The organism is Pseudarthrobacter sp. 01T43 (assembly GCF_056398665.1).
The window spans coordinates 1-230,686 of sequence record NZ_JBFTPV010000006.1; the positions used below are offsets into that span (position 1 = coordinate 1).

The 230,686-nt window shown below is 64.3% G+C and carries 198 protein-coding genes, 5 tRNA genes, 1 other RNA gene, 5 pseudogenes and 1 riboswitch (1 of these 210 cut by a window edge); of the genes and pseudogenes, 138 read left to right on the top strand and 71 right to left on the bottom strand.

What is annotated here, in order from left to right:
• From AC1DIM_RS07800 to AC1DIM_RS07830, 7 genes and pseudogenes are all read left to right on the top strand, one after another.
• Window positions 1–204 (top strand): transposase (locus AC1DIM_RS07800; protein WP_477709933.1); only part of this gene is annotated, 204 nt, incomplete at its 5' end.
• Between the two features lie 229 nt (window positions 205–433).
• Window positions 434–1,342 (top strand): annotated as a pseudogene (locus tag AC1DIM_RS07805) (CpaF family protein); the annotation flags it as partial.
• A gap of 12 nt (window positions 1,343–1,354) precedes the next feature.
• Window positions 1,355–3,034: a recombinase family protein gene (locus AC1DIM_RS07810; RefSeq protein WP_477709934.1), complete on the top strand. Its 1,680-nt coding sequence runs from the start codon at window positions 1,355–1,357 to the stop codon at window positions 3,032–3,034.
• A 664-nt stretch (window positions 3,035–3,698) separates the two neighbouring features.
• Entirely contained in the window at window positions 3,699–4,664 is a 966-nt protein-coding gene (locus AC1DIM_RS07815; RefSeq protein ID WP_477709935.1) for an AAA family ATPase, read from the top strand.
• A 959-nt stretch (window positions 4,665–5,623) separates the two neighbouring features.
• Window positions 5,624–6,277, top strand: a complete 654-nt coding sequence (locus tag AC1DIM_RS07820) for a hypothetical protein (protein ID WP_477709936.1) — start codon at window positions 5,624–5,626, stop codon at window positions 6,275–6,277.
• A 435-nt stretch (window positions 6,278–6,712) separates the two neighbouring features.
• Window positions 6,713–7,771 carry a lipase family protein gene (locus AC1DIM_RS07825; protein WP_477709937.1) on the top strand — a complete coding sequence of 353 codons (1,059 nt, stop codon included), beginning with the start codon at window positions 6,713–6,715 and terminating at the stop codon, window positions 7,769–7,771.
• Window positions 7,768–12,192, top strand: a complete 4,425-nt coding sequence (locus AC1DIM_RS07830; protein WP_477709938.1) for a hypothetical protein — start codon at window positions 7,768–7,770, stop codon at window positions 12,190–12,192. The genes AC1DIM_RS07825 and AC1DIM_RS07830 overlap by 4 nt, the downstream gene beginning before the upstream one ends.
• 358 nt (window positions 12,193–12,550) lie before the next feature.
• On the opposite strand, the gene AC1DIM_RS07835 is transcribed toward AC1DIM_RS07830, so the two are convergent.
• From AC1DIM_RS07835 to AC1DIM_RS07850, 4 genes are all read right to left on the bottom strand, one after another.
• Window positions 12,551–15,154, bottom strand: a complete 2,604-nt coding sequence (locus tag AC1DIM_RS07835) for a DEAD/DEAH box helicase (protein WP_477709939.1) — start codon at window positions 15,152–15,154, stop codon at window positions 12,551–12,553.
• A 117-nt stretch (window positions 15,155–15,271) separates the two neighbouring features.
• Complete coding sequence (locus AC1DIM_RS07840) at window positions 15,272–16,288, bottom strand: hypothetical protein (RefSeq protein WP_477709940.1); 1,017 nt, start codon at window positions 16,286–16,288, stop codon at window positions 15,272–15,274.
• A gap of 26 nt (window positions 16,289–16,314) precedes the next feature.
• The gene (locus AC1DIM_RS07845) at window positions 16,315–16,680 is read right to left on the bottom strand and encodes a nucleotide pyrophosphohydrolase (protein WP_477709941.1); all 366 of its coding nucleotides are present in this window, start codon (window positions 16,678–16,680) and stop codon (window positions 16,315–16,317) included.
• A gap of 34 nt (window positions 16,681–16,714) precedes the next feature.
• A complete protein-coding gene (locus AC1DIM_RS07850) occupies window positions 16,715–17,572 on the bottom strand; it encodes an exonuclease domain-containing protein (RefSeq protein WP_477710133.1) in 858 nt (285 codons plus the stop codon).
• Window positions 17,573–17,844: 272 nt separating this feature from the next.
• Between AC1DIM_RS07850 and AC1DIM_RS07855 the strand changes: the two genes are divergently transcribed.
• From AC1DIM_RS07855 to AC1DIM_RS07875, 5 genes are all read left to right on the top strand, one after another.
• The gene (locus tag AC1DIM_RS07855) at window positions 17,845–18,627 is read left to right on the top strand and encodes a DUF6308 family protein (RefSeq protein WP_477709942.1); all 783 of its coding nucleotides are present in this window, start codon (window positions 17,845–17,847) and stop codon (window positions 18,625–18,627) included.
• A gap of 89 nt (window positions 18,628–18,716) precedes the next feature.
• Window positions 18,717–19,520: a hypothetical protein gene (locus AC1DIM_RS07860; RefSeq protein WP_477709943.1), complete on the top strand. Its 804-nt coding sequence runs from the start codon at window positions 18,717–18,719 to the stop codon at window positions 19,518–19,520.
• Between the two features lie 137 nt (window positions 19,521–19,657).
• Window positions 19,658–20,794 (top strand): hypothetical protein, encoded by a 1,137-nt coding sequence (locus tag AC1DIM_RS07865; RefSeq protein ID WP_477709944.1) that lies wholly within the window; start codon window positions 19,658–19,660, stop codon window positions 20,792–20,794.
• A 1,068-nt stretch (window positions 20,795–21,862) separates the two neighbouring features.
• A complete protein-coding gene (locus AC1DIM_RS07870; protein ID WP_477709945.1) occupies window positions 21,863–22,114 on the top strand; it encodes a helix-turn-helix domain-containing protein in 252 nt (83 codons plus the stop codon).
• A 287-nt stretch (window positions 22,115–22,401) separates the two neighbouring features.
• The gene (locus AC1DIM_RS07875) at window positions 22,402–22,878 is read left to right on the top strand and encodes a hypothetical protein (RefSeq protein WP_477709946.1); all 477 of its coding nucleotides are present in this window, start codon (window positions 22,402–22,404) and stop codon (window positions 22,876–22,878) included.
• A gap of 480 nt (window positions 22,879–23,358) precedes the next feature.
• On the opposite strand, the gene AC1DIM_RS07880 is transcribed toward AC1DIM_RS07875, so the two are convergent.
• From AC1DIM_RS07880 to AC1DIM_RS07890, 3 genes are all read right to left on the bottom strand, one after another.
• Window positions 23,359–24,312, bottom strand: coding sequence for a DUF4393 domain-containing protein (locus AC1DIM_RS07880; RefSeq protein WP_477709947.1), 954 nt, complete (start codon window positions 24,310–24,312; stop codon window positions 23,359–23,361).
• A 79-nt stretch (window positions 24,313–24,391) separates the two neighbouring features.
• Window positions 24,392–24,766, bottom strand: coding sequence for a hypothetical protein (locus AC1DIM_RS07885; protein ID WP_477709948.1), 375 nt, complete (start codon window positions 24,764–24,766; stop codon window positions 24,392–24,394).
• Between the two features lie 607 nt (window positions 24,767–25,373).
• Entirely contained in the window at window positions 25,374–26,069 is a 696-nt protein-coding gene (locus AC1DIM_RS07890; RefSeq protein ID WP_477709949.1) for a hypothetical protein, read from the bottom strand.
• A gap of 517 nt (window positions 26,070–26,586) precedes the next feature.
• Here AC1DIM_RS07890 and AC1DIM_RS07895 point away from each other — a divergent pair.
• From AC1DIM_RS07895 to AC1DIM_RS07960, 14 genes and pseudogenes are all read left to right on the top strand, one after another.
• Window positions 26,587–26,937, top strand: a pseudogene (locus tag AC1DIM_RS07895) (CpaF family protein); the annotation flags it as partial.
• Window positions 26,937–27,791: a type II secretion system F family protein gene (locus AC1DIM_RS07900; protein WP_477709950.1), complete on the top strand. Its 855-nt coding sequence runs from the start codon at window positions 26,937–26,939 to the stop codon at window positions 27,789–27,791. The pseudogene AC1DIM_RS07895 and the gene AC1DIM_RS07900, both read left to right, overlap by 1 nt.
• The gene (locus tag AC1DIM_RS07905; RefSeq protein WP_477709951.1) at window positions 27,788–28,729 is read left to right on the top strand and encodes a type II secretion system F family protein; all 942 of its coding nucleotides are present in this window, start codon (window positions 27,788–27,790) and stop codon (window positions 28,727–28,729) included. The genes AC1DIM_RS07900 and AC1DIM_RS07905 overlap by 4 nt, the downstream gene beginning before the upstream one ends.
• A gap of 219 nt (window positions 28,730–28,948) precedes the next feature.
• Window positions 28,949–29,131 (top strand): hypothetical protein, encoded by a 183-nt coding sequence (locus AC1DIM_RS07910; RefSeq protein ID WP_477710134.1) that lies wholly within the window; start codon window positions 28,949–28,951, stop codon window positions 29,129–29,131.
• 3 nt (window positions 29,132–29,134) lie between these two features.
• The gene (locus AC1DIM_RS07915) at window positions 29,135–29,566 is read left to right on the top strand and encodes a TadE/TadG family type IV pilus assembly protein (RefSeq protein ID WP_477709952.1); all 432 of its coding nucleotides are present in this window, start codon (window positions 29,135–29,137) and stop codon (window positions 29,564–29,566) included.
• On the top strand, window positions 29,547–30,113 hold the full coding sequence (locus AC1DIM_RS07920) for a TadE/TadG family type IV pilus assembly protein (protein WP_477709953.1): 567 nt from the start codon (window positions 29,547–29,549) through the stop codon (window positions 30,111–30,113). The genes AC1DIM_RS07915 and AC1DIM_RS07920 overlap by 20 nt, the downstream gene beginning before the upstream one ends.
• 88 nt (window positions 30,114–30,201) lie before the next feature.
• Window positions 30,202–30,615 carry a pilus assembly protein TadG-related protein gene (locus AC1DIM_RS07925; RefSeq protein WP_477710135.1) on the top strand — a complete coding sequence of 138 codons (414 nt, stop codon included), beginning with the start codon at window positions 30,202–30,204 and terminating at the stop codon, window positions 30,613–30,615.
• Window positions 30,616–30,709: 94 nt separating this feature from the next.
• Window positions 30,710–31,825, top strand: a complete 1,116-nt coding sequence (gene prfB / locus AC1DIM_RS07930) for a peptide chain release factor 2 (RefSeq protein WP_477709954.1) — start codon at window positions 30,710–30,712, stop codon at window positions 31,823–31,825.
• 190 nt (window positions 31,826–32,015) lie between these two features.
• The gene (gene ftsE, locus AC1DIM_RS07935; protein ID WP_477709955.1) at window positions 32,016–32,807 is read left to right on the top strand and encodes a cell division ATP-binding protein FtsE; all 792 of its coding nucleotides are present in this window, start codon (window positions 32,016–32,018) and stop codon (window positions 32,805–32,807) included.
• The gene (gene ftsX, locus AC1DIM_RS07940; protein ID WP_477709956.1) at window positions 32,804–33,718 is read left to right on the top strand and encodes a permease-like cell division protein FtsX; all 915 of its coding nucleotides are present in this window, start codon (window positions 32,804–32,806) and stop codon (window positions 33,716–33,718) included. The genes ftsE and ftsX overlap by 4 nt, the downstream gene beginning before the upstream one ends.
• A gap of 27 nt (window positions 33,719–33,745) precedes the next feature.
• Entirely contained in the window at window positions 33,746–35,188 is a 1,443-nt protein-coding gene (locus AC1DIM_RS07945) for a peptidoglycan DD-metalloendopeptidase family protein (RefSeq protein WP_477709957.1), read from the top strand.
• A gap of 87 nt (window positions 35,189–35,275) precedes the next feature.
• Window positions 35,276–35,746 carry an SsrA-binding protein SmpB gene (smpB, locus tag AC1DIM_RS07950; protein WP_190989669.1) on the top strand — a complete coding sequence of 157 codons (471 nt, stop codon included), beginning with the start codon at window positions 35,276–35,278 and terminating at the stop codon, window positions 35,744–35,746.
• A gap of 99 nt (window positions 35,747–35,845) precedes the next feature.
• Window positions 35,846–36,217: a transfer-messenger RNA gene (ssrA, locus tag AC1DIM_RS07955) on the top strand.
• A gap of 247 nt (window positions 36,218–36,464) precedes the next feature.
• The gene (locus AC1DIM_RS07960; RefSeq protein WP_477709958.1) at window positions 36,465–37,445 is read left to right on the top strand and encodes a S1C family serine protease; all 981 of its coding nucleotides are present in this window, start codon (window positions 36,465–36,467) and stop codon (window positions 37,443–37,445) included.
• Window positions 37,446–37,448: 3 nt separating this feature from the next.
• On the opposite strand, the gene AC1DIM_RS07965 is transcribed toward AC1DIM_RS07960, so the two are convergent.
• The 6 genes from AC1DIM_RS07965 to AC1DIM_RS07990 form a co-directional block, all read right to left on the bottom strand.
• Complete coding sequence (locus AC1DIM_RS07965) at window positions 37,449–37,583, bottom strand: hypothetical protein (RefSeq protein ID WP_477709959.1); 135 nt, start codon at window positions 37,581–37,583, stop codon at window positions 37,449–37,451.
• Between the two features lie 81 nt (window positions 37,584–37,664).
• The gene (locus AC1DIM_RS07970; protein ID WP_477709960.1) at window positions 37,665–38,033 is read right to left on the bottom strand and encodes a hypothetical protein; all 369 of its coding nucleotides are present in this window, start codon (window positions 38,031–38,033) and stop codon (window positions 37,665–37,667) included.
• 63 nt (window positions 38,034–38,096) lie between these two features.
• Window positions 38,097–38,513: a fluoride efflux transporter FluC gene (locus AC1DIM_RS07975; protein ID WP_477709961.1), complete on the bottom strand. Its 417-nt coding sequence runs from the start codon at window positions 38,511–38,513 to the stop codon at window positions 38,097–38,099.
• Between the two features lie 43 nt (window positions 38,514–38,556).
• Window positions 38,557–38,955, bottom strand: coding sequence for a fluoride efflux transporter FluC (locus AC1DIM_RS07980; RefSeq protein WP_477709962.1), 399 nt, complete (start codon window positions 38,953–38,955; stop codon window positions 38,557–38,559).
• A gap of 15 nt (window positions 38,956–38,970) precedes the next feature.
• Complete coding sequence (locus AC1DIM_RS07985; protein ID WP_477709963.1) at window positions 38,971–39,684, bottom strand: metal-dependent transcriptional regulator; 714 nt, start codon at window positions 39,682–39,684, stop codon at window positions 38,971–38,973.
• A gap of 31 nt (window positions 39,685–39,715) precedes the next feature.
• Entirely contained in the window at window positions 39,716–40,474 is a 759-nt protein-coding gene (locus AC1DIM_RS07990; protein WP_477709964.1) for a class I SAM-dependent methyltransferase, read from the bottom strand.
• 167 nt (window positions 40,475–40,641) lie between these two features.
• Between AC1DIM_RS07990 and AC1DIM_RS07995 the strand changes: the two genes are divergently transcribed.
• On the top strand, window positions 40,642–41,973 hold the full coding sequence (locus AC1DIM_RS07995; protein ID WP_477709965.1) for an MFS transporter: 1,332 nt from the start codon (window positions 40,642–40,644) through the stop codon (window positions 41,971–41,973).
• A gap of 9 nt (window positions 41,974–41,982) precedes the next feature.
• On the opposite strand, the gene AC1DIM_RS08000 is transcribed toward AC1DIM_RS07995, so the two are convergent.
• The 5 genes from AC1DIM_RS08000 to AC1DIM_RS08020 all read right to left on the bottom strand — a co-directional run bounded on the left by AC1DIM_RS08000 (window position 41,983) and on the right by AC1DIM_RS08020 (window position 47,610).
• Window positions 41,983–43,404, bottom strand: a complete 1,422-nt coding sequence (locus AC1DIM_RS08000) for an aminotransferase class V-fold PLP-dependent enzyme (RefSeq protein ID WP_477709966.1) — start codon at window positions 43,402–43,404, stop codon at window positions 41,983–41,985.
• A gap of 35 nt (window positions 43,405–43,439) precedes the next feature.
• A riboswitch (SAM riboswitch) is annotated at window positions 43,440–43,553 on the bottom strand.
• 159 nt (window positions 43,554–43,712) lie between these two features.
• Complete coding sequence (hisN, locus tag AC1DIM_RS08005) at window positions 43,713–44,525, bottom strand: histidinol-phosphatase (protein ID WP_477709967.1); 813 nt, start codon at window positions 44,523–44,525, stop codon at window positions 43,713–43,715.
• 54 nt (window positions 44,526–44,579) lie between these two features.
• Window positions 44,580–45,695: a ribosome small subunit-dependent GTPase A gene (gene rsgA / locus AC1DIM_RS08010; protein ID WP_477709968.1), complete on the bottom strand. Its 1,116-nt coding sequence runs from the start codon at window positions 45,693–45,695 to the stop codon at window positions 44,580–44,582.
• The gene (gene aroA, locus AC1DIM_RS08015) at window positions 45,679–47,070 is read right to left on the bottom strand and encodes a 3-phosphoshikimate 1-carboxyvinyltransferase (RefSeq protein WP_477709969.1); all 1,392 of its coding nucleotides are present in this window, start codon (window positions 47,068–47,070) and stop codon (window positions 45,679–45,681) included. The genes rsgA and aroA overlap by 17 nt, the downstream gene beginning before the upstream one ends.
• 6 nt (window positions 47,071–47,076) lie before the next feature.
• Entirely contained in the window at window positions 47,077–47,610 is a 534-nt protein-coding gene (locus AC1DIM_RS08020) for a DoxX family protein (protein WP_477709970.1), read from the bottom strand.
• 322 nt (window positions 47,611–47,932) lie between these two features.
• Between AC1DIM_RS08020 and AC1DIM_RS08025 the strand changes: the two genes are divergently transcribed.
• Window positions 47,933–48,784, top strand: coding sequence for a sigma-70 family RNA polymerase sigma factor (locus AC1DIM_RS08025; protein WP_477709971.1), 852 nt, complete (start codon window positions 47,933–47,935; stop codon window positions 48,782–48,784).
• Complete coding sequence (gene rsrA, locus AC1DIM_RS08030) at window positions 48,781–49,041, top strand: mycothiol system anti-sigma-R factor (RefSeq protein WP_477709972.1); 261 nt, start codon at window positions 48,781–48,783, stop codon at window positions 49,039–49,041. Before AC1DIM_RS08025 ends, rsrA begins: the two co-directional genes overlap by 4 nt.
• Before the next feature lie 117 nt (window positions 49,042–49,158).
• On the opposite strand, the gene AC1DIM_RS08035 is transcribed toward rsrA, so the two are convergent.
• From AC1DIM_RS08035 to AC1DIM_RS08055, 5 genes are all read right to left on the bottom strand, one after another.
• Window positions 49,159–49,233, bottom strand: a complete 75-nt coding sequence (locus AC1DIM_RS08035) for a 50S ribosomal protein bL37 (RefSeq protein WP_369299106.1) — start codon at window positions 49,231–49,233, stop codon at window positions 49,159–49,161.
• A gap of 111 nt (window positions 49,234–49,344) precedes the next feature.
• Window positions 49,345–49,959 (bottom strand): PadR family transcriptional regulator, encoded by a 615-nt coding sequence (locus tag AC1DIM_RS08040; protein WP_477709973.1) that lies wholly within the window; start codon window positions 49,957–49,959, stop codon window positions 49,345–49,347.
• Window positions 49,959–50,801: a DUF4097 family beta strand repeat-containing protein gene (locus AC1DIM_RS08045; protein WP_477709974.1), complete on the bottom strand. Its 843-nt coding sequence runs from the start codon at window positions 50,799–50,801 to the stop codon at window positions 49,959–49,961. The genes AC1DIM_RS08040 and AC1DIM_RS08045 overlap by 1 nt, the downstream gene beginning before the upstream one ends.
• Window positions 50,802–50,958: 157 nt before the next feature.
• The gene (locus AC1DIM_RS08050; protein WP_477709975.1) at window positions 50,959–51,558 is read right to left on the bottom strand and encodes a GDSL-type esterase/lipase family protein; all 600 of its coding nucleotides are present in this window, start codon (window positions 51,556–51,558) and stop codon (window positions 50,959–50,961) included.
• A gap of 120 nt (window positions 51,559–51,678) precedes the next feature.
• The gene (locus tag AC1DIM_RS08055) at window positions 51,679–55,476 is read right to left on the bottom strand and encodes a multifunctional oxoglutarate decarboxylase/oxoglutarate dehydrogenase thiamine pyrophosphate-binding subunit/dihydrolipoyllysine-residue succinyltransferase subunit (protein WP_477709976.1); all 3,798 of its coding nucleotides are present in this window, start codon (window positions 55,474–55,476) and stop codon (window positions 51,679–51,681) included.
• 458 nt (window positions 55,477–55,934) lie between these two features.
• Between AC1DIM_RS08055 and AC1DIM_RS08060 the strand changes: the two genes are divergently transcribed.
• The 5 genes from AC1DIM_RS08060 to AC1DIM_RS08080 all read left to right on the top strand — a co-directional run bounded on the left by AC1DIM_RS08060 (window position 55,935) and on the right by AC1DIM_RS08080 (window position 61,139).
• Window positions 55,935–57,266, top strand: a complete 1,332-nt coding sequence (locus tag AC1DIM_RS08060; RefSeq protein WP_477709977.1) for a hemolysin family protein — start codon at window positions 55,935–55,937, stop codon at window positions 57,264–57,266.
• A complete protein-coding gene (locus AC1DIM_RS08065; RefSeq protein WP_477709978.1) occupies window positions 57,263–58,333 on the top strand; it encodes a hemolysin family protein in 1,071 nt (356 codons plus the stop codon). Before AC1DIM_RS08060 ends, AC1DIM_RS08065 begins: the two co-directional genes overlap by 4 nt.
• Before the next feature lie 129 nt (window positions 58,334–58,462).
• The gene (locus tag AC1DIM_RS08070) at window positions 58,463–59,452 is read left to right on the top strand and encodes a metal ABC transporter solute-binding protein, Zn/Mn family (RefSeq protein WP_477709979.1); all 990 of its coding nucleotides are present in this window, start codon (window positions 58,463–58,465) and stop codon (window positions 59,450–59,452) included.
• A complete protein-coding gene (locus AC1DIM_RS08075; RefSeq protein WP_477709980.1) occupies window positions 59,449–60,264 on the top strand; it encodes a metal ABC transporter ATP-binding protein in 816 nt (271 codons plus the stop codon). The genes AC1DIM_RS08070 and AC1DIM_RS08075 overlap by 4 nt, the downstream gene beginning before the upstream one ends.
• A complete protein-coding gene (locus AC1DIM_RS08080; RefSeq protein ID WP_477709981.1) occupies window positions 60,264–61,139 on the top strand; it encodes a metal ABC transporter permease in 876 nt (291 codons plus the stop codon). Before AC1DIM_RS08075 ends, AC1DIM_RS08080 begins: the two co-directional genes overlap by 1 nt.
• 18 nt (window positions 61,140–61,157) lie before the next feature.
• Here the strand turns inward: AC1DIM_RS08080 and AC1DIM_RS08085 are convergent, their stop codons facing one another.
• On the bottom strand, window positions 61,158–61,658 hold the full coding sequence (locus AC1DIM_RS08085; RefSeq protein WP_477710136.1) for a Fur family transcriptional regulator: 501 nt from the start codon (window positions 61,656–61,658) through the stop codon (window positions 61,158–61,160).
• Between the two features lie 107 nt (window positions 61,659–61,765).
• Here AC1DIM_RS08085 and AC1DIM_RS08090 point away from each other — a divergent pair, with 107 nt between their 5' ends.
• Window positions 61,766–62,422, top strand: coding sequence for an MBL fold metallo-hydrolase (locus AC1DIM_RS08090; RefSeq protein WP_477709982.1), 657 nt, complete (start codon window positions 61,766–61,768; stop codon window positions 62,420–62,422).
• 4 nt (window positions 62,423–62,426) lie between these two features.
• Here the strand turns inward: AC1DIM_RS08090 and AC1DIM_RS08095 are convergent, their stop codons facing one another.
• Window positions 62,427–63,503: a PLP-dependent cysteine synthase family protein gene (locus AC1DIM_RS08095; RefSeq protein WP_477709983.1), complete on the bottom strand. Its 1,077-nt coding sequence runs from the start codon at window positions 63,501–63,503 to the stop codon at window positions 62,427–62,429.
• Between the two features lie 105 nt (window positions 63,504–63,608).
• Here AC1DIM_RS08095 and AC1DIM_RS08100 point away from each other — a divergent pair, with 105 nt between their 5' ends.
• The 3 genes from AC1DIM_RS08100 (at window position 63,609) to AC1DIM_RS08110 (ending at window position 66,117) form a co-directional block, all read left to right on the top strand.
• On the top strand, window positions 63,609–64,463 hold the full coding sequence (locus AC1DIM_RS08100; RefSeq protein WP_477709984.1) for a sulfurtransferase: 855 nt from the start codon (window positions 63,609–63,611) through the stop codon (window positions 64,461–64,463).
• A gap of 71 nt (window positions 64,464–64,534) precedes the next feature.
• On the top strand, window positions 64,535–65,692 hold the full coding sequence (locus AC1DIM_RS08105; protein WP_477709985.1) for an NAD(P)-dependent alcohol dehydrogenase: 1,158 nt from the start codon (window positions 64,535–64,537) through the stop codon (window positions 65,690–65,692).
• Complete coding sequence (locus AC1DIM_RS08110; RefSeq protein WP_477709986.1) at window positions 65,689–66,117, top strand: HIT family protein; 429 nt, start codon at window positions 65,689–65,691, stop codon at window positions 66,115–66,117. Before AC1DIM_RS08105 ends, AC1DIM_RS08110 begins: the two co-directional genes overlap by 4 nt.
• Window positions 66,118–66,159: 42 nt before the next feature.
• Here AC1DIM_RS08110 and hrpA read toward each other — a convergent pair whose 3' ends face one another.
• The 3 genes and pseudogenes from hrpA to AC1DIM_RS08125 all read right to left on the bottom strand — a co-directional run bounded on the left by hrpA (window position 66,160) and on the right by AC1DIM_RS08125 (window position 71,579).
• Window positions 66,160–70,125, bottom strand: coding sequence for an ATP-dependent RNA helicase HrpA (gene hrpA, locus AC1DIM_RS08115; protein WP_477709987.1), 3,966 nt, complete (start codon window positions 70,123–70,125; stop codon window positions 66,160–66,162).
• 61 nt (window positions 70,126–70,186) lie between these two features.
• Window positions 70,187–70,486: a protealysin inhibitor emfourin gene (locus AC1DIM_RS08120; protein WP_477709988.1), complete on the bottom strand. Its 300-nt coding sequence runs from the start codon at window positions 70,484–70,486 to the stop codon at window positions 70,187–70,189.
• Between the two features lie 61 nt (window positions 70,487–70,547).
• Window positions 70,548–71,579: pseudogene (locus tag AC1DIM_RS08125) on the bottom strand (M4 family metallopeptidase).
• Between the two features lie 615 nt (window positions 71,580–72,194).
• Between AC1DIM_RS08125 and AC1DIM_RS08130 the strand changes: the two are divergent.
• From AC1DIM_RS08130 to AC1DIM_RS08145, 4 genes are all read left to right on the top strand, one after another.
• A complete protein-coding gene (locus AC1DIM_RS08130; protein WP_477709989.1) occupies window positions 72,195–72,434 on the top strand; it encodes a hypothetical protein in 240 nt (79 codons plus the stop codon).
• Between the two features lie 79 nt (window positions 72,435–72,513).
• Complete coding sequence (locus tag AC1DIM_RS08135; protein WP_477709990.1) at window positions 72,514–73,230, top strand: ATP-binding cassette domain-containing protein; 717 nt, start codon at window positions 72,514–72,516, stop codon at window positions 73,228–73,230.
• A 146-nt stretch (window positions 73,231–73,376) separates the two neighbouring features.
• Window positions 73,377–74,657 (top strand): hypothetical protein, encoded by a 1,281-nt coding sequence (locus AC1DIM_RS08140; RefSeq protein WP_477709991.1) that lies wholly within the window; start codon window positions 73,377–73,379, stop codon window positions 74,655–74,657.
• A 19-nt stretch (window positions 74,658–74,676) separates the two neighbouring features.
• Window positions 74,677–74,964, top strand: a complete 288-nt coding sequence (locus AC1DIM_RS08145; protein ID WP_477709992.1) for a hypothetical protein — start codon at window positions 74,677–74,679, stop codon at window positions 74,962–74,964.
• A 652-nt stretch (window positions 74,965–75,616) separates the two neighbouring features.
• On the opposite strand, the gene AC1DIM_RS08150 is transcribed toward AC1DIM_RS08145, so the two are convergent.
• The 4 genes from AC1DIM_RS08150 to AC1DIM_RS08165 all read right to left on the bottom strand — a co-directional run bounded on the left by AC1DIM_RS08150 (window position 75,617) and on the right by AC1DIM_RS08165 (window position 78,713).
• Window positions 75,617–75,689, bottom strand: a tRNA-Arg gene (locus tag AC1DIM_RS08150).
• Window positions 75,690–75,810: 121 nt separating this feature from the next.
• Window positions 75,811–77,367, bottom strand: coding sequence for a ferredoxin--NADP reductase (locus tag AC1DIM_RS08155; protein WP_477709993.1), 1,557 nt, complete (start codon window positions 77,365–77,367; stop codon window positions 75,811–75,813).
• Window positions 77,364–78,236, bottom strand: a complete 873-nt coding sequence (locus tag AC1DIM_RS08160) for an FAD:protein FMN transferase (RefSeq protein ID WP_477709994.1) — start codon at window positions 78,234–78,236, stop codon at window positions 77,364–77,366. The genes AC1DIM_RS08155 and AC1DIM_RS08160 overlap by 4 nt, the downstream gene beginning before the upstream one ends.
• Window positions 78,237–78,239: 3 nt before the next feature.
• Window positions 78,240–78,713 carry an FMN-binding protein gene (locus tag AC1DIM_RS08165; protein WP_477709995.1) on the bottom strand — a complete coding sequence of 158 codons (474 nt, stop codon included), beginning with the start codon at window positions 78,711–78,713 and terminating at the stop codon, window positions 78,240–78,242.
• Window positions 78,714–78,838: 125 nt separating this feature from the next.
• Here AC1DIM_RS08165 and argS point away from each other — a divergent pair, with 125 nt between their 5' ends.
• The 25 genes from argS to AC1DIM_RS08290 all read left to right on the top strand — a co-directional run bounded on the left by argS (window position 78,839) and on the right by AC1DIM_RS08290 (window position 105,985).
• Window positions 78,839–80,488, top strand: coding sequence for an arginine--tRNA ligase (argS, locus tag AC1DIM_RS08170; protein WP_477709996.1), 1,650 nt, complete (start codon window positions 78,839–78,841; stop codon window positions 80,486–80,488).
• Window positions 80,489–80,493: 5 nt separating this feature from the next.
• Entirely contained in the window at window positions 80,494–81,987 is a 1,494-nt protein-coding gene (lysA, locus tag AC1DIM_RS08175) for a diaminopimelate decarboxylase (RefSeq protein WP_477709997.1), read from the top strand.
• On the top strand, window positions 81,988–83,304 hold the full coding sequence (locus AC1DIM_RS08180) for a homoserine dehydrogenase (protein ID WP_477709998.1): 1,317 nt from the start codon (window positions 81,988–81,990) through the stop codon (window positions 83,302–83,304). It begins immediately after the preceding gene.
• Window positions 83,305–84,411, top strand: coding sequence for a threonine synthase (thrC, locus tag AC1DIM_RS08185; RefSeq protein ID WP_477709999.1), 1,107 nt, complete (start codon window positions 83,305–83,307; stop codon window positions 84,409–84,411).
• 2 nt (window positions 84,412–84,413) lie between these two features.
• Complete coding sequence (gene thrB, locus AC1DIM_RS08190; protein ID WP_477710000.1) at window positions 84,414–85,388, top strand: homoserine kinase; 975 nt, start codon at window positions 84,414–84,416, stop codon at window positions 85,386–85,388.
• Window positions 85,389–85,688: 300 nt separating this feature from the next.
• The gene (gene rho / locus AC1DIM_RS08195) at window positions 85,689–87,914 is read left to right on the top strand and encodes a transcription termination factor Rho (RefSeq protein ID WP_477710001.1); all 2,226 of its coding nucleotides are present in this window, start codon (window positions 85,689–85,691) and stop codon (window positions 87,912–87,914) included.
• 121 nt (window positions 87,915–88,035) lie between these two features.
• Window positions 88,036–89,109, top strand: a complete 1,074-nt coding sequence (prfA, locus tag AC1DIM_RS08200; protein WP_477710002.1) for a peptide chain release factor 1 — start codon at window positions 88,036–88,038, stop codon at window positions 89,107–89,109.
• A 24-nt stretch (window positions 89,110–89,133) separates the two neighbouring features.
• Complete coding sequence (gene prmC / locus AC1DIM_RS08205; protein WP_477710003.1) at window positions 89,134–90,006, top strand: peptide chain release factor N(5)-glutamine methyltransferase; 873 nt, start codon at window positions 89,134–89,136, stop codon at window positions 90,004–90,006.
• Window positions 90,007–90,018: 12 nt separating this feature from the next.
• Window positions 90,019–90,801 (top strand): L-threonylcarbamoyladenylate synthase, encoded by a 783-nt coding sequence (locus AC1DIM_RS08210; protein ID WP_477710004.1) that lies wholly within the window; start codon window positions 90,019–90,021, stop codon window positions 90,799–90,801.
• Window positions 90,798–91,571 carry a WecB/TagA/CpsF family glycosyltransferase gene (locus tag AC1DIM_RS08215; RefSeq protein WP_477710005.1) on the top strand — a complete coding sequence of 258 codons (774 nt, stop codon included), beginning with the start codon at window positions 90,798–90,800 and terminating at the stop codon, window positions 91,569–91,571. The genes AC1DIM_RS08210 and AC1DIM_RS08215 overlap by 4 nt, the downstream gene beginning before the upstream one ends.
• On the top strand, window positions 91,568–92,527 hold the full coding sequence (locus tag AC1DIM_RS08220; protein WP_477710006.1) for a glycosyltransferase family 2 protein: 960 nt from the start codon (window positions 91,568–91,570) through the stop codon (window positions 92,525–92,527). The genes AC1DIM_RS08215 and AC1DIM_RS08220 overlap by 4 nt, the downstream gene beginning before the upstream one ends.
• A complete protein-coding gene (locus AC1DIM_RS08225) occupies window positions 92,524–93,636 on the top strand; it encodes an MraY family glycosyltransferase (protein ID WP_477710007.1) in 1,113 nt (370 codons plus the stop codon). Before AC1DIM_RS08220 ends, AC1DIM_RS08225 begins: the two co-directional genes overlap by 4 nt.
• 120 nt (window positions 93,637–93,756) lie before the next feature.
• On the top strand, window positions 93,757–94,239 hold the full coding sequence (locus AC1DIM_RS08230) for a hypothetical protein (RefSeq protein WP_477710008.1): 483 nt from the start codon (window positions 93,757–93,759) through the stop codon (window positions 94,237–94,239).
• Window positions 94,232–94,570 (top strand): AtpZ/AtpI family protein, encoded by a 339-nt coding sequence (locus AC1DIM_RS08235; protein WP_477710009.1) that lies wholly within the window; start codon window positions 94,232–94,234, stop codon window positions 94,568–94,570. Before AC1DIM_RS08230 ends, AC1DIM_RS08235 begins: the two co-directional genes overlap by 8 nt.
• Before the next feature lie 81 nt (window positions 94,571–94,651).
• A complete protein-coding gene (gene atpB, locus AC1DIM_RS08240) occupies window positions 94,652–95,452 on the top strand; it encodes a F0F1 ATP synthase subunit A (RefSeq protein WP_477710010.1) in 801 nt (266 codons plus the stop codon).
• A 79-nt stretch (window positions 95,453–95,531) separates the two neighbouring features.
• Complete coding sequence (gene atpE, locus AC1DIM_RS08245; RefSeq protein ID WP_003804776.1) at window positions 95,532–95,750, top strand: ATP synthase F0 subunit C; 219 nt, start codon at window positions 95,532–95,534, stop codon at window positions 95,748–95,750.
• Window positions 95,751–95,803: 53 nt separating this feature from the next.
• Window positions 95,804–96,355 (top strand): F0F1 ATP synthase subunit B, encoded by a 552-nt coding sequence (locus AC1DIM_RS08250; RefSeq protein ID WP_441869405.1) that lies wholly within the window; start codon window positions 95,804–95,806, stop codon window positions 96,353–96,355.
• A complete protein-coding gene (locus AC1DIM_RS08255) occupies window positions 96,355–97,182 on the top strand; it encodes a F0F1 ATP synthase subunit delta (RefSeq protein WP_477710011.1) in 828 nt (275 codons plus the stop codon). Before AC1DIM_RS08250 ends, AC1DIM_RS08255 begins: the two co-directional genes overlap by 1 nt.
• An 83-nt stretch (window positions 97,183–97,265) precedes the next feature.
• Window positions 97,266–98,903 carry a F0F1 ATP synthase subunit alpha gene (atpA, locus tag AC1DIM_RS08260; RefSeq protein ID WP_477710137.1) on the top strand — a complete coding sequence of 546 codons (1,638 nt, stop codon included), beginning with the start codon at window positions 97,266–97,268 and terminating at the stop codon, window positions 98,901–98,903.
• A gap of 76 nt (window positions 98,904–98,979) precedes the next feature.
• Window positions 98,980–99,873: a F0F1 ATP synthase subunit gamma gene (locus AC1DIM_RS08265; RefSeq protein WP_477710012.1), complete on the top strand. Its 894-nt coding sequence runs from the start codon at window positions 98,980–98,982 to the stop codon at window positions 99,871–99,873.
• A gap of 80 nt (window positions 99,874–99,953) precedes the next feature.
• Entirely contained in the window at window positions 99,954–101,408 is a 1,455-nt protein-coding gene (gene atpD, locus AC1DIM_RS08270) for a F0F1 ATP synthase subunit beta (RefSeq protein WP_477710013.1), read from the top strand.
• Window position 101,409: 1 nt separating this feature from the next.
• The gene (locus tag AC1DIM_RS08275) at window positions 101,410–101,694 is read left to right on the top strand and encodes a F0F1 ATP synthase subunit epsilon (protein ID WP_190989724.1); all 285 of its coding nucleotides are present in this window, start codon (window positions 101,410–101,412) and stop codon (window positions 101,692–101,694) included.
• Window positions 101,695–101,704: 10 nt separating this feature from the next.
• The gene (locus AC1DIM_RS08280) at window positions 101,705–102,136 is read left to right on the top strand and encodes a DUF2550 domain-containing protein (protein WP_477710014.1); all 432 of its coding nucleotides are present in this window, start codon (window positions 101,705–101,707) and stop codon (window positions 102,134–102,136) included.
• A 28-nt stretch (window positions 102,137–102,164) separates the two neighbouring features.
• Window positions 102,165–103,448, top strand: coding sequence for an alpha/beta hydrolase (locus AC1DIM_RS08285; protein ID WP_477710015.1), 1,284 nt, complete (start codon window positions 102,165–102,167; stop codon window positions 103,446–103,448).
• On the top strand, window positions 103,436–105,985 hold the full coding sequence (locus AC1DIM_RS08290; protein ID WP_477710016.1) for a bifunctional lysylphosphatidylglycerol flippase/synthetase MprF: 2,550 nt from the start codon (window positions 103,436–103,438) through the stop codon (window positions 105,983–105,985). Before AC1DIM_RS08285 ends, AC1DIM_RS08290 begins: the two co-directional genes overlap by 13 nt.
• Window positions 105,986–106,087: 102 nt before the next feature.
• On the opposite strand, the gene AC1DIM_RS08295 is transcribed toward AC1DIM_RS08290, so the two are convergent.
• Window positions 106,088–106,291, bottom strand: a complete 204-nt coding sequence (locus AC1DIM_RS08295; RefSeq protein WP_011692441.1) for a cold-shock protein — start codon at window positions 106,289–106,291, stop codon at window positions 106,088–106,090.
• Between the two features lie 286 nt (window positions 106,292–106,577).
• Complete coding sequence (gene nucS, locus AC1DIM_RS08300; RefSeq protein WP_477710017.1) at window positions 106,578–107,273, bottom strand: endonuclease NucS; 696 nt, start codon at window positions 107,271–107,273, stop codon at window positions 106,578–106,580.
• Window positions 107,274–107,310: 37 nt separating this feature from the next.
• On the opposite strand from nucS, the gene AC1DIM_RS08305 reads away from it, so the two are divergent.
• Window positions 107,311–107,679, top strand: coding sequence for an ATP/GTP-binding protein (locus AC1DIM_RS08305; RefSeq protein WP_477710018.1), 369 nt, complete (start codon window positions 107,311–107,313; stop codon window positions 107,677–107,679).
• Window positions 107,680–107,759: 80 nt separating this feature from the next.
• Window positions 107,760–108,560 (top strand): alpha/beta hydrolase, encoded by an 801-nt coding sequence (locus AC1DIM_RS08310; RefSeq protein ID WP_477710019.1) that lies wholly within the window; start codon window positions 107,760–107,762, stop codon window positions 108,558–108,560.
• 37 nt (window positions 108,561–108,597) lie between these two features.
• Here AC1DIM_RS08310 and AC1DIM_RS08315 read toward each other — a convergent pair whose 3' ends face one another.
• Window positions 108,598–109,911 carry an AI-2E family transporter gene (locus tag AC1DIM_RS08315; RefSeq protein ID WP_477710020.1) on the bottom strand — a complete coding sequence of 438 codons (1,314 nt, stop codon included), beginning with the start codon at window positions 109,909–109,911 and terminating at the stop codon, window positions 108,598–108,600.
• Between the two features lie 217 nt (window positions 109,912–110,128).
• On the opposite strand from AC1DIM_RS08315, the gene AC1DIM_RS08320 reads away from it, so the two are divergent.
• The 8 genes from AC1DIM_RS08320 (at window position 110,129) to AC1DIM_RS08355 (ending at window position 119,498) form a co-directional block, all read left to right on the top strand.
• A complete protein-coding gene (locus AC1DIM_RS08320; RefSeq protein WP_477710021.1) occupies window positions 110,129–111,823 on the top strand; it encodes a DUF8094 domain-containing protein in 1,695 nt (564 codons plus the stop codon).
• Between the two features lie 57 nt (window positions 111,824–111,880).
• Entirely contained in the window at window positions 111,881–112,903 is a 1,023-nt protein-coding gene (locus tag AC1DIM_RS08325; RefSeq protein ID WP_477710022.1) for a tetratricopeptide repeat protein, read from the top strand.
• Window positions 112,904–114,001: an NADH:flavin oxidoreductase/NADH oxidase gene (locus AC1DIM_RS08330; RefSeq protein WP_477710023.1), complete on the top strand. Its 1,098-nt coding sequence runs from the start codon at window positions 112,904–112,906 to the stop codon at window positions 113,999–114,001.
• Between the two features lie 74 nt (window positions 114,002–114,075).
• Window positions 114,076–114,870 (top strand): ABC transporter ATP-binding protein, encoded by a 795-nt coding sequence (locus AC1DIM_RS08335; RefSeq protein WP_477710024.1) that lies wholly within the window; start codon window positions 114,076–114,078, stop codon window positions 114,868–114,870.
• The gene (locus AC1DIM_RS08340) at window positions 114,852–116,426 is read left to right on the top strand and encodes a transporter (protein WP_477710025.1); all 1,575 of its coding nucleotides are present in this window, start codon (window positions 114,852–114,854) and stop codon (window positions 116,424–116,426) included. The genes AC1DIM_RS08335 and AC1DIM_RS08340 overlap by 19 nt, the downstream gene beginning before the upstream one ends.
• A 44-nt stretch (window positions 116,427–116,470) precedes the next feature.
• Window positions 116,471–117,250, top strand: a complete 780-nt coding sequence (gene nagB, locus AC1DIM_RS08345; protein ID WP_477710026.1) for a glucosamine-6-phosphate deaminase — start codon at window positions 116,471–116,473, stop codon at window positions 117,248–117,250.
• Between the two features lie 122 nt (window positions 117,251–117,372).
• Window positions 117,373–117,714: a DUF3039 domain-containing protein gene (locus AC1DIM_RS08350; protein ID WP_160671973.1), complete on the top strand. Its 342-nt coding sequence runs from the start codon at window positions 117,373–117,375 to the stop codon at window positions 117,712–117,714.
• Window positions 117,714–119,498 (top strand): DEAD/DEAH box helicase, encoded by a 1,785-nt coding sequence (locus AC1DIM_RS08355; protein ID WP_477710027.1) that lies wholly within the window; start codon window positions 117,714–117,716, stop codon window positions 119,496–119,498. Before AC1DIM_RS08350 ends, AC1DIM_RS08355 begins: the two co-directional genes overlap by 1 nt.
• A gap of 79 nt (window positions 119,499–119,577) precedes the next feature.
• On the opposite strand, the gene AC1DIM_RS08360 is transcribed toward AC1DIM_RS08355, so the two are convergent.
• Window positions 119,578–120,210, bottom strand: coding sequence for an isochorismatase family protein (locus AC1DIM_RS08360; protein WP_477710028.1), 633 nt, complete (start codon window positions 120,208–120,210; stop codon window positions 119,578–119,580).
• Between the two features lie 9 nt (window positions 120,211–120,219).
• The gene (locus tag AC1DIM_RS08365; RefSeq protein WP_477710029.1) at window positions 120,220–121,548 is read right to left on the bottom strand and encodes a nicotinate phosphoribosyltransferase; all 1,329 of its coding nucleotides are present in this window, start codon (window positions 121,546–121,548) and stop codon (window positions 120,220–120,222) included.
• A gap of 155 nt (window positions 121,549–121,703) precedes the next feature.
• On the opposite strand from AC1DIM_RS08365, the gene clpS reads away from it, so the two are divergent.
• From clpS to rdgB, 6 genes and pseudogenes are all read left to right on the top strand, one after another.
• Window positions 121,704–122,096 (top strand): ATP-dependent Clp protease adapter ClpS, encoded by a 393-nt coding sequence (gene clpS / locus AC1DIM_RS08370; RefSeq protein WP_477710030.1) that lies wholly within the window; start codon window positions 121,704–121,706, stop codon window positions 122,094–122,096.
• On the top strand, window positions 122,089–122,655 hold the full coding sequence (locus AC1DIM_RS08375) for a DUF2017 domain-containing protein (RefSeq protein WP_477710031.1): 567 nt from the start codon (window positions 122,089–122,091) through the stop codon (window positions 122,653–122,655). The genes clpS and AC1DIM_RS08375 overlap by 8 nt, the downstream gene beginning before the upstream one ends.
• Before the next feature lie 80 nt (window positions 122,656–122,735).
• Window positions 122,736–123,803: a glutamate racemase gene (gene murI / locus AC1DIM_RS08380; RefSeq protein WP_477710138.1), complete on the top strand. Its 1,068-nt coding sequence runs from the start codon at window positions 122,736–122,738 to the stop codon at window positions 123,801–123,803.
• Complete coding sequence (locus AC1DIM_RS08385; protein ID WP_477710032.1) at window positions 123,800–124,597, top strand: MBL fold metallo-hydrolase; 798 nt, start codon at window positions 123,800–123,802, stop codon at window positions 124,595–124,597. Before murI ends, AC1DIM_RS08385 begins: the two co-directional genes overlap by 4 nt.
• Before the next feature lie 63 nt (window positions 124,598–124,660).
• Window positions 124,661–125,115: pseudogene (locus AC1DIM_RS08390) on the top strand (hypothetical protein).
• 2 nt (window positions 125,116–125,117) lie between these two features.
• Entirely contained in the window at window positions 125,118–125,798 is a 681-nt protein-coding gene (gene rdgB / locus AC1DIM_RS08395) for an RdgB/HAM1 family non-canonical purine NTP pyrophosphatase (RefSeq protein WP_477710139.1), read from the top strand.
• Window positions 125,799–125,908: 110 nt separating this feature from the next.
• Here rdgB and AC1DIM_RS08400 read toward each other — a convergent pair whose 3' ends face one another.
• Entirely contained in the window at window positions 125,909–126,679 is a 771-nt protein-coding gene (locus AC1DIM_RS08400) for a DedA family protein (protein WP_477710140.1), read from the bottom strand.
• Between the two features lie 127 nt (window positions 126,680–126,806).
• Between AC1DIM_RS08400 and AC1DIM_RS08405 the strand changes: the two genes are divergently transcribed.
• Together AC1DIM_RS08405 and AC1DIM_RS08410 are read left to right on the top strand one after the other, a co-directional pair.
• Window positions 126,807–127,814 (top strand): 3'-5' exonuclease, encoded by a 1,008-nt coding sequence (locus AC1DIM_RS08405; protein ID WP_477710033.1) that lies wholly within the window; start codon window positions 126,807–126,809, stop codon window positions 127,812–127,814.
• A gap of 55 nt (window positions 127,815–127,869) precedes the next feature.
• Entirely contained in the window at window positions 127,870–128,388 is a 519-nt protein-coding gene (locus tag AC1DIM_RS08410) for a DUF4395 domain-containing protein (RefSeq protein ID WP_477710034.1), read from the top strand.
• Here AC1DIM_RS08410 and AC1DIM_RS08415 read toward each other — a convergent pair.
• The gene (locus AC1DIM_RS08415) at window positions 128,375–129,454 is read right to left on the bottom strand and encodes an ADP-ribosylglycohydrolase family protein (protein ID WP_477710035.1); all 1,080 of its coding nucleotides are present in this window, start codon (window positions 129,452–129,454) and stop codon (window positions 128,375–128,377) included. The genes AC1DIM_RS08410 and AC1DIM_RS08415 overlap by 14 nt on opposite strands.
• Before the next feature lie 183 nt (window positions 129,455–129,637).
• Here AC1DIM_RS08415 and AC1DIM_RS08420 point away from each other — a divergent pair, with 183 nt between their 5' ends.
• The 4 genes from AC1DIM_RS08420 (at window position 129,638) to AC1DIM_RS08435 (ending at window position 136,452) form a co-directional block, all read left to right on the top strand.
• Window positions 129,638–130,609 (top strand): MIP/aquaporin family protein, encoded by a 972-nt coding sequence (locus AC1DIM_RS08420; protein WP_477710036.1) that lies wholly within the window; start codon window positions 129,638–129,640, stop codon window positions 130,607–130,609.
• A gap of 92 nt (window positions 130,610–130,701) precedes the next feature.
• Window positions 130,702–131,937, top strand: a complete 1,236-nt coding sequence (locus tag AC1DIM_RS08425) for an exonuclease SbcCD subunit D (RefSeq protein ID WP_477710037.1) — start codon at window positions 130,702–130,704, stop codon at window positions 131,935–131,937.
• Window positions 131,934–135,044, top strand: a complete 3,111-nt coding sequence (locus AC1DIM_RS08430) for an AAA family ATPase (protein ID WP_477710038.1) — start codon at window positions 131,934–131,936, stop codon at window positions 135,042–135,044. The genes AC1DIM_RS08425 and AC1DIM_RS08430 overlap by 4 nt, the downstream gene beginning before the upstream one ends.
• 103 nt (window positions 135,045–135,147) lie before the next feature.
• Window positions 135,148–136,452 carry an MFS transporter gene (locus AC1DIM_RS08435; protein ID WP_477710039.1) on the top strand — a complete coding sequence of 435 codons (1,305 nt, stop codon included), beginning with the start codon at window positions 135,148–135,150 and terminating at the stop codon, window positions 136,450–136,452.
• On the opposite strand, the gene AC1DIM_RS08440 is transcribed toward AC1DIM_RS08435, so the two are convergent.
• From AC1DIM_RS08440 to AC1DIM_RS08455, 4 genes are all read right to left on the bottom strand, one after another.
• Window positions 136,449–137,096, bottom strand: a complete 648-nt coding sequence (locus tag AC1DIM_RS08440; RefSeq protein ID WP_477710040.1) for a phosphoribosyltransferase — start codon at window positions 137,094–137,096, stop codon at window positions 136,449–136,451. The two genes, AC1DIM_RS08435 and AC1DIM_RS08440, sit on opposite strands and share 4 nt — an antisense overlap.
• A gap of 92 nt (window positions 137,097–137,188) precedes the next feature.
• Window positions 137,189–138,106 (bottom strand): serine hydrolase, encoded by a 918-nt coding sequence (locus tag AC1DIM_RS08445; RefSeq protein ID WP_477710041.1) that lies wholly within the window; start codon window positions 138,104–138,106, stop codon window positions 137,189–137,191.
• A gap of 71 nt (window positions 138,107–138,177) precedes the next feature.
• Window positions 138,178–139,005 carry an alpha/beta fold hydrolase gene (locus tag AC1DIM_RS08450; protein ID WP_477710042.1) on the bottom strand — a complete coding sequence of 276 codons (828 nt, stop codon included), beginning with the start codon at window positions 139,003–139,005 and terminating at the stop codon, window positions 138,178–138,180.
• A gap of 179 nt (window positions 139,006–139,184) precedes the next feature.
• On the bottom strand, window positions 139,185–140,564 hold the full coding sequence (locus AC1DIM_RS08455; RefSeq protein WP_477710043.1) for an amino acid permease: 1,380 nt from the start codon (window positions 140,562–140,564) through the stop codon (window positions 139,185–139,187).
• Between the two features lie 194 nt (window positions 140,565–140,758).
• Between AC1DIM_RS08455 and AC1DIM_RS08460 the strand changes: the two genes are divergently transcribed.
• From AC1DIM_RS08460 to AC1DIM_RS08480, 5 genes are read left to right on the top strand one after another with little or no spacing between them, the layout of a single operon-like run.
• Window positions 140,759–141,469: an NUDIX hydrolase gene (locus AC1DIM_RS08460; protein WP_477710141.1), complete on the top strand. Its 711-nt coding sequence runs from the start codon at window positions 140,759–140,761 to the stop codon at window positions 141,467–141,469.
• Window positions 141,466–142,800: a quinolinate synthase NadA gene (gene nadA, locus AC1DIM_RS08465; RefSeq protein ID WP_477710044.1), complete on the top strand. Its 1,335-nt coding sequence runs from the start codon at window positions 141,466–141,468 to the stop codon at window positions 142,798–142,800. Before AC1DIM_RS08460 ends, nadA begins: the two co-directional genes overlap by 4 nt.
• Window positions 142,801–142,837: 37 nt before the next feature.
• Entirely contained in the window at window positions 142,838–144,715 is a 1,878-nt protein-coding gene (locus AC1DIM_RS08470) for an L-aspartate oxidase (RefSeq protein ID WP_477710045.1), read from the top strand.
• On the top strand, window positions 144,712–145,584 hold the full coding sequence (nadC, locus tag AC1DIM_RS08475) for a carboxylating nicotinate-nucleotide diphosphorylase (protein ID WP_477710046.1): 873 nt from the start codon (window positions 144,712–144,714) through the stop codon (window positions 145,582–145,584). The genes AC1DIM_RS08470 and nadC overlap by 4 nt, the downstream gene beginning before the upstream one ends.
• 7 nt (window positions 145,585–145,591) lie before the next feature.
• Window positions 145,592–146,749, top strand: a complete 1,158-nt coding sequence (locus AC1DIM_RS08480; RefSeq protein WP_477710047.1) for a cysteine desulfurase family protein — start codon at window positions 145,592–145,594, stop codon at window positions 146,747–146,749.
• Window positions 146,750–146,836: 87 nt separating this feature from the next.
• On the opposite strand, the gene AC1DIM_RS08485 is transcribed toward AC1DIM_RS08480, so the two are convergent.
• The 3 genes from AC1DIM_RS08485 to AC1DIM_RS08495 form a co-directional block, all read right to left on the bottom strand.
• A complete protein-coding gene (locus AC1DIM_RS08485; protein WP_477710048.1) occupies window positions 146,837–147,328 on the bottom strand; it encodes a GtrA family protein in 492 nt (163 codons plus the stop codon).
• Window positions 147,329–147,345: 17 nt separating this feature from the next.
• On the bottom strand, window positions 147,346–148,194 hold the full coding sequence (locus AC1DIM_RS08490; RefSeq protein WP_477710049.1) for a fumarylacetoacetate hydrolase family protein: 849 nt from the start codon (window positions 148,192–148,194) through the stop codon (window positions 147,346–147,348).
• Between the two features lie 81 nt (window positions 148,195–148,275).
• Window positions 148,276–148,938 (bottom strand): DUF1684 domain-containing protein, encoded by a 663-nt coding sequence (locus tag AC1DIM_RS08495; RefSeq protein WP_477710050.1) that lies wholly within the window; start codon window positions 148,936–148,938, stop codon window positions 148,276–148,278.
• Window positions 148,939–149,042: 104 nt separating this feature from the next.
• Between AC1DIM_RS08495 and AC1DIM_RS08500 the strand changes: the two genes are divergently transcribed.
• Both AC1DIM_RS08500 and AC1DIM_RS08505 read left to right on the top strand, forming a co-directional pair.
• On the top strand, window positions 149,043–149,843 hold the full coding sequence (locus tag AC1DIM_RS08500; RefSeq protein WP_477710142.1) for a hypothetical protein: 801 nt from the start codon (window positions 149,043–149,045) through the stop codon (window positions 149,841–149,843).
• A gap of 70 nt (window positions 149,844–149,913) precedes the next feature.
• Window positions 149,914–150,720 carry a transglutaminase-like domain-containing protein gene (locus tag AC1DIM_RS08505; protein ID WP_477710051.1) on the top strand — a complete coding sequence of 269 codons (807 nt, stop codon included), beginning with the start codon at window positions 149,914–149,916 and terminating at the stop codon, window positions 150,718–150,720.
• A 9-nt stretch (window positions 150,721–150,729) separates the two neighbouring features.
• Here the strand turns inward: AC1DIM_RS08505 and AC1DIM_RS08510 are convergent, their stop codons facing one another.
• From AC1DIM_RS08510 to bcp, 8 genes are all read right to left on the bottom strand, one after another.
• The gene (locus AC1DIM_RS08510) at window positions 150,730–151,200 is read right to left on the bottom strand and encodes a MarR family winged helix-turn-helix transcriptional regulator (RefSeq protein WP_477710052.1); all 471 of its coding nucleotides are present in this window, start codon (window positions 151,198–151,200) and stop codon (window positions 150,730–150,732) included.
• Window positions 151,200–152,309 carry an LLM class flavin-dependent oxidoreductase gene (locus AC1DIM_RS08515; RefSeq protein ID WP_477710053.1) on the bottom strand — a complete coding sequence of 370 codons (1,110 nt, stop codon included), beginning with the start codon at window positions 152,307–152,309 and terminating at the stop codon, window positions 151,200–151,202. Before AC1DIM_RS08515 ends, AC1DIM_RS08510 begins: the two co-directional genes overlap by 1 nt.
• Before the next feature lie 254 nt (window positions 152,310–152,563).
• Window positions 152,564–155,785 carry an efflux RND transporter permease subunit gene (locus AC1DIM_RS08520; protein WP_477710054.1) on the bottom strand — a complete coding sequence of 1,074 codons (3,222 nt, stop codon included), beginning with the start codon at window positions 155,783–155,785 and terminating at the stop codon, window positions 152,564–152,566.
• A gap of 64 nt (window positions 155,786–155,849) precedes the next feature.
• Window positions 155,850–157,352, bottom strand: a complete 1,503-nt coding sequence (locus AC1DIM_RS08525) for a malate:quinone oxidoreductase (RefSeq protein ID WP_477710055.1) — start codon at window positions 157,350–157,352, stop codon at window positions 155,850–155,852.
• A gap of 79 nt (window positions 157,353–157,431) precedes the next feature.
• Entirely contained in the window at window positions 157,432–159,105 is a 1,674-nt protein-coding gene (locus AC1DIM_RS08530) for an ABC transporter substrate-binding protein (RefSeq protein ID WP_477710056.1), read from the bottom strand.
• Between the two features lie 186 nt (window positions 159,106–159,291).
• Window positions 159,292–159,969, bottom strand: coding sequence for a fasciclin domain-containing protein (locus AC1DIM_RS08535; RefSeq protein ID WP_477710057.1), 678 nt, complete (start codon window positions 159,967–159,969; stop codon window positions 159,292–159,294).
• Window positions 159,970–160,210: 241 nt separating this feature from the next.
• Window positions 160,211–160,292, bottom strand: a tRNA-Leu gene (locus AC1DIM_RS08540).
• A 147-nt stretch (window positions 160,293–160,439) separates the two neighbouring features.
• On the bottom strand, window positions 160,440–160,913 hold the full coding sequence (bcp, locus tag AC1DIM_RS08545; protein WP_477710058.1) for a thioredoxin-dependent thiol peroxidase: 474 nt from the start codon (window positions 160,911–160,913) through the stop codon (window positions 160,440–160,442).
• A 94-nt stretch (window positions 160,914–161,007) separates the two neighbouring features.
• On the opposite strand from bcp, the gene AC1DIM_RS08550 reads away from it, so the two are divergent.
• Window positions 161,008–161,463 (top strand): MarR family winged helix-turn-helix transcriptional regulator, encoded by a 456-nt coding sequence (locus AC1DIM_RS08550; protein WP_477710143.1) that lies wholly within the window; start codon window positions 161,008–161,010, stop codon window positions 161,461–161,463.
• A 158-nt stretch (window positions 161,464–161,621) separates the two neighbouring features.
• Here AC1DIM_RS08550 and AC1DIM_RS08555 read toward each other — a convergent pair.
• From AC1DIM_RS08555 to AC1DIM_RS08565, 3 genes are all read right to left on the bottom strand, one after another.
• A tRNA-Lys gene (locus tag AC1DIM_RS08555) sits at window positions 161,622–161,697 on the bottom strand.
• Window positions 161,698–161,813: 116 nt separating this feature from the next.
• Window positions 161,814–162,875 (bottom strand): PQQ-dependent sugar dehydrogenase, encoded by a 1,062-nt coding sequence (locus AC1DIM_RS08560; RefSeq protein ID WP_477710059.1) that lies wholly within the window; start codon window positions 162,873–162,875, stop codon window positions 161,814–161,816.
• Window positions 162,876–162,962: 87 nt separating this feature from the next.
• Window positions 162,963–164,120, bottom strand: coding sequence for a sunset domain-containing protein (locus tag AC1DIM_RS08565; protein ID WP_477710060.1), 1,158 nt, complete (start codon window positions 164,118–164,120; stop codon window positions 162,963–162,965).
• 276 nt (window positions 164,121–164,396) lie between these two features.
• Here AC1DIM_RS08565 and ilvD point away from each other — a divergent pair, with 276 nt between their 5' ends.
• The 12 genes from ilvD (at window position 164,397) to AC1DIM_RS08625 (ending at window position 181,461) form a co-directional block, all read left to right on the top strand.
• A complete protein-coding gene (ilvD, locus tag AC1DIM_RS08570) occupies window positions 164,397–166,118 on the top strand; it encodes a dihydroxy-acid dehydratase (protein ID WP_477710061.1) in 1,722 nt (573 codons plus the stop codon).
• 382 nt (window positions 166,119–166,500) lie between these two features.
• Entirely contained in the window at window positions 166,501–168,408 is a 1,908-nt protein-coding gene (locus AC1DIM_RS08575; RefSeq protein ID WP_477710062.1) for an acetolactate synthase large subunit, read from the top strand.
• Window positions 168,409–168,410: 2 nt separating this feature from the next.
• Window positions 168,411–168,923, top strand: coding sequence for an acetolactate synthase small subunit (gene ilvN / locus AC1DIM_RS08580; RefSeq protein WP_477710063.1), 513 nt, complete (start codon window positions 168,411–168,413; stop codon window positions 168,921–168,923).
• A gap of 101 nt (window positions 168,924–169,024) precedes the next feature.
• Entirely contained in the window at window positions 169,025–170,050 is a 1,026-nt protein-coding gene (gene ilvC, locus AC1DIM_RS08585; protein ID WP_477710064.1) for a ketol-acid reductoisomerase, read from the top strand.
• Window positions 170,051–170,174: 124 nt separating this feature from the next.
• Entirely contained in the window at window positions 170,175–171,764 is a 1,590-nt protein-coding gene (serA, locus tag AC1DIM_RS08590; RefSeq protein ID WP_477710065.1) for a phosphoglycerate dehydrogenase, read from the top strand.
• Between the two features lie 204 nt (window positions 171,765–171,968).
• Window positions 171,969–174,764, top strand: coding sequence for an ABC transporter permease (locus tag AC1DIM_RS08595; protein WP_477710066.1), 2,796 nt, complete (start codon window positions 171,969–171,971; stop codon window positions 174,762–174,764).
• Window positions 174,761–175,516, top strand: a complete 756-nt coding sequence (locus tag AC1DIM_RS08600) for an ABC transporter ATP-binding protein (protein WP_477710067.1) — start codon at window positions 174,761–174,763, stop codon at window positions 175,514–175,516. The genes AC1DIM_RS08595 and AC1DIM_RS08600 overlap by 4 nt, the downstream gene beginning before the upstream one ends.
• Window positions 175,517–175,549: 33 nt before the next feature.
• Entirely contained in the window at window positions 175,550–177,109 is a 1,560-nt protein-coding gene (metG, locus tag AC1DIM_RS08605) for a methionine--tRNA ligase (protein ID WP_477710068.1), read from the top strand.
• A 266-nt stretch (window positions 177,110–177,375) separates the two neighbouring features.
• Window positions 177,376–178,236, top strand: a complete 861-nt coding sequence (locus AC1DIM_RS08610) for a hypothetical protein (RefSeq protein ID WP_477710069.1) — start codon at window positions 177,376–177,378, stop codon at window positions 178,234–178,236.
• Between the two features lie 341 nt (window positions 178,237–178,577).
• Window positions 178,578–179,108, top strand: coding sequence for a class F sortase (locus tag AC1DIM_RS08615; RefSeq protein ID WP_477710070.1), 531 nt, complete (start codon window positions 178,578–178,580; stop codon window positions 179,106–179,108).
• Between the two features lie 78 nt (window positions 179,109–179,186).
• Window positions 179,187–180,236, top strand: coding sequence for a 3-isopropylmalate dehydrogenase (locus tag AC1DIM_RS08620; protein ID WP_477710071.1), 1,050 nt, complete (start codon window positions 179,187–179,189; stop codon window positions 180,234–180,236).
• Window positions 180,237–180,348: 112 nt separating this feature from the next.
• Window positions 180,349–181,461, top strand: a complete 1,113-nt coding sequence (locus AC1DIM_RS08625; protein ID WP_477710072.1) for a branched-chain amino acid aminotransferase — start codon at window positions 180,349–180,351, stop codon at window positions 181,459–181,461.
• Window positions 181,462–181,564: 103 nt separating this feature from the next.
• Here the strand turns inward: AC1DIM_RS08625 and AC1DIM_RS08630 are convergent, their stop codons facing one another.
• Window positions 181,565–182,170, bottom strand: a complete 606-nt coding sequence (locus AC1DIM_RS08630) for a hypothetical protein (RefSeq protein ID WP_477710073.1) — start codon at window positions 182,168–182,170, stop codon at window positions 181,565–181,567.
• 138 nt (window positions 182,171–182,308) lie between these two features.
• Between AC1DIM_RS08630 and AC1DIM_RS08635 the strand changes: the two genes are divergently transcribed.
• Genes AC1DIM_RS08635 through AC1DIM_RS08650 form a run of 4 tightly spaced genes read left to right on the top strand, consistent with a single transcriptional unit; the run spans window position 182,309 to window position 186,250 of the window.
• Window positions 182,309–183,106 (top strand): MBL fold metallo-hydrolase, encoded by a 798-nt coding sequence (locus AC1DIM_RS08635; protein WP_477710074.1) that lies wholly within the window; start codon window positions 182,309–182,311, stop codon window positions 183,104–183,106.
• 55 nt (window positions 183,107–183,161) lie between these two features.
• Complete coding sequence (locus tag AC1DIM_RS08640) at window positions 183,162–183,938, top strand: fumarylacetoacetate hydrolase family protein (RefSeq protein ID WP_477710075.1); 777 nt, start codon at window positions 183,162–183,164, stop codon at window positions 183,936–183,938.
• Window positions 183,939–183,998: 60 nt separating this feature from the next.
• Window positions 183,999–185,513: a glutamate--tRNA ligase gene (gene gltX, locus AC1DIM_RS08645; RefSeq protein WP_477710076.1), complete on the top strand. Its 1,515-nt coding sequence runs from the start codon at window positions 183,999–184,001 to the stop codon at window positions 185,511–185,513.
• Window positions 185,513–186,250 carry an HAD family hydrolase gene (locus tag AC1DIM_RS08650; protein ID WP_477710077.1) on the top strand — a complete coding sequence of 246 codons (738 nt, stop codon included), beginning with the start codon at window positions 185,513–185,515 and terminating at the stop codon, window positions 186,248–186,250. Before gltX ends, AC1DIM_RS08650 begins: the two co-directional genes overlap by 1 nt.
• On the opposite strand, the gene AC1DIM_RS08655 is transcribed toward AC1DIM_RS08650, so the two are convergent.
• The 3 genes and pseudogenes from AC1DIM_RS08655 to AC1DIM_RS08665 all read right to left on the bottom strand — a co-directional run bounded on the left by AC1DIM_RS08655 (window position 186,235) and on the right by AC1DIM_RS08665 (window position 187,424).
• Window positions 186,235–186,915 carry a hypothetical protein gene (locus AC1DIM_RS08655; protein WP_477710078.1) on the bottom strand — a complete coding sequence of 227 codons (681 nt, stop codon included), beginning with the start codon at window positions 186,913–186,915 and terminating at the stop codon, window positions 186,235–186,237. The genes AC1DIM_RS08650 and AC1DIM_RS08655 overlap by 16 nt on opposite strands.
• A gap of 190 nt (window positions 186,916–187,105) precedes the next feature.
• Window positions 187,106–187,195 (bottom strand): annotated as a pseudogene (locus tag AC1DIM_RS08660) (hypothetical protein); the annotation flags it as partial.
• On the bottom strand, window positions 187,152–187,424 hold the full coding sequence (locus AC1DIM_RS08665) for a hypothetical protein (protein ID WP_477710144.1): 273 nt from the start codon (window positions 187,422–187,424) through the stop codon (window positions 187,152–187,154). The pseudogene AC1DIM_RS08660 and the gene AC1DIM_RS08665, both read right to left, overlap by 44 nt.
• Before the next feature lie 297 nt (window positions 187,425–187,721).
• Here AC1DIM_RS08665 and AC1DIM_RS08670 point away from each other — a divergent pair.
• The 4 genes from AC1DIM_RS08670 to AC1DIM_RS08685 all read left to right on the top strand — a co-directional run bounded on the left by AC1DIM_RS08670 (window position 187,722) and on the right by AC1DIM_RS08685 (window position 191,554).
• A tRNA-Gln gene (locus AC1DIM_RS08670) sits at window positions 187,722–187,793 on the top strand.
• 144 nt (window positions 187,794–187,937) lie between these two features.
• A tRNA-Glu gene (locus tag AC1DIM_RS08675) sits at window positions 187,938–188,010 on the top strand.
• A 215-nt stretch (window positions 188,011–188,225) separates the two neighbouring features.
• Window positions 188,226–189,941 (top strand): dynamin family protein, encoded by a 1,716-nt coding sequence (locus tag AC1DIM_RS08680; RefSeq protein WP_477710145.1) that lies wholly within the window; start codon window positions 188,226–188,228, stop codon window positions 189,939–189,941.
• The gene (locus AC1DIM_RS08685; RefSeq protein ID WP_477710079.1) at window positions 189,938–191,554 is read left to right on the top strand and encodes a GTPase; all 1,617 of its coding nucleotides are present in this window, start codon (window positions 189,938–189,940) and stop codon (window positions 191,552–191,554) included. The genes AC1DIM_RS08680 and AC1DIM_RS08685 overlap by 4 nt, the downstream gene beginning before the upstream one ends.
• 3 nt (window positions 191,555–191,557) lie before the next feature.
• On the opposite strand, the gene AC1DIM_RS08690 is transcribed toward AC1DIM_RS08685, so the two are convergent.
• Window positions 191,558–192,100, bottom strand: coding sequence for a DUF1697 domain-containing protein (locus tag AC1DIM_RS08690; protein WP_477710080.1), 543 nt, complete (start codon window positions 192,098–192,100; stop codon window positions 191,558–191,560).
• A 64-nt stretch (window positions 192,101–192,164) separates the two neighbouring features.
• Window positions 192,165–192,884: an IclR family transcriptional regulator gene (locus AC1DIM_RS08695; protein WP_164199166.1), complete on the bottom strand. Its 720-nt coding sequence runs from the start codon at window positions 192,882–192,884 to the stop codon at window positions 192,165–192,167.
• Window positions 192,885–192,999: 115 nt separating this feature from the next.
• Between AC1DIM_RS08695 and leuC the strand changes: the two genes are divergently transcribed.
• The 6 genes from leuC (at window position 193,000) to AC1DIM_RS08725 (ending at window position 199,595) form a co-directional block, all read left to right on the top strand.
• A complete protein-coding gene (leuC, locus tag AC1DIM_RS08700) occupies window positions 193,000–194,454 on the top strand; it encodes a 3-isopropylmalate dehydratase large subunit (protein WP_477710081.1) in 1,455 nt (484 codons plus the stop codon).
• 9 nt (window positions 194,455–194,463) lie between these two features.
• Complete coding sequence (leuD, locus tag AC1DIM_RS08705) at window positions 194,464–195,078, top strand: 3-isopropylmalate dehydratase small subunit (protein ID WP_477710082.1); 615 nt, start codon at window positions 194,464–194,466, stop codon at window positions 195,076–195,078.
• 214 nt (window positions 195,079–195,292) lie between these two features.
• On the top strand, window positions 195,293–196,618 hold the full coding sequence (gene murA / locus AC1DIM_RS08710) for a UDP-N-acetylglucosamine 1-carboxyvinyltransferase (RefSeq protein WP_477710083.1): 1,326 nt from the start codon (window positions 195,293–195,295) through the stop codon (window positions 196,616–196,618).
• 10 nt (window positions 196,619–196,628) lie between these two features.
• Window positions 196,629–197,396: a lysophospholipid acyltransferase family protein gene (locus AC1DIM_RS08715; protein WP_477710084.1), complete on the top strand. Its 768-nt coding sequence runs from the start codon at window positions 196,629–196,631 to the stop codon at window positions 197,394–197,396.
• Window positions 197,393–198,445, top strand: a complete 1,053-nt coding sequence (locus AC1DIM_RS08720; RefSeq protein WP_477710085.1) for an NAD(P)H-dependent glycerol-3-phosphate dehydrogenase — start codon at window positions 197,393–197,395, stop codon at window positions 198,443–198,445. Before AC1DIM_RS08715 ends, AC1DIM_RS08720 begins: the two co-directional genes overlap by 4 nt.
• Window position 198,446: 1 nt before the next feature.
• A complete protein-coding gene (locus tag AC1DIM_RS08725) occupies window positions 198,447–199,595 on the top strand; it encodes a D-alanine--D-alanine ligase family protein (RefSeq protein ID WP_477710086.1) in 1,149 nt (382 codons plus the stop codon).
• 4 nt (window positions 199,596–199,599) lie between these two features.
• On the opposite strand, the gene AC1DIM_RS08730 is transcribed toward AC1DIM_RS08725, so the two are convergent.
• Entirely contained in the window at window positions 199,600–200,109 is a 510-nt protein-coding gene (locus AC1DIM_RS08730) for a DUF3515 family protein (RefSeq protein ID WP_477710087.1), read from the bottom strand.
• Window positions 200,110–200,290: 181 nt separating this feature from the next.
• On the opposite strand from AC1DIM_RS08730, the gene thiL reads away from it, so the two are divergent.
• From thiL to rsmD, 4 genes are read left to right on the top strand one after another with little or no spacing between them, the layout of a single operon-like run.
• Window positions 200,291–201,244 carry a thiamine-phosphate kinase gene (gene thiL, locus AC1DIM_RS08735; protein WP_477710146.1) on the top strand — a complete coding sequence of 318 codons (954 nt, stop codon included), beginning with the start codon at window positions 200,291–200,293 and terminating at the stop codon, window positions 201,242–201,244.
• A gap of 22 nt (window positions 201,245–201,266) precedes the next feature.
• Complete coding sequence (locus AC1DIM_RS08740) at window positions 201,267–202,277, top strand: DAK2 domain-containing protein (RefSeq protein WP_477710088.1); 1,011 nt, start codon at window positions 201,267–201,269, stop codon at window positions 202,275–202,277.
• The gene (locus AC1DIM_RS08745; RefSeq protein ID WP_477710089.1) at window positions 202,267–204,549 is read left to right on the top strand and encodes an ATP-dependent DNA helicase RecG; all 2,283 of its coding nucleotides are present in this window, start codon (window positions 202,267–202,269) and stop codon (window positions 204,547–204,549) included. The genes AC1DIM_RS08740 and AC1DIM_RS08745 overlap by 11 nt, the downstream gene beginning before the upstream one ends.
• Window positions 204,550–204,558: 9 nt before the next feature.
• A complete protein-coding gene (rsmD, locus tag AC1DIM_RS08750; RefSeq protein ID WP_477710090.1) occupies window positions 204,559–205,140 on the top strand; it encodes a 16S rRNA (guanine(966)-N(2))-methyltransferase RsmD in 582 nt (193 codons plus the stop codon).
• 3 nt (window positions 205,141–205,143) lie between these two features.
• Here rsmD and AC1DIM_RS08755 read toward each other — a convergent pair whose 3' ends face one another.
• Window positions 205,144–205,932 carry a spermidine synthase gene (locus AC1DIM_RS08755; RefSeq protein ID WP_477710091.1) on the bottom strand — a complete coding sequence of 263 codons (789 nt, stop codon included), beginning with the start codon at window positions 205,930–205,932 and terminating at the stop codon, window positions 205,144–205,146.
• Entirely contained in the window at window positions 205,932–207,161 is a 1,230-nt protein-coding gene (locus AC1DIM_RS08760; protein WP_477710092.1) for an aminotransferase class I/II-fold pyridoxal phosphate-dependent enzyme, read from the bottom strand. The genes AC1DIM_RS08755 and AC1DIM_RS08760 overlap by 1 nt, the downstream gene beginning before the upstream one ends.
• A gap of 43 nt (window positions 207,162–207,204) precedes the next feature.
• Here AC1DIM_RS08760 and coaD point away from each other — a divergent pair, with 43 nt between their 5' ends.
• From coaD to AC1DIM_RS08800, 8 genes are all read left to right on the top strand, one after another.
• A complete protein-coding gene (gene coaD, locus AC1DIM_RS08765; protein ID WP_477710093.1) occupies window positions 207,205–207,705 on the top strand; it encodes a pantetheine-phosphate adenylyltransferase in 501 nt (166 codons plus the stop codon).
• Window positions 207,706–207,829: 124 nt separating this feature from the next.
• Complete coding sequence (locus AC1DIM_RS08770; RefSeq protein ID WP_477710094.1) at window positions 207,830–208,354, top strand: YceD family protein; 525 nt, start codon at window positions 207,830–207,832, stop codon at window positions 208,352–208,354.
• A 36-nt stretch (window positions 208,355–208,390) separates the two neighbouring features.
• A complete protein-coding gene (gene rpmF, locus AC1DIM_RS08775) occupies window positions 208,391–208,594 on the top strand; it encodes a 50S ribosomal protein L32 (protein WP_056738282.1) in 204 nt (67 codons plus the stop codon).
• 21 nt (window positions 208,595–208,615) lie between these two features.
• Window positions 208,616–209,341, top strand: a complete 726-nt coding sequence (gene rnc, locus AC1DIM_RS08780; RefSeq protein ID WP_190989857.1) for a ribonuclease III — start codon at window positions 208,616–208,618, stop codon at window positions 209,339–209,341.
• An 8-nt stretch (window positions 209,342–209,349) separates the two neighbouring features.
• Window positions 209,350–210,321 carry a bifunctional DNA-formamidopyrimidine glycosylase/DNA-(apurinic or apyrimidinic site) lyase gene (gene mutM / locus AC1DIM_RS08785; protein WP_477710095.1) on the top strand — a complete coding sequence of 324 codons (972 nt, stop codon included), beginning with the start codon at window positions 209,350–209,352 and terminating at the stop codon, window positions 210,319–210,321.
• Between the two features lie 503 nt (window positions 210,322–210,824).
• A complete protein-coding gene (locus AC1DIM_RS08790) occupies window positions 210,825–211,133 on the top strand; it encodes a hypothetical protein (protein ID WP_477710096.1) in 309 nt (102 codons plus the stop codon).
• Between the two features lie 15 nt (window positions 211,134–211,148).
• Window positions 211,149–212,438 (top strand): MFS transporter, encoded by a 1,290-nt coding sequence (locus AC1DIM_RS08795; protein WP_477710097.1) that lies wholly within the window; start codon window positions 211,149–211,151, stop codon window positions 212,436–212,438.
• A 53-nt stretch (window positions 212,439–212,491) separates the two neighbouring features.
• Window positions 212,492–213,478, top strand: a complete 987-nt coding sequence (locus tag AC1DIM_RS08800) for a TolB family protein (protein ID WP_477710098.1) — start codon at window positions 212,492–212,494, stop codon at window positions 213,476–213,478.
• Between the two features lie 299 nt (window positions 213,479–213,777).
• On the opposite strand, the gene AC1DIM_RS08805 is transcribed toward AC1DIM_RS08800, so the two are convergent.
• The 4 genes from AC1DIM_RS08805 to AC1DIM_RS08820 all read right to left on the bottom strand — a co-directional run bounded on the left by AC1DIM_RS08805 (window position 213,778) and on the right by AC1DIM_RS08820 (window position 222,780).
• On the bottom strand, window positions 213,778–217,743 hold the full coding sequence (locus AC1DIM_RS08805; protein WP_477710099.1) for a DUF4082 domain-containing protein: 3,966 nt from the start codon (window positions 217,741–217,743) through the stop codon (window positions 213,778–213,780).
• A gap of 317 nt (window positions 217,744–218,060) precedes the next feature.
• Window positions 218,061–219,047, bottom strand: coding sequence for an NAD-dependent epimerase/dehydratase family protein (locus AC1DIM_RS08810; protein WP_477710100.1), 987 nt, complete (start codon window positions 219,045–219,047; stop codon window positions 218,061–218,063).
• Window positions 219,044–221,764 (bottom strand): alpha/beta fold hydrolase, encoded by a 2,721-nt coding sequence (locus AC1DIM_RS08815; RefSeq protein WP_477710101.1) that lies wholly within the window; start codon window positions 221,762–221,764, stop codon window positions 219,044–219,046. Before AC1DIM_RS08815 ends, AC1DIM_RS08810 begins: the two co-directional genes overlap by 4 nt.
• Window positions 221,758–222,780 (bottom strand): 3-oxoacyl-ACP synthase III, encoded by a 1,023-nt coding sequence (locus AC1DIM_RS08820; protein ID WP_477710102.1) that lies wholly within the window; start codon window positions 222,778–222,780, stop codon window positions 221,758–221,760. Before AC1DIM_RS08820 ends, AC1DIM_RS08815 begins: the two co-directional genes overlap by 7 nt.
• 240 nt (window positions 222,781–223,020) lie before the next feature.
• On the opposite strand from AC1DIM_RS08820, the gene smc reads away from it, so the two are divergent.
• Together smc and ftsY are read left to right on the top strand one after the other, a co-directional pair.
• A complete protein-coding gene (smc, locus tag AC1DIM_RS08825; protein WP_477710103.1) occupies window positions 223,021–226,611 on the top strand; it encodes a chromosome segregation protein SMC in 3,591 nt (1,196 codons plus the stop codon).
• Window positions 226,612–226,665: 54 nt separating this feature from the next.
• Window positions 226,666–227,868 carry a signal recognition particle-docking protein FtsY gene (ftsY, locus tag AC1DIM_RS08830; RefSeq protein WP_477710104.1) on the top strand — a complete coding sequence of 401 codons (1,203 nt, stop codon included), beginning with the start codon at window positions 226,666–226,668 and terminating at the stop codon, window positions 227,866–227,868.
• Here ftsY and AC1DIM_RS08835 read toward each other — a convergent pair.
• On the bottom strand, window positions 227,861–229,018 hold the full coding sequence (locus tag AC1DIM_RS08835) for an MFS transporter (protein WP_477710147.1): 1,158 nt from the start codon (window positions 229,016–229,018) through the stop codon (window positions 227,861–227,863). The two genes, ftsY and AC1DIM_RS08835, sit on opposite strands and share 8 nt — an antisense overlap.
• A 322-nt stretch (window positions 229,019–229,340) precedes the next feature.
• On the opposite strand from AC1DIM_RS08835, the gene AC1DIM_RS08840 reads away from it, so the two are divergent.
• Window positions 229,341–230,686, top strand: partial view of an ammonium transporter gene (locus AC1DIM_RS08840; protein ID WP_477710105.1) — the 5' portion only. The gene runs 4 nt beyond the window's last position; the window shows 1,346 of its 1,350 coding nt (coding positions 1–1,346); its start codon is at window positions 229,341–229,343; the stop codon falls past the right edge of the window.

Genomic DNA, 230,686 nt, shown 5'->3' on the forward strand with positions numbered 1-230,686 from the left:
CTGGTCAGACTGCTGGTCAGACTGGCAAAAATCCGCTGGCGCATCGAACACGACTACCGCGAACTGAAAACCGGGCTCGGACTCTCCCACTTTGAAGGACGGTCCTTTCCGGGCTTCCACCACCACGCCACCCTCGTCTCCGCGGCGCACCTGTTCATCACYAGGAAACGCCTCGCCACCCCAAAAGCGGCGGGGGCAGCCTGAGCCTGTACGGGGTCCTCAAGGAACTCCAACGGATCCTCATCCGCCAGCTCGGCCGCTGCCCCTACTGCCAACACGCCCCACCAACCTAACAAAGTACTACTAGGGCGGCTCTGGCCCCATTTGTTTTCCACAATGCTCCACATTTGACTTGGCGGCGTGCTGGAAGCTCCCTAGGCTGTATCCCAAGTGAACTGCCTCCACCGGGGGCGGCAGTTGTATTGGGGAACTTATGGATGCCGTGCGCATCGTGGAAGACGAAGTCCGCGAGCTGATCCGCCGTCGGGGTCTGGATCCGCTGCGTCAGGCCGGCGAGGTCCGCCGCCTGGTGGAGGCGGCCGTTAGTGACTATGACGAGCGGGCCCTCATGGGACCACTGCCGCCGATTGGTCCACTGGAAACCGCACGCAGGTTTGTTTTCGATGCCGTAGCCGGATTCGGCGTACTCCAGCCGCTGCTGGACGACCCCTCCATCGAGGAGGTCTGGATCAATGCGCCCAACGAAATCTATGTGGCGCGGAACGGCGAGTCAGAGCTGACGTCGCTGAGCCTTACGGACCAGCAGGTGCGCGACCTTGTGGAGCGCATGCTGAAGAGTTCCGGCCGTCGCCTGGATATGTCCTCACCGTTTGTCGACGCCGCCCTCCCTGATGGCTCCAGACTTCACGTTGTCATCCCGGATGTTACCCGCCGCCACTGGGCAGTGAACATCCGCAAGTTTGTGGTGAAGGCCAGCAGGCTGGAGCACTTGGTCGAGTTGGGCACTTTGACGCCGCAGTCCGCCCGGTTCCTCGGTGCCGCTGTATCCAGTGGACTGAACATCCTCGTCTCGGGCGCCACGCAGGCCGGCAAGACTACGATGCTTAACTGCCTGGCCGCGAGCATCGGCAGCCGCGAGCGGGTCATCACCGTCGAGGAGATCTTCGAACTGCAGTTTCCGCTCCGGGACGTGGTGGGACTGCAATGCCGGCAGCCTAACCTCGAGGGCGAGGGCGAGATTCCACTGCGCAGGCTTGTTAAGGAGGCGCTCCGGATGCGACCGGACCGTCTGGTGGTGGGCGAAGTGCGTGAGGCTGAAAGCCTGGACATGCTAATCGCGCTTAATAGTGGTCTTCCCGAACCAATCTCATGCACAGTGCACTAAGCTCGCAGTATGACTAGGCGAGCCTTCATCTACACCCGCATCTCCCAAGACAGAGGCTCCGAGGGGCTCGGGGTGCAGCGGCAGGAAGATGCCTGCCGCGAGTACGCTGTCAAACACGGTATGCAGGTGATTGAGGTCTTCAGTGATAACTCCGTATCGGCGTACAGCGGAAGAGTTCGGCCTGCTTACTCGGCGATGCTAAAGCGCCTTCAGGCCCGGGACGCCGACGCGGTGATTTGTTGGCGGATGGACCGGCTGCACCGACGGCCGATCGAACTCGAAGAGTACGCGGAAATCTGTCAGGGGCCGCGCCGGTCGGCGCCGATCCTCACATATCCGGTGACGGGCGGAGGTGAAATAGACCTCTCCACAGCGGATGGCCTCCTGCGGGCGGGAATTATGGGCCAGGTTGCGAGATTCGAGTCCTCAACGAAGAGGGACCGGGCCCGTTCGAAGGCGGCGCAGCTTGCGGCCGAGGGAAAGTGGACTGGTGGCCGTCGCCCGTTTGGGTGGCATGTCGTAGAAGGGCGTCTGGTGCTGAACGAACGGGAGGCAGAGGCGCTGGCCGCAGCTCACGCGGATGTTTTGGCGGGTCGTTCTCTCGGATCGATCGTAAGGAGCTGGAATGAGGATGGCTGGAACGGCGAGGCCCTGGTAACAACGGCCGGGAAGCCGTGGGGCTACCCACAACTTTGCCAGGCTCTCCGTCGTCCCCGAAACGCGGGGCTATACGTGTTCAACGAGGAGATCGTAAGCCGTGACAAGATTCCGCCTATCGTCTCGGAAAGCATTTGGCGGGCGGTAGTGGCCGTGCTCGATGCTCCGGAGCGTCGACGTTCGCAGACTAACAAGGCTGTCCATCTGCTCTCTGGGATTGCCCAGTGCCAGTGTGGAGAGGCCGTGAGGTCGGCAACGGTATTTGGGCGCCGTGATCCTGCAACGGGAGTGAAGGCAAAGCACACGGTCTACCGTTGTCCAGCCAAGGGCCCCGGCCACGTTGGAAAGCGCGAGGAGTTTGTCGATGCCACGGTGGAGTTGTGGCTGTTCCGGCTCTTGACGCAATGGCACCGAGCAGAACCCGATACCCCGGAGGTGCTGGCCGAGTCTGAGACCATTGAAGCTGAACTTGAGGCACTCCATGTCCGTGAGCAGGAGGGCGGGGCCTTGTTAGCCTCGGGAGATCTGACCATGGGGCAGATGCGGGAGTTTAATGCGGCCATCCGCCGACAGCGCGAAGACCTCGAGGAACGTCTGACACAGTTGGGTCTTGACCGCCCGGGTGCTTCCTCGGGTGTGCTGCCGCCAGACTGGGAGCAGCACGAAGGACAGGAGCGGTTCCGGTCATGGCTCAGGCTAAGTATCGACGAACGACGTGACTTCATTCGTTCCAAGCTCCATGTCGTCCTGCACAGCCATACAGTTGGGTCGGCACGAGTATTTGACCCCAACACCGTGAGCGTGCACGTAAAGGCACCCGGGGAGTCCCGCCGCGTTCTAAGCAGGACGGATATAGAGCAGCTGGAGCGCACCTCCCTAGGCGGGGATGCCGCTGAATGGCTTAGCCGGTTCCGGAGGAACCGGAGTGGAGGTGACTATGGGCTCGGTTATAAAGTGCGAGAAGATTTCGCAAGACTCGGCTTGAATGCTGACTTCGACCATGTGGCCCCCGTCGTGGTACCTACGGCGTAGTCGTCATACAGGCGGCACTCACTGCTGGCAACGTGATCAGCGGCAGCTCACGACGCGGCCGCGCGAAAGAACCTGCTTCCCAGATCCTGGTCGATGTTGCACGCATTAGAACCACGACAAACACGCGACGGCGGCGTGTTGGGCTGGACAGTGCCGAATCGGCGCACGTTTACCAAAATAGACCCACCTTAGGCGTCCCCGGCGACCACAGGGTCTTGCCGCATGCAGTGCGCTCTTTCGTCTGGGTGGCTTCTCGATAGTTGTGAAGGTCGTCCGGTGACTTTAGCTCTGGGCTGTGCTCCCTTCCGAACCCACTTCCCACAGCGTCTTTCTGCGGACCTGCTGAAGGTTGTGTTGTACCTGCGGAGCTGTTTCAGTTTGGATGTCTTGTGCCGATGAATAGGAATAAAAACCACCAAACCCGGCGCGTTCCTATTGTCTAACGTATATTCTTCAGGATTATGGTTAATCGTAAATATAATTGACCTCAAGATCTAGTCATGGATCCATGAATTTGACATATTTCGCGCTTGACTCTGCCATAGAACTTATGGGCATAATTCCAGATGTAAGCGGGTGCCGATCGGAACTTCGGGATCACGCTGAAATCAAAAACAGGTTTATTAGGGAATCTTCCATGCCGGGGTAAGGAATAAATGTTGAGATGAGTTTGGAGCATTTTGTTAGCTACAGCCTGGCGGAAGCCCTCCTGCTAGAGAAGCCTCGGTGGCTAGTGCATGGTCTAATTTCGGCAATGCTCACACTAATTACGGGAAAGCCTAAATCAGGTAAAAGCGGCATCGTGGTCAGCCTAATTTCCTCTATTTTTTCGCAAGGAAGCTTTTTAGGTCGCGAGATTGGCCCGGTAGCGCGTGTAATCCTTATCGGGACGGATGCCGGTGCCGTCAATGAATACCGAGACCGGTTGGTGGAGGCCGGAGTAACGCCGGAGTTGGCTGGGAACCGGCTCGTTCTGGTACCTGCTTCACGCCTAGATGCTGAATTTTGTGCCCGACTCCGGGCGGAGTTGCTTCCGCAGGCTGGTGACTTGGTGATCTTCGACCACTTGTCCGACATGGCGGGGGATTTCAACTCGCAGTCAGACGTGTCGTCAGTGTTTGCTGCGATGCGGGATGCCGCAGGGGAAGCAGCAATAGTGGTGGTGGCCCACTCGAGTACTGCTACAGGACAGAACGGATTTGCGCCCACGAAGGCCTTGGGGTCCACGGTCATAGCTGCAAAGGCGCGCTGGATCCTTCACGTTGAGGAGCGAGGTGGGGACCGACGCAAACTGACCACGAGTGGGAACGGGGCCAAGGGCGAAGTTCTCCTATTGGATGTGGGGGCGCACGTTGCTGACCTGTCCGTTGCAGACATCGTCACGGCGGAACAGCGGGCCGAAAAGGCCAGGACTCGTTCAGGCAAGACCCTGGACCAACGAGCTCTACAACTTCAGTGGTATCAGGAGCACTGTGCCGCCGTGAGTAAGGCTGAGGCTGCCAGGAAACTTGCTGCACAATTCGGGGGAAATGCCAGATCGTGGCAAAACCATCTTTCGCCCAGTGGATGGATGGGCGAAATGCTTGCGTCACGCTCTCACGCTCTCACGGTCTCACCCCCTATTACGTGAATGCTGACGCATCCACTCAACCCCACTATCGGTACCGGAGTCATTGCCTTGGCTGGAAAAGGTTCTGAAGCCTTAGCGGAAGAACCATGGCCTACGCCTGAGGGCTCCGGCCAACCCACCGTGTAGGCGGTCACGCCGAAAACGGCATACCGATAACCACACCCCCAAGTCTGGGCGTGCCCGCCCAGTCTTGCGATCAAGGAGGTACTCCTACCAGACCAATTCCAACCGTCGAGGAAGGCGAGCCCTGAAGGGGGGCTCGCTCAAACACCACCAACATCGAAAGTCAGAACATGAACCATACAATGGTCGGCTCAAGGCCGACCCCAGACGGGGCACTTACTCATGTCCCCGTAATGGCACAGGACGCTTACGTTCTGGAACGCACGGACTCCCGCCGAGGAGACCATAGGCTCCGAGCATCAGGTGACCGTAGGAAGACGCCTTGGCGTCCTGAGACGCTGCGGCAAGCCGAGACGTGGGACAGGAACAAGCGCCACTACATGGCGCTGGGGCTTTGCTCGGTATGTGCCGCCCAGGCTTCCTGGGGCCACCAGACCGGGTTCACGGAGGTGAACCCGCCATGTGCTGGCTGCCTCTATGTAGTCATTGGCTTCCCGGTCAACGAGCCGGGGGAGTGGCGCTCAAGTTCGCCACGGCGGAAGGCGCCTATGTCTCCCGCCTTGGCCTCTGAGAGGCCTCCAGAGCCGATCTGATAGCAACGCCAGCCAGGAGGCCACCGAGCAGCCATACTGCACGGATAGTGCGGATATTTCCTATGTCTTGGCCGCACCAAACAAGCGGATTGCTGACCGCAGGCGCGCCTGGGCTTCGCACGGCCGTAGCAGGTCACACAAGGCCCTTCAGCATCAACGCCAACAAGCCACACGGTTGAACACCCACCAGCACCCAAAGTGCTGTTTTAGACGCAATCCACCCTCCAAATTCAAGGAACAGTAATGAGCAAGAAGGAACCAATGGAACCCAATTCGAAGTCGGCTGTGGCAGAAGCCGAAGCGCGTCTTGCTGACGCGATAGACCAGCTGTCGGGAGTTGAGAATGAAGCGGCAGAAGCCTCACGCGCTGCTGTCGACATTCACAAGCGGGTTAGTGCAGGTGACACGACAATCACCGTCGAGGACATGGTGCGCGCCGCCCCTGAGGCCGAGCGCCGCGCTGCCATCGTCCCTTATTACAGGCAGGCCGTAAGCAGCGCAGAGCGAGCGCTTCGTCTGGCCCGGACGGATGCCCTCGTCGACAGGATCGAATCCGGCGCCGTCGGGCTAGTGACCGAAAAGCAACTGGAGGACCGCCTTGCTCCCGTTGTCTCAGAACTGGCCGATCTCTTCGGCAACATTGAAGAAGAGATTGAACACGCGATGAGTGCCCGGAGCGAAGTAATCAGTTCCTTGGCGGTCACAACGGCACACGGGCCGAGCTATATGCTGCCCCATGGGCAGCCGGACTCGCCTTTGCAATTCCACAGGTCTGGCAGCCCAGACCGCTTCGAGGTGAAGGGTGTGGAATATCCGGAGTATGTTCCCCGGGGTGTGGTCAAGGTAGCAGTGGAGCTTGCCCTGGACGAGGTCGATCGCCGACGACTTACTGCATAACCAGGGGTTTACGGATGGTCGGCGGGGTCACCACCTCGCCGGCTTTTCCCGTGGTACGGCTATGAGGAAACTTTTGAACCCGTTCGCGAAAAAAGGCGCTAACCACCACCGGGCTGTGGCGCGCCCAGCAGAGGTCCCTCCCCCCCTCTGTACTATGAGCCTTGGTAATTGAAGGTGCCGGGCCCAGCGGCAAACTGAGGCTCGGCTGACAACATCTCTCGCAKTACCGCTTGGGGGCCAGCCCAACCGCGATTTCGAGGGACAGCCGCAGGGGGGACCAACGCATTGACCAGGATTCTGTTCGTTCATGGGACGGGCGTTAGACGGGAGGCCTTTGACTCCGTGTTTTCCACATTCCGCAAGGGTATGCATCGCATTCGCCCGGGATACAAGGTCGACCCATGCCTCTGGGGAGAAACGGAAGGAACCAGTCTCTTGGCCGCGGGCAACTCCATACCGAAACTCTGGGGCCAGCAGAGGGATACCCTCGGTGCCGGCGTGACAAAGGCCGGAGATTTACGAGACCCTGAGGACATTAGGGCCGCAGTATGGACAATATTGGAAATCGATCCCCTAGCGGAGCTTGACGACTTGGCTAAGTCATCGGGAAGGCAGTTGTTCAATTCGTCGGTTTCAGCTAACGACGTGGCAGCAGCGTTTAGGACCGCTGTGTCGGGAGATGCCAGGGTGGCGGCGGCATTAGAACTTGCTGGACTTGAGCATGTGGCAGCTCCCTCACTGGAGGCACTTGTGGTGACACCTGTGTTCCAGCAGCTCATCGGCAACCCCTCCATTGACGTTGTCGACCACATTGCGCCACTGTCCCGAGCATTGGTGGCAATAAGCATGAATGAGCTGGATGAGCAACTGGGGGCAAAAGCTTCTATCGACGGCTCTCACAGAGATGAAGTTGTTGCTGCTCTAATTGACGCCTTAGGGGGAGATTCGCGGGGCATTGGGACCACCGCCCTCAGCTCTGCTGGCCGGCTGTTACTGCATCTGGGGATACTCTCTCCTTTGGAGAAACATAGGGCTGCCCTGGTTCCAAAGGCCGTTCCCGCCATGGGAGACGTCCTTAAATACCTTGTCCGGGGAGAGGGGTTGCGCACTCGCCTGCGAGCATGCATAGCTGACTCGGATGAGGACGTCGTAGTCCTGGGCCACAGCTTAGGCGGAATAGCTGCCGTGGACCTGCTGGTCGAGGAGGATATACGGCAGGTTGTGAGGCTAGTCACAGTGGGAACCCAGGTGGGAATGCTCTACGAAATTGATGCTCTGCCAGGGCTTAAATTCGGTCAGCGGCCCCCTAATTCGTTTCCACGTTGGGATAACATTGTTGATCCCCGTGACCTCTTGGCATACAGCTCGCAGGCCGTCTTTCCGGAATTTGCCACCGACCACTATATTGATAACAAGGCGCCTTTCCCAAGAAATCACAGCGCCTACTTTGGAAATCTCAAGTTTTATTCAGTACTTGACGAAATTCTTCCATGACTGCGATTCCCAAACATACTCGAGCTGTGGTCGTGGGAGTGGAACGGTATGATCACCCACTTCTCAGCGACCTCAATGGGCCCGCCGTGGACGCCTGCAGGTTTGCTAGCTGGTTGGTTTCGCGGGGAGTTCCAAAGGACAACATCGAGCTTTTTATTGCGCCACTACCGGAGAATATTAGCACTTGCAAGGAATTAGCCGCAGGCATTGACTTTAAGATGCCGACAGAGGACATAATACATGCCTTCCTGTTGAAGGAACTTCCGCTACAGTCGAATGAGCTTCTGGTGCTCTACTGGGGAGGACACGGGCTTATGGATAATGATCAAAACCGTGTTCTGTTCACCAGCGATGCCAACGAAACACATAAGGCGAATATTCAACTCACAGCCTTGCTATCCGCTCTGAGGACTGATCAGTACATAGGCAACCGTGTTCAGCAGGTAATCATTGATGCATGCGCAAATTTTGAGGAAGTTTCCCAACAGTTCAGTACTCTGCCCCGAAGAATTAGCAGCCAAGGCCAGCAACAGCCGTCTATGAACCAGTTTGCAATATTTGCTGCGGACCGTGGTGAACGTGCTCGAAATGATCGTGCCGGAGGCACGGGATACTTTTCGAAGATGCTCATCGAGGTACTCTCACAACAAGTTGATGTCTGGCCTGTTAACTTGACTGACGTGTTTGAGGAAACGCACCAACGGATGCAGGCCTTGATGGACAGAAAGCTTGGTCAGCAAACAGTGGTCTGTATGGACTACAGCGCACCGGGACTCGGAACAATAACAAAATGGGTAGAGTCCCAGAAGACACGACAAATGATGAGCAGGATTTCGGACACAGAATCCAGGGTCGGCTCCAGTGCGAGCGATGTCGGGGTCTTAACCGACGGGGCCGTGCAACGGTTTTTCCTTCGGAGTCGCATGGCCCTAATTGACGCTGGACGTGTTCCCGGGGTCGAGCTGGATGATGGAGAGTCTGCTTTCGCTGGGGGACTCTACGTCCGCCGAGACTTGGAAGCGCCCTTGCTTGCGGCGATGCAAGAACCTGATGTAGCTCCCCTACTTATTACCGGCAAGCCTGGTGTCGGTAAAACGAGTCTCCTTTGGGGTTTGGGTAGCACCCTGGCCGCCGATCCTGGAGTGGCGGTGTTATTTATACGAGCTCCTTGGATGCTACTGGGCCGCAATGAAGCCCCTTTCTCTCCCGAAGTCGTCGTTGACTCTGCCCATAAACTTGCGGTCGAGGGTAAACGTGTAATAGTGCTTATTGACACAGCCGACACGTTAGTAGCTGATGAACAAGGTCACGCATCCCTTCTCTTTCTCGTCGACTCCTTGGCGACCGCAGGCCATTCCGTGGTTGTTACCTCGAGGCCCGAGGAAGCGAAAATGCTTCCTCCAGGCTGGAGTCGCCGGCTTGCTTCAGGCTTGAGCACGGATCTTGGGGACTATTCGCAGGATGTTCCTTCAAGGGGCGGTACTTCCGAATTTGAAAGGGCTGTGGCTTCCCACGCGAAATTGTTCCGCGTGAACTACGGCGCCAAGATTGACGTGTTGATTCATCAACTGGTGAACACAGTGGCACGGCGACAGTCTATGGCGATACTTTGCCTCCGTCCGCTGTTCTTGCAAATGCTCTTCCAGCTCTATGCGCCGAACTCCGTGCCGGAAGATCTCAGCGTTACAGGTCTCTATCAGAAATATTGGCAGGATCGAGTTCAGCAGGATCGGCGCGATTTAATTTCCCCGTCTTCGGCTAAAGGCCGCGACCTTGGGGATACCGCGCGCTTGGTCGGTTTGGAGATGATTCGCCAGGGATCTCCGGAGGTCAACCCGCGCTCCGTGGCGCTGCCACGAACTATGAACCCTGACCAGTTTTCAACAGACTTGGAAGCCCTAATCGGGCGTGGCGTGGGGGAGACCCGGGCCGGAACGTTCAGATTCTTCCATCAAACGTTTTTCGAATTTGCTGCTGCTCAGGGGTTGCTTGCCGCGGGCAGCCATGCAGGGTTACAGGTCCTTTTGAATCGTGCCCGCACTCATACGGGAGATTACTTTTTGCTAGCAGTCTTGGAGCAGACGTGGCTTTGCGCTTGGCAATATACCGAATCAAGACTTCCGGCCCTGCGAGAAGCAGAGATTCTTTTGTCAGAGATGACGTCAACGTTGCGACGAGATGCCGAGGCCGGCGCCGGGGCAGAGGGCACAAAGTTGCCTGTCTCCTTGCAACAAACGGCGATGCGGGTGGTCGCGCAAGTGCCGACAGGTTCTCCGAACCTTTTCGAGTTGTTTGAGAAGATCATCGCGCACGGTGCTGTGGACCTTGCTCGACAGGCTTTGAGACTTCTGCCCACTCCTGGCCGGACGGTAGGGTCCGTGGAGTCCAAAGCCATTCTGGCGTGCGCCAATCGATGGGATAGGGGGAGGACTCCCGCTATTGATGCTTTTGGCAGGCTCGCGGAGGCGGCTCCGGGCGTCGCGCTCGGTCTCCTAGCGAATCTGGCGATTGTTCCGGAAGATGTCTTTCAAGCAACCTCGGAAGTCAAGTACCATGTCGACCCTCGCCTTACAAGCATGATTATCGACTTGGTTCCTTTGGACGCTGAAGCCGCTTTGGCCGCTTTGGAGCGGATTGTTCGGCACGCAATACTTACCCGCCAACCTGCGATAGCGGCGGATGTATTTAGTGGACTGTCGGCACTTGAAGGGGAATTGACAAAAACTATCGTCGAATGGTGCGTTCGAGTTAGGTCGGGCCTCAAGATTGCGTCAGGGGTGGGTCCTTCCTTGGCTCTGATACACCGCAATGGGGCGCGGATGTTGATTAGCAAGGTTGGGTGGCCAGAAGGTTGCCGACTCTTTGCACAAGCCCTGGCGAGGGCAGAAGAAGCCGAAGACCCCGCTAGGGACCTTGATTTGGTGATCGGTATGCTCTTGGCCATTGACGAGAGTACGCCAGAAACCGCCGTGGGGCAGATACTGGCGTCGCTCTTGCTAGTGGAATCGCCTTTGGTCCATGCGGAGTTTCACCACGGTCTACTCGTCCCCTTGGTGGAATTCGCTCGGGGGGCCACCCGAAGAAGAATCGTGTCCACACTGGCAGCCGGTCTTCCTGTTCCTAAGAGGAAGGTAGTGGGCTTCGCAGCGCGCTGGTCCGATACGTTGCGGCGAACACTGGAGCGTCCGGAGTGTTCGCCCACCATCGCCGCAGATGTCGGAGGAGCGGTAGTCTCAGAGCTTGAAGCGCGCCTTCATCGGAGTCCCTCATCCATATGGCTCGACCCTGACATGCTACTCACGGTCGCTATAAAGGCAGCGGCGGGGGGAGGTGAGACAGCGCATCAGGCTCTAAAGGCAGCCGTTGCGGGCGAAGAGCGGATCACGGACGCGGGGAAGCGCTACATCTCTCAGAGGGCTCGATCTCGGGAAGGCGCTGAGGAAGAGGACTCTTTGGTGATGAGCCTCGTACTGATTTTGAAAGACAACCAAGCGATGCTTCATCTCGTACGCCTTAATTCCCTGCATCCGATTGAGCTTTCCGCCGAGAACCGGGCCCTCCTGAAGAACAACATAATGGACTCTTTGGCGTCTGCTTCAAGCACAGAGAGAAGTCTCGCGGCTCGACTTTTCAGTGCGGCAGTGACCAACGGAGCGCTCGCGCTTCCGCCGCGTAATGATGAGCGTCTTCAGCTACGGCAAGGTTTAGGAGCGGAGAACCTTGCTGCCATAGAAGTCCTCACATACGGATTCAACATCGGACGTTACACCCCTGACGAAGTTCGTAGCCTGCTGGACCCTTACCTCGAGGGCGCAAAAACGCCTACGGGTACCGAAGCTCTCGCCATTCGGGAAGCAAAGAGGCTCGATGTCAAGGTTTTTGCCGCTACGTGCAGCGTTGGAGACTGGCCGACGCTGTTGCGCAAAGTCTTTGCCGATGCGCCAGATACGAAGTGCGCGATCAATGCGTCGAGCTTCGTCACGGACAAGCACAGGCTGGTGCCTGGCCCCGAAACAGCGGACAAGGCGGCATTCATCATTGCATTTGGGACAGAACTTGCGCGGGCAAATCCTTCTTCAGCGATGTCTAAGGACATAGTCAACGCCTGGTTGCCGAGCATCCGCGTCGTTGCCCGGAGCGGCGGACGAGCCTCGCATGCTGCGTTGTTGGGAGCCCTAACGGCCATGGAGAGTCGCTTCGCTGCAGAGGTAGCCGGATCCCTCAATCTCGTTGTTCACCGGGATCTTTTGGACTTTGCCAACGAGGTCTTAGACCACCGGGACCTGAAGGCTCACGTGCGCGAGCGTTTGGCAACCGTCGTTCGGGACGCTGCTCAGTTGTCTGCATCCTCTGCATGGCCGGAACTGGATGACGATGTGGCGAGCTGGAAGGGGAAAGCCGGAAGGCTTCAAGGCCCCTGACAGCGGTGTGATCGCTGGCTGTGCCAGCCCCAGCCGCGGGCGGCTGGGGCTGCCCAACGTCGAATCCCCGCCATCCGTGAAAGGGAGAGCGGGCTTCGTCGCTTTGGTGTGTTCTGCATGCTGGCGACACGCTGTTCGTCGCCACCCTAGACTGCTTAGGGCGGTCCACCAGAACATGAGCGCACAGCTTTCACCAGCGGACCCAAGTTGCCGGCGGTAAGCACCCGCATGCTATAGGGCGCTGTAGCGTCCTTGAACAGCTAAGTTTCCAGTGCACGCCACAACCGGGGTGGCCGCCTGTGGGTAGGGGCGGGGCCCCTACCCACAGGCGGCTTTGAACTACGGATCTACGCGTTGACTAGCGCACCTTGCGGAGGGACAACCGTTCCCTCACCTGCGAAGGTAGAACCTGATGAGTCCACATGATCTTTTCAACGGCCCCGGCCAAGTCGGGTCGGGTCGTCTCGAGGTTTCGAAGTTGCTTCCATGCTCGGTCAGTGTCGATGGCAAGCGCCAAGACATTCGATGGGGAGCCCAGATAAACATGGTCCCTCGCAATGGGAACAGCCTCGGGCTTGACAACTAGCCGAGGGGAAACGATAACGCTGATGCTCGTTTCAGGTATTTTCCGTGCCCTCTGGTCGCCTGCCAGGGAATCCAACTGCGAGTCAGTTTGGCGAATGTAGTCCATACTGATGGCGCCCTTGGATTCCTGCTCGCTCTTCGCCTCGACAGTGATCCACAAGTTTGGCCAAACCCATGCGGCATCCGTCTGGCCCTCGAATACTGGTTTGAACGATTTGGCGCCGAGGAACTCACCCAGTTGCACAAGTGCGGCTTCGTAGCCATTCGCGTCGATGTCTTGCAGCCCGGCGACCATCGAGGCAACTGTCGTGTCATATTTACCGAGTCGCGAGAAACGCCCGCGCAACAACGAAACTGCCCCGTCGACGCCACCTTGGTCCATCTCTTCAGTCACGGGGGCACTCGCAGTCGGGAGAGTTTCTCGCAGCCACGTTGTACCCGCGGCGGCCAACCGAGCCTCCCTCATTAGCGCTGCGGCTTTTAGTGCGTTGGTCGGGTCCGCGTTGACCAATCCGAGCCAGTTTGCAGCGTGATAGGCCCATAGCGCGCGATAGGGTTTCAGCGAAGGGTCTGTGAGGGATTCGAACACGCTCTGGGCGTATGTTCCCGCCGCTTCCCAGTTCTGGCTCCAGGCAGCTTGCCAAGCGAGGACCTCATTTGTCGCAGTTGAGCCCAGTTGGGAGCTTGCGGGCGTGTTGGATCGAGTCATTTCAGATCGACGGCTCGTGATCGCTGGCTCGGCTTCCCCCTGCCATAGCTCGTCTTGTGCGAGGGCGCTCTCCACTAGTTTCTTCAGAGTGTCCGGGCTGTTGTCGCTGGCCGCTTTGCCAAACGCAATCTCGGCCTGCAACTCGACGGGCATTGCGTCGAGATTTTCTCGACGCGACAAGTAGTTGACGAGATCGTCCCCCGCCACCACGACAACAGAGTAGTCGCGCGGACCCCGCGTGCATCGACCAAAGCCTTGGACCACGCGCGTCCGAATCCGCTCGGCAAGAACCTGCTTAGCCCCTAGGCGTTCGTCTAGGAACTTGTCCTGGTCGTGGCTGTACGAAGGGAGGTTCAGCATGAACATGAGACGGCATGCGTCACCCGCCAAATCCATCCCGTCATATCGGTTTGCTGCCAGCAACGTACCTTTGCTCGACTCTCGGAAATCTGTGAAGTCAGATCCCTGTTTCACCTCGAACCTTTCGGCTTCAGGGATGTGGAGTTCCTCAGCGATCTTCTCGGCCTCTGCTTGGCTTGGTGTAAGAATCAGTTTCTTGTCAGCTTGCCTCAGAATGTCCAGCGTCAGCTGAAGGCTGTCGTAGTCAGGGCTGTCCCCGAAGTCTGCGAGGTCAGGAAAGACGAAGAAACGCCTGCCGCTTCCGGTGCGGCTCCACTCTTCTGGAACAGCAACTCGCTTGATTCGCGCCACACCGAAGGCACGTTCAAGTTCACCCGAATCGCCAAGAGTTGCGGAGAGATACACACGTTGATTTGGAGTCGTGAATGGTGCGTGACCACTGGTGGGCGGGATCATGGGCCGAATGTAGAGGCCTCGCCCCGATATGAAGAAAGAGCAGGACGTCAGATTCTCTTTGAGCCAAGACAGCGGAAACTTCCGGTTGTCCGTTAATCCCGACGCAAGTGCGGTTTCGATGCCAGAGGCGTGCGCAGCGATGACGGAAGCGGGTAGGAGCCTCACCGTTGCATCGGGAGAGCGGCCACCCTCTTCTGCCGTATTAAGTCTAGTTACAAGCTGGCCATCCAGTGAATCCGCAAGGACGCCAAGCAACACACGGAAAAGCGCCTCGTCACTCTTCACCTCTATAGACCAAGCATCCGCAACATAGTTTTCCGCGGCGTGAGCATCGTCAAACAACAAAGTTTGAGCGTCATCGAACCGCGGATTGGTGTTGAAAATATGGCTATAAACCGTGATTGCGACGGCCTGTCCGGAAACGTACTTCTGGAACTCCCGGGTGTCCCACTCTACGCTTCTACCGACCAAGCAGACGGCGGGAATGCCCTGATTCGCAGCCGCTTTTGCAACCTGCTTGGCCAACTGGATGGTCGGGCAGGCGTATACAACTCTTTGGCCGAGAGTGCGTCTTCTCCATTCAGCGATGAGCAGACCCACGAGTGTCTTACCGGACCCCGTGGGCAGCTCCAGAGCAACGTTTGCTGACGCGGTGTGCTTCTCAAAATAGGTTCTCAGTTGATCAGCCTGATGTGACCACAAAGCGGGCACCCCAGTAGGCAATTTGGGAAGGTCGCCAAACAGCGCTTCCGGACTTACGGACGGCGAAAGCACGGTTGATTTCTTTAGAAAGCTAACCTTCGCACCAGGTTTGTCAGTCAATTGTTCCCCCTGCAACATCTTCGTTGACACGACAGCTAATTTAGACCGTCGGTTCCAGCACTATATCCAAGAATGAGTCATTTATTTTCTTCGGGTCTTGCAACCGTCAGGAAATAAAGCATGGCGCACCAATACTGGTACATCCACTTATACGATGAAGTCCTTTATCCGGTGATGTTCGAAATAATTTCGGGACGCTGGGCGAGCGACCCAAAAGTCAAGCCTCCGGCCAGCGAGATGCGTTTCTAGGTAGACCGCTACCGCGCCAACGTCGGGAGCTTGTGAGCTCACGTTTATGTGTCCTTCGGAATTAACACAAACCAGCCCGCGCCCGAAAAGTTCGTCGCAACCGAGCTTGCAGTTCGGCATCGCAATGTTGGCGAAATCCTGCTTCTCCCGATCGGAACACTGGGAACGGCGCTTGATATGTGCGGCCACGAGGAACTCAATGGGAAGTACTCGCTCACACAGTGCACACGTCCCGCTGTTGCCGGGCAGAATGTACTTGCGGAGGTAGGCCTGCTCTTTGCGTCTTAGAACGGTCGCCTGCTCGTCCAGCTCGTCGAACTCACGATCCGGTGTGCCGCGGGTCATAAGCTTTCGGCCACCGGGAGTGGCCGGCGACGGGACGGTGGGGTTAGCCGGACTGTCCGGCAGCTCCAGGTAATCGACGACGGCAGCGCTGGGTTCGAGTGCCAAGACCACGAATTCCTGGACGGCCGCGTTCGGCTTTCTGCCGATGAGCGAGTTCAGGGTTGCCGTGGGAAGGTCCAAGTCGCGTGGTTTAAGCAGTGCGAACATGAACTCCCACGTCTGCACTTTGCCGTTCGCGGTTTTGGTTTCGCCCCAAAGGGATTTGGCCAAGGTCTCGTTGCGGAGGGTGTGGCTGACCTCGGCTACTGAGACTTTTCCGCCGCCGTGAACGAACAAGAGGTAGTCGCCAGGGGACACCCGCTTCCATCGGCCCTCGTTGCGCCCGTCCTCACCCGGCTTTGCACCCCAAAGTCGTATGCCGCCTGCCTCGGAGAAGGCATGCAGCGCAGCCTCATCCGCACGGGAAAGCAGGGGAAGGATGCCGTCGAGCTGGACGGGTGTGGCAATAGTATCTGTGTAATGCGCCTGGGCTGCTTTGTTGGCACACGGCTGAAGTACGACATTGGACATGCTCTTTGGACCCCCAGTATCGGGTCCTACGAGTCGGACCCTCTGAGCTGAGTGTATTTCTGAGCTGAACCTTTCGCTAACTCCACGGGGTAGCGAGTCTCATTCAGTTCCGTCTTTTCTAGCAACGCCTCTTCAAGATCCACTCCACACACGTCGCTTAGGCGCAGGAGATAAGACAGGACGTCTGCCATCTCATGTCTCAGGCGTTCCATGTTGGTTGGGTCCGCCAGCCAAGTGTCAACGTCTGCATCCGCGGTCCATTGGAGCAGTTCGGCGAGCTCTCCCGCTTCGCCGCAAAGTGCGAGAATCAGGTTTCGTGGCCTGTGAAACTGTCCCCAGTCTCTTTTCTCGGCAAAGCGGCGTACTAAGTCTTGAAGTTCTCCTAGCGTCATGGACCTACAGTAGACGGCGGGAGCGCCGGGGGGTCTAATGCCCGCTTTCCTGGGTCAAAGCGGGGGCAACGGAGGCGGCGTATTTTTTGGCACGCTTCTTAAGCTTTTCCGAACAGGCCACACAGCAGTGTCGGTCCTTGAACTTGTAGTTCGTCTTCTTATCTATGGGCGAGCCGCACTCGATGCAGGGCGTTCCCTCGGCGGCACGCCCGTCTGGGTGTGCCAGAACAAGGTCCAGCCAGGCATTGTGGTTGTCCTCTGAGTAGGGGTTATCGTCGATTTTTTGTTTTATCCACGAATGCAGCTCGGCGGAGGTGCGAGCACGTGAACGGACGGATCCGGGGGCGCCCGCCTTAGCAATTGGCGTGGATGAAAATAGGTCGTCCAGGCCTCTATGCGACCGTGCCAATTCAATGAGGACTCGCGCGCAAGTCACCGCGTCCTCTTCCGCGTTGTGGTGCTTGAACGGAGGCAGCGCAAGGCTTCTCGCCACGTCCTTGAGGGTGAACCTTTCAATGGGCAGAAGGGCTTCGGCCAGTGCCTGGGTGTCAATCGAAGTCAGTGCGGGAACTTTAAGGCCGCTGAGTACGCAGGCCTGCTCGATGGCCTGCCTGTCGAACATGCTGTGGTGCGCGAAGTCGTCCCCATCGGCAAACTCCAGGATGGCACTCAAGGAGTCAACCCATGAACGAGCTTCCTCCAGATCGGCAGCGGTGATCCCGTGCTTGCTGATGTTGCTCCTCTCAAAGGTTTGTCCTCCGGGCGGGTCAACGAGCCAAGATGTGCTGAGCACTATCTGGCCGTCTCGCACTTTGCACATGCCAACTGAGCAGATCGATGCACGGCTATAGTTGGCTGTCTCCACGTCTATTGCTGTGAAATTCAACGTCATGTCGTTCAATTACTTCGCCTCTCCGCCCTGAAGCATATCGGGCTGTACCGTCAACGACGGATGGGCCGCTCCTGCCGCGAGCTATCGGAGTCCACCAACGATCGGTTCCGCACTATGTGCGTGCATTGGCCTTATCCAGTGTCGAAAAATGTCCTGAAGCTAACCCTTCAACGTGTGAGCCGCGAGCGTGTCTGGGGCGGTTCGCGGCGGTGGCGTGATCTATTGGGCAAGAACTTTAGATGGAGCTCGTACGTAGAAGGACTCGAGAAGATATGAACCTGCATCCCATTCTTGACGACACCGACGCCTGCATCGAGTTGGTGGCTCGCTACTACTCAGGCGAAGCCAAGTACGGGCTGCCCCGTTCTGGAAGCCATTTTGATCATTGGGACGGGGGCGGAGACCGCTCTGAGATTCGGAACGAACTGACCGCAGACGACTTCCTGGCCGTGTCGTTCTTGTATGTAAATGTTCCACCCGAAGCCGCCATCGGGTTGCTTGGCGACTGCAAGCCCGACGTGGAGGCGCTCTTGGAACAGATACCGTATGACAGGCATTTGGCGGATCTATCGTCGGACGAGTATCAGAAGTACCTGGGACCGGAAGGCCCAGCCCAAGAGCTGTGGGATTTACTCACAAGCAAGCCGTCGCCCAAGCGCAATGCGTCGTACAAATGGGGCATCGGACCCACAACCGCCAGCAAGATCATGGCCAGGAAACGCCCGAACCTCATCCCTATCACCGACGAGCGCGTGGGGGACTTGGTCGGGCGCAAGGGAGACTACTGGCGCCAGTGGTACATGGCCTTGACTGACAGCAGCCGGCTTCCCGAGCGCTTGCAACAGATCAAAGAGAACGCGGAGATAGGACAGGACCCGTCCCTTCTCAGGGTTCTAGACGTTATTTTGTGGATGCACGCGACCGACTTGGAATGGGCCACAAGGAATAGCCCCAGAGATGGCGGCGGCAATGGCTCTGGGACTGCGATCTCTGGTTCCATCGAGAAGAGCGGCTCAACCAATGCCTTGGCCGTCCTAGACGGGGCAGTCAAGTGAGGTACTGGTGGGCAACTCAGACGAGCAACTACCCCGAGGCCATTGCCCGGCGCACCCTGTGGACGTGTCCCCGTGCCGAAGGGAAGCCATTGAAGGAATCTCGTCGGCTTATCAAAGACCTGCGGCTCGGCGACATTGTCTTTCATCACCACCAGGGCCATCTGAAGGCTGTCAGCACGGTCGTCGAGGAGTGGCAAGACTTCCCGCGACCGGAGGAATACAAGGCACAGGAAGGCGAGGGCGACGACGGTTGGCTGGTAAGGGTCGAGCCAATCGCTACGGGATTGAGCCTGCCTTTTGAACGAGTAAGCGACCTGATCACGCTGGGACAGAAGGGGCCCCTTAACGTTAACGGTGAGCCGGCGAGGAAGTACCTCTCGCCCCTATCGGAAACGGACGGTCTGACGCTCCTGGCCGAGCTGAACGTCAGTCCGCCCGTATTTGACAATGGGCTGATGGGCCGTCCGGCGGATTCCTGGGGCGGGGACGAGACTGACGTACTCAGCCTTAAAACTATCCGTGCCGAACAAACTGAATTGCGGAAACACCTCCTGCGAGGGCGATTGACTGCGGAGTGCTCCATCTGCGGCGAACTTCTTCCCACCCGGCTGCTTATTGCCGGTCACATCAAAACGCGAAGCAAATGCACTGAGGACGAGCGCAGGGACTACAGGGCCGCCGCCATGCTTATCTGCAATCTGGGCTGCGATGCCCTTTTCGAATGGGGTTATCTTGTCGTCGACGGAGGGGGCCGAGTGCGCCCGGGCAAACGTCCAGAGACGCGGACAGTGAAGAACGCTGTTGAGGCGCTTTCGGGAAGGTTCTGTCTTGCATTCAACAAGGCCACATCAGCGAACTTCGCTTGGCACTCCCGCTTGGTATCTGGCCTCTAATTCGCCGAGGCTCACCGGATCCCGCACGGGCAACAACAGGGATTTCCCCGCATGTGGTTAGTATCAACTCAACGGCGTCGGACGCCTGGACAGGGACAACTCGGCGATTCGACTCAATCGCTGCGGATGGGGGAGAAATGAATTTTGCCGTTGATCTTGGACGGGACTTATGGCGTAACACTGAAGTTGAAGGGGAATTCGCTCGGGAGGAAGCGATTGTAGCGGCACTCGGGCAACGACCTAGCGCAGGGCGTGATATCGAACGAGAGGGAGTGATACTCTCCCTCGTTCCAGAACCAGACAACCCCTTCGACCCCAATGCCATTAGCGTTCGTTTCAATAACATGGTCGTCGGTTACCTCAGCCGGGAGGATGCGCTGACTTACAAGCAGCCCGTTCGCCGTATCTGTGCCAGCGGCAGGGTTGCTGCGGTCGAATCAAGGATTTGGGCTTCCAACGATGATTGGAACGGGCAGGGCATGAAGTTTCGCGCCCGAATTTCGCTGGCGATGCCAGAACAGGACCTCTTCCTTCCCGTAAACAATCCGCCGCAAGGGGAACACACACTTCTGCCTTGGGGTAGCGCAATTCAGGTCACCAAGGAGGCCGATCATTTCGATGTCCTATTCGACCACGTGCCCCCTAAGGGGCGGGGACTGTTATACGTCTCTCTGCACAAAGGCCTTAGGACGCTTAAAAACGGAACAGAAAAGCCCTATGTAGAAGTGCGCCTCGATGGCGCCAGAGTCGGCGAACTTTCGACTGTGAGCTCAGCTCATGTGCTGCCGGTGATAGATCACGCGGAAACGATGGGCTGGATACCTGTGTGCATAGCCAAGATCACGGGTTCAGCGCTCGCAGCCGAACTCACGCTCCAAGTGGCGAAGGCGACAGAGGTAGACGACGCCTGGCTCGCCTCCTCGCCGCACCATGCCCCAACGCTAGCGGAATGGGAGGAGGACTATCAGGTACCACCAGCCTTCCAGCCGGAGAGTAGGCCGAAGCCCGCGACCAAGGCACAGGCCGCCAGCCTAAACGGTTCAATCGCACAGCAGCATCGTGTTGTCTCCCGCGAGACTGGGGCACGAAAAGTGCCGTGGCTTTGGCTCGGCGTAGGTTTCGGCATACTGATGTTTTTTGGTGCTTTCAACGCTTTTGGCCAAAGCGGTGTCGGGACAGGGCTCTTCATGCTGGTGACCGGACCGGTTGTTGCGTTTCTGTGCTTCCGTGTAATCCGGAGGCGCAAAAAGCGGGATGGCGGCGGCCCGAGCTGAGGCGGCACGCGTCCTCGTCACGTTCCCTCAGCCTCATCCGTTTACACGATGCGCGACTTGGTAAAACAGGTGAGGCTAACAGCTCGTTATGACCGGGTTCCTCTGGCACCCGTAGCCTGCGGACAGAATATCGTCCTATCCGCAGATCTGAGGATTCAGGTACCTAGAGTGTGCTTATGAAGGGGGTTGCAACACCGGCAATGCACTTCATGTCGAAGGAAAACAAACCACCACTGTATCGGCTAGGAGTCCGGCTGCGGTATCAGCTCTTGTCGTACATTATCTTCTCGGTCGCCTCCGCATCCGATTTCGCCATGGCCGCGACGTTAGTCCGCTCCTAGGGCGGCCCTGCTAAATTCGTACGACTACTTATTCGGCCGTCCATAGGCCGACAGTTCTTTGGGGAACAGCTTTGAAAAGGAACCTTATCGTCCTTGCGGTCACGGCCGTAGCCTTGGCGGGGTGCAGTGCTGCCGGCGAGAGCAGTGCTTCGCCCACTGTCACGGTGACTGTGACGCAGCCAGCCGTAACAGTAACGGCCACTCCGCCAGCACCCACGCCACGAACATCTCCCGCCGCTTTGGGCGAAGCGCAGACCTCAAAAAATGGCTCGTCTGTCATCGTTTTTGAGCATCGGAAAAATGTTGAGCCTCAGGACCCTAACCAGGAAGCAATCGACGTGCAGGTTTGTACGCCGGCAACGCCGCCGTCTGCTGCAGCCGAAGCACCGATTGTCAGCAACCAGCCGTGGGCGCTTCTGGATGCTGAGAACCGGAGATACACGTCAGCTTCGGGCACCTGGCAACACGAAGGTGCGCAACCTGCCTACCCGTCTCAAGAGCAGCTGGCGTGGGGAGATTGTGTCCGGGGCTGGGTCATCATTCAGGGCCAAGCCACAACCCAGATGACGAAGGTCAGGTACACCGGCTCATCGTCGATCCTTGAGTGGAAACTCTCCTAGAGATTGGCAGCTTCGGCAAAGAATCCGGAGCTCCAATTGTCCCTTGGCGCCCAACCGCTGACGGTACTGAGTAAACTCCCCAAGTTGCTCGCGGTTATGGTTGCTAAGTGACTGATGATGCTGCGCCGAAGCGACCGAGGTTCTTGACGACTGAGCAGGTAGCCGAAGAGCTGGCTGTTGGTCTGCCCACTGTTCGGATGTTGTTGAAGACGGGTGACCTGCGTGGGCTGCAGATTGGTGGTCGTGGGATGTGGCGCGTAGCAACACAGGATCTCGAAGACTACATCGCGCATGCCTACCGGGTGACTGCTGAACGCATAGCCGCCGGGGAAGTGCCAGATGAACCGTCTGATATTTAGGGGGTTAGTGTATTGGTCCTTCCCTTTGGTTCTGGTACGTTTCGCGTACTGAATCAACTTTGGGGGATCACGTGAGGCGTAGCCTGACGGTCGCTTTGGCAGCGGCCTTTGTTTTGTCCGGGTGCAGCGCCCAGCCTGGGGCGAGTAGCCCAGACGCCACAACAGCCTCAACGACTCCCGCGATTTCGGGATATGTCGCGACCGCCACGCCCAAAGCTACAACCCCTTCCCGCGTCGCAGCGCCTCCGCCGGCCAAGAAGACCAGCTTCAGCGTCCTGGACGACCTGATGTTCGAAACCGTCAGGGCTGACTACAGAACGTACGGCCTGGCCTTGAGCAGAGTCGACTACGACCGGCTGAGCGACGATGTCTGCAAAGACATGCAGACGGGAGGGGGCGGGTATTTCACAATCGGCGACGTAAGTCGCCTGTCGAAGTCCGGCAAGGAATCCCTCGCCAGGTCCATGTGGCTGGTCTTTGCTCTATCGTGTTACCCGGATGCTTACGTCCACAGTGATGCGGACATGGAAGCCATTGCTGACTCGATGATGGAGCATTATCCGGAGTACCAGCGTCGCTTACAGGCCGCTGGCCTATCACTATCCGAGTCCGCCCCCAGCGCTACCTACGCAGGGTCCGGCTCAGGCTATTCGGGCACCGGCTCGTCTGGTTCGGGCTACTCGACGATGTGCAAAGACGGCACCATGTCTCAATCCGGCGGCAAGCGTGGCGCCTGTTCTTGGCACGGCGGTGTTTCTAAATAGACCGTCCCGTTCTGGTTAGCTGTGCCCGTCGCCATGGTCATGTAGCTAGGAGTTACAACTTTCCGCCCTTGCCGGTCGGCAGGTGGAGGGTACGGCACATGTGATCGTTATGAAAGCCGCACTAGACGCGCTTGGGAGTGACTTAACATATCGACAACGGGCAGATCTGTATGGTGGCGCACTGACGCAGAGCCGGTTTTTGTGCCAAGAGAAGCGCTGCCAGGATGGGCGCGGGAAGTTCAGAAGGCCCGCTACCAGCCCGCCAGCGCACAGGCCGACAAGTGCTGCAATAAGCCAAGCCAGCGTTCAGTAAAGGCCTCGACGAACGAGAGGGCATAACGACGCGGCGCTAACGTCACCGGGGACCAGAGGTTTGCCGACATGACCCCTCGGAACTATAGTGGGCAGGTTTGGTCATCTCCCTTCGCCAGTGACACCGCCAGCGCCCGTCTAAAGGGACGGGATGCCCCTGCGTTCGTGTTAGTTAGTCATTGAGCCGCCAGGCGCATCCACTGCCTCCGAGTACGCCCGCACTTGTAGGCTGAGGTAATCCAAAAGCGCGTCGGACTTCTCCATGCCGACAGCATTAGCAAATGCGACACCGAAGGATGTGGGCTTCAAAACTCCCATAACCGCTTCAACGCTGCGGATTGCTGGATCGCCGTGGTTTTCTCGAAGATGCTGAAGCTCAGGCCGCGTGTCTACCCATTCATACGCTCCAGCACGTGCCAGTCGCTCACCGCTGTAGATGACTTCCACAAGCCCAAGGCGAATCCAATTGTCAACGTACGTTGGGAGGAGTGCAGGAGCGGTGTCGAGCCCAGGACAGGAGGTTACAAGTTCCATTAAGTGCGTGAGGAGCTTGATTTCTGCTCCCCCTTCCGTCTTCCCAACGATGCGGGCCACTGGCATGACCATGTTGGTTCCCAAGGGGTAGGCCAGCACCGGAATTTCTTCAGCAGTAAGTTGACGAATGACTTCAACGAAGGCCGGGTGTACGCCCTTACTGAGCCGATCATCGGAGGCGGACGCGAGCAAATCCAAGTACAGCTTCTTCAGTTCGGGCTCATCCACGCTGAACGCAAGTCCCAGCATGGCCGGTGCAGCAATTGATGGCTTCGGTGCAACCCTGTGTTCCTCAGGAATTGCTTCTACCCGGGATCTCATATCCTCTTCGAAGCCGTACTCGAAGTACTCGGCGCTGAGTCCAAGCATTTTTCGGATGGGCCGAAATACCTGTAAGAAGAAAGCTTCCTTCACCGCAATGCGCCTAGCGCGAATGTGAGCACCTTGTCTGAAGGGTTCAGTATCCCTGGCCGCCGCCACTAGCTCTTTCCGGATCGTCTGATCCGCTTCCCGAATGTCCTTCACGGCTTCTTGGACGATGCGTCCCGCGACGATACCTGCTGCCCCAATTATCTGTTCCCCAGTCATTTCCACAGCGTAGTCGCATCCGCTCTTGCCAACTTCACGCCAGACGGTCGGCCTGATTAGGGAGGACTACTTTCACGGCTTATGAAGTGGGCGCGCCGGGTTGGTCGTCGTTACTGCCTGCGGACGAGGTACGGACTGCGGCTTGAAGGGCGCGTTCACTGAAAAAGGTAAAGGTCATGCAAATCACCATGAAAAGCAGCCACATCCAAAGTAGTCCGTAGTCAAAATCGGGCGGCTTTGGTAGTTCTTTCCCCCCACTATTTAGAGTTATTAACGCCTGTGCGATCTGGTCGATTAGCTTAGGTCCAGCATTCAAAGCGGCCGTCAAGACAAATACGAACACAAGGCTGACCAAGTTTATGCGCCCTGCTAGTGTGTCTTTTTCGGCATTGAGAGCGAATTTAAGAATACGCGGCAGCGTTTTGAGAATCTTGTCCGGGTCGTCACCTGCCATGTCTGTGGAGTGCATCCTGAACGCTGACGACAAATAGGGTCGCAGCCAGAGCCACGGTGCCTAAGACTCCAAAAGTTGCAACGGACGGAGTCACACCGGCCCCAGCAAAAAATGCGGCCCCGGCTGCGACACCCCAGATCAGAGCAAAAAGAACTAAGCCCGTCCACATCACCGCGTGCATCTTCCCAAGGCTCACGACTCGAACGGCTTGGTCCGTATAAGGCTTCTCATCCGTCGGACGTTCTTCACGAGGCCGAGTAGCCACGTGTTCCCCTTGGACTTGGTCCGGGGTGTAGTTGCGGTCAAGCTTTTCCCACATTTTCAAGCCTTCTCGAAAATCGCTCTTTTTGAAATCGAGAACGACTGAATTCTGCCACCTGGTACTCGTCGTTTGTGTCCCATTTAGCCACCAAAGAGACTCATAACGTGCCCACTCGGTGTGAGGTTCCGGGGAACTTTTCTCGTCGGCCTGGAAGTTGGAGAGCATCAGTTCGGCTAGAGCTTCCGCGCGTTCTTCCTTAAAGTGCGGAAGGTCCTCTAGGAAGTCATCGACGCGGGAGTCGCTCCGACGGCTAGATGCAACTCGATCAAAACTTATCGACATTGTTTAGCTCTTTTCTTCTGGCAACTGCGTCTGAGCCTTTGATGTATATGGATCCCACACGCGTATATTGCGGGTTTCCATGTCACTCTGAACGCGGAGTTGTGTATCCAGAGCCGCTTCTATCTGTTTCTGCAAGGAAACCAAATCCTCGTGGTCTAGAACGATTGACTCTGACTGATCTTCGTCGAACTGACCAGACGTATATCTCAGGTTCAATGTGTGCCAAGGAATGACCAAGGCAGTCTTTCCGTCGTCGTCCATGAGGGGCCGCAGGTCTGTCTCAATGCTTGAGCTCGTCAGGAGCCGCTCATGGTTTCGTTCCATGTGTGCTGCTCTTGCTGCCAAAACAAGTCCGGGTATTGCCACGAACGCGAGTAGTCGGTCCCTCACGTCCGTACGTTGATCATCAGTAAGGTTAAGATTTGTTCCAGCCGAAAGGTTCTCGAAGGTTTCCTGTGCCTCGTCCCCTTGCGTGTAACTCACACGGGCGAAGGCCATCAGCATGGCTGAAAGCTCTCGCAGCGCTGGACGCAGTTTCCGATCTGGAAAGGCCCGGAAGAGGGCGTCACGAACTGACATGCGGGTCCGGATGTAGGGCTGACTCGCTAGGTCCGTCAAGGCTCGCTCGGTCTGCTCAGGAGTAAATTTCCCTAGTAGTTCGAGGGGTTCCCTGAATGATTCGGGGACTTCTTGCGGCAAACCCATCCACTCCTTGATGTGCGGCGTCTAATGCATATAGTTCTCGTTCACAGAGTATGCCACCTTCAAGAACGAGACTGAGGGCAAAATAATTCTTTCGGGCGAATCGAGACGTCTCAAAGATGCGGGTCGACGAGTTGTCGAGGCGTGGCGACGTTAGTGACATAACGTAGAGGGCTTCCGCCTTCGTCGTGCCCACGGTGGCGTCCTGTCCTGCACCGACCTGGTAGTCCGCTGCAGCAGGCAGGCCAACGGACGGCGGCAGGTCACCGAGATCCTGTCTCTCGGCCGACGGGGGAGAACGGCATCATCGAGTCGTAAATGGTCTTCGCGATGACAAACGGCCAGCTGCAGCCGCGGACAACTCCATGCCGGAGCCGGAGGAGTCTCGCCCGGCCAGGATAGGCATCAATTTTTCAGTGATGTTGGGGCACAAACCCTCGACGCCGCGGTTAGTGCGTTTTTCGGTCTACGTCAGGTAAGGACGCTGGAAGAGATGTACTGTGCCTGAGCGATATCCGGGCTCCCCGGGATGTGTACCGTCCACGCAAATTCGGCCCACGACGCCGTGACGAAGATCTGCACGCTGCCGTTGCTGGCCGGCGAGAACATCTCCTCGGCCTTCGTCGTCCCCACGGTGGCATCATGCATCGACCTGGTGGTCCACTGTAGCCGTCACGCCAACGGCCGCCGGCAGGTCACTGAGATCCTCTCCCTGGGCCGTCGGGTGGAAAACGGCATCATCGAGTCGTCTATGGTCTTCGCGATGGCGGAAGGCCAGCTTCAGCCGCGTGCCAACTCCATGCCGGCGGCCGAGAAATTTGCGCGCGCAGGGTACGACGTCGCGGCGCTGCTGGAGCCGCGCTGATGGCGCCGCTGTTCGGGGTACTTGCCGGGACCGGCCTGTTCCTCATCTGGTGGTCGTTTTGGGAAAAGCCGTCCGCGGGGAAGCGCAGTCCCAGGGTCAGCCGCATCGAGGACCTGCTCGCCGCCGCCGGCATCGAGAAGGTCACGGCCGCAGGACTCGTCGCCTCCTGTCTGGGTTTGGGCGTATTTGTGGCACTGGTGTTCTTTGTCATCTCCGGGTCTTGGCCCATGTCCGTCTGCTTCGGGCTGTTCGGCGCATGGCTGCCCGTCAGCATTGTGCGCTGGCGGGCCAGCAAAAGGACTGCCGTGTTGCGCCAGCTCTGGCCGGACGTGGTCGATCACCTACGGTCCGCCATCCGCGCCGGACTTTCCCTGCCGGAGGCCCTGATCCAGTTGGCGGAGAAGGGGCCCGCAGAGCTCCGGCACGTGTTCCGCGACTTTGGAGCTGATTACCGGGCCGGGGGCCAGTTTGATGCCTCTCTTAACAAGCTCAAGGACCGCCTGGCAGATCCCGTGGCGGACCGTATCATCGAGGCGCTCCGGCTGACCCGCGAGGTGGGTGGCTCGGACCTGGGTAAGCTCCTTGGCACGCTGGCCGAATTCCTGCGCGAGAACGCCCGCACGCGCAGCGAGCTGGAGGCCCGGCAGTCCTGGACAGTCAACGCCGCCCGGCTGGCAGTTGCCGCGCCCTGGATAGTGATGCTGCTCCTGGCCACCCGCCCCGAGGCCGTGAACGCGTACAACACGCCGATGGGCGCAGGGGTCCTCCTGGGCGGTCTGGTGGTCTCCCTCATCTGCTACTCCATCATGCTGCGCATCGGCGCCCTCCCCCAGGACCAGCGGGTGCTCCGATGAATGGCATCTCGGCAGCCGCAATTATCTGCGGCATCGTCCTGGGCGTCGGCCTGTGGCTGTTGTTCGTCAGGTTGCCCTTCATGCGTCCGCTCACCTTCGTCGAGCGCATTGAACCGCAGTTGAAGTCGCAGAACCTGGAATCCCGTCTGCTGCGCGCCAGCGGACAAAATGCCACGCCCTTCGGTCCGCTGGAACGGATTGTGCGTCCCTTGTTTCACGACGGCCTCACCGCCCTCGGCAGGCTGAACCTTGGCTCGAAGGCGCTGACCCGCCGGCTGGCGCAGGCCGGATTGAACAAATCGCCCGTAGATTTCCGCGCTGAGCAGCTGCTCTGGGCGGCCGCCGGATTTGTCACTGCGCTGGCCATAGTGGTTCTGAGCGCCGTGGCCGGCCGCTTCGCTGCGTTCCTCGCAGTGTTGGCCGTGCTGGGAAGCGCACTCGGCGGCTTCCTCTTCCGCGACTTCTGGCTGGGTGTGCAGATCAGCAAGCGCGAGGCCCGGATGATGGCTGAGTTTCCCAGCCTCGCAGAACTGATGGCCCTTGCCGTGGGCGCCGGCGAAAGCGCCACCGGAGCACTCGATCGGGTATGCCGCAGCGCTAACGGCGAACTGGCCAAGGAATTTTCAAAAATCCTTGCCGAAACGAGGGCAGGGAAACCTCTGGTGGAAGCACTGCAGGAGTTTTCCGCCCGGACAAACCTTGGACCGCTCGTCCGATTTGTGGACGGCATCATCGTCGCAGTCGAGCGCGGAACACCCCTGGCAGATGTTCTGAGGGCCCAGGCGCAGGATGTCCGGGACACGGCAAAACGGGACCTGATGGAGTCGGCGGGCAAGAAAGAAATCGCCATGATGGTGCCCCTCGTCTTCGGAGTCCTTCCCTTAACTGTGGTGTTCGCGGTGTTCCCCGGCATCGCTGCCATCAGCCTCGGATTGTAATCATGACCTGCACTCAACTGTCAGAAACCCAAACGACGTCTACCCTCCCGACCACTGCATTACTTACTGAATGGGACCGAAATGAAAAAACTGGGAATCTCGAGCAGCGTGCTGCTCCTTACTTTGCTGGCGGGCTTCTGGGCATGGGCCGGCAGTTCTGCATCAGGAAGAGGCCGCCGTCAGGCAAAGGCCGGCGTCCCGGCCTCCGGCCGCCCGGACGTGACGGACCACCGAAACGCCTCGGAGCGCCCGGACCTGGCTGACCACCCGGAACGTGGCGATGTGCCCGGTTGGGTGATGATCACCCTGATGTCAGCCGTCCTCGTGGCGGCATTGCTCGCCCTTGCCGGCCCGGCTCTCGAGGCGATGTTCAACCAGGCCATGGACAAGATCGGAAACTAGGGCATGGCCGACGCTGACCGGCACGGTTCCAGTCGGCGCCCTTCCGGCGCAGGCGAGGACTGGCGCAGGGCGGAACTGGGGTCCGCGGTGGTGGACTTTGTGCTGGTGGGCGGGCTGCTCACCATGTTCTTCCTGGCCATCATCCAACTCACGTTGGTCCTGCACGTCCGCAATACCCTCATTGATGCGGCCGCCTCAGGCGCACACTACGGAACACTCGCGGACCGCGGCGCCTCAGATGCAGAAGAGCGGGCAGCGGTCCTGATCGGGACTGCGTTGAACGCCGAGTTCGCGCGGGACATCAGCACTGCCGAAGTGACGTTCCAGGGTCTGCGCACGCTCGAAGTCACCATCAGGGCGCCCATGCCCGTCATCGGGCTCATCGGCCCGCGGGACCTTCTGGAGGTGAAGGGCCATGCTGCCATCCAGCCCTGACGAACTCCCTGCCAGCGTCGATGTCCGGTCCGCCCGCAACATCTCTGGTCGCAGGCTTCGGGCATGCCTCAAGAACAGGCTCAGTGAGGCCCTCTGCAGGCGGCGCGGGGAAATACAACACCTGGAGCCGGGACGCCGGGAACAGGGGAGCGCCGTCGTCGAGTTCACGTTCCTGGCGCTGCTCCTGATGGTTCCCCTCGTGTACTTCATCATCACCGTGGCTCAGATCCAGGGTGGTTCATTCGCTGTGGTGGGCGCGGCAGACCAGGCGGCGAAAGTATTCGTTGCCCAGCCGGATGCAGAATCCGGACGGGCCGCCGCCGAGCAGGCAGTTCTCATCGCCCTCGCGGACTTCGGCCATGACGCCGGCGCCGCCCAAGTCTCCACCCGCTGCGATCCCGCTGACTGCGGGGTCGCCGGAACGGCCGTCACCGTCACCGTGAACCTCACCGTGCCGCTGCCTTTCATTCCCTTCAACGACGACTTCAGGCTGCAGGCCAGTGAAGTTGAGGCATCATCCACTCAGTTGGTCGGCAGGTTCAGGTGACTGCAGCATGAACCGGCATCCCACCGTCGCAACCGCTCCCATGGGCGACCAGACGGCGAGCCCTGACCAGTCAGCAGAAGACGGGCAGATGATCGTCATGATCATCGGCTATGCCCTGCTGGCACTGCTCGTGGTTACCGTGGTCATCGGCATCTCCAGCGTCTACCTCGAACACAAGCGGCTGCTGTCCCTTGCCGACGGCGCCTCGCTCGCCGCCGCCGACAGCTACACCCTGGGGGAGGTCACGGGGGAAACGGGAAGCCCGTCCGCCGTCCTCGGTTCCGAGCGTGTCCGGACCGTGGCCGCAGACTTCGTGGCCCGGAGCCCGGCGTCCGCCCGGTTCGACGGCCTCGACGTTACGCAAGGGACCGGCAGCCCCGACGGTTCCACCGCCGTCGTGGTTCTCAGCTCGGTGGTCCACCCACCCGTGGTCAACTTCCTGGTACCTGACGGGATCCGAATCGAGGCAGCATCCACGGCCCGTTCCCGGCTCACGCGCTGACCGGAGGCCTTCCGCCGCACCGGGAGCCCGACCCGTAACCGCCGCCCACGCCGGGAGCCCGGGCCCTGGCCGCATAGCGTAGGCTTAAACAACCATGGCCAATATTGATTTTTCCGCAGAAATCCGCGCCCTTCGCGCCACGTACAACTCCATCGAGCGCGTCAGCGATGTCGAGGCCCTGAAGGAAGACATCGCCGAACTGAGCGAACGCGCGGGCGAACCGGACCTGTGGGACGACCCCGCAGCGGCCCAAAAGATCACCTCCAGGCTCTCGCACAGGCAGTCCGAGCTGGAACGGCTGAACAAGCTGGTGTCGCGGATTGACGATTTGGAAGTCCTGGTGGAACTCGGCCAGGACGAGAACGACGCCGACTCCATGGGCGAGGCGGCCGCTGAACTTGAGTCGATCCGGAAATCCTTGAAGGACCTGGAAGTGGTGACACTGCTTTCCGGCGAGTACGACGAACGTGAAGCCGTCGTGTCCATCCGGGCCGGGGCGGGCGGCGTGGATGCCGCCGACTTCGCCGAAATGCTGATGCGCATGTACCTTCGCTGGGCTGAACGCCACGGGTACCCCACCACCGTGATGGACACCTCCTACGCCGAAGAGGCGGGCCTCAAATCCGCAACTTTCGAAGTCAAAGCACCCTACGCGTTCGGCACCCTGAGCGTTGAGGCCGGAACGCACCGGCTGGTGCGGATCAGCCCCTTCGACAACCAGGGCCGCCGCCAAACGTCCTTCGCCGCCGTCGAGGTCATCCCGCTGATCGAGTCCACGGACTCCATCGATATCCCGGACAACGAGATCCGCGTGGACGTGTTCCGCTCCTCGGGCCCCGGCGGGCAATCCGTGAACACCACTGACTCCGCCGTGCGCCTCACGCACATCCCCACCGGCACCGTGGTGTCGATGCAGAACGAAAAGTCGCAGCTCCAGAACCGGGCCGCCGCCATGCGCGTGCTGCAGTCCCGCCTGCTTCTGCTGAAGAAGGAGCAGGAGGACGCCGAGAAGAAGGCCTTCGCCGGCGACGTCAAGGCTTCCTGGGGCGACCAGATGCGCTCCTACGTCCTGAACCCGTACCAAATGGTCAAGGACCTCCGCACTGAACACGAAGTCGGCAACACGTCTGCAGTGTTCGACGGCGAGATTGACGACTTCATCGACGCCGGGATCCGCTGGCGGACCGACAACCGCAACGCAGAGAAGTAGCACCACCCGGCGGTCGGCGCTGGCAGGCCCGTCACTGCCATCCCGCGACACACCCCTGAAACCCCCGAAATCCGGCAAAAAGACTGCGTATAGTCAAGGGGCCGGGGCCTCCCATTCCCCCAAACGAATGCCCGCGCACCGGCTGCAGATCTGGGCTGCATCAGCGGTGCCCTGCAGGGTAATTAGGGCCATGATCCGATTCGATAATGTCACCAAGGTCTACGACCAGACGGCCCGGCCTGCGCTGGACGATGTCAGCCTTGAGATAGACCGTGGTGAATTCGCCTTCCTCGTGGGCGCTTCCGGATCCGGAAAGTCCACGTTCCTTCGCCTGGTCCTCAAGGAGGACCGGGCCTCGTCGGGCGCCGTTTACGTGGCCGGCCAGAACGTCGCCAAGATCTCCAGCTGGCGCGTGCCCAGGCTGCGCCGCGGAATCGGTGTGGTGTTCCAGGACTTCCGTCTTCTCCCGCAGAAGAACGTGTTCGCCAACGTTGCCTTCGCCATGCAGGTCATCGGCAAGAGCCGCAGTGTCATTCGGGACACTGTGCCCGAAGTCCTCAAGACCGTGGGCCTGGAAGGCAAGGAAAACCGCCTTCCGCACGAGCTTTCCGGTGGTGAGCAGCAGCGTGTGGCCATTGCCCGCGCCGTGGTCAACCGCCCCGGCATCCTCCTCGCCGACGAACCCACTGGCAACCTGGATCCCACCACGTCGATGGGCATCATGGGCGTTCTGGACAAGATCAACCAGAACGGCACCACTGTGGTCATGGCCACCCACGACGACGACATCGTCAATGAGATGCGCAAACGCGTGGTGGAGCTCAAAAACGGCGTCGTGATCCGCGACGAAGCCAAGGCACTGTACACTTCCATGATTCCGGTGGTGGGCCAGTCACGCCGGCTGCGGGACGCCAGCGGCCGGGACGAGGAACCGCCTACTTCGGGGGACCGCCAGCCCGGCGCAGGGGAGGGGCAGCGATGAGGCTCGCGTTCATCCTCGGAGAGATCGGCAGCGGCCTGCGCCGCAACGTCTCCATGGTGGTCTCAGTCATCCTGGTCACCTTCGTCTCCCTGACGTTCGTGGGTGCCGCCGGCATGCTGCAGCTTCAAATCAACCAGATGAAGGGCTACTGGTACGACAAAGTCCAGGTGGCCATCTTCCTCTGCAGTGACGGTTCGACGGCGGCCGGTTGCGCCACAGGGCCGGTCACCAAGGAGCAGCAGGACAACCTGCAGACCCTGCTGGAATCACCCGCCGTGGCCCAGTACGTCAACGACTTTCAGTTCGAGTCCAAGGACGAGGCGTACAAGCACTTCAAGGACCAGTTCTCCAACTCTCCGATCGTCGATTCAGTGACGCCGGACCAGCTGCCCGCTTCCTTCCGGATCAACATGAAGGATCCGGAAAAGTACCAGATCATCAGCGAGACGTTCTCCTCGCAGCCGGGCGTCGAAACAGTCATTGACCAGCGCCAGCTGCTGGAGCGGCTGTTCTCGGCCATGAACGCGGCATCGCTCGTGGCTGTCAGCATCGCCGGTGTCATGATCGTCTGCGCCATCCTCCTGATCGCCACCACCATCCGACTCTCGGCCTTCAGCCGGCGCCGCGAAACCGGAATCATGCGCCTGGTGGGCGCATCCAAGATGGTGATCCAGCTTCCCTTCATCCTCGAGGGCGTGATCGCTGCCGTCATCGGAGCGGCCCTTGCGTCAGGGACGCTGTGGGCCGTAGCGCACTTCTTCCTCGGCGAGTACCTCTCCAAGCAGTATCCGGACACGGCGTTCATCTCGCCCGGGCAGACGCTCATCCTTGCGCCGGCCTTGCTGATCCTTGGCGGATCTTTAGCAGGAATTTCGTCTCTCTTGACCTTGCGCAGATACTTGAAGGTTTAGGCTGTGCAAACCGACCAAGGAATCCTCATGAACGTATTGCACCGAACTGCGCCCCGCCACCGGGCCGAACGCCCGGCAAACCCACGCCTGGCACCGGCACGCCGCCGCACCGGCCTGATCAGCGGCGTCATGGTCCTTATCCTCGCTGCGAGCCTGGGCGCGTCAGCCCCCGCGGCGTACGCCGACGAGCTGGACGACAAGCGCGCCGCCCTCGAAGCCGAGGCGGCCCGTGTGCAGCAGTCGCTGGAGTTCGTGGATTCCCGCATCGCGAAGGCAGCCGGTGACCTGGTGATCTACCAGGGGCAGTTGCCCGGAGCCCAGCAGGCGCTCTTGGAGGCCCAGGGACGCGTGGCCGGTGCCGTCAAGGAAGTCGAGGCCCTGACCGCACGGGTTGACCTTGCGCAGCAGAATAAGGCCAAAATCACCCAGCAGCTTGAGGCCGATAAGCAGAAGATCTCCGACACTAAGAAGCTGATCGGCCAGATTGCCACCCAGGCCTACAAGTCCGGCGGCGTGCCCTCGAACCTGAGCCTGTTTTTCGGTGCAAACAACGGCGGCAGCCTCACCCAGACCATGGACCTCGCGGACCAGGCCATGCGCAGCCAGAACGCCGCCATGGACAAGCTCTCCCAGCAGAGCGCCACCAACGTGAACTCCCAGGCCAGGCTCGAAGCGGTGGAAGCGGAAATCAAGGACCTCAAGGCCAAGGCGGACGCCGCCCTCGAACGGGAAAAGGCGGCCCGCGACGAGGCGGAGGCGAAGAAAACGCAGGTTGATCAGTTGATCGCCGACACCACGCGGCTCGACGCCGAGCTGCAGGCCGCAAAACCCGGCATCCAAAGCCAAATAGCGGCAGTGTCTGCCAGCCAGAATGCCGTGGCCGGCGAGATCGCCGACCGCGACCGCAGGCTCCGCGAAGCCTGGGAAGCAGAGCAGCGCCGGATCGCCGAAGCGGCAGCCGCGGCTGCCGCTGCGAAGGCCGCTGCGCAGGGACAGGCGCCGCCCCCGCAGGTACCGTACGCGCCGGTGACCGGATCGCCGTCGGCCTTTGGCTTGCGGCACCCGTTCGCGGGCGACGTGCCCATCACCTCCGGCTTCGGCTGGCGCTCAACTCCGCCAGGTACCATCGACTTCTATGGCCAGGGCGGCTATGTCCACACGGGCATCGACTTCGGCGCCGCCTGCGGCACCCCTGTTTACGCTGCGGCGGCCGGTGAAGTCTTCTCGTCGGGCTGGAACTCCGCGGACGGCGGCGGCTGGCGGGTGAAGATCTCCCACGGGGTGGTTCAGGGCAACTCGCTGACCACGATTTATTACCACAACAGCAGCATCGTCGTTTCCAACGGCCAGCAGGTATCCCAGGGTCAGCTCATCGCCTACTCGGGCAGCACCGGTAACTCGACGGGCTGCCACGCCCACTTTGAAACCTGGCTCAACGGCGTTGCCGTCGACCCGATGCGGCTGCTGTAACGCCGGTCCGCGCCTGCCGTACACTGGTATGACTCCGCGCCGGACCGGCCGGAGCCAACCAGGATCCAAGAACTGAGGAGTTCCACCGTGCCCAAAGAAAGTGGCCGTAAAGTGGTGGCCACCAACCGCAAGGCCCGGCATGACTACCTTGTGCTCGACACCTATGAGGCCGGCATTGCCCTGATGGGCACCGAAGTAAAGTCCCTGCGTGAAGGCCATGCGTCCATGGTGGACGGGTTCTGCACCTTCTACAACGACGAGTTGTGGATGGAGGGAATCCACATCCCTGAGTACAACCAGGGCAGCTGGACCAACCACGCAGCCCGGCGCCGCCGAAAACTCCTGCTCCACCGGGAGGAGCTCATCAAGATCTCCCACAAGGTCAGGGAATCCGGTTTCACCATCGTTCCGCTGCAGCTGTACTTCGTGGACGGCCGGGCCAAGGTGGAAATCGGCGTCGCCCGCGGTAAGCGCGAATACGACAAGCGGCAGACCCTCCGGGAACAGCAGGACAACCGTGAAGCGCAGCGCGTGATGCGGGAACGCAACCGCCGGTAGGGGCCAACCAGGCTGGAATGTTTTCCGCCGGTGATGCGTTATGATAGGTAGTCCGGCAGGGTTGGTGTGCACCGCTCAGCCGGTTTGATAACAAAATACGGGGATGATCGGTTTCGACGATGTTAGTCGCGACAGGTGAAGCGGGCCGAGGATGCAGAATTATCTCGTAAACGCTGTCTGCAAAACAATAAGTGCCAAATCTAACGATCGCACTGACTTCGCTCTTGCTGCCTAAGCAGTAAGACAGTCCGTCAGCCCGAGGTTGCTATTGCCCCGGATCCTGGCGTCATTTAGATAGCCACTGCTGCTTACCCCCGTCATCGGGGTGAGCGGGACTCTTAGATGACTGGGCCCGGATCGGCCAGCTGTTTGCAGCGTGGCCGGGGCCGAGAAAGTCCGACGCAAACTGCGCCCGGAGAAGCCCTGACAACACGACATCGGACGGGGGTTCAATTCCCCCCATCTCCACATTTTGAATGTCGCAAGACATTGCCAAAAGACCCGGACCTTGTGTCCGGGTCTTTTGGCGTTAAAAGTCTTTCGTATCAGCCCCTGCGCTGCGCGCCACCCCGCCAGCCGCCGCCGTCGTGCGTTTCTGTTCACCGACGGCGTAGTGGGCTCGGGACTACCCGCAGCCCCCGCGTGGTTGTCGCAAAGAGAATCCGGCGGCACCCAAATCCGGCGGCCGGAGTCGACAAAGGCAGCCAGGAGGTGCGCCATGGAACCGGCCCGGGAACCCCATCCAGAAGAGTACGACGGCGGTGAGCTGGATTCGTATTCGGAAACAGTCATGCGCGTGGCTGAGACCGTCACGCCGCATGTCGCGGCCATCGAAATGTCCGGGAACCGCAGGAACGGCAGGTTCCACGTGGGCGCCGGGTCTGCGGTGCTTTTCACCGAGGACGGCTATCTGCTCACGAATTCACACGTGGTGGCAGGAACTATCCACGGCCACGCCGCCTTTGCCGACGGCAGCCGGACCGATCTTGAGCTGGTGGGCGCGGATCCGCTGTCCGACCTTGCGGTGGTCCGCGGGCGTGCCCCGAAAGTGGCCCCGGCACAGTTCGGCGAGGCCGAAACCCTGCGGGTGGGCCAACTGGTCATCGCCGTCGGAAACCCCCTCGGACTGGCGGGCTCAGTCACCGCAGGCGTGGTCAGCGGCCTCGGCCGGGCCATTCCCGTGTGGCAGGGCGGAAACAGGAGGGTGATCGAGGACGTCATCCAGACCGACGCGGCGCTCAACCCCGGAAGCTCAGGCGGGGCCCTGGCCGACTCGCACGGCCGGATCGTGGGCATCAATACCGCAGTGGCCGGCGCCGGGCTGGGCCTGGCCGTACCCATCAACGCCACCACACGGCGGATCATCTCGGCGCTGCTGAAGGACGGCCGCGTCAGGCGGGCCTACCTGGGCGTTGTCAGCACTCCCAGCAGGCTCAGCGCCAGCGCGGTGATCAGGACCGGACAGCGCGACGGACTCAGGATTGTGGAAGTGCTGGCCGGATCGCCCGCGGACCGGGCCGGACTGCGGGCGGGTGACTTCATCCTGACAGCCGGAAGCCGCCCCGTCAGCAATGCCGAAAGCCTGCAGAAGCTGCTGTTCGCCGACGCAATCGGCCAGCCGCTGCCGGTCAGGATGCTGAGGGACGGCAAAGAGCTGGACCTGGTGGCCGTACCGGAAGAGATGGCAGCAAACGGTTAGCTGCTACCGGCGTTTCTTCAGGTGTGCCACGGGATCCTGAGCGCCTTCGATCGGGTTCTTGGCCTTCTTCTCCGCGCGTTTTTCCTTGATGGTTTTGACTGGCTTCTTGTTCAGCTGGTGTGGTGCTTTGTCCGGCATTGCGTGCTCCTTACGAGAGGGGACGGGCTGCGTCCCACTTCGTAAGTTACGCCTTTTCGGCCCCGAATGTAATGCCCGGAGTCAGGCCGGGGCGGGAACGTCCGCAATGCCCACAAAGCGGGTCCCGACGCCGTCGAATTCGCTCCGGATGAAGCCTTCTTGAAGCCTCGGCACCTCGTCCTTGCGGTGATGTTCGCAAACCACATAGGTGAATTCCGGCCACCACTTCTTGGGCCGGGCCGCTTCCTCGTAGCCGCAGACGGCGCATTCCAGATGGACCCATACCGGGCGCTTGCCGGTGCGGTTGGCCCGGGACTGCACCAGCCACGCCGGCGGGTTGTCCAGGATTTCGCCCAGCTCTGCCTCGGAGAGGCGTTTGGGAATGCCGTGGCGCTGGGCCATTTCCATCGGTACATCAAGGGCAATTGCCGCGTCGCGTCTGCTAATCATCAGAGTCAACGATACGGGACGGGACCAAACCCGGCCCCGCCCACCAACGGACCCCGGGGGGCGCTACGACGCGATGCCTATGCCGATTGCCGCAGCGGCAAAGCCGGCGGCCAGGTTGGCGCCCACGTTCAGGGCCGCGGCACCGAACCGCGCCTCACTCAGGAGCCGCACCGTCGCTGTCGTCCAGGAACTGAACGTGGTCAGCCCGCCGGCAAAACCCGCGGCGACGGCGGTCTGCCACTCGGGTGCCAGGCCGAGCCGTCCGGTGATTCCGATGGACAGCCCAATGACGAGGCAGCCAGCGACATTAACTACCAGCGTTGCCCAGGGCCAGTGCCGGGGCGTGCCGGCGGAAGCGCCCGTACGGTGGCCGGCCCTGCTGCTGCCGTGCCGCTGGGTGCGGTGGGCGAACCAGCTGTCGACGGCGAAACGCAGCAGGGTGCCCGCCACACCGAATACTCCGACCAAGACTGCGCCCATCACCGGACTGCGCCCGTCTCCAAGGCGCTCAGTACAGCGCCCCTCACGAAGCCACCCGGTCAACCATGAGCCGCCCTGTCCGCCAGCCGGCGGCTGCAGCGCCAAGGCCAAGCAGCAGCGAAAGTCCCAGATAAACCAGCCACACCGGATGTTCGCCGGCCCGCGCCAGCTGGTCAATCGAGAAGACGACTGCCGAGAAGGTGGTGAAGGATCCAAGCAGTCCCGGGCCCAGGCCGGCACGGAGCCAGAATGCCGTGTGCGGGCGTGCGATCCACAGGGTGGTGAGGGCGGCCAGCACAAAGCTCCCGGCCACGTTGATGCCCAGCGTGGTCCACGGTAGTGCCCCGGCGGTGTCCGGAAACGCGAGTCCCAGCCCGTACCGGAGCTCCGTCCCGGCAAGCCCTCCGGCGGCCACGGCCAGCCAGGCACGCCAGTCAGGCATTCCGGCGTGCTTCATTCAGCGGTCGCCGAGGATGCAACCGGCGTGCGGCTGGTCGGTCTGCACCCAGAGCGCGGCCGTGATTTCGTCTGCGAGATCGTACTCCCGCGTCCTGCCGGCGTTATTGATCCGGACCACCAAGGCCCCGCCGAACGGCTTGCGGCCCATGACCTCCACATCGGCGTCGAGGTCGATGTTCTCTGCCGCAAGATAGCGAAGCAGGTCCGGGTTCTCGTCGCTGATCCGGGTGATCCGGCCGGTGTGCCCGGGATCGAGTTCGGCGAGCAGGTGGGCCTCCGGCATAAGGACCGCACCGTCCGCGGTCGGGATTGGATCGCCGTGCGGGTCGCGTTGGGGGTCGCCCAATTTCTCCGCCATGCGCTCAATAAACGTGTCCGACACGGCATGCTCGAGCAGTTCGGCTTCGTCATGGACTTCGTCCCAGCTGTAGCCGAGCTCCTGCACAAGGTACGTCTCAATGAGGCGGTGGCGGCGGACCATGGACAGCGCCAGCCGGATGCCGGCAGAGGTGAGGGTGACGGCGCTGTAGGGCTTGTGGTCCACCAGGCCCTGGTCCTTGAGCTTGCGGACCATCTCGGAGACCGAGGAGTTGGCCACGCCGAGACGCTGCGCCAGCTGCGAAGACGTGATGGGCTTGTCCTGCCACTCCGTGAAGCCGTAGATGACCTTGACGTAGTCCTCRATCGAGGARGAGGGSGCRCTGGTCTTCACGACGTCAAGCCTACCCGGTGGCACGTGGCACTCACGCTTTAGAGGCCCGCCATGTAAGGGTCAGGTACGGCAGGTTGATGTCCTCGTCGGCGCCATGCCCCAGATGCTCGTGCAGGTACCAGTCGAGGTTCGCCAGGACTTTGTTTCGGGTGGCGTCGCCCGCACGCAGGTAATAGCTGCGCGACTTTGTCAGCTCCATGATGTCCGTGGTGCTGAGGCTGTCCTCCCAGCGGGTCACGTGGCTCTCGAGGCCCTCGAATTCCGGACCCACCACCGGCCGGAATCCGGGTTTGTAGACATCTCCAGCATGCATGATGCGGGACAGCCGGTGCACCCAAGGAACGGAGGTGTCCAGCTGGTTCCAGATCAGTCCCAGCGTTCCGCCAGGCCTCAGGATCCGCGCTAGTTCGGTGCTGGCCGGCAGCGGATCGCACCAGTGCCACGCCTGGGCAACGCTCACGACGTCGAACGCTGCGTCTGCAAGGCCTGTCGCCTCCGCAGTTCCCTGGGTTGCCGCCACCTGCGGGTAGTGCGCCCGGAGCTGTTCCAGCATGTCATCGGAGGGGTCAACAGCGGAGACGGCGAGGCCGCGCTCCAGCAGCAGCGCGGCGAATTTGCCTGTGCCGGCACCCACATCCACGGCATCACGGGCGCCGGCCGGGACCAGCCAGTCGGCAGCGTCACCGGGGTAGCCGGGGCGCACGCGTTGGTAGTGTTCGCCGCCGTCCTGGAAGCTCTGTCCGAGCTCCAGGCGCCGGCCGTGGTCAAGCCTGGGGCCACCCCGTGCCACGTGCGGCCTCCTTCACCTAATGTCCATGGGTATCCTTCAAACTTAAACTACCTGATGCCAGTGAACCGCCCGCAGTTGCCCGGGCGGTGTTTACTGGAGGAGTGGGCTTTCCTCCGACGACACGTGCACAGAGACTCGTCCTGTGGATCTCGATTCTCGCCTCTTTGGTGTCCTTCTTGGACAGCAGCGTCATCAACGTGGCGCTACCTGCCATATCCCGTGACCTGGGCGGCGGCCTGACAACCCAGCAATGGGTCGTGGACGCCTACCTGATCACGCTCGGGTCACTCATCCTGCTTGCGGGTTCGCTCTCTGACGTACTCGGACGGGTCCTCATTCTCCGCACCGGACTGATCGGTTTCGGGGTGACGTCACTGATGTGCGCGTTCGCCCCCAGCGCTGAAATGCTGATCATTTCCCGGGCCTTGCAGGGCATCGCCGGGGCTCTGCTCGTGCCCAGTTCGCTGGCGCTCATCACCTCGCACTTTGACGGCGCCGCCCGGGCCAAGGCCATTGGCCAGTGGACCGCCGGTACCACCGTGGCCTTCATCGCCGGACCGCTCGTGGGCGGCGTCCTGGTGGATTCTGTCGGCTGGAGATGGGTGTTTGGCATCAATGTTGTGCCGATTGTGGTGACCTTATGTCTCCTGGCTGTGCTTCGCGCCTCCGACGTCCGCGAGGCAGGGGTGGGCATCGATTATCCCGGGGCCGTGCTGTGTGTGCTGGGGCTGGCCGGACCGGTCTATGCCCTGATCGAACAGGCCACACAAGGGTGGGGAAGCCCGGGCATCCTGGTGCCCCTGATCCTGGGAGTCGTCTGCTTCGCGGCGTTCATCTGGCGGCAGGCAACAGCGAAACAGCCCCTCATGCCGCTGAGTCTCTTCGCCGTGAGAAACTTTGCGGCGGGAAACATGGCCACCATGTTCATCTATGCCGCGCTCTCCATCGGCGGATTCATCATCGTGCTTTTCCTGCAGCAGGTGGCCGGATACTCGGCGACACTCGCCGCCGTCGCCCTGCTGCCGGTCAGCCTGCTGAGTATCTTCCTGTCGTCATGGTTCGGTTCACTCGCCGGCCGATACGGCCCGCGCTGGTTCATGGCGCTGGGCCCGGCCGGTGCCGGCCTCGGCTACTTCCTGATGGTGTCATCACAACTACCCGTCAACTACTGGAATCAACTGCTGCCGGGAATCATCCTCTTTGGGGCGGGGCTCTCCGCAACAGTTGCACCGCTTACCGCGGCCATCCTGGGCTCGATCTCCGAGCAGCAGTCCGGCATTGGCTCGGCAGTAAACAACGCGGTTGCCCGTGTATCGGGCCTGGTTGGCATCGCCTTCGTCGGGCTCATCGCCGGGAAGCAGCTCAACCTGGACGGATTCCATCGGGTGCTGATCGCCACCGGCATCCTCCTGGTCATTGGTGGCGCGGTCTCAGCGTTGGGCATCCGGAACCCGGCCCGGGTCGTGAAGCCCACAGACGGCGCCACCGCCCAGGCCTAGCCAAGGAGCTCAGTCGTCGAGGCAGGGAGCCGCCCCGGCGGTGCCGGGCGTGTTCGGTGCCCAATGCGGGTAGGTGCGGGCGTCATTGGCCGGAACCCAGCGGCCTGAATCCACTACGTAGTCCCACCCCAGGCCCGTGCGGCGCAGCTGTTCGAGGCCGGTGAGCAGCCGTTCGGCGTCCTCCAGCCGGGACCCCACGCCGAAGCTGGCGCGCAGCGAACCGGAGGGGAGGCCGAGGCGTTTGAGCAGCGGGTGAGCGCAGAAGCGACCGTCCCGCAGGCCGACGCCATGCTCTGCCGAAAGGTACGCGGCGACCAATCCGGCGTCGTAACCGGCCACGGAGAAGTTCACTACTCCGATGGTGCCGGTGCCGGGATCGGTGTCCGAGAAGATCTGGTGGACCGTCACACCGTCGATCTTCTGCAGCCCTTCCACGAGATAGGACCTGATGGCAGCCTCATGGGCGTGCCAGCGTTCCTGGTCCAATGAAGCGATGACCTGCGTGGCGCGGGCCAGCGTGGCGGCGCCCAGGACGTTGGGCGAGCCCCCCTCGTGGCGGGCCGGGCCGGTGGCCCAGCTGACGGCGTCGAGCTTTGCCTCACGGACGGCGCCGCCACCCGCCAGGTGCGGAGTGCCGGCGTCGAGCCAGTCCGTGCGCCCCACCAGGACGCCGGCGCCAAACGGTGCGTAGAGCTTGTGGCCGGAGAAGGCGAGGTAGTCGACGTCGTCGGAGCTGATGTTAATGCGCCGGTGCGGTGCGAGCTGTGCGGCATCCACCACGATGCGGGCGCCGTGTTCGTGGGCCAGCGCGGCGAGGGCACGGATGGGGAGGATTTCGCCGGTCACGTTGGAGGCTCCGGTGACAGCGAGCAGGCTGACGTGGCCCTGCTGAAGTTCGGCGCGCAGGGCTGCGATGGTCCCCGTGATGGTTGGAGCGGCCACCACGCTGCGGTGCGGGACACCCTGCCACGGCAGGAGGTTGGCGTGGTGCTCGATGTCAAGGTAGAGGACGTCGCCGGAGGGCTGGCCCTCCGTGTGCGGCAGGCAACCCGCCAGCAGGTTCAGCGAATCGGTGGTGTTGCGGGTGAAGATCACGGAGTCATCCGGCCGGCCGCCCACGAAGTCCCGCACGATGTTCCTGGCGTTCTCATACACGGAGGTGCTGATCTGTGACGCGTAGCCGGCGCCGCGGTGGACGCTGGCGTAGAACGGCAGGATCTCGTTGAGGTAGGCCGAGACCACGGAGAGGGCGGGGGCCGAGGCGCCGTAGTCGAGGTTGGCGTAGCGGATATGGCCGCCCTGGATCAGCGGAGCCTGGATTTCTGCGCCGGTGACGGCGGACAGAGGGCGTCCGGCGATGGCGGCAAGTTCGCCGGAAAGAGCTGCGGCGGCGGTGTTGGGGACGGCGGGGGAGACGGTGGCAGTTGTCACGGAGACCTCACTTTAAAAGGACTCCCGGTGCCGGGAATCCGCGCTTGCCGTGCCCATTGAGGACCGGCCTGGTCGTCACCCGGGGCACCCCACCGCGAATGGAGGGTTGCCGGCCAGCAAACCGGGGTTTAGCGCTGGCACTCGTGACCTGTTAAAGAGCGTAGGACATCTCCGCGGCAACGGAAAAGCCCCATGGAATGTTAAGGCGTTTATTACGACTGCTTGAGGAAACAGGAGTTTTGTCGAAGAAACGACGGCGGGCGCCCTTCAGTGGAGGCGCCCGCCGTCAAATATTCGGAGCATGAGGCCTAAAGCAGGTCGTCCAGATCCGGGTTCAGCCGCTTGAGTACCTCGGAGTGCAGGATGGAGTTGGTGGCCAGCGCATTGCCACCGAAGGGCCCGTCCTGGCCTTCCAACGACGTAAAACGGCCGCCGGCTTCCACCACGATGGGAACCAGGGCAGCCATGTCGTAGAGGTTCAGCTCGGGCTCGCAGGCAATGTCGACGGAGCCTTCAGCCACCATGCAGTAGGACCAGAAATCACCGTACGCCCGGGTGCGCCAAACGTCCTCGGTGAGGCCCAGGAACTCATCCAGGTTGCCGCGTTCCTTCCAGCCGCCCAGGCTGGAATAGGACAGGGACGCATCGGCGAGGTTGGACACATTCGAGACCCGCAGCCTCGTTGCTGCCGCGAGGGACTTGCCCATGTAGGCGCCGGCACCCTTCGCCGCCCACCAGCGTTTACCCAGCGCGGGTGCACTGACCACGCCCACCACGGGTTCGCCCTCGTCCACGAGGGCAATCAGGGTGGCCCACACGGGTACGCCGCGGACAAAGTTCTTGGTGCCGTCGATCGGATCAATGATCCAGCGCCGGGAGCCGTGGCCGGAGCTGCCGAATTCCTCGCCGAGGACCGCGTCCCGGGGACGCGAGCGCGACAGCTGGCCGCGGATGGCCTCTTCGGCCGACTTGTCCGCATCCGTGACCGGCGTCAGGTCGGGCTTGGTCTCGACGTGCAGGTCCAGGGCCTTGAAGCGGCTCATGGTCTGGTCATCCACGGAATCAGCCAGCACATGGGCCAGGCGGAGGTCATCGTTGTAGCTCGAAGCGGGTTGGATCATGGTTACAAACTACCGTCTAAGGGCCGCCGGGTTGGGGACCTCGGCGCCCAGGCGCTAGCTGATGCTGCCCAGTTCCTTGGTTTCCTGGCCTTCCAGCCGCGGGTCGGTGCCGAGCAGCCGCCGCAGTGAGGCAAGCCGGGCGGGGCCGGTCGGGCCGGCATGCCCCTCGGCCACCCACGAGTCCAGCCCGCAGTTGACGGCGGCGGAGTTGTGTTTGCAGCCCCGCTCGCAGGCGTCCGTGCCCGGCTCCAGGTCCGGGAAGGACCGCAGGATCCGGTCCGCGTCCACGTGGGCCAAACCGAACGAGCGGATGCCCGGGGTGTCGATGATCCAGCTCCCGGCCGGTGCGCCTGCCAGTTTCAAGGCAAGGGCCGACGACGAGGTGTGGCGGCCGCGGCCCGTCACCGCGTTCACGCCGCCGGTAGCCCGTTCGGCGCCGGTGAGTGCGTTGACCATGGTGGACTTGCCCACGCCGGAATGCCCCAGCATCACGGTGACTTTGCCGTCCAGGTAGGCCCGGAGCTGGGAAACAGCGTCACTGTCCAGACGGGCCGACAGGCCGTCATCGGAGCGCGCATCGATGCCCGAGGCGGCGGAATCGGCTGTCCGGCTGATGATGACCGGGAAGTCCAGATGCTCGTAATTGGACAACAGTTCCGCCGGATCCTTGACGTCCGCCTTGGTGACCAGCAGCAGCGGCTCAATGCCGGCGTCGTACGCCGCCACCAGGGCGCGGTCGATGAATCCGGTGCGCGGCTCCGGGTTGGCGGCGGCCACCACCACCACCAGCTGGTCGGCGTTGGCCACCACCGCGCGCTCGATGGGATCCGTGTCATCGGCGCTGCGGCGCAGCAGGGTGCGGCGGTCCTGGATCCGGACCAGGCGCGCCAGGGTGTCGGGTTCCCCGGAGACGTCTCCGACGAGGGACACAAAATCGCCGGCCACCACGGGGGAGCGGCGCAGTTCACGGGCGCGCGCGGCGATGATGATCCGCTCGTCGCCCGAGTCCTCGCCCACCACGGCGGTGTAGCGGCCGCGGTCCACCGTGATGATGCGGCCCGTGACGGCGTCATCGTGGCTGGGACGGTCCTTGGTGCGGGGCCGTGAGCCTTTTTTGCTGGGGCGGATCCGGACGTCGGACTCGTCCCACGAATCAGTGCTGCGGGCCACCGCTGGAACCTTCCGTCCCGTTGGCGGGGACTGCGCCCTGGGCCACCATGTCCGCCCACATCTGCGGGAACTCCGGCATGGTCTTGGCGGTGGTGCCGATGTCCTGCACTTCAATGCCCGGCACTGCCAGGCCCAGGATGGCCCCCGCGGTGGCCATTCGGTGGTCTGCGTAGCTGTGGACGACGCCAGCGTGCAACGTGGCCGGGCGGATCACCAGGCCGTCGGTGGTCTCCTCCGCGTCACCGCCGAGGCGGTTGATTTCGGTGACCAGCGCTGCCAGCCGGTCAGTTTCATGGCCGCGCAGGTGGGCGATGCCGGTCAGCCGCGACGGGCTACTGGCCAGTGCGCACAGAGCCGCCACGGTGGGGGCGAGCTCGCTGGTCTCGTCAAATTCCGCGCCCTTGATCTCGGCTCCGCCGGTGACGGTCAGGACGCCGTCAGCCAGGCTGACGTCTGCGCCCATGTCTGCGAGGATGGTCCGCCACTGGTCACCCACCTGGGTGGTTTCGGCGGGCCAGTCCGGGATCCTTACTGTCCCGCCGGAGGCCAGGGCCGCGGCCAGGAAGGGGCCGGCGTTGGAGAGGTCCTGTTCGATGCGCTGGTCAAGGGCACGGATGGGACCCGGTTCCACCACCCAGTGGTTTGGCCTGGAATCGTCCACGGACACCCCGGCGCCGCGAAGCACGGCCACTGTCATGTTGATGTGGTCCAGGCTGGGCACCGGATTGCCCGCGTGCTCCAGATGGAGTCCCTCGGTGAACCGTGCACCCACCAGCAGGAGGGCCGAAACGAACTGCGATGACCCGCTTGCATCAATGACCAGGTGGCCGCCGCGGACTTCGCCGGTGCCTTCAACAGTGAACGGCAGTGCGGAGGGGGCGCCGCCGTCGTCCGTTGTCAGGGCCACGCCGAGCGCTTGCAGCGCCTCGATGATGGCGCCCATGGGGCGCTTCCGGGCGTGGGGGTCGCCGTCGAAAACGCTGGCACCCCTCCGCAGCGCCGCCAGCGGCGGCACAAAACGCATCACCGTTCCGGCCAAGCCGCAATCGATGTGCGTGCGTGCCGACGCAGCATCCTGGCTGAGCGGCGTGACCTCAAGGTCGGGCCCAAACGCGCCGTCCCCGGGCACCTCCGTGACGGTGGCTCCCAGCTGGCGGAGGGCCTCGATCATCAGGGCTGAGTCGCGGGAATGCAGGGGTGCGCGCAGGCGGGACGGGCCGTCAGCCAGCGCGGCCAGCACCAGGAACCTGTTGGTCAGCGATTTCGAACCCGGCACCGTAACCGTGGCGTTGATGGGACGGGCGGCAAACGGGGCAGGCCAGTTCGGGATGAGGTTGTCGGAATCGGGGGATGCTGGCGGGGTGGAGCCTGTCATTCGGCCTTATGCCCCCGTCGCGTGCACGGCGCGGCGCACAGCCTTGTCTGCCTCATGGAGCTTTTTGCCGGTGGTCTTCCGGGCCCCCGCAGCAGTCTTCCGGGCGTCGGCAGCAATGTGCTCGGCACGCCAGGCGAGGCCGGGCTTGCCGGCGGTATCCACCGAGGCCAGCAGGGCGCCGCCGCTGAGGGAAGCGTTTTTCAACAGCTGGTTTCGGCGGGCTTGGCGGCCTTCCTTGGTGCTGATATCGGCACTGCGCCACTCCACAAAGGTGTTCAGGAGCGAAATGACTGTCAGTACCGTGGCCGAGAGTCGGCTGAACTTGCCCAGGCCAAACAGCACGCCGGCACCCACCTGGGTTCCGCCGATCACGCGGGCCAGCATCTTCTCGTCGGCCTGGAACGGCAGCGACGCGGCGGCCTTCTGCAGGAGCGGAGAGAGCTGCTGCGCGGTGTCATCGGCGTTCTTCAGCTTGTCCAGTCCTGCGAAAACGAAACTGGAGGCCAGCATAGGCCGGGCGAGGGTACGGACAAAGGACATGAATTTCCTCCTGGCTGAACGAACCGCGTCGAATGCGGCGGAGTCCGTTCTAGTCTTGCACTTTTGAGGAATATTTGCCCGCCACCGGAGGTTGTGAATTGCAGGTCCGTCGAACACCGGCGGCAGTAGGTCTAGCTGGCCAAATACTTTGCCGGGCGCACTGGCCCATCTCAAGTCGGCTTGGAAGAGAACGGAGTGGCCCTTGAGGTTGCTGACAGACGGGCTGGAGACATCCGGTCCACTCACGCTTCAGGCTCTGGAATCAGATCCTCCGGAGTACGGCACGCCGCGCGCCAAGGCCGTCACAGTAGACTTGGGCGCAATGAGTACCGTGGATCCGGCCGTTGAGGCCATGTATGGGGCCCCGCAACGCGGCGCCAAAACCAGCGGCGACGCCCAGCCCGGTTCCCCCGCGGCGGGCGTGGAGACGCCTGTGGATGGGCCTGGGACGGCCGTACCCGAAGCGGCGGCACCCGTACCTGAGGCGGCAGCGCCGCAGACGGCCGGGCCCGCAGCAGCCGAATCCGGTTCGACGGAGCAGCCCGTGGACGTCGCCACCGAGTCAACCGAGGAACGCCGCATCCGCTTCGAGCGTGACGCCATGCAGTATGTGGATCAGCTCTATTCGGCCGCCATGCGCATGGCCAGGAACCCCGCTGACGCGGAAGACCTGGTACAGGAGGCCTACACCAAGGCGTTTTCCGCGTTCCACCAGTACAAGCCTGGCACCAACCTCAAGGCGTGGCTGTACCGGATCCTGACCAATACGTACATCAACCTGTACAGGAAACGGCAGCGCGAGCCGTTGCAGTCCAACTCGGACACTATCGAGGACTGGCAGCTGGCCAGGGCGGAGTCGCACACCTCCCGTGGCCTGCGGTCGGCTGAGGCCGAGGCTCTTGACCACCTGCCGGACTCTGACGTCAAGCGGGCGTTGCAGTCGATCCCCGAGGAGTTCCGCCTGGCGGTGTACTTTGCCGACGTCGAAGGCTTCGCCTACAAGGAAATTTCGGACATCATGAACACGCCGATCGGCACCGTGATGTCCCGGCTTCACCGCGGCCGGAAAATGTTGCGGGACCTGCTGGCGGACTATGCCGCCGATCGAGGATTCAAAGGCGCCGTCGAATCACAGGACACGGCCGCGAGTACACAACAGGAGAACAGGAAATGAGCGACTGCCAAGGATTGGGCGACTGCGATGACACGCGGATGCAACGCATCTACGAGTACCTCGACGGAGCCTTGACCCGCGAGGACATCACCGAAATCAAGAACCATCTTGATGACTGTCCTGAATGCACCGAGCAGTATGACCTGGAGTGCGTCATCCGCAACATGGTCAAGCGCTCCTGCACCGAGGCTGCGCCCGACAACCTGAAGAACGCCATCCTGGACCGCATCCACGCCATCCGTCCCGTGGGTGCCTGACCCCGGCAGACAGTGCGGCGGCGGCCTGTAACGAGTGAGCAGCCGCAAAGACGAAGGACCCCGGAAGCCAGGTGGCTACCGGGGTCCTTCGCTTAAACCGTTACTCCAAGCATTGGCTTAGGTGTTGGGGCGCTTCCCGTGGTTCGCGCCGCCACGCTTACGGTCACGACGTTTACGTGCACGCTTGCTCATAGCTGGCCTCCTTAAATGTTGGTACTCAAAAGAGCTGCCCTCAAGTCTCCCACACCATGGGACACGCCGCGAAACGCGAAACGCTTCCCGTCAATAATGGCGACGTGCGGTTTAGCCTGGCAGCGAGTTACGGATGGCGATGCGCGCCTGATCGAGTACCGTCCTGACTGTTTCCAGGGTGACGGGACTGAGCGCCTGCCGACTGGCCTGAAGGCGAAGTTCCACCCGGAGATCGTCCCGGAACGCCTGGAGCAGCATTTCGGCTTCCTTGAGTTCGCGGATCCCTTCGGACGTCTGGCGGCTGCCGGCTTTCCTGAAGTCGGCGGCGCGGGCGGTGGAGCGGGCAGCCTCGGCCGTGGCGGCCAAATCGGCACGCAGTCCGCGCATGTTGGCGCGGATGTCCGCGCGCAGGTTGTCCGCCAGCCGCCGGACCGAGGCGGAAATGTCATTTTCGACGCCGGCGAGTTCGTCCCGGCGCTTGTTTAGTTCTGCGAGCCCCGCCGCAGTGATCCGGTAGTTGGTGCGGCGGCCTGCTGTTTCGGTGGCAACCAGGCCTTCCTCCTCGAGCTTGCCCAGGCGCGGGTAGATGGTCCCGGCGCTGGGGGAGTATGTGCCGCCGAACCGCTCACTGAGGGCCTTGATCAGTTCATAGCCGTGCTTGGGCCCGGATTCCAGCAGTGCCAGGAGGTACAGCCGCAGCGCACCGTGGGCGAAGACCGGGGGCATTAGTGCCCCGCCTCCGGATCTTGCGCAACGTCGTTCCGGGCTGGCTGTCCGTGGAAGATGGACGTCCTGCCGGACACTGAGTTGGTGCGGACCAGCATCAGTTTGCGGTCCGGTCCTGCGATGGTTTCCACCTTGCCGCCGGGCTGGGAGTACTGACGATCATCGATCACCACCACACCGCTGGCGGATTTCGCCACGATGTCCACGCCGACGTCGTGCGGCAACCGAATGGTGACATCCCCCGAAACGGAGTTGGCACCGAAATCGTTCGTGAAGCTGAGCAGGTCGAAGCTCATGTCACCGCTGACGGTATTGGCCCTGATGCTTGTGAACCGGCCGGAAGCCGTAACCTCGCCGGAGACACTCTTGGCGGTGAGGACGCCGTCGTGGTTCCGTGCGATGACCTCGCCGCTGACAGTGTTGACGTGCAACTGACCGGACGTCCCGTCCGCCATCACAGAGCCCGACACGGTGTTGAGGCGGGTGTGCCCGCTGATGCCGGACACCAGGCCATCGCCGCTGACGGTGCCGGCCTCCACCTCGACCCCGGCGGGCACCCCGATGCTGATCACCGCGGAATTGTTGCTGTTCTGGTTTACCGTGCCCATCAGGTTCTTGAACCAGCCTTGCGGGCCGTGGAGCTGATGGCGGACCTCAAGCCTGCCGTCCGTCAGCGAGACGGCAACAGGATCGCCCTGGACGTCGTTGATCTCCAGTCGGACTACGGAGTCCGCGTGGGCGACGATGTCGAACCTCCCGCGGACCATGCCGAGCTTCAGTGACTTTACGTCGTCCAGGTCGATGACCTGCGGGCCGGTGACGGTCCAGCTGTTCTCTGACATGTATCCTCCAAGGCCGCGATATATCGTGATTGATTCCCTCACGGTATATCGGGGCACGGCGAAGGTCAAGATATATCGCGAATCTGGGAGGCGGCGTCTGCAGGAGTGCGAGAGGGTTCGCGAAAAACCCGCATCTAATGAGAGTGGGTTTGGGGTTTTACTCGGGGGTGTCGATCTTGAGCCACTGGAACCAGCCGCGGTGCAGGACGAGCCAGGCCATCAGGCCGTAACCTGCCTGGCCAGGGGTCCCGCTGTTGGCGGCAAGGTCCTGGCGCCACTGCTCGTGGTTCAACAGCGGGGAAAAGGTGTCCACATAGAGGTGTTTGCGCCGCGTGGTCACGTCGGCGAAGGCGGTGTTCAGTTCGGCGAGGCGCCGGTTCTGGACCGGGTCCAGGGTGGGGGGAGGCCCCACCACGAAGACTTCGATCCGGTTCTGCGACGCCGTATCCAGGATGTTGGCCAGGTTCAGCCGGCTGCGGGCGGTGGAAAGGCCGAATTCGATGTCCCGGCCCGAAAGGCCGATGACCAGCCGGTTCTCATGGGCGTCGCTGAAACGTCGCCCGGCTTCTTCCAGCCACCGGGCGGCGAGCCCCTCAGTGCCTTCCTGGGGACAGGGAAGGGCGTAGCTTTCCATGGCCACGCTGTCGTGGGGAGTGCGGGCCAGTACCCGGCCCAGCCAGCCAAGCGCCCTGGGATCGCCCAGCCCGGCCAGCAGTTCATCTCCAACAGCTGCGAGCCGCAGCTTCCTGTCTTCCACAAGTCCCTCTTTACGTCCGTGCCGACTGACATCAGCCGGCGTGGCTATGGTTCATCCCATTAAACAGAACTGCCCGGCCGGAGTCTGGTATTTCGACGTCCGGCCGGGCAGCCACTGTTATTACTTCCGAGCAAATGCCTGCTTCAGGAGCGTATCCTGCTCGACGGCGTGCCGCTTCATTGAGCCGGCAGCCGTGGCGGCCGAGGCGGGACGCGACACCAGGCGCACGCGCCGGTCCAGCACATCCGGCAGGTGCAGGCCCATAAACGGCCACGGTCCCTGGTTGGCGGGCTCGTCCTGTGCCCAGACAACCTCGGCGTTCGGGTACTTGGCCAGTTCCGCCGCGATTTCCTCGTGCGGCAGCGGGTACAGCTGCTCCACGCGGACAATGGCGGTGGTCTTGTCGTCGGTCTTCTGCCGGGTGGACAGAAGGTCGTAGTAGAGGCGCCCGGAAACCAGCAGCACGCGTTCGACGGCGTTTGCCGCCAGCTGCTCATGGTCACCGATGACAGGGCGGAAGCTGCCGGTGGTGAAGTCCTCCACGGACGAGGCGGCAGCCTTGAGGCGCAGCAGCTGCTTCGGGGTGAAGATGATCAACGGCTTGCGCGGGCGGCTGTACGCCTGGCGGCGCAGCAGGTGGAAGTGCGATGCCGCCGTGGTGGGGTTGGCGACGATCATGTTCTCTTCGGCGCACATCTGCAGGAAGCGTTCGATGCGGGCTGAGGAGTGGTCCGGACCCTGGCCCTCGTAGCCGTGGGGCAGCATCAGCACCAGCGAGGAGCGCTGGCCCCACTTCTGCTCGGCCGAGGAGATGAACTCATCGATGATGGTCTGCGCGCCGTTGACGAAGTCGCCGAACTGCGCTTCCCACAGCACCAGGGCGTCCGGGCGTTCCACGGAGTAGCCGTATTCGAAGCCCATGGCGGCGAATTCGGAGAGCAGGGAGTCGTAGATCCACAGCTTGGCCTGGTCGTCAGAAAGGTTGCCCAGGGGCAGCCACTCGTTGCCGTTGGCGCGGTCGTGGAACACGGCGTGGCGCTGCACGAAAGTGCCGCGGCGTGAGTCCTGGCCGGCGAGCCGGACGGGAACGCCTTCCATGATCAGTGAGCCAAAGGCGGCGATTTCGCCAAAGCCCCAGTCGATGCCGCCTTCGCGGGACATCTGCTCCCGCTTTTCGAGGAGCTGCTTGAGCTTGGCGTGGACGGTGAAGCCCTCGGGGATTTCGATGTGTGCGTGCCCGATCCGTGCCAGGGTCTCCGGAGAGATGGCGGTGGAGGCCGGGGCGTTCGTGCCGAAGTCTGCCTGCTGGGCGATGGGACGCTCAATGTCAGCGACGGCGGCCGAGTCAGCGGTGATGATCGGGATCGGCGAGGTCTGGGCTGCGTGCGTTTCTGCGAAGACCCGTTCCAGCCGTTCCTGGTAGTCGCGGAGCAGCTGCTCTGCTTCTTCCTCGGTGATGTCGCCACGGCCGATCAGTGCCTCGGTGTACAGCTTGCGGACGGAGCGCTTGGCTTCGATCAGGTTGTACATCATGGGCTGGGTCATCGAGGGGTCGTCGCCCTCGTTGTGGCCACGGCGGCGGTAGCACACCATGTCGATCACAACGTCCTTGTGGAAGCGCTGCCGGAACTCATAGGCGAGCTGGGCAATGCGGACCACGGCCTCGGGATCGTCACCGTTCACGTGGAACACCGGTGCCTGGATCATCTTGGCGACGTCCGTGGAGTACGTGGACGAGCGTGAGGACGACGGGGCGGTGGTGAAGCCCACCTGGTTGTTGACTACCACGTGGATGGTGCCACCCGTGCGGTAGCCGCGCAGCTGGGACAGGTTCAACGTTTCGGCAACGACACCCTGGCCGGCAAACGCAGCATCGCCGTGGACCATGATGGGCAGGACCGGGAAGGCCTCGCCCTGATCCAGGCGGTCCTGCTTGGCGCGGACGATGCCTTCCAGCACGGAATCCACGGCCTCGAGGTGGGACGGGTTCGCGGCCAGGTAGACCTTGGTCTCGTTGCCGTTTTCAGAGGTGAACGTGCCTTCGGTGCCGAGGTGGTACTTCACATCGCCGGAGCCCTGCACGGAGCGGGGATCCTGGGTGCCCTCGAATTCGCGGAACACCTGGGCGTAGGTCTTGCCGGCGATGTTGGTCAGCACGTTCAGGCGGCCGCGGTGGGCCATGCCGATCGCAACTTCGTCCAGTCCGTCGTCGGCGGCTTCGGAGATGACGGCGTCCAGCAGCGGAATCAGAGATTCGCCGCCCTCCAGGGAGAAGCGCTTCTGGCCTACGAACTTGGTCTGCAGGAAGGTTTCGAATGCTTCTGCAGCGTTGAGCCTGGAGACGATGCGCAGCTGCTCTTCGCGGCTGGGCTTCGAGTACGGGTGCTCAAGCTGGTCCTGGAACCATTTGCGCTCTTCCGGCTCCTGGATGTGCATGTACTCGATGCCCGTGGTGCGGCAGTAGGCGTCGCGGAGTACGCCGAGGATATCGCGGAACTTGAGCATGGGGGCGCCGCCGAAACCGCCGGTGGGCCACTCGCGGTCCAGGTCCCAGAGGGTCAGTCCGTAGGTGAGGACGTCGAGGTCCGGGTGCTTGCGCTGGCGGTACTCCAGGGGATCGGTGTCCGCCATCAGGTGGCCGCGTACACGGAAGGAGTGGATCAGCTGCTGGATTCGGGCAACCTTGTTGATCTCATCAGCGGGGTCGACCTGCAGGTCGGGGCTCCAGCGCACGGGCTCGTACGGGATGCGCAGCGACTCGAAGATTTCGTCGTAGAAGTTCTGCGCGCCGAGGAGCAGTTGGTGCACCAGCTTGAGGAACTCGCCGCTGCCGGCACCCTGGATGACACGGTGGTCATAGGTGGAGGTCAGGGTGAGGACCTTGCTGATGGCGTTCTGCGCGATGATCTTTTCGCTTGCGCCCTGGAACTCGGCGGGGTAGTCCAGTGCGCCCACACCGATGATGGCAGCCTGGCCCTTGGATAGGCGCGGCACGGAGTGGACGGTGCCGATGCCGCCGGGGTTAGTCAGGGAGACCGTGGTGCCCGAGTGGTCATCAGCGGTCAGCTTGCCGCTGCGGGCCCGCTTGATCAGGTCCTCGTAGGTGTGCCAGAACTCGGAGAAGTTGAGGGTCTCCGCCTTCTTGATGTTCGGCACCATGAGCAGGCGGGTGCCGTCCGGCTTGGGCATGTCAATGGCAATGCCGAAGTTGACGTGCGCCGGCTGGACAGCCACAGGCTTGCCGTCGATTTCGTCGTAGTAGACGTTCATCGAGGGGAACTGCGCCAGGGCCCGGATCACGGCGTAGCCGATCAGGTGGGTGAAGGAAACCTTGCCGCCGCGTGCCCGCGCCAGATTGGAGTTGATGACCAGGCGGTTGTCGATCAGCAGCTTGGCGGGAATGGCCCGGACGCTGGTGGCCGTGGGGACCTCAAGGCTGGTGATCATGTTCGTGGCGATGGCCTTGGCCGGGCCGCGAAGGACGGAAACTACGTTCTCTTCCGGGGCGGTGGGCGCCTTAAGGTTCTTGGGCAGCTGCGCAGGGATGGGCTGGACAGTGCTGCCGGGCTCGGCCTTCTTCGCGCCGTCGCGGGCGACCGTAGCGGGGGCTTTCTTCGCCGCTGCGGGGGCGGACGCCGGTGCTGCAGCCTGTGCCGCCGGCGCCGGTGCCGGGGCAGATGCAACAGGCGCCGCAGCCGGAGCTACAGCGGGCATTTCACGGGTGGCGGGGTTGGCTGCGGCAGCTGCCGAGCTCCCGTTGGAAGACGATTCGCTGCCCGAGTCGAAGGATTCGAACAGGGGCCACCACTTGGTGTCCACGGTGTTCTTGTCCTTTTGGTATTGCTCGTACAGTTCGTCAACGAGCCACTCGTTTCCGCCAAATTCCTCTGGTAGACGGTGGCTAGGCTGCTCTGGCACTTGAAATACGCCTCTTCCATGAGTTTGATGTCCCTCTGGCCGCCACGTGCCTCAGCACAACAATCGAACCAGTTTCTGCGTCCTGAACCCGGACCTTTGCCAGTCTAATGAGCATTCTGTGTTAACTGCCAATAACGGTGACTCAAATCATGGAATGACATGGAGATCCCGAAATGTGGCAAAAGTCAGGGTCATGCGGAAGGCGCAATCCGCTCCTGTAGACTGAACTTCTTATGGACAGTAAATCTAGGTGCCGGCCTGGGGGCTGTCAGCGGAGCACGAACTTCGCGCAGTCCACCCGCAGAGCCGGCAAACCCCGAACACGCGCCCATCACTCTCCCTCGGTCCATTCCGACGGAGCCCTAACGGAAACCGGGTCCGCTTCGGCCGACCATCCTCCGCCGGGCAGTTTCCCCCGGATCCACTCCGTTTTCCCTGGCCCTCAGGCGGGATGCTGAATGGAGTGGTTGCTCCTCGCAGCAGGCCTGTTGCTGATCGCCGGCACCGGCTTTTTTGTCGCAGTCGAATTTTCCCTGATTGCCCTTGACCAGGCCACCGTCCAGAAGGCCATCGACAAAGGCGACACAGGTGCTGTGCCGCTGCTCAAATGCCTGAAATCCCTCTCAACCCAACTATCGAGCTGCCAACTCGGCATCACCCTTACAACGCTCCTGACCGGTTACGTGATGGAACCGTCAGTGGGGCGACTCCTCGAAGGTCCGCTGGCCGCCATCGGAATTCCCGGTGTCGCTGCGGCCTCCGTTTCGCTGGTCATTGCCATGGTGCTGGCCACGCTGTTGTCCATGCTCCTCGGTGAACTGGTGCCGAAGAATATGGCCATCGCGCTGTCCTTCCCGGTCGGCAAGGCGCTGGCGCGGCCGCAGCTGATTTTTACGGCTATCTTCAAGCCCGCCATCGTCCTGCTGAACGGCTTTTCCAACAAGGTCCTCAACATCTTCGGCCTTGAAGCCAAGGAAGAGATTTCCGGTGCCCGGACACCGGCAGAGCTGGCTTCCCTGGTGCGGCGCTCCGCCGCCATGGGAACGCTCGACGCCGGGACGGCCAACTTCGTGGCGCGGACCCTGAACTTCTCGGCCAGGACCGCCGCCGATGTGATGACACCCCGCATCCGGGTGGAAACCATCGACGCCGACCAGCCTGTTTCGGACATCCTGGATGCCGCACGGCGCACCGGGTACTCCCGCTTCCCCGTCATCGGCGACTCCGCCGACGACATCAAAGGCCTGGTCCACGTCAAGAAGGCAGTCGCTGTGCCGTGGGACCGGCGCGCCAACCTGGAGGCGGGCGCCATCATGACCGATGTCCTCAGGGTGCCGGAGACCATCCATCTCGATGCGCTCCTGGCTGAGCTGCGGGAAGGGAACCTGCAGCTCGCCGTCGTGCTCGATGAATACGGCGGAACCGCCGGCATCACCACCCTCGAAGACCTCGTGGAGGAAATCGTGGGCGAGGTGGCCGACGAGCACGATAAGGTTCGGCCCGGACTGCTCCAGAGCGCCTCAGGGGACTGGTATTTCCCCGGACTGCTGCGGCCCGACGAACTTTTCGAACAGATTCCCGGACTTGCTGTCCCGGATGAGGCCGCCTACGAGACTGTCGGCGGTTACGTCATGAGCGAACTGGGCCGCATCGCCGCCGTCGGCGATACCGTCCCGGTTGGCGGCGGCACGCTGAGCGTGACACGCATGGACGGCAGGCGGATTGAACGGATCTGCTTCCACCCTGTTGCTCCCGAGACTGAACACACCGACGACAGGAGCGCACCGTGAGTGACTGGGCAGGCCTCGCCTGGCTGGTAGTCCTCCTGCTGGGCAACGCGTTTTTTGTCGGCGCCGAGTTTGCGGTGATGTCAGCGAGGCGCAGCCAGATCGAGCCCCTCGCGGACGCCGGTTCCGTACGGGCACAGACCACGCTGCGGGCCATGGAAAACGTCTCGCTGATGCTGGCTTGTGCGCAGTTGGGCATCACCGTCTGTTCACTGCTGATACTGCAGGTCGCCGAACCCGCCATCCACCACCTGATGGCTGCTCCGCTGGAGGCGGTGGGGCTGCCGGTGGAGATCGCGGACGTCGTGGCGTTTGCCATTGCCCTGCTGGTGGTGACCTTCCTCCACGTGACGTTCGGTGAGATGGTGCCTAAGAACATTTCGGTATCGGTGGCGGACAAGGCTGCACTGCTGCTCGCGCCGCCGCTGATGTTCGTGGCGCGGCTGGTGAACCCGGTCATTTTCGCGCTGAACTGGTCCGCCAACCACATCCTCAGGCTCCTGCGGATTGAGCCCAAGGATGAGGTGAACTCGTCCTTCACGCTCGAAGAGGTCCAATCGATCGTGCAGGAATCCACCCGTCACGGGCTGGTTGATGACGACGCGGGGCTCATTACGGGCGCCTTGGAGTTTTCCGAATATACGGCGGCGGACATCATGGTGCCGGTGGAGAAGCTGGTCATGCTGAAGGAGGCCACCACCCCGGTGGAGTTCGAAAAGGCTGTCAGCCGGACGGGGTTCTCCAGGTTCCCGATGGTGGACGAGGACGGCATGCTGTCCGGCTACCTCCATGTGAAGGATGTGCTCTCCATTCCGGACGAGGACTACCAGCACCCCATCGCGGAGAGCAGGATCCGCTCGCTGGCCAACCTGGCTTTGGGCGACGAGGTTGAAACGGCGATGTCGGTCATGCAGCGAACCGGTTCACACCTGGCCCGCGTTATCGGCGCAGACGGTCAGACCCACGGAGTCCTGTTCCTGGAAGACGTTATTGAACAGCTCGTGGGGGAGATCCGGGACGCCACGCAGGCCACCGGCATCAGGCGGCTCGGCCAGCCCAACGGCAGCTAACCGCCGGGCTTGGGCAGCCGGGCTGGGGACTTGTGGTCCCCGCCCGGCTGATCTAAATAGGAATCATTCCCATTTAGCGTTAGAATGTGGTGAGCCGCTAAAGTCCGTCCCTGTTGATCTGAGGTTTTCGTGCGCCACCCCGCTGCCATCCGAACGTCCCTTGCCGCGCTCGCAGGGTTCAGCCTTCTGCTGACCGCGTGCGGCACCGGCGGCGGCTCACCGTCGGCGTCGCCGGGTACTGATGGCTCGCCCGGCATCATCAACATTGTGGCGGCCACCAACGTTTACGGGGACATCGCCGGCGTGATTGGCGGCGACAAGGTCAAGGTCACCGCCATCATCACCAAGGCAAGCCAGGACCCTCATTCCTATGAGGCCACAGCGCAGGACCGGTTGGCGATCTCCAAAGCGGAACTGGTGATCGAGAACGGCGGCGGCTACGACGACTTCCTCCACAAGATGGCCGATGCCAGCAACATTGCGCACGGCAACATCCTGACTGCCGTGGACGTGGCCGGCCTGGCTCCGGAGGAAGGCCACACCGAATCGGCCCCCACAACCGACGGTACGCATGCCCACCAGCACGCTGCTTTCAATGAACACGTCTGGTACAGCCTGGACGCCATGGGCAGGCTGGCCGATTCATTGGCGGCCAAAATGGGCGAACTGGAACCCGGATCAGCCGCCCAGTTCACCGCCAACGCCGCGGCCTTCAAATCCGGTGTGGAGGGACTGAATGCCAGGCTCGCCGCACTGAAGGCCAAGACGGCAGGCGCACCGGTGGCAGTGACGGAGCCGGTTCCGGTGTATCTCCTCGAAGCCGCCGGGCTGGTAAACCGGACACCGGAGGACTACACGGCCGCCATCGAGGAAGGCTCCGACGTGCCGCCGGCAGTGTTGAAGGCCGCTACCGAACTGGCAGGATCCGCGGACATCAGGTTCCTTGCCTACAACCAACAGACAGAAGGTCCCCAGACAGAGGCGCTGAAGAAGGCCGCCGAAGCGGCTGGCGTCCCCGTGCTTGATTTCAGCGAAACCCTGCCCGAAGGCAAGACGTACCTGCAGTGGATGACGGACAATGTGGACAACGTCAGCAAAGTTTTGGAGAAAAATAGTTGAAACCGGTGGTGAGCCTCCGCGGGGCGTCCCTGCAGTTCGGCAAACGCACGCTCTGGGAGGATCTCGACCTGGACATCAGGCCCGGCGAGTTCTTCGCCGTGTTAGGCCCCAACGGCAGCGGAAAGACCAGCTTCCTCAAGGTCCTGCTGGGCCTGCAGGACCTGCAGGCCGGCACCGCAACCCTGGGCGACCGGCCGGTGGAACGCGGCAGCAACCTGATCGGCTACATCCCGCAGCAGAAGTCGTTTGCTCCGGACACACCCATGCGCGCCCGCGACCTGGTGGGGCTCGGGGTGGACGGCCACCGCTGGGGCCTGCGGCTGGGCATGTCCCGGGTCAACCGCAGAATCGACGAACTCCTCGAGCTGGTCGGCGCCACCGACTACGCCAAGGTTCCGGTAGGGCAGCTCTCCGGGGGCGAGCAGCAGCGCCTCCGCGTGGCCCAGGCCTTGGCAACCGACCCCAAGGTCCTCCTCTGCGACGAACCCCTGTTGTCCCTGGACCTGCACCACCAGCAGGCCGTCAGCGCCCTGATCAACAAGCAATGCCATGAGCAGAACAGCGCCGTGGTGTTTGTCACCCATGAAATCAACCCCGTTATCGAATACGTTGACCGGGTGCTGTACCTGGCCGGCGGCCGCTTCATGGTGGGCACGCCTGAGGACGTCATGACCACGGAGGTCCTTTCGGAACTCTATGGCAGCCATGTGGAAGTCATCCACGCGAACGGGCGCATCGTCGTCGTCGGCCTGCCCGACGCCACCACGCACCACCACGCTGATGCCCACGCAACGGCGGGGGAGGTGGCCTGATGGATGCGGACAGCATCTTCGCAGCGATCTTCAGCTTCGAAAACTATGGCGAACTCCTGGTTCTGGTGCAGAACTCCATCTGGGCAGGCGCCGTCCTGGGACTGCTCGGCGGCCTGGTGGGCACCTTCGTGATGAAGCGGGATTTGGCTTTCGCGGTCCATGGCATCTCCGAACTGTCTTTCGCCGGCGCGGCCTTCGCGCTGCTGATCGGCGGCGACATTGTGTTCGGCTCCCTGATTGGTTCGGTGGCGGCGGCGTTCCTCCTGGGCGTGATGGGGGTCAGGGCGCGGGACAAAAACTCGATCATCGGGGTGATCATGCCCTTCGGGCTGGGCCTGGGCATCCTGTTCCTGTCCCTCTACCAAGGCCGCGCCGCCAATAAGTTTGGCCTCCTGACTGGACAGATCGTCTCCGTGGACACGGTCCAGCTGCAGGTCCTCGCCGGCGCTGCCGTGGTGGTCATCGCAGCGCTGGTGCTCATCTGGCGGCCGCTGAACTTCGCCAGCGTGGATCCTGAACTGGCCGAGGCCCGCGGGGTGCCCGTCCGGACCCTGGCGATCGTCTTTATGCTGCTGCTGGGCGTGAGCGTGGCGCTGTCCATCCAGGTGGTGGGCGCGCTGCTGGTGCTTGCATTGCTCATCACGCCGGCGGCGGCCGCCCTGCGCGTGACGTCCTCGCCCGTGGCACTGGTGGTCCTCAGCGTCATTTTTGCCGTCACGGCCACGGTGGGCGGCATTTTGCTTGCGCTGGGCGGACGCATCCCGATCAGCCCCTACGTCACCACCCTGTCATTCCTGATCTACGTGGTGTGCCGTGTCATCGGCGGCGCCCGTGCCAAAAAGGGCATCAACGGGCGGCTGGTGCACACCCGCTAACGTCGCGGGCCTGAGCCGTCAGAGTTTGCCGGCGGCCCGGAGCGCAGTGCAGTCCGGGCAGAGGCCGAAAATCTCCACGGTGTGCGCCACCTCGGTAAAGCCGTGTTCGGCGGCGGTCCTGGCGGCCCATGTTTCCACCGCCGGGGCCTCGACCTCCACGGCCTTGCCGCAGTTGCGGCAGAGCAGGTGGTGATGGTGCCCGGTCACGGCGCAGCGGCGGTAGACCGCTTCGCCCTCGCCGTTGCGCAGCACGTCCACCAGACCGTCGTCGGCAAGGGACTGCAGGATCCGATAGGCCGTTGCCAGGGATACTGAGACGCCCTTGTTCTGCAGGATGCGGTAGAGCTCCTGGGTGCTGACGAAGTCGTTCAGTTCGTCCAGTGCGGTGCTGACGGCCACACGCTGTTTCGTGACGCGCTGCTCCTTGCCGGCGTTGGCTCCGGCCCCGGGCAGGGAACTGGGACCGACACCGGAGGTAGCGTTCGACGGCGTCGCATCAGCTTTGGTGCCGAACGGCATGGAGATACTCGCTTCCCTGAGGGACGATGGCAATCATCAAGATTACCAGCCGGAGCCGCACGGCCGGGCCCCTTGGAACTCCCGGAGCCGGAACCTAGGCTGGCGCTATGAAGCTGACAAAATACACTCACGCCTGTGTCCGGCTCGAAAAGGATGGAAAGGTCCTGGTACTTGATCCAGGAACATTCTCCGAGACAGCCGAAGCCCTGGACGGCGCGCATGCCGTGCTCATCACCCATGAGCACCCTGATCATGTGGACGTCCCAGCCATGACCCGGGCGCTCGGAACCGCGGCCGGCCTGGCCGTGTTCGCTCCCGCCGGCGTGGCTGCCACTCTGCGGGAGGAAGCGCCGGAGGCAGCTGACCGGATCCACCCGGTTGAACCCGGCTCCACGTTTAACGCCGCCGGTTTCAGTGTCCGCAGCTTCGGCGGCCAGCACGCGTTGATCCACCCGCAGATTCCCATGGTGGCAAACATCGGCTACCTGGTGGATGGCAACGTTTACCACCCGGGGGACTCTTTCATCATCCCGGACGGCCTCAACGTCCAGACGCTCCTGGTCCCCATCCACGCGCCGTGGAGCAAAGCGGCCGAGGTGGTGGATTTCGTCATTAGCGTCCGCGCGCCGCGTGCTTTTCAGATCCACGACGGGCTGCTGAACGGGACGGGCCTGACGATGGTGGAAGGCCACGTTGCCCGCCTCGGCGGAAAATACGGCACGACATTCACGCATCTTTCCCCGCGGGAATCGGTTGAGGTCTGACCGGCTAGGCGTTCCAGCTGCCGGTCGCGAAAAACCGACGGATAACGTCGTCATGCGGCCGAGGGTCCAGGTGCTGGGCCGAGAGCCATTCCGGGTTGTAGTAGTTGCCCGTGTAGCGGTCGCCGCCGTCGCACATCAACGACACGATGCTGCCGTGCTGTCCTTCGGCGACCATGCCAGCCACCAGTTGCCAGACACCCCACAGGTTGGTCCCGGTGGAGGGCCCGGCGTGCAGGCCGGCGAGGTTGTGCAGGTGCCGCATGGCGGCGATGGAGGCAGCATCGGGAACCTGGATCATGTGGTCGATGACGGCGGGCACAAAACTCGGCTCCATCCGTGGCCGGCCGATGCCCTCGATGCGTGAGGGCAGGCCGGTGACTCCGGACGAACCGTTCAGCCAGCCGGGGTAAAACGCCGAATTCTCGGGGTCCACCACCGCAAGACGGGTGTCATGGCCGCGGTAGCGCAGGTAGCGCCCGATGGTCGCGCTGGTGCCGCCCGTCCCCGCACCCACCACAATCCAGCGGGGGATGGGGTGTTCCTCCAAGGCCAGCTGCCCAAAGATGGACTCCGCGATGTTGTTGTTGCCACGCCAGTCCGTGGCCCGCTCCGCGTACGTGAACTGGTCCATGTAATGGCCGTTGGACGTGGCCGCTGCCTCCGCCGCAGCGGCATATACGTCGGATGCATGCTCCACCAACAGGCATGAGCCGCCGAACTGTTCGATCAGTGCGATCTTCTCCGGGCTGGTGGTACGCGTCATGACTGCGACGAACGGCAAGCCCAGGAGCTGGGCGAAGTAGGCCTCCGAGACCGCGGTGCTGCCGCTTGACGCCTCCACGATGGTTGTACCTTCGCGGATCCAGCCATTGACCAGGCCAAAGAGGAACAGCGAGCGGGCCAGCCGGTGTTTGAGGCTCCCCGAACGGTGTGTGGATTCGTCCTTGAGGTAGAGCTGGACGCCCCAGTGCGCCGGGAGCGGCACTGAGTACAGGTGGGTGTCAGCGGACCGGTTGGTTTCGGCGTTGACTTTCCTGATGGCCTCATCAGCCCATGCCCGGTCCGCGCGTGCGTTCTTCACCGGACCACTCTAGCTGCGGCACGGCGCCCGGCCCTTCCTGCCGGGCGCCTCGCCGCGGCTAGAGTTGGAGCAGTCACTGAAACAAGCACACAGCCAAGGAGCACCATGGGCCCGCTGATGGATGTACCGGGCCTGCAGGCCTTGCTGGCCTCGGGCCGGCGAACGGTCCTGCTTGATGTCCGCTGGGCCTTGGGGGACCCGCACGGCCGGGACCATTACCTTGAAGGGCACCTCCCCGGTGCTGTTTTTGTGGACCTTGCCACAGAGCTTGCTGCGCCCGCAGCTCCGGCGCGCGGACGGCACCCCTTGCCGCCGGCCTCGGAATTCCAGGCCAGCGCGAGGCGCTGGGGAATGAACTCCGGCGACGTTGTGGTGGCGTACGACAACAGCGGCAACATGGCTGCTGCTCGCGCCTGGTGGATGCTGCGCAGTGCGGGCTTCCCCGACGTCTACCTGCTCGACGGCGGCCTGGCCGCCTGGCAGGAGGCGGGACTGCCGCTGGAATCCGGGCCGGTTGACGCCGTGCCGGGCGCTGTTTCCTTCAACGGGGTGGGCATGCCCGCCATAGATATGGCTGCAGCCGCGGGCTGGGCACGCACCGGCATCCTGCTCGATGCCCGGGCCGGCGAGCGGTACCGTGGCGAGTTCGAACCCGTCGATCCGCGCGCAGGTCATATCCCAGGGGCTGTGTCCGCGCCGACGACAGAGAACCGGGACCGATCCGGGCGCTTCCTGCCGGCGTCGGAGCTGCGGGAACGGTTTTCAGAGCTGGGCATCAGCGACGACGTCCCGGTGGCGGTCTATTGCGGCTCCGGTGTGACCGCGGCCCACGAGGTGGCCGCCCTGGAAATCGCAGGATTCCGCGCCGCCCTCTATCCGGGCTCCTTCTCCGAATGGTCGAACAACCCAGACCTTCCCATCGCCACCGGAAACACCCCGGGTACGGCCGCAGGAGCATAACTGTACTTAGCGGTCCAGCGCCGCTGGCGCCGAGTGGAAATGCCGACGCTTGCGGGGGTAGCGTCGCAGGTATGACCCCAGGACGCCCCGTACCGCCGCCCCTTGCCCGCCCCGTGTTGCCCGCCGACAACCCCGGTTCCGATTCCGGCGCGGGCCTGATGGCCGCCGCGTACGGCGCCGTCTCCGCGGACAGCGGGTTGGTGCCCCTGACGCTGGCCCGCCGCGCGCCCAAAGCTGACGATGTGGAGATCGCCATCGAATTTTGCGGCCTGTGCCATTCTGACGTGCACGCCACCCGCGGTGAATGGGGCGCCCAGAGCTATCCCTTGGTGCCCGGTCACGAAATCGTCGGAAGGGTGAACCGCGTCGGCTCAGCCGTCACGGACTTCGCACCGGGCGACCTCGTGGGTGTGGGGTGCATGGTTGATTCCTGCCGCGAATGCGAAAGCTGCCTGGATGGCCTCGAGCAATACTGCGAAAACGGGATGACCGGAACCTACGGCGCCAAGGATTCGCGCAACGGCGGCGCGATCACCCAGGGCGGCTACGCAACCTCCGTGGTGGTGGACCGCCGCTACGTGGTGCGGGTGCCGGCGAACCTTGACCCGGCCGCCGTCGCGCCGTTGCTCTGCGCCGGAGTCACCACCTTCTCCCCGTTGCGCCACTTTGACGTCGAAGAAGGCGACGTGGTGGGCGTGGTGGGTCTGGGCGGGCTCGGGCACATGGCCGTGAAGCTCGCCAAGGCCATGGGGGCGCGGGTCTTGGTCTTCACCACTTCCGAAGCCAAAGTGCCGGCGGCCCTGGAACTCGGCGCTGACGAGGTCATCCTGTCCCGGGATGAGGAGGCAATGGCCGCAGCCAACCGCAGCATCGACCTCATCATCGATACGGTGGCCGCGCCGCACGACCTGAACCCGTTCTTCCRCACCCTGCGTGTGGACGGGGCACTGTTTCAACTCGGCCTGCCTTCGGAGGCCATGCCGCCCGTGAATCCGGGAGCCCTGATACGGCGCCGCATCGCCTATGCCGGTTCGCTGATCGGCGGCATTGCCGAAACACAGGAGATGCTGGACTTCTGTGCAGACCACAACGTGGTGGCGGACATCGAACTGGTGCGCGCCGATCAACTGAATGAGGCCTACCGCCGCATGGTGGCAGGCGACGTCAAGTACCGGTTTGTGCTGGACACCAGCACCCTGCAGGCCCCGGCCGAGGAGGCAGACGCATGAGCACCCTGTTCACGAAAATCATTAACGGTGAGATCCCGGGACGCTTTGTGTGGCGCGAGGCGGACGTCGCGGCGTTCCTGACCACCGGCCCGCTGGCCGACGGACACACCCTGGTGGTCCCCACCGAAGAGGTGGACCGCTGGACCGATGCTTCACCGGAAACCCTCGCCAAGGTCATGGAAGTGGCCCGCCGGATCGGCGCCGTCCAGCTGGAGATCTTCCCCGCCGAGCGGGCCGGCCTGATCGTGGCCGGGTACGAGATCAACCACCTCCACGTGCATGTGTGGCCGTCCCTGAGCATGGCTGACTTCGACTTCGCCTCTGTGGACCACAACCCGGACCCGGCAGTACTGGACGCGAACGCCGAGAAGCTGCGTGCAGGACTCCGGGCAGCGGGTTACAAGGAGTTTGTTCCGGAGAGTTAAGCGGACGCCCGCGCCGGCCTGGCTGACCGTTGACTCGAAGGGTCAGGCCGGCGCGAGTGCCTTGTTCAGGACAGCCCGGATGCGCTTCTCGGAGACGGAGTAGGCGGTCCCGAGCTCGACGGCGAACAGGCTCACCCGGAGCTCTTCGATCATCCAGCGCACCTGGGTCAGCTCGGCACCCACCCGCCGCCCGGGCAGCAGCGCGGACACGGCATCGTCATAATCGTCCTCCAGCCGCTGAACGGCGGCCATGTTCAGGGCGTCCCGCTGGACATTGCCTGGCAGGCGTTCGAGGCGTTTTTCGATGGCGGCGAGGTACCTGGGGAGCTGGCTCAGCTGGGCGAAGCCGGTGCGGGCCACGAATCCAGGGAACACCAGCTGCTCGAGCTGGCTTTTGACGTCGTTGAGAGCACTGATCAGCGCCAGGCTGGTGGTTCCCTTGAGCTGCTTTTCGATCCGCCGGGTGCTGGCCAGGATGCGCTCCACCACGGCCGTCACGCTGAACACGGTGTCGATCAGTTCCGCGCGGACCTGCTCGTAGAGGGCGTCAAAGGACTGCCGGTCCCAAGGGACTTCCGCCGGGGTCAGCTTGTCCACGGCGGCCAGCGCACAGTCGGCGATCAGTGCCGAGACTGAACCGTGCGGGTTCTGGCTAAAGGTGAGCTTTTCGGTGTTGTTCAGATGTTCCAGCACGTAGCGGTCCGGGGCGGGAACCCGCAGTGCAAGGAGCCGGATGACACCGCCGCGCATGGCTGCCAGCTGTTCCGAGGACGTCTGGAAGACGCGCAGCGCAACCGACGTTCCTTCATCCACGAGCGCGGGGTAGCCGGTGACGGTGTGGCCGTTGACTGTGTTGCTCACCTGACGCTGTACGGTGCCGAAGGTCCACTCGGTCAGTCCGGTCTGTTCCCTGAAGCCCGCACCGTTGCCATTTCCGGCTCCAGCGGCTCCGGCTGCGGGCGCCGTCCCGCCTGCGTTGCCGGACCTGGACTTTCCAGGTGACCGCGGCGCGGTGGTCCCGGGGGTTGCCCCCAGGGACTCGGCGATGGCGCGGCGCGTTGCAGGCGCCAGACGCTCCTGGAGGGCGGTGAGGTCCTTGCCCTCGTCCAGTGCCTTGCCTTTGCTGTCCACCACTTTGAAGCTCACCCGCAGGTGTGAGGGCACGGCATCCCAGTTCCAGGATCCCGGCGGGATGACCTGGCCGCGGATCCGGCGCAGGGCCAGTTCCAACGAGGCTTCCAGCTCATCGCCGGCCGGATCAAAGTCCGCCGCCAGCGCGGCCACGGCCTGGCGGGCCACGTCCGGGGCCGGAACAAAGTTCTTGCGGATCTGTTTGGGCAGGGATTTGATCAGCGCAGTCACCAATTCCACGCGCTGGCCGGGGATCAGCCAGCGGAAGGCCTTGTCGTCCAACTGGTTGAGGAAGAGCACCGGCACTTCGGCCGTGACGCCGTCGGACGGGTTGGGCGGTGAGCCTGGAGCCACCGGGTGGAACTCGTAGGTCAGTGGCAGCTCGAAACCCTTGTGCAGGAGCGTCTTGGGGTAGGCGGCCTCGTCCAGGTTGTCGGCGTCGTCATTGAGCAGCAGCGACTTGTCGTAGTCCAGGAGGTCCGGGTTCTTCTGCCGGGCGTCCTTCCACCATTTGTCGAAGTGCCGCTCGGACACTACGTCGGGGCCGATCCGGGCGTCGTAGAACTCGAACAGCGTTTCGTCGTCCACCATGAGGTCACGGCGGCGCATCCTGGCTTCAAGCTCTTCCACTTCGAGGAGCAGCGCGCGGTTGCGGTGGAAGAACTTGTGGTGGGTTTTCCAATCGCCTTCCACCAGGGCGTGCCGGATGAACAGCTCGCGGGCCAGTACCGGATCCACACGGCTGTAGTTGACCCGGCGCTGCGGAATGATGGGCACCCCGTACAGGGTGACCTTTTCGTACGCCATCACCGCGCCCATCTTGGTGGACCAGTGCGGCTCGCTGTAGCTGCGCTTCACGAGGTCCGGCGCCACCTGTTCTGCCCACACGGGATCGAACTTGGCGGCCACCCTGGCCCACAGCCGGCTCGTCTCCACGAGTTCGGCCGCCATCACGAACGTTGGGGACTTCTTGAACAGCGCAGAGCCGGGGAAGATCGCGAAGCGGCTGCCGCGTGCGCCGGCGTACTCGCGCTTGCGGTCATCCAGAATGCCGATGTGGCTCAGCAGTCCGGAGAGCAGGCTGATGTGGATGCCCTCGTTGTTGCCTACCGGATCGGCCAGGCGTTTGTTGTCCAGGCTGATGCCCAGCGGGCGGGCCAGCTGCCGGAGCTGCGCGAACAGATCCTGCCATTCCCGGACCCGCAGGTAGTTGATGAACTCATTGCGGCACAGCCGGCGGAACTGTGTGGAAGAGAGCTCCTGCTGCTTCTCCTGGATGTAGTTCCACAAGTTCAGGAAACCGGTGAAGTCCGAGTTCTCGTCGCGGAAACGGGCATGCTTCTCCGCCGCGAGCTGCTGCTTGTCCGTCGGGCGTTCGCGGGGGTCCTGGATGGTCAGGGCCGCGGCCAGGATCATCACTTCGCGGACGCAGCCGCGCTTGCCGGCCTCCACAATCATCCGGCCCAGCCGGGGATCGACCGGCAGTTGGGCAAGCTGCTGCCCGACGGCGGTCAGGCCGCCGCTCTTTGGGTCACCGGCCCTGACGGGACTCAACGCGCCGAGCTCGCGCAGGAGCGTGACGCCGTCGTTGATGGCGCGGGTCTCGGGCGGCTCCACAAACGGGAAGTTTTCCACGTCCTTGGGTCCACGGGCCACGCCCATGGCGGTCATCTGCAGAATGACGGCGGCGAGGTTGGTCCGCAGGATCTCCGGGTCCGTGAACAGCGGCCGGGACTCAAAGTCCTCTTCGGAGTACAACCGGATGGCGATGCCGTCGGAGACGCGGCCGCAACGGCCCGACCTCTGGTTTGCCGACGCCTGGGACACGCGCTCAATGGGCAGCCGCTGGACCTTGGTGCGGTGCGAGTAGCGCGAGATGCGCGCGGTGCCGGTGTCGATGACGTATTTGATCCCGGGAACGGTCAGGGACGTCTCTGCCACGTTGGTGGCCAGCACAATGCGGCGCTTGCTGCCCGGGTGGAAGACCTTGTGCTGTTCCTGCAGGCTGAGCCGGGCGAAAAGCGGAAGAATTTCGGTTCCGGCCAGGCGGCGGTTGGACTGGATCCTGGCCTGGAGTGCGTCAGCGGCGTCGCGGATTTCGCGCTCGCCGGAGAAGAAGATGAGGATATCGCCCGGCGCTTCGTCGGCGAGTTCGTCCACGGCGTCGCAGACGGCGTCCAAGGGATCGCGGTCCTCCTCGAGTTCGTCGTCGGAGGCGTTGTCTTCATCATCTGCGTCCTCGCCTGCGGAGCGGGCCCCGCCCGCTGGCTGGGACAGAGGCCGGTACCGGATCTCCACCGGGAACGTGCGGCCGGAGACCTCGATGATGGGGGAGGGCTCTTCTTCGGAGCCGAAGTGCTTGGCGAAGCGCTCAGGATCAATCGTGGCGGAGGTGATGATGATCTTCAGGTCGGGGCGCTGTGGCAGGATGCGCTTGAGGTAGCCGAGAATGAAGTCGATGTTGAGGCTGCGCTCGTGGGCCTCGTCAATGATGATGGCGTTGTATTTGCGCAGCAGCTTGTCCCGCTGAATTTCCGCAAGGAGGATGCCGTCCGTCATCAGCTTGACCTTCGTGGACCGGCTGACTTCGCCCGTGAATCGCACCTGGAAGCCAACCTCCTGGCCGATTTCCACACCCAGTTCTTCCGCGATGCGCTCTGCAACCGTACGCGCTGCGAGCCGCCGGGGCTGGGTGTGCCCAATCAGGCCGTCATCGCCCAGGCCAAGCTCAAGGCACATCTTCGGGATCTGGGTGGTCTTACCCGAACCCGTCTCGCCAGCAATAATGGTCACCTGGTTCGCTGCAATGGCAGCCATCAGGTCCTCGCGGCGCTCGGAAACGGGCAGCTCAGCAGGGTAGGAGATATGAAATGTCATGGCTGCAGCCAGTCTACTGGGACAGCGCCTGATTTCCGGCCCCGCCAGTGGAGGCTGCTGCCTACCGGGACTGTTCTGAGGCCGCCCGTGTGCTGTCGATGAGGACCCGCCAGGGCCCGGTTACCTGCTGCTCCGGTAAGGCCGCGCGCCGTTGGCCTGCCCTGATGGCGTAGATGAATCGGTCCGGCTGGCTGCCCTCCGCTTCAGCAGCTGCTGCCCGGACGGTCTTGGGGACCGCATCCCAGGGGCAGGCCTCGACGATCGGCTGCCATTGGTTCTTGGCGCGTTCGGTGTCGGCCTTCACGGTCCACACCCGTGTCAGCGCGGCGACCCCGCCGGTGCGCTCCACACTTATTTTCATCGCGTGGTTCCTGGGCTTTCCTGCAGCCTGGCTGCCGGCTGCGCGGCAGCCAGGCGTTGGTTTAGAGCTTGACCTTTACAGTTTCCCACGCCTTGCGGACGGCGTCATGCTCGGCGGAACCGGACCCGAACAGCTCCACCGCGGCCGCCGCCGTCGACCGCGCAAAAACGCTGAAGGTTGCGGTGGCCGGCAGTGAACGGCCGGTGAGGGCCTCGTACCAGATCCGGCCCGGCGCGTCCCAGGCGTTGCCGCCCAGGGATTGCGCCGTGAGGTAGAAGGCCCGATTGGGGATGCCGGAATTGATGTGGACGCCGCCGTTGTCAGCGCTGGTGCGCACGTAGGAGTCCATCGAGCCAGGCTGGGGATCCTTACCCAACACGTCGTCGTCGTACGCAGTACCCGGCGCCTTCATGGACCGCAGGGCTGAACCCTGCACCTGTGGCGTGAACAGTCCTTCGCCGATCAGCCAACTCGCCTCGGTGACAGACTGCTTTTTCAGGTACTGCTCAACGAGCGCGCCGAAGACGTCCGACATGGACTCGTTGATGGCCCCGGCCTGGTTCCGGTAGGCCAGCCCGGCGGAGAACTGAGTGACTCCGTGGGTGAGTTCGTGGCCGATAACGCTCAACGAACGGGTGAACCGCTCGAAGACCTGGCCGTCGCCGTCGCCGAAGACCATCTGCCGGCCGTCCCAGAAGGCGTTGTCATAGAGCTTCCCGAAATGCACGCTCGCATCAAGGGGGAGGCCGCGGCCGTCGATCGAGTTGCGGCCGAAGATGTCCGCGAACAGCCGATGCGTGTGCCCAAGGCCGTCGTAAGCCTCATCCGCGGCCACATCTCCGGACTCCGGGTCGCCTTCCTTGCGCAGCGACTTTCCGGGCAGCGTCTCGGAGCCGGCGGCATCATAAATGCTTCGGATGGGCAGGCCGGGCTGGACGTTACGCAGGCCCGGCGGAACCGCAGGCACTGGTGCCGTCCGGGCGGATTGGAACGACCGAACATGGCTCAGTGCTTCCTTGGCCGCCCGCGCGGCAGCTGAGAACTACGGTGCGTCCTGACGGGCCAGCCGCCGCAATATGTAGGGCGGGATGATGAAGCAGCAGCCCTTTGCCTGATCCCGGGCTGACGGATGTTGGGTTAGCGAATGCTGGTCTGTCGACTGAATGATGTACCCCCTCGATCGGTGAATTCAGACTACGAGGGGCCACCGACAATGTGGCGAAGGCGCACTCAATCGAGGACAGGCGATGTCGACCGCGCAGGCATCACCGTATGACTTGACTGCCCTGGAACCCTCGGTTAGATTGCGAAAGCATTTTCTTTGAGGGGGGCAAATGAAAAATCCAAAAACTCTGACGTGTGATTGGTTGCTCGCGCCGTAAGGCGAATAGCGTCGTAAGCGCCGCGTGCCGGGAAGGTCCCATCCAACGTGAATGGGGACACGTCTGTTCCAAACCATCTGCTTGATGCCGGGCATTGCGCGGCAGACGCGCATTTGGGTGTTTGTATTTTTCCGTGCAGCAATGATTCTTTCTCCGTTCACCTGCAAGACTTATGCTCGCAACGTTATGCCACGCTATTCGGCAAAGAATTAGCAAGAAGGCTTTCCAAATATTGGCTACCGAGTTTATAAGAACGGTGTTACGCTCCATTTGGCCCTGCCAACTAGGGCAGTGGCTCACGTTGAAAAACAATAAATGGGGGAAAGATGCTGGCAGCAACTGCAAGCAATGCAAGCATGACAATGGCGATGGTACGCAACAAGATCGACGGAATGATCGTGAGGTACGACGGCTGGTTCCTCGTACTTCTTGCCGTCCTTCTGGTACTGGCTTTTGCAATGCTGGCAGCGATGGCAATCTGGTGCCTTTCGCAGGGCAAGGGACGGTTTACTGGCAATTGGAAGTGGAGCCAGTGGGGCGTTTCTGTACTGATCGAATGCCGCTAAGGCTGCCTTAGCTTAGACGTCGTGGTGGCGCCCGCTTGGTGCGGGGGCCACCACGATGAAGCATGAAAGGGGAACACCAATGCTTCTCAGCGTCAAAAACCTCGACTACTCCTACAATTCGCGTACGCAGGTGCTTCATGGTGTCTCATTCGACATCTTGGAAAACCAGATTGTCGGACTCATAGGGCCGAACGGTTCCGGCAAGTCGACCATGATCAAGATCATCCTGGATTTGCTGAAGCTGCAACGAGGAACAGTCGCCATCGCGGGCGGCGGTAATCAGGGCCGCAAAGCGAAGATGGCTTCCATCTATCTCGCGAGCAACGACTACCTTCCGGAGTTCCTGAGCGGCGGGGAGTATCTGAGCTTTATGCATGGCCTGTACAACGCCGACCTTGACCAGTCCGACGTTGCCCACCAGTTTGAACGGTACTCAATGAAAGGGCGCCAGCGGGACCTGATCGAGGACTACTCGCACGGGATGCGGAAGAAGGTGCAACTGATCGCTGCCCTGATGCTCAAACGGCAGTTGACAGTAATCGATGAGACGCTGAACGGCGTTGACCTGGACGCCGTATACACCTTTGAGGCGGATGTCAGGACGCTCGCCAGCGAGGGCAGGTCAGTGTTGCTTTGCAGTCATGACTTCGCCCTGCTCGAGCGCATAGCGGACGAGGTCATGCTCCTCAACATGGGCGCCCTTGTTTCTAAAACCGCCACCAGCGAGATTCTCGAAGTCAGCGGCTCGCTGGGCGGCCTGGCCCGTGAGCTGGCAGCAGCCATGGACGTCCCCTAATGAGAATCAGAAGTGTGTTACTGCTCTCGAAAATGTTTTGGCACTTCATAGTCCGCCGGGTCCTCGGTCGCGGCCTCCTGAAGAGCCGAAGTGCGCAACTCTCGGCACTGCTCCTGGTGGTACTGGCATTTGCCGGATTTTGCCTCATGAGTTTCGTGATCATCCGACAGTACTTGGGCGGAACCGGGCTGCTGGACCCTATCCTCCAAGTGGCCAATGCATCAGTCGGCTTCTGGGTCCTTATCGTCTACACGTTGATACGCGTTCTGTTCCTGAAAGCTGATGAGCTCCTTCGCCTGTCGTTCAGCCTCCCGGTCACCAACAAAGAGCGCACACTTGCCTTTACCCTCTTTGAGTCCAGCATCGTCCTCTGCCTCACGATCTTCATCTTCGGAGCTTTCTCACTGTCGACAGTGCTGCTTGAGGGACCTCAATACATCCCGAAGGTTCTGGCATCCATCTGGTTCCCCGCCATCACGGCTTACCTGGCCTTGAGTCTCGGTTACTTCCTCCTGGAACGCCTGCTTCTGTCCGTGGGCCTCGCCCGACTGCGGGGCTTGCTGGTTCCCATGGTGCTCGCGTTGGGGTTGGTCCTCGCCTTCCCGTACTCCACCGACCTGAGCAACCGGATCGTCGACAGCTACTTCTCCGGTCAGGATTTCTTTGCCCCGCCGTTGGTTTACGCGTCAGTCCAGGACGATCTCGGCATCTGGCTGGCGGCTGGCCTGTTCATTGCCGTTTCCGCGGCCATGCTTCTCCTCATAGTCGGGGCCGCGCCCCGCAGTTATGTGGCAGTCCGGCGCTTCTTCAAGGTGTTGCCGTCGTGGCTGGCAGCTAACAAGTTCGGCGCCTACCTACTCGTCTTGGTTCGCAGCTTTGAAACCACGGTCGCTGTGGCGTTCATGTTCATCTATACCGTGTTCGCCTTACTGCAGAACATCGTTCTACCGCCGTTTGTCTTGGTACTCATAACGTTCCAGGGCATTTATGCATATTCGAACTCTGAACCGCTGCGGAAACTGACTGCCTACTCCGGTGGCATCCTCAAAAACTATCTTTGTCTTGTCGGGTCACAGGCAGTGCTCTTCCTCGCCTTAGCTGTGCCCACAGTGACTGCCTCACAATTGCAGGGGACAGCGTTCACGACGAGCCTGCTGATAGTCGGGTTTTGCCTGGGCAATATTCTGATTTCCACATTGATAGGAATTGCCTTCCCGCCCGAGAAAGGAAACCCCTTCACCGTGCTAATGGGGGTGGTCCTTACGGTGATTGTTGTCATGACGGTTGCCCTGGGTTTGAACATTTTTAATCTCAGCATGGCTGCAAATGCAGTCATATTCCTGCTGCTCAATGCGGTGGTAGTTGTCTACAGCCTCTTGGGAATGAAACGAATGGAGATGATCGCGCGTCATGAAATGGCTGTCTAAATCCCTGGTAGGCCTGACTGTGTCTTTTGTCATTACCATGGCGGTCGTGGTGATTGCTTTTGTACTAACGATGTTTTCTGCATCCGAGCTCGGGGTCAGGAAGTTCGGACTATTTGGCTCGCTATTCTTCGAACCCCACGAGCTCGATAATGGAGCGACCGGGCTGGAGTTTGGCGTGTCAAATGCCATCCCAATCTTCATGCTCTTCTCGGCGCTGACCGTGTTTGCGATGGCAACCACGATGATGTTCGATCGGCTCAAGGCGTATAAGGCATCACTGCAGCAGGGAAGCGTTCATCCTGGCTGAGATCGAAGCCAATGACTTTACGCCTAACTACATAGTTCGGGCGGTAATCCGTTCCTGCAGGTGGCCCCTTGCCGGAATGCTGGGAGTTGCCGGAACGTGCAGCTTACTGGGTCTTGTCCTGGGTGATACGTATTTGGCCGAGATCGCCGCATGGATGCTCGTTCACTTCTTCTGCCTGCTTTTAAGTTTCGTTATACATGAAGGCGCCCATGGCGTTATTGGGCGGCAGTGCCAAGGCGTCCGGGCCTTCATCGTGAGCTGGAGCGTACTCCGCTTCTCTTTGTCACCTGTTGGCAATCTCTACGGCTGGCAAATAGTCCTGATAGCTCTGGCAGGCCCACTTTCGTCCGCCCTGGTTGGGTCTGTTCTCTTTGTCGCCGCCCCGGGGTTGACTCTCCACTATTGGTTTTGGCTGCACCTGGTTTTCCTCACGCCCCTGTTCGGTGACGGAAGAAGCCTGATTGTTGGTGTCCGCCGCTGGTCAACTTGCTTGGAACTGCACAGTCATGAGAACAAACCGACGCTGGGAAGTTAGCTGCCTGGAGGATGGTTCCGACTCTGCAAAGGCCTGCCCGGTTCTGTCCGGCTGCGCAATTGTGGTCCGGCAACAGAAAACCCCTGGAATCCATAGAATTCCAGGGGTTTTTCGCTGTGCCCTCGATAGGATTCGAACCTACGACCTTCTGCTCCGGAGGCAGACGCTCTATCCCCTGAGCTACGAGGGCAATTCAGGGATCCTGCCGGTGCTGGCGGGACGTCCTAGAGCTTAGCAGGAAGGTGGCCCGCAATGAAAAACGAGGCTTCGCGATTCTGGACGCCGTGCCGAAACCCCGCGTATCAGATGCCTCAGTACCCGGAAAACGAGTCCACATGAACCCGGCGGGCACCTGCACTCCTCGCCGCACGGCGCAGCGAGGCCACGCTCACGGGGGACCCGGAAACGTAGACGGTTCGCTCCGCAATATCCGGAACGAGGGCCCTCAGTGATGGCCCGTCCAGCCGGGCCCCGGGGGCTGTTGCCTCCGATACCGCTGTCCCGGCGTCGGTGATGAACGGCGGCGGGATGGAACCGTCGGCGAGGCGGGCGACGATCCGGGCGCCGGATGCTTCCAGTTCCTTGGCGTAGGCGATCTCCTGAACGTTCCGTGCCAGAAGCAGCAGAACCGCATCCCGGTCCCTGCCGGCTCCTGACGCCAGGTGCGCGAGGTACGGCGTGATGCCGATGCCGGCCGCGATAAGCAGCACCGGGGTGCGGGAGTCTCGGGGGAGTGCAAAATCACCACCCACGGATGTCGCCGCCACATGGTCACCGGGCTTCAATGCCAGGAGCACTTTCTTGGCGGCCGAAAGCGGCTCGGTCGTCTGCACGCCGAACGTCACTGTCTCCGAACCCGGGACGCTGGTCAGGCTGAACATCCGGCGCCGGCCTTTGCCGTCCGATTTGGCGTGCGGCAGGTCAAGTTCCATGTACTGGCCCGGCACAAAGTGGACCGGACGGGATGGGTGAAAGACGAACTCGGTGGTGCTGGGCGTCAAAGCCCGGGAGCCTGCGAACGTCAGGCTCAGGGCGCCACGCTGGCCCACGACAAACGCCAGCAGGTTGCCGACAAGGAGGGCCAGCTCGGGGGAGTTGGCAATGAATCCGAAGTTGTACGGCACCGCAAACACCACACCAACAACGGCAGCAAGCGCCAGCTGCTGCCAGCGGCGCGGCGGCAGCGTCAGTGGCTCGGTCAGCATAAAGCCGACGAAGAAGAGCAGCGGCCGCTGCGCGAGGGCCTGCCAGAGGGCCCCGCCCAAAGTCGTCCCCGCCTGCAGCAGTTCCGAGGCAACAATCGAGGTGGCCACCACCAGGAAGACAGCCGCCATCAGGACTTTCCGGGTGCGGTACAGCACCAGCAGAATGCCGGGTACCACGAGCCACAGCATGGCAGGGGTCGCTGCCCACCAGGTAGCGACATTCAGGCCCGTCAGCCCAGTCACGAATGCCCCGGTGACGGCCGGGTTGAAGATGTGCCGGCCCCGCCAGGCCAGCGCGTATTTGGAGGCAGAAGCCAGCACACAGGCCAAGGCCACACCCGCCACATCCAGGGGCGCAAATGATGGCCAGAAAAGGAAATACAGCAGCAGGCCGGTGATCAGCGACGATTCTGAATGCGGCCGCACATGGAACAGCGCGGCCAGGGCACGGTTGGCGGCATAAGTCAGGCCCAGGCACAAGGCCAGATGGACCAGCATCTGGGGAATACCGAAGGTCAGCCAGCCCAGCGCGTCAAGAAGGAGGCTGTACACGGCAAGGGCGGCGAGCACCAGCAGGATCAGCCGGTACATCGTGTACTTGCCCAGCAAGGTGTCCAGCCGGCCTGCCGGTGAAACGGCTGTGGGGGTATCAACGGGGCTCATGTGAACAGTGTCCCTTCAAATCCGGCCGAATAGGCGGCACTTCCATCCGAAAATACTGTCAGCCAGGAAAAATCAAAGGTGCGTTCCAACTCGGCGCCGGGGACGAAGAAGAGGGCAGTCGCCAGCGCGTCAGCCAGTAGCGTGCTCGCCGCAGTGGTCCACGTGGCCACGGCTGTAGTGACGGGCCGTCCTGTGGTGCCGTCCAGGACATGATGCAGCCCGTCGCCCCACGCCCGGCGGTTGGAGGCGGAGGCACACAGCGCGCCGCCGGAGACCGGAATGGTGCCGATGGCCTGGGTTGGATCGTACGGGTGTTCCAAGGCGACGGTGATGGCGTCCGGCCCGCAGTACAGCAGGTCTCCGCTGGCATCAATGAGGAAGGTCTTGTGGCCGTTTGAACGCAATTCGGCGGCCAGGAGATCGACCAGCTGGCCCTTGCCGGCGGCGCCGATGTCCAGGACCAGGGGCACCCGGTTGGTGAGTACTGTGCCGTCCCAATCCAGTGCGTCCTCCCAACGGGGTGCCGCCGTGGGGGAGCCCGCAGGCCGCAGCGAGTAGGCGGCGTCGTAGCCCAACCGCTCAAGGCTGCCGCCGATCAGCGGCGTCATCGCCCCAGCCGAGAGGCGGTACAGCAAACGGTAGAGCCGGCCAAGCGCCGCAGCCTCCGCCGGAAACTCATGCCGCCCCGGCTCCCGGGCCATGGCGCTGACTGTTGAATCCGGCCGGAACCGTGACCACTCGCCGTCGTACGCTTCCACCACGGCGAGAAGCCGGGTGCGGACACCGGCCTGCAGCGGCAGGGGCGTGGTGATCTCCCAACGTGTGCCGATGGCGTCGAAGCGGAACTCCTCCCAGCCGCGATGCGGCACGGCCTACTGAGCCTCCGACTTGATCTTTTCTACCGCCTGGTTGAACCCGCCGCTGGTCAGGGAGGAGCCCGCAACCTTGGACACTTTCAGCGAGTCAATGCTCTTGCCCACTACCTGCGACGCGATCCCGCCGGCGAATTCGCCTTGGAATTTGCGGGTGTTCGGGTTGGAGGGGTGCTGGGTGATGTTGACGGCCGTAACCGTCCCGGAGGCCAGCGCCAGCTCCACCCCCACGGTTTCGGTGCCGTTCGGGGAGACGTACGTGCCATCGGCGCTGTACGTCCCGTCCCGGTAGACGGAACCGCTTCCGGCCAGCGATGACGAGCTGCCGGACGGCGTGGTGGCGCCTGCAGAGCTGTTGTCGGCTGACGGCGGGGTTGCTCCCTGGGTTGCCGTCGGCGCGCAGCCGGCGACTGTTCCGACGAGGGACAGGCCGGCGATTCCGGCGAAAACACTCTTGCGGACTGACGGTCTCATAACGGGGCTCGTTTCGTGGGCTGGGTGCTTACGGTGTACTCAACGTCGGATTCAGCGTAATGGTTCACCCTGTGAACCCGCCGTCTCAAATTCCTCCACGTGGCGGGCGCCGGTAGGCTAGAGGGGTGACTCCCGAAGAACTCTCCCTCGCCATATCCGCCTGCCTGAAAGATGCCGTCGCCGCCGGCGAAATCGGACTTTCCGCTTCAGCTGTTCCCGCTGAGGTGCGCGTGGAGCGACCGAAGAACCGGGACCACGGTGACTGGGCCACCAATATTGCCCTTCAGCTGGCCAAACGGGCAGCCATCAATCCGCGCGAATTCGCCACCATCCTGAGTGCCCGGCTGAAGACCATCGACGGTGTCTCGGCCGTGGACATCGCCGGTCCCGGCTTCCTGAACATCACGGTGGATGCCGCCGCCGCAGGTACCCTGGCACAGGCCATCGTGGAAGCCGGTCCGAAATACGGCACCAATGCCGCGCTCGCCGGCCACACCGTCAACATGGAATTCGTTTCGGCGAACCCCACCGGCCCGCTACATATCGGCCACACACGCTGGGCCGCCTTGGGCGACGCCATTGCCCGTGTCCTGCGTGCGTCCGGCGCCGAAGTCACGGCCGAGTACTACATCAACGACGCCGGCTCGCAGATGAACACCTTCGCCCAATCGGTCTACAACCGGCTCCACGGCCTCCCCGTGCCCGACGGCGGTTACCCCGGCCAGTACATCGCGGACCTCGGCCATGAGGTACTCAGCGAACACCCGGATATCCGTGAACTGACTGAAGTCGCCGCGATTCCCGTGATCCGTGCTGCCGCCTACCAGGCCCAGATGAAGGACATCCAGGCCACGCTGGCGGATTTCGGCGTCGAATTCGACGTGTTCTTCTCCGAGCAGGAACTGCACGACGCCGGCGCGATCGGGAGTGCCGTTGCCCGCCTTCGCGAGCAGGGGCATGTGTTCGACGACGGCGGTGCAGTGTGGCTGCGCACTACGGACTTCGGCGACGACAAGGACCGCGTCATGATCCGGGCCAACGGCGAGCCCACCTACTTCGCTGCTGATGCCGCCTATTACCTCTCCAAGAAGGACCGCGGCTTCACCGAGAAGATCTACCTTCTTGGCGCGGACCACCACGGTTACATCAACCGCCTCAAGGCCATTGCGGCGGCCGCCGGCGATGATCCCGAGGTGAACATCGAGGTACTGATCGGCCAGCTGGTCTCGGTCAACGGGGCCAAGCTGTCCAAGCGTGCCGGCAACATCATCGAGCTCAAGGACCTCATCGACTGGCTCGGCAAGGACGCCGTGCGCTACTCGCTGGCCCGCTTCCCTGCGGATTCGCCGCTGACGCTGGACCCGGACCTGCTCAAGAAGCACAGCAACGAGAACCCTGTCTTCTACGTCCAGTACGCCCACGCGCGTACCCGCGGCGCGGCACGCAACGCCGTGGCCGCCGGTGTGGACCGCAGCGCTTTCGAGGCCTCGCTGCTGGACCACGCCACCGAAAACGAACTGCTCTCCTACCTGGGCAGCTACCCCTCCATCGTGGCCAAAGCCGCAGAGCTGCGCGAACCGCACCGCATTGCCCGCCACCTTGAGGTCATTGCAGGCGCCTATCACCGTTGGTATGACGCCTGCCGCATCGCTCCCATGGGCGAGGAAGCCGTCACCGACGTCAACCGCACCCGCTTGTGGCTCAACGACGCCACCAGCCAGGTCCTGGCCAACGGCCTGGATCTCCTGGGCGTTTCCGCGCCGGAACGGATGTGAGTCACATGGCAGCGCAGCCTTCGAATTCCGCGGGTCACGAATCGCCGTTGGCCCCTGATTGGCTTGCCGTTCCGGCCGATCTGAACGCCCTGCACCAGCCGCTGTGGGCGCAGGACGTTGACCGGAACGACGCCGGCGAAATCGCCATCGACGGCATCCCGGTCAGCGAGCTGCAAAGGCAGTACGGAACGCCGTTGTTTGTTATGAGCGAGAGTGATTTCCGGGCGCGCGCCCGCGCCTTCAGTGATGCGTTCAACAACGCCTTTGCCGATATCTGCGGTGGAGTGGACGTCTATTACGCCGGCAAATCGTTCCTTTGCACCGCAGTTGTGAGGTGGGTCGAGGAAGAAGGCCTGCGGCTGGACACGGCCTCCGGCGGGGAACTGGCAGTCGCTGCCCGGGCCGGGATTCCCGGCGCGGACGTGGCCCTGCACGGAAACAACAAGTCCGACGGCGAAATCCACCGCGCCCTCGACATGAAACTTGGCCGGATCGTCGTGGACAGCCTCGACGAACTCGAGCGCGTCGCCAAGATCGCAGAAGGCCGCAGCGAAACCGCCAAAGTGATGCTGCGTTTGACCCCCGGCGTGCACGCCCACACCCACGAGTTCATCGCCACCGCCCACGAGGACCAGAAGTTCGGGCTTTCCATGGCGGAAGACACCACTGAAGAGGCAGGCCTGTCCGCGGCCGAGGAGGCAGTGGCGGCAGCCACCGCCTATTCCAGCATTGAACTGCTGGGCCTTCATTGCCACATCGGGTCCCAGATTTTCGAGCCCGACGGCTTCGAACTGGCCGCGCAAAAACTCCTCCGCTTCCTGGCCGCCATGCAGGAAAAGTACTCCATCGTGCTGCCCGAACTGGATCTGGGCGGCGGCTACGGCATTGCCTACACCCCGGTGGACACCCCCCGCCCCGCAGCTGAGATCGCGCAGGCGATGGCCGCCGTCGTACGTTCCACGTGCGCGGAGCTCGGCATCAAGTCACCCCGGATTTCCATCGAACCAGGCCGCGCCATCGTGGGCAGTACCACTTTCACGCTGTATGAGGTGGGCACCCTTAAGACCGTGCGGGTGGACGCAGTCGCCGCCGGAACAGCCGAAACAGCTGGAACCGGGCCGGAAAGCGTTACGCATCCGCGCCGCTATGTGTCAGTTGACGGCGGGATGAGCGATAACGCCCGTCCGGTGCTCTACGACGCGGATTATTCCGCCATTTTGGCCTCACGCACCTCCGACGCCGCGCCGCAGCTGTCCCGCGTGGTGGGCAAACATTGCGAGAGCGGCGACATAGTTGTTAGAGATGTATATCTGCCCGAGGACGTGGCAGCCGGTGATCTGCTTGCTGTACCGGGGACCGGCGCCTACTGCTGGGCCCTCTCAAGCAACTACAACTATCTGGCCCGGCCGGGCGTTGTCGCGGTGCGCGACGGATCTGCCCGGCTGATTGTCCGCGGGGAAACCGAAGAAGATCTGCTCAACCGCGACATGGGAGTCTGAATGACTGAATTGCGAACCCTGAAGGTGGCCCTCTTGGGCTGTGGCAACGTTGGGGCCCAGGTTGCGCGGATTCTCCTTGAGGACGCCGACGCACTGGCCGCCCGCACCGGAGCACGCCTGCAGCTCAGCGGCATCGCGGTGCGTAACCTGAACGCCAAGCGTGACGTGGAGCTTCCGCAGGAACTGTTCACCACCGACGCCGAGACCCTGGTCAAGGACGCCGACCTGGTCATCGAACTCATGGGCGGCATTGAGCCGGCCCGCACGCTGATCCTCTCCGCGCTCAGCAACGGCGCCTGCGTGGTCACCGGAAACAAAGCCCTGCTGGCCCAGGACGGCCCCACGCTCTACGAAGAAGCGGACAAGGCCGGCGTGCAGCTGTCCTACGAAGCAGCCGTGGCCGGCGCCATCCCCATCCTGCGGCCCATCCGCGACAGCCTTTCCGGCGACCGCATCACCCGTGTTCTGGGCATCGTCAACGGCACCACCAACTTTATCCTCGACCAGATGGATTCCACCGGCGCCCAGTTCGCCGATGCCCTCGCTGAGGCCCAGCGCCTCGGCTACGCGGAAGCGGACCCTACCGCCGACGTCGAGGGCCACGACGCCGCCGCCAAGGCAGCGATCCTTGCCACGCTGTCATTCCATACCCGGTTCGCCCTGGAAAACGTCCACTGTGAAGGCATCACCTCCGTCACTGCGGGTGACATTGCGGCAGCCAAGGACGCCGGCTTCGTCATCAAGCTGCTGGCCATCGCCGAAAAGCTCACGGATGCCGACGGCGGCGAAGGTGTTTCGGTGCGCGTGCACCCCACGCTGCTGCCGCGTGAGCATCCGCTGGCTGCGGTCCGGGGCGCCTTCAACGCGGTGTTCATAGAAGCTGAGAACGCCGGCGAGCTGATGTTTTACGGCCAGGGCGCGGGCGGCACCCCGACGGCGTCTGCGGTGCTTGGCGACCTTGTCTCCGCGGCCCGCCGCCTGGTGCTGGGCGGACCCCAGCGCACGGAGACCACCACCGGCCACATTCCGGCATTTCCCATCGAAGCGGCCACCACGAGCTACTACATCGGCCTGGACGTCGCGGACCAGCCCGGAGTTCTGGCACGCATCGCCCAACTCTTCGCTGAACACGGTGTATCCATCGAAACCATGCGGCAGACCATCCATACGGACGCCGAATCCAATAAGGCATCGGCCGAACTGCGGATTGTCACGCACCGCGCGTCAGAGGCTGCCCTTGCAGCCACCGTCGAGGCCGTCAAGGGCCTGGACGTCATCAATTCAGTTACATCCGTACTGCGGGTAGAAGGAGTCTAAGTGGCTCACCAATGGCGCGGCGTTATCCGCGAATACGCTGACCGTCTGCCCGTGACGGAATCCACCAGGGTCATCACCCTGGGCGAGGGGGGTACCCCGCTGGTCCACGCGCAGAAGCTTTCCGAACTGACAGGTTCCACCGTGTACCTGAAGGTGGAGGGGATGAACCCCACCGGCTCGTTCAAGGACCGTGGCATGACCATGGCCATGACCGCCGCCGTGGAGTCCGGTGCCAAGGCCGTTGTCTGCGCGTCCACCGGCAACACGTCGGCCTCCGCCGCTGCCTACGCCACCTCCGCCGGGCTCAAATGCGCAGTGCTGGTCCCCGAAGGCAAGATCTCCATGGGCAAGCTGAGCCAGGCCATCGCGCACGGCGCCACGCTGCTGCAGGTGGACGGCAACTTCGATGACTGCCTGGATATCGCCCGGAAGCTGGGGGAGTCCTACCCGGTGTTCCTGGTCAACTCTGTTAACCCTGCCCGCATCCAGGGCCAGAAGACGGGGGCGTTCGAGATTGTTGACGCTCTCGGTGACGCGCCGGACATCCACGTCCTGCCCGTCGGAAACGCCGGCAACATCACGGCGTACTGGAAGGGTTATAAGGAGTACTCGGCACCGTTTGAATCCGCAACAGCCGGAACCTTGCCTGCCGTGTCCACCAAAACCCCCCAGATGTGGGGCTTTCAGGCCGCCGGTGCGGCACCGTTCGTGGCGGGGCACCCCATCACCGAGCCTGACACCATCGCCACTGCCATCCGGATCGGCAACCCGGCATCCTGGGATGGCGCCATCGCCGCGCGTGACGAGTCCGGTGGCTTCATCGACGCCGTGACCGACGAGCAGATCCTGGACGCCCACCGCTGGCTGTCGGCCCGGGAAGGCGTTTTTGTGGAACCCGGTTCCGCCGCTGGTGTGGCCGGCCTGCTCAAGAAGCACGCTGCAGGTGAAGTCCCTTCCGGAAAAATCATCGTGATCACCGTGACGGGCCATGGCCTCAAGGACCCCCAGTGGGCCCTGCGCACGGAGGACGGCAGCGAAGTGCAGCCGGTCAAGGTCTCCAACGACGTTGTCACCGTTGCAGCTGAACTGGGACTGGAAGAAAAGTAACCTTGGAAACCACCACGCCCACCACCGTTGTCCTGCCCCTCATCGAAGCAGGACAACGGGTCACCGTCAGGGTCCCGGCCACCAGTGCCAACCTCGGGCCGGGATATGACAGCCTGGGCCTCGCCCTGGCACTGCACGACACCCTGACGGTGGAAACCCTCGAAACCGATGAGCTCATTTTCGAACTCAGCGGCGAGGGGGCGGACAGCCTGCCGCGCGACGCCAGCCACCTCGTGGTCCGGGCCATGGAGGCCGCTTTCTTGCGTCTGGGCTACCGTCACGGCGGGCTCCGGATCATAGCGACGAACGTCAATCCGCACGGCCGTGGCCTGGGCTCATCAGCATCGGCGGTTGTGGCCGCAGTATCCGCCGCCAACGCCATGGTGCCTGCGGCGGTACAGCGTGGGCGGGACTGGATCCTGCAGCTCACCAGCGAGATGGAAGGCCACCCGGACAACGTCGCCCCCGCGATTTTCGGCGGCCTGGCGCTGTCATGGCAGGACAGTGACCAGTACAGGAGCACATGCGCCACGGTGGTGGGTTCGGTCATCCCCATCGTGGCGGTACCGGACTTTGAACTGTCTACTGAAGCGGCCAGGGCGCTGCTGCCGGCATCCATAGGCCATCACGCAGCGGCGATGAACTCCGGCCGGGCTGCGCTGCTCATCCACGCGCTGACCCAAAAGCCGGAATTCCTGCTCCCAGGTACTGAGGACTACCTCCACCAGAGCTACCGGGCAGAAGCCATGCGCCCCAGTGCGGCCCTCATCGGGGCATTGCGTAGCGCAGGCCACGCAGCTGTGGTTTCCGGTGCAGGGCCCACCGTGCTTGTCCTTGCTCATGGTGAAGCCGAAGCCGCGGAAATACTGACCCTGATCGAATCCTTCACAGCGGCCAACACGCCCGGCATCGGCTGGCGCGTGCTGAAGCTGGCAGTGGACGTCGAAGGTGCTAAGGTGGACTTACACCGGCGGTAATTCCGCCTATCTGATCCGCAACTGCATTTCAGTTGTACCGGTCTCCTACTGCGCAATGTTTTCCGGTGTCACCTGCTTGGTCTGTCGCAGGAATCTGCAGCCTTTCACATGTCTGCCCCTGCACCATCAGTCCGGCGCCCCGCCATTAATCGGTGCGTGAGGTGAATCAGTATCCGGCCCTGCTGGCCGAAATCCAACCGGCAAGGCCGAAAATCCCGGCTGCAGATCTGAACTGCAGCCCAGATCAAATCATCGCGTCCAGCTCCCAGTCTGGACGCCGTCGAGGGGGAAGGATCCTTCGTGACCGAAACCACTGAGCTGTCTTCAGCTGTGGACACAACAACTTCTGCTGCCGGATCGTCAACGGCCGCACCCGCCAAGAGCAGTGGCCTTGCCGGCCTGAAGCTCGCCCAGCTGCAGGCGCTTGCCAGCCAGTTGGGGATCTCCGGCGGATCACGCATGCGCAAGGGGGACCTGGTTACGGCCATTTCCGCCCACCGCGCAGGCACTCCGGCAACCAAGGCTCCGGCCAAGGCAACCGATAAAGCCACTGACAACCACATGACCGCTGCCGCTCCGGTGGCAGCCGCTCCCGTGGCTACTGCCAGCGAATCCGAGGCGCCCGCGGCCGATGGAACCCGTGCCCGTGGCCGCGGCCGCAGCCGCCGCGCCGTCAGCGACGGAGTCGTAGCAGCTCCCGCCGTTGCCGCCGCTGAAGCCCCGGTTGCTGCCCCTGCCGAAGCTCCGGTGGCCGCGCCCGCCGAGTCCGGCGAAGCTGCCGAAGGTGCCGGCGAACGCCGCCAGCCGCGTACCCGCAACCGCCGTCGCGGCGAAGCAGCCGCACAAGCAACCGCTCCGCAGGCTGGCGAGGCCGCCGAAGCACCGGCCGAGCAGCCCGCCGAGGACCACCGCCAGGCGGACCGCACCGAAACGCAGCGCACCGAAACACAGCGCACCGAAACGCAGGGTGCGGAATCCGGCGACGGCCAGCGCACTGACCGTCGTGAAAGCGGCCGCACCCGCGGTGGCCGCGACACGAGTGCCCGTGACACCAACACCCGCGACACGAACGCCCGCGACAACGCCGATGGCGGCCGCGACAACGCAGGCAGCCGCGAAGCCGGCCAGCGTGAAGGTACCCGCCGCGATGACAACCGCGACAATTCCCGCGACAACGATGATTCTGATGGCGGCAGCCGCCGGAACCGCCGTAACCGGCGCGACCGCAACGACCGCAATGACCGCTCCGGCGGCCAGGACAACCGCGACAACGCCCGCAACGATCGCTTCCGCGACCGCAACGACCGCCGTCGGGGACGCGCCCAGGGCCCGGACGTCGACGACGTCGAGGTCACTGAGGATGATGTCCTGCTGCCCGTAGCCGGCATCCTGGACGTCCTGGAGAACTACGCGTTCATCCGCACCTCCGGCTACCTGCCGGGACCGAACGACGTTTACGTTTCCCTCGCCCAGGTCAAGAAGTACAACCTGCGCAAGGGCGACGCCGTGGTCGGCGCCATCCGTGCACCGCGTGACGGCGAGGACCGCAGCCAGCAGACCGCCCGCCAGAAGTTCAACGCCCTTGTCCGCGTCACCTCCGTCAACGGAAAGACGCCCGAGGAACTCAAGGACCGCGTCGAATTCGCCAAGCTGGTCCCGCTGTACCCGTCCGAGCGCCTGCGCCTCGAGACTGACCCCAAGAAGATCGGCCCCCGCGTCATCGACCTGGTTGCCCCGATCGGCAAGGGCCAGCGTGGCCTGATCGTTTCCCCGCCGAAGGCCGGCAAGACGCTCATCCTGCAGTCCATCGCCAACGCCATCACCACCAACAATCCTGAGGTCCACCTCATGATGGTGCTCGTTGACGAACGTCCTGAAGAGGTCACGGACATGCAGCGCACCGTCAAGGGCGAGGTCATTGCCTCCACCTTCGACCGTCCCGCAGATGACCACACCACCGTGGCCGAACTCTCCATCGAACGCGCCAAGCGCCTCGTGGAAATGGGCATGGACGTTGTGGTGCTCCTCGACTCGATGACCCGCCTGGGCCGCGCCTACAACCTGGCAGCACCGGCCTCAGGTCGTATCCTGTCCGGTGGTGTGGACTCCGCCGCGCTGTACCCGCCGAAGCGCTTCTTCGGTGCAGCCCGCAACATCGAAAACGGCGGCTCGCTGACCATCCTGGCAACGGCCCTCGTAGAGACCGGCTCCAAGATGGACGAGGTCATCTTCGAAGAGTTCAAGGGCACCGGCAACATGGAACTCCGCCTGTCCCGCCAGCTGGCAGACAAGCGCATCTTCCCGGCAGTGGACGTCAACGCGTCCGGCACCCGCCGCGAAGAGAACCTGCTTTCCCCCGAGGAAGTCAAGATCATGTGGAAGCTGCGCCGCGTCCTCTCCGGACTCGAAACGCAGCAGAGCCTTGAGCTGCTGACCAACAAGATCCGGGAGACCCAGAGCAACGTTGAGTTCCTGATGCAGGTGCAGAAGACGACGCTTGGTGCAAAGTCGGATAACGACAAGTAGCTACGCTGGGGGTGGGGCCGTCGCATTTTGCCGGCCCCACCCCTTTGTCGTTCGGGGCCGCCGTCACCTATCGCTGTGGGCATCACTAAACTTAGATCCACGGCGTTGAAAGGTAATGAAAATGTTTGAGTCCGTACAGGGCCTGCTTGATGAGCATGACTCCATCCAGGCGCAGCTGGGGGATCCTGCTGTTTATGCTGACCAGCGGCTGGCTCGGAAGTTGGGGCGGCGGTCTGCGCAGCTCAACGGCATTGTGGAGGCTTATCACAAGTGGGAGGGCATCCGCGATGATCTTGCCGCCGCAAAAGAGATGGCTGCGGAGGATCCCGAGTTTGCTGCTGAGGTGCCTGAGTTGGTGGCTGCCCTGGAGACTGCTTCGGCCAAGCTGCGCCGTCTGCTCATCCCGCGCGATCCCGACGATGCCCGCAACGTGATTCTTGAAGTCAAGGGCGGTGAGGGCGGCGACGAAGCTGCCCTGTTCGCCGGCGACCTCCTGCGCATGTACACCCGGTACGCGGAATCGCGCGGCTGGAAGACTGAACTGATCTCCGCCACGGAGTCTGATCTGGGCGGTTACAAAGACGTCCAGATGGCCGTCAAGGGAAGCTCGAATGATCCTGCCGAAGGCGTCTACGCGCGGCTGAAGTTCGAGGGCGGCGTGCACCGGGTGCAGCGTGTGCCGGTCACCGAATCCCAGGGGCGGATCCACACGTCCGCTGCCGGCGTCCTGGTCCTGCCCGAAGTTGACGAGCCCGAAGAGCTGGACATCAACCAGAACGACCTCAAGATTGACGTCTACCGCTCCTCGGGTCCTGGCGGCCAGTCCGTGAACACCACGGACTCCGCTGTCCGCATTACGCACCTCCCCACCGGCATCGTGGTGGCCATGCAGAACGAGAAATCGCAGCTGCAGAACCGCGAAGCAGGCATGCGCGTGCTCCGCGCCCGCATCTTGGCGCACCAGCAGGAGATCATTGATGCCGAGAACTCGGCCCAGCGGAAGTCCCAGATCCGCACCATGGACCGTTCGGAGCGCATCCGCACGTACAACTACCCGGAAAACCGCATCGCGGACCACCGCACCGGCTACAAGGCGTACAACCTGGACCAGGTCATGAATGGCGACCTGGAACCGGTCATCCAGTCAGCCATCGAGATGGACGAACAGGCACGCCTGGACGCCATCGGCGATTAGCCAGTTGCTGGGAACTGCACAGATATGACATCCGGCCCGGAACAGTCACTGGCGGCTGCCGTCAGGGAGGCCACGGCGATCCTGCGGAACGCCGGAGTCCCCAGTCCCCGCGTCGACGCTGAGCTGCTCGCGGATCATCTGCTCGGTGTTGGCCTCGGCCGGCTCCGGGCGATGATGCTGGGGGACTCCCCGGCGCCGGCAGGCTACGCCGAACTCGTCGCCGAGCGGGCACAGCGCATCCCCCTGCAGCACATCACCGGGGTGGCGCACTTCAGGTACCTGGAACTGGCCGTCGGGCCAGGGGTCTTTATCCCGCGTCCCGAAACGGAGACCGTGGTCCAGCTGGTCATTGACCACGTCAACGGCATGGCCCATCCGCGGATTGTGGACCTGGGTACCGGTTCGGGCGCCATTGCCGGCTCGATCGCCCACGAGGTGCCCGGTGCCGAAGTCCATGCCGTGGAGTACAGCACGTTCGCCCACGCCTGGGCTGAAAAGAACCTGGCCCCGCTGGGCGTCACACTCACCCTGGGGGACCTGCGGGACGCGCTGCCGGAACTTAACGGAACGTTCGACGTCGTGGTTTCCAACCCGCCCTACATTCCCGCCGAAGCCATCCCCAATGAACCGGAAGTAGCCCTGCACGATCCTCCCGAAGCCCTGTACGGCGGGGGAGCGGACGGGATGGAACTTCCGACGGCGGCTGCCGCCTCGGCTGCCCGGCTCCTGGTTCCCGGCGGCTACTTTGTGATGGAACACGCCGAAGTCCAGGCTGCCTGGATTGCCCGCATGATGGGGCGTACCGGTGTCTGGACAGAGATCACCACGCACCTGGACCTCAACGGCAAGGAACGCGCCACCAGCGCCGTGCTTGCCGGTCCGCGCCACGACAGATGAAAGAATAGGCCAGTGACCACAACCTACAACTGCACGTCAGAGGACCAGCGCGCCCTGGGCCTGGAGCATGCCCAGCGTGCCATCAGCGAAAACAAGTGCGTGGTCTTCCCCACCGACACGGTCTACGGGATCGCGGCTGATGCCTTCTCGCCGCAGGCCGTCACTATGCTTTTGGTCTCCAAGGGGCGCAGCCGCGCCATGCCCCCGCCCGTGCTCATTCCCCGGATCAACGCCCTGGATGGGCTGGCCACAGACATTTCGGCGGACGCCCGCAAGCTGGCCGAGGCGTTCTGGCCGGGCGGCCTGACGCTGATCCTGCACGCACAGCCGTCGCTGGACTGGGACCTTGGCGAGACGCAGGGAACGGTGGCCCTCCGCATGCCCGCCGATGAAGTGGCCCAGGAACTCCTCACCCTGACCGGCCCGCTGGCCGTTTCCTCCGCTAACCGGACAGGCCAGGCACCGGCGCAGACTGCTGCTGAAGCGCGCGCCCAGCTCGCCGATTCCGTTGAGGTCTACCTTGAAGGCGGCTTCCGGCCCGTGGAAGGAACGGACGCTGTGCCTTCCACCATCGTGGACGCCACCGGCCCCGTCCTTCGGGTGGTGCGCAACGGCGCCGTGTCCCTCGACCGGCTTCGGGAACATGTCCCGGGCGTCCTGGGCCTGGGTGAAGTTCCGGCGGCTGAGCCTGCGGACGAGGTGTCTGCGGACGAGGCGCCTGTCGACGTCGCCGAAGAAGGCACACCGGACGTGCGGGAACCCGCAGCGCCCGCCGAAAAGGATCCGGAGGCATGATCCTTGGCCGCGACCGCCTGAACCTCTTGGACGTCGAGGTCACTGCCGTCCCGGAGCACCGCATGGCAGAGGTTCTCAGCGGACTGATCGCAGCGGGCGGGCGACGCACGGTGGTCGGACATAACCTGCACAGCTGCTACCTGTATCACACGCTTCCGGCGTTCAGGGAGCTGTACGACTCAGCTGATGTTGTGCTTATGGACGGTGCCCCTGTGTATGCGCTCTGGAAGCGGCAGGGACATACCGCTGCGCCCGACACCAGCTTCAGGGTGGGCTCCACAGACTGGATCAAGCACCTGGGTTCGGTGCAGGGCCTGGACCGCGCGGCCGTTGTAGGAACCAACGGGCCCAGCAATGCCCTGGCATGCCGCAAGCTCGAGGCGCTCATGCCCGGAACCAAGGTGCTCGGCTGGGCCGGAGAGAACTGGGGCCCGGAGAGGGAAAGCAGCGTTGTCGACGAGTTGCAGGCCTTTGCCCCCAACCTGGTTCTCATCGGCCTGGGCATGCCGCTGCAGGAATCCTTCCTCTGGCGGCGCCGCGATGATCTTCCGGACGCGGTGTACGGTGCCGTAGGCGGAGCGCTTGACCAAATTTCCGGACACCAGTTACTCGCACCGCGGTGGCTTGGCCGGCTCGGGTTCGAATGGCTTTGGCGGCTCATGATCTCCCCCCGGAGGGTTTTCGGCCGCGTGTTCATTGAACCCTGGAAACTTGCCGCTATCCTGGCCGGCAGGAAATTTCGATCCACGGAAACAGGGGCCAGCAAATGACCAAGAACGTCGTCGCCGTGGTTGTCACGTATAACCGGCGCGAACTCCTTGAAACCACTCTCCGCGGCATCACCTCCGGAACGGTGCAACCTGCCGCCCTGGTGATCGTGGACAACGCCTCCACCGATGAAACAGCAGATTTCCTGGCCTCCTACGGCGGTCCAATCCCTGCAGACACCATCCGGCTCCAGCAGAACCTGGGCGGTGCCGGCGGATTTGTGGTGGGAATGGAGCGTGCCGTCCTGGACCACGCCGCAGACTACGTCTGGATCATGGACGACGATACGGAACCGCAGCCCGAAGCCCTCGCGGAGGCCCTGGCAGCCTCCCGCGCCTACGCTGCTGCGTCCGGGAACGAACCGAGTTTTGTGGCCAGCCGCGTGGTCTGGACCGACGGACGGGACCATCCGATGAACCGGATGCGGCCGCGACTCGGTGCCAGCGAGCATGATCGCGCCACCGCGGCCCGGGCCGGGGGAGTGCAGATCAGGACGGCCTCCTTCGTCTCGATCCTGATTGACGCCGACGAAATCCGCCGCCACGGCCTTCCCATTGCGGACTACTTCATCTGGAACGACGATCTGGAGTACACGGCCCGCATCTCCCGCCGCAGGAATGCCATCTCCGTTGAAAATTCCGTCGCGAGCCATCACACCAAGTCCTTTGGGGATGCCGGCGCTGATCCCGGTGCGCGCTTCTACTACGAGGTGCGGAACAAGCTGTGGGTCTACACGCGTTCAGCGGCGCTCACCCCGTGGGAGAAAATGTTGTATTCGGGTGCCTCAGTGCGCAACTGGACCCGGACCATCGCAGYCTCACCGAACAAGCGGCTCCTCCTCTCGGGCCTCCTTCGGGGACTGCTGCACGGGATGAAAGCCCCCCGCAGCAACGAGCAGGTTCTCAGCGGGATCTATCCGCTCCGCGACGTGCGGCTGACCGGGGGACCCGTCGCATGATCATGTACCTGCTGATGGGGCTGATCGCTGCGATCGTGTCCTATGGGGCCACTTGGGCAGCACGCGTGGTGGGCAATCGGCTCGAGCTCCACATGCCCATCCGCAGCCGAGACATGCACTCGATCCCGGTGTCCCGTCTGGGCGGTGTGGCCATCTTCCTCGGCGTGCTGGTGGCCCTCATCGTGGCCAGCCAGTCCTTCTTCGTCAAAGACATCTATCGGCACAATTTCTCACCCTGGGGCGTGCTGGCCGGTGCGGCACTGATCGTGCTGGTGGGCGTCGCGGATGACCTGCTGGACATCCGCTGGTGGGTGAAACTCATTGGCCAAAGCGCTGCCGCCCTGGTGGTGGCCATCTGGGGCGTCCGGATGACCATCATTCCCTTCATCCCGGAACCAATATTTGTCCGCAGCGAGCATTTGAGTATCGTGCTGACGGCCGGACTCATCGTCACCACCATGAATGCCTTTAACTTCATTGACGGGCTCGACGGGCTGGCCGCCGGCGTGGCCATTATCGGGGGGGCCGCCTTCTTCTTCACGGCGTACTGGGTGCACAGGAATGCCGTCCTGCTGGATTACTCGGACCTCGCCACCCTTCTCACGGCGGTGGTGGTGGGCAGTTGCATCGGCTTCCTGCCCCACAACTGGTTTCCGTCCAAGATCTTCATGGGCGATTCCGGGGCCATGCTGATCGGGCTGCTCATGGCCGCCGCCGGTATCGTTTCCACCGGCCAAATCAGCTCAGGCCTCTACGACCGGGCCAACGGCATCTCCACGATTATCCCTATCCTGCTGCCCTTCGCCGTGCTCTTCCTGCCACTGCTTGACTTGGGGCTCGCCGTCATCCGGCGGACGGCCAAGGGGCGCTCACCCTGGTCAGCGGACCGCGGCCACCTCCACCACAAGCTCCTGGACATCGGCTACTCACACCGGACCGCCGTCATCCTGATGTACCTGTGGACCGCCGTCCTATCGTTCGGTGGGCTGGCTTTTGCAGTCTTTCCATGGCAAATCGTGTTGGCGGTTGACCTATTCGCGACGCTCGTCATGGGCCTGGTGACGGCGTGGCCGTACCTGCGGCGGGGGAGCGACGAGCCGGCCGTATAACCGTGCCCGTGGCTTCATGTCAACACTCCGTGTTCGGATTCATTTCTATCTCGTGTAGAATTTAGGGGCAGCCAAAGCTGCCCCTCCACCCAGCCCCAGGGCGCCGACGATTGGGATCTCATGACCTCCAACGCCGACCCCGGACCATCGTCCGGCAACGGATCCGCTGGCGTCTCCGGTCCCACCCAATCCTTGTGGCTTCGCCTCCTGGCACTGAGTTCAGCTGCCGGCGGGGCGGCCATCATTCTGGCCGGCATTCCTGCCGTCATCCTGAACGGGCCCGACGGCGTCCTGTCCAGTACGTTGGGCGGCCTGCTGGTGATGGCGTTCTTTGCTATCAGCCTGCTGGTAGGGCACTTTATGGGACGAAATAACCCGTCAGGTGCCATTGGAATGTTCGTGGCCACCTATTTTGTCAAAGTGGTGGGGTTTGCGGTTGTCCTGTTCATGATCGGCGCTCCCGCCTGGCTGCACGGCCGCTGGTTCCTGATTGGCGCCGTCGCCACAGTTGTCTTGTGGCAGGCCGCTGAAATCTATGGCTTCAGCAAGGCGCGCCTGCAGATCTACAACGACCCCGAGCCGAAGGAAGCTGACGATGTCTGAATCCAAGCGCACACCCGAAGAGGGTGCCGGAAGCTCCAAACCCCGTGCTTCCACACCGGGAGTATCAGCGGAAAACAGTGACGGCGGATACAACGCCGGGATGGCCGTCTTCAGCTACATAATTGGCGGAATCATCGTCTGGAGTTTGATAGGGTGGGGTCTGGATAATCTGTGGGGAACCCGCTGGTTCGTGCTCGCAGGCGCTCTGCTTGGAGCTGTCGGAGGATTCTATCTTTCCCACATGCACGGCCTTACCAGTCCCGGAAACATGACCGGTAAGAGCGGCGCAGACAGCGGCCCGTCCGCGGACGGAAACACTAATGCCAAATAATTTCAGAGGGGGACCTGCGGAGCTAAAATCCGCGGATCCCCGACCAACGCCCAATGATGGACACTGCAGAGAGGAATCGCGTTGATCGCGCTTGCGCTCCCGGCCCAAGATTCAGGAGATTTTGCTCCTCCTGGTATCGAACAAATGCACCTGCCGGCAATCCTGCCGTGGGGGGCTGCAGACGGATTCTCCAAGCAGATGCTGCTGGTAATCATGTCTGTCGTCATTATCGCCACATTCTTTCTGCTAGCTGCGCGGAAGCAGCAGCTTGTTCCCGGCAAGCTCCAGTTCGCTGGTGAAATGGCTTATGGCTTTGTCCGTAATGGCATTGCCAAGGACATTATCGGCGGCAAAGACTTTATGAAGTACGTGCCGCTGTTGTTCAGCCTGTTCTTCTTCATTCTGGTAAACAACATTTACGGCGCTATTCCCGTCATCCAGCTGCCCAGCTTCTCCCACGTTGGCGGCGCCTATGTTCTCGCCGGCATTGTCTTTGTCACCTGGATTGGCATCGGCATCAAGAAGAACGGCCTCAGGTACTTCAAGCTGGCCACCGTGCCCAGCGGAGTCCCGCTGTACATCCTGCCGATCATCATCCCGATCGAGATCATTTCCAACTTTCTGGTCCGTCCCGTTACGCACAGCCTCCGTCTGTTCGCGACGATGCTGTCCGGTCACCTCATTGTCATGATCGCCGGGTCCGGAATTGAATACCTCGTCATGCAGGAGAGCGTGCTGCTGAAGGGCGCATCCGTCCTCGTGCTGGCCGGCTCCCTGGCCATGTACATGCTCGAAGCGTTGATCATGGCGCTCCAGGCCTACGTCTTCACCCTGCTGGCAGCCATCTACATTGAAGGCGCCCTGCACGCGGACAGCCACTAGGCACCCACAAACTTCCCCTCACGGGGATGAAGCAACCCAAACAACCTGCCACATAGATGGCATCTTGAAAGGAAGAAAAATGGAAGGCTCCATCAACGGCTCCCTCAACCTCATCGGCTACGGCCTCTCCGCTATCGGCGGTGGTATCGGTGTGGGTCTCGTGTTCGCTGCTTACATCAACGGCGTAGCACGTCAGCCGGAAGCCCAGCGCGTSCTGCAGCCGATCGCRTTCCTCGGCCTGGCGCTGACTGAAGCTCTCGCCATCCTCGGCCTGGTCTTCGCTTTCGTTCTCAAGTAAACCTTCAGAACCTAGCGAACATCCAGAACCGAGTAGAAAAGGACGGGTGAATTATGAACCAGGTGATCATCTCAGCCGCCACAGAGGGCGAGACTAACCCACTGGTACCCAACGTCTGGGAAATGGGCGTTGTCCTCGTCGGCTTTGCTGTCCTCATGTTCATCGTGGTCAAGTTCATTGTCCCGATGTTCGAGAAGACGTTTGCAGAGCGCGCTGAGGCAATTGAAGGCGGCATCGCCAAGGCTGAAAAGGCCCAGGCAGAAGCATCGGCCGCCCTCGAAGAGTACAAGCAGCAGCTCACGGACGCCCGTGCGGAAGCAAACCGCATCCGCGAGGAAGCCCGTGCAGAAGGCGCCCAGATCCTTGCTGATCTGAAGGAAAAGGCAGCTGCAGAGTCGGCCCGCATCACGGCCCAGGCCCACGTGCAGATCGAATCGGAGCGTCAGGCGGCAGTTGTGTCCCTGCGGTCCGAGGTAGGCACGCTGGCCACCACGCTGGCAGGTCGCATTGTTGGCGAAGCGCTCAACGATGACGAGCGTTCCGCCCGCGTTGTTGACCGTTTCCTGGCAGATCTGGAGACCCAGAACGCAGGTGCAGCTAAGTAATGTCAGGTGTATCGAGCGAATCGCTGACCACGGCACTGACCACGCTGGAAGCCAAGCTTCCGCTGGCCTCGCTGCAGTTGGCTAAGGAACTCTTCGGAATCCTGGGAACGGTGGACAGCTCGGCTGGCTTGCGCCGCGCTTTGACTGACCCGTCCCGCAGCGGTGACGAAAAGTCGGCGCTGGTCAAGCAGCTCGTTGGCGGAAAAGTCTCCGCTGACGCTGCGGACATCGCGGGCGGACTGGCCAGTTCACGCTGGGCATCGGCCCGAGATATCGGCGATGCACTCGAGACGCTTGCCGCGACGGTGGTAATCGCCGTTGCTGAAAACAAGTCGGCCGTTTCTGCCTCCGGTGTCTCTGGGCTGGAAGAGCTGGAGAACGATCTATTCTCCTTCAACCACGCCGTTGCCGCCAACCACGAGGTACAACGTGCTCTGTCGGAGCCGCAGGCCAGTGCTGCAGCGAAGATCAGCCTCGCCGGGAAGTTGGTTCCCGGCGCAAGCGAGGAAGCAAAAGTCCTCATTGGCCAGGCAGTGTCTGCACCGCGCGGCATCAAGCCGACCAATCTGGTAGCCCGGTTCGCCGAGCTGGCAGCCAAACGGCAGCAGCGCTGGATTGCGACGGTCAGCGTCACGCGTCCCTTGACGGAGACACAGTTTGCCCGCCTCCAGGCGGGGCTGAATGCCCTGTATGGTCGCGAGCTCAAGGTCAATCTCAGTGTTGATCCTGAACTGATCGGCGGAATCCGCGTCCAGGTGGGTGACGAAGTGCTTGACGCTTCGATGGTCACCCGGCTGGGCCAGCTCCACCGCCAACTGGCCGGTTAGCCGGACAAGCACAACTTAACGAAACGAAACCCCGGTCATCGTGAGCAACGATGATCACGAAAACAGGAGAGCAGGGACTGCAGATGGCCGAATTGACCATCAACGCCGACGACGTCCGTAATGCGTTGAACGAGTTCGCGGCGTCCTACGAACCCGGAAACGCGGAACGCGTAGAGGTCGGCCGTGTAACAACCGCAGGTGACGGCATCGCCCGTGTTGAGGGCCTTCCCTCGGTCATGGCGAACGAGCTGCTTCGCTTCGAAGACGGCACCCTGGGCCTCGCCCAGAACCTCGACGTGCGCGAAATCGGCGTCATCGTCCTCGGTGACTTCACCGGAATCGAAGAAGGCCAGGAAGTTCACCGCACCGGACAGGTTCTGTCCGTGCCGGTTGGCGATGCCTTCCTCGGCCGCGTGGTTGACCCGCTGGGCCAGCCTATCGATGACCTCGGCGAAATCAAGGCCGAGACCACGCGTGCGCTGGAACTCCAGGCACCCGGCGTCACCCAGCGTAAGTCGGTCCATGAGCCGATGCAGACCGGTCTTAAGGCTATCGACGCCATGATTCCGATCGGCCGCGGCCAGCGCCAGCTGATCATTGGTGACCGACAGACCGGTAAGTCGGCTATCGCCATTGACACCATCATCAACCAGAAGGCCAACTGGGCTTCGGGCGATGTGAACAAGCAGGTTCGCTGCATCTACGTGGCAATCGGTCAGAAGGCGTCCACCATCGCGGCCGTCCGTCAGACCCTTGAGGACAACGGCGCACTGGAATACACCACCATCGTGGCTTCCCCCGCGTCTGACCCCGCAGGCTTCAAGTACCTGGCACCGTACGCCGGTTCGGCCATCGGCCAGCACTGGATGTACGGCGGCAAGCACGTCCTCATCGTGTTCGATGACCTCTCCAAGCAGGCTGAGGCCTACCGTGCTGTGTCGCTTCTGCTGCGCCGCCCGCCGGGACGCGAAGCCTACCCGGGCGACGTCTTCTACTTGCACTCCCGTCTGCTTGAGCGTTGTGCCAAGCTCTCCGACGAGCTCGGCGCAGGCTCGATGACCGGCCTGCCGCTCATCGAAACCAAGGCAAACGACGTTTCGGCTTACATCCCGACCAACGTGATCTCCATCACCGATGGCCAGATCTTCCTGCAGTCGGACCTCTTCAACGCCAACCAGCGTCCGGCCGTCGACGTGGGTGTCTCTGTGTCCCGCGTTGGTGGTGCTGCCCAGGTCAAGTCCATGAAGAAGGTCTCCGGTACTTTGAAGCTGGAACTGGCTCAGTACCGCGACATGCAGGCTTTCGCAATGTTCGCGTCGGACCTCGACGCCGCATCGCGCCAGCAGCTGACTCGTGGCGCACGCCTGATGGAACTGCTCAAGCAAGGCCAGTACTCGCCGTTCCCGGTCGAGAACCAGGTTGTTTCCATCTGGGCAGGCACCAACGGCTACTTGGACRACGTTCCGGTTGAGGAYGTCARCCGYTTCGARWCCGAGTTCCTGGAGCACCTSAAGCACAAGTCMTCCATYCTGACCACGCTGGCGCAGACCAACGTYMTGGACGAYGACACCGCTGAAGCGCTGAAGWCCKCGATCRTSGACTTCAAGAAGGGCTTCTTCGGSGAGGGCGATAGCCAGCTGGTGGGTGCCGGCCACGAGGAGCATGACGCTATCTCCGGAGCCGAAGTCGACCAGGAAAAAATCGTCAAGCAGAAGCGCTAGTTTCGCTGGCAGGGACTGCCGGGACCTTCAACGGTTCCGGCGGTCCCGGCCACCGGGATCTTAGGAAAGGATAAGTATGGGAGCCCAGATTCGGGTCTACCGCCAGAAGATCAGCTCGACCACGTCGATGCGCAAGATCTTCAAGGCGATGGAACTGATCGCTACCTCGCGCATCGGCAAGGCCCGCGCACGCGTAGCGGCTTCACTGCCTTACGCAAACGCGATTACGCGTGCCGTTTCTGCTGTCGCAAGCCAGAGCGAAATCGACCACCCGCTGGTCACCGAGCCGGAGCAGATCCGCCGGGCCGCCGTCCTGGTCATCACCTCGGACCGTGGCCTCGCGGGATCGTATTCGGCAACGGTGCTTAAGCAGGCGGAAGGCCTGTTCGAGCTGCTGCACGACGAGGGCAAGGAAGTTAAGACCTACGTCATGGGCCGCAAGGCGCAGGCGTACTTTGATTTCCGGAACCGTCCCTTCGAACGCGCATGGACCGGCAACACGGATGCTCCGGTGTTCGAAGTTGCGCGGGAAGTCGGCGCAGCCCTGCTCGAAGACTTTGCGACGGCCTACGAAGAGGGCGGCGTGGACGAGATCCATGTCGTTTATACCCGCTTCAAGTCCATGGTCACCCAGGAGCCGACGGTTATCCGTCTGCTGCCGCTCGAGGTTGTTGAAGAGCAGGCCGCGTCCGAATCGGACCTCCTGCCGCTTTACGAGTTCGAGCCGGAAACGGAGCAGGTTCTTGATGCTCTGCTGCCGCGCTACATTGAGTCACGCATTTTCGCCGCCATGTTGCAGGCCGCAGCTTCCGAGCTCGCAGCCCGTCAGCGGGCGATGAAGTCTGCCGGCGACAACGCCACGGACCTCATCAAGAAGTACACGCGTCTGCGCAACACTGCCCGCCAGGCTGAAATTACGCAGGAGCTTTCCGAAATCGTTGCCGGTGCCGACGCCTTGAACGCGTCCTAGCCTGCACGGTCCGGTCCAGCTGTACCTGCACCAAAGAACAAACTTAGATTCCACGCCATCTACTGAGTGAAGTGAGAGAGATGACTGCCACTGCTACCGAACACGTAGCCGCAACGTCCGGTGCTACCGGCCGTATTGCACGTGTTATTGGCCCGGTTGTCGACGTCGAATTCCCGGCTGACGCAATCCCCTCGATTTACAACGCACTTACCACCGAGATTACTCTCAACGGTGAGACCAAGACCATCACGTTCGAGGTTGCCCTGCACCTCGGCGACAACGTGATTCGCGCCATTTCCCTGCAGGCAACCGACGGCCTCGTCCGCGGTACGTCTGTGGTGGACACCGGTGCCCCCATCTCCGTGCCCGTCGGCGACGTCGTCAAGGGACACATCTTCAACGTCCTCGGACAGCCGCTCGACGTGACGGAGGCCGAACTCGAGATCACCGAGCGCTGGCCCATCCACCGCAAGGCCCCGGCCTTCGCGACGCTCGAGGGTTCCACCGAGATGATGGAAACCGGCATCAAGGTCATCGACCTTCTCACCCCGTACATCAAGGGTGGAAAGATCGGCCTGTTCGGCGGCGCCGGCGTGGGCAAGACGGTTCTGATCCAGGAAATGATCACCCGTGTTGCTCGTAACTTCGGTGGTACTTCGGTATTCGCCGGTGTTGGCGAGCGTACCCGTGAAGGTAACGACCTCTGGGTTGAAATGGAAGAGGCAGGCGTCCTGAAGGACACCGCCCTTGTGTTCGGCCAGATGGATGAGCCGCCGGGAACGCGTCTGCGCGTTGCACTGTCCGCGCTCACCATGGCGGAGTACTTCCGCGATGTGCAGAACCAGGACGTGCTGCTGTTCATCGACAACATCTTCCGCTTCACCCAGGCAGGCTCCGAGGTTTCCACCCTCCTCGGCCGCATGCCGTCGGCTGTGGGCTACCAGCCCAACCTGGCTGACGAGATGGGTCTCCTCCAGGAGCGCATCACGTCCACCAAGGGCCACTCCATCACCTCGATGCAGGCCATCTACGTTCCCGCAGATGACTACACCGACCCGGCCCCGGCCACGACCTTCGCACACCTCGACGCGACCACGGAACTTTCCCGTGAAATCGCTTCGCGTGGTCTGTACCCGGCCGTTGACCCGCTGTCGTCGACGTCCCGCATCCTGGATCCGCAGTACATTGGCAACGACCACTACAACACGGCCGTCCGCGTCAAGCAGATCCTGCAGAAGAACAAGGAGCTCCAGGACATCATCGCCATCCTCGGCGTTGACGAGCTCTCGGAAGAGGACAAGATCGTCGTGTCGCGTGCACGCCGCATCCAGCAGTTCCTCTCCCAGAACACGTACACCGCCAAGCAGTTCACCGGCGTCGAAGGCTCAACCGTTTCCATCAAGGACACGGTTGAGGGCTTCACCGCCATCTGCGACGGCGAGCTCGACCACATCGCTGAGCAGGCCTTCTTCAACGTTGGCGGCCTGGACGATGTCGAGCGCCAGTGGGCCAAGATCCAGGAACAGACCAAGTAATATGGCTGAGCTTGAGGTTGAGATTGTCGCAGCGGACCACTTCGTGTGGTCCGGAGCGGCCAAGATGGTCAAGGCCCGCACCAGCGATGGTGAGATCGGAATCCTGCCCGGCCACTCGCCCCTGCTGGCGATCCTGGCCGAAGGTGAGCTGGCCATCGAGCCGGTTTCCGGGGACCGTATTGCCGTTGTTGTTGACGGCGGATTCTTTTCCGTCGACAACAACCGCGTGGTGATTGTTGCTGACAACGCCCAACTGGGCGACGCGGCTACTGCTGGGATCCGCTAGCACCAACCTGATGGACGCCCAGACTCTTTCGTTCATCGCCCTGGCAATCACTTTCGGATTGCTGATATTTGCACTGTGCCTCGTGGGGGTGCGCCGTTTCAACTTGCGGCGCGCCCTCGGCACGGTGGACGCCTCCATTTGCACGGCTGGAAACAGCTGGCAGATGGGGGTTTGCCGTTATCAGGACAACGACCTTGAATGGTTCCGGCTGGCGTCCCTGAGCCTGCGTCCCAAACACAAGTTCAAGCGGAGCTCCTTGGAGCTTTTGGGCCGCCGCAAGCCCACTGAGGGCGAGGCAGTTAAAGTCCAGCCCGACGTCGTGATCGTCGAGCTGCGGTACGAGGGCCAGGATCTGCGGTTGGCCATGAAGTTTGATGCTTACACGGGATTGTCCTCCTGGCTGGAAGCCGGGCCGGTCATCGGCGTGGGTACCTGGCGATAGCCGCGTGGATTGGATCGCGGATATTCGTTTGACCGACGGGCCGGTGTACTGGTCCGCCTGGGTTCTTGGCGCTGTCGCCGCGGTGTACCTGAGCTGGCGCCCGCGCCCCCATGGCCGGCGCCGCTGGTTCCTCAGCGTGGCCGCCGCGCTGGCCGTAGGCGCCGGCCTGGTGCTCTTAGTGCACTGGATACTGATCTACCTCACGTCGGTTTTTCCTGAAGAGCTGCCTTCCCTTGTCCTGGCCTGGGTCTTTGCAGGAGTGGCCGCACTGTTGCTTGTCCTGCTCCGGCTCCGTCTGGGCCCATGGCGTCGCCGAATTCTCGATGTGATCGCCCTGCTGGCCGTGGTGCTGCTTGCCGCCGTGCAGATCAACGCCTACTTCGGCCTCAACCGCACGGTTGCTGACCTCACGGGAACGGCCCTGACGCGCATCCCGCCCTTGGAACCCGAACTCCAGCGCCAACCTGGACACTCCGCCCAACCGCTTGCAGGGTGGACCGCCAGCAGCGACCTGCCCGCCGATGGCGTCATACGCACCGTGTCGATTCCCGGTACCGCTTCCGGGCTGCAGACCCGCACCTCCTACGTCTACCTTCCGCCTGCCTACTTTGCCGCGAACCGACCCAGTCTTCCGGTCCTGGTACTCGTACCGGGCCAGCCCGGTGGCCCTGCGGACTGGCTCTCCGGGGGCGCATTGCTGCCACGGATGGCGAGCTTCGCGGCGCGGCACGGGGGAGTAGCGCCCGTAGTGGTGGTGGTTGATCCCAACGGCAGCCAGTCCGCCAATAACCTCTGCATGGACAGCGACCTTGCCAAGGCAGACACCTACCTCTCCGTGGATGTTCCCCGCTGGATCGGTGCCACGCTGGATGTAGATACTGACCCCCGGCAATGGGCTGTGGGCGGGTTCAGTTTTGGAGCCACCTGCGCTGTCCAGTTGGTGACCCGCCACCCGGATGTCTACACAGGATTCCTGTCCTTTGCCAGCGAGCGGGAGCCGGCACTCGCCAAGGAACGCCAGAAGACCGTTGATACAGCGTTCCATGGCGACACTGCCGCCTTCGATGCCCAAGTGCCGTTGACGTTGATGAAGGAGCGCCACTATGACGGCAAGGTTGCCTACTTCGCTGCCGGGGCCACGGATCCGGAATTTGTGGCGAACCTGGAAACCTTGGCGACGGCGGCGCGCGGGGCAGGGTTCACTGTGGAGTCCGATGTGGTGCCACGAACAGGCCACTCCTGGGACATGCTGACGCCCGGTATGGCTAATGGGCTGGAGCTGCTGGCGACTCACTGGGGGTGGGAGCGCTGAACGCCGCCCGTGACAGGAGTACCCCGGCCCTGTTCTGGTCCACTGTGGGGCTCCCTGCCGTTCAGCGGCTCGCCGGCTATCTTCGCTCAGTGCCTTTGACGCTGTGCATCCTTGGGATCTTCCTGGCGGCGGGCGTGCTAACGGACAGCTTACTGGAGGGCCCACCGGAGGAGCTCCTGCCACTCGCGGGGGTCAGCGCCCCCGGTCTGCGGGCAGGCAATTGGTGGTCGCTGGTGACATCCATGTTCTTCGCCACCAATCCGTTGGCGTACCTGGTGGCTTCCCTGATGATTCTTTTGCTGTTGGGCCTGGCGGAAAGGCAGCTTGGCAAGCTCCGGACCGCGGCCCTGCTGTTGGGCGGCCAGTTTGCCGCAGTCACAGTGTTCCTGCTGGTCACCCAGTTGGCGCGGTTTGCCGGTGACGGCTGGCTGGGGCTGATGACGGACAGCGCGCTGATTGGGCCGTACGCCGCCGTCCTGGCTGTTTCAATGGCGTCCAGCGGCAAACTGCCAGTGCTCTGGCGACGCCGGCTGCGGACGGCGGTGCTCTCGGTCGCCTTGCTGCTGGTCCTATACGTGGGGCATGACGAGACGGTTATTGGGCTGGTGGGTGCCTTAGTAGGCCTGGCCGCGAGCTGGTGGGCTGAGAGTGAGCACGGCCCGCTGCACGCGCCCCGTTCGACCGGCCGTGAGACCCGGAACCTGCTCGCCCTTACGGTGGCCGTGTTTGCTGTGGGACCCATCCTGACTACCATCACCCGGGCGCCGACCGGCCCGCTGGCACTGCTGCGGGACGTGCTCCTGAATCCCGTGCCTACCCTCGGCCAGCTTGAAGCCAATTGCGGCTCCACGGTCGAGGCGTCATGCCTGGAAATCGGGCGGGCGGGTTTCGCCGGTCCATTCGGGCTTGCCCTGACGGTGGTCCCGGTGGCCCTGCTCCTGATCTGCGCCGACGGTATGCGCCGGGGACGCAGTATGGCACTCCGGATCACGTTGGTCATCCAGTTGGCGATCACGGCCCTGGCTGCCGTGTACCTTGCTTTGTTCGCTCTCATTCCGCACTATCCCTCCCGGCCGCAGACGGCTGCCATGGGCTCAGGCTTCGCCCACATCCTGCCCTTGGTGACGGTGCCTCTCCTGCTGGCCGTGCTGCTCTGGGTCAACCGGTGGCAGTTCCGCGTGGAGACCGTCCCCGCGGCCCGGCACAGGTTGGCGCTGGTAGTTGGCGGAGTCTGGCTGGTCCTGGCCGGCGGCTATAGCGTGGCATGGTTGGCGGCCGGTGGAATGATGCGTGACGGCGGCCCCCTGGGTTTGCTGGCCGAGCTGGCCCGGCAGTATCTTCCCGTGCCGCTTCCCAACCTCTACCGCAGGGTCTTCGCCGAGCGGGACAGCGTCGAGGCGCTGATCTTTGGCTATTCCGGCCCCCTCTTCTGGCTGGTGGCACTGGCCGGTGTCTGGTCGGTGCTGGTGGGACGCCACCACGGCAGCGATTCCGGGCACAATGACAGGACCGCCGCGCGACGGCTCCTGCATCAGGGCGGCGAGTCACTGTCATGGATGGCGCTCTGGGAGCCCAACCGGTACTGGTTCAGTCCGGACGGCCGTGGTGCCGTCGCATACCAGCAGCATGGAACCGTTGCCCTGACCCTCGCAGGCCCTTTCGGGGCAGTGGAAAGCCGTGGACTGACAGCTAGAGGCTTCATCGACTACTGCGGCAGCCGGGCACTGGCGCCGGCCTTCTACTCATGCGACGGTACTTTGTGGCCAATGCTCCGGGACCTGGGGTTTCAGCGGGTGCCGGTGGCGCAGGAGACCAGGCTGTCCGTCCGCGAGCTCGACTTCAAGGGCAAGGAATGGCAGAACGTGCGAACGGCGCGCAACCGGGCGGCCAAACTGGGTGTTACCGCTGTTTGGGGAACGTACCATGGCCTGCCTTCGACGCTCCGCGCGCGGCTCAGTGAGGTGTCGGAGGAATGGGCGGCAGCCAAATCGATACCGGAAATGGGCTTCACCCTGGGCGGCATCGATGAACTGATGGACGATGAAGTCCTCTGTTGCCTGGCAGTGGATACCGACGGGAACGTGCATGGGGTCACCAGTTGGCTGCCCGTTTACGACGACGGGAAGCTGGTTAGCCGCACGCTGGACGTGATGCGGCGGGGTGCTGGAGGATTTCCCGGGGTGATGGAGTTCCTGATAGCTGCGGCGGTGGTGGAGTTGCGGGAAACGGTGGAGGTCATCTCCCTCTCCGGGTCACCGCTCGCCAGCCTGCCCGACGGCGACACCACCCAGGAACAAGTGCCGGCTGAAAACCTGCTGCGCATCCTTGACGTGGTGGGCCACGCCCTGGAACCCGTCTACGGGTTCCGGTCGCTGGCCGCCTTCAAATCACGTTTTCAGCCCGAGTACCGGACGCTGTACCTGTACTACCAGGATCCATTGCAGTTGCCTGCCATCGGCCGTGCGCTCACCCGCGCGTATTTGCCCGGTCTTTCCCTGCGGCAGGGTGCCCGTCTGGTCCGCGAACTGGTGGGTTGACCGGGACTGAGGTAACAAGCTCCGCAAAGAAAAAATCCCCGGCACGAATGCCGGGGATTTATTCGCTGGAAGCCGCATCGGGGCAGCCTCCGGGCGGTGGGACTAGACCAGCGTTACGCCGGTGGCCTGGGGGCCCTTGGCACCCTGGCCGATCTCGAACTGAACGCGCTGGTTCTCGTCGAGGGTCTTGAAGCCACCGGTCTGGATCTCAGAGTAGTGAACGAAGACATCGCCATCGGAGTCATCCGGGGTGATGAAGCCGAAGCCCTTTTCAGCGTTGAACCACTTGACGGTTCCCTGTGCCATTTATTTCTCCTCATTGTGGAACTTGTCTAAGTCCGGCACACCTCGTGCCGGACTTGGTCACTCCGCGAGAAGAATCCTTTACTGCCATCCCGAAGGGGAGGGGCTGTGCAGGAGCTTCACGCTCGCAACATGTCTTGCGAGCATGAAAAAACACCTACACAAAGACTGATCTAAGAATTCCATGCCGTCCCCGTCTGGTCAACGGCCCCACCGGGAAATTTTGGCGAAAAACCATATGATTCCCCTTGTCAGGGGCGAATTCAGCCAGCGGGGGGCGGACTCGGCGTCAGAAGAGCCGGGATTCGGTGTCGTCCACACCGCGCATGGCGTCGTAATCAAGCGTGATGCAGTCAATGCCGCGGTCGTTGGCGAGGACCTTGGCCTGGGGCTTGATCTGCTGGGCAGCGAAGATTCCACGCACGGGCGCCAGCAGCGGGTCCCGGTTCAGCAGTTCCAGGTAGCGGGTCAGCTGCTCGACTCCGTCGATGTCGCCGCGCCGTTTCAGCTCGATGGCCACTGTAGCCCCGGTGGCGTCCCGGGCCAGGATGTCCACCGGGCCAATGGCAGTGAAGTACTCCCGGCGGATTAGGGAGAAGCCGGTGCCGAGGGTTTCGATCTGGTCCGCGAGCAGGCGCTGCAGGTCCGCCTCCACACCGTCCTTGATCAGGCCGGGATCCACCCCGAGGTCGTGGGTGGACTCATGCAGATGCTCATGGATATTGATGATCAGGCGGTCATCGGTCTTGGCAGATTGAACCGTCCACTGCTCTGTCACGCCAAGTTCCAGGTCAACATCATCCGGCGTGGATACACGCAGCGACGCGGGCGGGCTCATCCAGTTCAGCGGCTTGTAGGAACCGCCGTCCGAATGGACCAGCACGGAGCCATCAGCCTTAACCAGCAGAAGCCGGGTGGCAAGGGGAAGATGGGCTTTGAGCCGGCCAACATAATCAACTGAACATCGGGCTATCACAAGTCGCACGCCGTACACACTACCGGGGCTGGGGCAGAATGGACGCATGCCGCGTTCCAACCGCCCCCGCCGCCCTGCTTCCGGAAAAGGCTCCGCTACCAAGAGGAGCCCGGCCGCAAAAGTGGTAGGCAGGAAGGGAAGCGGCGAGGTCCCCGAACTGGATCTGGAACGGGCGCGGGCAGGCATTGCACGGCGTGAAAGCGCCCCCGACGGCGAGTGGATGGTCAGGACGATGACCGCCCGGAACGCGGAAAAAACCTACATCTGCCCTGGCTGTTCCACCGCGGTTGTTCCCGGCGTGGCCCATCTGGTGGTGTGGAAGGACGACCACCTGTTCGGTGCCGCCGCCGGGTTGGCGGAGCGCCGCCACTGGCACACCAACTGCTGGCTTTCCCGGACGTACCGCTACCGCTGATCCTGCGGCCTGCTGCCGGCAAGAGCCTTCCTGAGCCGCCGCGGGCCCGGACCGTGTCCGGACTCGCTAAGCTGGCAGGCATGACTTTTGATCCGGCGTCGTACGAATTCACCCTGCCTTCAGGCCCCTCGGCCATCCGCGCGTCCACGGTCCTGCCGGCGAAGCGGGAGAACATTGAACTCCACACCGCGGACGGCCACAAGCTGGTCGGGGAACTGGCTGTGCCGGAATCCGGTCCCATCACCGCGACGCTGATTACGCTGCATCCCCTCCCGACCCACGGCGGGTTCATGGACTCCCATGTCTACCGGAAGGCGTCCTACCGGCTCCCGGCATTGGCCGGCGTGGCGGTGCTCCGGTTCAACACCCGCGGTACGGAATCGCCGCGGGGCACCAGCGCCGGTTCGTTTGAAGAGGGGATCGGTGAACGCCTGGACGTGGAGGCGGCGGTGCGTTTCGCCGTCGAACGCCAACTGCCCAACCGCTGGCTGGTGGGTTGGTCCTTCGGGACTGAACTGGCGCTGATGTACGGTGCCGTGGAGCCGGTGGCAAGCCAGGTTCAGGGCGCCGTGCTGCTGTCACCCCCGCTGCACAGGGCCACGGACGAGCACCTGCGGATGTGGGCGGCGGCCGGGAAGCCACTGACGGTCCTGGTGCCTGAGCACGATGACTACCTCCAGCCCGCGGCCGCGGCAGAACGCTTCAGCCTGGTGCCGCAGGCCAGGGTGGTAGGGGTCGATGGCGCCAAACACCTGTGGGTGGGGGAGAAGTATGCGTCCCGCGTGCTTAACGAAATCGTTGACGATGTGACCGAAGCAGGTTCGGGTCCGCACGGGCTGCCGCAAGAGTGGAACGGCCCGGTAGCCACCTCGGCTCCCTGAGACCAGGCGCCGGGCGTTTGGTGACCGTTGCCTGGCGTTAGTGCTTGTCCTGGCGGGCGATGTAAATCTCCTTGACCAGCAGCAGGATGGCGGCCGCTGTGGGGATGGCGATCAGGGCGCCCAGCACGCCGAGCAGGCTGCCGCCGGCAATGACCGAGATGACGGCCACGGCGCCCGGTACCGCCACGGCCTTCTGCATGATGCGCGGGGAGATGAAGTAGGCCTCAAACTGGAGGTAGGCGAAGTAGCAGATCCCGAAGATGGCGGCCGTCTGCCAGCCTTCGGTCAGCGAGATCAGGACCACCACGATGCCGGCGATCATGCCGCCCACCAGCGGGATGAACGCGAGGAGCACCACCACAAAAGCCAGCAGGAGCGCGAACGGAACCCCCACGATGGACATCACGATGAACGCAAAAGTGGCGTTCAACAGTGCCACGCAGGCCTGCCCGATGACGTAGTTGCCTACCGAGCGCGTGATTTCCTCGGAGAGGGCTGCCACCCGCGGCCGGCGTGAGCGGGGCGCCAGCCGGTAGCCCCACTTCTTCATGGACGGAAGGGCTGCCAGGAAGTAAAGGCTCAGCACCAGGACAATCAGGGCGCCAAAGAGCCCGTTGGCCAGGGTGGAGCCGAAGCCCACCACCCCGCCGAATATTCCGCCCATGGCAGCCGGATCATTAACGAATTTGTCCAGCTCCACAGTGATGCGGTCGCGGATCCCGAACTGGTCATCAATGCTCCGGAAGAAGTCTGAGTCGATGAAGTCCCGGACCCAGGTGGGCGCCTGGGCAACAATTTGGGTGACCTGTTGCACGATGGTGGGTATCAGGGTGGCGAAGAAACCGGCCACGGCTCCTATCAGGACGGCGACGGAGATCAGGATGCCGGCCGGGCGGGGAATTTTCCGGTTCTCCAGCCACCCCACTACGGGCTCAAGGCCGAGGGCGATGAACAGGGCAGCCACGATCCATAGAAGCAGTTGTGTGGTGTTGGATCCGATCCAATAGACCAGGAGTGCCAGGCCCACGCCCACGGTGCCCATGAACCCCATGTACAGCGGATGTTGGGGAGAGAGGCGCGGCCCGGGTCTGCCGAACTGGGGTGCGGTTTCGCCTGCCGCGGCAGCTTCTTCTTCCGCAACGTGGAACTCCGGCGGCAGCTCAGGGGGCATTTCAAAACGGAGCCTCGGCTGCGCGCCGGGCAACGGCTGGCGCAGGCGCCGCACGAAGGAGCCCAAGGCTGCAGCTGCCCGCGCCCTCGGCTTCAGGGATCTTCCCGGCGCGGCAGGAACAGTGCCTGCGGCCGAGTGATTTTCGTGTCCCGTTGAGGATTCTTCGGTCTTGTCAGTCACTGGGATTTGGGGCCTGTTCCTTGCGTGGCACCGCTTGCACGGGCCGGTGTGATGATCATCGCAAACACTATCAGCAGCCTTGCTAATAGGTGCGGAGACGCCCGGTCCGGGCTTCAAACATCCGCCGCGGGCCGGCCGGTGGAGGACCTTATCCGGGGTTCTGGTAACAAAACGGTTACTATTGAAAGCAAACCCCCGCTGATGATAGGTGTTTCCTTTGCGTTTCAAGACTGCAGTCGCACTCGTGCTGCTCGGCCTCCTGACACTTCTGGCCGGCATCGGCCAGAAGACCATCTGGGCTCCCTCCGAGACCTTTACGGCCTCGGCCCCCTCGGACGCCACCGAGGCACCCCTGACCGTCATTGACCAGAAACTGCGCACCCAGCAGGGCGGAACAGTAAAGATCAACGTCAAGGGCGAGGGCAACTTCCTGCTTGCGGTCGGCCGGCCCGACGACGTGGCTGCCTGGGTAGGCCGGACCGCCCACAACACCGTCACCGGGGTTTCGGAGAAAAAGGATGCCCTCGTGGTGGAGCATGCCGCCGGCGACGCAACGGCCCCGAATCCGGCCGGATCCGATCTTTGGGTATCCACTGAAAACGCGAGCGGCGAACTGCAATACTCATGGACGCCTCCGGCGGACGGCCAGTGGTCGCTGCTGCTGGCAACAGACGGCACCCAGCCCGCGCCGTCGTCGATCTCCATGACATTCCCGAATGACACCTCCACACCGTGGGCTGTCCCGCTGATGGTGATCGGCGGACTCCTGATCCTCGCCGGCATTGCCCTGGCCTTCCTCTCCGCACGCAAGCGCGACGGTGAAGGCAACGGTCAGGGCAGCCTGTTCGCACGGCGCGCCCGGGCCAGGTCTGAGGCAAAGTCCGGACGGCTGGGCATGGTATCCGGCAGCGTGGTCACCGCTGCCGTGACCGCAGCAGTGGTGGCCGGAACCGGCCTCGCCGCGAACGCTGCCACCACTCCCGCCCCGGCTCCCACCACGGGACCGGCCGGCTCTCCCGCCCAGCCTGCATCGCCCGTCCTCCTGGATGCCCAGTTCCGGCGCATCCTCGAGCAGGTCTCCAGCGCGACGGACGCAGGTGACGGCGCAAAGGATGCGGCCAAGCTCGCGGACCGCGTGGGCGGGATCGAGCTTGAGGTCCGCACCCAGAACTACAAGATCCGTTCCCAGGTGGGCACGTACGAGGCCCGGATGCCTGTGCGCTCCACCAAGCTCCTCACCACGGTGGTTACCGGTGACCGCAGCTGGCCCCGCTCCGTCCTCGCCGTCACGCAGGGTGACGGCAACGTGGTCCCGCAGCTGCTGACGCTGGTGCAGCCCTCGGCCCGGGAGAACTACAAGCTGACCGAGACCACCCCGCTGCAGCCGGGAACCACCTTCCCCGCCATCGACAGGAACGGCACGGAGACGCTGGCCGCGAACGACAAACAAGGCCTGCTGTACAGCGGCGAAGAAGCCCTCGCCGGGCTGGCCGACCGCCTGACCAACTCCGAGTCCAGCTTCAAGGACAAGGTCGTGGAGGGCGAGTCCTCGCCGTACATCGCCGACACCCTCTCCTACCAGGCCGAGGTGGTTTCCTCGGGAGCCAACGGCAACTTCGCCTTCACCCACAAGGTGGTGCCGGAAAGCACGGTGGTGTTCCGCACTGCCGACGGTGGAGCGCTGGTGATGGGCCGGATCAACTTCGGATTCGACGGTACGCCGAAGGCTTCCGGCGACAAACTCACCATCGGTGACGACGCCGCAGCGCTCGCGGGCGGTAAGGAAACCACCACCGGCATGGTGCTGAACTTTGCCGAATCGATGGCTGTCTACGTGCCGGCGGCCGGATCAACCGATCCCATCCGGCTGGTCGCCGCCACGCGCGGCCTGGTGGGCGCAAGCTTCAAGTAGCCCCGTACGCAGTCTTCGTTACTCCCGGCAGCGGCCGGAGTGGCTAGAGTGGAAAGCATGAGTTCGCCAGCTTCCCGACCAGTCCCTCCAGCCGCTGCCAGCCTGCTTAACCTGCGTGGCGCCGTCGACCTTTCATCCCTGAAGCAGCGCCAGGCGCCAGGCCCGGCTGCCGGCAATCCGCCGGCCCCCGGGGGTGCGGCTGCCGGTACCGGCACTCCCGCCAACGCAACCGCCGCCAACGGAACTGCGGATGCGGGAGCGGCGCCGCTGCGGGTCAACGTCACGGAAGGTAACTTCCAGGAGCTCGTGGAACTTTCTGCCCAGGTCCCGGTTGTCTTCGCCCTCTGGGCCGCCTATTCGCCGGAGTCGGCCTCGATGGTGGACTCACTTGAGCGGGTAATCAACAGCTACGGAGGACAGCTGGTGCTCGGCGCCGCGGACATCGACGCGTTCCCGCAGCTGGCACAGGCCTTCCAGGTTCAGGCAGTCCCCACCGCTGTGGCAGTGATCAAGGGCCAGCCGGTGCCGCTCTTCCAGGGTGGTGCCGACGAAGCCCAGATCCGGCCATTGCTGGATGAACTGCTCAAAGTTGCGGCTGCGAACGGTGTGACGGGAAGCCTCGGCGGCGGGGCACCGGCAGATGCCGAACCGGCGCCCCTTCCGCCGTTGCACCAGGCGGCTTTCGACGCCATCGAAGCCGGGGACTACGAGGCAGCCGCCGTGGCCTACCGCCAGGCCCTGGTGGAGATGCCCTCGGATGCCGAGGCCAAGGCGGGCCTGGCGCAGGTGGAGCTGATGGCACGGCTGCAGCCGCTTTCCGCCCAGGATACCGACGCCCTGCGCACCCGTGCCGCCGAGGAACCCGACAACCTTGATGCCCAGCTCAGCGTGGCGGACCTGGATGTGGCCGGCGGTCACGTGGAGGACGCCCTGAACCGCGTGGTCAGCTTCATCGGCAGAAACTTCGGCCCCGAGCGGGAGACCGCGCGCGTCCGGCTCCTGGAACTCTTCGACGTGGTGGGCACGCATGATGACCGGGTGGCGAAAGCCCGGCAGGGCCTGGCCAGGGTGCTGTTCTAGATGTCCGCGCTCTTCCAGCCGCTCACGCTCCGGTCACTCGAATTAGCACACCGTGGCTGGGTCTCGCCGATGTGCCAGTACAGCTGCGACCCCGACGCCGCCCCGGGAGTTCCGAACGACTGGCACCTGATGCATCTGGGCTCCTTCGCCGCTGGGGGTGCCGCGTTGATTCTCACCGAAGCCGCGGCCGTGAACGCGGCGGGCCGGATCAGTCCACGGGACGCCGGGCTCTACAACGACGAGCAGGCTGAGGCCTGGGCTCGGATCAACTCCTTCGTGCACCGCCACGGTGTCGCCGAAACGAAGATCGGGGTCCAACTGGCGCACGCGGGCCGCAAGGCATCCACGTACTGGCCATTCTCCGGGCAGCGGGGGAGCGTACCGGAATCCGACGGCGGCTGGGCCACAGTGGGGCCCTCGGCATCGGCGTTTGAAGGTTATGCCGAACCCGCCGCGATGACCGAGGAACAGATCCAGGAGGTTATCGCCGACTTCGCCGCCGCCGCTGTGCGCGCAGTCGGAGCCGGGTTCGACACCCTCGAACTCCATGGCGCGCACGGCTACCTGCTCCACCAGTTCCAGAGCCCCCTGATAAATTCCCGGACCGACTCCTGGGGCGGGGACGAGGCCGGACGCAACCGCCTGACACTCGCCGTTATTGATGCGGTCCGGGCCGTCATCCCGGAAGGCATGCCGCTGCTGCTCCGGATCTCCGCCACCGACTGGGCGGAAAACGGGATCGACATTGGGGCATCGGTGCGCCTCGCCAAGGCGGCTCAGGAGCACGGTGTGGACCTCATCGATGTCTCCAGCGGGGGTGCAGTGGCCCGCCAGGAGATCAAGCCCGGTCCCGGCTACCAGACCGGGTTCTCGGCACGCATCCGCCGGGAAACCGGCGTTCCCACGGGCACCGTGGGACTCCTGACGTCCGCCGGACAGGCCGAACACGCCGTGGCCACTGCCCAGGCAGACGGGGTGTTCATAGCCAGGGCCGCCCTCCGAGACCCGCATTGGTGGCTCCGGGCGGCGTTCGAACTGGGCCACGACATCAAATGGGCACCCCAGTATGAGCGTGCTGTGCCCCGGCATTCGTTCTGACTGCGGTCCTTCGTCTCTTTTACTACTCCTTCAGGAGGACCCCGTCACGGAAGGGGCGGGGCTAGGCTGGCGGTATGACTGCTCCGCATCCCGATCCGGTGCCGCATTACGGCCCGGTCCCAGCCCTTTCCATCCGCGGCCTCGCCAAGCGATTCGGCGAAAAAATCGCCGTGGATGGCATCAGCCTCGACGTCCCGGCGGGCTCGTTTTTCGGCATTGTTGGACCCAACGGCGCCGGTAAGACCACCACCCTGTCGATGGCCACGGGACTGCTGCGGCCCGACTTCGGTACGGCGGTTGTCCATGGGGTTGATGTCTGGTCCAAGCCGCTGGAAGCCAAGAAGCTGATGGGCATCCTCCCCGACGGGGTCCGCCTTTTTGACCGGCTCACGGGCGAGCAGCTGGTCACCTATGCCGGGCTGTTGCGCGGCATGGATAAGGACGTGGTGGCCTCCCGTGTTGGGGACCTGTTGTCAGCCCTCGACCTGGCGCAGGACGCCGGGAAGCTGGTGGTGGACTACTCGGCCGGCATGACCAAGAAGATTGCCCTCGCCTCGGCGCTGATCCACGCTCCGCGGCTGCTGGTGCTGGATGAGCCCTTCGAGGCCGTTGACCCCGTCTCCGCTGCCAACATCCGCTCCATCCTGGACAGCTACGTCTCCTCGGGTGGCACGGTCATCGTCTCCAGCCACGTGATGGACCTGGTCCAGCGCATGTGCGATCACGTTGCCGTGGTGGCCGCCGGCAGGCTGCTCGCCGCCGGGACCGTGGACGAAGTCCGCGCCGGCGCTTCCCTCGAGGAGAGGTTCGTCCGGCTCGTGGGTGGACGCAGTCACACGGAAGGCCTGGAATGGTTGCGCACCTTCTGAGGCTGAAGCTGACCCTGCTCCGCAACGGCCTGCGCCGCAGTCCATGGCAGCTGGTGGGCTTGGCAGTCGGCGGCCTCTACGCGCTGGGAATTGTCGGTGCACTGGTAGTGGCCCTGGTGGTGCTGAGGCAGGGAAGCAACGAGCTGGCGCAGACGGCCATAGTACTCGGCGGATCGGCGGCCATCCTGGGCTGGGGCGTGCTCCCGGTGGCATTATCGTCCGCAGACATGACGCTCGACCCCACGCGATTCACCACGTTCGCAGTGCCCATGCCGCAACTCCTGGCCGGCTTGGCGCTGGGTGGCCTGATCGGAATTCCGGGTCTGGCCACTACGCTGGTTGCCCTGGCGACGGTAGGGACATGGTCACGCGGTATCCTGCCCGCGCTGGCGGCGCTGATCGGTGCGGCCCTCGGGGTGCTGACCTGCATTGTGCTGTCAAAGGTGGTCACCACCGCCACCGCAAGCCTGGCGTCATCACGCCGCTTCAAGGACGTCAGCGGTGTGGTCTTTATGATTCCGCTGGTCCTGATGGGACCGATCGTGGCGGGCGTGGGGAGAGGCATTTCCGCGTCAACGGGTTTCCTGCCGGAGTTGGCTGCCACCCTGTCCTGGACGCCACTGGGCGCCACGTGGTCCCTCGGCGGCGACCTGGCGGCAGGACGCCCGGCAGCGGCAGCACTGAAACTCTTGATCGCCGTCGCAACCCTTGCTGCCCTGGCGTGGTGCTGGAAAGTGCTCCTCGAACGTGCCCTTGTTAATCCGCCGTATTCCGGCGGCGGGAACCGGAAGGGCGGCAAGCTGGGACTGTTCGCCATACTGCCGGCTACGCCGGCGGGTGCCGTCACAGCCCGTGCCCTCACTTATTGGTTCCGCGACCCGAGGTATGGCGGATCGCTGATTGTTATCCCCCTACTGGCTGTGGTCATGTTCTTCCAAGGGAGCCAGGGCAGCAGCGGTTTCGCGACCCTCGCGGTGATGGGCCCCCTGACGGCATTCCTGATGGCGTGGTCCATCTCGGCTGATATCTCCTACGACAACACCGCGTTCGCGCTCCACGTCGCCACCGGGGTGAGGGGTACCGCGGACCGGCTGGGCCGGGCCCTGGCCTGTCTGACACTGGCGGTCCCGGTGGTGCTGATTTTCGCAGTGGTGCCCTTCGCCTTCACAGGCAGCTGGGAGTGGCTGCCCGGAGTCCTGGGGCTGTCTGTGGGCATCCTGCTGAGCGGCCTCGGACTCTCCTCGGTAATATCGGCCCGTTACAACATTGCCGTGCCGCTGCCCGGTGACAGCCCGTTCAAAAAGCCGCCGGGCAACGTAGGCCAGACCATGGCCGTCCAGTTTGGCGGCATGGGTGTGCTGGCCCTCCTGATGCTGCCCGAAGCCGCGCTGATCATCGCCCAGAGTGTGACCGGCAACATCCTTTTCGGCTGGCTGAACCTGATCCTTGGTCCGGTCCTGGGAATGGTACTTTTTGGCGCGGGCATCCGGATTGGCGGGCGCTGGCTGGACGCCCGCGGACCGGAAATGCTGGCCCAGCTGACCGTGAACCGCTGATCCGGCAGGACATCGAAACCAGAACTCCAGAAGGGCGGCCGCAGGTGGAAGTTGTCATCCTCCAAGGAAGCAAACAGATCGGGAAGCTGGCGGCAGACGCCGTCGAGGCCCTGCTCGAGCGCAAGCCCCATGCTGTCCTGGGAGTGGCCACAGGGTCCTCGCCCCTGCCTGTCTACGATGAACTGGCTGCGCGGCACGAGCGCGGGCTGGACTTCAGCGCCGCGCACGCCTTTGCCCTGGATGAATATGTGGGCCTGCCACCCGGGCACCCTGAGTCGTACCGGGAGGTCATCAGGCGCGAGTTCACCAGCCAGGTGAACATCCTCCCGGAGAACGTGCACACCCCTGACGGGTCCGCGGCCGATATCCCGGCGGAATGCCGTGCCTACGAAGACCGGATGCGGGCGGTGGGCGGCGTGGACCTCCAAATCCTCGGGGTGGGGACGGACGGCCATATCGGCTTCAACGAGCCCGGCTCCTCGCTCGCCTCCCGGACCCGCATCAAAACGCTGATCGAGCAGACACGCCGCGACAACGCCCGGTTCTTCGCCGGCCTCGCCGACGTGCCCCACCACGTTCTGACCCAGGGGCTTGGCACCATCCTTGAAGCACGCCACGTTGTGCTGGTGGCTACCGGGGCACAGAAGTCGCCGGTGGTCCGCGACTTCGTTGAAGGGCCGGTTTCCGCGATTTGCCCGGCCTCGGTCCTGCAATTCCACCCGCATGCCACGATTCTGGTGGACGAGGCGGCGGCCTCGTCGCTGAAGCTCGCCGACTTCTACCGGCACACCTATGACCACAAGCCTTCCTGGCAGGGGCTGTAACTCTTGCCACAGTCCGGTGGCCGCCTACCAGCGGATTCAGGGGGAACGGCCGACGGCGACGGGTGCGGTGCGGGCAAAACGGCACCTCCGGCGTCGAACGTCCTCCGCCCCGGGACGCTAAGATGGATGCCATGACTAGCATGACGGACCCTCTCGAAAACGACCCGATGCGTGAGCTTTCCGGGGCTGGAACGTCCACCGCCACCATTGAGCGCGAAGAGCTGCGCCAGGAAGTGGAACCCGGTGACCGGGAACGCTTCTCGCACTACGTGCGCAAGGAAAAAATCATGGAGTCCGCGCTGACGGGCGACCCCGTCATTGCCCTGTGTGGCAAGGTGTGGACGCCGGGCCGGGATCCGCAGAAGTTCCCGGTCTGTCCCATGTGCAAAGAGGTTTATGAAGGCCTCCGCCCGGGCAACGACGGCGGCAAGGGTCCCGGAGGGGACTCAGGCAACAACAAGTAGTGACGGAGACGCTATTTGGCGGCCCCACCCTGCCTCCGGCTTATCCGGAACGCGCAGCCTGGGGGACCGCCCAAAAACTCCGTGCCTGGCAGCAGGAAGCCCTTGACCTCTACTTCAGGTCCAGCCCGCGCGACTTCCTGGCCGTAGCTACGCCCGGCGCCGGTAAAACCACCTTCGCCCTGCGCGTGGCGTCCATGCTGATTGAATCCGGGGCGGTCAACCGGGTCACCATCGTGGCGCCCACAGACCACCTGAAGCGGCAGTGGGCTGATGCAGCTGCCAAGGTGGGAATCGCCATCGACCCGAACTTCAAAAATTCCGACGGCCAGCACGGCCGCGGTTTCGTTGGCGTGGCTGTCACCTACGCCCAAGTGGCGAGCAAACCCATGCTGCACCGCGCCAAGACCGAGGCAGCCCGCACCCTGGTGATCCTCGATGAGATCCACCACGGCGGCGAGGCCCTGTCCTGGGGTGACGGCCTGCGCGAAGCCTTTGACCCGGCGGCGCGCCGCCTGTCCCTGACGGGTACGCCGTTCCGCTCCGACACCTCGCCCATCCCCTTTGTGGAGTACGCGGAGGGCCGTGACGGCATCCGCCGTTCGAAAGCCGATTACACCTACGGCTACGGCAGCGCCCTGCGCGACCACGTGGTGCGTCCGGTCATGTTCATGGCCTACTCGGGCCAGATGCGGTGGCGTACCAGCGCCGGTGAAGAGATGGCCGCTTCCCTCGGTGAAGCCGCCGTCACCAAGGACATCACCGCCCATGCCTGGCGGACCGCGCTGAATCCGACCGGTGAATGGATCCCCGCGGTCCTGGCCGGGGCGGACAAGCGCCTCAGCGAAGTCAGGCGTTCGGTTCCGGATGCCGGCGGACTGGTCATTGCCACCGACCATGAGGACGCCAGGGCCTACGCCGGGCAGCTGAAGCGGATCACCGGCGAGTCACCCACGGTGATCCTCTCCGACGACGCCAAGGCCTCGGAGAAGATCGAGGAATTCACCGCAAGCGAGAAGCGGTGGATGGTTGCCGTCCGGATGGTGTCCGAAGGGGTGGACGTGCCCCGGCTCTCCGTAGGCGTCTACGCCACGTCCATCTCCACGCCGCTGTTCTTCGCCCAGGCTGTGGGCCGTTTTGTGCGTGCCCGGAAACGGGGTGAGACGGCGTCCGTCTTCCTGCCGTCCGTGCCGCTGCTGATGGCGCTGGCGAACTCCATGGAAATGGAGCGGGACCACGCGCTGGACCGGCCCGAAAAAGAGGACAGCGATGGCCTCTTCAATCCAGAGGATTCCCTGATGGCCGAGGCCAACCGGGAGGACAAGGCCTCGGACAGCCTCACCAAGGGCAAGTTCGAGGCTCTCGATTCGCAGGCTTCCTTCGACCGGGTGCTGTTCGACGGCGGCGAGTTCGGCACCGGAGGAGAGGTGGGCTCCGAGGACGAGCTGGACTTCCTCGGCATCCCGGGCCTCCTGGATGCCGAGCAGGTGGGTACGTTGCTGCGCCAGCGCCAGCACGATCAGCTCAACCGGAAGAACCGGCGCGCACCTGCTGCTGTGCCTGCCGCCGCGGCACCGGCCATCCCGGACCACCGGATGCTGATGGACCTGCGCAACGAGCTGGCGAAAAACGTGGCGGCCTGGGCCGCTCGGACCGGGACCCCGCACGGTATGGTGCACACCAAGCTGCGGACCGTCTGCGGCGGGCCCCCCGTGGCCCAAGCCAACGAGGAGCAGCTGCAGTCGAGGCTGCGGAAGCTCCAGGACTGGTTCATTGGCCGGAAGTAGCAGCGGCGTCGAGTAAGAGTGGCTTTAGATGCGGGTGGCCCGGTGCACAGCGCCGGGCCACTCCTGCGGTTAAGCGGCCTTAGGCGACGTCCACGCCGCCAAGCTCCATCTCGGCGACGGCATCGTCAAGGTCCTCGGCGATCCCGGCAGTCAGCGACCGCAGAACCGTTACTGAGTAGCCGGCCTGGACCGCGTCCAGGGCGGTTGCCATGACGCAGTAGTCAGTGGCAATCCCCACCACCACCACATCCTCAACATCATGGCTTTGCAGCCAGTCGTCCAGGCCGATCGCATCATCTGCAGGCGCGAAGGCGCCTGCGTCAGCGGGCAGGGAGCCCGGCTGGCGGTCGCCGGTGGGCACTGCATCCTCAGGAGCCAGCAGGCCCTCGAACCCGGAATAGGCCGCTGTGAACTGGCCCTTCTGGAAATAGGCCTGGATGTATTCGGTGTCCAGGTCCGGGTGGAGTTCAGCGCCGCGGGTGCCGGCAACACAATGCCGCGGCCAGCTGTCCTTGAAATCGGGCGTTTCGGAGAAATGCGTGCCCGGATCGATATGCCAATCCTGCGTGGCCACAATATGGTCGAACTCGCTGTGGTGGGCATCCACATACTCGCTGATTGCCCCGGCGACGTCAGCGCCGCCGGCCACGGCAAGGGAGCCTCCCTCGCAGAAGTCGTTCTGGACGTCAACGATGATCAGGGCGCGGGACATCAGTTTTCCTCAATTTTCTTCGTAGAGAGTAGGGATGGCGGGCTCCCCGCGCTGCAGGCGGTTGACCACGGGTGGCAGTTCGGCCATGGTGTCGGCATGGCGTTGCCTGGCCCGGACCACACCCTCGGACCCCGTCCAGCCGGGCAGCAGTTCGCCGTTCTTCACGAACTGCTGCAGCAGCGGCCGGTCGTTCCCGTCATCTTCGGGCCGGTGGCCGATGCCCACAATTTCCTGCGTGGCAATGCCGCGGTCGTTGAGCTTGCGCAGTGCATACTTCCGGCCGCCCATGCTGGTTTTGTTCTTGGCCGCCTTGGCTACCGGGACGAAATTGCCGGCATCGTCCGTGCGGCTCACCAGCTTGTAGACCATGCTGGCGGTGGGCGCACCGGAACCTGTCACCAGTGATGTGCCCACCCCGTAGGAATCCACGGGCGCGGACTGCAGCGCAGCGATGGCGAATTCGTCCAAGTCAGAGGTGACCATGATCCTGGTGTGCTCGTTGCCCAGCTGGTCCAGCAGCTGGCGCACCCACGAGGCCTGGGCCACCAGGTCGCCGGAGTCCAGCCGGACGCCGCCCAGTTTGGGCCCCGCAAGCTCGACGGCGGCACGCACGGCCGCTTCGACGTCGTACGTATCAACCAGCAGCGACGTGCCCACCCCTAGCGACGCGATCTGCGCCTCGAAGGCGTCCCGCTCGGTGTCATGGAGCAAAGTGAAGGAATGGGCGGCGGTGCCCACGCTCTTGATGCCGTAGCGGAAGGCCGCCTCGAGGTTGGAGGTGCTGTGGAACCCGGCGATGACGGCGGCCCGGGCAGCCGCGACCGCCGACTCCTCATGCGTGCGCCGGGAGCCCATCTCGATACAGGGCCGGTTGCCGGCCGCCGTGATCATTCGCGATGCAGCCGAGGCGATAGCGGAGTCATGGTTCAGTACGGAGAGCACATAGGTCTCCAGCATGCAGGCCTCTGCGAACGTGGACTCCACAATGAGGATGGGGGAGTGGGGGAAGTAGGCCTCGCCCTCCGGGTAGCCCCAGATGTCGCCGCTGAACCGGTAGCTCGCGAGATAGTCCAGGGTGTCCTGGTTGACCACGCCGGTGCGGCCCAGGAAGTCGAGTTCAGCCTCGCCGAAACGGAAGTCTGCAATGCCTTCCAGGAGCCGGCCGGTGCCTCCCACAATCCCGTACCGCCGCCCGTCCGGCAGCCGCCGCGCGAAGGCCTCGAAAACCGACCGGCGGTGCGCGGCGCCCGAATGGARCGACGCCTGCAGCATGGTCAGCTCGTAGTGGTCTGTGTACAGGGACGTGCGGGGATGGTCCCAGCCGGCAGAGGTACTCACAAAATTCACTCTAGTCCCCACCGGCTCCCACGTCTCGCTTCGCTTCGCCGCGGGGCCCTCGCCGGCGTGGGCCCACCCACCGGCTCCCACGTCTCGCTTCGCTTCGCCGCGGGGCCCTCGCCGGCGTGGGCCCATGCTCCCCATAGAATGGACAGATGAGCTTAAGCGTTGCGCCCGGCCCCGTTACACGGGAGGGCACCCGGACTGGTACAGAGGCGTCCACGGACTCCCTGACCGCGCCGGACATCCCATGGAACCTGGTGATCTGGAATGATCCCGTCAACCTGATGAGCTATGTCAGCTACGTCTTCCAGAGCTACTTCGGCTACTCCGAGGCGAAGGCCAACAAGCTCATGATGGAGGTCCACAAGAAGGGCCGGTCCATCGTCGCCCACGGCAGCAAGGAACAGGTTGAACGCCATGCCGTAGCAATGCACGGTTTCGGGCTGTGGGCCACCGTGGAGAAGGCAACGGGCGGAAACGGTGGAAACTCCAGGAACTCAGGGAAATCCGGCGGGTCCGGGCAGGGCAAGGGGAAACGTGGCTAAGGCATTCAAATACGGGCTCAAAGGCATCACCGGGTTCCTGGAGCCGGCCGAGCGTGAGCTGCTGCGCAGCCTGATCGGCGATGTCATCTCCATGCTCCAACCGGCCGAGGAGATCAGCCAGGATCCGCTCGCGGCCCTGATCGGGCTGGACATGGATGTCCAGGAACCGACGGACCGTGCGGTCAAGCGGCTCCTGCCCAACGTGATGAAGGACGACGACGGCGCGTCCCTGGAGTTCCGCCAGCTCACCGAGCGCTCGCTGCGGGAAACCAAAATCGGCGCGCTGCGGGCTGCCGCACTTGAGCTGGATAAGGACGACATCGTGCTGACGGCCGAAGGCGCGAGGCACTGGTCCATGGCGCTGAACGATGTCCGCCTGGTGCTGGCGGAGCGCCTGGACATCCGGGACGAGGAAGACGCCGAGCACGTGCACCTGATGCAGGACTGGTCGCAGGCGGAGGACGTGGAAAGCTACCTCGCCCTGGTGTACAACTTCACTACGTGGCTGCAGGAGTCCCTGGTGCAGGCCATGCTCCAGTCCTTGGATTCACGGGCCTGACCTGCCGGCCTGCCGCCTTCCGATCCACCCGCCAGGGCCGCACTGTGACATATTCGACATGAGTGCGCCGCCACAATGTGATGGCTGCGGCCGCAGGGAAGACCTATCCTCGAATAATCATGACAACAGCCTCGAGCATGGACCCGGCCGCCGCAGCAGCACGGGAGACCGCAGCCAGCAACAGCGCCGGCCTGGTGGGATCCCGCCCCATCGGCGTCTTTGATTCGGGCGTCGGCGGACTGACCGTGGCGCGGTCCATCATCGACCAGCTCCCCAACGAGTCCATCCTTTATGTAGGGGACACCGCTAACGGTCCCTACGGGCCGCTGCCCATCGCCGAAGTCCGGGCGAACGCCCTGGGCGTGATGGACGAACTGGTGGACTCCGGTGTCAAGCTGCTCACCATCGCCTGTAATTCGGCGTCGGCCGCTGTCCTGAGGGACGCCCGCGAGCGGTACACGGCAAAGTACGGCATCCCCGTCATCGAAGTGATCCAGCCTGCCGTCCGCCGGGCGGTTGCCGCTACCCGGAGCGGCCGCGTCGGCGTCATCGGAACCTCAGCGACGGTAGGTTCCCGTGCCTACGAGGATACGTTCGCGGCTGCGCCGGACCTGGCCATCACGTCAGTTGCCTGCCCGCAGTTCGTCAGTTACGTGGAGGCCGGCATCACCACCGGGCCGGAACTTCTGGCTGTCGCCGAACAATACCTGGCCCCGCTGAAGGCGGCCGGCGTGGACACCGTGGTCCTGGGCTGCACGCACTACCCGCTGCTGACCGGTGTCATCTCCTTTGTGATGGGAGACGACGTGACCCTGGTGTCCAGCGCCGAGGAAACGGCCAAGGACGTGTACCGGGCGCTGGTCACCCACGACCTGCAGCGCACCACGGCGATGCCCCCCGAGCATCACTTCATTGCCACCGGAGACGCCGCCCAGTTCGAGACGCTGGCCCGCAGGTTCCTGGGCCCGGAAGTCCTCTCCGTCCAGCACGTGGACCACGTGGCCGCCCAGTACCCCACCGGAAGCCTGGCCCGCATCACCCCGGAAATGATCGAGGCCGCCCAGCGTGCCAGTGCCCGCACCGGTGGCGCGGGGGAGCGGATTTCCAACTTTGTGGTGGCCCGCCGGGCCGGAGGTCCTGCCCAGTGAAACTGACCATCGTAGGCTGCACGGGCTCGTTTCCCGGCCCCGGATCGCCGGCTTCGTGCTACCTCCTGACCGCCAAGGACGGCGAGCGGACGTGGAAGATCGTGATGGATCTGGGCAGCGGAGCCCTGGGCGCCATCCAGCGTTACACCGATCTCGAGGACATCGACGCGATTTTCCTGACCCATCTGCACCCGGACCACTGCATGGACCTCTGCGGCCTGCACGTCGCGGTCCGCTGGAAGCCAGGCGGTTGGGGGCGGGGGCGGATCCCGGTGTGGGGTCCTGCAGCCACGGCGGACCGGATGGCCACGGCGTACGGGCTGGACCTGGACCCGGGGATGCACGAGGAATTCGACTTCACCAACTGGATTGAACGGGAGCCCGTCACCGTGGGCCCGTTCACGGTGACACCGTTCGCGGTCAACCACCCCGTGGAAGAGGCGTACGCCCTCCGCGTGGACGTCACCGAACCGGACAAGGAAGGCAACCCGGTCACCCGGGTGCTGACCTATTCAGGCGATACGGATTCCTGCACCGGCCTGGAGGAGGCCGCCAAGGACGCGGACCTTTTCCTCTGTGAAGCCGCCTTTGAAGAAGGCCGCGACGACGCCATCAAGGATGTGCACCTGACCGGCAAGCGTGCCGGCGAGGCGGCAGCCGCTGCCGGGGCCCGCAGGCTCCTGCTGACCCACATTCCGGTGTGGACCTCGCCGAGCACAGTCATGGCCGAAGCAAAGGAAGTGTTTGGGCAGCACGTGGCAGTGGCCGTGGCCGGGGTGCATTACACGATCTGAGTCCTGTGGACCCCTCTTCACTGGGCGGCGGGTCGGTCAGCTGCGAGTCGATAAGCTAAAGGCATGACTTCTGAAGCAACTGCAGTGCCCGTAGTGCGTGCCGATGGCCGCGCCCCCGACCAGCTCCGCCCCATCAGCATCACCCGCGGATGGTCCAAGCAGGCCGAGGGATCTGCCCTCATCGAGTTCGGCAACACCCGGGTGCTGTGCACGGCTTCCCTGACCGCCGGCGTGCCGCGCTGGCTCAAGGGCGAAGGCCGGGGCTGGGTGACCGCCGAATACGCCATGCTGCCGCGGGCCACGTGCCCATGCTGGACCTGCCCTACGTTGAGGACGTCCGCGCCGAGACCGACATGAACGTTGTGGTCACCGGTTCCGGGAAGTTCGTCGAGGTGCAGGGCACCGCCGAGGGCGCACCCTTCGACCGTGACGAGCTCAACCAGCTGCTGGACCTGGCCCTGCTGGGCACCACCCAACTGGCGGCGATCCAGCGCGAAACCCTCGCGGACGTCCTGTGAGCATGGCTGCCCACGGCGGCCCCCATCCGGACGGGGCGGTGCAGGACGGGGCGGTGCCGCGGCTCGTCCTCGCCACCCACAACAAGGACAAGCTCCGCGAACTCCGCGAGCTCCTTCGCGGGCAGGTTCCCGGGCTCGACGTCGACACCCAAGTGGTGGACGCAGCAGCGGCAGGTGCGCCGGACGTCGCCGAAACCGGCGTGACGTTCGCCGAAAATTCTCTCCTGAAGGCCCGGGCCGTTGCGGAAGCCACCGGGTTGGTGGCCATCGCGGACGACTCCGGCCTTGCCGTGGACGTCCTGGGCGGGGCGCCGGGGATCTTTTCCGCCCGGTGGGCCGGGCGGCACGGCGACGATGCCGCCAACCTCAGGCTCCTGCTGGACCAGCTCTCCGATGTGCCGGACGCGCACCGCGGTGCGGCGTTCGTCTGCGCGGCCGCGCTGGCCGTTCCATCCGCGGGCGGCAGCGGCCAGGAGGTCGTGGAGTACGGCCAGCTTGAAGGCACCTTGCTGCGCGAACCGCGGGGTGACGGCGGCTTCGGTTACGACCCCGTCCTGCAGCCTGTTGGCGGGGACCGCAGCTGTGCGGAACTCTCGCCGGAAGAGAAGAACGCCATCAGCCACCGGGGCAAGGCTTTCCGGGCCCTCCTGCCGGCGATCGTCGACGCGATGGCCCGCCGGTAGCAGCAGGTTTCCTGCGCCTGCTCCTGACACAACCAAGGGAGCCACACACCTGTGTGGCTCCTTTGGTTATCTAGCGGAGTTTTGCCTGGGGTCTTGGTCCCGGTTGGGTCTTAGTCCAGGTTGGTCTTACGTTCCTCGTGCGGCTCATGCTCCTCGATGAATTCGTCCACAGGGTCCGTGCCGAAGCGGGATGCCTGGCGTTTGGCCGACATGCCCCGGAGGATCTCGATACCGATGGGAATGACGGAAATCAGCACGATGGCGATGAAGATGATGTCAATGTTGTTGCCCACCCAGCTGAACTGGCCGAGCCACGCACCGAGGAGGGTGACGCCGCCGCCCCACAGCACCGCACCGATGACGTTGTAGAGAAAGAATTTACGCTTGTCCATCTGGGCCACGCCCACGATGACAGGCACAAAGGTCCTGATGATGGGGACGAAGCGGGCCAGGATCAGCGCCTTGCCGCCGTGCTTCTCGAAGAACGCGTGGGCGCTTTCCACGTTCTCGCGCTTGAAGAGCCTGGACTCGGGTTTGTTGAAGATTGCCGGGCCGGCCTTGGACCCGATGAGGTACCCGGACTGGTTGCCCAGAATCGCGGCCACGATGATCAGCCCGCACAAGCCCCACAGGTTGAAGTTGATGGCGCCGGTGGACACCAGCAGTCCGGCGGTGAACAGCATCGAATCGCCGGGCAGGAAGAAGCCCACCAGCAGGCCGGTTTCGGCGAACACAATGGCGCAGACCACCAGGACTACCCACGGTCCGAGTGGGGAGTCCCGAAGGAAGACATCGGGGTTCAGCCAGTCGGGCAGGAACGAAGCCAGCTGTGGCTGGATGGGTCCCGCACCGCCCAGCATGGGCACGGCAAAGTCGCTGATCGCATGAAAGTTCACCTACTCAGGGTACTTGACACACCCGCGCCGCCCGGCGTCGGACTGGTGATATCCACGACAGGGCCGGCCCCGGTGACACGTGACGGCTTCGGCCGGCGGTAAAGTATGGGCCGTGGGACTGGACTTTACGGCGATCGACTTCGAAACGGCCAATGGCTTCCGGGGTTCGCCGTGCGCGGTGGGCCTGACGAAGGTACGGGGCGGCCGCGTCGTTGAGGAAGCGTCGTGGCTGATGCGGCCACCGGCTAACCACGACCACTTTGAGTACCACAACGTCCGGATCCACGGCATCCGCTCGGAGGACGTTGCCGGCCAGCCCCGCTTCGGTGAGCTGTTCCCGGAGATTGGCGCCTTTATTGGCGGTGACATCCTGGCGGCCCACAACGCCGCTTTTGACCTCGGAGTGATCCGGTCCGGCCTGGAGGTCTCCGGCCTGGCAGGTCCGGCCTACGAGTACGTCTGCACCGTGATGCTGTCCCGGCGCTGCTATTCCCTGGTTTCCAACTCACTGCCCTTCGCCGCGGAGGAAGCCGGTGTCCCGCTGGTCAACCACCACGATGCCGCGGAGGACGCCCGTGCGTGCGCCGGCATCCTGATAGACATCGCTGCCCGCAACAATGCCAACAGCATTGCCGAACTTTACCTCTCGCTGGGCCTGGTGCTGCCCCGCCAGGACGCGTTTGACCCGGCGCGGGATGGCCTGTCCAAGGCCAGCCTCGCCGCGCTGTCTGCTGCTGCGGGAAACGGTGCCGCGCTGGTGCGGCCCTTCCTTTCGGGCTGGCCCGAAGAGGGGGCCAACCCGCTCCCCAACGCGGACGCCGAGCCGTCCCACCCGCTGTACGGCCAGACGGTGGTCTTCACAGGCCAGCTCACCATGGCCCGGCCGGAGGCCAAAGTGCTGTCGGCCGAACTGGGTGCCCGGCCGGAAAGCCGCGTGACTGCACGAACCACCGTGCTGGTGGTGGGCGACGGGTTTGTGGCCTCCGACCTGCGGTCCGGAAGGCTCACGGGCAAGGCGCGGCGCGTCCTGGAACTCCATGACCGGGGCCAGCCCATCGAAGTTCTTTCCGAAGGTGAGTTCCTGCAGATGGTGGGCGGCTACGCAGGCGCAGGACACTAGTTCATCCGGCGCAACAAATCTTCCCAGCCGCGGCGGCGGCTCCTAGCCTTGCGGGATGAGCAAACTGACGAGCGGCCCCCGAAGCGGTATCAACTGGTCCGCCGTGTTCGCCTTTCCCAATCCCGTCAACGAGTACGCCGCCCGCATCACGGCAGGCCTGGTGGTGCTCCTTGCAGGCGCCACCCTGCTGACCGGTTCCGGTTGGGGCCTTGTCCTGATCGCTGCCGGGTTCTGGCTTCGGGTGCTCTTCGGGCCGCGTTTGTCGCCGCTGGCCCTGCTCTCAGTCAAAGTCCTCGCGCCTCGGCTGGGCCGCGCCCGCCTGGTTCCCGGGCCGCCGAAGCGTTTTGCGCAGGGCATGGGCACCGTGGTCTCCTCCACGGCACTGATCCTGTTCGCCACCGGCGCCGCCCCCGCCGCCTGGATTGCGCTGGCGGTCCTGATTGCGGCAGCCTCCCTTGAGGCTTTCGCCGGGTTCTGCCTGGGCTGCGTGATCTTCGGCGTGCTGCAGCGCCGTGGCCTGATCCCGGAGGACATCTGCGAGGCCTGCAACAACGTGGCGCTCAGGCGGTCGTAACACCCACCAGCAGATCGGCCATACCGCGGATGACTTCAGGTGCCTCGAGTGCGTTGAGCCATTCAGCGGGGAGGGCCGCCTCGCCGTAAAAGGCGCCCAGGATGTTGCCCGCGATGGAACCCGTGGAGTCGCTGTCGCCGCTGTGATTGACTGCCAGCGCGATGGCTGCCCGGAAATGGTCCCCGGGAGACGCCGCGGCGGCCGCTCGGGGTGCAGTGACCAGGACGGCGTAAAGCCCGACGGCGAACGCTTCCTCCGCGACCCAGCCCTCGCCCAGTTCCCGCACGAGTTCCTCCGGCACGAGGACATCTGATTCCGCCCACCGGATTGCCGCTTCCAGGCGCTCCGGAAGCTCGGCCGCCACATCCTTCCGGCCGCGGGCCTCGTCCAGGACCGCCGCCGCAGCATCCTGCAGGCTGTCCCCGGCGACGAGTCGGTGAATAAGGAGGCTGAAGCTGCCGGCACTCTGCCGGGCAGACGGGTGGCCGTGCGTCAGGGAGGCGGCGTCGGCACTCAACTTATAGACGGCGTCGGGCGCTATGTGCGGAATCAGTCCGAAGGGCGCCGAGCGCATCACGGTACCGCAGCCTTTCGAGTCCGGGTTGACCGGGCGGTAGACCGTTCCCATTTCACCGCCGGCCAGCCCGCTGATGCAGGCGTTGCCGGGGGCGCGGCGGTGCCGGAGGACCTCGTTGCCGTCGATCCAGCGCTTCGGCTGCACGGGGGTCGACGACGGCACCGGCACGCCCTGGGTGTCCAGCCAGCGGAGGTACGCCAGCCACAGGCAGGCGTTGACATCGGCCCCCACCCCGTCATTGGCCCATTCCAGCGCCTCGACCAGGCCGTCCACCGTGTACAGCGTCATTTGTGTGTCGTCCGAAAAGTGACTGCCGCCGTCGAGCATTGCGAGGTCCGTCACGCCAGCGGCGCCGAAGCGGTTGCGGATCGCCTCGATGGAGTCAAACTCCACCGCGTAGCCCAGCGAGTCTCCGAGTGCACCGCCCAGCAGGCAGCCGTGGATGCGGGACTTCAGCGAGGGCGCGCCGGCGCCCGGATCAATGCTCATACCAGCCAATTTACCTTGACGCGGAAAGGGAACGCGCCCGGTGCCCCGCGGTCCATCAACTAAGCTCAGACTCAGCCAATGCCCAGAATTCCTTGGCACAATGCAGAGGCCGCCGAGCACACTTCCCGCCGGCAGCGACACTTTGCCGCGCAGCGACGCCCCCAACGATAAGGACTGCCCACCATGACCACGCCTGTTCCCGTCCACCAAGATTCCGCCTCCGGGCCGGCAGCAGGCAACGGTGCCGGAGTCCGGCACGGGCTGGTGTCCAGGCTGTCCGCGGAGGCTTTTGGCAGCCTCTTTGTTGTGGTGGCGGGCCTGGGCGTTCCCCTGTTCTCCATTCCCCAGTCCAGCCCGCTGCCCGCCGCGCTCGCAGCCGGCCTGGCGGTGACTGCGGCCATGCTTGCCTTTGGCTACGTCTCCGGCGGCCACTTCAACCCCGCAGTGACGGTGGGCCACGCCGTTGCCGGGAGGATCCGCCTCGGTGACGCGGCAGCGTACATCGCAGCCCAGCTCGTAGGGGCGTTGTTGGGCGCGTTGGCGCTGTTCGGCATCCTACGGACCCTGCCGGGCATCCAGGACAGCAGGACGGCGTTCGACACGGTGACCGCCGGCTTCGGCGAGCACTCCATCATTCAGGCGCCCATGGCCGCCGTGCTCCTGCTCGAAGTGCTCGGAGCCGCCATCCTGGTTGCCGTTTTCCTGGGCACTACTGCCCGCAACAACCTGAACAAACCGGCCGCCGCCGTTGCCGTGGGCCTGGCGTTCGCGGTGCTGCTGCAGCTCGGCCTGTCCGTGGGCAATGCACCTTTCAACCCGGCCCGCGCCACGGCCTCCGCCGTGTTCAGCTCCAGCTGGTCCCTTGAGCAGCTGTGGCTGTTCTGGGTTGCGCCCCTCGTGGGCGCAGGCATCGCCGGGCTGGTCTTCCGTGGGTTCGCCACCGGGGACGCTCCTGCCGCTTCGTTGGCCGATGGTGCTGATGGTGCCGGAATTGACGACGCCGAGGGCCTTGACGACGCTGATACTTCCGACGCTGTGACTTCCGACGCTGTGACTCCCGACGCCGTAACTCCCGGGGCATCCCGAATGGCGGTAACAGACGCACCGGACCGCAGCGACGAGGCCCAGGAATTCTTCGACGGAAAGCGCGGCTAGGCACCCTGGCGCGTCCCCCGGCCGCACCCGGCCCGGGACGGCCTGCTGCGGCGGTTGCCTAAACTGTCGGCGGCAGCCGTTAGCGTAAGAATATGCGGTTATTGCACACATCGGACTGGCATTTGGGCCGGTCTTTCCACGGCGTCGGAATGCTGGACGCCCAGCGGTCATTCGTTGATCAGCTCGTCGGCGCCGTCTCTTCGCAGGGGATTGACGTTGTCCTGATCGCGGGTGACGTCTACGATCGCGCCCTGCCAGGGGTTGACGTTGTGGGCCTCCTGGATGACGCCCTGGTCCGGCTGACGGAGGCCGGCGCAATGGTGGTGCTGACCAGCGGCAACCACGACTCCGCCATCCGGCTGGGATTCGCCTCCCGCCTGCTGGAACGCGGCGGCGTACATCTGCGGACCCGGCTGGCGGACCTGGACCAGCCGCTGGTCCTGCCTCTGGAGCCGGGTGGTGATGCACGCTCCGGCGGCGTGTCCGGCAGGGAGGCCGGCGGCGGTTCAGGCGGCAATGATGCGCGGGGCGCAGTCCTGGCCATCTACGGAATTCCGTGGCTGGAGCCGCGCCTCGTTGCTGAGCAACTGGGTGCGGAGCCGGCAAGCCATTTCGCAGTAACCCGCGCCGCTACGGACCGGATCAGGGCAGACCTGGCCCGGCGCAGCGCAGAAGGAACCGTCCACTCAGTGGTCCTTGCCCACACATTCGCCAGCGGCGGCATCAGCTCGGACAGCGAGCGGGACCTCAGCATCGGGGGAGTGGGCGCGGTCCCGCTGGACCTGTTCGACGACTTCAGCTACACGGCCCTGGGCCACCTGCACGGCCGTCAGACGCTGTCCCCGACGGTCAGGTATTCAGGCTCGCCGCTGGCCTACTCGTTCTCGGAGGCCAACCACATCAAGGGAAGCTGGCTTGTCGATGTCGGGCCCGGGGGCGTCACCGGCGTCTCCGAACTCTCCTGGGAGGCCCCGCGGAAGCTCGCGGTACTCCGCGGCGGGATTTCCGAACTGCTCAAGTCCGGCGATCATGCCTGGGCCGAGGATGCATACTGCCAAATCACGCTGACCGATGCGCAGCGACCACAGCAGGCCATGGAGCGCCTGCGGGCGCGTTTTCCGGACACGCTGGTCCTCGGCTTTGATCCCGAAGGCGGCTCCATCAAGGCATCCTCAAGCTACAGCACCCGGCTTGCCGAGGCCCAGGATGACCTTGCGGTCTGTTGCGGCTTCCTGGATCACGTCCGGGGCCGGGACGCGGACGACGCCGAGCGGCTGGCACTCACCGCGGCCCTGGACAACGTGCGTCTCCGGGAGGCATCGCTGTGAGAATCCACCGCCTGACCATCTCCGCGTTCGGACCGTTTGCAGGCACCGAAGAGATCGACTTTGACAGACTCAGCGCCCACGGGCTGTTCCTCCTGAACGGACCCACCGGGGCGGGCAAAACCAGCGTGCTGGACGCAGTCTGCTTCGCGCTGTACGGATCCGTGCCCGGCGCCCGCCAGGACGGCAAACGGCTCCGCAGCGATCACGCCGAACCTGCGCTGGAGCCTTCGGTCACCTGCGAGTTTTCCGCCCAGGGGCGGCATTTCGAGGTCACCAGGTCTCCGGCCTGGGACAAGCCGAGCGCCCGCGGCAAGAACGGCTTCACCACGCAACAGGCCAAAACGCTGTTGCGGGAACGCATCGCCGGGGCATGGACAGACAAGTCCGGGCGCAACGACGAAGCCGGCGCTGAGATCACGGCACTGCTGGGCATGGACCGGGAGCAGTTCACCAGGGTGGTCATGCTGCCCCAAGGCGATTTTGCCGCCTTTCTGAGGTCAAAAGCCACTGATCGCCTTGAACTGCTGCAGAAGCTTTTCGGCACCCAGCGGTACGAGGCGCTGGAGCAGGAACTGGCGGCCCAGGCGCAGGCGGCGCGGAACGATGTCGCGAAGCTGAACGCGGAGCTTGAATTGCTCGCGTCGCGGGCGGAGGCCGAGGCCTCAGCACTGGCTGCTGATTCGGCCGCTGAAGATGTGGCCCCTGAAGCTGAAGCTCCCGGGGGCGCGGGCGGGCCGGACCCGGAGGAACCAGGCGCCCGGATCGGCTGGCTGCAGTCAGCCGTGGCCAGTCGTGCCGCGGGACTGTCTGCAGCAGCGGAGGCTGCAGCGTCAAGGAGTAAACTCGCGTCAGCCCGGCTCGAAAAGGAAGCGGCACGGCGCGAACGTCAGCGCCGGCTCGCCGGGGCCGAGGCCCGGAAGGATGCCGTTGAGGCGAACCTGCCCGGCCTGGAAATAAAGGCCGCGGCGCTCGAACGGCACCGCGGCGCCGAGGTACTCACCGGGCAACTGCAGGCTGTCCAGTCGAGTGAAACCCAAGTCCGGCACGCTGCCGGGGCCCTCGAAGCCGCCATCACGCTCTTGCGGCTGGCGGCGGCCGAAGACCCCGAACTGGAACAGCTGGACCTTTCTGCGTTGGATGCGGACGGCGCTGTGGACGCCGTCGTCGGCCTTGACGTTGCGGGCGAGCTCAGCCGGATCCGTTCCCTGTTGGCGGTGGTGGAGGCGCGGCTGCCGGACGAAGAGCGACTCCACGCACTGGCTGCCAGACACACGTCCCTCGGGACTCAGCAGCAGGAACTCAACCACACCGATGCTGAACTCGGCGAGCTCCTGGGAAACCTGCGGGCACAGCACTCGGACCTGACGGCGGCACTGCAGCCTTTGGAAGTGCTGGCCTCCGCCGCTGTGCTGCATGCGAAGGAAGCAGCTGCCGCGGACGAACTCCTGGACGTAGTCCGGCGGCACAAAGCCGCAGTTAGGGCGCAGGCGCAAGCGGCGGAGCAGCACTCGACGTCCCGGGAGTTCCAACTGGAGACGAAGGCCCGCTGGCTGGACCTGCGCGAAGAAAGGCTTGCCAACGCTGCCGCCGAACTCGCGGCCCAACTGGCAGAGGGGGAGGCCTGCCCGGTCTGCGGCAGCGAAGACCATCCGGCACCCGCAGAAGCAGCAGCGTCGGCCCTGGGGCTCAGCCAGTCTGAGGAGGCCGCGCAACACGCCAACGAGAATGCGGAAACCAAGCTGGCAGCGGACAGCATCGCCCTGGGCGATGCAAGCCAGATGGTGGCGGTTCTGGCCGGCCAGGGCGGCGACACCCCGGAGGATGAGGCGGTTCAAGCGCTGGCGGCAGCACGTCACGCCGCTGACCGGTCCCAGCATGCCGTCAAGGAGCTTGCAGAGCTCCGGCAACGGATCGAGGCCGTAGACGTCCGGATTGCGGCGGCGGAGGGTGCCAGGCACAGCAGCGCCGCCGAGCTCACCCAGGTCACGGCTTCGTTGGCAGAAGTGGCGGATAATTTGGACTCCCTGGACCAGGCCCTGTCCGGCCTGCGCGGTGGCCACCGCAGCCTGACGCGCCGGCTGCGATCGTTGCAGGAGGCCGCGGCCACGCTGGAGAAAGCCGTGGCGGCCCGGGCCCAGCTGGAGAAGGCCAATACCCGCGCCGAGGAAGCCCGGCTGGAACTCGAACGAGCGTTGCCGGCCGCCGGCTTCGGCACTGCCGAAGAAGCCCGGGCGCAGTTGCTGGCGGCCGCAGAGGCGGCGGCCCTGCAGGCCGAGGTCCGGGCCGGCTACGACGAACAGGCGCGCATTGCAGAGCTGTTCGCTTCCGAGGAGCTGGTGCTGGCGCTGAAGGAAGCGGCTACAGATCCTGCAGCCGACGAGCACCTCGTGGCTGAGCTCCAGGCCATGGCTGAGTCGGCCAGCCAGGAGGCCCGCGACGCCGACCTTGCCGCCGGAATGGCTGCCCGCTGCGTCGAGTCGCTGGCCACTATCGGCAGCGAGTACGGGCAGCTCGCCGGATCGGCACGGGGGCCGAGGGAACACGCCAGGCTGCTCACGGCACTGGCCGACACCGCCGCCGGGCGCGGTGACAACACGTACCGCATGAGCCTCAACAGCTACGTCCTCGCGGCACGGCTGGAACAGGTGGCGCTGGCGGCCTCAGAACGCCTCATAGCCATGAGCGACGGCCGCTACCTGCTGCAGCACTCCGATGCCAGGGCGGCACGCGGCGCCAAGTCCGGGTTGGGACTGGAAGTGGTGGACCAGTGGACCGGGCATCGCCGGGACACTTCCACGCTCTCCGGCGGTGAATCGTTCATGGCCTCACTCTCCCTCGCACTGGGTCTGGCGGACGTTGTTCAGCAGGAGTCCGGCGGCATACAGATTGACACGCTCTTTGTGGATGAAGGCTTCGGCAGCCTGGATGAGCAGTCCCTGGAGCAAGTCATGGATGCGCTGGAAGGCCTGAGGGACGGCGGACGCGTTGTGGGCCTGGTCAGCCACGTGGGGGAGATGAAGCAGCGAATCGGAACGCAACTTCAGGTCCTGAAGGGAAGAAACGGTTCCACCCTCCGCATCTCCGACGCCGCCGGGGCGCTGGTGTAATTCGGATATGATCGGAGGGTTACCGGGTTTCGCGCATCGGGAGGAGGGACGATGCGCATGAACGAATGAGCCCGGAATCTTGAACCCAACACCACTGTCTTCTGTGGCAGCTCCTGTGTCAGCGCCCGCGGAATTAGCTGTTTCCACCGCTATCCCGGCTTCCCCCACCGCCCTGGCTCCAGAGCCCACCGGCCGCTTCGCCAGGCTTCCACACCTGGCCGGCCGCAGTTTCATTCCCCTTGGCCTCTTTGCCCGGCTGCCTCTTGCCATGCTCACGGTAGGCGCCCTGACCCTGGTCACCTCGGCCACCGGCTCCTACGCCCTGGGCGGCATGGCGGCCGGAGCCGTGGGGATCGGATCTGCCCTCGGAGCGCCCGTTTTCGGCGCCCTGGCAGACCGCCACGGGCAGCGTCCCGTGCTCCTGATAGCTGCAGTTCTCAACGCGTTGGCCGTCGTGGCCCTGATCGGCACGGCCTGGGTTCCGGCCAACGGGTCCTTCCCGGCCGCGAACATCGTGGCAGCCTTCCTGGCCGGCGCAACGTGCCCGCAGGTCGGACCGTTGGCCCGCGTCCGCTGGATGGCCCTCACCTCCCGGAGCGGGGGCAAGGACGCCGGCCAGGATCTGGATACAGCATTGTCTTACGAGGGAACGGCGGACGAGCTGACGTTTGTCCTGGGCCCGGCGCTGGTAGGGATCCTCGCGAGCGTAGTGGCCCCCTGGCTGCCGCTGGCCCTGGCTGTTTTTATGACCATGACGCTGGTTCCTGCTTTTGCCGTGCACCCCACCCATAAAGCGGTTCCATTAAAGCGCGCCACCGGAACCGGGGCCGCGAGGATTCCTGCCGCAGTTGCCCTGCCCGTCCTGGCGATGGTGGCCATGGGCACTTTCTTCGGTTCCACGCAGACGGCACTGAGCTCGTTTTCCGCGAGCTTCGCCACCTCCGAACTGGCCGGCCTGCTGTATGCAGTGATGGGCCTGAGCTCCGCCGCTGCTGCCCTGTCTGTGGCCTACTGGCCGAGGCGCTTCAAGCCTGTGGCCCGCTGGATGGTCAGCGCTGCAGTGATGGCGGCCCTCTCCCTGCTGCTTGTGGTGCCGGACTCGCTGGGCGGGATGGTCGGCGTGCTGCTGGTCCTGGGACTGCCGGTGGGGCCCGTCATGGTAACCGTCTTTACCATCGGCGGAATGGTTGGCCCCGCAGAGAGATTGGGAACGGTGATGACTGCCTTGGCCAGCGGGATTGTGGCGGGCACGGCACTGGGGGCCTTCCTGGCGGGCCAGCTTGCCCAGGCGCAGGGCTACCAGGCGGCTTTTGTGGTGCCTGTGATTGCCGCGGGTGCGCTGTTTGTGCTCGGTGTGGCCGCTGCGGCTTTGCTCCGGAACCGCCGGCGCCGAGGAGCGAAAGCCTAGGCCTGCAGGAGGCTGATGGCGTCCTCGTCGGTCAGTTGTTCGAAGTGCCGGTAGAAGCTTCCCACGGCACGGAATTTACCTGGCAGGTGGAGGCACAGCACGGCATCGCAAACCTGGGACACAGCGGTGTAGGCCTCCACTGACCCTACCGGGGCGGCGGCCACCACGATTCCTGCGCCGGCGGACCGGACAGCCTCCACTGCGGCGCGCATCGTGGCTCCTGTGGCGAGGCCGTCGTCGATCAGGAGGACTGTCTTGCCTGTGAGATCGTGGCTGGTCGCCGGATACGTTGCCGCCCGGCGGAGGAGTTCGGCCCGCTCACGCGCCTCCACTTCGTTCAGCCACTCCTGGCGGACGCCGTGCTCAAGGACGCGAGCCATCAGCGGACGGTTGAGCAGGCGCACTATGCGGCCACCGGACCACGCCAAGGCACCGTACGCTGTTTCATCGTGGCCCGGAATGCCGAGCTTTCTGACCAGGACGGCACCAAGGGGCAGATAGAGGGCCTTGGCAGCTGCAGCCGCCACGGGGATGCCCCCACGGGCCAGCCCCAGCACGATGGCGTCAGGGCGTTCCCGAAACTGCGTCAGCACCGCCGCCAGGTGCTCACCGGCATCGGTGCGGTCTTCGAAACGCGTGTTCATGGGCCCCTTTCCGGCTGTTTCCGCCCCGTTTCCAGCCTACCTTCTGCGGCCGCGGCGGGGTGTGGGGAGTCCTGTTTCCGCGGCGCCTCGAGTCAAAAGAGGGCGGCGGTCACGGCCTTGGTGATGTCGTGGATCACTGCGGTGCGTTGCGGAACGTCAGCCAACCCGGTGCCCTTGGTATAAACCACCAGCACGTAGCTTCCCGCTGACGCCGAGAGGATGGCCGCGTCGTGGAGTTCGTCGTCGAGTAGCCCGTATTTGTGGGACACGGTCACGCCCGCCGGAACCGCGGCCGGAATGAGGTCTTCGTAGTTGGTGTCCTGCATGTAGGAAAGGAGCTGTGCTGTGTGTTCCTGATTGAGAAGCATGCCCTCTGACAGTTTTGCGAGGATGTGGGCCATGTCGGCGGTGGAGAGCGTGTTCACCTCGGGGTCGTACGTGATGCCGATGGAGGCCGCGTACTCTGAAAGCCTGGACAGGCCCACGGCGTCCATGAGCAGGCTCCATGAGTCGTTGTTGCTGTCCTGGATCATGGCCTGGATCTGGAATCCCGAGGTGAAGGCGCCCAGCTGATCATCGAGCGAGGCCGAGCCATCCTCTACCAGGCTGTAGTAGGCCGCGGCCGCCAGGACCTTCGCCGTGCTCGCTGCCTCGAAGGGTTCCCCCACACCGTACTGATGGAGTTGACCGCCAACGGTATCCATCAGGGCTACGCCCACCTGGTACTGGCTGTTGGCGGCGATGATGGTTTCGATGGCGCTGTCAAGCTCTGCGCCAATGACAGGGGTGCCTGCCGCGGCGCCTGCCGCGGCGCCTACCGCGGCGCGTGCCCCGGCGTCAGAGACGATGGAAGCCCGCAACGCCCCGCCTGGCGAGGGCACGGCGTGCGCCAGGGTGTATACGCTGGCTATGAGTGCCACGGCGAGGAACGCGGCGGCGGCCATCAGGACCGATCGGCGCCGCCTTGCGGCTGAAGCGCCGCGGGAGCGCAGTTTGTGTGGATCGTGCATCTGCCGATCCAAGCAGGCGAACCTATGCGGGAGCTAAGAAACACCTGTCAGGTGTTAGACGCCCAGGAGCGTCAGACACCCAAGAAGGATATGGCACCCTGTTTGAACGCCCGGCTGGTGATGGCGTTGGTGTGGTTCCGGCCCGGCAGCACCAGCTGTTCGGCCATCGACCCCGCCCGGCGGCCGAGCTCGGCAAGCTGGGCCATGGTGGTGGCGCGTTCGTCCTTGTCGCCGGCCACCAGGAGCATCGGCATATGCGGCACGGCTTCGGCCGGATCGAAGGGCTCGGCCTTGATGGCTTCCACCAATGAAAGCAGCGCGAAAATGTTGTTGCTGGGCAGGAGCATGGCCATCTTCAGCAGCCCGGCGGTGGACTCGTCCGCGATCGGCGTGCCGTCGGCGAGGTAGCGCTGGGCGCCGATGAGATCGAAGGCGGCCAGCGGATCGGCGATGTTCGGTCCGCCGAGGACCATCCGATGGACAAGCTCCGGCTGCGTGGCGCCGAATTCCCAAGCCAGCCGTGAGCCCAGCGAATAGCCCACTACGTCAACCCCGCTGGCGGGGTCGCCTTCGTGCACGGGCCGCACACCGGCGTCGAACACTATTTGCAGCAAATCCGCGCGGATCCGGCTGGGCGTATAGGAGTCGAGGTCCTCGGGGGCGCCGCTGCGGCCATGGCCGGGCAGGTCCACGGTGATCACGCGGCGTCCTGCTTCCAGGAAGGCAGCCAGCCAGCCCGTGTCCTCCCAGTTCAGCTTGCTGGAGGAGGAAAAGCCGTGGATCAGCAGGACGGGCCGGAGCCCCGCATCGGTGGCCGGATCATGCACCTCCACGTACAGCTGGGGGTCGGTGCCCTCCACGGTGTGCGAGTGCATCTCGCCGGTGTGCCTGCCGCTCATRGTGTCAGTCCTCRTCAAGTACGGCGCTCAGGCGGACCCGGCGCTTCGGTGCGTCATCCTCGCACCACTTTACCTGCCTGCGGACCGGGCCGTTCATCAGCGGATTTACCGGTTTCCACCCTCCCAACTGGGTCGCAGCACATGTCGTTTTACGGGCTCGTAACGACATGTGCTGCTACTTACTTGGGCTGGCGGCTCCCGGCGGCAATCCGGGCACCGAGCCGGCAGGCGCCGGCGAGGCACGCGACCAAAGCAAACGTGCTCAGCAGCTGAACACGGCTGCTTTCGGCGCTGAAGCCGACGGCAAAGATCAAGGCGAGCAGCACCAGGCCGAACGCCGTCAGGCCGGGGAAACCCTTCATCCGCAGCGGCAGCCTGGTGCCTTCCCGGTCCGCCCGGCGCCGGAGAATCAGCTGCGAGATCAGGGCCGTGCCCCACACCACCAGGCACGTCGATCCGACAAGCTGGAAGAGCGCCGGCAGGATCCGGTCCGGGAACAGCAGTTCAAGGACGGTCGCGAAGAAACCGAACGCCACCGAGACACCCACCGCAATCACGGGCACGCTGGTACCGCTCAGGCGGGCCAGGAATCGGGGCGCCTCACCGCGCTCGGCGAGCGAGTACACCATGCGGGAGGCACCGTAGAGGTTCGCGTTCAGTGCGGAGAGGAGCGCGACGACGGCAACCAGGGTGATTGCCGTACCGGCGCCCGGGATCCGGGCTGCGTCGAGCACGCCCGCGAAGGGGGATGCCAGGCCCTCGGAAGTGACCGGCAGGATGGCTGCGATCACAAAAACGGAGCCGATGTAGAAAATGAGGATGCGCCACAGGACGGTCCGGACAGCCCTGCCTACGCTGTGCTCCGGGTCTTCGGTTTCCGCGGCGGCGACGGCCACAATTTCGGTCCCGCCGAAGGCGAAGATCACCACGAACAGGGCGGTGGCGATGCCGCCCAGCCCGGCGGGAGCAAAATCGGAAGTGATGTTTGCAAGTCCCGGCGAAGCGACGTCGGGGAGGAAGCCCAGGAGCAGCGCAGCTCCGACCCCGAGGAACAGGACGATGGCGACGATTTTGAGGATGGCGAACCAGAATTCGAATTCGCCGAAGTTCCGGACCCCGGTCAGGTTGATGGCGGTAAACAGCACCATAAAGATCAGCGCCAGGGCCCAGACCGGGATGACAGGCCAGACGGTAAACAGCAGCCCTGCCGCGCCGAGGGCCTCAGCGGCGATGACTACCACCAGTTGGAGCCACCACAGCCAGCCGACGGTGGCGCCCGCCGTTTTGCCCAAGGCCCGTTCGGCATACACGGAGAAGGCCCCGCTGGTGGGGTTCGCCGCCGCCATCTCGCCAAGGGCCCACATGACCAGGATGATCAGCGTTCCGGCCACCAGATAGGACACCAGAACCGCAGGTCCGGCTGCATGGACGCCGGCACCGGAACCCAGGAACAGCCCGGCACCGATTGCGCTGCCGAGGCCCATCATGGTGAGCTGCCGGGGTTTCATGGAGTGGCCGAGGTGGGACTCCGTACGCGCTGCTGTGGACTTCGATGTCATGCTGTAAACCTTCTTGGGGATTGAGGTGCCCTCAAAAGGGACCTCTTGAACTTACCCCCTCGGCCGGTGGTCCGGCGAAACATTTTGATTCGCCGGAAAGTGGCCGTAGAATCAGTTCTAGTCAAACTGACTTTAACTAGGCGCCGGTCGGCGCCGGTGCGCGTCAGCCAGCAGCAGGGAGCGGGTGAGTGAGCATGTACACGGGTTCAGCCAACGTTTCCGAACGGGCTTCGGCAGCGCCCCTGCTTGCCATCTCCACTGTCATCTTCGCCCTGCGCCCGAGCGAATCCTCGGGCCGGCCCACCCTGTGGATTCCGCTGGTCCGCCGAATCCGTGAGCCGTACAAGGGTTTGTGGGCCCTTCCCGGCGGGCCCTTGGCGCACAACGAATCGCTGCAGGACGCGGCCTCGTGGAACCTGCGGGAGACCACCGGGCTGGCCCCGAGCTACGTGGAGCAGCTTTACGCCTTTGGCGGCCTGCACCGTTCGCCTTCGCAGCGTGTGGTCTCCATCGTCTACTGGGCGCTGGTCCAGCCCACCGAAGCCGCCCTCGCCGCCGAATCAGAAAACGTGAAGTGGTTCCGCGCCGACAAGGTTGGGGACCTGGCATTCGACCACAACGCCATCGTGGACTACGCGCTCTGGCGGCTGCGAAACAAGCTGGCCTACGGTTCGGTGGCTTACCACTTCCTGGGCGAGTACTTCACACTCGCCCAGGTCCGGGAAGTCTACGAAGCCATCCTTGACACCCGCCTGGACCCGGCCAACTTCCGCCGCCAACTCAAATCCACGCCGGAGATCGAAGAAACCGGCGAATACCTCCAAGGCGGCAAACACCGCCCGCCGCGTCTCTACCGCTTCACCGGCCGCCCCGGCCTTGACCCCGATAACAGGAGCACACCATGAGCAGCGTCAACGCAGCCATCCAGCTGATCACACGCGAACAGGCTGAGAGCGCGGTCAGCGCCGCGACAGGGCGCGCCGCCGGCGGCAAGGCGCCTGCCACGTGCAGCCCGGCCCTGGCGAAGGGCCCGTGGGAGTACGACCTTGCCGAGGCGCGTGCCGGCGCCCCCGCCTACGGCCCCGGCGCCTCCAGCTCGGACGTTGCCCCGGCCGCGACACCCCGCCAGGGCCAGCTGCCGGAAGAGTACAAGCTCGCCAGTGATGCCGAGCTGGACGTCCGCATCCGCGCCGCCAAGGAAAAACTGGGCGACCGGGCAGTGGTCCTGGGCCATTTCTACCAGCGCGACGAGGTCATCCAGTACGCCGACTTCGTGGGCGACTCCTTCCAGCTGGCCAACGCGGCCCTTACCAGGCCCGACGCCGAGGCCATCATCTTCTGCGGTGTGCACTTCATGGCCGAGACAGCCGACATCCTCTCCGCTCCGGACCAGGCAGTCATTCTGCCCAACCTCGCCGCCGGCTGCTCCATGGCGGACATGGCCGACACGGACTCCGTGGAGGAATGCTGGGAACAGCTCGAGGAGATCTTTGGTACCGAGGCCGACACCGAGGGCCGGGTTCCGGTCATCCCTGTCACCTACATGAATTCCTCCGCAGCCCTGAAGGCTTTCTGCGGACGCAACGGCGGCATCGTCTGCACCTCCTCCAACGCAAAGCTGGTCCTGGAGTGGGCCCTCGAGCGGGGCCAGCGGGTCCTGTTCTTCCCCGACCAGCACCTGGGCCGCAACACAGCCAAGGCCATGGGGGTGCCGCTGGAGCAGATGCCCATGTGGAACCCGCGCAAGGAACTCGGCGGCAACGACGAACAGGCGCTGCTCGAATCCCGCGTCATCCTGTGGCATGGCTTCTGCTCCGTGCACAAGCGCTTCAACGTCGGCCAGATCGAAAAAGCCCGCGCCGACTTCCCCGGCGTCAACGTCATCGTGCACCCCGAATGCCCCATGGAGGTGGTGGACGCCGCCGATTCGGCCGGTTCCACCGACTTCATCAAGAAGGCAATCGCCGCGGCCACCGAGCCCACCACCTTTGCGATCGGCACCGAGATCAACATGGTCAACCGGCTCGCCGCCGAGTACCCGCAGCACACCATCTTCTGCCTGGACCCCGTAATCTGCCCGTGCTCCACGATGTACCGGATCCACCCCGGCTACCTCGCCTGGGTCCTCGAGGAACTCGTGGAAGGACGCATCGTCAACCGCATCACGGTGGACGACGCCGTCCAGGACAACGCCAAGATCGCGCTCGAGCGTATGCTCGCCGCCCGCCCCCTGTAATCCCGCCGTACTAACCGGACACCGAATCGAGCCTGCCATGACAGCAGAGAGCCCAACCCGCCAGCCGCGTCCCCAGCGTCTGATCGTCGTCGGCAGCGGCATTGCAGGGCTTTACGCCGCGCTGCTCGCCGTCGATGCCGGAGCGGAGGTGGTGCTGCTGACCAAAGGCGCGCTCGCGGACAGCAACACGTTTTACGCCCAGGGCGGCATTTCCGCCGTACTCGACGAGCCGGCGCCCGGGGACACCGTGGCTGCGCACATTGCGGACACGCTCAAGGCCGGGGCGGGGCACTGCAACGAGGCCGCCGTCCGCGTTGTGTGCACTGAGGCGCGCCTGGATATTGCCGGGCTGCAGCGGTTCGGGGTGCTTTTTGACCTTGACGACGACGGCGATCCCGCCTTGGGGCTCGAAGCCGCCCACTCCGCGCCGCGGATCCTGCACGCCGGCGGCGACGCCACCGGGGCCGGCGTGGCCCAGGCACTCATCCGCGCCGTCCTGGACGCGGAGGCTGCGGGGAGAATACAGGTCATCGGGCGCGCGCAGGTGACCTCACTGCTGCAGGGTGAAGGCCGCGTGACGGGTGTCAACTTCCTCCACCACGGGCGTGAGCTCGGTGTTCATGGCGACGCCGTCCTCCTGGCCACCGGGGGAGCAGGCCGGATCTTCGCCCAGACTTCCAACCCTGCCGTGGCCACGGCGGACGGCCTGGCCCTCGCCTGGCGGGCCGGAGCCGCCGTTGCAGACCTCGAGTTCTTCCAGTTCCACCCCACCTGCATGGTCCGGCCCGCCGACGCCCGCGAAACCCATTTCAACCGCGCAGGAACCACGGCCGACCCCCTGCTGATTTCCGAAGCAGTCCGCGGCGAAGGCGCCATCCTCGTTGACGCCAACGGCGAACGGTTCATGCCCGCCTACCACCCCGACGCCGAACTCGCCCCCCGGGACGTAGTCTCCCGCAGCATCGCCCTGCACCTCGCCGCCCTCGGCGACCCCAACGGCCACGTGTTCCTCGACGCACGCGTGATCGAGGCCAGTCGTGGCAAAGACTTCCTCGCCCGTCGGTTCCCCACCCTCAGCGCCCGCACCCGCGAGGCCGGCATCGACTGGACCCGCGAACCTGTCCCCGTGGCACCGGCTGCGCACTACTGGATGGGCGGGGTTGTCACCGATCTTCACGGGCGGACTTCTGTTCCCGGGCTGCTGGCTGCGGGGGAGGTTGCTTGCACCGGGGTCCAGGGTGCCAATCGGCTGGCCAGTAACTCCCTTCTCGAAGGACTTGTCTTCGGCCGCCGGGCTGTCGAAGGGTTCCTGCATGGAGCACCGCCGCGGGACACCGATGCTCCGCGTGCTACGTCGGGCTGGGTGTCGCCCGAAGCTGTTCCTCCGCTCGCTGTCTCGGCCGCTGGCGGCCTCCCCTTGACGCTCGCTTCCGGAACACCCTCAGGCGACGACAGGCAGTTGCACTTGGGAGCAACCACAGATGAGGCGCGCTCCTTGAGTACGTCTGCCGACGCGTCAGCGTCCGGTCCCTGGCTGGTTGAAACTGTTCCGGCACCTGGGCCTCGGGAGATGCCGGTTGGTGAGGCGGGGACTTTTTCTCGGGATGCACTGCGGCGACTCATGACGGCTAATGCCGGGGTGATCCGGGATGGGTCTTTGTTGCGGGAGGCGTCTGGTTTGTTGGGGGACTGGGCTGCTGATGTTGTTCCTTTGCAGGCGCCCGATTCGTTGGATGTGCGCGTGCATGAAGATGCGAATCTTTTGTTGGCTGCCCAGCTTTTGGTGCATGCCGCCCGGGATCGGCGGGAGTCCCTTGGCGCGCATTACCGCAGGGACAGCCGGGCGGCTGCTGCCGCCGTCGAACCTTTTGACCAGCGTCACACCATGAGCCGGAAAGCGAGCCTCGTCCAATGACCAGCCTGACCCTCCCCGCAGCACCCGTCCGGGACATCCTGGAAAGGGCGTTTGCCGAGGACGCTCCCAGCGGCGACATCACCTCCCAGCTGCTGATTCCGGCCGACGCCCGCGCCACCGCAGTGCTCAACGCCCGGGTTCCCGGCGTATTCAGCGGGGGGACCGTGTTCCAGGATGCCATGAAGCTCGTTGACCCGGACACCGAAGTGGAGCTGCTGCTCGCCGATGGTGAAGCGTTCGACGCCGGCACGCACCTTGCGCGTGTGACCGGCAGCGCCCGCTCGGTGCTGCTGGCCGAACGCGTCGCGCTGAACCTGGTCCAGCGGATGAGTGCCATCGCCACCAAAACGGCAGAATTCGTGAGCCTTATCGAAGGCACGAAGGCCAGGATCACGGACACGCGCAAGACCACCCCGGGACTGCGCGTCCTCGAGCGGTATGCCGTGCGCTGCGGCGGGGGAGCGAACCACCGCTACAGCCTGTCCGACGCCGTGCTCGCCAAGGACAACCACCTCGCCGTCATGACCGGGGGAGACCCGGCCAAGCTCACCACCCTGCTGGCCGCCGCGAAAGCCCAGCTGGGGCACACCACGCACTTCGAGGTGGAGGTGGACAGTGCCGAGCAGATCGAACCCGTGCTCGCCGCCGGCGTTGACACCATCATGCTGGACAACTTCACCATCGACGAGCTTCGCGCCGGAGTAAAGCAGGTCGACGGGCGGGCCATCGTGGAGGCCAGCGGCAACGTGAACCTCGGGACCGTCGCGGACATCGCCGCCGCCGGGGTGGACGTCATCTCCATCGGCGGCCTCACCCACAGCGTCGCCGCCCTGGACCTCGGCCTGGACGTCGAACTGAGGGCCGGCTGACCCGGCCATGATCTTCCTTGACGCTGCCGCCACCACGCCCGTCCGCCGCGAGGTCCTGGAGGCCATGTGGCCCTACCTGACCGGCGAGTTCGGCAACCCCTCAAGCCACCACACACTGGGTGAGGCCGCTGCCTCCTCGCTCGCGGACGCCCGCGCCGCAGTAGCCAAGGTGCTCGGCTGCAGGCCCGGTGAGGTCACCTTCACCTCCGGCGGCACGGAGGCGGACAATCTTGCCCTAAAGGGGATCGCGCTGGCCCGCCGGGCTGCGGACCCCGGGCTCAACCGGGTGGTGATCAGCGCCGTCGAACATCCCGCAGTGGAGGAGTCCGCGCGGTACCTGGCGCGGTTCCATGGCTTTTCCGTGGACGTTGTGCCAGTGGACGGGACCGGGCTGGTCACACCCCGGGCGCTCGCCGCCGTGCTTCGGCCTGAGACGGCGCTGGTGAGCATCATGTACGCCAACAACGAGGTTGGCACCATCCAGCCCGTTGCGGAACTGGCGGAACTGGCTCGCTCACAGGGCATCCCATTCCACACCGACGCCGTCCAGGCCGCCGGCTGGCTGCCCCTTGACGTCAAGGCGCTGGGCGTGGACGCCCTCAGCATTTCCGGCCACAAACTGGGGGCTCCCAAAGGCTGTGGCGTGCTGTACGTCCGCGGCCGGACCCGCATCGAACCCTTACTCCACGGGGGCGGCCAGGAACGCGGCAGGCGGTCCGGTACGGAGAACGTGGCCGGTGCAGTGGGCCTGGCCACAGCACTGACCCTGGCGCAGTCCGCCCAGCTGCAGACCGCAGACCACGTGACGGCGCTGCGGGACGGCTTCATCCGCGAAGTCCTCCAGGCCGTTCCGGGCGCTGTCCTGACGGGTCACCCCACAGAGCGGTTGCCGTCCGTGGCATCATTCTGTTTTCCGGGGACCAGCGGGGAATCGGTGCTTCTGGAGCTGGAGCGGCAGGGGGTGGTGTGCTCGAGCGGCTCGGCTTGCGCTGCCGGGTCTGATGCGCCTTCTCCGGTTCTGACTGCACTGGGCTATGAGCCGGATGTGGCGCAGACTGCGGTGCGGTTCAGCTTCACCTCAGTGGTGACCGCAGCGGAACTGACGGCCGCCGCCGAAGCCGTGGGGGCCGCCGTCGGAAGCGTCCGGACGCTCGGCCGCAGCTAACGCCTCCCCGCCAGCCCAACTAGGTAGCAGCAGATGTCGCAATGGGAGCCCATAACGACATGTGCTGCTACCTAGTTGGGCAAGGGGTCAGACGTGGCGGGCGCGGCGGAAGATCCAGTGCCGCAGCAGCGTGAACCGCGCAGCCGTGGCAGCAAACCCGGAGAGCGTGGTGGTCCAGAGCTCCTCGCTGACCGTTGCAGCCGGATGCACCGCATGCAGGATCCCCAGGCTGCTCCCGGTGATGACCAACGCGATGGCGATAAGGATCAGCCCGTTCAGGTGATCTTGCGCCCGCTTCCGGCTGGACGTGATCTTAAAGGTCAGCCGGCGGTTTAGGGCGGTATTCATGATGGATGTCATGATGAGCGCCGCCGCATTGGCGAGCTGGGGATCAACCCAGGGCCTGAACAGTGCGTACAGTGCTAGCGAGGATGCCGTGCAGATGACGCCCACGCCGGTGAAGCGGATGAGCTGCCGCACGGCCGGAAACCTGAGGATTCCGGGGTAGTGCCTGGTGGCCGGCGCGCGGCGGGTGGGCTGCTGGGTCAGCTGGGCGCTGGGCGCAGCAGGGGATTCCATGGGTCCAGCCTGACATATCAGGCGGCCGTTTCCTCCCAGGACGCAGCTTTGACGGGGTTGGTGAGTTCGCCGATGCCCTCCACCCGGCACACCACAGTGTCGCCCGGGTGGATGCGTGCGCACTCAGCCGGGAAACCGGTGAGCACCAGATCCCCTGCATGCAGGGTCATGAAGGAGGTGAGGTAGACCAGGATTTCGTCCACCTTCCAGCCGAGGTCCGCGCTGCTGGCGGGCTTGAGTTCGGTGCCGTTGTGAACGATGCCAATGGCGAGGTCGGCGTCATCGAGTCCGGTGACAATCCAGGGGCCAACGGGGGTGAAGGTGTCCTGGCTCTTGGCGCTGATCCACAATTCATCCGACTTCTGCAGGTCCCGCGCGGAGACGTCATTGCCGATGGTGAAGCCCAGGACGGCGCTCCGGGCGGTTTCCAGCGTCAGGCCGCGGACCGTGCGGCCGACGACGACGGTCAGTTCGGCTTCCGGGTCGACGTAGCCAACGGTGGAACTCAGTTCAATAGCGTCGCCGGGGCCGATGACGCTGGTGGCGGCCTTGTGAAAGGCCTGCGGCGGGAGGTCCCGGCCGGGCTGGCCCGTGTTGTGCGCCATGCCCAGGACATTGGCAGGGACCGACGGAGCCAGGAACGTGAACGAGTCCTGGTCCACTACAGCGCCGGCCTCCCAGCCGGACCGTGCCGGGCTGTTGGCGTTGGCCCGGGATGCCGCAAAAGGGGAATCCACGACAGTCCAGGACCGGCCGGCCACCGAACCGAAATCGGTGGCGTCGTTGGCCACGAAAAAATGTTCGCCGGCGGCGACGGGGGACAGTGGACGGACGCGGGCAAGGCGGCGAGGAGCGCTGGAAGTCATGAAGACATCCTACGTCCTGCGGGCAACGTTCGAGGGCGGCCGGCGCGAGGGTGCGCGGCGGCCCGGCCGGGGGAAGCCGGCTCAGTACAGTTCGCCCACCGGGATCTCCACTGCCAGTCGGTTGGAGGGTCCGGGCAGCGGGCAGGCCCAGGCGTCGTTGTACGCGCATGACGGGTTGTATGCGAAGTTGAAGTCGATCACAAATTCTGCGCCGGGTCCGGACCCGTGGACCCCATGGAAGGCGCCCTTGATGGTGTCCAGGAGGTAGCGGCCGGCGCCGTAGGTGCCGCCCGGCTGGGCGGCAGTGGCGTCCCGGAACGGCACGAAAATTCCGCCCCCGTAACCGTGCAGCTTCCACACGCCTAGCTGGCCCAGTTCGGGAAGATCGAATGTGCCGAGCCGGATGAACCGGATCACGCCGTCCGTGGCGGTCTGCGCGGTCATCTCCCGCCCCGCCCCTTCAGGAGTCAGCGGTACGTAGAAGCGGTAGACGGGATCGTAGTCCGCCGTCTTCAGGCCGGAGAACCGCGCCTTAGCCTCAGGCGTGAGGGCTGACGCGGGATGCGTCGCGAACATGCGGTCCCGTTCGTGGCGCCACAGGGAGTGGGCCTCGGCCGGGTCTTCGGCGGCAATTCTCCGCACGGTCTCGTAGAGGGCAAACGTCCGGAGCCGCCAGTCCGCGATGTCGAGGGCAGAGATGTCCGCCAGGCCCGCTTCTTCTGTGACGTAATGCTCATCCCTCATGCTCCCCAGCCTAGCCCCTTGGCCGGGGAGCATGGCCGACGGCGACACGAGGCTTCTGCTGCCGGGCCGCCGTCGTCCGCCGATAGGCTGGCCGGATGACAAGCATGGCAACATCCTGGGGACTGCGGACCGCAGCGCTTCTGATGACCGGGGTCCTGGCGGCCGGATGCAGTGCGCCCGGAGGCAGCGGCCCGGCGTGGACCGCGCAGCCAGGCACCTCGTCCGACGCCGCCCCGGGCGCGACAGGCATGGGCAGCAGTTCGCCGGCACCGCAGCCTGCTGCCACGCCGGGCGGGTCGGCCACTGCGACGCCTGGCCCGGCCGCCACGGCCGCCGTCTGGAAGACCTTTACCGACCCCGGCCGAACCATTCGTTTTGACCTCCCCGAAGAATGGATTGCCCAGTCTGTCACCCCCGAGGACGGGGCGCTGCCCGGTGCGCTGAAGATCGAGGTGAAAAAGCAGGACGGCACCTTCATGGCTGCCCTGCGGACTGGACTGCCGCCGTCGGAGTCTGCGTGCCCGGACGGCGGGAAGAAGCCCTACGTTGTCATCAGCAGCGTGCCGGTGGCACTTCCCGGCAGCACGGGCGAAGGCACCATCGCGCCGCACGCCGTGTACCGCGTGATCCAGGGCTACCGGTACTTCGGCTCGTATGGCATCACCAACATTGTTGGCGGGGCGGACGGGCAGGCCTGCGAGCTGCGCAACGTGGTCCGTGGTCCTGCCGGCAAGGGAGACTACTCGTTCGGCGACGTCATTGCCCTGAAGGCCTTTGCGCCGGACGAAAAGGTGGCCCCGGCCAAGGCCTTTGACACCCTGGACCAGGCGGCCAAGTACGTCGACGAGGGCCCGGACTTCGCGAATGTGCAGCGGATGCTAATGTCTCTGGAGATCAAAAACTAGTCCCGCCTCCGGCGCCATCAGGGCCGGTCCAGAGCGGCTGTTCTGCCACTACCTCACACCCCGGAGATACATGGAACGCACCGTTGCCGCACGCATGGTTTTCAAGACCGTGGCTGACACCAAGGCAGCCTTGGCCATCGCCGTAGCCAAAAACCGTGGCTATACCTCGTTCGAAGAGTCCCTCACTGTCACAGCCGGCGGGGCCGCGGTTCCGTTCCGCGAACTGGCCGACTATCACGGCGGCCGCCTCCATTACATGGAGTTTGCTGAGCCGGTCGAAGTGACGGTCGAGTACTCTGCGACAGTTGCCGGCAGGGCGGAGCCGGAGGAGTCAACCCTGGCCGAGCTCATCCGCTATGTCCGGCCGAGCCGCTACGCGGAGTCCGACCGGCTCCTGCCCACCGCTTACGCCGAATTCGGCGGCCTGCACGGCGCTGAACTGATCCAGGCCGTCAGGAACTGGGTTTACGGCGAGTTGCGGTACGTCAGCGGCTCGTCTCGGGGCACCGACGGCGCAGTGGAAACGCTCCTGCACCGGCGCGGGGTATGCCGGGACTTCGCCCACCTGGCCATCGCGTTGCTCCGCTCGAAGGACATCCCGGCACGGCTGGCGGCCGTCTACGCGCCGGGGCTGGCCCCGATGGACTTCCACGCCGTGGCGGAGGCCCACGTCAACGGCGCCTGGCATGTCATCGACCCCACGGGGCTGGCCCCGCGCGAGTCGATGCTGCGGATCACAGCAGGCCGGGACTCTTCCGACACAGCATTCCTATCCACCGTGGGCGGCCGCCTGACCCTGAACGAGCTGCGCGTCACCGCCGTGGTCAACGGCCAGCTTCCCGCAGAGGATGCGGCCAGGATGGTGGTTCTGGGCTAAGCCCAGCGTTCACTTGAGTGGTTTGGCACCCACGGAAGCACGGAGCTTGTCCGTCAGCCGCCGAAGCTCTTTCTGCTCTGCGGCGGTCAGGGCCGGCCCCACCAAGCTGGAGATGTCCCGCACATGCTCGCGGCCAATCTCCTTCTGCAGCGCCACCCCTTCCTCGGTCAGCTTCAACAGCACGCCCCGGCCATCGTCCGGGGCAGGCATCCGGTCCACGAGGCCACGCTTTTCCAGCCGCTCCACCAGCCTGCTGAGGCTCGACTGACTCAGCAGGACATGGTCATTAAGCTCATTGAGGCGCAGCCACCCGGACGGGCAGCGGGAAAGCGTGAAAAGGACGTCATACTCATTGATGGCCACATTCTTGAAGGCTTTGCCCGTCTGGAGCTTTCGCATCACCGCCACTTGGGCCCGGAACAGGGACTCCCACGTTTCCGCCGCCAGGCGGCTCGGAGCTTCTTTCCCCTCGGCAGCCATCACGCCTCCGAGGAAGCTGTTTCGTCGGCCTGGGATGCCATCAGAGCAGCTACGCGGCCGGCATGGGTGGGGGGATCGGGCACGTGTGCCGGCTTCTCGTCGGCATATTCCTTACGCAGGACCGGGAGGACTTCCTCGCCGAAGAGGTCCAGCTGTTCGAGGACAGTCTTCAGCGGCAGGCCTGCGTGGTCGATCAGGAACAGCTGGCGTTGGTAGTCGCCGAAGTACTCACGGAACGTCAGGGTTCTCTCGATGACCTCCTGCGGGCTGCCCACGGTGAGGGGAGTCTGTGAGGTGAAGTCCTCAAGCGACGGGCCATGGCCGTAGACCGGCGCGTTGTCGAAGTAGGGGCGGAATTCCTTGACAGCGTCCTGGGAGTTCTTGCGCATGAAGAACTGGCCGCCGAGGCCAACGATGGCCTGGTCTGCCTTGCCGTGTCCGTAGTGCTCGTAGCGCTCGCGGTAGAGGCCGATCAGCTGCTGGTAGTGCTCCTTGGGCCAGAAGATGTTGTTCGCGAAGAAACCGTCGCCATAGTAGGCGGCCACTTCGGCGATCTGCGGCGTGCGGATGGAACCGTGCCACACGAAGGGAGCGACACCGTCGAGCGGCCGCGGTGTGGAAGTGAAGTTTTGGAGCGGGGTACGGAACTTGCCGGACCAGTTGACTGAGTCCTCATCCCAGAGACGGCGCAGCAGGCTGTAGTTCTCGATGGCCAGTTCCACGCCGTCCTGGATGTTCTTGCCGAACCAGGGGTAAACCGGGGCAGTGTTGCCGCGACCCAGGACCAGGTCCACGCGGCCATCCGCAAGGTGCTGGAGCATGGCGAAGTCTTCGGCGATCTTGACGGGATCGTTGGTGGTGATCAGCGTGGTGGCCGTCGAAAGGGTGATGCGCTCAGTCTGGGCTGCAATGTACGCCAGCGTTGTGGTGGGGGATGAGGAGAAGAACGGACKGTTGTGGTGCTCGCCGATGGCATAGACGTCCATGCCGATTTCTTCGACCTTCTTGGCGATCGCCACGGAGGCCTTGATGCGGTCGTTCTCCGTGGGCGTCCGGCCGGTAGTGGGGTCAGTGGTGATGTCGCTGACGCTGAATACGCCGATCTGCATGGTTGGCCTTCCGTTCCTGGACTTCTCTGGGATTGTTATCAACATACCAGATATTCATGCGTTTGCATGTACTGAAGGCTACAACGCATTGTGGACCTGAAAATTCCCGGCTCCGGGACTACGCGACGCCAGGCCACCCCGGCGCCGCGTGCCACCCCGCCCCGGACGCGCGAAAGGGAGGGGAGCAAGATAGCTCCCCTCCCTTTTTCTTCTGTGATGGAAGAGCCGTACGCGGTGCTGCCTCCGGCGCGGGCCTACTCGGGGTCGCCCGCGGCGGCGCGGCGGCCGCTGACCTTGGGTGTCATGCCGGTGGTCCAGTCGCTGAACTCTGCGTCGACGTCGTCCGCCGCCGCAAACTCAGGGCGCCCCTGCATGGCGCGGAGCAGCGTTCTGCGTTCCCGCCGCCCCTCCACGAGGCGGTACAGCACGGGAACCAGCACCAGCGTCAGGGCAGTGGAGGACACCAGTCCGCCGATGACCACCACTGCCAAGGGCTGGGAGATGAAGCCGCCGCCGCCCGTGAGGCCGAGCGCCATGGGCGTCAGGGCGAAGACCGTGGCGAGGGCGGTCATCAGGATGGGGCGGAGGCGCTGCCGCGCGCCGTGCGTGATGGCGTCCGCCACGGTCATTCCCGGCAAGCCGTTCCGTGGCTGCCGGTACTGGTTGATGAGGTCAATGAGCACAATGGCGTTGGTGACCACGATTCCCACAAGCATCAGCATGCCGATCAGCGAGGGCAGACCCAGGGGAACGCCGGTCGCCAGAAGCAGCGCAACGGCTCCGGTGGCCGCAAAGGGGACGGAGACCAGCAGGATCAGCGGCTGGACCAGAGACTTGAACGTGGCCACCATGATGACGTAAACAATTGCGATGGCCGCGAGGAGCGCCAGGCCCAGCTGCCGGAAGGAATCCGCCTGCTGGGTGGTGGCGCCGCCGAGTTCCGCTGTAACCCCGGCGGGCAGGCTGACCTCCGCAAGCCGCTTCTGCACCTCGGCGTTCACCGCACCAAGGTTGGAGCCCGACGGCGTGACTGACACTTTCGCGGTCCGCTGGCCGTTGCTGGAGGTGATGGAAACCGGTACGTCCACCCGCTCGACGGAGGCGATGCTGCCCAGGGTCACAGGTCCGGCCGCGGCCGGCAAGGCGATGCTGCGCACCGCCTCGATGCTGGTGAACCGGGTGCCTTTGCCGATCTGCACGGGGAAGTCATTGGTGTCGATCCGGACCGTGCCGGCCGGGACGGGGCTGATGGTGGCAGCCAGGACGCCGGCCACCTGTTGCTCGTTGAGGCCCGCGGCGACCGTTTTGGCCCGGTCAACCTTGACCTGGACCACCGGCTGGCTGGCCGCAAGGTTGGTGCTCACTTCGCTGGTTTCCGGGACACCGGTCATGGCTTCGACCATGGTGTCGCTGGCCGTGTGGAGGTCCTCGGAGGTCGCCGCCTTGATGGTGATATCCACGGTGGAGGACGTGCCAAAGCCGCCCTGCTGGGAGCCGACAGTAACCTTGCCGGAATCGGCTACCTCAGCCAATTTCGTCCGGACCGTTTCCTGAAGCTTTGCCTGGTTCACTTTCTCATCCGTCACCACAGTGAACGTGGAGTTGGAGGAGCCGGAGGAGGTGAGGGCGGCGAAGCCAGCCTGCGCGTTGCCGGACGTGACCTGGACGTTTTTGACGCCCTCAATGCTGCGGAGGACTCCCTCAAGCCTTACTGCCGCGGAACTGGTCTCCGCGAGGCTTGTCCCCGCCGGCAACACCTGGCGGACAGTCATGCTGTTCTGGCCGGAATCGCCGAGGAGGTTGGTGGCCAGAAGCGGCGTCATGGCACCCGTCCCGCCAAGGACCAGCAGGGCGGCAACGAGCGTCCACACCGGATGCTTCTGCGTTTTGCTCAAGATCGGCAGGTACGCGCGCTGCAGCCGGCTCGTCTGTTCGGACTCGTGCGCCTTGGCCCTGGCAGCGGCAGCGGCTTCACGGGCGGCGGTGGATCCGGGAGCGGCAACGGCCGGGCTCCTAAGGAACCAGTAGGCGAGCACCGGAACGATGGTCAATGAGACCAGCAGGGAAGCAAGCAGAGCCATGGTGACCGTCAGCGCGAAGGGCCGGAACAGTTCGCCCGCGAGCTCGCCCACAAAGGCGATGGGCAGGAAGACGGCCACGGTGGTCAGCGTCGAGGCCGTGATGGCGCCGGCCACTTCGCGGATCGCGGTGAGGATGGCGGCCACTTTTTCCTCGCCGTAACTGAGGTGGCGCTTGATGTTCTCGATCACCACGATCGAGTCATCCACCACGCGGCCGATTGCGATGGTGAGCCCGCCCAAAGTCAGGATGTTCAGCGAATAGCCCGTCGCCGAGAGTCCGATGAAAGTCACCAGGAGCGAGAGCGGAATGGATACTGCTGTCACCAGGGTGGAGCGGGCGGACATCAGGAACACCAGGATGACGGCCACGGCGAAGCCGAGCCCGAGCAGGCCCTCGGTGGTGAGGTCCTTGATGGACTTCTCGATGAACGGAGCTTGATCAAACACGGCGGTGAACTTGGCGTTGGATCCCAGTTCCGCCTCAAGGGCGGGCAGCGAGTCGTTCACGGCGTGGGAAATGCCCACAGTGTCGCCTTCAGGCTTCTTGGTGACCGAAACCGCCAGCGTTTCCTGGCCGTTGGTCCGGGTAATGGAAGTGCGTTCGTTGTCTTTGAGGCTGACGTCCGCGACAGTGCCGATCGTTGCCCCGTTTTTGGCCCCGCCCAGCGGCAGCGACCTGATGGTATCCAGGGAGTCCACCGGGCTGCCGATCTGCAGGGACAAGGTCTTGCCCTGTTCTTCGATGGTGCCTGCCGGGATCAGTGATCCGTTGTTCCCCAGCGCGTTCCGGATGGACTCAATGCTGGCGCCGCTGGCGGCCATCGCTTCGGGCCGCGGGAGGACCTCGATGTGCTGGGTCGCGCCGCCGGTCACGTCCGCGCCGCGGACGCCGTCGATCTTCTGGAGCCGGGGGACGGAGAGCCGCTGGAGGTCCGAGTTCAGTTCGCTGAGCGGCTTGTCCGAGGACACCGCGAGGAACACGATGGGGAAGTCGCTGATGCTGCCGGCGAACGCCTGGGGCTGGACATCTGCCGGCAGCGAACGCTTGGCGTTGGAAATGGCCCGATCGATCTGGTTCCGTGCCCGGTCAAGGTTTGTCCCATACGTGAAGACCATGGTGATCTGGGACGAGCCGTTGCGCGACGTCGAGGAGGTTGACTCCAGGCCCTCCACCCCGTTCAGTGCTGTTTCCAGCGGGGCACTGACCTGCTTGTCCACCACTTCGGGGGATGCGCCGGGCATGGGGGTCAGTACGGTGATCTGCGGGAACTCGATGGAGGGTATGAGTTCCTGCTTCAGCGATGACATGGTGATCACGCCGAACACCGATGCGAAGACGGTGATCAGCGCGATCAGTGCCCGGTTTGCCAGTGAAAGTTGTGCCAGCCGGAACATCGCGTGGTCTCCTGTGGTTTGACGGACTGCTGGGACCGGACCTGCCCGACAGGCCGGCGATGTGTCAGTGGTGGGCGGGAACGGTTTCCAGCTGCAGTGCCTTGGCGCTTGCCGCTTCGAGCTCGGCAGCCAGGTCCGGGTTCTCGTCGAGCGTGACGCCGTAGCCGGGCATCATGTCCTTCAGCTTGCCCTGCCAGCCCTTGAAGTTTTTCGGGAAGGCTTTCTGCATCAGTTCGATCATGATGGGTACCGCAGTCGACGCTCCGGGCGACGCGCCCAGGAGCGCACCGATTGAGCCATCGCGGCCGGCAATCACTTCAGTCCCGAACTGCAGCACGCCGCCCTTCTTCGGATCCTTCTTGATGATCTGTACGCGCTGGCCGGCGGTGATCAGTTCCCAGTCGCCGTCCTTGGCCTCGGGGTAGTACTCGCGAAGCGCCTCCACCTTGTCGCCATGGCGCTTGGCCACCTCTTTGACGAGGTAGGCGGTGAGGTCCATGTTGTCCTTGGCCACGGCGAGCATCGGAATGATGTTGCTGGGGCGGATGGACAGCGGCAGGTCCAGGTAGGAGCCGTTCTTCAGGAAGTTGGTGGAGAAACCGGCGTACGGGCCGAACAGGAGGGAACGCTTGCCGTTGACGTAGCGGGTGTCCAAGTGCGGGACGGACATGGGCGGGGCGCCCACGGAAGCCTGGCCATAAACCTTGGCGCTGTGCTGGGCCGCAAGGGTCTCGTCGGTGCAGCGGAAGAACTGGCCTGATACAGGGAATCCGCCGTAACCCTTGCTCTCCGGGATCCCGGAAGCCTGCAGGAGGTGCAACGCGCCGCCGCCCGCACCGACGAACACAAACTTGGCGTGAATTTTCCCGTGCTCGCCGGAAGCCGGATATTTCAGCGAAAGGTCCCAGCCGCCGTCGGACGCTTTGGTGATGCCGGTGACCTCGTGGCCATAGTTGACCTCGACGCCGTTATTACCCAGGTAGGTGGTCAGCTCACGGGTCAGCGCCCCGAAGTCGACGTCGGTGCCCTCAGCCGCCCGGGTGGCGGCGATGCGCTGCTTGGGGTCGCGGCCCTTGACGATCAGCGGCGCCCACTTGGCGATCTGCGCGTGGTCCTCGGAGTACTCCATGCTGCGGAACAGGGTGTGGGACTTGAGCGCTTCGTAGCGGGTCTTGAGGAAGTTGGTGTTGTTCTCACCGATCACAAAACTCATGTGCGGGACGGTGTTGATGAAGCCCTTGGGCGAGCCGATCAGCTGCTCTTGAACCAAATGGGACCAGAACTGCCGCGACAGCTGGAACTGTTCGTTGATCAGCAGCGCCTTGGCAGGGTTCACCGAGCCGTCCTTGGCTGCGGGGGAGTAGTTGAGCTCGCACAGTGCGGCATGGCCCGTTCCGGCATTGTTCCAGGGGTCGGAGCTTTCCAGGCCCGGCTGGTCCAGGCGTTCGAACAGGGAGATGGTCCAGTTCGGCTCGAGCTGCTTGATGAACGCCCCGAGGGTGGCGCTCATGATGCCGCCGCCAATCAGTACGACGTCGGCATGTTGGGTCTTGGATATGAAGGTCACAATCAGTCTCCGATAGCAGCGGCTCTGGCTGTCACAGAATATCCCTGCCCGGCCCGCATACTGAAATTGGGCCCGGGCGTCAAGGCTTTAGCTGCACCTTCGTGAAAACTTCACTTAGTACCGGGGACGCCGGGTAGCTGCTGACCCGGTCCGAGAGGGCCAGCGCCGAAATGGGGAAGGCGATGGGAACTGCAGGGACGGTGGCCGCGATCTGGGCATTGATGGTGTGATACTGCTCATCACGTTCCTTGCCGGCGGGCAGGCCCCGCGCCCGGTTGATCTTGGAAAAGACCTGCGGATCCTGGTAACCGAACTCACCGTTCTTTTCGCCGAACAGGGGGCCCACGAAGTTTTCGGCGTCCGAATAGGCGCCGTTCCAGCCCAGCAGGTGCAGGGCGTGATCGCCCGGTGACTGGACCTTCTGGAGGTAGCCGTCAGACCAGTCCACCGGGACGGGCTTGATATTAAACCCGACGGCGGTCAGTTGCCTGCTGAGCTCCGCGTAGATCTTCTCCGGTGTGGGGAGGTACGGGCGGGTGGCGTTAAGCGGGTAATAGAAGCGGAGTTCTTCCCCGGCATAGCCGGCTTCGGCAAGGTTGGCCTTCGCCTTGGCCGGATCATGGCCCAACTCCGGGGCTTCATTGTTGAACCCGCTGATCTTGGGCGGGACGAATTGTGTGGCCTTGGCAGTGTTATCGATGAAGAACTTGCGGATCAGGGTGTCCTTGTCGATCGCCAACTCAACGGCCTGGCGGATCTTCAGGTTCTGCAGGATCGGAACGTCCTGGTTCATGCCCAGATACATCACCGAGAACGGGTCGCGCTGGACGATTTGCATGCCCCGTTTGACGAGCTGATCAAAGTTCCCCACCGTGACGGCGTCGTAACCGTCGATCTTGCCATCCAGGAGGGCCTGCAGGCGTGTCTGCGGGTGGTCGTACGTGACGAAGTTGATGGTGGCGATCTGGCCACGATCGCCCCAGTAACCCTTGTGGGTGACGAGCCGGACGCTGGTTTCGTCCCACTCGGCCAGGCTGTACGGCCCGGTGCCCACAGGGTTGGTGGCAAAGGCCGAGACGGGGTTGCCGTACCGGGTTTGGTTCAGCACATCAGCGGTGCCTGAGGCGAGTGCTGCGGGGGAGGCGATGGCAAAGGCCGGCAGGGTCAGTGCCTGTAGGAAGGCCGTGAAAGGTTGGGTGAGGTCGATCCGGACGGTGTCCGGGGCCTCGGCCGTGCAACTCTTGAAAATAGAGAGTGCGGCGTCATCGGAATGGGCCTTGAACACGCTCTTGAACGAGCTGCCCGGCGCTTGCTTGCGCAGTTCCGCCGGGAACGCGAACCAGCGGTTGAAGTTGTGGCAGACCGCATCGGCATTAAATGGCGTGCCGTCCTGGAAGAAGACACCGGTCCGGAGCTTGAAGGTGTACGTGCGGCCGTCGTTCGAATCGGCCCATTCCGTCGCCAGCAGCGGCGTGGGTTTTCCGGTGGTCTGGTCGACTCCCACCAGGCCTTCGAGGATCTGGCGAGTGATCCGATAGCTTTCCACATCGCTCGAGAGCGCCGGGTCCAGTCCCAACGGCTGAGACGCCGTGCCGAAGGTGAACGTTGCGGTGGGCTCCGACGCCGTGGCGGAAGGCGTGGGTGACGTTGACGACGGTGACGGCGACGGGGTGCCTGTACAGGCCGTCAGGCCTAACGCCATAAAAACGGCGCCGGTCTTGATGACCGTTCGCCGCGATGTACTGCTGGGCACTCGTCTATCACCTCTGGGCTGTTTCTGGCCGGCGCCGCCTAGTGGGGGCCAGGGACACAGTCTAGTTGACGGGGCTTGGTGTTCCCCGTAACCCCACCACCCGCGCAGAGTAGCGGCCCGTCCCTGGTAGGAACAGGCCGCTACGGGTCCCGGGCGCCGCCGATGGACGGCGGCGGTCCAGACTGTTTACTTAGGCATCAGCACCGAGTCGACCAGGTAGACTGTGGCGTTTTTGGTCTTGACGCCGCCGCAGATAACGCTGGCGCCGTCCACCTTGAGCGTATCCCCGCTGCCGGTCACCGTGACAGAACCGCCCTCGACCGTGGCGTGCGTGCCGGCGATCTTGTCAGGGGTTATCTGGCCCGGGACCACGTGGTAGGTCAGGATCTTGCTCAGCAGGGCGTCGTCGGTCTTGAGCTTTTCGATAGTTGCCGCGTCGATCTTTGCGAACGCGTCGTCCACCGGGGCGAAGACCGTGAATTCGCCGCCGTTGAGCGTGTCCACGAGGTTAACCTTCGGGTTCAGCTTGCCGGAGACGGCGGCCGTGAGCGTGGTCAGGATGGGGTTGTTCGAGGCGGCGACCGCCACCGGGTCAAGGGCCATGCCGGCAACGGAACCCGCGCCGGTGGGGACTTTTGCTGCGTAGCCGGCGCAGCCCGTGCCCACCAGGTTTGCTGCCGGATCCATGGCGGCGGCGCTGGCGGTCATTGACGGTGAAGGGGCCATGCTGGAGGTCGTCGGTGCAGCGGAGGGAGCGGAGGAGCTCGGTGCTGTTGTGGTCGATCCGCCGCAAGCCGTAAGGCTAAGCAGGGCTGCAGTTGCAACGCCTGCGACGGTGAAGGATGTGCGCTTGAAAGACTGCATTTCGGTTCTCCTAGTTATTTGGTTTCTGCCGATTTCTTGTCTGCCGCAGACGAGGCGCCTGCCGCGTGACCTTTTCCGACTATCGGGCACCTGCCCTTGGCTGGTGTCTCATGGGGTATTCGGGCGGAGTTCCGAGATGGATGGGTGGATCGAAAGGACTTTCTTCAATCAGTGTTTATTGGGGTCATGGGGTTAAATGCAGAGATCCCGGACCGTCGGGCCCGGGATCTCTGTGTTGATGTGCGCAAGGGGGGACTTGAACCCCCACGCCCGAAGGCACAGGAACCTAAATCCTGCGTGTCTGCCAATTTCACCACTCGCGCTTGGCAGCTGACGGTGTCTCTGCTCTGGCCAGCGGACTGGACCGGGAGCAAAACGTACGACGGCGGATGCCAGTTTCCATTGTAGCCTCGGCCGGGTGCCCATCCTGGCAGCCCCGGCCCGGCGGCGTCCTTGCAGAGGCGTTTTAGCTACGCGTCCAGTTTGAGGTCGCGACGCAGTTTCGCCACGTGCCCGGTAGCCCGCACGTTGTATTGGGCCACCGCCACCTTGCCGTCAGGATCGATCACGATGGTGGAACGGATCAGTCCCTCGTAGGTCCGTCCATAGTTCTTCTTTTCGCCCCAGGCCCCATAGGCCTCGGCCACAGCATGGTCTTCGTCTGAAAGCAGCGGGAAACTGAGGCCTTCGTTGGCGGCAAACGTGGCGAGCTTTTCGACTGAATCGGGGGATATACCCAGCACGCGGTAGCCGGCCGCGGTGAAGGAGGCCAGATTGTCGCGGAAGTCGCATGCCTGTTTGGTGCAACCGGGGGTGGAGGCCGCCGGGTAGAAATAGACGATGGTGTTTGCGCCCCGGCCGGAAGCCAGGCTCACGTCCTGACCCGACGAATCCTTTAAAGTGAAGCCGGGCGCCACGTCACCGGTCAAAAGTCTTTCAGCCAATGTTGTCTCCTATTTGCGAGCGGGACATTCCACCCTAGTTAGCATCCGGAATCGATGCTAACCAGCCTTAGCTATACTTGCAGGTATGCCTGACATGGATCGCTGGCCCACAGGGCGCTTATTGTCCACCGCGGCGCGCCTCGTGGAACACTCCTGGAACGAAAAGCTCGGTGCCATCGGCCTGACGCATGCAGGTGTGATAGCCATTGAAGTGCTCGCAGCCCAAGGTCCCATGACCCAGGCGCAGCTCGCCCAGTTTGTCCGGGTACAGGCCCAGACCATGGGAAAGACTCTCACGCGGCTGGAGGCCCACGGCCACATCGCACGCGTGCGCAGTACTTCTGACCGACGCAGCCAGGTGGTATCCCTCACCGACAGCGGCCGGGAAGCGGCCGACGCCGCCGTAGAGATGGAGCGCTCGGTGCTGGCCGCGGCAACCATCGATCCTGACCTGTTGCGGCATGAGCTTCAGGCTGTCGTCCGGGAACTGGCCAGCCAGTTCTCGTCACCGGCCACCCGCGCCCTGGTGGACGGCGCTCCGCTCGGGTAGGAACGCCCGGCGGCATCATTCGCCGAGCCCGGGAAACTCACCGGCATCACTCCTGCAGATTCCGCAGCGGTGGTGCCGGTTTTTAGTTGGAGGTTTTGGGACACATAAAAGAAACAGCCCCTGGCAGCGTTTCCGCGTGCCAGGGGCTGTTTTTCCCTTGGTGCACCCCCCGGGACTTGAACCCGGAACCCATTGATTAAGAGTCAATTGCTCTGCCAATTGAGCTAGAGGTGCATCTCTTTGCGGCGATCTTCGTGACTTTTTCTTTCCCCGTTGATCTCCGCAACGACATGAAACTCTACACGAACTTCCGGTGCATGTGAAATCGAGAGGGCAGCGGATGCAGGCGCTTAGGTCGGCGGGGCCAGAACCAGCACAAAATCAGGGTTTTGGTTGTTGCTGAGCAGCCAAAACCCGCCGTCGGGGGTCCGGATGACGTCCCGAATCCTGCCGTATTCCCGTGTGAAATGCGCCACAGGCGTGCCGGCGTCCTCGCCACTCAGGGCAACGGTCCAGAGTCGCTCGCCGCGCAGGGCTCCGAGGTATGCCGTGGAACCAGCAATCTCCAGGCCGCTGGGTGAGGAATCCGCCGTCGACGGCCACACGACCTTGGCATCCAGGTATTCCCCGCGGTGTGGCGCGCCGGTTACTGCGGGCCACCCGTAATTGCCGCCCGGCACAATCAGGTTGAGCTCATCATTGACGTCCGGGCCGAATTCACTGGCCCACAGCCGCCCTTCGCTGTCCCAGGCGAGTCCCTGAACATTCCGGTGCCCGAGGCTGTACACCGCGTTGCCGAAGGGGTTGCCAGGGGCTGGTTGGCCGTCAGCGGTGATCCTCAGGATCTTCCCGCCCAGCGCGTTCGGGTCCTGCGGCTGCTCCCTGCGCTGGGAGTCGCCGGTGCCCACATAGAGACAACCGTCCGGGCCAAACCGGATCCTGCCGCCGTTGTGGGTCGATGCTTTGGGGATGCCGGTGAAAACCACCTGCGGCTCATCAAAGGTCAGGGAGCCGCCCGGTGCTTCGGCCAGCTTGACCCTGGCGATGCGGTTGTCTTGAGGCGATGTGTAGTAAAGGTAGAGGTAGCTGTCGGTTCCAAAGTTGGGGGAGAGGGCGAGGCCAAGCAGGCCCCCTTCCCCTGCCGGGCTGACGCCGCGCACCTGGCCCATCGTGGTGGCGCGGCCATCCTTCACAGCCTTGAGGAGCGCAGATTCACGCTCAGAGATGATCGCAGTGCCGTTCGGCAGAAATACAGCGGCCCACGGAATGTTGAGCTGCAGATCAAGGCGCTTCAGGACTTTTGGGGCAGCAGCCGGGACGGCGACGCTGCCGGTCTGATCGCCCGCGCCGGTGGGGCGGCACCCGTCCCCGTAATACTCCCGGTGGGGGCGTCGTTTCCATTCCCTGTGCATCCTGACAGAAACAGCGCGAGGCACAGCGCCATGGCCCCGGCGGTGAGTCCTGCAGCCCGGAAGGACCGGGCCGACCTTGCGGTGTGGTCAGAAGCGGGTTCGCCGGGGTGCCCGGAATCCCGCGGCCTCCGCGTGGGCCGGCGACTCGAACCAGACACCTGCCGTGGTCTGCTCATAGTCCGGGTGCCCTTCCTCGTAGTAGACCATCGCGCCGGCGTCCCCCTTGACCACGTAATCGGCCGGGCCGCTGCCGTCAGGGCCGGGCGAGGCTGAGCCGGCGCCGTAGGGGTGCTCCGCCGCAAGGTGGCCGATCGGTTCAGTCGCCGGCTCGTAGCCGGCAGCCGGCGCCGTTTGTGCTGCCGGCCCGTCAGTTGTCCGGGGCGATTCCTGGTCCCCTACTGCAGAGTCATCTCCCGGCAGGTCGTCCGCAGCGGCTGTTTCGGCTCCGGGGAGGGTGGGGGCGTGCGGGTCGGTGTACTCGGTGTGATGGACGTAGTGGGGGTTTTCGGTTGCCGCCGGGGCGGACTCCGGCGCTGCCGCCGGTGCGGCCAGCGGTGTGGCTGTAGCGCCAGCGGCTGCAACGCCGGCAGACCCGGCCCCGGCCGAGTGGGCCGACCCGCCAGTTTCTGACCACTGTGTTTCCCACTCGTTCTCGTCCTGCCGGCCGGCGGGTCCCTCGCCGCCAGACGCATCCTCGCGTGCCATCGCCTCGATCGGCGTTGTGGGCTCGGGGCCTGCCGCTGGTCCCTGGGCCGCCATGGGTTCCTGACGCGCCATGGGTTCCTGTGGCGTCAAGGACTCCGCAGCAACCGCGGTTTCTGCGGGAAGGCCGGTCTTCCTGAGCTCCAGGGGTTCGGTCGTCCGGAATTCCTGGGCGGCGCCGGCTTCCTGTCCTTCGACTGCGTTCTGTTCGCGGCCAGGCTCCGGTGCACCGCCAGGCTCTGGTGCGCCGCCAGGCTCTGGTGCACCGCCAGGTTGCTGGTGTCCGGGCGCGTCAGAAGGCTCCAGGTGGTCGTCGGCGGTGGTCGGCGGAGTGGGTTCCGCCGCGCTGCCGAAACCTGCGGCCCCGGGGAGGCCGGCAGTGCCGGCCGCTTCTGCCGAGGCTGCCGCGCTCCCGCCGGAGAGGCCCCCGTCTGCCCGGCGGGGCGCAGCGCTGCCCTTATTCGTGGAGTTGCTTCGGTTCAGCAGCCACCACACAATGCCGACAATCAGTACGATCACAATGATCCAGAAGACAAAATCCATAGCGGGGCCTTTCAGTCCGGATGGCATGGTTGCCGTTTCACGACGGTACGTCGGTGCGAACGGGACTGTCTAGGTCGTTGCAGCACGTGGCGGCCGGTTCGACGCCCGGACTGGGCTCGCGGGATCGTGTGCGGGCTCCCGCGAAGCACCCACAGCCCTCAGCAATCTTATTATTTGAGACAAGAGTCCACTATTTGATCGAAATATTCTTGAAATTGGCCAAAAGCGGCGCTGCCCGGTCGTCCACATCAGCTTCGGAGTCATAGACTTTGAGCCATGAGTGACGACGCCCAAGGAACAATCGCGAAGAAGCCTGACATCAAGCCCCGCAGCCGGGTCGTCACCGACGGGATCCATGCCGCCCCTGCGCGTGGCATGTTCCGTGCCGTAGGCATGGGCGATGACGACTTCGCCAAGCCCCAGGTCGGCGTCGCCAGTTCCTGGAACGAAATCACGCCATGCAACCTGTCACTGAACAGGCTGGCCCAGGGCGCCAAGGAAGGCGTCCACGCCGGCGGCGGCTTCCCCATGCAGTTCGGCACCATCTCCGTTTCTGACGGCATCTCGATGGGCCACGAGGGCATGCACTTCTCCCTGGTCTCCCGTGAAGTCATCGCCGACTCCGTGGAAACCGTCATGCAAGCAGAGCGCATCGACGGCTCGGTCCTGCTGGCCGGCTGCGATAAGTCCCTGCCGGGAATGCTCATGGCCGCAGCCCGCTTGGACCTGGCCAGTGTCTTCCTGTACGCCGGCTCCATCATGCCCGGCTGGGTGAAGCTGGAGGACGGCTCCGAAAAGGAAGTCACCCTCATTGATGCCTTCGAAGCGGTCGGTGCCTGCGCCGCCGGCAAGATGAGCATGGAAGACCTCACCCGCATCGAAAAGGCCATCTGCCCGGGCGAAGGCGCCTGTGGCGGCATGTACACGGCCAACACCATGGCCTGCATCGGCGAGGCGCTCGGCATGTCCCTGCCCGGCTCCGCTGCTCCGCCCTCGGCAGACCGCCGTCGTGATGAGTTCGCCCGCAAGTCCGGCGAAGCGGTTGTGAACCTGCTGCGCCTGGGCATCACCGCCCGCGACATCATGACCAAGAAGGCCTTCGAAAACGCCATCGCAGTGACCATGGCCTTCGGCGGCTCCACCAACGCGGTCCTGCATCTGCTCGCCATTGCCCGCGAGGCCGAGGTTGAGCTGAACCTCGACGACTTCAACCGCATCGGTGACAGGATCCCACACTTGGGCGACCTCAAGCCGTTCGGCCGCTACGTCATGACCGACGTGGACAGGATCGGCGGGGTGCCCGTCATTATGCGCGCACTGCTCGACGCCGGCCTGCTGCACGGTGACTGCCTCACCGTGACGGGCAAGACCGTTGCCCAGAACCTGGCCGCGATCAACCCGCCGGACCTGGATGGCAAGATCCTGCGCGCCCTTGACAATCCGATCCACAAGACCGGCGGCATCACCATCCTGCACGGCTCCATGGCTCCGGAAGGCGCCGTCGTTAAGAGCGCAGGCTTCGACGCCGACGTCTTCGAAGGCACCGCCCGCGTGTTCGAGCGCGAGCAAGGGGCCCTAAATGCCCTGGATAACGGCAAGATCAAGGCCGGCGACGTCGTCGTCATCCGCTATGAGGGCCCCAAGGGCGGCCCGGGCATGCGTGAAATGCTCGCCATCACCGGCGCCATCAAGGGTGCCGGGCTGGGTAAGGACGTCCTGCTGCTGACCGATGGCCGCTTCTCCGGCGGCACCACCGGCCTGTGCATCGGCCACGTCGCACCCGAAGCAGCCGACGGCGGCCCCATCGCCTTCGTCAAGGACGGCGACCGGATCCGCGTGGACATCGCGGCCCGCTCCTTCGACCTGCTGGTCGACGAAGCCGAGCTTGAGTCCCGCAAGGCTGGCTGGGAGCCCCTGCCGGCCAAGTTCACCAAGGGTGTGCTCGCCAAGTACGCCAAGCTCGTCCACAGCGCCTCCACCGGCGCCTACTGCGGGTAAGCACCGTTTGGTGGGGCTCACCCCTAGCCGCTGGGTGGGCCCAACTAGGTAGCAGTAGATGTCGTTATGAGCGCTCAGACCGACATGTGCTGCTACCTAGTTGGGAGACGTGGCCAATTGCTGGACAATGAAGTCCATATGGTGAGATGTGTACCACCCCCGTTGACATGCATCTCACTCAGAGGGAAAACTGACTGCATGATCGCAACCGTTACCGTCGGCACCGTTTTGGGTGTATCCGTCGTCCTTACCAAGCGCGTGGCAGCATAGCCCGACTGGTAACGTACCGTCACGCGCAACCCCTCGAAGAGCCGCCAGGCTGAGGGGTTTTTTTATTTTCCGAAGTTCCAAGAAACACCAATGATCCACAAGGAAGAGTCCGATGAGCAAAGGATCGCCGATCAGCCCCTCGCTGATGGCTACTAAGTCCCCTGGAGCCCCCAAGGCTCCGGAACGTGCCGACAAAACGGCTGACCATGCCGCCGTCGTCACTGATCTTGCTGCTGTCTCTCCTGTCCTTGGGCCGAACACCGTTGTACCCCCAACAGTGATGACCGGCTCAGAAGCTATTGTCCGTTCGCTCGAAGAACTCGGCGTGGACGATATTTTTGGTTTGCCCGGTGGCGCGATCCTGCCTACCTATGACCCCTTGATGGCCTCCAGAATGAATCACGTCCTGGTCCGTCACGAACAGGGAGCCGGCCAYGCCGCGCAAGGCTACGCCATGGTTACCGGACGGGTGGGCGTCTGCATCGCCACCTCCGGCCCCGGTGCCACCAACCTCGTTACCGCCATCATGGATGCCCACATGGACTCCGTGCCACTGGTGGCCATCACCGGCCAGGTATCCAGCGGTGTGATCGGCACCGACGCATTCCAGGAAGCSGACATTGTTGGCATCACCATGCCGATCACCAAGCACTCCTTCCTGGTGACGGACCCGAACGACATCCCCCATGTCATGGCCGAAGCGTTCCACCTCGCCTCCACCGGTCGTCCCGGTCCGGTGCTGGTGGACGTGGCCAAGGATGCCCAACAGGGCCAGATGACGTTCTCCTGGCCGCCGAAAATTGACCTCCCCGGCTACCGGCCCGTCACCCGCGGGCACAACAAGCAGGTCCGCGAAGCGGCCAAGCTGATCGCTGCCGCCAGCAAGCCGGTCCTGTACGTGGGCGGCGGCGTCGTGAAGGCCCACGCTGCTGCGGAACTCCGCGAGCTGGCCGAGCTGACCGGCGCGCCCGTTGTTACCACGCTGATGGCGCGTGGAGTCTTCCCGGACTCCCATCCGCAGCATGTGGGCATGCCGGGCATGCACGGCACGGTGTCTGCCGTAACGGCCCTGCAGCAGTCTGACTTGCTCATCACCCTCGGTGCCCGCTTTGATGACCGGGTGACGGGAATCCTGAAGTCCTTCGCGCCGAACGCCAAGGTGATCCACGCGGACATTGATCCCGCCGAAATCTCCAAGAACCGAACCGCCGACGTGCCGATCGTGGGATCCGTCAAGGAAATCATCCCCGAGCTCACCGAGGCCGTCCGCTCGCACTTTGAAGCGTCCGGCACCCCGGACCTCACCACGTGGTGGGCCTTCCTGAACAACTTGAAGGAAACCTACCCGCTGGGCTGGACCGAGCCGGAGGATGGGCTCACCGCACCGCAGCGTGTCATCGAACGGATCGGCGCGCTTACTGGTCCGGAGGGCATCTACGTCGCAGGCGTGGGCCAGCACCAGATGTGGGCCGCGCAGTTCATCAAGTACGAGCGTCCGCACGCCTGGCTGAACTCAGGCGGCGCCGGCACCATGGGCTATGCCGTTCCTGCCGCCATGGGAGCCAAGGTGGGGGCCCCGGACCGTGTGGTCTGGGCAATTGACGGCGACGGCTGCTTCCAGATGACCAACCAGGAACTGGCCACCTGCGCCATCAACAAGATCCCCATCAAGGTTGCCATCATTAACAACTCGTCGCTGGGCATGGTCCGTCAGTGGCAGACGCTGTTCTACGAGGGCCGGTATTCGAACACCGACCTTAACACCGGCCATGAGACCGTCCGTATCCCGGACTTCGTCAAACTGGCTGACGCGTACGGCTGTGCTTCGTTCCGTTGTGAACGGGACGAGGACATCGATGCAACCATCCAGAAGGCCCTCGAAATCAATGACCGCCCCGTGGTCATCGACTTTGTGGTGAGCCCCGACTCCATGGTGTGGCCGATGGTGCCCGCCGGCGTGAGCAACGACCAGATCCAGGTTGCCCGCAACATGACCCCGGAATGGGAAGAGGAGGACTGAACATGACCCGCCACACATTGTCCGTTCTGGTTGAAGACAAGCCCGGTGTTTTGACCCGCGTCGCGAGCCTGTTCGCCCGCCGTGCCTTTAACATCAACTCCCTGGCCGTTGGCCCGACGGAAGTTCCGGGCATGTCCCGGATGACCGTCGTCGTCGACGCTGATGGTGAACTGATTGAACAGGTCACCAAGCAGCTCAATAAACTGGTCAACGTGATCAAGATTGTTGAGCTGACTCCCGAATCTTCCGTACAGCGCGACCACATCCTGGTTAAGGTACGTGCGGATGCCGCAACTCGTCTGCAGGTGACCCAGGCTGCAGACCTGTTCCGCGCTTCAGTGGTTGACGTCTCCACAGACTCCGTGGTCATTGAAGCAACAGGCCATCCCGAAAAGCTCACGGCGCTGCTTTCAGTGCTGGAGCCCTTCGGCGTCCGCGAAATTGTGCAGTCCGGCACCCTGGCCGTTGGACGGGGATCCCGCTCCATGAGTGACAGGGCCTTGCGCAGCGCATAACAGGCCGGTGGAGCCCGCTCCGCCTGCTGCGCAACGCCCGTTCAGTACCGCAGCACCACAGACTATTTACACCAGAAATCCACTCAAAAGGAGTTACGCAAGTGACTGAAATGTTTTACGACGACGACGCCGACCTGTCCATCATCCAGGGCCGCAAAGTCGCAATCGTTGGCTATGGCTCACAGGGTCACGCCCACGCGCTGAACCTGCGCGACTCCGGCGTTGAAGTTGTCATCGCCCTCAAGGAAGGCTCTTCCTCGATCGCCAAGGCACAGGATGCAGGCTTCACGGTCAAGACTGTCGCCGACGCCGCCGAATGGGCCGACGTCATCATGATCCTGGCTCCGGACCAGCACCAGCGCGCCATCTACAACGATTCCATCAAGGACAAGCTGACCGCAGGCAAGGCCCTGGCCTTCGCCCACGGCTTCAACATCCGCTTCGGCTACATCAAGGCGCCTGAAGGCGTCGACGTCATCCTGATCGCTCCGAAGGCTCCGGGCCACACCGTCCGCCGCGAATTCGAAGCCGGCCGCGGCATCCCGGACATCATCGCCGTGGAGCAGGACGCTACCGGTTCCGCCTGGGACCTGGCCAAGTCCTACGCCAAGGCCATTGGCGGCACCCGCGCCGGTGTCATCAAGACCACCTTCACCGAAGAGACCGAAACCGATCTCTTCGGCGAGCAGTCCGTCCTGTGCGGCGGCGTGTCCCAGCTGGTCCAGTACGGCTTCGAGACCCTGACCGAAGCCGGCTACCAGCCGCAGATCGCCTACTTCGAGGTGCTGCACGAGCTCAAGCTCATCGTTGACCTCATGTGGGAAGGCGGCATCGCCAAGCAGCGCTGGAGCGTTTCCGACACGGCAGAGTACGGCGACTACGTTTCCGGCCCGCGCGTCATTACCCCCGAGGTGAAGGAAAACATGAAGGCTGTCCTCGCGGACATCCAGAGCGGTGCCTTCGCCAAGCGGTTCATTGAGGACCAGGACAACGGCGGCGTCGAGTTCAAGGCGCTGCGTGCCAAGGCCGAAAAGCACCCCATCGAGGAAGTCGGCCGCGAGCTGCGCTCCCTGTTCGCGTGGCAGCAGCAGGACTCGGACTATGTAGAAGGCTCGGCAGCCCGCTAAGGCTGCTCTGCCGGCGCCCTTCAGGGTGCCCTAGTGAGGCCGGGTCCACTTAACAATGTGGGCCCGGCCTTTCCGTCCGCCTAGACTTGTTCCATCCCAAGGACTGCAACGCAGAGGATCATTCGTGTCAAAACCCGTAGTACTGCTCGCCGAAGAACTTTCGCCCGCCACCGTCGAGGCTCTGGGCCCGGACTTCGAAATCCGCCAGACTGACGGCTCAGACCGCTCCCAGCTGCTTTCCGCCATCGTGGACGTGGACGCGATCCTGGTCCGTTCCGCCACCCAGGTGGACGCCGAAGCGATTGCCGCCGCCAAGAACCTCAAGGTCATTGCCCGTGCAGGTGTAGGCCTGGACAACGTGGACATCAAGGCCGCCACGCAGGCAGGCGTCATGGTGGTCAATGCCCCGACATCGAACATTGTCTCGGCCGCCGAACTGACGGTGGGCCACATCCTGAGCCTCGCGCGCCACATCCCGCAGGCCAGCGCCGCACTCAAGGAGGGCGAATGGAAGCGGTCCAAGTACACCGGCATTGAACTCTACGAGAAGAAGATCGGCATCATTGGCCTGGGCCGGATCGGCGCCCTCGTGGCGGCCCGACTGAAGGGCTTTGACACCAAGATCCTCGCCTACGATCCCTACATCACCTCCGCCCGCGCAGCCCAGCTGGGCGTGCAGCTGGTCACCTTGGACGAGCTGCTCGCCCAGTCGGACTTCATTACCATCCACATGCCCAAGACACCCGAAACGGTGGGCATGCTTGGTGCCGAGGCGTTCAAGAAGATGAAGAAGACCGCCTACGTCATCAACGTCGCCCGCGGCGGCTTGGTGGACGAGGAAGCCCTCCATGCTGCCCTGAAGGACGGCGAGATCGCCGGCGCCGGAGTGGACGTCTTCGTCAAGGAGCCCAGCACCGACTTGCCGTTCTTCGAAATGGACAACGTGGTGGTCACGCCGCACCTGGGTGCGTCCACGGACGAAGCCCAGGAGAAGGCCGGCGTCTCGGTCGCCAAGTCGGTGCGTTTGGCTCTGGCCGGCGAACTGGTACCCGACGCCGTGAACGTGGCCGGCGGCGTCATTGCCCCGGACGTGCGGCCAGGCATCCCGCTGATCGAAAAGCTGGGCCGCATCTTCACCGCATTGACCCACGCGTCGCTGACCCAGTTCGACGTTGAAGTGGCGGGCGAAATCTCGTCCCTGGACGTCAAGGTCCTGGAGCTTGCCGCCCTGAAGGGCATCTTCGCGGACATCGTGACCGAACAGGTGTCCTACGTCAACGCCCCCGTCATCGCCGAACAGCGTGGCATCAACGTCAGGCTGATCACCACGCCCGACACGGAGTCCTACCGCAACGTCCTCACCCTGCGCGGAGCCCTCAGCGACGGTACGCAGATTTCTGTGGCGGGTACGCTGACCGGCCCCAAACAGGTCCAGAAACTGGTGGGCATCAACGGCTACGACGTCGAAATCCCCATCAGCGAGCACCTCGTGGTGGTCTCCTACGCCGACCGCCCCGGTGTGATCGGAACCATCGGCCACATCCTGGGCATGAACAACATCAACATCGCCGGCATGCAGGTGGCCCGCCAGGCCGAGGGCGGCCAGGTTCTCGCCCTGCTGACCATCGACTCGTCCGTTCCGCAGCAGGTGCTTGATGCGATCAAGGCAGGCATCGGCGCCGAGATGGTCCGCGAAGTCGATCTCGAAGACTAAGGAAACGCCGTGCGGCACGGCCCGCTTGGGCGCGTCCGCATCCAGCCACGTATGATTGGCCGGTCTGCTTAAAGTGGCTGGTCCCGATCGGGACCCAGCCGGCAGGCCGGCCAATACCTTTTCGCACACCAACGGGTTAATCGCCCATGTCCGTCTCCGGGCGGACTGATGTGTGCACACGCAATCCAGGTTTCAGGGAGCTTAATGAACGCCGTCCAGAGGTTCATCAGAAGCAAAGTGCTGCTGTTGACCGCGGCCATCTTGATCGCAGCCATGTGCTTGTCGGTCCTCGTCCAAGGCCAGTCGCAGGCCGCGCTTAAGAGGACGGTGGATGAGAACTCCCGGGGGCTTTACGATGTCCTCGTCCAGGCCAAGGCAGGATCCTCGGCCCTCATGCAGCCGGAGATCGCCAACGGCGGGGGAGGCATCGGCTTTGACCAGCTGGATGCCATCCGGAAGCTGTCCGAAACCTCGGTGGCTGCCCCCATCAGCCTGGTGTCACGAGTGACACAAAACCTGGAAGCACCGCGACTCGATGCGATGGACTTCCTGGGGTACAACTCAGGGCTTGCCGGCACTGCCACTGCCGACCAGGCGGCCGGTGCCACCGACCCCGCCAAATGGCCCGCCGCCGAGTCCGTATTGAGCGACACGCCGAAGAAGTACCGTCTCACCGCCAGCGCCGTCAGCTCCGACGGCGTCTCCGAACAGGTGCTGTTCAAGTCCTCGGCCGAAGGGTCCCTGGGCAAGGCCAAGCTCGTTGAGGAACAGACGGCTGGCGGCAAGAGCATCCGGATTGCACCTCCCGCGGGCGAGACGGGCATCAAATTCCCCGCCCCTGCCGGTGGTTCCGAACACAACCTCTTCAACCTGTCGGTGTCCCTGCCCCTGTCACCCGAGGTGACCGAGTCCGTCGTCGCCGTCGACCCTGTGGCCGAGCGCGCCCTGCTTGGCTCCGCCGGCGACTTCCTCGCTCCGCTGGAGAAGGCCCCGCCCGCTGACGCCCGCAACGCCGGAGCGATCGGCCGGCACTTCGAAAGCCTCTTCACCAACGGCATTAGCATGCAAGAGCTGCAGGATGGGCCTGACTTCCTGGGCGTTAAGCTCAAGTACTGGGCGCCGCTGATGACCCAATACCAGCAGGCCAAGCGCACCGGCCAGCTCACCGCTGACTCCCAGGGCATCCCGCTGATCGTGCGCTCGGGAACCTCCCTCGACCTGAAGTACAACGTCAAAATTGAAGAGATCGACGCCGCCGGCAAGGTAGTCAAGGAAGTGGGCACAGCCTCGCGTTCCCTGGACAAGGACTACCTGCCGTTCGTTTCCAAGGACCCGTTCGCACTGTCCTGGCCAGGTTCCACCGACCATTCGTCGCTCATGGGCGCCCAGGGCAACTTCAACCAGGGCCTCTACACTCCCGCTACGTGGAGCACTGACTTTGCTGCCGCGCCGAAGTACACGGACGGCGAGAAAGCTGCCAACGGGGCAGTCGGGAAGACGGCCACGCCGGGGGACTGGGTCACCGTGAACCGCTTGCCGGAAAAGGGCGCCAATGGTGCCCCTGTGGACCAGACCCAGCGTGAACCGGTGGACGAACGGTCCTACCGCGAGAACCTTGCCACGGGTACGAAGCACGCCGCACCGCTGGCCATGGTTTACGGGACGTTCGACCCTGCCGCCGTTGAAGCAGCCGCCGGCGACGTCAACCGGCTGCCCCTGGGTGGCTACGATCCGACGCCCCTGACCCTCACCAAAGATGCAGGCGGCAAGGCCGTGGCCGCCACGGACCTCAAGCCCTCGCTCAGTGCCACCGGACTGGCCAGCCAGTCAGCCGGTGCCATCACGGACTACTACGGCCTTGCCGCCGCCCGCGGCTACAAGGAAAATGCCGCAGTGATCGACGCCGTCCGGGTCCGGGCCAAGGCTCCCGGCAACTGGAAAGAAGCCCAGCCCGACGTCGAAAAACTTGCCGGTGAAATCCGTGACATGGGACTGGAGGCCACCGTGGTGGCCGGTTCAGCGCGCGAGGATGCCAGCATCTTTGTCCCCGGCTACTCCAAGGACGACGCCGGCAAGGAGTCACCGCTGGGCACCGTCCAGCAGTCCTGGGTCCGGCAGAACGCGGCCGACGCCGTCACCGGCTCACTGACAGGCACCAACGTCACGCTGCTGTTCCTCACCCTGTGCGGAGCAGCCCTGCTGACCGGCGCTTCCACTGTCAGCTACATCCGGAAACGCAAACGCGAGGCCGGGACCCTGCGCGCCATGGGCTGGACCCAGCGGCGGATCCGGTCCTGGGTGCTGGAGGAATTCGGTGTGGGCGCGGCGTTGCTCGCGGCTGCCGGCATCGTGTTGAGCCTGGTGAGCTGGAGCCTGACCACGGCCATCGTGTCCGCCGCAGTCCTGGCCCTTTACGCTGCGGCGGCCGTCTTCGCGGCCCAGCAGCTTCGGCACCGCGACGAAGTTGACCAGGAGCCGCAGCATGACGAGCGGCTGATCCCCGTCGATTCGCCCCTGACGTTCGCCAACCGCCAACTCAGCACCAACAAGTTCAACACCTTGTCGCTGGCAGTGGCAGTTGGCGTGTTCGGGGCCGCAGTCGGTGGCCTGGTGGCTTTGCTGATCGACATTCCGAGAGCTGCCGGGGCGAGTGCGCTCAGCGGCCTGGCCGCGGCGAGCGTGGCGCTGCCCAGCATGCTGCTGGCCCTCGCGGGCGTCGCGGTTGGACTAATCCTGACACTGGTGACGGGAAGGTTTGAGCTCAACGCCAAACGCCAGTACCTGGGGATCCTCGAAGCAATGGGCTGGAATCCGGACATGCTCCGCCAGGTCCGGCTCTTCGAAAATGCGCTGGTGGGATCAGTGGCCCTGCCACTGGGTGTCCTCGGCGCGCTGGGCATCGGGCTCCTTCTTGCCCCGTATGCCGCGCTGTGGGCCGCCGCCGCCGGCCTCGTGGCTGTACTTTGCTGGATACCGATTGCAACGAAAGTGGTCCAATGACAAACCAGACGAATGTTTACCGGAGCCGGAGGTCCGGCGCTGCTGACACGCCCCTGCAGACCCGTGCCAACACCATCGTCAAGGCCGCGGACCACGAGACCCCGCTGGAACTGAGCGATATCACCATCCGCTATGGCGGCGGCAAGGGCGGTGCGGAAGCCGTCAGCGTCGTCGAGGGCTTCGACCTCACCCTGCACGCCGGCGAGATGCACTGCGTCGCCGGCCGAAGCGGCTCGGGCAAGACCAGCATCCTGACTGTCGGCGCCGGACTCACACTGCCGACGTCGGGCCGCGTCTTTTGGGAAGGCGATTCGCTCGAAAGCATGGGCGACGACGAAATCGCCGACCGCCGTCGTGCCCTGATCGGGTACGTGGACCAGGGCGGCGCCCTGATTGACGGCATGAGCGCCCTTGAGAATGTCCTGCTGCCCGCAGTGCCCGATGGCGAGGTGGACCAGCGCCGCGACATGGCCAAGGACCTCCTGGACCTGGTGGGCCTTGGCCGCCGGATGCGTCACCGCCCCGCGCAGCTCTCCGGCGGTGAGCGTCAGCGTGTGGCCATTGCCCGTGCGCTGATCCTGGGTACCCGTGTACTGGTGGTGGACGAGCCCACCGCCAGCCTCGACAGGGCCTCCGCCAACCGCATCATCAGCATCCTCAAGGACACCACCTCGGACGGAATCGCGGTGCTGGTCGCTTCGCACGACCATGAACTCGTCCGCCTGAGCGATACGCTGACTGAACTCATCTAGCCCGCCCCTACGCACCAAAGGTACCGTCCGCACGTGACTGCTTCAGAGAAATCCCCGTTCTACATCACCACGGCCATCACCTACCCGAACGGCGTGCCCCACATCGGGCATGCCTACGAGTACATTGCCACCGACGCCATGGCCCGCTTCAAGCGGCTCGACGGGCATGAGGTGATGTTCCTGACGGGCACCGACGAGCACGGCATGAAGATTGCGCAGGCGGCCGAGAAAGAGGGCATCACGCCCAAGGAACTGGTGGACCGAAACGCCGAGGTATACAAAGCCGCGCACGCTGCCCTGGGCATCACGTACGACCGCTTCATCCGGACCACGGACGCTGATCACTACGTCGCGTCGCAGGCGATCTGGAAGAAGATGGAAGCTAACGGCGACATCTACTTGTCCAAGTATGAGGGCTGGTACTCTGTCCGCGACGAAGCGTTCTATGTGGAAGACGACACCGTGGTGAAGGACGACGGCGTGCGCTACTCGAAGGAGACGGACACCGAAGTCACCTGGACGGCGGAAGAGAGCTATTTCTTCCGCCTGTCGGCCTACCAGGACCGTCTGCTGGCGCTTTACGAGGCCCAGCCCGAATTCGGAGCTCCGCAGTCGCGGTTTAACGAGGTCATCAGCTTCGTCAAGCGCGGTCTGGAAGACCTTTCCATCAGTCGCACGACCTTTGACTGGGGCGTACCGGTTCCCGGCAACGATAAGCATGTCATGTATGTCTGGGTGGATGCRCTCACCAACTACCTGACCGGGGTGGGCTACCCCGACGTTGAGTCGGCGGCCTTCCGCAAGTTCTGGCCGGCTGACGTGCACATCATCGGCAAGGACATCTCGCGGTTCCACGCCATCTACTGGCCCGCGTTCCTGATGAGTGCAGGCATTGAGCTGCCCAAGCGCGTCATGATCCATGGCTTCCTCCATAACAACGGTGTGAAGATGTCCAAGTCCCTGGGCAACGTCGTGGCCCCGGCGGACTTCGTGGCACAGTACGGCCTGGACCAGGTACGCTTCTTCTTCCTCCGCGAAGTCCCGTTCGGTGCCGATGGCAGCTACAACCACGAGGCCATTGTGGGGCGGATGAACTCGGACCTGGCCAACAACTTCGGCAACCTCGCGCAGCGATCCCTTTCCATGGTGGCGAAGAACTGCGAAGGCAAAGTTCCCGTGCCTGGAGCCTTTACCGCTGAAGACACGGCGATCCTTGGGCAGGCCAACGGGCTGCTGGAGACCGCCAGGGCAGCCTTCGAAAAGCAGGAATTCAGCCGCGCTTTGGAGGCCATCTGGGGCGTACTGGGGGACACCAACGCCTACTTCGCCGAGCAGGCGCCGTGGGTGCTGCGGAAGACCGACGTCGGCCGCATGAATACAGTCCTGTACGTCACCCTCGAAGTGCTGCGGATTGTGTCCATCCTGGCGCAGCCGGTGATGCCCAATGCCATGGCGGCTCTGCTGGATACCCTCGGCCAGCCTGAGGGCGAAGCGCGCCAGTTCGCGGCGCTCACCACGCCGATTGTCGCCGGAACGTCCCTGCCCGCACCCTCGCCGGTATTCCCGAAATATGAGGAACCTGCCGAAGCCTAGGAAGGTCCGGTCTGACTACTTGTGAGTAGCCGAACTGAGTACGGATCGGGCAAAGGCAGTATGAGCAGTCCCGGAATGTGGGTAACGAGTACTGGAGACAGGCCTGAAGTGCGCTGCATAGCCTTGTCGGGTTAGCAAAACTGATGATTCGCATCTGGGAGAACCGTCGTTCCGATGCTCGCTGTATGCCTTTTGCGTCTTTGCACCGGAGCGCCGTTTCTCCTCCCGTCTGATCAGTTTGGACCAGACAATGGATGGAGACGGAAATGAAACGGATCCTTGCCGCCTTAGGTGTCACGGGCCTCGCATTACTCGGTGCCACCGCTCCGGCTGTAGCAGGTGACAACAACGATAAAGGTGATCACAAGATCACTGTCTGCCACGCCACGGGCTGGGACAAGAACCCCTATGTTTCGGTGACGACCGACCTGAACGGGCTCAAAGGCCACGCGGACCACGGGAAGGACATCATCCCGGCCAATGACGGGAAGGTTATTCCGGAAGGCCAGAACCTTGACAAGATGGACATCTGGAAGGCTGGCTGCACGGTCCCCGAAGACGACGGCCACGGCAACGGAAACGGCGACGACGGCCACAAGATCACGATCTGCCACGCCACCGGCTCGGATAGCTATGTGCAGATCACGGTTGACTTCAAAGGGCTGAAGGAGCATGCGCAGCACGGGGATGACATCATTCCGCCGAGCAGCAAGCGGGACGGCCAAAACTGGGACGAGACCGGCCAGGCGACCTACAACAACGACTGTGTGCCCTGCCCGCCTGAGGTTGTCACGCCTCCGACGACTCCGCCAGTGGAGACGCCGGTGGTAACACCTCCAGTGGAGACTCCTCCGGTGGAGACTCCTCCGGTGGAAACGCCGGCGCCCCCGGTTGAGACTCCCACCGGTGCCGTTGTAGCGCCACCAGTCGCAGTTGTGCCACCAGTCGCGGTAGCCGCCGCGGTGGCCACCAACACCGGGTTCAATGTCCAGACCGCAGTGGCACCTACTGACACGGGGCTTGCTCCCTGGGCTGCAGGGCTGATGGTGATGATGCTCGCAGCTGCGGGAGTAGCCGCCCGCAAGGTGCTGCAGGAAGGCGGCCACTCCGGGAACCGCAAGCACTAATCCCGGTAACTGATGCCCGCGAGGGCATCGGGTAACACCGTGGCAGGCGCCGTGCCCACAGCGGCACGGCGCCTGCCGCCACCCAGGCACATTCCCGCCGAACATGCGAGGGAACCATGGACAGCGACCCTCAGGCGCCCGCTGCAGATCAACCTACTGCCACCCGTCCGTCGGAGCCGGCTCCGGACACTCCGCGGCGGATTTTCCATGCCAGAAGCATCCTGTTTATTGTCCTTTGCGGGCTCCTTGCTTATGTCGCTGTCTCATTCCTTCCCCAGGCAACGGTGCCCGCGACTTCGCCGGAAACAAATATTGTCCAGCCACTGCCCACGGCACTGTCCGTGCCGACACCAACGCAAGTACCCACCCCAACGGCCGCGCCGTCCGTACCGGCGGCTCCCGTCCCGGCAGGCCCGGCCGCATCCGCGCCCCAGCGGCTGATCTACCCTGCGGCGGACATGGACGTGCCGATCCACCCCTTGGAGCCCAGCGCGGCGGACCAGGCAAGCCAGTCCATCGTCCCGCCAGACACCATGGACGGTTACTGGCTCACCCCCTACGGCGTACCAGGTGCCGGCTCTACCAACACCACCTATGTGGCCGGCCACGACTGGGTGGACCGGGATGCACCTTTCAACCGGCTGAGCACGAAGGCCGCTGTGGGCGACCAGCTCACCGTCTCCACCGCCACCGGCCAACTGGCCTACCGCGTGGATTCTGTGACGACCTACAGCAAGTCAGGCCTGAAGGACAGTCCCATCTGGCAGGTTGTGCCCAACAGGCTGGTCCTTATTTCCTGCTACACGGATGACCCCTGGGGCACTAACGTTGTGGTGGTTGCTTCGCCGGACCCGAACGTTCCCCTTCGGTGATGCCCTTGGATAGCCAGCTCTATCTCACTAGTTGAGACTGATTGTCCGACATGCGGATTACCTTAATATTCTTGAAGCATGAGCGCATCCATCAATCTCGCCGTCATTCCCGGTGATGGCATCGGCCCGGAGGTCATCGCCGAGGCACTGAAGGTCCTCGAAAAGGCAGTCGCAGCCGAAGGCGTCGTCCTTGAGCAGACCCACTACAAGCTTGGCGCCGAGCACTGGCTGGCGACAGGGGAGACCCTGCCTGACGAGGTCTTGGCGGACCTGCGCACCCGCGATGCGATCCTGTTCGGTGCGGTGGGCGCCGCCCCAGGCGATACCAGGATCCCGTCGGGGATCATCGAGCGTGAGATGCTCCTGAAGCTCCGGTTCAGCCTGGACCACTACGTTAACCTGCGGCCCTCCCGCCTCTACGGCACTGTGGGCAGCCCACTGGCCAACCCCGGCGTCATCGATTTCATCGTGGTCCGGGAGGGCACCGAGGGTCCGTACGTCGGAAACGGCGGTACTTTGCGCGCCGGCACGCCGCACGAGGTGGCCACCGAAGTTTCACTGAACACGGCACACGGTGTAGAGCGCGTCGTCCGGGATGCGTTCCGCCGCGCCAGTGCGCGGGAACGCAAGCACGTGACCCTCGTCCACAAGCACAACGTCCTGGTTTACGCCGGCCATCTGTGGAAGCGCACCGTCGAAGCTGTGGCGCAGGAATTCCCGGAGGTCACGCACGACTACCTGCACGTTGATGCGGCCACCATCTTCATGGTCACCGACCCGTCCCGCTTCGATGTGATTGTCACGGACAACCTCTTCGGGGACATCCTCACCGACCTGGCCGCGGCCATCACGGGAGGCATCGGATTGGCCGCCTCCGGCAACATCAACATGGACCGCACCGCTCCGTCCATGTTCGAACCGGTTCACGGCTCCGCCCCTGACATTGCGGGCAAGCAGAAGGCCGACCCCACCGCGGCCATCCTGTCGGCGGCGCTCCTGCTGGACCACCTCGGCTATGCCGGTGCGGCACGGAAGATCGAGGCGGCCGTGATCGCCGACGTCGAAAACCGCGACGGCGGTGCCCGCAGCACCAGCGTCGTCGGAGACGCCATCGCCGCAGCGCTCTAGGTACGCACCGGGGGAGCTGCCAACGGGCGTAAGCTTGTTTCGAATTACCAACTGCTGCCCGGCGGTTCAATGCTGAATTTTGCGTCCCAAGGCAGCCGATCGTGGAGGAACCATGACTCAGACTGCCCATGGCGTCGAATTCACCCAGCAGCCTTCGGCAACCCCGAAGTCAGCTGAAGAGCGTGCAGCCATCCTGGCCAACCCGGGATTCGGCAACTACTTCACCGACCACACGGCTGTGGTGGACTACTCGGTCGATGAACAGGGCGCCGGTGGCTGGCACAACCCCCGGATTGAGGCCTACGGACCCATCTCCCTGGACCCGTCCGCAGCGGTGCTCCACTACGGCCAGGAGATTTTCGAGGGCCTCAAGGCCTACCGGCACGCTGACGGGTCAGTCTGGACGTTCCGTCCGGAGGCGAACGCGGCACGCCTGAACAAGTCGGCCCGCCGGCTGGCGCTCCCCGAACTCCCCGTTGAGTACTTCCTGGGCGCCATCCGGGAACTGGTTGCGGCAGACAAGGAATGGGTTCCGGCAGGTGACGGCGAAGCCCTTTACCTTCGCCCTTTTATGATCGCCACCGAGGCGTTCCTGGGTGTCCGGGCCGCCCGTGAGGTCTCCTTCCGCGTGATCGCCTCGCCCGCAGGCAACTACTTCGGCGGCGAGCTGAAGCCCGTGTCCATCTGGATTTCCCGCGAATACGCCCGTGCCGGCCGCGGCGGTACCGGCGCAGCGAAGTGCGGCGGCAACTACGCCGCTTCCCTGATCGCCCAGCAGGAAGCCGAAGCCAACGGCTGCAAGCAGGTCCTGTTCCTGGACCACTTCAACGACGACGCCGTGGAAGAACTTGGCGGCATGAACGTGTTCTTCGTGATGAAGGACGGTTCCCTGGCCACTCCGGCCCTCACCGGAACCATCCTGGAAGGCGTCACGCGTTCCTCGGTGATGCAGGTGGCCAAGGACATGGGCCGTGAAGTCGCCGAGCGCAAGATCACGCTGTCGGAGTGGCGCGACGGCGTCGCGTCCGGCGAGATCGCCGAGGTTTTCGCGTGCGGAACCGCCGCCGTGATTACCCCCATTGGAGTCCTAAAGGACAACACGGAGTTCATTGGCTCAGAGGACGCGAAGGCGGGGGAGACCACCATGGCCGTCCGTGAGCAACTCCTGGGCATCCAGACCGGAACCGTGCCGGACAGGCACGGCTGGCTGGCCCGGCTCGCGTAAGCACCACTTTCGCGCACGGACCACCACAATGCGGGGTCACTAAACGCCCGATATCCCCACCGGGACGGGCGTTAAGTGACCCCGCAATGCTGTGCCGGGCGGATCAGCGGCGGGCGGCCTTCCGGGCAGCATTCTTGAGGGCCTTGCGCGAAACGGGCTTCAGCGCTTTGCGCGCGGCTTCGTCAGCGAGGGCCTGGTTGCGGCGGGCATCGATGATGTCGTTCCACAACGTTGTCGCAAAGACGCCGCCGTCCTGGGCGTAGACGTCGTAGGGATAAGCCGAAAAAACGGACGACGGCGTACCAGTGGTCAGTGCCGACCCGGACTTGCGTGCCACGGCATCCCCCAGGGCCCAGGCCCCGGTCAGATGCGGCGTCAGGTTCTCCTGCACGAAGACATTAACGTCTCCGGACGCGGCGGCGCGCTCCAGCAGGTGTTTCAGCTGCTGCGCCAGCAGGGCAGCGGCTGCGTTCTCCAACGGCGTGCCGTCTTCCGTGGCAGCTTCCAGAAGGGCTTCCTGTTCGGTGACGGTTTTTTCCCAGTCCGACGTTTCGCGGAACTTCTTCCACGTGGGAAACCAGACAATGCTGCCCGTCGCGTGGTTGTGGATGTGCTGGAGCCCGCTGTTCTTCTCCGCTGCAGCGTGGTCATGGCCGGCAGTGTCTGCCTCGGCGAGGAGATCGGCAAGGGTGGTGGATGTAGCGCTCATGGTGTCGGGTCTCGGCTTCCTGCTTGACATCGTGTGGTCTTCACTGGTGGTCAACCCCGCCCGTGCTCTGTTCTATTCCGGCAGTGGGACGGCGGCAAAGTAGCTGTCGATGCAAAGAGTCGATGCAAAGATAGGACGGTGACTTCAGCTTCCAGCCCAATCCTGCAGCGCAGCTCAGCCCTGACACAGTTCGTCCTGGCACCCAACCCGGGGCCGATGAGCCTGGACGGCACCAACTCCTACGCAATCTCGGCGCCCGATGCCGAGGCTTCGGTAGTGGTGGTGGACCCGGGCCCTGCGGACGAGGGACACCTCCGCCGTCTGGCGGACCTCGGCCGGGTGGAACTGATCCTGGTGACGCACCGCCACGCAGACCATACTGCGGGTTCCGTGCGGCTGCAGGAACTTACCGGCGCCCCGGTGCGGGCTGCTGATCCCCGGCACTGCCACGGCGGCGAACCACTGCGGGACGGTGAAACCATCCGGGCGGCGGGGGTTTCCATCCGGGTCCTGGCCACCCCTGGGCACACCTCGGATTCGGTGTGCTTCCATCTTCCCGACGACGGCGCGCACGGCTCCGTGCTGACCGGGGATACCATCCTCGGCCGCGGAACCACCATGCTCGACTACCCTGACGGCGCTCTGGGCGATTATCTTAATTCGCTGGACCGGCTTGAAGCCATCGGCGAGGCCGCTGTCCTGCCGGCGCACGGGCCCGTGCTTCCCTCCCTGGCGGCCATCACCCGCGCCTACCGCGGGCATCGCCTCGAAAGGCTCGGACAGATCCGCGAAACGCTGGAACGGCTTGGCCGGGACGCCACCGCAGCGGAGGTGGCCGACTCGGTTTACGCCGACGTCGAACCTTCCGTCAGGCGCGCCGCCGAGATGTCGGTGGCGGCCCAGCTGGATTACCTCCGGGGCCGGTCCGAGGGCTGAACGGAACATCTGAACGGAACAAAGGGCAACGGGTCAAGACTGTAGGCTATTCACCATGCGTATTGCCCGGTTTGTAGTCGATTCTGATCCCCTCTATGGCGTCGTTGAAGGCGAGTCCGGCAGTGAGGAAATCACTGTCATCAATGGCGACCCCTTCTTCAACGGTGTAGAGCGCACCCACATCAAGCACAAGCTCGAGGATGTCCGGCTCCTGGCCCCCATCATTCCACGCAGCAAGGTCATCGGCGTCGGCCGGAACTTCGTGGAGCACGCGGCCGAGCTGGGCAACGAAGTCCCAGCCCAGCCCCTGCTGTTCCTGAAGCCCAACACCGCCGTCGTGGGACCCAACGATCCCATCGTGCTGCCGGAGTTCTCGGAGGAAATTTCCTTCGAAGCTGAGCTGTGCGTGGTCATCGGGCGCATTTGCAAGGACGTTCCGGAGGAGCGGGTTGATGACGTGATCTTCGGCTACACCTGCGGCAATGACCTCACGGCCCGCGACGTCCAGAAAACGGACCTGCAGTGGGCCCGCGCCAAAGGCTTCGACACGTCAGCGCCGCTGGGCCCGTGGATCGAAACCGAACTGGACACCGAAGACCTGCAGATCCAGGGCCGGCTCAACGGCGAACTGCGCCAGGACGGCAGCACCAGCCAGATGATCCGTGGCGTCCGCGAGCTGGTGTCCATCGTCTCGCGGGCCTTTACGCTGCTGCCCGGCGATGTCATCATGACCGGCACCCCCGCGGGTGTGGGACTTCTCCAAGCCGGCGACCGCTATGAGGTGGAAATCGAAGGGATCGGACGCCTCTCCAACCCTGTGGTCCGCCGCTGACCGGTCGCGCCTGGAACCGGGCCCGGGTGCGCCCCGGCAAGCGGTAAAGTTGGAACCACTATGACTACTGCTTCTGCGTCGACTGCTGCCTCCGTCCCGTCCGTCACTGCCGAAACCCCGGTGCGCGTCCGGTTCTGCCCCTCGCCTACCGGAACACCGCACGTAGGGCTTATCCGGACAGCCCTGTTCAACTGGGCCCACGCCAAGCACACCAAGGGCACGTTCGTGTTCCGGATCGAGGATACGGACGCAGCCCGTGACTCCGAAGAGAGCTACCAGCAGTTGCTGGAGGCCCTCAAGTGGCTGGGGATCACCTGGGAAGAGGGCGTGGAGGTCGGCGGCCCGCATGAGCCCTACCGGCAGTCACAGCGGCTGGACCTGTACAAGGACGTCGTCGCGAAGCTCCTTGAAGCCGGTTACGCCTACGAATGCTATTCCTCGCCCGATGAGGTGGAGGCGCGCCACCGTGCCGCCGGCCGCGACCCCAAGCTCGGCTACGACAACTTCGACCGCGAACTTACTGAAGAGCAGCTGGCGGCCTTCAAGGCCGAGGGCCGCAAGCCCGTCCTCCGCGTCCGGATGCCTGACGAGGACGTGGTCTTCACCGACCTGGTCCGCGGCGACATCACGTTCAAAGCCGGAAGCATCCCGGACTACGTCATCGTCCGTGCCGACGGTTCGCCGCTGTACACCCTGGTTAACCCCGTGGACGACGCCCTGATGGGCATCACCCACGTGCTGCGCGGTGAGGACCTTCTTTCCTCCACTCCGCGTCAGGTAGTGCTGATCCGCTACCTGATCGAAATCGGCGTTGCCAGCTACCTGCCCCTCTTTGGCCACCTCCCGTACGTCATGGGGGAGGGCAACAAGAAACTCTCCAAGCGTGATCCGGAGTCCAACCTCTTCCTGCTGCGCGACCGCGGGTTCATTCCGGAGGGCCTGCTGAACTACCTCTCGCTGCTGGGCTGGAGCCTTTCCGCCGATGAGGACATTTTCACCGTGGATCAGTTGATTGAATACTTCGATGTCCAGGATGTGCTCGCAAACCCAGCGCGCTTTGACATCAAAAAGGCCGAGGCCATCAACGGCACCCACATCCGCATGCTCAACCCCGAGGACTTCCGTGCCCGGCTTGTCCCGTACCTGCGGACCGCCGGTTTCGTGGGGGACGAGCTCACGGCACGCCAGGAGGAGATCCTCACGGAAGCCGCACCGCTGATCCAGGAACGGGTCACCCTGCTGGGCGAAGCACCGGAAATGCTCGGGTTCCTGTTCAAGGCCGACGACGCCATTGACATCGCCGATGACGCCCGCAAGGGCCTGCCGGCGAACCTGGCTGAAGTTCTCGACGCCGCCCTGGCGGCCCTGGAACCGGTTCAGGACTGGACCCCGGAGTACATCCAGGCGGCCTTGAAGCAGGCACTCGTGGAGGATCTGGGCATCAAGCCCCGGCTGGCCTTTGGGCCTGTTCGCACCGCCATCTCCGGACGCCGCATCTCACCGCCGCTGTTTGAATCCATGGTGATCCTGGGCAAGGACTCATCCTTGAGCCGGCTCCGCACCTTCCGCGGCTGATGACTATTGCCGGTATGGAGGCTGGGGGAGTCCTGAAGACGCGTTTCGGGACCGTCAGGGGTGTGCTCTTCGACATCGATGACACCCTTGTTGATCTCGAATACGCCATGACTACGGCCCTGCGCGAGGTCAGCGAACACCTTTTGCCCGGTCTGGACCAGACCGGGTGGGAGCGTTTCGGCCGGATTTTCACGCACGAAACGACTCACTACTACGACAGGTACCTGACGGGCGAGCTGACCTTCAATGACCAGCGCCTGCTGCGGGGCCGGGCCGCCCTGGGGCACTTCGGGGTGGAACTTGCCGACGGCGAAGAGGCGCACCGGTGGTTGACGGCTTACAGCGAGCTGCAGCCGGCGTATGTCCGGGCTTTTGAGGATGTCCTTCCGCTCCTTGATGTGCTCGACGACGCCGGCATCCCCTATGGGGCCGTCAGCAACAACGTGCACGACTACCAGCGCGCAAAGCTCGACGCCGCGGGGCTGGAACGTGTGGGCCGCCTGGTGGGAACAGACACCGTAGGGGTGGCCAAGCCGGAGCCCGCGATCTACCTGGAAGGTGTCCGACTCCTGGGGACCGCCCCGAGCGAGACGCTCTACGTGGGGGACAACCGGCTGCTGGACGCGCAGGGTTCGACGGCGGCAGGACTGGTGGGCGTTTGGCTCAACAGGGTGGGGGAGGCTGTGCCCGGGTTTGCGGGCCACGAGGTCGCCTCGCTGGCTCAGCTGCTGGGCTGACTTCGCGTCTCACGAACGGGTTGTCCCCTTCGCCGGGTCCATAGCACCAGGTAGGTGCCGATGGCCCCGAATACCAGTACGGCGACCAGTCCCAGTGCCACGGCCGTATCGGACTTTCCCGCTACGTTTGCTGGCGAGACCGCAGCTGCGTTCGTGTAAAGGGTTGCTGTTCCATCAGCGATCCGGGCGTTGCCTTCTGCGAGCTTCCCTGCGCCGGAAGCCAACTCCGTGGACCCCGAGGCCAGCTTGGTGTTGCCGGCCGCAAGCTCCGAAGCGCCGGCAGCGAGGGCCTGTGAACCGTTCAGGAGTCCAGGGTTGCCCGGGTCGGCGGGATTGCCTTTGATGCCTGTGTTCAGCGCGTTCGTTCCTTCGGCCAGCCGCGAGCTGCCCTCGGTAATCCTGGCGACCGCATTGACCAAGCCCGGACGCTCAGGATTGCCCGGAACGCCGTCCATGCCGGTTCGGATCTGTGACGTTCCGGCGGCGAGCAGTTCGGTGCCCAGCACAACACCCGGATTGGCCGGATCGCGGCTGTTGAGCTTTTCACCGAGTGTGGCGAAGCCAGCGGTGAGGCGACCCGTTCCCGCATGCAGCTGCACCGAGCCGTCGTTGAGTTTGCCGGCCCCTGCCTGCAAAGCAGAGGCGCCGGCATCGAGCTTGGGCATCAGCCGCTATTTTGGCGATCTTGTCCTTGACGGCGGCCAGCGGAACCAGTCCCTGCAGCGGATCCGAGGCGGCGGCCTCAAGAAGCTCAAGTGCCTGCGCCAAGGCCGCGGTGCCGGTACCTGCCTCAGGGGAATTGTTCGCACCCCGGTACCCCTTCAGCTGCCCCGTTCCGGCGGCCAGATCGCCGGCCCCTGATGCCAGCCGGGCAGCGCCGGCGTCCAGGGCACCGGCGCCGTCAGCCAGGTTGTTCTCGGCATTGCCCGCTGCAGTAGCCGTCAGGGCGGCGGCCAGTTGGGAAGCTCCGGCGGCGAGTTTGTGCGCGGCGTCGTCCACCTTGTAGACACCCGGCGCGAGCTTGTTGTTGACGTCGGTTTGCGAGTTGACCGGCGCCGTCCTTGAGTTGGGCTGCGCCGGCGGACGCCTGCCCCGCACCGTCCCGTAGCTTCGCGGATCCGTCCGATATCCGTCCGGTAACCAGCGTGTAGAACCCTAGGAGTCCAATCAGCATCAGGGCCAAGACTGCGATGGCAATCTTTTGTGCCCGGGTCCGGGCGGGGGTCTGGGTGGAAGCTGCGGCACGACTCTGTGGCACGGATGAACCCTCTCGACATTTTGTTACTAGTCAGTAACTTACCGAGAGTAAACTTGCGACGGTGCGGATGGCAAGGGTTGGATGCCCCGCCGGCCTGGCACGCAGCCCGTCCCGCCGATTTGTGCCAACGAAAAGTCTCGGGTAGAGTAATTTCTCGTGCTGAGGCGCACGGAGCGCAGGTTGAAGCCTAAAACTCCGGCCCGAAAGTATCATTGGGATATGGTGTAATTGGCAACACTACGGTTTCTGGTACCGTCATTCTAGGTTCGAGTCCTGGTATCCCAGCTCTGATTCAGGTACTGAAAATGTATCGCAAATCGGGGGTTTCAGGTCGGTTCGCCGATTTGAAACAGTTGCTCGGTGTATGAAATAATCACTGAGCGCGCCGGCCGAAAGCCGGTTGGAAGCGTAGGCTTCCTGGAAGTACGCGGCCCCATCGTATAGCGGCCTAGTACGCTGCCCTCTCACGGCGGTAACGCGGGTTCGAATCCCGCTGGGGTCACAATATGACGGTCCCGGGCATCAGCCCGGGGCCGTTTTTCTTTGGCTGATTGTGTGATGCCCGGACGGGATCGCCGGCTGAACTGGCATGATGATGCTGTGACCTCCTCCGACGGTTCGCCACCTCAGCCTCCACCGCCCCCGCCACGCGCACCACGCAGCCAGCCCGGCCCTCCGGCGGACCACACCGCGGCGGACCGCGCCGCACAGGCCGCCGTGGAACTGCTCGAGGCGGTGCGGGCCGACCTGGCCGCCGTGGCACTGCCGCTGGCCCTCACGGACGTCGGGCAGGCCCGGACGGAGGTCCGGAACGCGGTGGCCCAACTGGATGACTACATCCTCCCGCGCTATCGCAGCCTTGACGCCCCGCTGCTCGCCGTCGTCGGAGGTTCCACCGGCGCCGGCAAGTCAACACTGGTGAATGCCCTCGTGGGGCATCCCGTCACCCGTTCCGGGGCCATCAGACCCACCACGCGGCAACCCATCCTGCTGCACCATCCCGCCGACGCCGGCTGGTTCGAGGGCCAACGCGTGCTGCCCAGCCTCAACCGGATCCGGGGCACCATCTCGTCGGAAGCACTCCCGGCCAGCCGGGCGGGTGCTACACCGGACGCCGAGGCCATTTCCTCCCTGGTGCTGGTGGCAGACCCTGCAGTTCCGCAGGGCATCGCGCTGCTGGACGCCCCCGACGTCGATTCCATTTCGGATGACAACCGCAGGCTGGCGGGGCAACTGCTGGCCGCTGCTGACCTTTGGGTCTTCGTCACCACGGCCAACCGCTACGCGGACGCGGTTCCCTGGAAGCTGCTCCTGGATGCGTCCTCGAGGGACATCATGGTTGCCGTCGTGCTGGACCGCGTGCCTGCCGAGGCCGAAGCAGAAGTCAGCGCCGATCTCCGCGGGTTGCTGCAGAAGGAAGGACTCGGGGCAGCCAGGCTGTTCGTTGTCCCCGAGACGGACCTGGATGGCATGGGCATGCTGCCGCCTCATTCCGTGGAGCCGCTGCAGGTCTGGCTGAGGGATCTTGCGGCTGATGCGGCGGGACGTTCAGAGATTGCCCGCCGGACGCTGAACGGGACGGTCAAGGCGTTGGCCGGGAGGGTCAGCGCTGTGGCTGATGCGGTCCATGGTCAGGAGCGCGCCGCGGCGTCGCTCCGGGCCGACGCCCAGGCCGCATACCGCGACGCCGTTGCCAGGATCCTGAATGCCACCAAGGACGGCTCGCTGCTTCGCGGCGAAGTGCTGGCGCGCTGGCAGGACTTTGTTGGGACAGGTGAGTTTTTCCGGACCCTGGAGCAGAACGTTGGACGGCTGCGGGACAGGTTGGGGGCGTTCTTCCGGGGCGAGCCCACGCCGGCAGTCCGGGTTGAGGTGGCCATCGAAACCGGGCTGCAGGCCGTCATCCTGGATGAAGCCGCCAACGCCGGCGAAGACACGGACCAGCGCTGGCGCTCGGACCCCGCCGGCCGCGCGTTGCTGGGTACCGATGATCTGTCCGGAACCAGCCATGGGTTCGCCGACGTGACCGCGGCGGAGATCCGAGCCTGGCAGGCTGGCCTGATGGAGCTGATCCGCACGGAGGGGCAGGGGAAACGCACCCAGGCCCGGTGGCTCTCGTTCGGCATCAACGGGCTCGGCGCCGCTCTGATGATTGTGGTGTTTTCCACGACGGCCGGCCTCACGGGGCTGGAGATCGGCGTGGCAGGCGGCACCGCCATCGTGGGCCAGAGACTGCTTGAGGCAGTATTCGGTGAGGACGCCGTCCGCAGGCTCGCCCAGACGGCCAGGGATGACCTCCATGCCCGCTGCCAGCGGTTGCTGGAGGCGGAGCAGCAGAAGTTCCTCGAGCGCCTCCCGGCAGGCGGCACGGATACCTCACATACCCTCGTGGACCACTCCATAAACCTCGCCCGGCTGGCGGAGCGCACATGAGCCGCCACCGCGTTACCCGGGAAGCATCGCAGCTGGACCGCAGGCTGGCGGCGCTCAATGACGCGCGGGAACTGGCGGAGGGGGTCCTGCCCGACTCTTCCCTGGACGAGGTGCTCCAGCTCCTCGACCGTGCGAGCACGCGGCGGTCACTGTCCGCCGACCACACCGTGGTGGGCTTCTTCGGTGCCACCGGCAGCGGCAAATCGTCACTGTTCAACGCGGTGAGCGGTGCTGAAATCGCGACGGCGGCAGCCCGCCGTCCCACCACGTCGGAACCTTTGGCAGGAGTCTGGGGAGCGGACGGCAGCGAGCCGTTGCTCGACTGGCTGGAGGTGCGTAACCGGCACCATGCCGTTCCAGTTGAAGGCTTCGCGGACGAGGAGACAGGGCTGATCCTGCTGGACCTTCCGGACTTCGATTCCACCCGGGCGGCCAACCGCGAGATCGTGGAGCGCATGGTGGGCCTGGTTGATGTCCTGGTCTGGGTGCTTGATCCGCAAAAATACGCCGACGCTGCCGTGCACAACGACTTCCTCAGGCCCCTGGCCGCCCACGGAGCAGTGACGCTGGTGGTGCTGAACCAAGTGGACAGGTTGCCCGAACGGGACGTCGAGCCGGTGTTGGAGTCGCTCCAGGGGATCCTCGCACGCGACGGACTGGGCAGGGTGCAGGTCCTCGGCGCCTCCGCGCTGACAGGCAAAGGCGTGGACAGGGTCCGGAGCGCCATCCGTGGCGTGGTCACGCACCGCCAGGCGCTTTCCCAAAGGCTTGGCGCCGACGTCACGCGCGCCTCCCGGCAGCTCAGTGACGTCTCGGGTGTGGGTGAGGCAGCCGGCGTCAGGCCGTCGTCCACTTCACGGCTCACGGATGAGTTGGCCACGGCAGCGAACGTGCCGCTGGTGGTCGACGCCGTGGCCACGTCCTATCGCATGGAATCGACACGCCGCACCGGGTGGCCGGTCACCCGGTGGCTGCTGCGCTTCAGGTCCGATCCACTGCGCCGGCTTAACCTGAGGAGTTCGTCTCCATCCCGGCTCAACCGCACGTCGCTCCCGCCCGCCGGGGCCCCTGAACGCGCCCGGACGGATGCAGCAGTCCGCGAGTTCGCGGACGCTGCCAGTGAGGGCGCTCCGGGGCCGTGGCGGGCGGCCATCCGCGGTGCTGCCCGTGAAGGGCGGGACGCGCTGCCGGACGCCCTGGACCAGGCCATTGCCGGGACCGACCTGATGACCTTCCGGAAGTCCTGGTGGTGGGGCGCGTTCAATGTGGTCCAGTGGCTGGCGCTGGCCATAGTGGTCGGTGGTTTGGGCTGGCTCGGCGTGCTGGCCGGGCTCGCGTACCTTCAGCTGCCCGTGCCGGAAGTGCCGCGGGTCGAGGGGTGGCCCCTTCCCACCCTGATGATCGCCGGCGGCGTCGTTTTGGGGATCTTCCTGGCTCTCACCGGGAAGGTCATCGGTGCGGGCGCGGCAAGGGCGCGGGCGGCCAGGGCAAGGAAACGACTCCGGGCGGCTGTCGGCAAGGTCGCCGGGGACCTGGTGGTGGAGCCGGTGGAAATCGAGGTGAGCAGGCTCAGTTCCTTCAACACCGCGCTCAAAGCCGCGGGCGGAACGTAAGGCCTATTGCGCCACTGCGGCCGCGGCGTCCCGCACCTTGATCAGGGTCCGGAGGTTCCGGGTGGTGGTGCTTGCCTTGAACTTCGCCTTGGCGGAGATCTTGCTGAAGGGGCTGTCCAGCGTCCCGCCGGCCGGAGCGAGCCAGGCCAGGGCCTCCGGACCGAGCCGCTTCTGTTCCGTGCCGTCCAGCGCCGCCCCTGCCGCGTCCAGCTCATCGAGCTTGGCGGTGTCCGAGGACAGTGTGATGTACGTGTGGGTGRCCTTGTCGTCCTCCGGGTAGGGGCAGGCATCCACCAGCTCGGCCACCCGTTGGGCGGTGAGCACAACCACCCAGGCGTCGTAGCCGAACGTATCGCGCAGGCATTTTTCGAACTTCTGCTTGACAGCCCCCGGCTCGTCCGGGCTGGCAAGCACCACATTGCCGCTGGCCAGGAGGGTCTTGACGCCTTTGAACCCCGCGGACGCAAGCGCTTCCCTGAGCTCGGCCATTTTGATGTTGATCCCGCCCACGTTGATGCCGCGGAGGAAGACTGCGTAGCTGTTCATGCGGACAGCTTAGCCATGGCAGGCCAGCGGTGACGCCGCCGGCGCTGACGTTGCGGCGGCGTGTTCAGTCGTTGTTCTTGCGCAGCGCCTCGGTGAGGAGCCGGCCGGCGTTGCAGACCACTTCGGCGTGGAGCCGGCCCGGCTGGCGGGTCAGGCGTTCGATCGGCCCCGAGATCGAGACAGCGGCGATGACACGCCCGGACGGCCCCCGGACGGGGGCCGAGACTGACGCCACCCCCGGCTCACGTTCGCCGAGGCTCTGCCCCCAGCCCCGCCGTCGTACGCCTGCCAATACGGTGGGCGTGAAGCGGGCGGCCTGCAGGCCCTCAAGGAGCCGGTCGTGGTCCTCCCAGGCGAGCAGCACCTGGGCGGCGGAGCCAGCCTTCATGGACAGCTGGGTGCCCACGGGGATGGTGTCGCGCAGGCCGATGGGCCGCTCGGCGGAAGCGACGCAGACGCGCCACTCGCCCTGGCGCCGGAAGATCTGCGAGCTTTCGCCGGTGGCGTCGCGCAGCTGCATCAGGATGGGCCCGGCCGAGGCAATGAGCCGGTCCTCGCCAGCGGCGGAGGCCAGCTCCACGAGGCGGCTGCCCAGGACGAACCTGCCCTGGATGTCCCGGCTGACCAGCCGGTGGTGGATCAGCGCCAGCGCCAGCCTGTGGACCGTGGGCCGGGCGAGTCCCGTGGCGGCCACCAGCTGTGCCAGCGTGGTGGGCCCGGCCTCCAAGGCATCAAGCACATGGGCCGCTTTATCAATGACGCCGACTCCACTAGAATTGTCCATGTAATGATATTGCCGTCTCATTATCTGAGATGCAAATCTTTCGAGTGGCATTGTGCACACCGCTGCTGGTTCAGTGGAGCTTAACAGCCAAAACATGCAGTGAAGGGAGCTGGCCGTGGCGAAAACACTGGCCGAGAAAGTCTGGGACGCACATGTGGTGCGCAAAGGCGACGGCGAGGGAGCCAACGCCCAGCCCGACCTTCTCTTCATCGATCTCCACCTTGTCCACGAGGTGACATCCCCGCAGGCGTTCGAAGGCCTCCGGCTGGCAGGCAGGAAGCTGCGCCGCCCGGATCTCACCATCGCCACCGAAGACCACAACACTCCCACGCTGGACATCGATAAGCCCATCGCTGACCTCACCAGCCGCACCCAGATCCAGACCCTGCGCAACAACTGCGCGGAGTTCGGCGTCCGGCTGCACTCGCTCGGGGATGCAGAGCAGGGCATTGTGCACGTTGTGGGCCCGCAGCTCGGCCTGACCCAGCCCGGCATGACCGTTGTCTGCGGAGACTCCCATACCTCCACGCACGGCGCTTTCGGTGCCCTGGCCATGGGGATCGGCACGTCCGAGGTGGAACACGTCATGGCCACCCAGACACTGTCCCTGAAGCCGTTCAAGACCATGGCCATCAACGTTGAAGGCACCCTGCGTCCGGGCGTCACGGCCAAGGACATCATCCTCGCGGTCATTGCCAAGATCGGCACCGGCGGAGGCCAGGGCTACGTCCTGGAATACCGTGGCTCCGCCATTCGCGCGCTGTCCATGGAAGCCCGGATGACCATCTGCAACATGTCCATCGAGGCCGGCGCCCGCGCCGGCCTGGTGGCCCCGGACCAGACCACATACGACTACATGTTTGGCCGCCCGCACGCTCCCCAGGGAGCTGACTGGGATGCCGCCGTCGAGTACTGGAACACACTGCGTACCGACGACGACGCCACGTTTGACGTCGAGGTGGACCTGGACGCCGACACGCTGGAGCCGTTCGTCACCTGGGGCACCAACCCCGGCCAGGGCGTCTCGCTCTCCTCGTCCGTGCCCTCACCGGAAGACTTCGGCGACGAGAACGCCAAGGCTGCCGCCGAGCGCGCCCTGCAGTACATGGGCCTGACGGCCGGAACGCCCATGAAGGACATCCGGGTGGACACCGTCTTCCTGGGTTCCTGCACCAACTCGCGCATGGAGGACCTCCGGGCCGCCGCGGACGTCATCCGCGGACGGCAGAAGGACCCCAACATCCGGATGCTCGTGGTTCCGGGTTCGGCCCGTGTGCGGCTCGAAGCCGAGGCTGAGGGCCTGGACAAGGTCTTCAAGGAGTTCGGTGCCGAGTGGCGCTTCGCCGGCTGCTCCATGTGCTTGGGCATGAACCCGGACCAGTTGGAGGTGGGGGAGCGCTGCGCGTCAACCTCAAACCGCAACTTCGAAGGCCGGCAGGGCAAGGGCGGCCGCACGCACCTGGTTTCGCCGGTAGTGGCAGCCGCCACGGCCATCCGCGGAACCCTGAGCTCGCCGTCGGACCTTGATCCGGCCCCCGAATCCGCCGCCATCCGCACCGACGCAGCCTAGGAGACCGCCATGGAAAAGTTCACCACCCACACCGGCATCGGCGTCCCGCTGCGCCAGAGCAACGTTGACACGGACCAGATCATCCCGGCCGTCTACCTCAAACGGATCACCCGCACCGGTTTTGAGGACGCGCTCTTCTCCGCCTGGCGCAAGGATCCGGCCTTCATCTTGAACCAGGCTCCGTTCAACGCCGGCTCCGTCCTGGTTGCAGGTCCGGACTTCGGCACCGGGTCCTCCCGTGAGCACGCCGTCTGGGCCCTGAAGGACTACGGCTTCAAGACCGTCCTGTCGTCCCGGTTTGCTGACATTTTCCGCGGCAACTCCGGCAAGCAGGGCCTCCTTGCCGCCGAACTCGCCCAGGATGACATCGAGCTGATCTGGAAGGAACTCGAGAACGCCCCGGGTGCCGAAGTCACCGTTGATCTGGTGTCTAAAACGGTCAGCTGCGGCAGCATTGTGGCGCCGTTCGAGATTGACGATTACACCCGCTGGCGGCTTCTCGAAGGCCTGGATGACATCGGCCTCACCCTCCAGCACGAAGAGGACATTACGGCCTACGAAGCCACCCGTCCTGCGTTCAAACCAACCACGCTGCCGGCCCGGCTTTCCTCAGCATCTTCCTAAGCAACGCGGGGTCACTCAACGCCCAATGAAGTCGAATTATCGGGCGCGGAGTGACCCCGCGTTGCTTCTGGCGGGACTGGCGCGACGGCGGAAGGAACGACGCCGCACCGCAGGCTTTGACGCCGCCGTATTTCGGTTCGGTAACGTGACCTCCTATGCTTAGCTGGAGCCTTTGCAAGTGTTTGGGGGCGAGTAATCGTAAGGAAACCGGTATATGAGTAGTGTTCTGACAATCCGTGGCGGAGTCCCGCTGACAGGCCGCGTCAACGTCCGTGGGGCCAAGAATCTTGTTCCCAAAGCGATGGTGGCAGCCTTGCTGGGCAACGAACCGTCGGTGTTGCGGAACGTTCCGGAGATCAAGGACGTCGAGGTTGTCACGTCGCTGCTGCAGCTGCACGGCGTGACGGTCGTCAAGGATCCCGTCAGTGGTGACCTCACGCTGGATCCGAAGGGGGCCAAGACCGCCCCGAGCACCGCGATTGATGCGCACGCCGGGGATTCGAGGATCCCCATCCTGCTCTGCGGACCACTCATCCACGCAATCGGCGAGGCTTTCATCCCTGACCTGGGTGGTTGCAAGATTGGCGATCGGCCCATCGACTACCACCTCAACGTGCTGCGCCAGTTTGGCGCCGTCGTGGAGAAACGTCCGGGCGGCATCCATATTTCCGCGCCCCGGGGCCTGCAAGGAGCCAAGATTTCCCTGCCTTATCCGTCGGTGGGAGCCACGGAGCAGGTACTGCTCAGCGCCACCCGCGCCGAAGGAATCACGGAACTCTCCGGTGCGGCCACGGAACCGGAAATCATCGACCTTATCGCGGTGCTGCAGAAAATGGGCGCCATCATCAGCGTCCAGACGGACCGGACCATCCGCATCGAAGGCGTCAAGGACCTGGGCGGCTACAACCATCGGGCCCTCTCGGACCGCAACGAATCAGCGTCCTGGGCCTCCGCGGCGCTGGTCACCCGCGGCGACATTTTCGTCGAAGGTGCCTCGCAGCGGGACATGATGACGTTCCTGAACACCTACCGCAAGGTGGGCGGCGGCATGGACATCGGCGATGACGGCATCCGCTTCTACCACCGCGGCGGCAAACTCAACCCGCTGGTCCTCGAAACCGATGTGCACCCCGGCTTTATGACCGACTGGCAGCAGCCCTTGGTGGTGGCCCTGACCCAGGCGGAGGGCGTGTCGATTGTGCATGAGACCGTTTATGAAAACAGGTTCGGTTTTACCGACGCCCTCATCCGGATGGGCGCCAACATCCAGGTGCACCGCGAGTGCCTGGGAAGCGTGCCGTGCCGCTTCGGCCAACGGAACTTCCTCCACTCGGCCGTCATCTCCGGGCCCACCCAGCTTAAGGGCACCGACATCGACGTTCCGGACCTGCGCGGCGGCTTCAGCCACCTGATCGCGGCCCTGGCCGCCACCGGCACTTCGCGCGTGACCGGAATCGACATCATCAACCGGGGCTACGAACGGTTTACCGAAAAGCTGGCCGGCCTCGGCGCCGATTTCGACATCACCTCGACCAAGTAGCGTTGGGCACGTGAAGGAAACAGCCAAGAGCCAGGCCACGTTCGTTGTGATCGCCGGCATTGTCCGCACTGTGCTTAACGCCATGATGAACAAGAAGTGGGAGGGCCTGGAAAACCTTCCCGCCGGCGGTTTCATTGCAGCGCCCAACCACTGCACCGAAATTGATCCCCTGATCGTGGGCCACCTGCTGTACAACCAAAAGCGTGCGCCCCACTTCCTCGCCAAGTCCGGTCTGTTCAAGGTCCCGGTCCTGGGCTGGGTCCTGCGGGCCACCCGCCAGATCCCGGTGGAACGCTCGACGGCGGGAGCGAACCGCTCGCTCCAGCTGGCCCAGGAGATCGTGGCGGACGGCGGTGCCATTGTTATCTACCCAGAGGGGACGCTGACCCGTGATCCGGAGCTATGGCCGATGAAGGGCCACACCGGAGCAGCACGCCTCGCGCTCGAAGGCGGAATACCCGTGGTGCCGATCGCACATTGGGGCGCCCATGAGGTCTTCCCGCGTTACGCCAAGAGCTTCCACCTTTTCCCGCGCAAGACCTCGCGTGTAGTCGTGGGGAAGCCCGTGGACCTCAGTGCTTTTGTGGGCGGAGCGCTGGACAAAGCAACCCTTACGGCAGCCACCGAGGTCATCATGGACGCTGTGACGGAATTGCTGGCCGGAATCCGGGGCGAGGTACCTCCCGCCGAGCGCTGGGATCCTGCCAAACACAACCAGGCCACGCATGGCCGCTTCGTTGACCGGAAACGGCCTGACGGCGCAGCGGACGCCACGTGACCGCTGACGGAAGCCGTCCCGGCTCGGCCCGGTCAGTCGCCGTCCTGGGCGCAGGTTCCTGGGGAACCACGTTCGCCAAGATCCTTGCAGACGCTGCCAGCGCGGCAGGCACAGAACGAAGCATCCGGCTATGGGGCAGGCGTAGCGAAGTGGTGGAGCAGGTCAACTCCTCCCACCGTAACGAGCAGTATCTTAAAGACACCGTGCTGCCCGCCAGCATCACGGCGTCCACGGACGTGCGTGCCGTGCTGTCCGGCGCGGACCTGGTGGTCCTGGCGGTGCCTGCGCAGTCGCTGCGCCTCCAGCTCCGCGAATGGAAAGCCCTGGTTGCCCCGGACGCGGTGGTGGTGTCCCTGATGAAGGGCCTGGAACTCGGTACGGATGCCCGCATGAGCGAGGTCATCAGCGACGAACTCGGGATTCCCGACCACCGGATCGCGGTGGTTTCGGGGCCGAACCTCGCCATGGAGATCGCCCGTGAAGAACCTACTGCCTCCGTGGTGGCGTGCACCGATGAGGTGACCGCGGGCTGGATCGCCAGGAGCTGCACCGCGCCCTACTTCCGTCCGTACACCACCGGGGACGTGGTGGGTGTGGAGATTGGTGGCATCGTCAAGAACGTCATCGCGCTGGCTGTCGGCATTTGCGAGGGCAAGCAGATGGGGGACAACACCAAGGCTTCCGTGATTACGAGGGGACTGGCCGAAACGTCACGGCTCGCCCTGGCCCTCGGCGGGGAGGCCCGGACCATGGCCGGACTCGCCGGCCTTGGAGACTTGGTGGCAACCTGTTCCTCGCCGCTCTCGCGCAACCATACTGCCGGCCGGTTGCTGGGCCAGGGCCTCACCCTTGATGAGCTGGCCCTGCAGATGACGCAGACCGCCGAAGGTATTAAGTCAGGCCAGGCCGTGAATGATCTCGCGGGGAAACTGGGTGTGGAAATGCCCATCACCGCCGCCGTTGTAGCCGTCCTGGCCGGCAAACTGTCCGTTGACCAACTGGGTCCGCTATTGCTGGCCCGGGACCTGAAACCCGAAGGCGATTACTGAGATGTCTGACGAAAACCTGGCCGCAACGGAACCCGCGCGCCGGGCGAAACCCCGAGTGGCGGTGCTTTTTGGCGGCCGGTCCAGCGAGCATGCGGTCAGCTGCGTGACGGCTGCCGGTGTGCTGGGCGCCATCAACAAAGATAAATACGAGGTCATCCCCATCGGGATCGCCAAGTCCGGACAATGGGTCCTGGCCGCGGCGGACACTGCCCAGTGGTCTTTGTCCGCTGCGTCGCTGCCGGAAGTACCGTCGTCGTCCGAGACCGTGACTCTTGCTGAAATCGGCGGAGAACACCAGCTGATTGTGGCCTCTCCGGACGCGGTTCCCCGCGAACTCGGCACCGTTGATGTGGTGTTCCCGCTGCTCCACGGTCCGTTCGGGGAGGACGGAACCATCCAAGGGCTGCTGGAACTCTCTGACACAAGGTACGTGGGCGCCGGCGTCCTCGCGTCCGCGGTGGGCATGGACAAGCACTACATGAAGGTCGTTTTCGAGGCTGCCGGCCTGCGGGTGGGACCCTACGTTGCCGTCACGGACCGTCAGTGGCTCAACGACGCCGAGGCTGTCCGCAAGCAGGTGGACCGGCTCGGCTTCCCCGTGTTCGTCAAGCCTGCACGGGCCGGATCCTCCATGGGCATCTCCAAGGTGGATTCACTGGAGGAACTGGATGCCGCCGTCGAGGAAGCCCGCCGCCACGACCGCAAGCTGGTCATCGAGGCCGGCATTGTGGGACGCGAAATCGAGTGTGCCGTCCTGGAGGGGCGCGGGACGTCAGCGCCCCGCACCTCCATGCCGGGTGAGATTTCCGTGGCCGGCGGCGGTCATGACTTCTACGACTTCAACGCCAAATACGTTGAGGACGACGCCGCGTCGCTCAGCTGCCCGGCCGATATCCCCGAGGAAGCGATCGCCAGGGTGCGCGAGCTGGCGGCAGTCGCGTTCGACGCCGTCGGGGCGGAAGGACTGAGCCGTGTTGATTTCTTCTACACCCCTGAGGGCGAGCTGATTATCAACGAGATCAACACCATGCCGGGGTTTACGCCCAAGAGCATGTACCCGCAGATGTGGGCGGCGTCCGGCCTGGACTACGCGGACCTCATTGACGAACTGATCTACCTGGCGCTGAACCGAAAGACCGGCCTGCGTTAACCACCTACTTGGTGGTCGGCAGGTTCTGCAGGTCTTCCTGGCCCACGCAGTTCCCGGTGGCGGGAATCTTTGCGGCGGCACCCGAGAGGTCAGCGAGGACGGTGGCGGAACTGATGGTCTCCTGATCCTTCGTGAGGAGGATCTCGGTGGCCGGTTTGCGGCCGAAAGTCGTCAGCGTCCACGCGGCGTCCGCTTCTTTGATGACCCAATCGACGCCGTTGACGCTCACGCAGCGGTCCGTCGTCGGGCCCGGAACGTTCACGCCGCAGCGGAGGATCACCTGGGAGGGGTCACCCCATGCCGCGGTGGCCTGGCTGTTGGTTTTCCGCAGTTTCGCGTCGCCGATGGCGTCCGGTAGCGCGACCATCATGCGCGCGCACGCCGGGTTTGCCGCGTCGGCGGCAGGGGCCACATCCACGGCGGGGGCGCAGCCTGACAGCACAGCGCCGGCAAGGGCGGCGGTCAGCAGGCTCACGGAAACACGGACAGGGAGGGGCAAACGCGGACGGGGCATCCTTCAAGCCTAATGCCGCCGCGAAGTTGCGCTGCACGCCCGCCGTTGGTGCAGGATGAGCATTGTCGGTGCCGGGCTGTAGCGTAGGGGCGTGCCTGAAAAACCGCTGACCGAAGAAACCCCCACAGTCTCAGCCCTGTCCGAATCCGGACTCCTGGCCCGGATTTTTCCCCGACTGGAGATGGGCGGCGGTGTCCACGGCTCGGCCACACTGCTTGGTCCAGGGGACGACGCCGCGCTGGTTGCCGCGCCGGACGGCCGGACCCTGATTTCCATTGACACCCAGGTGCAGGATCAGGACTTTCGGCTGCAGTGGCCCAATGGCTACCGGACCACCGGCTTCGATGTCGGGTGGAAAGCTGCAGCCCAGAACCTGAGTGACATCAATGCGATGGGCGGCAAGGCCACGTCGCTGGTGGTCAGCCTCACCCTGCCACCGGAGACACCGGTCAGTTGGGTCGAGGACTTGGCCGACGGGCTCGCCGCCGGAATCAGGGAACTTGGGGCCACCGACTGCTCCGTGGCCGGAGGCGACCTGGGCCGCGGAACGGAAATCTCCGTGACCGTGGCGGTGCTGGGAACACTGGAGGGTGGAAATCCTGTGCTGCGCTCCGGGGCCCGCGCCGGCGACGTCCTGGCCCTGGCCGGCACGGTCGGCCGGGCCGCCGCAGGGCTGGCGCTCCTGGAATCCGCCACACCCTTGCACTCCCTCAACGAACCCCAGCGCGCCCTCGTCGAAACCCAGAGCCGGCCGAGGCCTCCCTTGGCAGCGGGCCCGCGGGCGAAGGCAGCCGGCGCTACCGCCATGATGGATATCTCAGACGGGCTGGTGCGCGACGGCGGCCGTCTCGCCGCCTCCAGTGCCGTGGTGCTGGACCTGGACCCGCTGGAACTGAAGCGGCAGGCGGAAGGCCTCAGCCCGGCGTCGGACGTCCTCGCCGTGGACCCGATGGCATGGGTGCTGGGCGGGGGAGAAGACCACGGACTGCTTGCCACATTCCCGGCCAACATTCAGCTTCCGGCCGGATTCACTGCGATAGGCTCAGTACAAGCCCCGGGAACCGACACTGGCCCGGGCGTCACAATTGCGGGCCGCGTCGCTGGCGCCAGGGGATGGGATCACTTTGCAGACTAAGGTTGCCGCGAATGCCCAAGCGATGAAGCGGTGGTTGGACATGGCCGAAACGGCCATCGGCAACCACAGCGACCGCATCAATGCCATCAACATTTTCCCCGTGGCGGACGGCGATACCGGCACCAACCTGTACCTCACCGTCCGGGCAGCTGCCCGCGCCCTGCACAGCGGCACGGCAAGCCCGGACTCAGCCGCACTGTCAGATCCGGGACAGGCGGATGTGGGAGCAGTGCTGGCGCATGCCGGCCGGGCAGCGATGGAGCAGGCACGGGGTAACTCCGGCACTCTTTTCTCCGTGTTTCTCTGCGCCGCCGCAGAGCCGTTGGCAGGGCACGCCCGCTTGACGTCAGCCCTGCTGGCCACGGCGCTGAACCGCGCCCAGATCCGGGCATGGTCCGCGTTAAGCGATCCAGTACCTGGCACCATGCTTTCGGTGATGGAAGCCGCAGCCCGGGCCGCCGCGGCAGTGGATGCCGGCCACAACGGCGACGACAGCAACCTTGCGCTGGGCAAAACCCTGGACGCCGCCGTCAAGGGGGCGCTGCAAGCGGTGGTCAGCACCGAGAGCCAATTGGCCGCGCTGGAAGCCGCACGTGTAGTCGATGCCGGGGGCGTTGGCATGCTGCTCATCCTCGATTGCCTCCGCTCTGCTGTCCTGGGCGAGGGCCTGCAGGGGGAACTCCTCGACGGCCTGCACGGCTATGACGTCCAGGACCCGCACATCCACACCAGCATGCCGGATGACGACGGTGTTGAAGTCATGTGCACCATCAGCCTCTCACCGCTGAATGCCGCCACCCTCCGCCAACGGCTGGACGAGATCGGCGACTCCGTCATCATGAGCCAGGTGGGCAACGCCGCGAATCCGGACGGCAACTACCGCTGGCGTGTGCACGTCCACGTCCCGGACGCCACACCGGCCGTGAGCCTGATCCGCTCCCTGGGACACCCTTCAGAGCTCACCGTCAGCGAACTCGCCGTAGCCCGAGATCCCGAACCGGCTCCAGCGAGCTCCTATGGGCATGAGCGCTGAACTCGGCCAGCGCCTCGAACGGCTGATCGGAAAACGGTCAGCCTCGGCCATTGAGAAACATTTGGGGATCAGCACCGTCGGCGGCCTGCTGAACTACTTCCCCCGCCGCTACCTGAACCGGGGCGAGCTGACGCCCATCGGAGAGCTGCCCGTAGACGAGGAAGTCACCCTCATTGCCCGGGTCCTCTCCAACAGCACTCGCAAGATGCACACGCGCCGCGGGTCCATCACCGACGTCATCATCACCGACGACGCCGCATCCCATGGCCGGCCGCGCCTTGCGTCCGTTGGCCCGGGCAGCGGGCACGGCACCCTCAAGATCACCTTCTTCAGCGGCTATCGGGCACAGGCCGAACTCCTGCCCGGCCGGCGCGTGATGTTCTCCGGCAAGGTGACCAGGTACGGCGCCTCCCTGGGCCTGACCAATCCCGACTTCAACCTCCTGGACGAGGACCCGGACATGCCCGGTATGGACCCGGAAAAACTCGCAGCCATGCCCGTCCCGGTGTACCCGGCTACGGCCAAGCTCACCAGCTGGTCGATTCAGAAAGTGATCGCCACCCTCCTCCAAACAGTCGATCTGGAGGCGCTCCCGGATCCGCTGCCGGACGACGTTGCCCGCCGCGAAAAGTTCCTGCCGGTGGCCGAGGCCTACCGGCTCATCCACAACCCCGAAACACAGGCCGACTGGAAGCGCGCCCAGGACCGTCTCCGGTTCCAKGAAGCCCTGGTCCTGCAGGCCGCACTGGCGCGGCGCCGTGCCCAGCTTGCGGCTGAGGAAGCCACCGCCCGGCGCCCGGCAGCCGATGGGCTGCTGACGGCCTTCGACCGGCAGCTGCCGTTCACCCTCACTGCCGGCCAGTCTGCCGTGGGGAAAACCCTTGCCGCCGAACTCGCGCAGGACAGCCCCATGAACCGGCTCCTGCAGGGGGAGGTCGGCTCAGGCAAGACCATTGTGGCGCTGCGGGCCATGCTGCAGGTGGTGGATGCCGGCGGGCAGGCGGCACTGCTCGCTCCTACCGAAGTCCTGGCGGCGCAGCACTTCGAGTCCATCCGCCGTACCCTGGGTTCCCTCTCCCGCGATCCCATGCTCTCCTCTGACGGGCTTCTCGGCAGCCTCGCCGAAGGTGCCGTGCAGGTCACACTGCTCACCGGCTCCATGCCCGCTGCCGCCCGCAAACGCGCCATGCTCGACGCCGCGTCCGGTGCGGCCGGCATTGTGATCGGCACGCACGCGCTGCTGAGCGACAACGTCGTGTTTTATGACCTCGGCCTGATCGTGGTGGACGAACAGCACCGGTTCGGCGTGGAGCAGCGCGACGTCCTCCGGTCAAAGGCCAATAAACCGCCGCACCTGCTGGTTATGACTGCCACGCCTATTCCCCGGACCGTGGCCATGACGGTCTTCGGCGACCTCGAAACCTCCATCCTGGACGAGCTCCCCGCGGGCCGGGCGCCGATTTCCACCCATGTGGTCGGCCTGGCCGAAAACCCCGGCTGGGCAGGGCGTATCTGGTCGCGTTCGCGCGAAGAAATCGACGCCGGACACCAGGTCTATGTGGTGTGCCCCAGGATCGGAACGGACGACGACGGCGATTTCAGTCCGGGGGAGGCGGAACCTTCCGCTGCTGGACTGGCAGGGGACGGCGGCGAACGCGAGCTCGCGTCGGTGACCGCCGTCGTCGAACAACTGCTCCAGGAGCCGGCCCTGTCCGGCGTGCCGCTGGGACCGATGCACGGCCGCCTGGACACGGCGGTGAAGAATGCCGCGATGGCGGATTTCACGGCCAACCGGACCAAGCTCCTGGTTGCCACCACCGTGATCGAAGTCGGCGTCGACGTCCACAACGCCACGTTGATGGTGATTCTCGACGCCGACCGCTTCGGTATCTCGCAGCTCCACCAGTTGCGTGGGCGGGTTGGCCGCGGTGGCCTCCCCGGAACCTGCTTGCTGGTCACCAGCCTCGAACCCGGGCACCCGAGCCGTCGCCGGCTGGATGCGGTGGCCTCCACCACGGACGGCTTCGAACTCTCCCAGGAGGACCTCAAGCTCCGGCGCGAGGGTGACATCCTGGGCGCGTCGCAGTCAGGCGGCCGTTCCACTCTGAAGCTGTTGCGCGTGCTGGAGCATGAGGACATCATTGCCCGGGCAAGGCAGGACGCCCAGGACGTGGTGGGCGCGGACCCCTCGCTGGCACGGCATCCCCGACTTGCCGAGGCCATCAACGAATACCTGAATCCCGAGAAGGAGGCGTTCCTTGAGCGCGGATAGTAGGCGGGCATGAGCCGCATCATTTCGGGCGCCGCCGGCGGTACGCCGCTGGTCAGCGTCCCGGGGTCCATGACCCGGCCCACCACGGACCGTGTAAAGGAGGCGTTGTTCTCCCGCCTTGACGCTTTCGGGATCATTGCCGGTGCCCGCGTCCTCGACCTCTATGCCGGCTCCGGAGCGCTGGGCGTGGAGAGCAGCAGCAGGGGCGCCGACGCTGTGGACCTGGTGGAATTCGATGCCAAGGCAAGTTCCGTCTGCCAGCGCAACGCCGACCTCATCAACGGCGTGCTGGCCCGCAAGGCCGTCACGGTCCACCGTTCCAAGGTGGAGTCCTTTTTGGAGCGCACATCAGAGGAGGTCCGCTGGGACCTCGTCTTTATGGACCCGCCCTATCCGTTGGACGAGGTTGCCCTGTCGGCGGTTCTGGCCAAGCTCGAGGCGCATCTCGCTCCGGCGGCGGTGGTGGTGGTGGAACGGTCCTCGCGGTCCCCGGAACCAGGCTGGCCGGCCGGCGTTGAACGGTTTGCGGAGCGGAAGTACGGCGAAACCAAGCTTTGGTTCGCGGAACCCTCCGTGCTTCCGCAGGACTGAGATTCAGCCATCGAGCCGGTCCAGGTCCACGCCTGTCAGGACCTTGGCCGGGTGGGGGCCGCGGGCTGTCAGTTCGGCGGTCCAGCCCTCGGGCCACGCTGTCTGAGTGCCGGCAAGGATGATGTTGCCGGGGTAGCGGCCCTCGAACATGCCGGTCTCGGCGAACGCGGCCACATCCGGCATGGCGCGTCGCATGGCTGCTACCTGGCTGCGGACCAGCGTGAGGCCCGGCTCGTCGCCCACGTTGACGATCAGTACGCCGCCCGGGGCGAGGCGTGCGCGGGCATCCTCGTAAAACTCCGTGCAGGCAATGTGCCCCGGGGCTTCGGGCCCGGAGAAGATGTCCAGGATGACGACGTCGAACTGCAGGTCCGGATCCAGCTCCGCCAGAGCGTCGCGGGCATCGCCGATGATGGTGTGCAGGTCGGTTCCGTCGGGCAGGGGGAGCTGCTGCAGGACATAGTCGAGGAGCTCCCGCTCCAGCTCCACCGCGTACTGGACGGAACCGGGTCGGGTCGCCTGGATGTAGCGGGCAAGCGTCAGGGCCCCGGCGCCGAGGTGCAGCGCCGCGATCGGCTGGCCTTCGGGCGCGGCAAGGTCCACCACGTGGCCGATCCGCCGCAGGTATTCGTAAAAGATCTCCTCCGGGTGGCCCAGGTTGACGTGGGACTGTTCGGCCCCTCCGATGCTGAGGACGTAGGCGCCGTCCGTGAAGGCGTCAGGCTCGATGGCGGCATGCTGTCCCGTGGTGCGCAGAAACCTGGTGGACCGTGCACCGCCAGCGTCCGGCATCACAGCTTGCCGCTGAGCGTTGCCAGCCGGTCGGCAGCTTCCTCGAGGACTGCCACCTTCTTGCAGAACGCGAACCTGAGCAGGCTGCGGGTCCGTTCCGCGCCTTGCGGATGGCAGAAGACTGGCACGGGGATGGCGGCCACCCCCACCAAGGCGGGAAGGCGGCGGGCGAGGTCGACGGAGTCGGCAATGCCGAGGGGCGCGGTGTCCACGTTTACGAAGTAGGTGCCCTGCGGGGTGAAGACATCGAAGCCTGCGGCGCGGAGGCCTTCGCTCAGGATGTCCCGCTTCTTCTGCAGCGTGGCGGCAATCCCGTGGTAGAACTCTTCCGGCAGTGCCAGCCCGGTGGCGATGGCTGCCTGGAACGGGGTGCCGGAACTGTAGGTCAGGAACTGTTTGACGGTGCGGACCGCGGACACGAGGTGTTCCGGCCCGGTCAGCCAGCCGATCTTCCAGCCGGTGAAGGAAAAGGTTTTCCCGGCCGAGGAAATGGTGAGGGTCCTTTCGGCGGCACCGGGCAGCGTTGCGACCGGAACATGCCCGGCGCCGAACGTCAGGTGCTCGTACACCTCATCGGTGATGATGAGGCAGTCATGCTTCGCGGCGAGCTCGACGACGCGCTGAAGGACCTGGCGGGGGAATACCGCGCCGGTGGGATTGTGGGGGTTGTTCAGCAGCACCACCCGGGTGCGGTCCGTGAATGCGGCTTCAAGGGCTGCCATGTCCGGGAAGAAGTCAGGGGCAAGCAGCGGGGCGGTGGTGTGGGTGGCACCGGCCAGTCCGATGATGGCGCCGTAGGAGTCGTAGAAGGGCTCGAACGTCAGTACCTCATCGCCGGGTCCGACGAACGCCAGCAGGGCTGCCGCGATGCCCTCGGTGGCTCCTGTGGTGACGATGATCTCCGTCTGCGGGTCCAGGTTCAGGCCATAGAACCGGCCCTGGTGTGCCGCGACGGCCTCACGCAGTTCCGGAATGCCCTTGCCCGGCGCGTATTGGTTGGCCCCCGCCTCGATGGCGGCCACGGCTGCGGCCTTGATGTCAGCCGGCCCGTCCTCGTCCGGAAAGCCCTGCCCCAGGTTGATGGCGCCGGTCTGCGCCGCCAGTGTGGTCATCTCCTCGAAGATGGTGACGCCCAGCTGGCCGGCAGGACCCAGGAGGTTCGCGCCGGCCGCGGTCCGCTGCCACGGGGCAGGTGCTGCGGGCATGGAAAGTTCCCGTGGTGGATGCATGCAGTCATGGTATCCCGGCCTTCCCATGCGGTAGGTTCGGTGCATGAGACGCGCTGTCTGCCCCGGATCCTATGACCCCATCCACAACGGACACCTCGAGGTCATTGCCCGTGCGGCCGGACTCTTTGATGAAGTGATTGTGGCTGTTTCCACCAACTACGCCAAGAAGTACAGGTTCAGCTTGGGTGACCGCATCGACATGGCCCGTGAGACCCTGGCTTCGCTGCAAGGCATAGTGGTGGAGCCTGTGGGGGAGGGCCTCCTGGCTGAGTATTGCCGCCAGCGTGGTGTGTCCGCGATCGTCAAGGGCCTCCGTTCGTCGTCGGATTTCGACTATGAACTTCCCATGGCCACCATGAACCGCCAGCTCAGCGGCGTTGAGACGGTGTTCCTTCCGGCTGAGGCGCACTACCTGCATTTGTCCTCCACGCTCATCAAGGAAGTGGCCAGCCTGGGCGGCAGCGTTTCGGACTATGTACCGCGGTCAGTGCAAAAAAGGCTGCTTTCAGGCGAGTCGGCCCAGGACCCACTGTCAAGAGGGTAGGCTTGTCCGGTACTTCGGCGGCTGTTCGACGCCCGGTTTGAGTCCCTGCGGCTCTTCAGGCTAAGATGGTACGTCGGTCATATGTTCAACAGGAGTTCTCATTAAACGAGATGCTAGTTCGCCCTTGGCGTTCGACGTCAAGGATCTCGGGCGCAGCCCGGGCAGCATGCGGACGCTGAAAGAACATGTACCCGCGCCAAGTGATATTGGCGTGGCACTCATTGGCGTTCAGGAAGGCTCGGATATCGAGCTGGATCTGAGGCTTGAGGCCGTACACGAAGGAATCCTGGTATCAGGAACCGCGGTCGCTGAAGTTACGGGCGAATGTGGTCGATGCCTGGATCCCCTTGCGTATGACCTTGAGGTCAATGTGCAAGAACTTTTCTTCTATGAGGGCGTCTTGCTTTCAGATGAAGAAGACGAAGAAGAGCAACGTCGAGTCGAGCACGATCTAATCGATCTTGAGCCGGTGTTGCGGGACGCAGTTGTAACCATGCTGCCGTTCCAGCCGGTGTGCCGGGAAGACTGCCAGGGCCTTTGCTCCGAATGCGGAGCACGCCTGGAAGACGAGCCGGGGCATCACCACGAGGTTGTAGATCCTCGCTGGGCCGCCCTGGCTGACTTGGCTAAGCCTGACCGGCAAAACTGATTTGTACGTGTTTGTCTAGAGAGAAATGAGTTAGCCGTGGCTGTCCCGAAGCGGAAAATGTCTCGCTCGAATACCCGCGCCCGCCGCTCCCAGTGGAAGGCAACTGCCCCCCACCTGGTGAAGACTGTCGAGAACGGCCAGGTTGTTTACAGCCTGCCGCACCAGGCAAAGGTCGTTACCGACTCGGCTGGCACTGCGCTGTTCCTTGAGTACAAGGGCCGCAAGGTCGCAGACGTCTAATCGGCCCCCAAGGCTGACATGATGTCTTCAACTGAAGAGCTTCTGAAGCGTCTCGGTGTCTCCATTGACGCCGGGACGCTTCGTCTTGCTCTGACACACCGTTCCTACGCCTACGAAAACGGCGGCATCCCCACCAACGAGCGGCTCGAGTTCCTTGGCGACTCCATCCTGGGTTTCTCTGTGACGGATGCGCTGTACCGGGACAACCCCACGCTGCCCGAAGGTGACCTCGCCAAGCGCCGCTCCGCGGTAGTCAGTACGCGCGCCCTGGCGGGCATTGGCCGAAGCCTGGGCATCGGGGACTACATTTACCTGGGACAGGGCGAAAAGCTCACCGAGGGCAAGAACAAGGCCTCCATCCTGGCGGACACCATGGAAGCACTCATCGGTGCCACCTACGTGTCCAACGACATCGAGACTGCACGCCAGCTTGTCATGCGACTGATCGGCCCGCTCCTGAAGGACGCGGCGGCCCTTGGTGCGGGAACGGACTGGAAAACCAGCATCCAGGAGCTCGCCGCCAGCCGGCAGCTCGGCACTATCTTCTACGCAGTCGAGGGAGCCGGACCGGACCATGCCCGAACCTTCAAGGCTGTCCTGAACATCGGCGGCAAGCCCTACGGCAATGGTTCGGGCCACTCCAAGAAGGAAGCCGAGCAGGAAGCTGCCGCGGACGCCTGGCGTGTTCTTTCCGGAACGAGGGAAGCCGCAGCGGGCGGATCAGCCGGGTCCGGTTCAGGCGCCTAGGCCAGACCGTGCCCGAACTGCCTGAAGTTGAAGTGGTCCGCCGCGGGTTGGTGAGCTGGCTCCGCGGCCGGACCATCACGTCAGTGGACGTCCTCGACCCCCGTTCCCTCCGCCGCCATGCAATGGGTCCCGAGGACTTCATTGGCAACCTCCAGGGCACCACGGTTATGGACGTGGTGCGGCGCGGAAAGTTCTTATGGATGCCCCTGCGCGAAGCCCCGGATGCGGGCACTGCCGCTGGCTCCCCGGAATCGGCTGCGCCCGCCGTCGCCCTCATGGCGCACCTTGGCATGAGCGGCCAGCTGCTGATGCAGGATCCGTCCGTGCCGGACGAAAAGCACCTGAAAGTGCGGCTCCGGCTGAGCCCAAGTGAGGGCATGCCGGACCAGCTCCGCTTTGTGGACCAGCGCATCTTTGGCGGGCTGTTCGTGACGGGCCTGATCTCCACGGACGACGGCGGCCCTGGCGGCCTCTCGGAGTCGCCCGTTCCCCTGATTGCGCAGGAGGCAGCGCACATCGCCCGGGATCCCCTGGACCCCGCGTTTTCCTTCGAGCTTTTCTACAGCCGGCTCAAAAAACGCCGGACTGGCCTCAAACGCGCTCTTTTGGATCAGGGGCTGGTCTCGGGCATCGGCAACATTTACGCTGACGAGGCGCTGTGGCGTGCCGGCCTCCATTACGCCCGGCCTACCGACAAACTGCGCCGGGCCGAAGCTGAGCGGGTTCTCAGCAGCGCCCGGGAAGTCATGCTTGACGCCCTCGAAGCCGGCGGGACCAGCTTCGACTCCCTGTACGTCAACGTCAACGGCGCCTCCGGGTACTTCGACCGCTCCCTCAACGCGTACGGCAGGGAGGGGCAGCCCTGCCACCGGTGCGCCGCCGTCGGAATTAACTCCCTGATCCGCCGTGAACAGTTCATGAACCGCTCGTCCTACACCTGTCCCGTTTGCCAGCCGCGCCCGCGGAACGGACGCTGGTAGGCCGAAGCGAAGTGTGCGGATTTTGTGGTTCCGCAATGTGGGTTCCGTTGGCAGACTGAGCCCATGAAAGTCTGGGGTGTTGTTACCGCGGTGGCTGTGGCGGAGCCATGATCACCAAGAAACTGGTTCTCACGGGAGTTGTGGCGGCTGCCTTGCTGGGCGGCGGAGCTGCGGTGCTTGACCAGATGGCCCCGGCAGGCAACGCCCCATCCGTTGCGGGCACAGGCGGATCCGCCGCCGACAGCAGTACTCCGCATCCTTCCGGGCCAGCAACCGGCGGCACCGCCGGGGCTGGAGACGGCAGCGGGACTCCATCCGCCGCGACATCACCCCCTGACGCCGGGGGGACTCCGTCGCCGGCCGCTTCAGATCCGGCCGGACGCCGGGTCTTGGAGGTTCTACCGCCGGCCAGTGCCGCCCCAACCGGGCTGCCGATGCCTTCACCTCCAGCCGCCTTGATCCGAACGCCCTTGCCGGCCTCGGGCTCAGCCCAAGGCAAGGTCGTGGAGGGCTTCCCCGTCAACGTGGTGACTTTCCCCGAGCGGACTGTCCTGGTGTCCACCAGTGTGAGCTCCGTTGATCGGACTCTCCAGATCACCGCCGACGGCATCGTGGAGCTGAGCGTCGCGCAGCTAACGGGTCATTTTCAGCAGTCGCTGCTGGCCCTTGGCTTCCAGTCCGAAGCAGTGACTTCCGGAGATGGCCAGCAGTCCATTCGCCTGTCGCGCGGGACTGACACCGTGACAGTGGCCATTACGACGACCGGGACCGGCAGCGCACGGTTCACACTCCTGGGCACCCTCCATGCGTAAACGGACCACCAACTGATGTACATGTCCGTGTCAGACCGCAACGGCGGCAAAAAGGACGGGCACGCTAGAGCCGGCGGCCGAACCCGCCGACCCGAAACGCGGTTCAAACTCTCGCACACCATCGTGTGGCTTGGCGTTGTCAGCATGTTCACCGACATCTCCTCGGAGTCGGTGGCTGCCATCCTGCCCCTGTACATCACGGGTTTCCTGGGGCTCTCGGTTATCGCGTTTGGTGTCCTCGACGGCATCAACCAGGGGGCCAGCGCGCTGGTGAGGATCGCAGCCGGGTGGGCCTCTGACAGGATGGGCCATCCCAAGCGTGTTGCCCTCGCCGGGTACGGGCTCTCGATGGCTGCCAGGATCGGACTTCTGTTTGCCGGCGGCTTTTGGTCCCTGACGGCGATCATCACCGGCGACAGGATCGGCAAAGGCATCCGCACTGCTCCCCGCGACGCGCTGATCACGGTATCGGCGCAGCCTGAACACCTGGCCCGGCACTTTGGCGTCCACAGGATGCTCGACAACATCGGCGCCGCAACCGGGCCCCTCCTGGCTTTCTTCATTCTGATGCTCATCCCCAACGGATACTCAACAGTCTTTGTGGTGTCGCTGGCGTTCGCAGTCATTGGCGTGGCGGCGCTGGCACTGCTCGTCCCGGACCTGCGTGCCGGAAGGCGTCGCTCCGGGAAGGAAACGCCCGAAATTCCGTCATTCTCGTTCCGCTGGCGGATGCTGCGGGAGCCCGGGCTGGGCCGCCTGCTGGTAGTTGCCGGAATCCTGGGGTTGCTTACGGTGGGAGACGGCTTTATCTACCTCGTCCTGCAGGATAAGAATTCGTTCCCGGTGCAGTGGTTCCCGCTGCTGTATGTGGGCACGAACCTCGTGTTCCTTGTGCTTGCCATACCGCTGGGCAGGCTCGCTGACCGGTGGGGCAAAGCCAAGGTTTTCATCGCAGGGCACGCCGCGCTTCTCACCTGCTACTTGCTTACCGCCATGCCGTTTGCGGGAATCGGGCCGGCGCTCGGCTGCCTTGTCCTGCTCGGGATCTTCTATGCCGCTACGGATGGGGTACTGGCAGCCCTCGCCAGCCAGCTCACACCACCTGAAAGGCTTGCCACGGGCATCGGCGCGGCGCAGACGGTAGTGGCGGTAAGCCGGATGGCTGCTTCAGCAGGTTTCGGGATTCTGTGGTTCGCCCTGGGTCCGACGACGGCGATGGTTGTGGTTGGCTGCATGTTGACCGCTGCCGTCGTGGCGTCCCCGTTCATCCTTAACGGGATCCGGCATCAGAAGCGCGTGGCGTGAACCGGCGCCGGTGGGAGGCTGACGGGAAACTCCGATGGGTCATCCTGTTAGTCGTGACCGTGATCGTGGTTGCCGGCGCCGGGACCTATGCCGCTCAAGCGTTCCAACGGTTCCAGGCTGCCAGCCTGGCCGCATCCTCGGCCGACATTGCGTCGGGGGGCGCGTCACTGCCGGACCAGCCGTTTGTCCTGTTCCGCAACACCGCGTCCGGCCAGGGCTACGGCCAGGCCGCGACTGTGCTCCTGTCCGCCCCCGCAGCCGAAAGGACGGTGGCCGGCGCCGCCTGCGACCGCGTCTACGGGACCTCTGGTGAAGTGATGTGCCTGCGGACCAACCGGGGTCTGGTCACCAGCTATGAGGCGGCCGTCTACGACAGGAACTGGCAGGAGATCCGCAGCTGGGCGCTGCGCGGAATACCCAGCCGCACAAGACTTGATGAAGCCGGAAGCACTGCCGCAACGACGGTCTTCGTGACCGGGCACTCGTATGCCGGAACGGGATTTTCCACTGAGACAGTGATCAATCCCRTCGACGGCGGCCCCGGAACTGGCAGCCTTGAAGACTTTGCGTTGTGGGTGAATGGAACTCAAGTCAGTCCTTCGGACAGGAATATCTGGGGGGTGACTTTTGTGCCGGGCCAATCCGATTCCTTCTATGCCACGGCGGCGTCGAACGGCCGGATTTGGCTTGTCGAAGGCAGTGTTTCCTCCCGCAAGCTCACCGCAGTCCACGACGGCGTTGAGTGTCCGTCAGTCTCTCCTGACGGGAAACGTATTGCCTTCAAGAAGAACATGGCCGGCAGCGTGACACCGCACTGGAACATCGCCGTCCTCGACATTTCCACTGGCACAGAATCGCTTCTTGCCGAGACGCGGAACGTTGATGACCAGGTTGAATGGCTGGACAACAACACCCTGCTCTATGGGCTGGGCCGGAATGATGCTGCCGGAGACAGCGACATTTGGCGGCTCGGGACCAACGCCGACTCCCGGCCGGAACTCTTCATCGAACACGCCTGGTCTCCCTCCGTCGTTCGGTGACCCGGGCGATCGGTCAACCTGTACGGACAGCGTCACGCTTCGTAGGCCGGCACAGTACTACCACCGGTCGCGGCAACAACGCTGGGGGACGACCCCGCACGGCAGGGCTACTGATAGACAGCGGTTGAGACGGCGGAGCTGACGCTGGCCCACAGCACCACCGGCGCCTACGCGCCGGCCAACCGGACCAATCGGGGACCGGCCAACCGGACCAAGCACAGAGCGGACACAAATGAGCGGTCCAAGACAAACCAGCCTTGGACCGCTCACCTTTGCCCTCCCGAGGAGGCACCTACATATCAGTTGAACACGACGTCCACCAGGTAGCTGGCGTTGGAGGATGAGCCGGGGAAGGCGTTGCTGTAGGAGTATGCGCCGGAGCCGCCGGTGGTGCGGAGTGGTCCGGTGGTGAATCCGGAGCTGAATCCTCCCGGGGTGTAGGAGTAGGTGCCGGTGGGGGTTYGGTAGGCGGCGATGTATTCGGTGTCGGCCGTTATTGTTACGGGTTGGTCGAAGGTTGCGGTTTGCCAGCCGGCGGTGGTTTCGCCGGTGAAGGTCACGGTGGCGAGCTGTTGGCCGGCGGCGGTGAAGAGGGTGCCGGTGTGTGTGCCGGTGTTGCCTGCTGCCTTGTAGAAGCGGATGCCGGTGATGGTGCCGGCGGCGGAGCTGGCGAACCTGACGCCCAGGACCAGTGGTGTGCCGTCTTTGACCTCCATCACGGTTGGTGTGACCGTGTCCTGGTAGAGCGTGCAGGGGCAGGCTCCTTCGGTCCGCGGCGGCGGGACGGTGGTGAAGGTCCAGCTGCTGCCGGCGCTTAGTTGCTGGCCTGTTGCGGAGGTGGCTGACACGGCCACGGTGTAGGCGGTGCCGGCAGCCAAGGGTGCGGTCGGGGTGAAGGTCACCTTGGACGTGGCTGCGTCGTAGCTGGTGGTTCCGGGAACGGTGGTTGTGCCCGGGCCGGTCACGGTGGCTGTCACCGTGGAAGCGCTGACCGGCTTGGAGAACACGGCAGATACGGTGCTGTTCAGGGCGATGCTGGACGAGCCGGACAGCGGAGCCTGCGAAGCGGCAGTAAACGGCRGATCCGGGTACTGGACCACCACATCGACCAAGTAGCTGGCCGATGAACGAACATTCGGGAAGTCGCTGGAATAGGAGTAGGCGCCGGCGTCCGATGATGCCCGCAGGTTGCCCGCGCTGAGGCCGGCCCCAAATCCATTGACCGTGGCTGAATACGTACCGGTCGTGGTCTTGTAGGCCATGATGTACTCCGTGTTGGCTGACATTGCCACGGGCTGATTGAAGTTTGCCGTCTGCCATCCAGAAGTGCTTTCGTTGGCGAACACCACGGTGGCCAGCTGTTGGCCGGCGGCCGTAAACAGCGTGCCGGTGTGGGTTCCCGTATTCCCTGCGGATTTGTAGAAGCGGACGCCGGTGACTGTGCCGTCCGTTGTGCTTGAGAACCTCATGCCGAGGGTGAGCGGCACCCCGTCCCTGATCTCCGGAAGGCCTGGCGCCACTGAATCCTCATAGAAGCTGCAGGGACACGTTCCTGGCACTGGCGGCGAGGCCACCGCTGTGAAGGACCACGTTCCCCCTGCGGTCACGGCGCCTCCACTGGTGGCCGTGGCACTAAGCGTGGCTGTGTAGGCGATGCCCAGGTCGAGGGCGGACGCGGCCGTGAAGGTTGCCTTCCGGGTGACGGGGTCGTACGTCGTGGTCCCGGCGACGTTGGTCCCGCCGGCGGCAGTGAGCTTAAGCTGGACGCTCGAGGCTGTCACAGGCTTCGAGACAACAGCGCCCACGGTGGTGGACTGCGGAACGCTCGACGAGCCATCCAAAGGCCAATGCCCTGAGACTGTCAGCGGCGTGTTGTCCGTGGTGTCGAAGACGGCATCAACGAAGTAGTTTCCGTTTCCGTAGCTGCTCGTCGGATACGCGCCGGGACTGCCATAGACCCCTGCTGGTGGGCTGCCGAAACCACCGGCCACGGTCAAGGGAGGATCGGCGAAGCCAAAACTGTCCCATTGGTAGTCCTTGCTGGCGTAATGTCCCTGGGGCGCCGTGTAGGACACCGTATAGGCTTGGCCGGCAACCACGGCAACGGGTTGGGCAAAGCTGACTTTCTGCCAACCGGAGGGCGTTTCCGATGTGAAGGTTGCGTTGGCGACACGCTGGCCGGCGGAGTTCCACAGCGATCCGACATGGGTTCCGGAGTTTGCAGTGCTCTTGTAGAACCGCACCCCGCTGATGAACCCATCCGAGGTGGGCGTGATCTTCATGCCGAGCTCATAAGCTCCGCCATCCCCCGAGTCAGGCACAGCGGGGACCTGCTCGCCGAATACGGTGTACGGTCCGGCGAGCGCAATATTGCGCACCGCCGGCGTGCCGATATTGGCGCTGTCGTCGATGGCACGGACCTGCAGCGTGGCGCTGGACAAGCCCTTCTGGATGTAGGTGTAGGTCCAGTTCTGTTTCCCTTGCGCAGGATGCCACGTAGCTCCGCCATCGGTGGAAACCTCCACGCCTGAAACGATTCCACCGGCGTCTGTGGCACTACCGGAGGCCGTGACGGTGGCCCCTTGGGCTATCGAAGCACCCTGGGCAGGAGAGGCAATGGCGACTACAGGGCCGGTCTTATCGCTGCTGGGAATGGCGGGGGCCAGAGCAGGGTCGCGGGTACCGGGTTGAGCGCCCATATCCGCCAAGAGGTTGATCTGGGCTTGCTGCATACGGGGATCCGCCGGGGCTCCGGGGCCATCATGCACCTGGTCAAGGCCCCAGGTCCACTGGACGGAGCCCGCAGAGAACACGAGGGCTCCGCTGGCCGCACGGTAAAGCGTGGTGTTGTGGGTAGTTGTTCCGGGTTTGACAGTGTTTCCGTAGTCCTGCAGATACTGGTCCACGGGTCCTGTAGTTGTGGACAGCCGGATGAGCCCGGCCGGCCTGAACCCGTTGTCCAGGTCTTCGTCGGATTCATAGCCCACCGTGTGGGGAGCAAGCTGTGCCGAGGTCCCTGCCGCAAGGGTGGCCAGGGAGGTGCTGCGCCAGAGCCGGGACTTGCCTTCCGCGGCGCTCACGGTAATGGGCAGATCAGTGAAATTCGACATATACATCGTGCCGGTCAGGCCGTTTTCAGGCAGTCCGCCGCCATTGGCGTGTGAGGCGAATCGCGGATCGCGCCACGTGCCGGTCCATTCGTTGGTGGGATCAATCTTGCCGTTGGCCCAGGTTTCCTTGTACGTAGTGATGGTCCGGTACGCCGACCCGTCCACGGCAGACGGTTCGTAGCGCGTACGCCAGTACATCTCGTTTCCGGAGAGGAACTGCAGATTCACGCCCGCGTCACGGGCTGCCGCCACATTGGTGCGCTGGGCACCCGACCAATATTCATCGTGCCCCACCGAAAGGAAGACTTTGTGGTTGAGCAGCAGGCCGCCGCTGCGATCGGTATCCACGCCGCTGATGTAGCTGACGTCGTAGCCGTTTTTCTCCAGGAAGCGGACCAAGGGGTATTCGTTACTGAAGTAGAAATCCCGGCCGTCCGGTCCGCCCCTCGTGTCGACGGGACGGTTGTAGCTGACCTTGTATGCACGGCCGTTGACAGCGCCTTGGTAAAAGTCAGCCCCGCCGTAGGTGTTGTAGGCCTGCCACGAGGTGTCGGAGGTTTGGAAGACAACATCCGAGTGGCTCGCATCATTTCGGACAATAAACGTGATGTGGCTTTGGCTTCCGTTGTCCGGGCGGGTGAGGAGGGCAAAGTAAACGCCCGAGACTGCTGTCGAGGGCACCTGCCACGTGGCTGAAACGGCCCAGTTGCCGCAGTCGTACAGTTCCGTGGTGACGTCCGTGAGGCACTGAGGCTGGTTCTGCCGGAAGGCGGATGGGGTGACGGCGGCGATCTTGCGGGCCCCTAGACCCTGGTACCAGCCTGTCCGGTAGATGTTGATGGTGTAGTTGGCGGCGCTGGTGTCCACTTTGAATCGAATGGGCTGCCCGGCATTGACACTGATTTCGGTGGCGAAGCCCTGAATGTCGGAATCGCCAGCCCCCGAAATGTCCCACTCGGAGGCCGGGCTTCCCGGCTTGGAGTTCTCGCACGCGATGGCGTTGACCAGCGGAGCGCAGGGGTCCGCCGCCGACGCACTGGAGAGAAAATTCGCTGGAAGACCGACAGGCAACATCGCAGCGACAAGCGCGAGAGTCACCACCACGACCATCCGCCGTATGGGCTTCAGGGAACGCTCGGCTGGGTATGCGGGCATGTGAACTCCTGGATTGAGTACGCTGTTGCGAAGCACGCCCGGAGCGAGTTGCTTCGGGCCATTGCCGCTCCCCCCAGGGGGCAGCCAAACCAAGACATTCAGTTGTCCGCAGGGCCGGGACGTCTGTGCTGCCTCCGCACCGTCTGCACCGGTGATGGATTTGGCTTTGGCTGGAACCGGTCCGAAGACCCGTGAGAGACCACCAAGCTAAAGCAGCACATAACAACCCTGTAGCTGCGATTTTAGGCATGGCATAAAACACGCAACAAGCCAATTGGCGCGCCTGCACCGAAGTCTGTGGAAACCCGCAGAATGAGTCAGGGAGACTGTAGCGCCCGGCCGGCGTAGTGCTCGGCCAGCTTTGCCAGACCTTCGTCAAGCGACACGGCCGGGGTCCAGGCGAGGAGCTCGCGGGTCTCGCGCTGGTCGAACCAGTGGGCGGTGGAGAGCTGTTCAGCGAGGAATCTGGTCATCGGCGGCTCGTCTTCCCGGCCTGTCCGGATCCAGACTTTCTCCACCACGGAGCCCGCCGCGCGGGCAAGCCAGCCAGGCACCCGCCACGATGGCGCCGGCACCCCGCCCGCGGCACAAATTCCAGCCAGCAGTTCACCGACCGGGCGGGGTTCGCCGTTGCTGACCACGAGCGCCCGGCCGTGGACGTGCTCCATGCGGTGCAGCCCGGCGACGATGGCCGAGGCGGCATTGTCCACATAGGTGGTGTCGATCAGGGCCGCGCCGGTGTCCAGCAGCGGCAGCCGGCCGCGGCCGGCACGCTCCAGCACCCGTTCCACCAACTGAGTGTCCCCTGGGCCCCAGACAATGTGCGGGCGCACCGAAGCGACCCGGAATCCGGGAGTGTCCTCGGCCAGCGCCAGCAGTTCGGCCGCCGCTTTCGTGCGGGAGTAGTCGCCGTGCGCCCGGGCCGGGTCTGCCGGCTCGGCTCCCAGTCCGGCAATGGCGGCCCCGGAGTTGGCGACGGAAGGGGAGGAAACGAACACCATGTCCCGCACGCCGGACTCGCGGGCGGCACGCAGCAGGCGGCGCGTCCCATCGACATTCACGTCAGCGAAGTCAGCGGCGTGGCCGGTAAAGGAGACCTTCGCGGCCAGGTGGATGACGCCCTCGGCGCCGGCAACCGCGCGACGGACGGCGTCTTCATCTGTCACGGACCCCAAAAGGTCCGTGGCGCCTTCCACCCCTGCGGCACGGCGCTGGAACGTCGTGACGGCGTGGCCCTGCCGCACCAGCAACCGGGCCACCTCGCGTCCGAGCAGCCCGCTCGCGCCGGTGACGAGGATCCTCACGGCGTGCCCGGACGGCCGCCGGCCAGAACGCGGGACGCCCACCGCGACAGGCGGGTCCTGTCAATCTTGGCGTTGTGGCGAATGTCGGTGGGCTGGGAAGGGACAGCGAGCACGGCAGAGACGCTGACGCCCGCAAGGCGGGCCGCGTTCCGTACACGCCCGGCGAGTTGCGGCGCGGCAGGACCGCCCCGGCGCGCCGGCGGCACGGTCTCGACGACAGCGACGACGGCCTGCGTCCCGGCGGGACCGACCCCCACCACCGCGGCCAGTCCGACGTCATCCAGGCGTTCGATGGCCTGCTCGGTGCCCACGGGTGTTACCACTGAACCCGGCGCCGTCACGACGTGCGTGAGGCGTCCCTCAACCCAGAGCCGGCCCGCGGCGTCAAAGTGCCCGACATCCCCGGTGCGGTGCCAGCCGGCAGTGCGAACGCTTTCCCGCTGAGTCAGCCACAGCCTGTCGTAGGCCTCCTTGACGTGGGGGGCGCTGACGAGGATTTCACCGGTCACCCCCGCCTCGGTGACGGGGAGGTTCCCCGGGGCGGTCCCGTCGGCGGCGAGGGGGATGAGGGCTACGCGCGCGCCGTGCACGGGCAGGCCGACGCACACGCCGTTGCCGGCCCCGGCCACCGTTCCGGCGTCGGCGTCCGCCTGGGCCGCGCGGATCTGTTCCAGGCTGATATCGGTGACGGGCAGCGCTTCGGTCATCCCGTAAGGGGTGTGCAGTGAAGCGCGTGGCAGCAGCCGCTGCACTGCTGTGAGGAGCGGCTCCGGGACGGGCGCGCCGGCCGAGAGCAGCAGCTCCACGCGCTCCAGGGCCTCGTGCCCGGCACTGCCCAGGCCATCCTTTGTGCTGAGCACGTTGCGCAGCGCCGCCGGCGAGGCGAAGACCACCGTGGCATCAACGGCCGCAGCGGCGTCTGCCAACGCGCGGGCAGTCAGGGTCCGGGGCGCGGTGACATCCATGGCGGGCGTCACCGAAACGGCTCCGAGCGCCGGCCCCAGGAGGGCGAACGGCGCGAAGGCCGCCACCAGGCGCGCGCCGGGACGGATGCCCAGCGTCGCGGCCACGGTGTCCCGCATCGCCGCCAGCTGCCGGTGGGTGTAGAGCACGCCCTTGGCGGGACCGGTGGAGCCGGAGGTGAAGAGCACCGCGGCGGGTGCGTCGGGGCACGGAGCCGTGTCGAGTGCCGCATCCGGACCGGGAGCGTTCGACGGCGGTTCCCCACTGGCGCTGGCCCCCCGGCGGACGAGGGCGGCGAGGGAGGTCTCGACGCCGAGGATGCGGCGACGGGCCGCCGGCAGCTCCCGCACACTGATGCGCCGTCCCGGCCAGCCGAGTACCGAGGCAGCCGCCAGGGCCTTGTCGATTCCAATCAGGAAATCCGGTGTGGCTCCCTTCACGGCTCGGCTTAGGCCGCGGGTTCCGAGGCCCGCATCGGCCACAACCACCACCGCGCCGATCCGCAGGCAGGCGTAGAGCACTACGGTCAGATCCACGCCGGGAGGAACCATGAGGCTCACCCTGTTACCCGGCCCGACGCCGACATCGAGCAGACCTGCCGCGAGGACGGCGACGCTTTGTTCCAGTTCCCGCCAGGTGAGCGACCGGGACACGCCACCGTCCGCGGCCATTTCCGCGACGGCGGTTTCCCCGCCGTCGGGTCCTGCTGCCAGTTCGGCGAGGGGCGCCCAGAGGGGCGGAACACCGGTGCCTGGCTGGTGGGTCGCCGCCTCGTTGCGGGTGCCGGGCATGACGCCCGGCAGCTGAAGACCGGATGCAGTGTGGCGGCCGCGCTCGGCCAGCCAGTCAAAGACGGGGGCAGCGATGTCTCGGTCTTCGGCAACAAGGTGCCCCGCACCTTCGAAGCGGTGCACCTGTGCGTGCGGCAGCCGGCCGATGAGGTCCTTGAGGTACCGGTCGGAAAAGATCGGGTCCCGCGGGCCCCACAGCATCAGGGCGGGAACACTCAGCCCGCGCAGCCCCTCGGCGACTCGATTGAGTACCGGGTAGCTGGGATGTGACGGGTCTGCAGGAATATCGGCGACAAAGTTTCCCACGCCCTCGCGGCGGTCGGCGCTGCGGTAGGGGGCCATGAAGGCGCTGCGTATGTCCGCGGCCAGCGGCGGGTGGGCCAAGGAATGAGTCACCCGCAGGAAGGCGTCCGACGTCGTTGTTCCCCAGCGGTGTACGGCGGGGTGCAGGGCCAGCTGCAGCGCCGGCGGGATGGGGGAGCCGGCGGGCTGGCTGACGGCGGTGTTGGTCAGCACCACCCCGGCGAGCTGCTCCTGGTGTGCCAGGGCCCAGCCGAGGCTGATGACGCCGCCCCAGTCGTGGCCGACGGTGACCACTGGACCGTCCAGCTCCAGGGCGGCGGTGAGATCGCCCAGGTCGTTGATGCGGTCTTCCAGGCGCCGGAACGTGCCGGTGCGCTCGGAGAAGCCCATATCCAACTGGTCCACGGCCACCACGCGCCACGGATGGGGGGAATCAGCTCCGGCGGCGAGCAGGGTCCGCCACAGGAAGGACCACGTCGGGTTGCCGTGCACGCACAGCAGGGTGCCGGCAGGGACCAGGCCCCGGCGGGAGAGCTGCGCACCGTTGTCGAGCAGGTGCCAGCTGCGCACGGCCCCGGGTTTATCAGCTGCGGAGGTGGACGCCACCTGGATTTCCCGGGACCACTCGGGGTCGACGCCTGGCCAGTCGGCCTCTACCACTGGATTTCCAGCAAGGCGGTGTTCAGGCCGGAACCGACGCCCATGCACAGCACCCTGTCTCCGGTTCCGAGGGTCTGGGCTTCGGCGGCAAGGGTCATGGGGAGTGAGGCCGGGCCCACGTTCCCCCAGTGCGGGAACGTGATCGGCACCTTGGCCGGGTCCAGATCGATTGCGTTGATGATGGCCTGCGTGTAGGCGTTGCTTACCTGGTGCGTCACGTACCGGTCCATCGAGGCCCAGTCCCACTCCGGTTGTGCCTCGTGCCAGGCGTCGACCACCAACTGCAGGCCGCCATCAAGCAGGCCTTTGGTGTCGGTGGCCATGCCGTCGATGCCGCCCACGCACAACTCGTGGTGCTCGGTGCCGGCACGCATCACGCCCCCGACGATCCGGTGCGCCCCGGGGTGCTGGTCCGCGGGGCCCAGCACTGCGGCGGCGGCCCCGGAACCCAGGGTGAGCGTCGCGAACTCACGGCCAAAGTCCTCGCGGGTGGTCTCGGGCCGCTGAAGCCGGGCCAAGGTGGCCTCCTGCGTGGCCTGGGCGTCTTCGCCGTTAACAATCATCGCGTACTTGATCTGGCCGGAGTCGATCATGTTGGCCGCCAGTGTCAGGCCGTTGACAAAGCCGAGGCATGCGTTGGCGAGGTCGAAGTTCATGGCCGACGACGGCAGGCTGAGTCCGTGATGGATCTTCACCGCCACCGACGGCTCGAGGCTGCGCCGCGTGACAGAGGTGTTGATCAGCAAGCCGACCTCCGACGCTTCGACGCCGGACTCGGCCAAGGCCTTCGCACCGGCCTCGATGGCGGCGTCGTCGAACGAAGTACCCGGCGCCCACCACCGCCGATGGGTGATGCCCGCGACCCGTTCGAGCAGCCGTGGGGGAAACTTCAGGCGACGCAGGGTGGGGGCCAGCCGTCGGTCGAAATCGGCGGAACTGACGATTTTTGGAGCTTCGACGCTACTCACCGACAGCAATGCGGTGTTGTTGTGCCGGAATGTTGCATTCCCTGTCAAAATAAAGCCCCTATTCGTGTCTGTCCTGCGCTCCGGCGGCTGACCGCACCATTGAGCACCAGCCCAAGTGCTTAACTATGCCGGGTCCGGGACAATTCCTGCACATGCAGCCGGCAGCGGCTTCGGTGGCTTCGCACGGATCTGCGCTGAATTGTCGCGGCCCCGCAGTAGATTGTAAGTAGCCGGGGCCGTCCCGCCGATACCCGTGCCCAGTCCGCCGAGCAGGAGACCCGAAACACCTTGCACCTCAAGAGCCTTACCGTCCGGGGATTCAAGTCGTTCGCGTCTGCCACGACGTTTGACTTTGAACCCGGAGTCACGGCCGTGGTGGGACCGAACGGCTCCGGGAAGTCCAATGTGGTGGATGCCCTGTCCTGGGTGATGGGCGAGCAGGGGGCCAAAACACTGCGCGGCGGCAAAATGGAGGACGTTATTTTTGCCGGGACGTCCGGCCGTGCTCCACTGGGCCGGGCCCACGTCTCCCTGACCATTGACAACGCTGACGGGGCCCTGCCCATTGAATACAGCGAAGTCACCATCTCCCGGACCTTGTTCCGCTCCGGAGGATCCGAATACGCCATCAACGGAGCCAGCTGCCGCCTGCTCGACATCCAGGAACTGCTCTCCGACTCCGGGCTGGGCCGGGAGATGCACGTCATTGTGGGTCAGGGGCAGCTGGACAAAGTCCTGCACGCCACCCCTGAGGACCGCCGGGGTTTCATCGAGGAAGCCGCGGGAATCCTGAAACACCGCCGCCGCAAGGAAAAAACCGTCCGCAAGCTCGAGGCCATGCAGGCAAACCTGCAGCGACTCAACGATCTCACCGGCGAGATCCGGCGCCAGCTGACGCCGCTCGGCAAGCAGGCCGACGTGGCGCGCCGTGCCCAGCGGGTCCAGTTCGATGTCCGGGACGCACGCGCCAGGCTGTTGGCCGATGATCTGGCCCGGGAACAAGATGCGCTGGCGCAGGACATCGCGGACGAGGACGCCCTGAGAGCCCGCCGGACCGCGGTGGAGCAGGAACTGGGGGCCGGGCGCCGGCAGCAGGCCGCCATCGAACAACTCGCTGCAGAGGCCACGCCCAGGCTCAACGAGGCGCGCGACACGTGGTACCGGCTGAACGCGGCGCGGGAACGCCTCCGCTCCCTTGGCTCCCTGGCCCAGGAACGCGGCCGGCTTCTCGGCGCGGTTGATGCTGAACCGTATTCGGGCAGGGACCCGGAGCAGTTGGAGCGGCAGGCCGCCCGGGTCCGCGACGAACTGACGGAGCTCGAGCGTCACATCCTCGACCGGCGCAGCGCGCTGGAGTCAGCCACCGTCGCCAAGTCCGAGGCGGAACGTGCGGGGGCCGCCGAGGATAAGCGGCTCACTGCTGTCCTCCGCGCCGCGGCGGACCGCCGCGAAGGGCTCGCGAAGCTGGCCGGCCAGGTTGCTGCCGCAAGGTCGCGGGTCGAGTCCGCCCAGGCCGAACTGGGCAGGCTCCGCGAGTCACTCGCCGCCGGGCAGGACCGCCGCAGTAAGGCCCAGTCCGAGTTCACTGCCCTCGAAAACCAGGTAGCGGGCGTTGAGGAAGGTGAGGAGACCCTCGACGCCGACTACGAGGACGCCAGCGCCGAACTGGACGCTGTGGTCCAGGAGATTGCCGGGCTAACGGCCGCCGGACGGGAAGCCGTCCGCGAACGCGATGCCCTGGCGGCCCGGCGCGATGCCCTGCAGCTTGGACTCAACCGGAAGGACGGAGCGGCCCACGTGCTCGGCTCCGGCCTCGACGGCGTTGCCGGCACGCTCGCGGCGGCGCTCGTCGTTGAACCGGGCTACGAGACGGCCATCGCGGCCGCGCTCGGCGACGCCTCCGAGGCAATTGTGGTCCGGGATCCCGCGGTGGCGGCCACCGTGGTGCAATTGCTGAAAGACGACGACGCCGGCCGCGCCGCCCTGCTACTGGAATCGGCCGCACCACCTGCACACCCCCACCCTGCGACGGCGGGTCCTTTGCCGGCTGGTGCCCGCTGGGCTTTTGACCTGGTGACCGCGGGCGGGGACCACGGGCCGGCGGTGGCGGCGCTGCTGGCAGGAGCCGCCGTCGTTGATGATTTTGCGGCCGCCTGCACGCTGGTCACTGAGCGGCCGGACCTGACGGCCGTGACCACGGCAGGAGACCTTCTGACGGCACTGACCGTCACCGGGGGATCCGCGAAGGCGCCGTCGCTGCTTGAGGTGCAGGCCGCCGTCGACGACGCCGAAACCCGCCTCGCCGCTGTCACCGCCGATCTTGAGCGGAACAGGTTCGCCTTGGCCGGCGCTGAAGCGCGGCGCACCAAAGCCCAGGCCAGGGCCGACGCTGCCCTGGACAGGCTCCATGACTCGGACGCCCGGCTGGCGGCCGTCGCCGAACGGCTGGGGCACTTGAACTCGATCCTGCGGAGCGCTGTTGGCGAAAGCGACAGGCTGGCCGCGTCACTGGCCCGGGCTGAGGCAAACGTACGTACCGAGGAGGAGGCGCTTGCTGCCATCGCCGGCCGCCTGGCCGCGGCGCAGGAAGCGCCCGCCGAGGAGGAACCGTCCACGGAACAGCGCGATGCCCTGGCCCGGGCGGCGTCGCTGGCCCGGTCCGCCGAGATGGAGGCCCGGCTATCGCTCCGCAGCACCGAAGAACAACTGGCGGCCACCCGCAACCGGGCCGTCTCGCTCGAACGTGCCGCCGCCACCGAACGCAGGGCCCGGGAAGAGGCCGCGGAAAGGGCACGTCGCAGGCGGCTTCAGGCGCGCCGCGCGGCCGCAGTGTCGGCAGGCGTGGAGCTGGCCATCCGCTTCATCGACGTATCTGTGCAACTGGCGCGTGAGGAGCGCGATCTCGCCGAAGAGAACCGGGAGCAGCGGGACCGCGAACTGCACTCGATCAGAACCTGCAACGATTCGCTGGCCCGTGAACTGGCGATGCTGACGGATTCTGTCCACCGGGATGAACTGGCCCGTGCCCAGCACCGGGCGCGTGTCGAAGCTCTGGAAACACGGTCCATCGACGAACTTGGCATCAACCCGGACGTGCTCCTGGCTGACTACGGCCCCGACGTCCCCGTGCCTGTCCAGGCGGAGGAAAAAGGCGACAAATGGGCTGCCCTCAGGACGCCGGTGGATGAGGCCGGCGCGCCGGTGATCGAAGGCAAACCGTTTGTCCGGGAGGAACAGGAGAAGCGCCTCCGCAAAGCCGAACGGGACCTGTCCGCCCTGGGCAAGGTCAACCCGCTGGCGCTGGAGGAATTTGCGGCGCTCGAGGAGCGGCACCAGTTCCTCAGCACCCAACTCGAGGACCTCAAGTCCAGCCGCAAGGACCTGCTGGACATCATCAAGGAAGTGGACGATCGCGTCCAGCGTGTCTTTGCCGAGGCCTTTGAGGACATCCAGGCCCAGTTTGTCCGGGTTTTTGGCCGGCTCTTTCCGGGCGGCGAAGGCCGATTGATCCTGACCGACCCGTCGGACATGCTCACCACAGGCATTGAGGTGGAGGCGCGGCCTGCCGGGAAGAAGATCAAGCGGCTCTCTCTGCTCTCCGGCGGGGAACGTTCGCTCACGGCCGTCGCCTTGCTGGTGGCCATCTTCAAGGCCCGGCCGTCACCGTTTTACGTGATGGACGAAGTGGAGGCAGCGCTCGACGACACCAACCTCGGCCGGCTCATCACCATCTTCGAGGAACTCCGGGAATCCAGCCAGCTGATTGTGATCACCCACCAGAAGCGCACCATGGAAGTCGCCGACGCCCTCTATGGCGTCACCATGCGGGGCGACGGAGTGTCCACCGTCATCAGCCAGCGGCTGGGGGCCGACGTATAAATCGGTGCTGCCGGGGCCCACAGGCGCCCCCGGCGTTTGTGAGAAGCTAGGGGAGTGAATGACATCCTCCCCATTATTCTGTCCATTGTTGCTGCCCTGGTGGTTATTGGCGGGCTGATCCCGGTCCTGATAAAGACGCGGAAGAACATCAGGCAGTACCCGGGGACGCGTGATGCCAATGACCCCGTCGGAGGCGGGGGAACGCTGCTGGAGGACGCGCCCGTGGTCCCGGCCGAGCGGCAGGCCCCGGCCGGCGTCGACCTCGAAGACCTTGAGATCACCGACGTAGCCGACAACGCGGCGGGCCTTGAAACCATCCCGGTGGAGACGCCCCTGCCGGTGGCGGGTCGCCTCACCCGCCTCCGTGAGCGCCTGGTCCGGTCCAACAACATCCTGGGCAAGGGGCTGCTCGCCCTGCTCTCCAGTGACAAGATCGACGAAAATGTCTGGGATGAAGTTGAAGAGACCCTCCTGCTGGCAGACCTGGGGACCGAACCCACCATGCAGCTGGTTGACGCCCTCCGGGAACGGGTGAAGGTTCTCGGCACCAGGACCCCCGAACAGGTTAAGGCATTGCTCCGCGAGGAACTCATCAAGCTCGTGGATCCGAGCATGGACCGCAGCCTCCGGACCGAAAGGCACGGGGACAAGCCGGCCGTCGTGCTGGTTGTGGGTGTCAACGGCGTGGGTAAGACCACCACGGTGGGCAAGCTCGCCCGCGTCCTCGTGGCAGAGGACAAGGACGTCCTGCTGGGCGCGGCGGACACCTTTCGCGCGGCCGCGGCGGAGCAGCTTGCCACCTGGGGGCAGCGTGTTGGCGTTCCCACCGTGAAGTCCGACGTCGATGGCGCAGACCCGGCGTCAGTCGCCTACGAGGCGGTCAAGGCAGGAATTGACCAGGAAGTCGACGTTGTTATGATCGACACCGCGGGCCGGCTGCAGAACAAGACAGGCCTGATGGACGAACTCGGCAAGGTCAAGCGCGTCATCGAAAAACTGGCCGACGTCGACGAGGTGCTGCTGGTACTCGACGCCACCACCGGCCAGAACGGCCTCAACCAGGCACGGGTCTTCGCCGAGGTCGTGAACATCACCGGCATCGTCCTCACCAAGCTGGATGGCACCGCCAAGGGCGGAATCGTGGTTGCGATTCAAAAGTCCCTGGGCGTCCCGGTCAAGCTCATCGGCCTCGGCGAAGGGGCCGATGACCTGGCGCCGTTTGACGCCGAGGGCTTCGTGGACGCACTGCTTAACTAGAGCTCGTTCCAACACGTTTCAAGGGCTCGCGCGTGACTGACCAGCAGGCCGCTGCCACCACCAGGACACCGCCGGTGACGCCAAAGGCCCAGCCGTAGCCCAGCCGGTCAGCGAGGATTCCCACCAATACCGGGCCCGCAATTGTTCCGATGTCAGTGGTCATCTGGTAGGCGGCCAGTACTTTCCCGCCGGACCGCTCGTTCCCGATAACGTCCGCGACGGCGGCCTGTTGGGCTGGACCCAACAGGCCGGAACCCGCTCCGGCCACGGCGGAAGCGGCCAGGAACCAGCCCAGCTCCGTGGTGAAGCCGATGGCGGCCGTCGCCAGCCCGGCCACAAGAAGCCCGGCAAGCATCATCGGTTTGCGGCCCGCGCTGTCGGCCAGCCGCCCGGAAAATGTTAGTGCCGCCGCGTTTCCGCCGGCAAACACGGCCAGGGCCAGGCCGGCGGTTTCAGGACCGGCACCCAGGACGGCAACAGCAAAGAGCGGGACGGTGGCCATCCGGACCCCGAATGTTGCCCACCCGTTGGCGAAGCTCGACACCAGGACTGAGCGGTAGGCACCCATACCAAGGGCGTCGGCAAAACGCATGGCCGGGGCCCGGTCGCCGTCAGCCCGCGCTGAGGTGGGTGTGTGGCTGAGCTGGGTCTGCACCACGATGGCGGCAAGGATAAGTGCCGCGGCGTAGCAAAGGAACGGCACCCGCAGTCCGAACCCGGCCAGCAGGCCGCCCACCACCGGTCCCAGGACGCTGCCGATCAGGAATGCCGTGGCGTAGGCTCCGGACACCCGTCCGCGGCTTTCCGGCGGTGCCAGCCGGACCACAAGCGCCATGGAAGCCACGGTGAACATCACGGACCCCACTCCGCCGAGGCCGCGGAAGACCAGGAGCTGCCAGTAGTTTTGGGCGAACGCGCAGGCCGCCGTCGAGACCGCCACGATCAGCAGGCCGGACACGTACACGGGACGTTCGCCGAGCCGGCCAATGAGGGCACCGCCGGCCGGGGCGAACACCAGCCGCATAAAAGCAAAGATGCTCACGATCACCGCGGCGGCAGTCGCCCCGACGTCGAATGTTGTGGCAAATTGCGGCAGCACGGGCGCAACGAGTCCGAAACCGAGAGCGATGAGGAAGGCAGCGGCGAGCATCACCTTCACGTCGCGCGGGAGTGCGGGGCGCTCTGGGCGGTTGATGGCGCGAATCCTTGGTGTGGCGCGGCTCACAGGGCGGCTGCCGTCATAGTGCTGGTTTCCTTGCAGGGCGGTGGGCCTTGGGCCGGTGGAAGTGGTGAAACATAACCGTAACAAGCCAGATATGCACCATTTACTTCCTAGAGGTTGTTGTAACAAACCGGCAATGAAATACCTCAGCGGTCGAAACACGGTCCGGACAAACTCTTTTCAGGACGCAAACGGCGTTGGCAGGCGGCGGAGCACATCCGCAGCATCGATGAGAGGGAGGACGTGCACCATGGAACTTACCGCAGGTCACGTATGGCTCATGGTGGCGGCAGCACTCGTGCTGTTCATGACACCGGGTCTGGCATTTTTCTACGGCGGCATGACACGCGCCAAGGCTGCGCTGAACATGATGATGATGAGCTTCATCTCCATCGGCATGGTGGGTGTGGTCTGGGTGCTCTGGGGTGCTTCGATGAGCTCCGGCGAGGGGTTCCTCCAGATCGTCGGAAACCCGTTCGCCACCTTCGGCCTTGAAGGCATCACCTCACCGGACGGCCTGATCAAGGTCGGCTACGCCGCTACCTTCGCCATCATCACGGTGGCCCTCATCAGCGGCGCGATCGCTGACCGCGCCAAGTTCGGCGCCTGGACCGTCTTTGTGCCCGTCTGGGTCACGCTGGTCTACTGCCCGTTGGCGTACATGATCTGGGGCGGCGGGCTGTTTGGCCCCGAGGGTGCCATTGGACAGGCGCTCGGCCCTGCCATCGACTTTGCCGGCGGCACGGTGGTCCACATCAACGCCGGCGTCGCGGCCCTCATCCTCGTCCTGATCATCGGCAACCGCCGCGGCTTCGGCAAGGATCCGAACCACCGCCCCCACAACATCCCGTTCGTTATGTTGGGTGCAGCCATCCTCTGGTTCGGCTGGTTCGGCTTCAACGCCGGTGCGGCCACAACGGCCGAGCAGGGTGGCCTGATCTGGATCAACACGCTGGCAGCACCGGCCGCAGCCATGCTGGGCTGGCTTGTTACCGAACGCATCCGCGATGGCCACCCCACCTCCCTCGGTGCCGCCTCCGGCGTGGTCGCCGGCCTGGTGGCCATCACCCCGGCCTGCGCCAACGTCAGCCCGGTCGGTGCCCTCGGCCTCGGTGTGGTCGCCGGTGTGGCCTCGGCCCTGGCCGTCGGACTCAAGTTCCGCTGGGGCTTCGATGACTCCCTGGACGTTGTGGGTGTCCACCTCGTCTCCGGCATCATCGGCACGGTTGCCCTGGGCTTCATCGCCCTCCCCACCGATGGCGTGGGCGGCGGCCTCTTCTACGGCGGCGGATTCACCCAGCTCTGGGCCCAGCTCGCAGCGGCCGGCATCGCCATTGCCTACTCGGCGATCCTCACCACGATCATCGCCCTGGCCATCCACAAGACCATGGGCTTCCGCGTCTCGCAGGAGCAGGAGACCGTGGGCGTGGATCTCAGCCTGCACGCTGAGACGGCTTACGAATTCGGTGTTGGCGGCCAGGGCGGGAGCTTCCAGCCCCTGCACGAACTGATCACCGGGAAGGCGCCGGCCAGTGCTGCGGAGTTGTCCGGAGCCAGGAAGACGGAGCCGGCTGCCGGCAAGGAAAGCGTGGAAGC

Excerpts from the sequence above, each read along its gene's own strand:
- AC1DIM_RS08550 (WP_477710143.1), top strand. The coding sequence starts at position 161,008 with ATGGATCGCTGGCCCACAGGGCGCTTATTGTCCACCGCGGCGCGCCTC.
- AC1DIM_RS08250 (WP_441869405.1), top strand. The coding sequence starts at position 95,804 with ATGAACCAGGTGATCATCTCAGCCGCCACAGAGGGCGAGACTAACCCA.
- AC1DIM_RS08350 (WP_160671973.1), top strand. The coding sequence starts at position 117,373 with ATGGATGCCATGACTAGCATGACGGACCCTCTCGAAAACGACCCGATG.
- AC1DIM_RS07975 (WP_477709961.1), bottom strand. The coding sequence starts at position 38,513 with ATGGGCGCAGTCTTGGTCGGAGTATTCGGTGTGGCGGGCACCCTGCTG.
- AC1DIM_RS07830 (WP_477709938.1), top strand. The coding sequence starts at position 7,768 with ATGACTGCGATTCCCAAACATACTCGAGCTGTGGTCGTGGGAGTGGAA.
- AC1DIM_RS08415 (WP_477710035.1), bottom strand. The coding sequence starts at position 129,454 with ATGAGCATTGATCCGGGCGCCGGCGCGCCCTCGCTGAAGTCCCGCATC.
- lysA (WP_477709997.1), top strand. The coding sequence starts at position 80,494 with ATGGCAGCGCAGCCTTCGAATTCCGCGGGTCACGAATCGCCGTTGGCC.
- AC1DIM_RS08620 (WP_477710071.1), top strand. The coding sequence starts at position 179,187 with ATGAGCGCATCCATCAATCTCGCCGTCATTCCCGGTGATGGCATCGGC.
- ilvN (WP_477710063.1), top strand. The coding sequence starts at position 168,411 with ATGACCCGCCACACATTGTCCGTTCTGGTTGAAGACAAGCCCGGTGTT.
- AC1DIM_RS07845 (WP_477709941.1), bottom strand. The coding sequence starts at position 16,680 with ATGACGCTAGGAGAACTTCAAGACTTAGTACGCCGCTTTGCCGAGAAA.
- AC1DIM_RS08655 (WP_477710078.1), bottom strand. The coding sequence starts at position 186,915 with ATGCCCAAGCTCGATGCCGGCGCCTCTGCTTTGCAGGCAGGGGCCGGC.
- ilvD (WP_477710061.1), top strand. The coding sequence starts at position 164,397 with ATGAGTGACGACGCCCAAGGAACAATCGCGAAGAAGCCTGACATCAAG.
- AC1DIM_RS07820 (WP_477709936.1), top strand. The coding sequence starts at position 5,624 with ATGAGCAAGAAGGAACCAATGGAACCCAATTCGAAGTCGGCTGTGGCA.
- AC1DIM_RS08640 (WP_477710075.1), top strand. The coding sequence starts at position 183,162 with ATGCGTATTGCCCGGTTTGTAGTCGATTCTGATCCCCTCTATGGCGTC.
- AC1DIM_RS08420 (WP_477710036.1), top strand. The coding sequence starts at position 129,638 with ATGACCACGCCTGTTCCCGTCCACCAAGATTCCGCCTCCGGGCCGGCA.
- AC1DIM_RS08425 (WP_477710037.1), top strand. The coding sequence starts at position 130,702 with ATGCGGTTATTGCACACATCGGACTGGCATTTGGGCCGGTCTTTCCAC.
- AC1DIM_RS08685 (WP_477710079.1), top strand. The coding sequence starts at position 189,938 with ATGAGCCGCCACCGCGTTACCCGGGAAGCATCGCAGCTGGACCGCAGG.
- AC1DIM_RS08445 (WP_477710041.1), bottom strand. The coding sequence starts at position 138,106 with ATGCACGATCCACACAAACTGCGCTCCCGCGGCGCTTCAGCCGCAAGG.
- clpS (WP_477710030.1), top strand. The coding sequence starts at position 121,704 with ATGAGCTTAAGCGTTGCGCCCGGCCCCGTTACACGGGAGGGCACCCGG.
- AC1DIM_RS08610 (WP_477710069.1), top strand. The coding sequence starts at position 177,376 with ATGAAACGGATCCTTGCCGCCTTAGGTGTCACGGGCCTCGCATTACTC.
- AC1DIM_RS08060 (WP_477709977.1), top strand. The coding sequence starts at position 55,935 with ATGGAGTGGTTGCTCCTCGCAGCAGGCCTGTTGCTGATCGCCGGCACC.
- AC1DIM_RS08695 (WP_164199166.1), bottom strand. The coding sequence starts at position 192,884 with ATGGACAATTCTAGTGGAGTCGGCGTCATTGATAAAGCGGCCCATGTG.
- AC1DIM_RS08665 (WP_477710144.1), bottom strand. The coding sequence starts at position 187,424 with ATGCTGATTGGACTCCTAGGGTTCTACACGCTGGTTACCGGACGGATA.
- AC1DIM_RS08310 (WP_477710019.1), top strand. The coding sequence starts at position 107,760 with ATGACTTTTGATCCGGCGTCGTACGAATTCACCCTGCCTTCAGGCCCC.
- AC1DIM_RS08500 (WP_477710142.1), top strand. The coding sequence starts at position 149,043 with ATGGCAACATCCTGGGGACTGCGGACCGCAGCGCTTCTGATGACCGGG.
- AC1DIM_RS08330 (WP_477710023.1), top strand. The coding sequence starts at position 112,904 with ATGTCCGCGCTCTTCCAGCCGCTCACGCTCCGGTCACTCGAATTAGCA.
- AC1DIM_RS07980 (WP_477709962.1), bottom strand. The coding sequence starts at position 38,955 with ATGCCTGACTGGCGTGCCTGGCTGGCCGTGGCCGCCGGAGGGCTTGCC.
- AC1DIM_RS08595 (WP_477710066.1), top strand. The coding sequence starts at position 171,969 with ATGAACGCCGTCCAGAGGTTCATCAGAAGCAAAGTGCTGCTGTTGACC.
- AC1DIM_RS08090 (WP_477709982.1), top strand. The coding sequence starts at position 61,766 with ATGAAGCTGACAAAATACACTCACGCCTGTGTCCGGCTCGAAAAGGAT.
- AC1DIM_RS08080 (WP_477709981.1), top strand. The coding sequence starts at position 60,264 with ATGGATGCGGACAGCATCTTCGCAGCGATCTTCAGCTTCGAAAACTAT.
- AC1DIM_RS08740 (WP_477710088.1), top strand. The coding sequence starts at position 201,267 with ATGAAGCGGTGGTTGGACATGGCCGAAACGGCCATCGGCAACCACAGC.
- AC1DIM_RS08140 (WP_477709991.1), top strand. The coding sequence starts at position 73,377 with ATGAGTTTCGTGATCATCCGACAGTACTTGGGCGGAACCGGGCTGCTG.
- leuD (WP_477710082.1), top strand. The coding sequence starts at position 194,464 with ATGGAAAAGTTCACCACCCACACCGGCATCGGCGTCCCGCTGCGCCAG.
- AC1DIM_RS08235 (WP_477710009.1), top strand. The coding sequence starts at position 94,232 with ATGTCTGAATCCAAGCGCACACCCGAAGAGGGTGCCGGAAGCTCCAAA.
- AC1DIM_RS07960 (WP_477709958.1), top strand. The coding sequence starts at position 36,465 with ATGGAACCGGCCCGGGAACCCCATCCAGAAGAGTACGACGGCGGTGAG.
- AC1DIM_RS08600 (WP_477710067.1), top strand. The coding sequence starts at position 174,761 with ATGACAAACCAGACGAATGTTTACCGGAGCCGGAGGTCCGGCGCTGCT.
- prmC (WP_477710003.1), top strand. The coding sequence starts at position 89,134 with ATGACATCCGGCCCGGAACAGTCACTGGCGGCTGCCGTCAGGGAGGCC.
- gltX (WP_477710076.1), top strand. The coding sequence starts at position 183,999 with ATGACTACTGCTTCTGCGTCGACTGCTGCCTCCGTCCCGTCCGTCACT.
- hisN (WP_477709967.1), bottom strand. The coding sequence starts at position 44,525 with ATGATCCAACCCGCTTCGAGCTACAACGATGACCTCCGCCTGGCCCAT.
- AC1DIM_RS07905 (WP_477709951.1), top strand. The coding sequence starts at position 27,788 with ATGAATGGCATCTCGGCAGCCGCAATTATCTGCGGCATCGTCCTGGGC.
- nadC (WP_477710046.1), top strand. The coding sequence starts at position 144,712 with ATGACCAGCCTGACCCTCCCCGCAGCACCCGTCCGGGACATCCTGGAA.
- AC1DIM_RS08045 (WP_477709974.1), bottom strand. The coding sequence starts at position 50,801 with ATGTCAGAGAACAGCTGGACCGTCACCGGCCCGCAGGTCATCGACCTG.
- AC1DIM_RS08470 (WP_477710045.1), top strand. The coding sequence starts at position 142,838 with ATGACAGCAGAGAGCCCAACCCGCCAGCCGCGTCCCCAGCGTCTGATC.
- AC1DIM_RS08040 (WP_477709973.1), bottom strand. The coding sequence starts at position 49,959 with ATGCCCCCGGTCTTCGCCCACGGTGCGCTGCGGCTGTACCTCCTGGCA.
- AC1DIM_RS08340 (WP_477710025.1), top strand. The coding sequence starts at position 114,852 with ATGGTTGCGCACCTTCTGAGGCTGAAGCTGACCCTGCTCCGCAACGGC.
- ftsX (WP_477709956.1), top strand. The coding sequence starts at position 32,804 with ATGAGGCTCGCGTTCATCCTCGGAGAGATCGGCAGCGGCCTGCGCCGC.
- hrpA (WP_477709987.1), bottom strand. The coding sequence starts at position 70,125 with ATGACATTTCATATCTCCTACCCTGCTGAGCTGCCCGTTTCCGAGCGC.
- AC1DIM_RS08835 (WP_477710147.1), bottom strand. The coding sequence starts at position 229,018 with ATGCTCGCCGCTGCCTTCCTCATCGCTCTCGGTTTCGGACTCGTTGCG.
- thiL (WP_477710146.1), top strand. The coding sequence starts at position 200,291 with ATGGGCGGCGGTGTCCACGGCTCGGCCACACTGCTTGGTCCAGGGGAC.
- AC1DIM_RS07875 (WP_477709946.1), top strand. The coding sequence starts at position 22,402 with ATGTTCGAAACCGTCAGGGCTGACTACAGAACGTACGGCCTGGCCTTG.
- AC1DIM_RS08560 (WP_477710059.1), bottom strand. The coding sequence starts at position 162,875 with ATGCACAGGGAATGGAAACGACGCCCCCACCGGGAGTATTACGGGGAC.
- coaD (WP_477710093.1), top strand. The coding sequence starts at position 207,205 with ATGAGACGCGCTGTCTGCCCCGGATCCTATGACCCCATCCACAACGGA.
- AC1DIM_RS08495 (WP_477710050.1), bottom strand. The coding sequence starts at position 148,938 with ATGAGGGATGAGCATTACGTCACAGAAGAAGCGGGCCTGGCGGACATC.
- AC1DIM_RS08215 (WP_477710005.1), top strand. The coding sequence starts at position 90,798 with ATGATCCTTGGCCGCGACCGCCTGAACCTCTTGGACGTCGAGGTCACT.
- AC1DIM_RS08565 (WP_477710060.1), bottom strand. The coding sequence starts at position 164,120 with ATGGATTTTGTCTTCTGGATCATTGTGATCGTACTGATTGTCGGCATT.
- AC1DIM_RS08110 (WP_477709986.1), top strand. The coding sequence starts at position 65,689 with ATGAGCACCCTGTTCACGAAAATCATTAACGGTGAGATCCCGGGACGC.
- nadA (WP_477710044.1), top strand. The coding sequence starts at position 141,466 with ATGAGCAGCGTCAACGCAGCCATCCAGCTGATCACACGCGAACAGGCT.
- AC1DIM_RS08480 (WP_477710047.1), top strand. The coding sequence starts at position 145,592 with ATGATCTTCCTTGACGCTGCCGCCACCACGCCCGTCCGCCGCGAGGTC.
- AC1DIM_RS08275 (WP_190989724.1), top strand. The coding sequence starts at position 101,410 with ATGGCTGAGCTTGAGGTTGAGATTGTCGCAGCGGACCACTTCGTGTGG.
- AC1DIM_RS08535 (WP_477710057.1), bottom strand. The coding sequence starts at position 159,969 with ATGCAGTCTTTCAAGCGCACATCCTTCACCGTCGCAGGCGTTGCAACT.
- AC1DIM_RS08725 (WP_477710086.1), top strand. The coding sequence starts at position 198,447 with ATGTCTGACGAAAACCTGGCCGCAACGGAACCCGCGCGCCGGGCGAAA.
- AC1DIM_RS08440 (WP_477710040.1), bottom strand. The coding sequence starts at position 137,096 with ATGAACACGCGTTTCGAAGACCGCACCGATGCCGGTGAGCACCTGGCG.
- AC1DIM_RS08280 (WP_477710014.1), top strand. The coding sequence starts at position 101,705 with ATGGACGCCCAGACTCTTTCGTTCATCGCCCTGGCAATCACTTTCGGA.
- AC1DIM_RS08625 (WP_477710072.1), top strand. The coding sequence starts at position 180,349 with ATGACTCAGACTGCCCATGGCGTCGAATTCACCCAGCAGCCTTCGGCA.
- AC1DIM_RS07850 (WP_477710133.1), bottom strand. The coding sequence starts at position 17,572 with ATGACGTTGAATTTCACAGCAATAGACGTGGAGACAGCCAACTATAGC.
- AC1DIM_RS08325 (WP_477710022.1), top strand. The coding sequence starts at position 111,881 with ATGAGTTCGCCAGCTTCCCGACCAGTCCCTCCAGCCGCTGCCAGCCTG.
- AC1DIM_RS08505 (WP_477710051.1), top strand. The coding sequence starts at position 149,914 with ATGGAACGCACCGTTGCCGCACGCATGGTTTTCAAGACCGTGGCTGAC.
- AC1DIM_RS08460 (WP_477710141.1), top strand. The coding sequence starts at position 140,759 with ATGTACACGGGTTCAGCCAACGTTTCCGAACGGGCTTCGGCAGCGCCC.
- AC1DIM_RS08085 (WP_477710136.1), bottom strand. The coding sequence starts at position 61,658 with ATGCCGTTCGGCACCAAAGCTGATGCGACGCCGTCGAACGCTACCTCC.
- AC1DIM_RS08455 (WP_477710043.1), bottom strand. The coding sequence starts at position 140,564 with ATGACATCGAAGTCCACAGCAGCGCGTACGGAGTCCCACCTCGGCCAC.
- AC1DIM_RS07855 (WP_477709942.1), top strand. The coding sequence starts at position 17,845 with ATGAACCTGCATCCCATTCTTGACGACACCGACGCCTGCATCGAGTTG.
- AC1DIM_RS08520 (WP_477710054.1), bottom strand. The coding sequence starts at position 155,785 with ATGTTCCGGCTGGCACAACTTTCACTGGCAAACCGGGCACTGATCGCG.
- AC1DIM_RS08225 (WP_477710007.1), top strand. The coding sequence starts at position 92,524 with ATGATCATGTACCTGCTGATGGGGCTGATCGCTGCGATCGTGTCCTAT.
- AC1DIM_RS08120 (WP_477709988.1), bottom strand. The coding sequence starts at position 70,486 with ATGAAAATAAGTGTGGAGCGCACCGGCGGGGTCGCCGCGCTGACACGG.
- murI (WP_477710138.1), top strand. The coding sequence starts at position 122,736 with ATGGCTGCGGCCGCAGGGAAGACCTATCCTCGAATAATCATGACAACA.
- AC1DIM_RS08025 (WP_477709971.1), top strand. The coding sequence starts at position 47,933 with ATGAGTACCGTGGATCCGGCCGTTGAGGCCATGTATGGGGCCCCGCAA.
- AC1DIM_RS08630 (WP_477710073.1), bottom strand. The coding sequence starts at position 182,170 with ATGAGCGCTACATCCACCACCCTTGCCGATCTCCTCGCCGAGGCAGAC.
- AC1DIM_RS08305 (WP_477710018.1), top strand. The coding sequence starts at position 107,311 with ATGCCGCGTTCCAACCGCCCCCGCCGCCCTGCTTCCGGAAAAGGCTCC.
- AC1DIM_RS08760 (WP_477710092.1), bottom strand. The coding sequence starts at position 207,161 with ATGCATCCACCACGGGAACTTTCCATGCCCGCAGCACCTGCCCCGTGG.
- AC1DIM_RS08335 (WP_477710024.1), top strand. The coding sequence starts at position 114,076 with ATGACTGCTCCGCATCCCGATCCGGTGCCGCATTACGGCCCGGTCCCA.
- AC1DIM_RS08180 (WP_477709998.1), top strand. The coding sequence starts at position 81,988 with ATGACTGAATTGCGAACCCTGAAGGTGGCCCTCTTGGGCTGTGGCAAC.
- AC1DIM_RS08130 (WP_477709989.1), top strand. The coding sequence starts at position 72,195 with ATGCTGGCAGCAACTGCAAGCAATGCAAGCATGACAATGGCGATGGTA.
- AC1DIM_RS08755 (WP_477710091.1), bottom strand. The coding sequence starts at position 205,932 with ATGCCGGACGCTGGCGGTGCACGGTCCACCAGGTTTCTGCGCACCACG.
- AC1DIM_RS07815 (WP_477709935.1), top strand. The coding sequence starts at position 3,699 with ATGAGTTTGGAGCATTTTGTTAGCTACAGCCTGGCGGAAGCCCTCCTG.
- AC1DIM_RS08020 (WP_477709970.1), bottom strand. The coding sequence starts at position 47,610 with ATGTCCTTTGTCCGTACCCTCGCCCGGCCTATGCTGGCCTCCAGTTTC.
- rdgB (WP_477710139.1), top strand. The coding sequence starts at position 125,118 with ATGGCTGCCCACGGCGGCCCCCATCCGGACGGGGCGGTGCAGGACGGG.
- AC1DIM_RS08795 (WP_477710097.1), top strand. The coding sequence starts at position 211,149 with ATGTACATGTCCGTGTCAGACCGCAACGGCGGCAAAAAGGACGGGCAC.
- AC1DIM_RS08410 (WP_477710034.1), top strand. The coding sequence starts at position 127,870 with ATGAGCAAACTGACGAGCGGCCCCCGAAGCGGTATCAACTGGTCCGCC.
- prfA (WP_477710002.1), top strand. The coding sequence starts at position 88,036 with ATGTTTGAGTCCGTACAGGGCCTGCTTGATGAGCATGACTCCATCCAG.
- AC1DIM_RS08510 (WP_477710052.1), bottom strand. The coding sequence starts at position 151,200 with ATGGCTGCCGAGGGGAAAGAAGCTCCGAGCCGCCTGGCGGCGGAAACG.
- rsmD (WP_477710090.1), top strand. The coding sequence starts at position 204,559 with ATGAGCCGCATCATTTCGGGCGCCGCCGGCGGTACGCCGCTGGTCAGC.
- prfB (WP_477709954.1), top strand. The coding sequence starts at position 30,710 with ATGGCCAATATTGATTTTTCCGCAGAAATCCGCGCCCTTCGCGCCACG.
- AC1DIM_RS07920 (WP_477709953.1), top strand. The coding sequence starts at position 29,547 with ATGCTGCCATCCAGCCCTGACGAACTCCCTGCCAGCGTCGATGTCCGG.
- atpD (WP_477710013.1), top strand. The coding sequence starts at position 99,954 with ATGACTGCCACTGCTACCGAACACGTAGCCGCAACGTCCGGTGCTACC.
- AC1DIM_RS08100 (WP_477709984.1), top strand. The coding sequence starts at position 63,609 with ATGGGCCCGCTGATGGATGTACCGGGCCTGCAGGCCTTGCTGGCCTCG.
- rsrA (WP_477709972.1), top strand. The coding sequence starts at position 48,781 with ATGAGCGACTGCCAAGGATTGGGCGACTGCGATGACACGCGGATGCAA.
- AC1DIM_RS07880 (WP_477709947.1), bottom strand. The coding sequence starts at position 24,312 with ATGACTGGGGAACAGATAATTGGGGCAGCAGGTATCGTCGCGGGACGC.
- AC1DIM_RS07945 (WP_477709957.1), top strand. The coding sequence starts at position 33,746 with ATGAACGTATTGCACCGAACTGCGCCCCGCCACCGGGCCGAACGCCCG.
- AC1DIM_RS08135 (WP_477709990.1), top strand. The coding sequence starts at position 72,514 with ATGCTTCTCAGCGTCAAAAACCTCGACTACTCCTACAATTCGCGTACG.
- AC1DIM_RS07915 (WP_477709952.1), top strand. The coding sequence starts at position 29,135 with ATGGCCGACGCTGACCGGCACGGTTCCAGTCGGCGCCCTTCCGGCGCA.
- AC1DIM_RS08295 (WP_011692441.1), bottom strand. The coding sequence starts at position 106,291 with ATGGCACAGGGAACCGTCAAGTGGTTCAACGCTGAAAAGGGCTTCGGC.
- AC1DIM_RS08485 (WP_477710048.1), bottom strand. The coding sequence starts at position 147,328 with ATGGAATCCCCTGCTGCGCCCAGCGCCCAGCTGACCCAGCAGCCCACC.
- AC1DIM_RS07885 (WP_477709948.1), bottom strand. The coding sequence starts at position 24,766 with ATGGCAGGTGACGACCCGGACAAGATTCTCAAAACGCTGCCGCGTATT.
- AC1DIM_RS07900 (WP_477709950.1), top strand. The coding sequence starts at position 26,937 with ATGGCGCCGCTGTTCGGGGTACTTGCCGGGACCGGCCTGTTCCTCATC.
- AC1DIM_RS07840 (WP_477709940.1), bottom strand. The coding sequence starts at position 16,288 with ATGTCCAATGTCGTACTTCAGCCGTGTGCCAACAAAGCAGCCCAGGCG.
- murA (WP_477710083.1), top strand. The coding sequence starts at position 195,293 with ATGAGTAGTGTTCTGACAATCCGTGGCGGAGTCCCGCTGACAGGCCGC.
- rnc (WP_190989857.1), top strand. The coding sequence starts at position 208,616 with ATGTCTTCAACTGAAGAGCTTCTGAAGCGTCTCGGTGTCTCCATTGAC.
- AC1DIM_RS08490 (WP_477710049.1), bottom strand. The coding sequence starts at position 148,194 with ATGACTTCCAGCGCTCCTCGCCGCCTTGCCCGCGTCCGTCCACTGTCC.
- AC1DIM_RS08360 (WP_477710028.1), bottom strand. The coding sequence starts at position 120,210 with ATGTCCCGCGCCCTGATCATCGTTGACGTCCAGAACGACTTCTGCGAG.
- AC1DIM_RS08450 (WP_477710042.1), bottom strand. The coding sequence starts at position 139,005 with ATGAGCGGCAGGCACACCGGCGAGATGCACTCGCACACCGTGGAGGGC.
- AC1DIM_RS08165 (WP_477709995.1), bottom strand. The coding sequence starts at position 78,713 with ATGAGACCGTCAGTCCGCAAGAGTGTTTTCGCCGGAATCGCCGGCCTG.
- AC1DIM_RS08255 (WP_477710011.1), top strand. The coding sequence starts at position 96,355 with ATGTCAGGTGTATCGAGCGAATCGCTGACCACGGCACTGACCACGCTG.
- AC1DIM_RS08730 (WP_477710087.1), bottom strand. The coding sequence starts at position 200,109 with ATGCCCCGTCCGCGTTTGCCCCTCCCTGTCCGTGTTTCCGTGAGCCTG.
- ftsE (WP_477709955.1), top strand. The coding sequence starts at position 32,016 with ATGATCCGATTCGATAATGTCACCAAGGTCTACGACCAGACGGCCCGG.
- AC1DIM_RS07865 (WP_477709944.1), top strand. The coding sequence starts at position 19,658 with ATGAATTTTGCCGTTGATCTTGGACGGGACTTATGGCGTAACACTGAA.
- AC1DIM_RS07810 (WP_477709934.1), top strand. The coding sequence starts at position 1,355 with ATGACTAGGCGAGCCTTCATCTACACCCGCATCTCCCAAGACAGAGGC.
- aroA (WP_477709969.1), bottom strand. The coding sequence starts at position 47,070 with ATGACAGGCTCCACCCCGCCAGCATCCCCCGATTCCGACAACCTCATC.
- AC1DIM_RS07925 (WP_477710135.1), top strand. The coding sequence starts at position 30,202 with ATGATCGTCATGATCATCGGCTATGCCCTGCTGGCACTGCTCGTGGTT.
- AC1DIM_RS08650 (WP_477710077.1), top strand. The coding sequence starts at position 185,513 with ATGACTATTGCCGGTATGGAGGCTGGGGGAGTCCTGAAGACGCGTTTC.
- AC1DIM_RS07970 (WP_477709960.1), bottom strand. The coding sequence starts at position 38,033 with ATGATTAGCAGACGCGACGCGGCAATTGCCCTTGATGTACCGATGGAA.
- AC1DIM_RS08230 (WP_477710008.1), top strand. The coding sequence starts at position 93,757 with ATGACCTCCAACGCCGACCCCGGACCATCGTCCGGCAACGGATCCGCT.
- AC1DIM_RS08155 (WP_477709993.1), bottom strand. The coding sequence starts at position 77,367 with ATGAGCCCCGTTGATACCCCCACAGCCGTTTCACCGGCAGGCCGGCTG.
- AC1DIM_RS07965 (WP_477709959.1), bottom strand. The coding sequence starts at position 37,583 with ATGCCGGACAAAGCACCACACCAGCTGAACAAGAAGCCAGTCAAAACC.
- AC1DIM_RS08265 (WP_477710012.1), top strand. The coding sequence starts at position 98,980 with ATGGGAGCCCAGATTCGGGTCTACCGCCAGAAGATCAGCTCGACCACG.